Annotated in this window: 184 protein-coding genes and 1 tRNA gene (2 of these 185 running past the window's edge); 79 read left to right on the plus strand and 106 right to left on the minus strand. The window is 64.5% G+C overall.

The genetic code is table 11. From position 1 onward, the window contains the following. Positions 1 to 39, minus strand: partial view of a DEAD/DEAH box helicase gene (locus GAU_RS19025; RefSeq protein WP_015895538.1) — the 5' portion only. Its footprint begins 1746 nt before the window's first position; only the first 39 of its 1785 coding nucleotides appear in the window; its start codon is at positions 37 to 39; the stop codon falls past the left edge of the window. Between the two features lie 178 nt (positions 40 to 217). On the opposite strand from GAU_RS19025, the gene GAU_RS19030 reads away from it, so the two are divergent. Further along, the gene (locus tag GAU_RS19030) at positions 218 to 682 is read left to right on the plus strand and encodes an SET domain-containing protein (RefSeq protein ID WP_041265726.1); all 465 of its coding nucleotides are present in this window, start codon (positions 218 to 220) and stop codon (positions 680 to 682) included. 15 nt (positions 683 to 697) lie between these two features. Here GAU_RS19030 and GAU_RS21485 read toward each other — a convergent pair whose 3' ends face one another. The 11 genes from GAU_RS21485 to GAU_RS19090 all read right to left on the minus strand — a co-directional run bounded on the left by GAU_RS21485 (position 698) and on the right by GAU_RS19090 (position 10533). Next, positions 698 to 1054: a TraR/DksA family transcriptional regulator gene (locus GAU_RS21485; RefSeq protein ID WP_015895540.1), complete on the minus strand. Its 357-nt coding sequence runs from the start codon at positions 1052 to 1054 to the stop codon at positions 698 to 700. Between the two features lie 83 nt (positions 1055 to 1137). Beyond that, a complete protein-coding gene (locus GAU_RS19040) occupies positions 1138 to 2445 on the minus strand; it encodes an OmpA family protein (RefSeq protein ID WP_041265727.1) in 1308 nt (435 codons plus the stop codon). Positions 2446 to 2551: 106 nt separating this feature from the next. Further along, on the minus strand, positions 2552 to 3103 hold the full coding sequence (locus GAU_RS19045; RefSeq protein WP_015895542.1) for a GNAT family N-acetyltransferase: 552 nt from the start codon (positions 3101 to 3103) through the stop codon (positions 2552 to 2554). 10 nt (positions 3104 to 3113) lie between these two features. Then, entirely contained in the window at positions 3114 to 4673 is a 1560-nt protein-coding gene (locus GAU_RS19050; RefSeq protein WP_041265728.1) for an ArnT family glycosyltransferase, read from the minus strand. Then, the gene (locus tag GAU_RS19055) at positions 4673 to 5764 is read right to left on the minus strand and encodes a sulfite oxidase (protein ID WP_015895544.1); all 1092 of its coding nucleotides are present in this window, start codon (positions 5762 to 5764) and stop codon (positions 4673 to 4675) included. Before GAU_RS19055 ends, GAU_RS19050 begins: the two co-directional genes overlap by 1 nt. Positions 5765 to 5766: 2 nt before the next feature. Next, the gene (locus GAU_RS19060) at positions 5767 to 6984 is read right to left on the minus strand and encodes a patatin-like phospholipase family protein (RefSeq protein WP_015895545.1); all 1218 of its coding nucleotides are present in this window, start codon (positions 6982 to 6984) and stop codon (positions 5767 to 5769) included. A 14-nt stretch (positions 6985 to 6998) separates the two neighbouring features. Further along, the gene (locus tag GAU_RS19065; protein ID WP_015895546.1) at positions 6999 to 7544 is read right to left on the minus strand and encodes a YaeQ family protein; all 546 of its coding nucleotides are present in this window, start codon (positions 7542 to 7544) and stop codon (positions 6999 to 7001) included. Between the two features lie 134 nt (positions 7545 to 7678). Continuing rightward, on the minus strand, positions 7679 to 8605 hold the full coding sequence (locus GAU_RS19075; protein ID WP_015895547.1) for a branched-chain amino acid transaminase: 927 nt from the start codon (positions 8603 to 8605) through the stop codon (positions 7679 to 7681). 42 nt (positions 8606 to 8647) lie between these two features. After that, positions 8648 to 9436, minus strand: a complete 789-nt coding sequence (locus GAU_RS19080; protein WP_015895548.1) for an SDR family oxidoreductase — start codon at positions 9434 to 9436, stop codon at positions 8648 to 8650. Beyond that, on the minus strand, positions 9436 to 9819 hold the full coding sequence (locus tag GAU_RS19085) for a cupin domain-containing protein (RefSeq protein WP_015895549.1): 384 nt from the start codon (positions 9817 to 9819) through the stop codon (positions 9436 to 9438). Before GAU_RS19085 ends, GAU_RS19080 begins: the two co-directional genes overlap by 1 nt. Positions 9820 to 9897: 78 nt before the next feature. Then, entirely contained in the window at positions 9898 to 10533 is a 636-nt protein-coding gene (locus GAU_RS19090; protein ID WP_015895550.1) for an NAD(P)-dependent oxidoreductase, read from the minus strand. A gap of 202 nt (positions 10534 to 10735) precedes the next feature. Here GAU_RS19090 and GAU_RS19095 point away from each other — a divergent pair, with 202 nt between their 5' ends. Beyond that, a complete protein-coding gene (locus tag GAU_RS19095; RefSeq protein ID WP_015895551.1) occupies positions 10736 to 12421 on the plus strand; it encodes a formate--tetrahydrofolate ligase in 1686 nt (561 codons plus the stop codon). 191 nt (positions 12422 to 12612) lie between these two features. Here GAU_RS19095 and GAU_RS19100 read toward each other — a convergent pair whose 3' ends face one another. The 3 genes from GAU_RS19100 to GAU_RS19110 form a co-directional block, all read right to left on the minus strand. After that, the gene (locus GAU_RS19100) at positions 12613 to 13242 is read right to left on the minus strand and encodes a YigZ family protein (protein WP_015895552.1); all 630 of its coding nucleotides are present in this window, start codon (positions 13240 to 13242) and stop codon (positions 12613 to 12615) included. Between the two features lie 25 nt (positions 13243 to 13267). Beyond that, positions 13268 to 14764, minus strand: coding sequence for a DEAD/DEAH box helicase (locus tag GAU_RS19105; protein WP_015895553.1), 1497 nt, complete (start codon positions 14762 to 14764; stop codon positions 13268 to 13270). Between the two features lie 144 nt (positions 14765 to 14908). After that, entirely contained in the window at positions 14909 to 16717 is a 1809-nt protein-coding gene (locus tag GAU_RS19110) for an ABC transporter ATP-binding protein (RefSeq protein ID WP_015895554.1), read from the minus strand. Between the two features lie 123 nt (positions 16718 to 16840). Here GAU_RS19110 and GAU_RS19115 point away from each other — a divergent pair, with 123 nt between their 5' ends. Both GAU_RS19115 and GAU_RS21490 read left to right on the plus strand, forming a co-directional pair. Then, a complete protein-coding gene (locus tag GAU_RS19115; RefSeq protein ID WP_015895555.1) occupies positions 16841 to 17809 on the plus strand; it encodes an acyl-ACP desaturase in 969 nt (322 codons plus the stop codon). A 3-nt stretch (positions 17810 to 17812) separates the two neighbouring features. Continuing rightward, positions 17813 to 19459: a serine/threonine-protein kinase gene (locus tag GAU_RS21490; protein WP_015895556.1), complete on the plus strand. Its 1647-nt coding sequence runs from the start codon at positions 17813 to 17815 to the stop codon at positions 19457 to 19459. A gap of 168 nt (positions 19460 to 19627) precedes the next feature. Here GAU_RS21490 and ppc read toward each other — a convergent pair whose 3' ends face one another. Together ppc and GAU_RS19130 are read right to left on the minus strand one after the other, a co-directional pair. Continuing rightward, positions 19628 to 22429 carry a phosphoenolpyruvate carboxylase gene (gene ppc, locus GAU_RS19125; RefSeq protein WP_015895557.1) on the minus strand — a complete coding sequence of 934 codons (2802 nt, stop codon included), beginning with the start codon at positions 22427 to 22429 and terminating at the stop codon, positions 19628 to 19630. 53 nt (positions 22430 to 22482) lie between these two features. Further along, positions 22483 to 23496, minus strand: a complete 1014-nt coding sequence (locus tag GAU_RS19130) for a glycerophosphodiester phosphodiesterase (protein WP_156799147.1) — start codon at positions 23494 to 23496, stop codon at positions 22483 to 22485. Positions 23497 to 23581: 85 nt separating this feature from the next. Between GAU_RS19130 and GAU_RS21495 the strand changes: the two genes are divergently transcribed. The 3 genes from GAU_RS21495 (at position 23582) to GAU_RS19145 (ending at position 27999) form a co-directional block, all read left to right on the plus strand. Next, positions 23582 to 26788 carry a serine/threonine-protein kinase gene (locus tag GAU_RS21495; protein ID WP_015895559.1) on the plus strand — a complete coding sequence of 1069 codons (3207 nt, stop codon included), beginning with the start codon at positions 23582 to 23584 and terminating at the stop codon, positions 26786 to 26788. Between the two features lie 25 nt (positions 26789 to 26813). After that, entirely contained in the window at positions 26814 to 27488 is a 675-nt protein-coding gene (locus GAU_RS19140; RefSeq protein ID WP_015895560.1) for an ankyrin repeat domain-containing protein, read from the plus strand. A 148-nt stretch (positions 27489 to 27636) separates the two neighbouring features. Beyond that, complete coding sequence (locus tag GAU_RS19145; RefSeq protein ID WP_015895561.1) at positions 27637 to 27999, plus strand: BON domain-containing protein; 363 nt, start codon at positions 27637 to 27639, stop codon at positions 27997 to 27999. Positions 28000 to 28022: 23 nt separating this feature from the next. Here the strand turns inward: GAU_RS19145 and GAU_RS19150 are convergent, their stop codons facing one another. From GAU_RS19150 to GAU_RS19185, 9 genes are all read right to left on the minus strand, one after another. Then, the gene (locus tag GAU_RS19150; RefSeq protein WP_015895562.1) at positions 28023 to 31136 is read right to left on the minus strand and encodes an efflux RND transporter permease subunit; all 3114 of its coding nucleotides are present in this window, start codon (positions 31134 to 31136) and stop codon (positions 28023 to 28025) included. Continuing rightward, positions 31133 to 32320, minus strand: coding sequence for an efflux RND transporter periplasmic adaptor subunit (locus GAU_RS19155; RefSeq protein WP_083765786.1), 1188 nt, complete (start codon positions 32318 to 32320; stop codon positions 31133 to 31135). The genes GAU_RS19150 and GAU_RS19155 overlap by 4 nt, the downstream gene beginning before the upstream one ends. Positions 32321 to 32378: 58 nt before the next feature. Further along, the gene (locus tag GAU_RS19160; protein ID WP_015895564.1) at positions 32379 to 33758 is read right to left on the minus strand and encodes a TolC family protein; all 1380 of its coding nucleotides are present in this window, start codon (positions 33756 to 33758) and stop codon (positions 32379 to 32381) included. 150 nt (positions 33759 to 33908) lie between these two features. Continuing rightward, a complete protein-coding gene (locus tag GAU_RS19165) occupies positions 33909 to 34562 on the minus strand; it encodes a TetR/AcrR family transcriptional regulator (RefSeq protein ID WP_015895565.1) in 654 nt (217 codons plus the stop codon). Between the two features lie 226 nt (positions 34563 to 34788). Next, positions 34789 to 35145 (minus strand): DMT family protein, encoded by a 357-nt coding sequence (locus GAU_RS19170; RefSeq protein ID WP_015895566.1) that lies wholly within the window; start codon positions 35143 to 35145, stop codon positions 34789 to 34791. Between the two features lie 99 nt (positions 35146 to 35244). Then, entirely contained in the window at positions 35245 to 36564 is a 1320-nt protein-coding gene (locus GAU_RS19175) for a nuclear transport factor 2 family protein (RefSeq protein ID WP_052574554.1), read from the minus strand. A gap of 83 nt (positions 36565 to 36647) precedes the next feature. Beyond that, positions 36648 to 36770 carry a PEP-CTERM sorting domain-containing protein gene (locus GAU_RS23030; RefSeq protein WP_015895568.1) on the minus strand — a complete coding sequence of 41 codons (123 nt, stop codon included), beginning with the start codon at positions 36768 to 36770 and terminating at the stop codon, positions 36648 to 36650. Beyond that, positions 36749 to 37591 (minus strand): hypothetical protein, encoded by an 843-nt coding sequence (locus GAU_RS19180; protein WP_015895569.1) that lies wholly within the window; start codon positions 37589 to 37591, stop codon positions 36749 to 36751. Before GAU_RS19180 ends, GAU_RS23030 begins: the two co-directional genes overlap by 22 nt. Positions 37592 to 37593: 2 nt before the next feature. Next, positions 37594 to 38088, minus strand: a complete 495-nt coding sequence (locus GAU_RS19185) for a hypothetical protein (protein ID WP_015895570.1) — start codon at positions 38086 to 38088, stop codon at positions 37594 to 37596. A gap of 260 nt (positions 38089 to 38348) precedes the next feature. Here GAU_RS19185 and GAU_RS19190 point away from each other — a divergent pair, with 260 nt between their 5' ends. Genes GAU_RS19190 through GAU_RS19205 form a run of 4 tightly spaced genes read left to right on the plus strand, consistent with a single transcriptional unit; the run spans position 38349 to position 44005 of the window. After that, the gene (locus GAU_RS19190) at positions 38349 to 40064 is read left to right on the plus strand and encodes a tail fiber domain-containing protein (RefSeq protein WP_041265732.1); all 1716 of its coding nucleotides are present in this window, start codon (positions 38349 to 38351) and stop codon (positions 40062 to 40064) included. Further along, a complete protein-coding gene (locus GAU_RS19195; protein ID WP_041265733.1) occupies positions 40064 to 40516 on the plus strand; it encodes a globin family protein in 453 nt (150 codons plus the stop codon). The genes GAU_RS19190 and GAU_RS19195 overlap by 1 nt, the downstream gene beginning before the upstream one ends. A 41-nt stretch (positions 40517 to 40557) precedes the next feature. After that, on the plus strand, positions 40558 to 40986 hold the full coding sequence (locus GAU_RS19200) for a hypothetical protein (protein ID WP_156799148.1): 429 nt from the start codon (positions 40558 to 40560) through the stop codon (positions 40984 to 40986). Positions 40987 to 41041: 55 nt separating this feature from the next. Then, positions 41042 to 44005: a BTAD domain-containing putative transcriptional regulator gene (locus tag GAU_RS19205; protein WP_041265734.1), complete on the plus strand. Its 2964-nt coding sequence runs from the start codon at positions 41042 to 41044 to the stop codon at positions 44003 to 44005. A 55-nt stretch (positions 44006 to 44060) separates the two neighbouring features. Here the strand turns inward: GAU_RS19205 and GAU_RS19210 are convergent, their stop codons facing one another. From GAU_RS19210 to GAU_RS19230, 5 genes are all read right to left on the minus strand, one after another. Then, positions 44061 to 45329, minus strand: a complete 1269-nt coding sequence (locus GAU_RS19210) for an NTP/NDP exchange transporter (protein ID WP_052574555.1) — start codon at positions 45327 to 45329, stop codon at positions 44061 to 44063. Between the two features lie 26 nt (positions 45330 to 45355). Beyond that, positions 45356 to 46396 (minus strand): NAD-dependent epimerase/dehydratase family protein, encoded by a 1041-nt coding sequence (locus tag GAU_RS19215; RefSeq protein WP_052574556.1) that lies wholly within the window; start codon positions 46394 to 46396, stop codon positions 45356 to 45358. Positions 46397 to 46400: 4 nt separating this feature from the next. Continuing rightward, on the minus strand, positions 46401 to 47570 hold the full coding sequence (locus GAU_RS19220) for a twin-arginine translocation signal domain-containing protein (RefSeq protein WP_041265735.1): 1170 nt from the start codon (positions 47568 to 47570) through the stop codon (positions 46401 to 46403). Between the two features lie 32 nt (positions 47571 to 47602). Next, complete coding sequence (locus GAU_RS19225; RefSeq protein WP_015895578.1) at positions 47603 to 48829, minus strand: dipeptidase; 1227 nt, start codon at positions 48827 to 48829, stop codon at positions 47603 to 47605. Positions 48830 to 48945: 116 nt separating this feature from the next. After that, entirely contained in the window at positions 48946 to 49710 is a 765-nt protein-coding gene (locus GAU_RS19230) for an esterase family protein (protein ID WP_015895579.1), read from the minus strand. Positions 49711 to 49857: 147 nt separating this feature from the next. Between GAU_RS19230 and GAU_RS19235 the strand changes: the two genes are divergently transcribed. Both GAU_RS19235 and GAU_RS19240 read left to right on the plus strand, forming a co-directional pair. After that, positions 49858 to 50739 (plus strand): GNAT family N-acetyltransferase, encoded by an 882-nt coding sequence (locus tag GAU_RS19235; RefSeq protein ID WP_015895580.1) that lies wholly within the window; start codon positions 49858 to 49860, stop codon positions 50737 to 50739. Further along, positions 50736 to 51533: a lysophospholipid acyltransferase family protein gene (locus GAU_RS19240; protein ID WP_015895581.1), complete on the plus strand. Its 798-nt coding sequence runs from the start codon at positions 50736 to 50738 to the stop codon at positions 51531 to 51533. The genes GAU_RS19235 and GAU_RS19240 overlap by 4 nt, the downstream gene beginning before the upstream one ends. On the opposite strand, the gene GAU_RS19245 is transcribed toward GAU_RS19240, so the two are convergent. After that, positions 51517 to 51999 (minus strand): GNAT family N-acetyltransferase, encoded by a 483-nt coding sequence (locus GAU_RS19245; RefSeq protein ID WP_015895582.1) that lies wholly within the window; start codon positions 51997 to 51999, stop codon positions 51517 to 51519. The genes GAU_RS19240 and GAU_RS19245 overlap by 17 nt on opposite strands. Before the next feature lie 8 nt (positions 52000 to 52007). Next, positions 52008 to 52535 carry a DUF411 domain-containing protein gene (locus GAU_RS19250; protein ID WP_015895583.1) on the minus strand — a complete coding sequence of 176 codons (528 nt, stop codon included), beginning with the start codon at positions 52533 to 52535 and terminating at the stop codon, positions 52008 to 52010. Positions 52536 to 52686: 151 nt separating this feature from the next. Here GAU_RS19250 and ccoN point away from each other — a divergent pair, with 151 nt between their 5' ends. Genes ccoN through ccoS form a run of 8 tightly spaced genes read left to right on the plus strand, consistent with a single transcriptional unit; the run spans position 52687 to position 61192 of the window. Then, positions 52687 to 54945, plus strand: coding sequence for a cytochrome-c oxidase, cbb3-type subunit I (gene ccoN, locus GAU_RS19255; protein WP_015895584.1), 2259 nt, complete (start codon positions 52687 to 52689; stop codon positions 54943 to 54945). Continuing rightward, complete coding sequence (locus GAU_RS19260) at positions 54945 to 55142, plus strand: cbb3-type cytochrome oxidase subunit 3 (protein WP_015895585.1); 198 nt, start codon at positions 54945 to 54947, stop codon at positions 55140 to 55142. The genes ccoN and GAU_RS19260 overlap by 1 nt, the downstream gene beginning before the upstream one ends. A gap of 2 nt (positions 55143 to 55144) precedes the next feature. Continuing rightward, complete coding sequence (locus GAU_RS19265; RefSeq protein ID WP_015895586.1) at positions 55145 to 55771, plus strand: cbb3-type cytochrome c oxidase N-terminal domain-containing protein; 627 nt, start codon at positions 55145 to 55147, stop codon at positions 55769 to 55771. Next, complete coding sequence (ccoG, locus tag GAU_RS19270; protein WP_156799149.1) at positions 55768 to 57204, plus strand: cytochrome c oxidase accessory protein CcoG; 1437 nt, start codon at positions 55768 to 55770, stop codon at positions 57202 to 57204. Before GAU_RS19265 ends, ccoG begins: the two co-directional genes overlap by 4 nt. Beyond that, the gene (locus GAU_RS19275) at positions 57201 to 57707 is read left to right on the plus strand and encodes a FixH family protein (RefSeq protein WP_015895588.1); all 507 of its coding nucleotides are present in this window, start codon (positions 57201 to 57203) and stop codon (positions 57705 to 57707) included. The genes ccoG and GAU_RS19275 overlap by 4 nt, the downstream gene beginning before the upstream one ends. After that, a complete protein-coding gene (locus GAU_RS19280; protein WP_015895589.1) occupies positions 57707 to 58495 on the plus strand; it encodes a sulfite exporter TauE/SafE family protein in 789 nt (262 codons plus the stop codon). The genes GAU_RS19275 and GAU_RS19280 overlap by 1 nt, the downstream gene beginning before the upstream one ends. Continuing rightward, complete coding sequence (locus GAU_RS19285) at positions 58485 to 61019, plus strand: heavy metal translocating P-type ATPase (RefSeq protein WP_015895590.1); 2535 nt, start codon at positions 58485 to 58487, stop codon at positions 61017 to 61019. Before GAU_RS19280 ends, GAU_RS19285 begins: the two co-directional genes overlap by 11 nt. Beyond that, on the plus strand, positions 61016 to 61192 hold the full coding sequence (ccoS, locus tag GAU_RS19290; RefSeq protein ID WP_015895591.1) for a cbb3-type cytochrome oxidase assembly protein CcoS: 177 nt from the start codon (positions 61016 to 61018) through the stop codon (positions 61190 to 61192). Before GAU_RS19285 ends, ccoS begins: the two co-directional genes overlap by 4 nt. Positions 61193 to 61214: 22 nt before the next feature. On the opposite strand, the gene GAU_RS19295 is transcribed toward ccoS, so the two are convergent. Further along, the gene (locus tag GAU_RS19295) at positions 61215 to 69548 is read right to left on the minus strand and encodes a GH36-type glycosyl hydrolase domain-containing protein (protein WP_015895592.1); all 8334 of its coding nucleotides are present in this window, start codon (positions 69546 to 69548) and stop codon (positions 61215 to 61217) included. Positions 69549 to 69787: 239 nt separating this feature from the next. Here GAU_RS19295 and GAU_RS19300 point away from each other — a divergent pair, with 239 nt between their 5' ends. After that, positions 69788 to 70006: a hypothetical protein gene (locus GAU_RS19300; RefSeq protein WP_015895593.1), complete on the plus strand. Its 219-nt coding sequence runs from the start codon at positions 69788 to 69790 to the stop codon at positions 70004 to 70006. Positions 70007 to 70073: 67 nt separating this feature from the next. On the opposite strand, the gene GAU_RS19305 is transcribed toward GAU_RS19300, so the two are convergent. From GAU_RS19305 to GAU_RS19320, 4 genes are all read right to left on the minus strand, one after another. Beyond that, positions 70074 to 71360, minus strand: coding sequence for a universal stress protein (locus tag GAU_RS19305; protein WP_015895594.1), 1287 nt, complete (start codon positions 71358 to 71360; stop codon positions 70074 to 70076). 102 nt (positions 71361 to 71462) lie between these two features. Beyond that, on the minus strand, positions 71463 to 73127 hold the full coding sequence (locus GAU_RS19310; RefSeq protein ID WP_015895595.1) for an ABC-F family ATP-binding cassette domain-containing protein: 1665 nt from the start codon (positions 73125 to 73127) through the stop codon (positions 71463 to 71465). Between the two features lie 134 nt (positions 73128 to 73261). After that, positions 73262 to 73711 carry a hypothetical protein gene (locus tag GAU_RS19315; protein ID WP_015895596.1) on the minus strand — a complete coding sequence of 150 codons (450 nt, stop codon included), beginning with the start codon at positions 73709 to 73711 and terminating at the stop codon, positions 73262 to 73264. Between the two features lie 45 nt (positions 73712 to 73756). Beyond that, on the minus strand, positions 73757 to 75106 hold the full coding sequence (locus GAU_RS19320; protein WP_015895597.1) for an amidohydrolase: 1350 nt from the start codon (positions 75104 to 75106) through the stop codon (positions 73757 to 73759). Between the two features lie 242 nt (positions 75107 to 75348). On the opposite strand from GAU_RS19320, the gene GAU_RS19325 reads away from it, so the two are divergent. Continuing rightward, positions 75349 to 76635 carry a FecR domain-containing protein gene (locus GAU_RS19325; protein ID WP_041265737.1) on the plus strand — a complete coding sequence of 429 codons (1287 nt, stop codon included), beginning with the start codon at positions 75349 to 75351 and terminating at the stop codon, positions 76633 to 76635. A gap of 29 nt (positions 76636 to 76664) precedes the next feature. Here the strand turns inward: GAU_RS19325 and cysM are convergent, their stop codons facing one another. The 10 genes from cysM to GAU_RS19375 all read right to left on the minus strand — a co-directional run bounded on the left by cysM (position 76665) and on the right by GAU_RS19375 (position 85694). Further along, positions 76665 to 77576 carry a cysteine synthase CysM gene (gene cysM / locus GAU_RS19330; protein ID WP_015895599.1) on the minus strand — a complete coding sequence of 304 codons (912 nt, stop codon included), beginning with the start codon at positions 77574 to 77576 and terminating at the stop codon, positions 76665 to 76667. 5 nt (positions 77577 to 77581) lie between these two features. Further along, complete coding sequence (locus GAU_RS19335; protein WP_015895600.1) at positions 77582 to 78394, minus strand: VC0807 family protein; 813 nt, start codon at positions 78392 to 78394, stop codon at positions 77582 to 77584. 64 nt (positions 78395 to 78458) lie between these two features. Further along, complete coding sequence (locus GAU_RS19340; protein WP_015895601.1) at positions 78459 to 79178, minus strand: DUF2461 domain-containing protein; 720 nt, start codon at positions 79176 to 79178, stop codon at positions 78459 to 78461. Between the two features lie 29 nt (positions 79179 to 79207). Further along, the gene (locus tag GAU_RS19345) at positions 79208 to 80080 is read right to left on the minus strand and encodes an alpha/beta hydrolase (RefSeq protein WP_015895602.1); all 873 of its coding nucleotides are present in this window, start codon (positions 80078 to 80080) and stop codon (positions 79208 to 79210) included. 81 nt (positions 80081 to 80161) lie between these two features. Beyond that, entirely contained in the window at positions 80162 to 81148 is a 987-nt protein-coding gene (locus tag GAU_RS19350; protein ID WP_015895603.1) for a 2-hydroxyacid dehydrogenase, read from the minus strand. Then, positions 81145 to 82317, minus strand: a complete 1173-nt coding sequence (locus tag GAU_RS19355; protein WP_015895604.1) for an aminotransferase class V-fold PLP-dependent enzyme — start codon at positions 82315 to 82317, stop codon at positions 81145 to 81147. Before GAU_RS19355 ends, GAU_RS19350 begins: the two co-directional genes overlap by 4 nt. 50 nt (positions 82318 to 82367) lie before the next feature. Beyond that, on the minus strand, positions 82368 to 82979 hold the full coding sequence (locus GAU_RS19360; RefSeq protein WP_015895605.1) for a MarR family winged helix-turn-helix transcriptional regulator: 612 nt from the start codon (positions 82977 to 82979) through the stop codon (positions 82368 to 82370). Between the two features lie 280 nt (positions 82980 to 83259). Beyond that, positions 83260 to 83622: a hypothetical protein gene (locus tag GAU_RS19365; RefSeq protein WP_015895606.1), complete on the minus strand. Its 363-nt coding sequence runs from the start codon at positions 83620 to 83622 to the stop codon at positions 83260 to 83262. Positions 83623 to 83736: 114 nt separating this feature from the next. Continuing rightward, positions 83737 to 84672, minus strand: coding sequence for a drug/metabolite exporter YedA (yedA, locus tag GAU_RS19370; RefSeq protein WP_015895607.1), 936 nt, complete (start codon positions 84670 to 84672; stop codon positions 83737 to 83739). Beyond that, a complete protein-coding gene (locus GAU_RS19375) occupies positions 84669 to 85694 on the minus strand; it encodes a lysylphosphatidylglycerol synthase transmembrane domain-containing protein (protein ID WP_015895608.1) in 1026 nt (341 codons plus the stop codon). The genes yedA and GAU_RS19375 overlap by 4 nt, the downstream gene beginning before the upstream one ends. 87 nt (positions 85695 to 85781) lie before the next feature. Between GAU_RS19375 and GAU_RS19380 the strand changes: the two genes are divergently transcribed. Further along, on the plus strand, positions 85782 to 86960 hold the full coding sequence (locus GAU_RS19380; protein ID WP_015895609.1) for a pyridoxal phosphate-dependent aminotransferase: 1179 nt from the start codon (positions 85782 to 85784) through the stop codon (positions 86958 to 86960). 282 nt (positions 86961 to 87242) lie between these two features. Here GAU_RS19380 and hrpB read toward each other — a convergent pair whose 3' ends face one another. Next, positions 87243 to 89792 carry an ATP-dependent helicase HrpB gene (gene hrpB / locus GAU_RS19385; protein ID WP_015895610.1) on the minus strand — a complete coding sequence of 850 codons (2550 nt, stop codon included), beginning with the start codon at positions 89790 to 89792 and terminating at the stop codon, positions 87243 to 87245. A gap of 53 nt (positions 89793 to 89845) precedes the next feature. Then, entirely contained in the window at positions 89846 to 92344 is a 2499-nt protein-coding gene (locus GAU_RS19390) for a S41 family peptidase (protein WP_015895611.1), read from the minus strand. 47 nt (positions 92345 to 92391) lie between these two features. On the opposite strand from GAU_RS19390, the gene GAU_RS21500 reads away from it, so the two are divergent. The 4 genes from GAU_RS21500 to tkt all read left to right on the plus strand — a co-directional run bounded on the left by GAU_RS21500 (position 92392) and on the right by tkt (position 97206). Further along, a complete protein-coding gene (locus GAU_RS21500) occupies positions 92392 to 93624 on the plus strand; it encodes an alanyl-tRNA editing protein (RefSeq protein ID WP_015895612.1) in 1233 nt (410 codons plus the stop codon). Between the two features lie 57 nt (positions 93625 to 93681). Further along, the gene (locus GAU_RS19400; RefSeq protein WP_015895613.1) at positions 93682 to 94440 is read left to right on the plus strand and encodes a porin family protein; all 759 of its coding nucleotides are present in this window, start codon (positions 93682 to 93684) and stop codon (positions 94438 to 94440) included. A gap of 21 nt (positions 94441 to 94461) precedes the next feature. Continuing rightward, positions 94462 to 95007: a DinB family protein gene (locus GAU_RS19405; protein WP_015895614.1), complete on the plus strand. Its 546-nt coding sequence runs from the start codon at positions 94462 to 94464 to the stop codon at positions 95005 to 95007. Between the two features lie 186 nt (positions 95008 to 95193). Continuing rightward, complete coding sequence (tkt, locus tag GAU_RS19410) at positions 95194 to 97206, plus strand: transketolase (RefSeq protein WP_015895615.1); 2013 nt, start codon at positions 95194 to 95196, stop codon at positions 97204 to 97206. A 119-nt stretch (positions 97207 to 97325) separates the two neighbouring features. Here tkt and GAU_RS19415 read toward each other — a convergent pair whose 3' ends face one another. The 4 genes from GAU_RS19415 to GAU_RS19430 all read right to left on the minus strand — a co-directional run bounded on the left by GAU_RS19415 (position 97326) and on the right by GAU_RS19430 (position 105026). Continuing rightward, positions 97326 to 98924, minus strand: a complete 1599-nt coding sequence (locus GAU_RS19415) for a SusD/RagB family nutrient-binding outer membrane lipoprotein (RefSeq protein ID WP_015895616.1) — start codon at positions 98922 to 98924, stop codon at positions 97326 to 97328. A 16-nt stretch (positions 98925 to 98940) separates the two neighbouring features. Continuing rightward, the gene (locus tag GAU_RS19420) at positions 98941 to 102060 is read right to left on the minus strand and encodes a SusC/RagA family TonB-linked outer membrane protein (protein ID WP_015895617.1); all 3120 of its coding nucleotides are present in this window, start codon (positions 102058 to 102060) and stop codon (positions 98941 to 98943) included. 270 nt (positions 102061 to 102330) lie between these two features. Beyond that, complete coding sequence (locus GAU_RS19425; RefSeq protein WP_052574559.1) at positions 102331 to 103938, minus strand: N-acyl-D-amino-acid deacylase family protein; 1608 nt, start codon at positions 103936 to 103938, stop codon at positions 102331 to 102333. Between the two features lie 77 nt (positions 103939 to 104015). Further along, positions 104016 to 105026, minus strand: coding sequence for an ornithine cyclodeaminase family protein (locus GAU_RS19430; protein ID WP_015895619.1), 1011 nt, complete (start codon positions 105024 to 105026; stop codon positions 104016 to 104018). Positions 105027 to 105066: 40 nt separating this feature from the next. Here GAU_RS19430 and GAU_RS19435 point away from each other — a divergent pair, with 40 nt between their 5' ends. Then, the gene (locus GAU_RS19435; RefSeq protein ID WP_015895620.1) at positions 105067 to 106260 is read left to right on the plus strand and encodes an NAD(P)/FAD-dependent oxidoreductase; all 1194 of its coding nucleotides are present in this window, start codon (positions 105067 to 105069) and stop codon (positions 106258 to 106260) included. Positions 106261 to 106488: 228 nt separating this feature from the next. Here the strand turns inward: GAU_RS19435 and GAU_RS19440 are convergent, their stop codons facing one another. Both GAU_RS19440 and GAU_RS19445 read right to left on the minus strand, forming a co-directional pair. After that, a complete protein-coding gene (locus tag GAU_RS19440) occupies positions 106489 to 107295 on the minus strand; it encodes a PEP-CTERM sorting domain-containing protein (protein ID WP_015895621.1) in 807 nt (268 codons plus the stop codon). A gap of 171 nt (positions 107296 to 107466) precedes the next feature. Further along, positions 107467 to 108861 carry an MFS transporter gene (locus GAU_RS19445; RefSeq protein WP_070105012.1) on the minus strand — a complete coding sequence of 465 codons (1395 nt, stop codon included), beginning with the start codon at positions 108859 to 108861 and terminating at the stop codon, positions 107467 to 107469. 64 nt (positions 108862 to 108925) lie between these two features. On the opposite strand from GAU_RS19445, the gene GAU_RS19450 reads away from it, so the two are divergent. Further along, on the plus strand, positions 108926 to 109513 hold the full coding sequence (locus GAU_RS19450; RefSeq protein ID WP_015895623.1) for a rhomboid family intramembrane serine protease: 588 nt from the start codon (positions 108926 to 108928) through the stop codon (positions 109511 to 109513). A gap of 26 nt (positions 109514 to 109539) precedes the next feature. On the opposite strand, the gene GAU_RS19455 is transcribed toward GAU_RS19450, so the two are convergent. Continuing rightward, a complete protein-coding gene (locus GAU_RS19455) occupies positions 109540 to 111039 on the minus strand; it encodes an HDOD domain-containing protein (RefSeq protein WP_083765797.1) in 1500 nt (499 codons plus the stop codon). 120 nt (positions 111040 to 111159) lie between these two features. Here GAU_RS19455 and GAU_RS19460 point away from each other — a divergent pair, with 120 nt between their 5' ends. Then, the gene (locus GAU_RS19460; RefSeq protein WP_015895625.1) at positions 111160 to 111543 is read left to right on the plus strand and encodes a RidA family protein; all 384 of its coding nucleotides are present in this window, start codon (positions 111160 to 111162) and stop codon (positions 111541 to 111543) included. Positions 111544 to 111655: 112 nt separating this feature from the next. Here GAU_RS19460 and GAU_RS21505 read toward each other — a convergent pair whose 3' ends face one another. Next, complete coding sequence (locus tag GAU_RS21505) at positions 111656 to 115063, minus strand: WD40/YVTN/BNR-like repeat-containing protein (RefSeq protein ID WP_052574560.1); 3408 nt, start codon at positions 115061 to 115063, stop codon at positions 111656 to 111658. Between the two features lie 140 nt (positions 115064 to 115203). Between GAU_RS21505 and GAU_RS22050 the strand changes: the two genes are divergently transcribed. After that, positions 115204 to 115836: a (4Fe-4S)-binding protein gene (locus GAU_RS22050; protein ID WP_015895627.1), complete on the plus strand. Its 633-nt coding sequence runs from the start codon at positions 115204 to 115206 to the stop codon at positions 115834 to 115836. 37 nt (positions 115837 to 115873) lie between these two features. Here the strand turns inward: GAU_RS22050 and msrA are convergent, their stop codons facing one another. The 3 genes from msrA to GAU_RS19485 are packed head-to-tail and all read right to left on the minus strand — an operon-like array spanning position 115874 to position 117637. Then, positions 115874 to 116383 carry a peptide-methionine (S)-S-oxide reductase MsrA gene (gene msrA / locus GAU_RS19475; RefSeq protein ID WP_015895628.1) on the minus strand — a complete coding sequence of 170 codons (510 nt, stop codon included), beginning with the start codon at positions 116381 to 116383 and terminating at the stop codon, positions 115874 to 115876. Next, entirely contained in the window at positions 116376 to 116888 is a 513-nt protein-coding gene (msrB, locus tag GAU_RS19480; RefSeq protein WP_015895629.1) for a peptide-methionine (R)-S-oxide reductase MsrB, read from the minus strand. Before msrB ends, msrA begins: the two co-directional genes overlap by 8 nt. Positions 116889 to 116911: 23 nt before the next feature. Next, complete coding sequence (locus GAU_RS19485; protein ID WP_015895630.1) at positions 116912 to 117637, minus strand: copper resistance protein NlpE N-terminal domain-containing protein; 726 nt, start codon at positions 117635 to 117637, stop codon at positions 116912 to 116914. Positions 117638 to 117681: 44 nt separating this feature from the next. On the opposite strand from GAU_RS19485, the gene GAU_RS19490 reads away from it, so the two are divergent. Further along, positions 117682 to 119250: a protein adenylyltransferase SelO gene (locus GAU_RS19490; RefSeq protein WP_015895631.1), complete on the plus strand. Its 1569-nt coding sequence runs from the start codon at positions 117682 to 117684 to the stop codon at positions 119248 to 119250. A 28-nt stretch (positions 119251 to 119278) separates the two neighbouring features. Here the strand turns inward: GAU_RS19490 and GAU_RS19495 are convergent, their stop codons facing one another. Next, positions 119279 to 119686: a hypothetical protein gene (locus GAU_RS19495; protein WP_041265740.1), complete on the minus strand. Its 408-nt coding sequence runs from the start codon at positions 119684 to 119686 to the stop codon at positions 119279 to 119281. Between the two features lie 71 nt (positions 119687 to 119757). Here GAU_RS19495 and GAU_RS19500 point away from each other — a divergent pair, with 71 nt between their 5' ends. From GAU_RS19500 to GAU_RS19510, 3 genes are read left to right on the plus strand one after another with little or no spacing between them, the layout of a single operon-like run. Further along, on the plus strand, positions 119758 to 122067 hold the full coding sequence (locus GAU_RS19500; protein ID WP_041265741.1) for a xanthine dehydrogenase family protein molybdopterin-binding subunit: 2310 nt from the start codon (positions 119758 to 119760) through the stop codon (positions 122065 to 122067). Beyond that, on the plus strand, positions 122064 to 122606 hold the full coding sequence (locus tag GAU_RS19505; RefSeq protein WP_015895634.1) for a (2Fe-2S)-binding protein: 543 nt from the start codon (positions 122064 to 122066) through the stop codon (positions 122604 to 122606). Before GAU_RS19500 ends, GAU_RS19505 begins: the two co-directional genes overlap by 4 nt. Further along, positions 122603 to 123592: a 3-keto-disaccharide hydrolase gene (locus GAU_RS19510; RefSeq protein ID WP_015895635.1), complete on the plus strand. Its 990-nt coding sequence runs from the start codon at positions 122603 to 122605 to the stop codon at positions 123590 to 123592. The genes GAU_RS19505 and GAU_RS19510 overlap by 4 nt, the downstream gene beginning before the upstream one ends. A 33-nt stretch (positions 123593 to 123625) precedes the next feature. On the opposite strand, the gene GAU_RS19515 is transcribed toward GAU_RS19510, so the two are convergent. Further along, the gene (locus tag GAU_RS19515; RefSeq protein WP_156799153.1) at positions 123626 to 124264 is read right to left on the minus strand and encodes a DUF4126 domain-containing protein; all 639 of its coding nucleotides are present in this window, start codon (positions 124262 to 124264) and stop codon (positions 123626 to 123628) included. Positions 124265 to 124322: 58 nt separating this feature from the next. Here GAU_RS19515 and GAU_RS21510 point away from each other — a divergent pair, with 58 nt between their 5' ends. Both GAU_RS21510 and GAU_RS19525 read left to right on the plus strand, forming a co-directional pair. After that, a complete protein-coding gene (locus tag GAU_RS21510; RefSeq protein WP_015895637.1) occupies positions 124323 to 124856 on the plus strand; it encodes a hypothetical protein in 534 nt (177 codons plus the stop codon). Positions 124857 to 124912: 56 nt separating this feature from the next. Further along, a complete protein-coding gene (locus tag GAU_RS19525) occupies positions 124913 to 125344 on the plus strand; it encodes a DUF6524 family protein (protein ID WP_015895638.1) in 432 nt (143 codons plus the stop codon). 87 nt (positions 125345 to 125431) lie between these two features. Here the strand turns inward: GAU_RS19525 and GAU_RS19530 are convergent, their stop codons facing one another. After that, on the minus strand, positions 125432 to 126079 hold the full coding sequence (locus GAU_RS19530; protein ID WP_015895639.1) for a hypothetical protein: 648 nt from the start codon (positions 126077 to 126079) through the stop codon (positions 125432 to 125434). A 262-nt stretch (positions 126080 to 126341) separates the two neighbouring features. Here GAU_RS19530 and GAU_RS19535 point away from each other — a divergent pair, with 262 nt between their 5' ends. The 4 genes from GAU_RS19535 (at position 126342) to GAU_RS22865 (ending at position 132362) form a co-directional block, all read left to right on the plus strand. Beyond that, on the plus strand, positions 126342 to 128081 hold the full coding sequence (locus tag GAU_RS19535) for a trypsin-like peptidase domain-containing protein (RefSeq protein ID WP_041265742.1): 1740 nt from the start codon (positions 126342 to 126344) through the stop codon (positions 128079 to 128081). 45 nt (positions 128082 to 128126) lie between these two features. Beyond that, positions 128127 to 129443, plus strand: coding sequence for a serine/threonine-protein kinase (locus tag GAU_RS21515; protein WP_015895641.1), 1317 nt, complete (start codon positions 128127 to 128129; stop codon positions 129441 to 129443). Between the two features lie 85 nt (positions 129444 to 129528). Further along, a complete protein-coding gene (locus tag GAU_RS19545; protein WP_015895642.1) occupies positions 129529 to 130482 on the plus strand; it encodes a Stp1/IreP family PP2C-type Ser/Thr phosphatase in 954 nt (317 codons plus the stop codon). Continuing rightward, positions 130479 to 132362 (plus strand): serine/threonine-protein kinase, encoded by a 1884-nt coding sequence (locus tag GAU_RS22865; RefSeq protein WP_015895643.1) that lies wholly within the window; start codon positions 130479 to 130481, stop codon positions 132360 to 132362. The genes GAU_RS19545 and GAU_RS22865 overlap by 4 nt, the downstream gene beginning before the upstream one ends. A gap of 163 nt (positions 132363 to 132525) precedes the next feature. Here GAU_RS22865 and GAU_RS19555 read toward each other — a convergent pair whose 3' ends face one another. The 6 genes from GAU_RS19555 to GAU_RS19580 all read right to left on the minus strand — a co-directional run bounded on the left by GAU_RS19555 (position 132526) and on the right by GAU_RS19580 (position 141015). After that, positions 132526 to 132819 carry a hypothetical protein gene (locus tag GAU_RS19555; protein WP_015895644.1) on the minus strand — a complete coding sequence of 98 codons (294 nt, stop codon included), beginning with the start codon at positions 132817 to 132819 and terminating at the stop codon, positions 132526 to 132528. Further along, positions 132819 to 133424: a DUF6438 domain-containing protein gene (locus GAU_RS19560; protein ID WP_015895645.1), complete on the minus strand. Its 606-nt coding sequence runs from the start codon at positions 133422 to 133424 to the stop codon at positions 132819 to 132821. The genes GAU_RS19555 and GAU_RS19560 overlap by 1 nt, the downstream gene beginning before the upstream one ends. After that, positions 133421 to 136945 (minus strand): Ig-like domain-containing protein, encoded by a 3525-nt coding sequence (locus tag GAU_RS19565; RefSeq protein ID WP_041265743.1) that lies wholly within the window; start codon positions 136943 to 136945, stop codon positions 133421 to 133423. The genes GAU_RS19560 and GAU_RS19565 overlap by 4 nt, the downstream gene beginning before the upstream one ends. Before the next feature lie 193 nt (positions 136946 to 137138). Beyond that, entirely contained in the window at positions 137139 to 137819 is a 681-nt protein-coding gene (locus GAU_RS19570; RefSeq protein ID WP_015895647.1) for a hypothetical protein, read from the minus strand. A gap of 59 nt (positions 137820 to 137878) precedes the next feature. Continuing rightward, positions 137879 to 140443 (minus strand): serine/threonine-protein kinase, encoded by a 2565-nt coding sequence (locus GAU_RS19575; RefSeq protein WP_015895648.1) that lies wholly within the window; start codon positions 140441 to 140443, stop codon positions 137879 to 137881. After that, on the minus strand, positions 140440 to 141015 hold the full coding sequence (locus tag GAU_RS19580; RefSeq protein WP_015895649.1) for a sigma-70 family RNA polymerase sigma factor: 576 nt from the start codon (positions 141013 to 141015) through the stop codon (positions 140440 to 140442). Before GAU_RS19580 ends, GAU_RS19575 begins: the two co-directional genes overlap by 4 nt. Positions 141016 to 141171: 156 nt before the next feature. On the opposite strand from GAU_RS19580, the gene GAU_RS19585 reads away from it, so the two are divergent. The 3 genes from GAU_RS19585 (at position 141172) to GAU_RS21525 (ending at position 144825) form a co-directional block, all read left to right on the plus strand. After that, a complete protein-coding gene (locus tag GAU_RS19585; RefSeq protein WP_052574561.1) occupies positions 141172 to 142371 on the plus strand; it encodes a GIY-YIG nuclease family protein in 1200 nt (399 codons plus the stop codon). A gap of 213 nt (positions 142372 to 142584) precedes the next feature. After that, positions 142585 to 143265 carry a response regulator gene (locus GAU_RS19590; RefSeq protein ID WP_015895651.1) on the plus strand — a complete coding sequence of 227 codons (681 nt, stop codon included), beginning with the start codon at positions 142585 to 142587 and terminating at the stop codon, positions 143263 to 143265. 6 nt (positions 143266 to 143271) lie between these two features. Further along, positions 143272 to 144825, plus strand: coding sequence for a sensor histidine kinase (locus GAU_RS21525; RefSeq protein WP_015895652.1), 1554 nt, complete (start codon positions 143272 to 143274; stop codon positions 144823 to 144825). Here the strand turns inward: GAU_RS21525 and GAU_RS19600 are convergent. Both GAU_RS19600 and aroF read right to left on the minus strand, forming a co-directional pair. Then, positions 144802 to 145122, minus strand: a complete 321-nt coding sequence (locus tag GAU_RS19600; protein WP_015895653.1) for a chorismate mutase — start codon at positions 145120 to 145122, stop codon at positions 144802 to 144804. The genes GAU_RS21525 and GAU_RS19600 overlap by 24 nt on opposite strands. Next, a complete protein-coding gene (gene aroF, locus GAU_RS19605; protein ID WP_015895654.1) occupies positions 145122 to 146168 on the minus strand; it encodes a 3-deoxy-7-phosphoheptulonate synthase in 1047 nt (348 codons plus the stop codon). Before aroF ends, GAU_RS19600 begins: the two co-directional genes overlap by 1 nt. A 267-nt stretch (positions 146169 to 146435) precedes the next feature. Here aroF and GAU_RS22560 point away from each other — a divergent pair, with 267 nt between their 5' ends. From GAU_RS22560 to hemJ, 4 genes are all read left to right on the plus strand, one after another. Beyond that, positions 146436 to 147029, plus strand: a complete 594-nt coding sequence (locus GAU_RS22560; RefSeq protein WP_015895655.1) for a prephenate dehydratase domain-containing protein — start codon at positions 146436 to 146438, stop codon at positions 147027 to 147029. 53 nt (positions 147030 to 147082) lie between these two features. Beyond that, the gene (locus GAU_RS19615) at positions 147083 to 148843 is read left to right on the plus strand and encodes a M28 family peptidase (protein ID WP_156799155.1); all 1761 of its coding nucleotides are present in this window, start codon (positions 147083 to 147085) and stop codon (positions 148841 to 148843) included. Between the two features lie 130 nt (positions 148844 to 148973). Then, positions 148974 to 150425 carry an oxygen-independent coproporphyrinogen III oxidase gene (gene hemN / locus GAU_RS19620; RefSeq protein ID WP_015895657.1) on the plus strand — a complete coding sequence of 484 codons (1452 nt, stop codon included), beginning with the start codon at positions 148974 to 148976 and terminating at the stop codon, positions 150423 to 150425. An 18-nt stretch (positions 150426 to 150443) separates the two neighbouring features. After that, positions 150444 to 150881, plus strand: coding sequence for a protoporphyrinogen oxidase HemJ (gene hemJ / locus GAU_RS19625; RefSeq protein ID WP_015895658.1), 438 nt, complete (start codon positions 150444 to 150446; stop codon positions 150879 to 150881). A 25-nt stretch (positions 150882 to 150906) separates the two neighbouring features. Here the strand turns inward: hemJ and GAU_RS19630 are convergent, their stop codons facing one another. Beyond that, positions 150907 to 151743: a hypothetical protein gene (locus GAU_RS19630; protein ID WP_041265745.1), complete on the minus strand. Its 837-nt coding sequence runs from the start codon at positions 151741 to 151743 to the stop codon at positions 150907 to 150909. 43 nt (positions 151744 to 151786) lie between these two features. On the opposite strand from GAU_RS19630, the gene GAU_RS19635 reads away from it, so the two are divergent. Next, complete coding sequence (locus tag GAU_RS19635; protein WP_041265746.1) at positions 151787 to 155581, plus strand: carboxypeptidase-like regulatory domain-containing protein; 3795 nt, start codon at positions 151787 to 151789, stop codon at positions 155579 to 155581. 83 nt (positions 155582 to 155664) lie between these two features. Here the strand turns inward: GAU_RS19635 and ahcY are convergent, their stop codons facing one another. Both ahcY and GAU_RS19645 read right to left on the minus strand, forming a co-directional pair. Next, positions 155665 to 157140 carry an adenosylhomocysteinase gene (ahcY, locus tag GAU_RS19640; RefSeq protein WP_052574632.1) on the minus strand — a complete coding sequence of 492 codons (1476 nt, stop codon included), beginning with the start codon at positions 157138 to 157140 and terminating at the stop codon, positions 155665 to 155667. Positions 157141 to 157215: 75 nt separating this feature from the next. Beyond that, on the minus strand, positions 157216 to 158181 hold the full coding sequence (locus GAU_RS19645; RefSeq protein WP_156799156.1) for an ArsR/SmtB family transcription factor: 966 nt from the start codon (positions 158179 to 158181) through the stop codon (positions 157216 to 157218). Positions 158182 to 158278: 97 nt separating this feature from the next. Here GAU_RS19645 and GAU_RS19650 point away from each other — a divergent pair, with 97 nt between their 5' ends. From GAU_RS19650 to GAU_RS19660, 3 genes are read left to right on the plus strand one after another with little or no spacing between them, the layout of a single operon-like run. After that, on the plus strand, positions 158279 to 159604 hold the full coding sequence (locus GAU_RS19650; RefSeq protein WP_015895663.1) for an MgtC/SapB family protein: 1326 nt from the start codon (positions 158279 to 158281) through the stop codon (positions 159602 to 159604). Further along, positions 159601 to 160428, plus strand: a complete 828-nt coding sequence (locus GAU_RS19655) for an MlaE family ABC transporter permease (RefSeq protein WP_015895664.1) — start codon at positions 159601 to 159603, stop codon at positions 160426 to 160428. Before GAU_RS19650 ends, GAU_RS19655 begins: the two co-directional genes overlap by 4 nt. 57 nt (positions 160429 to 160485) lie before the next feature. Next, entirely contained in the window at positions 160486 to 161499 is a 1014-nt protein-coding gene (locus tag GAU_RS19660) for an MlaD family protein (RefSeq protein WP_015895665.1), read from the plus strand. 16 nt (positions 161500 to 161515) lie between these two features. Here the strand turns inward: GAU_RS19660 and GAU_RS19665 are convergent, their stop codons facing one another. The 3 genes from GAU_RS19665 to GAU_RS19675 form a co-directional block, all read right to left on the minus strand. Next, on the minus strand, positions 161516 to 162436 hold the full coding sequence (locus tag GAU_RS19665; RefSeq protein ID WP_015895666.1) for a universal stress protein: 921 nt from the start codon (positions 162434 to 162436) through the stop codon (positions 161516 to 161518). A gap of 151 nt (positions 162437 to 162587) precedes the next feature. Further along, positions 162588 to 163973, minus strand: a complete 1386-nt coding sequence (locus tag GAU_RS21530) for a phospholipase D-like domain-containing protein (RefSeq protein ID WP_015895667.1) — start codon at positions 163971 to 163973, stop codon at positions 162588 to 162590. A gap of 37 nt (positions 163974 to 164010) precedes the next feature. Next, positions 164011 to 165432, minus strand: coding sequence for a M48 family metalloprotease (locus tag GAU_RS19675; protein ID WP_015895668.1), 1422 nt, complete (start codon positions 165430 to 165432; stop codon positions 164011 to 164013). 232 nt (positions 165433 to 165664) lie between these two features. Between GAU_RS19675 and GAU_RS19680 the strand changes: the two genes are divergently transcribed. From GAU_RS19680 to GAU_RS19690, 3 genes are read left to right on the plus strand one after another with little or no spacing between them, the layout of a single operon-like run. After that, positions 165665 to 166645 (plus strand): CsgG/HfaB family protein, encoded by a 981-nt coding sequence (locus GAU_RS19680; protein WP_041265747.1) that lies wholly within the window; start codon positions 165665 to 165667, stop codon positions 166643 to 166645. Continuing rightward, positions 166642 to 167916 (plus strand): hypothetical protein, encoded by a 1275-nt coding sequence (locus GAU_RS19685; protein WP_015895670.1) that lies wholly within the window; start codon positions 166642 to 166644, stop codon positions 167914 to 167916. Before GAU_RS19680 ends, GAU_RS19685 begins: the two co-directional genes overlap by 4 nt. 6 nt (positions 167917 to 167922) lie before the next feature. Beyond that, positions 167923 to 170613: an InlB B-repeat-containing protein gene (locus tag GAU_RS19690; RefSeq protein WP_041265748.1), complete on the plus strand. Its 2691-nt coding sequence runs from the start codon at positions 167923 to 167925 to the stop codon at positions 170611 to 170613. A gap of 123 nt (positions 170614 to 170736) precedes the next feature. Here GAU_RS19690 and GAU_RS19695 read toward each other — a convergent pair whose 3' ends face one another. Continuing rightward, positions 170737 to 171480, minus strand: coding sequence for a CsgG/HfaB family protein (locus tag GAU_RS19695; protein WP_041265749.1), 744 nt, complete (start codon positions 171478 to 171480; stop codon positions 170737 to 170739). 123 nt (positions 171481 to 171603) lie between these two features. On the opposite strand from GAU_RS19695, the gene GAU_RS21535 reads away from it, so the two are divergent. Continuing rightward, entirely contained in the window at positions 171604 to 173463 is a 1860-nt protein-coding gene (locus tag GAU_RS21535) for a serine/threonine-protein kinase (protein WP_015895673.1), read from the plus strand. A 60-nt stretch (positions 173464 to 173523) separates the two neighbouring features. Here the strand turns inward: GAU_RS21535 and GAU_RS19705 are convergent, their stop codons facing one another. From GAU_RS19705 to tssK (GAU_RS19715), 3 genes are all read right to left on the minus strand, one after another. Beyond that, complete coding sequence (locus GAU_RS19705; protein ID WP_015895674.1) at positions 173524 to 177051, minus strand: ImcF-related family protein; 3528 nt, start codon at positions 177049 to 177051, stop codon at positions 173524 to 173526. Positions 177052 to 177084: 33 nt separating this feature from the next. Beyond that, entirely contained in the window at positions 177085 to 177813 is a 729-nt protein-coding gene (locus GAU_RS19710; RefSeq protein ID WP_015895675.1) for a DotU family type IV/VI secretion system protein, read from the minus strand. A gap of 76 nt (positions 177814 to 177889) precedes the next feature. Further along, positions 177890 to 179269, minus strand: a complete 1380-nt coding sequence (gene tssK / locus GAU_RS19715; RefSeq protein WP_015895676.1) for a type VI secretion system baseplate subunit TssK — start codon at positions 179267 to 179269, stop codon at positions 177890 to 177892. 206 nt (positions 179270 to 179475) lie between these two features. Between tssK (GAU_RS19715) and GAU_RS22870 the strand changes: the two genes are divergently transcribed. After that, positions 179476 to 181359, plus strand: coding sequence for a hypothetical protein (locus GAU_RS22870; RefSeq protein WP_052574562.1), 1884 nt, complete (start codon positions 179476 to 179478; stop codon positions 181357 to 181359). A 124-nt stretch (positions 181360 to 181483) separates the two neighbouring features. Here GAU_RS22870 and tssK (GAU_RS19725) read toward each other — a convergent pair whose 3' ends face one another. Then, the gene (gene tssK, locus GAU_RS19725; RefSeq protein WP_015895678.1) at positions 181484 to 182830 is read right to left on the minus strand and encodes a type VI secretion system baseplate subunit TssK; all 1347 of its coding nucleotides are present in this window, start codon (positions 182828 to 182830) and stop codon (positions 181484 to 181486) included. Positions 182831 to 183136: 306 nt separating this feature from the next. Between tssK (GAU_RS19725) and tssB the strand changes: the two genes are divergently transcribed. The 12 genes from tssB (at position 183137) to GAU_RS19785 (ending at position 198006) form a co-directional block, all read left to right on the plus strand. After that, a complete protein-coding gene (tssB, locus tag GAU_RS19730; RefSeq protein WP_015895679.1) occupies positions 183137 to 183643 on the plus strand; it encodes a type VI secretion system contractile sheath small subunit in 507 nt (168 codons plus the stop codon). Between the two features lie 2 nt (positions 183644 to 183645). Continuing rightward, positions 183646 to 185124: a type VI secretion system contractile sheath large subunit gene (gene tssC, locus GAU_RS19735; RefSeq protein WP_015895680.1), complete on the plus strand. Its 1479-nt coding sequence runs from the start codon at positions 183646 to 183648 to the stop codon at positions 185122 to 185124. Between the two features lie 66 nt (positions 185125 to 185190). After that, a complete protein-coding gene (locus GAU_RS19740) occupies positions 185191 to 185682 on the plus strand; it encodes an Hcp family type VI secretion system effector (RefSeq protein WP_015895681.1) in 492 nt (163 codons plus the stop codon). A gap of 14 nt (positions 185683 to 185696) precedes the next feature. Next, complete coding sequence (locus tag GAU_RS19745; protein ID WP_015895682.1) at positions 185697 to 186398, plus strand: type VI secretion system accessory protein TagJ; 702 nt, start codon at positions 185697 to 185699, stop codon at positions 186396 to 186398. Positions 186399 to 186474: 76 nt separating this feature from the next. Continuing rightward, positions 186475 to 188355, plus strand: coding sequence for a type VI secretion system protein TssA (gene tssA, locus GAU_RS19750; protein ID WP_015895683.1), 1881 nt, complete (start codon positions 186475 to 186477; stop codon positions 188353 to 188355). 26 nt (positions 188356 to 188381) lie between these two features. After that, positions 188382 to 188873, plus strand: a complete 492-nt coding sequence (tssE, locus tag GAU_RS19755; RefSeq protein ID WP_015895684.1) for a type VI secretion system baseplate subunit TssE — start codon at positions 188382 to 188384, stop codon at positions 188871 to 188873. 74 nt (positions 188874 to 188947) lie between these two features. After that, positions 188948 to 190801: a type VI secretion system baseplate subunit TssF gene (tssF, locus tag GAU_RS19760; RefSeq protein WP_015895685.1), complete on the plus strand. Its 1854-nt coding sequence runs from the start codon at positions 188948 to 188950 to the stop codon at positions 190799 to 190801. Then, complete coding sequence (gene tssG, locus GAU_RS19765) at positions 190798 to 191934, plus strand: type VI secretion system baseplate subunit TssG (RefSeq protein WP_015895686.1); 1137 nt, start codon at positions 190798 to 190800, stop codon at positions 191932 to 191934. The genes tssF and tssG overlap by 4 nt, the downstream gene beginning before the upstream one ends. A gap of 93 nt (positions 191935 to 192027) precedes the next feature. Continuing rightward, complete coding sequence (gene tssH / locus GAU_RS19770; protein ID WP_015895687.1) at positions 192028 to 194691, plus strand: type VI secretion system ATPase TssH; 2664 nt, start codon at positions 192028 to 192030, stop codon at positions 194689 to 194691. 104 nt (positions 194692 to 194795) lie between these two features. Continuing rightward, entirely contained in the window at positions 194796 to 197000 is a 2205-nt protein-coding gene (locus GAU_RS19775) for a type VI secretion system Vgr family protein (protein WP_015895688.1), read from the plus strand. 7 nt (positions 197001 to 197007) lie between these two features. Continuing rightward, positions 197008 to 197703, plus strand: a complete 696-nt coding sequence (locus GAU_RS21545; RefSeq protein ID WP_015895689.1) for a DUF6931 family protein — start codon at positions 197008 to 197010, stop codon at positions 197701 to 197703. 3 nt (positions 197704 to 197706) lie between these two features. After that, positions 197707 to 198006 (plus strand): PAAR domain-containing protein, encoded by a 300-nt coding sequence (locus GAU_RS19785; RefSeq protein ID WP_015895690.1) that lies wholly within the window; start codon positions 197707 to 197709, stop codon positions 198004 to 198006. A gap of 63 nt (positions 198007 to 198069) precedes the next feature. Here GAU_RS19785 and queD read toward each other — a convergent pair whose 3' ends face one another. Beyond that, positions 198070 to 198441, minus strand: coding sequence for a 6-carboxytetrahydropterin synthase QueD (gene queD / locus GAU_RS19790; RefSeq protein ID WP_041266978.1), 372 nt, complete (start codon positions 198439 to 198441; stop codon positions 198070 to 198072). A gap of 86 nt (positions 198442 to 198527) precedes the next feature. Here queD and GAU_RS19795 point away from each other — a divergent pair, with 86 nt between their 5' ends. Together GAU_RS19795 and GAU_RS19800 are read left to right on the plus strand one after the other, a co-directional pair. Then, complete coding sequence (locus tag GAU_RS19795) at positions 198528 to 200348, plus strand: hypothetical protein (RefSeq protein ID WP_015895692.1); 1821 nt, start codon at positions 198528 to 198530, stop codon at positions 200346 to 200348. Beyond that, positions 200345 to 201268 (plus strand): hypothetical protein, encoded by a 924-nt coding sequence (locus GAU_RS19800; RefSeq protein WP_041265751.1) that lies wholly within the window; start codon positions 200345 to 200347, stop codon positions 201266 to 201268. The genes GAU_RS19795 and GAU_RS19800 overlap by 4 nt, the downstream gene beginning before the upstream one ends. On the opposite strand, the gene GAU_RS19805 is transcribed toward GAU_RS19800, so the two are convergent. The 14 genes from GAU_RS19805 to GAU_RS19865 all read right to left on the minus strand — a co-directional run bounded on the left by GAU_RS19805 (position 201253) and on the right by GAU_RS19865 (position 214493). Next, the gene (locus tag GAU_RS19805) at positions 201253 to 201696 is read right to left on the minus strand and encodes a hypothetical protein (RefSeq protein WP_015895694.1); all 444 of its coding nucleotides are present in this window, start codon (positions 201694 to 201696) and stop codon (positions 201253 to 201255) included. The two genes, GAU_RS19800 and GAU_RS19805, sit on opposite strands and share 16 nt — an antisense overlap. Positions 201697 to 201747: 51 nt before the next feature. After that, a complete protein-coding gene (locus GAU_RS19810) occupies positions 201748 to 202554 on the minus strand; it encodes a hypothetical protein (protein WP_015895695.1) in 807 nt (268 codons plus the stop codon). Then, a complete protein-coding gene (locus GAU_RS22070) occupies positions 202512 to 202793 on the minus strand; it encodes a mersacidin/lichenicidin family type 2 lantibiotic (protein WP_083765804.1) in 282 nt (93 codons plus the stop codon). The genes GAU_RS19810 and GAU_RS22070 overlap by 43 nt, the downstream gene beginning before the upstream one ends. A gap of 98 nt (positions 202794 to 202891) precedes the next feature. After that, complete coding sequence (locus GAU_RS19815; RefSeq protein ID WP_015895696.1) at positions 202892 to 205087, minus strand: peptidase domain-containing ABC transporter; 2196 nt, start codon at positions 205085 to 205087, stop codon at positions 202892 to 202894. Continuing rightward, positions 205084 to 208509, minus strand: a complete 3426-nt coding sequence (locus tag GAU_RS19820; RefSeq protein ID WP_041265752.1) for a type 2 lanthipeptide synthetase LanM family protein — start codon at positions 208507 to 208509, stop codon at positions 205084 to 205086. The genes GAU_RS19815 and GAU_RS19820 overlap by 4 nt, the downstream gene beginning before the upstream one ends. An 88-nt stretch (positions 208510 to 208597) precedes the next feature. Next, positions 208598 to 208882: a mersacidin/lichenicidin family type 2 lantibiotic gene (locus tag GAU_RS19825; protein ID WP_015895698.1), complete on the minus strand. Its 285-nt coding sequence runs from the start codon at positions 208880 to 208882 to the stop codon at positions 208598 to 208600. Between the two features lie 265 nt (positions 208883 to 209147). Further along, positions 209148 to 209220: transfer RNA gene (locus GAU_RS19830), tRNA-Phe, on the minus strand. A gap of 79 nt (positions 209221 to 209299) precedes the next feature. Continuing rightward, entirely contained in the window at positions 209300 to 210034 is a 735-nt protein-coding gene (locus GAU_RS19835) for a hypothetical protein (RefSeq protein WP_052574563.1), read from the minus strand. A gap of 89 nt (positions 210035 to 210123) precedes the next feature. Next, positions 210124 to 210729, minus strand: coding sequence for a hypothetical protein (locus tag GAU_RS19840; RefSeq protein ID WP_156799158.1), 606 nt, complete (start codon positions 210727 to 210729; stop codon positions 210124 to 210126). Positions 210730 to 210859: 130 nt separating this feature from the next. Further along, positions 210860 to 211699, minus strand: coding sequence for a helix-turn-helix domain-containing protein (locus GAU_RS19845; protein WP_015895701.1), 840 nt, complete (start codon positions 211697 to 211699; stop codon positions 210860 to 210862). An 8-nt stretch (positions 211700 to 211707) separates the two neighbouring features. Further along, positions 211708 to 212103 carry a preQ(1) synthase gene (queF, locus tag GAU_RS19850; protein ID WP_015895702.1) on the minus strand — a complete coding sequence of 132 codons (396 nt, stop codon included), beginning with the start codon at positions 212101 to 212103 and terminating at the stop codon, positions 211708 to 211710. 19 nt (positions 212104 to 212122) lie between these two features. Beyond that, complete coding sequence (locus GAU_RS19855) at positions 212123 to 213043, minus strand: rhomboid family intramembrane serine protease (RefSeq protein WP_015895703.1); 921 nt, start codon at positions 213041 to 213043, stop codon at positions 212123 to 212125. A gap of 37 nt (positions 213044 to 213080) precedes the next feature. After that, on the minus strand, positions 213081 to 214115 hold the full coding sequence (locus tag GAU_RS19860) for a D-alanine--D-alanine ligase family protein (protein WP_015895704.1): 1035 nt from the start codon (positions 214113 to 214115) through the stop codon (positions 213081 to 213083). Between the two features lie 48 nt (positions 214116 to 214163). Next, positions 214164 to 214493, minus strand: coding sequence for a hypothetical protein (locus tag GAU_RS19865; protein ID WP_015895705.1), 330 nt, complete (start codon positions 214491 to 214493; stop codon positions 214164 to 214166). Positions 214494 to 214686: 193 nt separating this feature from the next. Here GAU_RS19865 and GAU_RS19870 point away from each other — a divergent pair, with 193 nt between their 5' ends. From GAU_RS19870 to GAU_RS19890, 5 genes are all read left to right on the plus strand, one after another. Continuing rightward, on the plus strand, positions 214687 to 215118 hold the full coding sequence (locus GAU_RS19870) for a hypothetical protein (protein ID WP_015895706.1): 432 nt from the start codon (positions 214687 to 214689) through the stop codon (positions 215116 to 215118). A gap of 95 nt (positions 215119 to 215213) precedes the next feature. Beyond that, positions 215214 to 215741: an RNA polymerase sigma factor gene (locus tag GAU_RS21550; RefSeq protein ID WP_052574564.1), complete on the plus strand. Its 528-nt coding sequence runs from the start codon at positions 215214 to 215216 to the stop codon at positions 215739 to 215741. Next, positions 215734 to 216468 carry an isoamylase early set domain-containing protein gene (locus GAU_RS22075; RefSeq protein WP_015895708.1) on the plus strand — a complete coding sequence of 245 codons (735 nt, stop codon included), beginning with the start codon at positions 215734 to 215736 and terminating at the stop codon, positions 216466 to 216468. The genes GAU_RS21550 and GAU_RS22075 overlap by 8 nt, the downstream gene beginning before the upstream one ends. Before the next feature lie 11 nt (positions 216469 to 216479). Beyond that, positions 216480 to 217202 (plus strand): hypothetical protein, encoded by a 723-nt coding sequence (locus GAU_RS19885; RefSeq protein ID WP_015895709.1) that lies wholly within the window; start codon positions 216480 to 216482, stop codon positions 217200 to 217202. Positions 217203 to 217227: 25 nt separating this feature from the next. Continuing rightward, positions 217228 to 218418: a hypothetical protein gene (locus GAU_RS19890; protein WP_015895710.1), complete on the plus strand. Its 1191-nt coding sequence runs from the start codon at positions 217228 to 217230 to the stop codon at positions 218416 to 218418. A gap of 9 nt (positions 218419 to 218427) precedes the next feature. On the opposite strand, the gene GAU_RS21560 is transcribed toward GAU_RS19890, so the two are convergent. The 3 genes from GAU_RS21560 to rocF all read right to left on the minus strand — a co-directional run bounded on the left by GAU_RS21560 (position 218428) and on the right by rocF (position 221382). Further along, positions 218428 to 219123, minus strand: a complete 696-nt coding sequence (locus GAU_RS21560) for a pentapeptide repeat-containing protein (RefSeq protein ID WP_083765807.1) — start codon at positions 219121 to 219123, stop codon at positions 218428 to 218430. A gap of 77 nt (positions 219124 to 219200) precedes the next feature. Next, complete coding sequence (gene rocD / locus GAU_RS19900; RefSeq protein WP_015895712.1) at positions 219201 to 220421, minus strand: ornithine--oxo-acid transaminase; 1221 nt, start codon at positions 220419 to 220421, stop codon at positions 219201 to 219203. A gap of 31 nt (positions 220422 to 220452) precedes the next feature. Beyond that, positions 220453 to 221382 carry an arginase gene (rocF, locus tag GAU_RS19905; protein ID WP_015895713.1) on the minus strand — a complete coding sequence of 310 codons (930 nt, stop codon included), beginning with the start codon at positions 221380 to 221382 and terminating at the stop codon, positions 220453 to 220455. A 133-nt stretch (positions 221383 to 221515) separates the two neighbouring features. On the opposite strand from rocF, the gene GAU_RS19910 reads away from it, so the two are divergent. Further along, a complete protein-coding gene (locus GAU_RS19910; protein ID WP_015895714.1) occupies positions 221516 to 221938 on the plus strand; it encodes an Lrp/AsnC family transcriptional regulator in 423 nt (140 codons plus the stop codon). Between the two features lie 25 nt (positions 221939 to 221963). Here the strand turns inward: GAU_RS19910 and GAU_RS19915 are convergent, their stop codons facing one another. Together GAU_RS19915 and GAU_RS19920 are read right to left on the minus strand one after the other, a co-directional pair. Then, the gene (locus GAU_RS19915) at positions 221964 to 223076 is read right to left on the minus strand and encodes a Kelch repeat-containing protein (RefSeq protein WP_015895715.1); all 1113 of its coding nucleotides are present in this window, start codon (positions 223074 to 223076) and stop codon (positions 221964 to 221966) included. Between the two features lie 130 nt (positions 223077 to 223206). Continuing rightward, complete coding sequence (locus tag GAU_RS19920) at positions 223207 to 224661, minus strand: pyridoxal-phosphate dependent enzyme (protein ID WP_231847945.1); 1455 nt, start codon at positions 224659 to 224661, stop codon at positions 223207 to 223209. 234 nt (positions 224662 to 224895) lie between these two features. Between GAU_RS19920 and GAU_RS19925 the strand changes: the two genes are divergently transcribed. After that, positions 224896 to 227256: an Ig-like domain-containing protein gene (locus GAU_RS19925; protein WP_041265753.1), complete on the plus strand. Its 2361-nt coding sequence runs from the start codon at positions 224896 to 224898 to the stop codon at positions 227254 to 227256. 49 nt (positions 227257 to 227305) lie between these two features. On the opposite strand, the gene GAU_RS19930 is transcribed toward GAU_RS19925, so the two are convergent. The 3 genes in view from GAU_RS19930 to mutS are tightly spaced (at most 19 nt apart) and all read right to left on the minus strand, a layout consistent with a single transcriptional unit that may run on beyond the window. Then, positions 227306 to 228157 carry a glutaminyl-peptide cyclotransferase gene (locus GAU_RS19930; RefSeq protein WP_015895718.1) on the minus strand — a complete coding sequence of 284 codons (852 nt, stop codon included), beginning with the start codon at positions 228155 to 228157 and terminating at the stop codon, positions 227306 to 227308. A 19-nt stretch (positions 228158 to 228176) separates the two neighbouring features. Further along, positions 228177 to 228740, minus strand: a complete 564-nt coding sequence (gene mug, locus GAU_RS19935) for a G/U mismatch-specific DNA glycosylase (RefSeq protein WP_015895719.1) — start codon at positions 228738 to 228740, stop codon at positions 228177 to 228179. 10 nt (positions 228741 to 228750) lie between these two features. Further along, a protein-coding gene (gene mutS / locus GAU_RS19940) for a DNA mismatch repair protein MutS (RefSeq protein WP_015895720.1) crosses the window boundary here: on the minus strand, positions 228751 to 230686 show its 3' portion. 803 nt of this gene lie beyond the right edge of the window; 1936 of the gene's 2739 nt are visible here — the last part of the coding sequence; its start codon lies beyond the right edge, outside the window; the stop codon is at positions 228751 to 228753.

The raw sequence follows: 230686 nt of genomic DNA on the forward strand, positions 1-230686 counted from the left end.
CACCGTCGCCCCGTCCTGCCCAACTTCCCCGTCGCTCATCCCACATCCTGCCCGCGCGCCCCTGATTTCCAGCCGGCGTGTGCTTGGGCGTATACATGAAAGGGCCGCGATACCATGATTCCGGCGCGACCACCAAAAAGACTCCGAAAGTCCCCAACCTGATAAATATAGACGGTTCGGGTCCCCTTTTGCGGTTTTTGATACTTCCCACACCCCCATGTCCCAAGAATCCGCCGTTCCGCTCCCTTTTGAGGTGCGCCAGTCGGGCATCCAGGGGTTCGGCGGCTTTGCCACCCAGGCCATTCCGGCCGGGACGCGCATCATTGAATACGCGGGCGAGCGGCTCACGCCCGCCGAGTCGGAGGCACGCTACCCGGACACGCTGGGCGAGCGGCACCACACGTTCCTGTTCGCCATCGATGACGAGGTGGTGGTGGACGCGGCCGTGAACGGCAATGAGGCGCGCTTTCTCAATCATTCGTGCGCGCCCAACTGCGATGCCGTGATTGACGATGGACGGATCTGGATCGAGTCCATCCACGACATCGAAGTGGGCGAAGAACTGGTGTACGACTACGCTTACATCCTGGAAGAGCGCCACACGCCGGCGGCCAAGAAGCGGTTCCCGTGTTACTGCGGCGCGATCACCTGCCGTGGGACGATTCTGGCCAAGAAACGGTGAGACGCCTCGGCCGCATCACACGGTGGTGCGGGCCCACGGAATGATCTCCAGTCGCGCGAAGGGGATCTCCTCGCCGGTGTTTTCGTCCAACCCGAAGGTGTCCGGTGAGTTGGTCAGGCGATCGATGGCAAAGTCGATCTCCACCAGTTCGGCCGAGCGACGCGTGGCGATGGACGCCTGCAGCTCTTCGTTGGCGACATCGGTGCCGAGGTCCGCAGGATGCGTGGGCACCTTGGAGTTGTCACCCGCTTGCGTCTGACTGTCTTCCGCCGCCTCGGGCTCGGTGAACTCGCGCAACTGTTCGACCAGGCGTTCGCGCTCTTCGTGCAGACGTGCTTCGATCTTCTGCAACTGCTTCGCAGTCAATGGCATGATGCCCTCGTAAGGTAGACGTCGGGGCGCGCCTCCTATGGAAACGCGCCCCGGTCATACCCCGCGTGCTCACGTTGGAGCCACTACGGCCGGACCAACTCCACGCGACGATTCTGCTGGCGGCCTTCGGGTGTGGTGTTGGCGGTGGCCGGCACGGTCTGCCCGAGGCCCTTGGCCGTGAGCCGCCCGCCGTCGATGCCGTAGTCTGACACCAGCGCACTGCGCACGGCGTCCGCGCGACGCTGCGACAACGCGAGGTTGGCCGGCGCGGCACCGACATTGTCGGTGTGTCCCTCGATGATGAGTTGCAGATCGGCATGTTCGGAGAGCATCGCCGCGATTTCCTTCAGCGTCGGCGTGCTCTCCGGACGGATGACGTCCTTGCCGGTATCGAAGTAGATGCCCTGCGTGGCCACGCGCCCCGATTCACTGAGCGCGTCGTAGAGCTTGCGTCCACCGCCGGCCAGCCGGACGTTGCGGATGAACATCGGCGCGTCCTCCGTGCCATCGCACCAGAACAGCACGCGATCCGAGCGCTTGTAGGCAAGATTCGGGACGTTCACCACGCGCTTCTCGTTGACGTAGGACTTGAAGTACGTTCCGTCCACCATCACACGGGCCTCGTAGGGAACACCGGCGCCATCCTCCTTGGATTCGACGCGCGCGGGCGAGCCACCATTGCGCTTGTACCCGCCGGTATGGTTGGGGGCAAAGATCAGGTACTGATCTTCATCGTCGGCATCGGGATACAGCCAGCATTCACCGGCCGTGCCGAGCATCTCGAACTCGAGTGTCCAGCGGGCCGGCAGCGGGGCGGCCGCCTTCACGGCGAACTGATTGCGATTGCCGTTGCCGCGCATCCAGCGGGCGCCGTCGATCTCCACGACTTCCCAGTTGCCGCCAACGGCTTCCAGGCGGCGCGGAAAGTCACCGATGACGTCACCCGAAAAGTCGGTGACGACGAGCGGTTTCTCGCCAGGCAGGAAGTCGTAGTTGGCCCACGCACCGGCGGTGGCCACACGGGCCGGACCTGCCGCTGCAGCAGGGGCAGCAGACGCCGCACCCTGTGCACCCGATGACCTGGTCGACGCAGCACGTTCGGCCTGCTTCTCGATCTCCACATCAGCCGGGATGGTCTTGCCGGCTTTGTCGGTGCGCACCACGGTGCGCCCTTCGTCGCGCGCCTTGGAGATGCACTCCGTGTCGGTGACGACGCACTTCACCGCGTTCAGGCCACCATCGATGGCCTTGTCGACGGCTTCATCGGTCTTGCGATTGAGGGCATCTTCGCCACGCTGTTTGGCGCGATCTGCGGCCCGTTGCTTGAGACGCTCGCCGATGCTCTGCGCCTCGGTCAATGACGGTGCGGCCGCAACGAGCACGGCAGCCATGAGAGACAACGTTCGAATGTGCATAGGATGGGGGCGGGAATGGGAGGCAATGAGAGAACATAGCACCTATTCGCCGGCGACGGGCCCTCGCCCCGAGCGGACATCTCTATAACGGTCTCATCATCACGTAGTCACGCTGCACGTCACGCCCCAATCGGAAACGGTGTGCGCCAGCCTTGAAGAATCCGTACTTCTCGTAGAAACGAATGGCCCGCGGGTTGTGTTCCCACACACCCAGCCACACCACATCGCTGTGCAACGACACGGCGTGCGCCAGCGCTTCGGCCATCATCTGCTGCGCGATGCCACGGCCGTGAAAGGCGTGGTCCACATAGAAACGCTGGATCTCCAGGGGACGTGTGGCCTGCAACAATCGCTCATCCGTGGATTCGTCCGAGGCGCCATAGGCACCGGCGCGCAGCAACGTGTATCCGGCCAGCACACCTTCACACTCCGCCAGCATACATCGATTCTGCGGATCCTCGAGTTCACCCCGTTGCTGCTCGTGCGTGAAGGCATCGCGCATGTATTCGGCCAGATCGTCGGGATCATTGTTCGGGCCGAACGTATCGAGAAAGACACGGCGTGCGAAATCGGACCACGCGGGCGCGTCGCTTACGGTGGCCATGCGAATGACCGATGATGCGGAATCGCTCATGGCGGAATCATCATGAAGGATTTGCCGGATTGAGCATGGGCCACACCTGTTGCAGGGGTTGCCGCGGCCTGTCGCAACGGATGATGGGCACGGACTGTTCTTCAGTCACGCCCCAGGCGGTGCCCACGAGAAGCAGTGCGCGGCACTGCTCGTACAGTTGCTGGTATTCCTGCACGTCACCACCCAGTGCCAGCAGGATATCACCGGGCTTGTCGCCGGCACCGAAGTACCAGAAACTGCCGGCCGCACTGATCACCGGTGGCAGTCCGTGTGCGGGCCCATACAGATCGAGTGCACCGGCGCGGCCATAGTTGCTGGCCACGAGCACGGTCTGCGCACGCTCTTCGGCGGTGAACTTGTTCCACTCATCGGCCACCGCTTGCACCTGCTGTGGCCAGCCGAGCATGTCGGCAAAGTCCTGCGGCAACGGGAGCTGTTCGCCGGTGTTGGTCTCGGTGGCATTGGAGACACCCATACGGGCCGCATAGGCCGCGGTGGATGCAGGCGAAAGCAACGGCAGCGCGAGTGGTGCACTCAGCACCCCCAACGCCACCATGAGCAACACGCCGCCATAGGTGCTCCAGCGCTGCACACGCGACGCCAGATGCATGAGCGCGGCACCACCGGCCGCAAACAGGATGGGATACACCGGGGCGCCGTAGTACGCCTTGCCGTGCTGCACGATGAGCACAAGCCAGCTCACCAGGCAGGCGATCCCCACGATCTGCCATTGGCGGGCGGCCCGCGCCACCAGCAGCCACACCAGGCCGGTCATGCCCAATACAAAGGCCACCGGCCCCACCAACAGCGGTTGCTCGAACAGAAACGACCAACGATTGCGTGCCTCGAGTTGACTGGCCTGCAGGTCACGCATCTGCCAGAGAATGGGCCAGTCGAGTTGCCACTGCCCCACCAAAGACGGCAAGCCCAGGAGCAGTGCAATACCCAGCGCCGCCCACGGCCACGGCGTGAGCAGATCGCGGCGCACGGGCGTGAGCAGCATGCCGGTCACCAATCCAACGCCGATGAACAGGATGCTGTGTTTGGTGAGCAGCCCGAATCCCAACGCGATGCCCACACCGATCCACCAGCGGATGTTGCCACTGCGCTGACGTTCGGCAATGGCCAGCAGGGCGAGGGTCCACCACAGCTGATCGAACACCACCGGCTGGAAGAGGATACCCGCGCGCAGGAACACCGAACCGGTGAGTACGGCGACAGCGGCCAGCAGCGTGGCACGGGCCGAGGCGGTTTCTGTGGCAACGGTTGCCATGGTGAATCGCCACGCCGCCACACCGGCGGCGAACACGATCAGACCACTGGTGATGGCGGGGAACAGCCGGATGGACCACAGCGCGTCACCGAACAGGGCGCGCGAGAGGTTGGCCACACCGGCAATGAATGGCGGGAAGTCCATGCGCCACCACGACAGGTGTGTGCCCATGGACAAGTACAACAGCTCATCGCGATGCACACCGAATGGCGTGATGAGGTTCACGCCCACGTGCAGCAACACGGCCAGCAGTGCCAGCACCAGCAGCCATCGAGGTGCCTTCATCAGCTGGGACATTACGACACCACGTGAATGGTGCAGGCCCGGATGGCGTTGTTGCCGTAGCCCAATCGGTTCCAGATGATCTGCTCGGGCTGTACCGCCCCGGAGGCATCGGTGGCGCGGGTGCGTAGAGTGACCGCGCGGGTGGCCTCACCAGTCGCTGCGGGTGGCAAGACGAGTGGCAGCAAAAACGGAGTCCACGCGTAGCGCGAGGCGGCTGTCCCGAGCTCGGCGTCGCGCCACGTCTCACCGCTGCCCGTGTCGATTCCCACTTCCACACGCGTGATGACATCGGTGCCCGACCAGGCCCACCCACGTACCGTCACCTCGCGCTCGTAGTGACTGCCATGCACCGGTGCCGTGATCATGGACTTCACCCGCGCCGTGGTCACCGGCTCGATGTGTTCACCGGTGTCGTACACGTACCGCTTTCGCTGGAAGTAGCCCGTGAAGGGTTCCGTGAGCAGTTCGAGCGACGCCAGCCACTTCACGCTGGCCATGCCGTACCATCCCGGCACGATCAGGCGCACCGGCGCGCCGTGTGGTTCCGTGAGTGGCGCACCGGCCATATGCGTAGCCACCAGCGTATCGGGGTGCATGGCAACATGCAGTGGCATCGAGCGCTGAAAGCGCACGTCGGCCGGGTTGCCTTCACCGTTGGCATCACCGCGCGGCCCATGATCGGCGGCGCTGGCCAGCACTTCCACCGCGCCATCACGCACACCGGCACGTTCGAGAATCATGCTGAGCGGGACACCCGACCACACGGTGGTGCTCACGGCCCCAAACCCCCAGGGCTCACCCGGCGGCACGGGGTTCATGCCCAAACGGCCGTTGCCCGCACACTCCAGGGTCATGACCACCGCATGCTGAGGCATGGCATCGAGGTCGGACACCGGAAACGACAACGGTGCATCCACCGCACCACCCACCGTGATGCGATGCGTGGCATCGAACACCGGCGTGTCGAAGTTGCTGCGCACATACACGCTGGGTGCTGGCGTGAGCGGCTGCGGCAACTGCGTGGCGGGCGTTTCCGCGCACAGCGGATGTTCGCGTACGACATGCAAGGCGCCAGTTGTCGGGCCGGTGGCGTTGCTGGTCATGTTCAACGCACCGGTGGTTCGGGACGACGGTAGGCACTCGGGATGCTGTCCCACGGCGTGGCGCCGGTGGCCTTGGCATACCCGATGGAATCGAGACGCTGCATGAACTTCTGCTCGAACAGCTTTTGTGCGCCCGGGCTCATTGATTCACTCGACGGCAGCGCAGCCAGCTTGAACTCGAGCTTGAGACCCGGCACACCAGCGCTCACGGCGCGCGAGAGATCGGCCAATGCCGACAGCGACGCCGACTGATGCAGGTACAGCAGCAAAAGCGTGGTGCGGTTGCTGATCTGCCGACGACTGGCCGGGGCAATGATGCGCGGTTCCGGATGTGACCACAGGTTCATGACCACCCAGAGGCGCACGGTCACATCGTTCAGCCCACGCGCCGCCAGCTGGCGACCGAGTTGCTGATAGTCGGCAAAGGTGAGCGTGGCGAGCACACTCTCCACCACGCCACCGTCGGCATGCACATGACCATCCACCACCACCGGCGGGAAGATGCCGGGAATGGCCGTGGCCGCGCGCAGCAACATCTGCGAACGCACGAGGCCGGTGCTGTCATTGGCGATCTCGTCTCCCAACGACCAGAGCTGCCCCACACCGAGATCGAAGTCGGTGGTGGCAAACACCAACTGTCGGTCTTCAGCGAACGCATTCCGCAGCTCGGTGCGGAATCGGCCGTCGATAGCGCTGGCGATGGTGCGTTCGAAGCGCGAGGTGTTCACCAACCCGCCATTCCGGCGCAGCCAGAACCACCAGTTGAGCGTGGGCGCGATGGTGGTGGCCGCGCGGGCGTACAACGCTGTCACGGTATCGAGCGAGGCCTTGGTGCCCAGCAACGCATACGGGGCCTGCAGCGCTCCGGTGCTGATGCCCGACACCAGGTCGAACCGCGGCATCGGGTTGTCGGTGCGCGCATGCCAGCCACGGAGGAACCCGGTGCCAAATGCCCCGTTCTGCCCACCACCCGACAGCAGCAACAGATCGAGGGTCCGATCACCACGACGTTCCGCCCGTCGCACGAGGCGCGCGATGATGGAATCCCGCATCACCTGATCGCGTTCGCCCAGCGCCACCGCATCCTGCTGCAGCTTGGCGATGGTCGTGGGCGGACGATGCACCACCGCGCAGCCGCTGACAGCCACCGCGAAGGCTGCGGCAGCGATCACATATCGCATCGTATTCGGGAAACGCCGGGTGCGCAGAAAGCGCGGCATTGTCGTGAGGTGGTTCAGGCCGGCACGAGGGACATCGGGGTGACCTGTCCCGTAATGGTCGTGCCATTGTGGTTGATGAACAACGTACCATCAGTGACCGACACGTCGAGTGTCATGCGCCGGTCGAGTCGCGCAACGAGCTCGTCGATCAGCTCGCGATCGAACACATGCCCGGCAATCTGGTCGACCTTGTGAATGCGCTCGCCAGCAATCTGCCTGAGCCACACCGTGGGATCGCGGTGTGTGTACACCGCCACCCGTGGCGCGGCCTTGCTGGCCTTGTGCAGACGCGCCGCATCGGGCAGCCCAATCTCGATCCACGTGGTGATGGTTCCCGTGAGATCGCGCACGCTGATGGTCGGATCATCCGGGTCCGACACGCCACGCGAGAACCCAATGCCCTCGGCGTACTCGAGACAGTACGCCAACAGACGCGCCACGAAATACTCGGGCGATTCCGAGGGGTGCATGGCCATCCGGAAATCGAGCGACTCGTACACACCGCGATCGACGTGAGCGAGCTCGATGCGCAGCGAATACATGGTGGAGGTTAAGGCCATAAATATGGAAGTGGTTCTATATCAAGAGGAAACAGGGGGAGAGTTGGAGAGTTCGCAGGGAGCAGGACCTGCCTCCTGTAATCTCTCCAACTTTCCCCCTGTTCCCTCTAGAGATCAGACGCTTAGTCCTTGCGTCACTTGCAGTGTGTCAGCCACCCGTGACGATCTTCGACCGTCCCCTTCGCGATTCCCAGGTACTGCTGCTGCAACTGCTTCGTGATCGGACCCACCTTGCCAGCGCCGATCTGGATCTTGTCGATGCTGCGCACCGGCGTGAGCTCGGCGGCCGTGCCGGTGAAGAACACTTCATCGGCCATGTACAGCATCTCGCGCGGGATATGGAATTCCTTGGTCGGAATGCCGAGGTCCTGGGCGATCTGGATGATCGAGGCGCGCGTGATGCCGCCGAGGATGGAGCCATCGAGCGGGCCGGTGAGCAGCGTGCCGTTGGACACCACGAACACGTTCTGACCCGAGCCTTCACCCACCATGCCGCTGGGTGAGAGTGCGATGCCTTCGGCGTAGCCGTTGGCAAGCGCCTCCATCTTGATGAGCTGACCGCTGAGGTAGTTGCCGGCGATCTTGGCCATCGCGGGGATGGTGTTCGGCTGCACACGCTGCCAACTGGACACGCAGGCATCCACACCAGCGTCGAGGGCTTCGTCGCCGAGGTACGCGCCCCAGGGCCAGCAGGGGAGGTACACCTCGATGGGCGAACCGATCGGCACCATGCCGGCCGTGCCGTACCCACGCACGACCATGGGGCGGATGTAACACGACTCGACGTTGTTGCGCACCACCAGTTCACGTGACGCGGCGATGAGTTCGTCGATCGTGTACTTCACATCCATGCGATAGATCTTGCAGGAGTGGAGCAGACGCTCGAGGTGCTCACGCAGGCGGAAGATCGCCGGACCTTTGGGCGTGTTGTAACAGCGGACGCCCTCGAAGGCGGACGACCCGAACTGCACGGAATGGCTCAGCACGTGAATCGTGGCGTCGGCCCAGGGTACAAACTGGCCGTCGCGCCAAATCCACTGCGTCTCGGAGATGCGGCTCATGTGCGTGGCTGCAGGAGAAGCGTGCGAAAAAACCTCGTGCGATCAGAGCAGCGACTTCACGGCGCCGCCATCCACCAAGATGGCCTGCCCAGTCACGAACCCTGCTCGCGCAGAACAGAGGAAAGCTATCACAGCTCCAAGCTCATCGGGGCGTCCGAGACGACCCACCGGCGTTTCGGATTCCCAGCCGGCAAATACCGACTCACGGCTTTGCCCTGTGCGTGACGACGTGGCAGCGGCGAGCGAGTCGAGACGTTCGGTGGCCGTGAAGCCGGGTAACACCGAATTCACCGTCACGCCATCCTTGGCCACTTCGTCGGCCAGTGTGCGCAGATAGCCGGTTACGGCGGCACGCAAACTGTTGCTCAGCACCAGCGACGCCTGCGGACGTTTCACGGCCAGTGACGTGATTGCCACGACCCGTCCCCATCCACGTTCCCGCATGCCCGGGACAAAGGCCCGCGTGAGCTCCACCACGCTGCGCAACAGCAGCTCGGTGGCCTTCTGCCAGGCGGCCCAATCCTGGCCCATGGCGGGTCCGGTCTGCGGCCCGCCGGTGTTGCAGATCAGGATGTCGACGCGGCCGAAACGGGCCTTGGTGGTGTCGACCACTTTCGTGATACCGGCTTCGGTGGCCAGGTCGGCTTCGATGGCCAGCACCGGTACGCCCAGTGCCTCGAGCTTGGCGGTGGCCGCCGTGAGGGCCTCCGCGTCGCGTGCGCAGATGACCACGGTGCAGCCTTCGCGCGCAAACTCTTCGGCCGCCGCATAGGCGATACCGCGACTGCCGCCGCACACCAACGCGATCTTGCCTTTCAGTCCGAGATCCATCACTTGTCTCCGCGAAGGTAGCTGTCGTCCTTGTCGATCCAGTCCTGACGCGGCGGATTGAAGATGTCCACGTCGAGTGTGTCGGCCATGGCGATGGCGCGATGACGCACCATGCTCGGGATCACCAGCACTTCACCGCCGCGTACGTCCACATACGTGTCGCCCGGGTTGTCGGCATGTTCACCGATCCAGAAGCGCAGCCAGCCGGAGACGATATACGTGAACTGCTCGTTGTGATGATCGTGCGCCGGCACGACCGCGCCTTCCTTGAGATACACGTGCGCGAGCATCTGCGACTTCGTGTAAATGAGGCGACGCCCGATGTGCGACGACATCTCTTCGACTTCGATATCGTCCCAGGCGATCTTGCGAACTTCGGTCATGCCATCCTCGGTTGTACTGGCGATTGACGGACGAAAGCCGCCACGCCGTCCGAGCTCCACAGCGAGAACTTCGAGCGGTCACTCAGCGACGTACACGGCCTGTTGCGGATACTGCGGAGCCTTGAGTTCCTGCACGATCCACTCGGCGAGCGATGTGCGGGAGATGCTGCTCAGCAAGCCAACGGTACGATCGGGGCCGGCCTTCACGGGAACGGGCCGGCTGCCATCGGTGAGGCGCGGCGGCTTGATGACGGTCCAGCCATCGAGATGGCTGCTGCGCACGAGACGCTCCTGTTCATCACGATCTTCCATGATGCCCTCGGCAGCCATGTAGCGTACCCCACGCGCCAGCAGACGCATGCCGAGCGACAGGCCCACCTGGGATTCACCAATCATGGCACCGGTCACGACCAGCAGCCGTGACTGATCGAGCGTCTTCATGGTGTCGATGATGACCCTGGTGGCGTTCGCACAGAACGGCACGCGGGCGTCCTTCTTGTGCCCCAGAAACACCACCGCCGCTTCGGCACCCCGCAACACTTCGCGCACCGCCGTCGGATCGTTCAGCGAACCCACGACCACGGTGCTTTCCTGCGGGACCTGTTCGGAGGGCTTGGCACGATAGTGCAGCCGCAGTGCGAACTCGGCCTCGGTGGCCTGGTGGATGAAGGCCTGGCCCAGACGACCGGACGCCCCGAAGACGGCAATGCTCATCCTCCAAACCTCTCAGTGGTCGATTCGTCATCACAAACGAACGTCGACGCCCACACGGCGCGCGGGGAAACCTGTTGTGGTTCGCGCGTCCGGCAAGCAAGATCACGGGGAATGAGCGGCATGCTCCAACTTGCACCCGGGATTCGGGAAAGGGGAGCATCCCACCTCCGCTCTGTGTCGCGTCCCCAAGCTCCGTCCCGCCATGACGCCTTCCGCATCCCGCGTTCCTTCCGATATCGAGATCGCCCAGTCAGCCACCATGCGCCCCATTCGCGATGTGGCCATGGATCTTGGACTCGGTGCCGATGACATCGATCCGTATGGCCGCTACAAGGCCAAGCTGCCGATGTCGGTCACCTCGGCACCACCCCGTGGACGTCTCGTGCTGGTCACGGCGATCAGCCCCACGCCGGCTGGTGAGGGCAAGAGCACGGTGAGCGTGGGATTGTCGCAGGCATTCCGACGGCTGGGACACAACGCGATCCTGTGCATGCGCGAGCCAAGCCTGGGGCCGGTGTTCGGTGTGAAAGGCGGCGCGGCGGGTGGCGGCTATTCGCAGGTCCTGCCGATGGACGACATCAACCTGCATTTCACCGGCGACTTTCACGCCATCTCCAGCACGCATGCGCTGCTCGCGGCGATGCTGGACAATCATCTCTATCACGGCAATGCACTGGGACTCGATCCCAAACGCATCTCCTGGCCGCGCACCATCGACATGAATGACCGCGCGCTGCGTCAGGCCATCATTGGTGTGGGCGCGGGCAATGGCATGATGCGCGAAGAGCGCTGGGTGATCATTCCGGCCAGCGAGATCATGGCCATCGTGGCGCTGGCATCGGACGCTGAAGACCTCGAACGTCGACTCGGCAACATCGTGGTGGGCACCACCGGTGGGAAAGACAAACGTCCGGTACGCGCGCGCGATCTCAATGCCACCGGTGCGATGACGTTGCTGCTGAAGGACGCACTGCGGCCCAATCTCGTGCAGACGCTGGAAGGTGGTCCGGCCATTCTGCACTGCGGACCGTTCGGCAATATCGCGCACGGGTGCAATTCACTGGTGGCCACTCGGGCCGGACTCGCGCTCGGTGATATCGTGGTGACCGAAGCGGGCTTTGGCAGCGATCTTGGCGCCGAGAAGTTCTTCGATATCAAATGCCGCTTTGGTGGGCTCAATCCGGAAGCGGCGGTGCTGGTGACCACCGTGCGTTCGCTCAAGATGCAGGGCGGGCTGCCGAAAAACGCGCTGGATGTGGAAGACCTTGGTGCACTCGAACGCGGGCTACCACACGTGGCACATCATGTGCGCAATGTGCAGCAGTTCGGAGTGCCGGTCGTGGTGGCACTCAATCGCCGACTCAGCGATACCGATGCCGAGTTGCAGATGGTGGCCGACTATGTTGCCACTCTCGGCGTGCGTGTGGCTTTGGCCAATGTGTGGGCCGAAGGTGGTGCCGGTGGCGAAGAGCTGGCCCGCGAAGTGCTGGCCGAGTTGGCGGAAGGCACGGCGGCATTTCGTCCGTTGTATGACACTGCACGGCCTATTCGCGAGAAGATCACGACAGTGGCGCAACGGGTGTATGGCGCCGATGGCGTGGACTTTTCGGCCGCAGCCGAGAAATCGATCGACTGGCTGGAAGCCAATGGGATGGCCGATACTCCGGTGTGTATGGCCAAGACCCAGTATTCACTCACCGATGACCCTTCGCGGCTTGGTGTGCCGACCGGATTCCGCGTCACGGTGAACGAAGTCTACGGCTCGTCGGGAGCAGGCTTCGTGGTCGCGAAATGCGGCGACATCATGACCATGCCCGGCCTGGCCAAAGTACCCGCTGCCGAAGGCATGCGACTGCGCCCCGACGGTACGATCGAAGGCCTGTCCTAAACCCGCTGTCTGTCTGCCGCATAACAAGCCCAAAGCCAGCTCCAACCCAGCACCCAAGACCTACAGCTTAGTACCCGCCTCCTATGACCACTGACCTCACCGCAGTTCTTCGGGACTACGGCAAACAGACGTCACAGGTCTTAGGGAGCTTGGTATTGGGTGATATGTGGTAGGTGTTAGGTTGGACTGACTTAGGGAGTGCTTTCGGTGAGATGAAACACCGCGGATCCTCGCATGAGGTTTTGGATGGCGGTGGTGAGTAGTGGGTATTGGGAGCGGGGCAGACGAACGGTGAATTGGGCGTCGGTTTCGAATTGTTGTTCGAGAAGCTCGGCATCAACCGTTGGCAACAACTGCTGTACTGCTCCGATCTGGCCGTAGCCCACGGCAAAGGTCACCGTCACCGTGTCGACCCGTTCCACCGTGGCAAGCGTTGCCAGAGCTTCCTGCACGGCGCCACCGTACGCCTTCACCAGGCCACCGGTGCCGAGCTTGATCCCGCCATAGTACCGCGTGACGACGGCGGCGATTTCGCCGATTCCGCAGTGTGACAACACGGTGAGCATTGGTCGGCCGGCGGTGCCGTGTGGTTCACCGTCATCGCTCATGCCGATGCGATCGGTGCTGCCGGGAGTTCCCACGACATAGGCCCAGCAATTGTGCGTGGCGTCAGGGAATTCGGCATTCATTTCCTTGATGAACGCCTGCGCATCTTCGGTGGTGCGCACCCGTTCAATGGTGCACAAAAACCGACTGCGATCGATCACTTGTTCGATCCGGTGCCGAGTGGCCGGCACCGGATATCGCGCGCTGTCAGTCACGCCGCGTCACTGCCTCACGGACGTATCACTTGTACGGCGAATCGCCGCCGCGGGCGGGACCGCGTGACGGGCCACGCGAAGCACCGCGGGCAGGTCCCTTGGACGGACCACGCGCGGGTCCGCGGGGTGCCCCGCTGCCACCAGCCGCTCCACCACCGGCTGCGCCACCCGTTCCACCACCGCTGGCAGGTCCGCGACGACGGCTGCCAGACGACGCGCCACCGGACGACGGCTTCGCATCCTTGGCCGACTTCCGGGCGGCTTCCGATTCCTGCGCTGCGGTACGCCGAGCGACCTTGGCTGCTGCACGTGCCCGATCTTCCGCCTTTTTCTTGCGAATCTCGGCGATGCGTTCGGCGATGGGCACTTCGAGCTTCTGTGTCGGCTTCGCGTGATAGTCGAAGTCGGGCACCGTCACACGCGGCAACGCCCGCTTGATGGCGCGCTCGATGAGCTTGAGTTCGCCCTCTTCTTCCGGGCTCACGAACGTGAACGCTTCACCAGTGGCTTCGGCACGCGCAGTGCGGCCGACACGATGGATGTAGTCCTCCGCGGCCACCGGCACATCGAAGTTGACCACATGGCCCAGCGCTTCCACGTCGATACCACGCGCCGCGATATCGGTGGCCACCAGCACCTGATACGAACCGTCCTTGAAGCCGGCCAGCGCCTGCGTGCGTTGCGACTGCGAGCGATTGCCGTGAATACGCTCGGCCTTGATACCGGCGGTAACGAGCTGGCTGGCCAGGCGATTGGCGCGATGTTTGGTGCGTGTGAACACCAACGCTTGGGGCATATCACCGCGCTTGAGCAGCGCCACGAGCAGCGCGCTCTTGAGTTCCTGCGACACGGGGTACACGGCCTGCGTGATACCCTTCGCCGGCGCCGCCTGCCGCTGCAGGTTGAGCGTGACGGGCTTGTTCAGCATCTCCTGCGTCAACGCCGCGATTGGCGGCGGCATGGTGGCGCTGAAGAACAACGTCTGCCGTTTCCGGTTGGGCAGATGGCGCAGGATCTTCTTGATCTCGGGCAGGAAGCCCATGTCGAGCATGCGATCGGCTTCGTCGAGCACGAGATATTCGAGCTGATCGAGCTTCGCGTACGGCTGACGGAAGTGATCGAGCAAGCGGCCCGGCGTGGCGACGATGACATCCACGCCGCTGCGGAACGCGTGTTCCTGCGGACCCATGCCCACGCCGCCAAAAACGGCGGCACCGGTGAGCGGGGTGTGCGTGGTGACGTCCTGGAGGCTTTCGAGAATCTGAGCGGCCAGCTCACGCGTGGGCGTAAGGACCAACGCGCGCGTGTTGCCGCGCGGCTTGCTCATGAGCTGATGCAGAATGGGCAACAAAAACGCGTACGTCTTGCCGCTGCCGGTCATGGCGCAGGCGAGTACGTCGCGGCCTTCGAGGGCCGGTGGAATGGCCTCGCCCTGAATGGGCGTGGGTCGTGCGAAACCGAGTTCCTTGAGGCCCTGCTGGAGGCTCGGATGGAGTTGCAACGAACTGAAAGTCATGGTCATTCCCGAAATATAGAGACTACGGGGCGGAAAAGACCGATTTCCAGAGGAAACAGGGGGAGAGTTGGAGAGTGTGCGGGAAGCAGTCCTGCCTCCTGCGCACTCTCCAACTCTCCCCCTGATCACTTTTGATATAAACCCCGTTTTTCAACCCGTGGCCGCGATCTCCTCGCCCGGATTGATGAACTGATCCAGCTCCATCTGATACTGCCGGCTGTACAGATCCCTGTACCGCCCACCCAATGCCAGCAGCTCCGCATGGGTACCGCGCTCCACGATCTGCCCCTTCTCCAGCACCAGGATCTGATTCGCGCTGGTGATGGTCGACAGCCGGTGCGCGATCACAAAAGTGGTGCGGCCCGCGCGCAGACGACGCAACCCTTCCTGAATCAGGTGTTCGCTTTCGGAGTCGAGGCTCAAGGTCGCTTCGTCGAGGATGAGCACCCGCGGATCGGCGAGGATGGCGCGGGCGATGGCCACACGCTGACGCTGTCCGCCGGAGAGCTTCACGCCGCGCTCACCCACGATCGTCTCGTAACCCTGCGGGAATCCGAGAATGAACTCGTGCGCGTTGGCGATCTGTGCCACACGCATGATCTCTTCGTCGGTGGCGCTGGGTTTGGTGAAAGCGATGTTCTCCTTCACGGTGCCGTCGAACAGGAAATTGTCCTGCATGACCACGCCAAGGTGGTGACGGTACTCGCGGAGGCGCAGGTCGCTGACTGGTGTACCGTCGACCAGGATGCGCCCCTGCTGCGGCTGCGCGAAGGCCATGATGAGCGAGATCATGGTGCTTTTGCCACTGCCACTCGATCCCACGAGCGCCGTGGTGGTGCCGGCCGGCGCGTCGAACGTCACATCATGCAACACGGGCACACCGGGTTCGTACTCGAACGACACCTGATCGAACTTCACATGTCCCACGACGGTGGGCACGGACTGCTTGCGTTCGTCTTCCTGGTCTTCGGTGGCCATGTCGCGCAATTCGCGAATGCGATCCAGGCCGGCAAAGGCTTCGGTGATCTGCGTACCGATGCTTGCCACCTGCACCAGCGGTGCGGTGACCATGGCGATGAAAAACACGAATGTCAGCAGGCTGCCCAGTGTCATGGCTCCGGTGATGACATCGCGGCCACCCACATACATCGCGATCACACCGATGACACCGACCACCGCAAATCCCAGGGTCCCGGTGAGTGAAGTACCGGTGATGGTCTTGGCGATGTTCGCGAACAGACGCTGCACACCTTTGCCAAACACGGCGCGCTCGCGTTCTTCGGCCGTGTACACCTTCACCAGACGAATACCACCCAGCGTTTCGGTGAGGCGGCCGGTCACTTCGGCGGTGATGACACTGCGTTCGCGGAAGATCGGGCGCAGACGCTTGAAGGCGACGCTCATGCCGGCACCGAAGATGGCCAGGAACACCACCGTCACCAGGGTGAGGCGCCAGTTGAGGTGGATGAGCACGCCGAGGGCCGCGATGGCGCTCAGAATGCCACCGGTGAGCTGAATGAGCCCCGTCCCGATGAGATTCCGGATGCCTTCAGGGTCATTCATGACGCGGGACACCAGCACGCCGCTCTTGGTGCTGTCGAAATAGCGCACCGGGAGGCGGATCAGGTGCCCCTGCACGTCTTCACGGAGGCGGGCGATGGCCTGCTGGGCGGCCACGCTGACCACCTGGGAAAGCGCATATCCGGTGACGGACTGCACAATCGTCGCTGCGAAACCCGCCAGCGCGATGATGCCGAGCAGGCGGATGTCCTTGTTGGGGATGACATCGTCGAGCACAAATTTCGTGGAATACGGCAGCACGAAACCGGATGCACGGCTGATGATCATGAGCACCAGTCCGATACCAACCGAACGCCGGTGCTCCCACATGAGGGCGCGCACTTCACTCCAGGCGCGTTTGCTGTCGTACTTCGGCTTGCCTTTGGCAGGAGGATTCATGCCCGGCAATCTACTGTGGGGGGCTTGCGGCAGCCTGAACGACCATCACCGAGCTGTTGTGTCGGGCATGGTGACGGCGCAGAGGGTGCAGTATCTTTCACTACTCAGCCCTAACCGAGTCCCATGCACCTCCCCGATTCAGAAATTCTGGCCAAGGTTGAAGTCCTGGCCGACCTCGAGAAGGACGTGGAACAGCTCATGGAAGCGCATGAAGCCAAGCGCATCCTGTGGTTCCCTTCCGAGATCCTGGCGCCAGAACCGGATACCGACCCTGATCTGCACGTGAAGGGGCTGCGCGAGCGCGCCCGCGGCATCAGCATGCCGTCACGCGTGGCGATCTGCCTCAATACGCTCACCGAAGAAGGCCTGCCGCACTTCCACCGCCTGCTGGCCACCTACCTGGGCGGCGATACGTTCTGGGCGAAGTGGAACAACCTGTGGACGGCCGAAGAAGACCGGCACGGCGCGATTCTGCACGACTACACCCGCGACAGCCAGTTGCTCGACAATCCGACGTTCGAGCGCATGCAGTTCGAATACCTGAAAGCCGGTTTCGAGCCGTCGTGGGACAAGGATCCGTACCGTGTGTTCGTGTACACGTCGCTGCAGGAGCGGGCGACGCAGGTCAGCCATGCCAACACGGGCAAACTGGCCGGCGAGTACGAGCCGCTCATCGGCACGGTGTTGTCGAACGTGGCGAAGGAAGAGGCGCGTCACTACGTCTTCTATCGCGAGATATTCAAGCGCGTGCTCGATCGGGATCCCAACCGGGCGCTCGAATCGGCGGCACTGATCATGCCGAGCATCGACATGCCGGGCATCAACATGCCGCACTTCCGCGATATGGCCGATGTCATTCGCCGGGCCGGTATCTACGGGCCGCGTGAGTACATCAAGATCGTGGAAGATCTCATCAAGTTCTGGACGATCGACAAGATCGACGGACTCAATGAGGCGGGCCGCAAGGCGCAGGAGAAGATCATGTCCATCAATGCCCGCCTCGAGCGGGTGGCCGACATGATGGAAACGCGCAGTCGCGCCAAGACCTTCCAGTTCCAGGTGGCGTTCGCCCGCGAATTCGCGATGGATTGATCGATGGCTGCTGATACGATCGCCGACCTGCGTGCAGCCCTCGGCGATCGTTTCGCCATCGAACGTTTGCTTGGACAGGGTGGAATGGGCGCGGTGTACCTCGCCCGGGATCGCCAGCTCGATCGGCCGGTGGCACTCAAGGTGCTGCCGGCCGAATTTTCTTCGCAGCACGATTTGCGCGAGCGTTTCCTGCGGGAGACGCGCACCACGGCCGGGTTCTCGCACCCGAACATCGTGCCGGTGTTCAGCATCGAGGAACATGACTCGCTGCTGGCCTACGCCATGGGGTATGTGGAAGGCGAAAGCCTCGCCGAACTCGTGGGGCGCAACGGCCCGCTGCCGGTGCGTGATGTCGTGCGGGTGCTGCAGGACATCGGCTACGCGCTGGCGTATGCGCATGGGCGTGGTGTGGTGCACCGCGACATCAAGCCCGACAACATCATGATCGAGCGTGCCACCGGCCGTGCGATGCTGATGGACTTTGGCATCTCGCGTTCGGTGAATCCGGTGCCGGTGCCGGCCACGCGCACCAATCTCACGCGTGTCGGTGAGGTGGTGGGCACGCCGGAGTACATGAGTCCTGAGCAGGCGTCGGGCGATCATCTCGATGGCCGCAGTGATCTCTATTCGCTGGGACTGGTGGCGTGGTTTGCCTTGACGGGCCGGCCGGCGGTGGCGGGTGCGAGCACGCAGAAGGTGCTGGTGAAGCAGCTCACCGAGGCGATTCCGCCCATCGCCACGATGCGTGCGGACACGCCGCCGCAGTTGGCGGAGGTGGTGGACCGGTGCGTGCGGAAAGCTCCCGAGGAGCGATTCGCCAACGCCGAGTCGTTGGTGGAAGCGCTCGATGTGACGTCACTGCGCGGTGTGGAGATTCCGCTGCCGGTGCGACTGTTGGCGCAGGGGCTTCATCAGGTTTCGATCGTGGTGCTGTTCGAGCTGCTCCTGTTGCCGTTGATGTACTACTTCCTGTCGAAGCAGGGGATGGGTGATCTCGATGCGATTCTCCCGATCGTACTGCTGGTGGCGATCATCTGGGGGCGTCTCGCGCAGGTGGTGCAGCAGTTGCGTGGCGTGGTGCTGCGCGGGTTTTCGGTGGAAGCCATTCAGACAGGATTCCGCGGGCTTCGTGCCGAACGGGACGCAGAGCGGGCGCAGTTGCGAGCCAACCCAACGATCGTGACCCGTCGGCGACGGCAGATGATCGTGCTGGTGTGCGCATTCCTCGCGTCGTTTGCATTGCAACAATGGGTAGTCCGCACGATGCGCACCGAGCTCACACCGGGATGGTATGGCGTGTCGGGTCCGGGCGTGATCATCCTGTTTGCGGCCTACGTGATGCGCGGTGTTTCTATTGTAGGACTGATGCGCTCTCCGCTGCGAGCAAGTGTGGGCGAGCGGTTTTACGACTGGGTCTGGGCTGGTTGGCCTGGGCGCGTGGTGATGCAAATGTTTTCGGCCGGTGTGCTGCCGCAACCTGCAACATTCAGCACACCGAACTCACAGTCGGCTGCGCCGGCTGTTTCGATTCCGCCCGCCGTGCCGACGCCACGCACACCAGTGCGCGCTCAGGAAGCGCTGTCGTTGGAGCAGCGTGTCGCGGCGCTCGAGGCGTGGCGGAAGGATCGGGAACAGCGGGGGGAACACTGATGACGCAGAAACAGCACGGAGAAACACAGATACAACTTTTCTTTTTTGAACAGCATGTCAGCCATCAGCTTGAGCTGAGGACTTTCACGGAATCAACAAAAAAAGCAGTTGTAGTATCTGTGCTGTTCTGTGCTGTTTCTGCGTCATCAGTGTTCCCCCCGCTGTTCCTCACCCTGAATTGCGCAACCCCGCAGCAATGCCGTTGATCGTGATGTGAATGCCGCGCCGCATGAGATCATCGGGCGCGGTCCCGGAGGCGACGTGCTCACGATGGCGCTGCAGCAGGGCGATCTGCAGGTGATTGAGCGGATCCATGTACGGGAACCGGTTGGCCATGGAGCGCACGAGCAGCGGGTTGTCGGCCAGCAGTTGGTCCTGTCCGGTGATCTGCCGCAATGCGTCGCGCGTGCGATGCCATTCGGCTTCGATGGCCGCGAAGATGGTACGACGCAGCGTTTCGTCCTGCACCAGCTCTGAGTAGCGCGACGCCACCCGCAGGTCGCTCTTGGCCAACACCATGTCCACGTTGGACAGCAGTGTGCGGAAGAATGGCCAGTGCTGCGCCATGCGCTGCAATACGGGTAGTCCATCGGGCTGCTCTACGAGCCATGCCGTCACCGCACTGCCGAAGCCGTACCATCCGGGCAGCATGCAACGGCACTGCGCCCAGGCAAACACCCAGGGAATGGCGCGCAGATCTTCGATGCGATCGGACGGTTTCCGACTCGCTGGTCGACTGCCGATGTTGAGTGTGGCGATTTCGGCCAGCGGTGTACTCTCGCGAAAGTACTGCGCGAATCCGGGCGTTTCGTACACCAGCGCACGATACGCCGCATAAGCGTGCGCGGAGAGGCGCTCCATGACCGGACGGAATGCCGTCACCTGATCAGCACCGCTTTCATGGTCGGTGAGTGTGGCCTCCAGTGTGGCCGCCACCAGCAACTCGAGATTGCGGCGTCCCACATCGGGCGTGGCGTATTTGGAGGCAATGACCTCGCCTTGTTCGGTGAGGCGAATCTGACCGGTCACCGCCCCTGCGGGCTGTGCCAGGATGGCGTCGTAGCTGGGTCCACCACCGCGTCCCACACTGCCACCCCGACCATGAAAGAACCGCAACTGCACCCCGGCGTCCCCGAACGCCTGCATCAGCGCAGTCTGCGCCTGATACAGCTCCCAGCCACTGGTGAGAAAGCCACCATCCTTGTTGCTGTCGGAATACCCCAGCATCACTTCCTGCACGTCACCGCGGGTACGCAGGAGTGCGCGATACACTGGCAGCGCGAGCGCCGCACGCATCGTGTCACCAGCACGCCGCAGGTCGGCAATGGTTTCGAACAATGGCACGATATCGAGGCCCAGCGTGGCCTGCTGACCACCCGTGGCGAGCCCTGCTTCCTTCAGCATCAGTGCCACTTCCAGCAAGTCCGATACACCATCACACTTGGAGATCACGTAGTGCGGCAACGCACTCGCGCCATAACGCTGCCGCAGGCGGGCGGCCGTGAAGACGATCGCCAGCTCACCGGCCACTTCTTCGCTGTAACGCAGATGCGGAGAATGCAGCGGACGCGTGCCCTCGAGCTCGCGGGCCAGCAACGCCACCCGTTGCGATTCGTCGAGCGCCGCATAATTGTCGCACACCCCAGCCTGCGCGAACAGCTCCGTGACCACACGTTCGTGCACATCGGCGTTCTGCCGCAGATCGAGTGGTGCGAGATGGAAGCCGAATCCCTGCACCGCCATCAGCAACCGACGCAGCCGTCCGGCGGCGAGCAGACCCACACCCGTGGTCGTGAGTGCATCGCGGATGATGACGAGGTCATCGTACAGCGCATCGGCGGAGGCATACGGCTCACCGCTGCCCAGTGCCGCGCGCACCGGTGGTGGCAGTTCGAGCCCACTCATGGTGGACGCGACCCGCGCGTAGATGCCGCTCAGTGCGCGACGATACGGTTCGTCGAGACGCTGCGCGCTGGTATCGGGTGAGCGTGCGGCCAGGGCTTCCAGTGCCGGCGTCACCGCATGCAAGGTGCGTGACAGCGACAATTGCTGTCCGAGTGCGTGAATCTCCTGCAGATAAAAATCGAATGTCGCCGACGCCTGCAGGCGCAGTGTCTCGTGCAACACATCGGCCGTGACAAACGGATTGCCATCACGATCGCCGCCGATCCAACTGCCGGGTTGTAGAAAAGGCGTCAGTTGCCAGGTGCTGCCGGGGAACTGCGCTGATAGCAAATCCTCGAGATTTGCATGCAGGCGCGGCACCTCGGTGAAGAACGTGCTGCGAAAATACGCGATGCCGTTCTTCACTTCGTCCACGACCCGCAGGCGCTCGCCGCGTACGATGCGCGTGTGCCAGAGCGTGAGCACGAGGCGCGTGAGCAGGGCATCACTTTCCGTGCGCTCTTCTCCCGTGAGCACCATGCGATCGCGCTGCTCGAGCAGCGTGGCAATCTGCTGCATGACGGTGAGCGTACTCTGTCGCTGTACCTCGGTGGGGTGTGCCGTGAGCACCGGTGAGACGAGCGCACTGCGAAAGAAGGCCGTCAGACGCTCCTGTGCGAGGCCGTCGTTGCCGATCGCTTGACGGACCATCTCGAGGGCAAACTCCAGCGTGCCTTCGCGCGGCCGAGAGCCCATGACTTCGTGGGCGCGTCGCCGGCGGCCGCGGTGGGTGTCCTCGGCGATGTTGGCCAACTGCAGGAAGTACGAAAACGCACGCACCACGCTGAGCATCGTGTCGGGCGGCAGTGGATCCAGCAGGACATGCAGCGCCTCCCGGTCCTCGGCCCGACCTTCCCGGGCGAACCGGATGGCCGCGCGCCGAGTGTCCTCCACGAGCTGGAAGACATCAGCCCCTTCCTGCTCACGGACCGCGTCACCCAGCAGGCGGCCCAGGAGGCGGATATCGTCGCGGAGGGGACGGTCCTTCTCGTCCCTCGCTGGAGGTGGGTCGAGGATGTCGGTCATGACGGAACCTTCGCCCGTGGGAGGCCTGGGTCAACGGAAAGATCGTTGAACCGCTACCCCCCCACCCCTTTCCTCACCACATCCGGGAAATCGCCGAACATCCCGTCCACCCCAAGCCGCACAAACTCCTGCACCTCGGCCAGCGGATCCCCGCCATAGCGCTTGCCCAGAAACACCGACTCCGACCGCAGTGTCCACACATGCACCTTGAGCCCCGCCGCATGGGCATCGCCTATCAGCGACGTGGGGACACTGGCCGAATCCCCGCCCACGATCATGCGCGTGTTGACCCCGATGGCATCGGCAAAGGTGCGGATCTCGCGCAGCCCCTCCGGCGTGACCCACTGCGCGCCCGTGCGCCGGTCATAGGGCACCTGGCCACTCGACAGTAGCAACACCAGCCGCACCCGCGTCTCCGGCCGGAGCGCCCGCAGGTTGCCCACCTCGAAGCTCTGGATGAACACCGGCGCATCGGCGCGATCGAGACCACGGGCCCGTAAGCTGCGGAGCAACGCCGGCTCGAGCGGCAGGCCAATGCTCCGGAAGTACGTGGGGTGTTTGGTCTCCGGATACACGCCCACCACCCGCCCACGCGCCTTCGACAGGGAATCGGCGAGTGCCAGCACCTCATCGAAGGTGGGAATGGCAAACTGTCCGTCGAAATCGTGCGAGCGAAACGCCAACCGTTCGCGGGCCCGCAGTGTCCGAAGCTCGGCGATCGTGAAGTCTTCGGTGAACCAGCCGCTGACCGTGTCCCCATCGATGACCTTGCGGGTCTTTCGCGACGGATAGCGCTCGGCCACGTCGGTGGTACCACCGATCTCATTCTCATGACGGGCCACGAGCACACCATCACGGGTGCTCACGAGATCGGGCTCGATGTAGTCGGCCCCCATCTCCACGGCCAGCGTATAGGCGGCAATGGTATGCTCGGGCCGATGTCCGCTGGCGCCGCGGTGGGCGATGACCAGGGGACGGGCGGCGGGCATCACGGCGCCGCTCGGGGCCGAAGCGCCGCCCCGACATGCGGGCAGGGTCAGCAACACGCCCGTCCCGAGGAGGGACATGGCGAGCAGACGGGTGACCCGTCGAACGAATGGACGATGGCAGGGTGTCATGGAGTTTCGTCGATCTTCGCCCCAACTTACCGCTATGAGCGACCCGTCATCCCAGGACATCGAGTCACGGCTTCGTACCGCCCTTGCCGGGCAGTACCGTGTGGAAGGCTTGCTGGGACAGGGCGGTATGGGGGCTGTGTTCCGCGCCCATGACGAGGCGCTCGACAGACCCGTCGCCATCAAGGTGGTCTCGCCCGATATGGCGGCCAGCGCGGAGCTGCGCCAGCGGTTCGTCATGGAGTCGCGCACGGTGGCCCGCCTGCGGCATCCGAATATCGTGGCCGTGTACGCCGCCGGTGAGGTGGACGGACTGCTGTACTTCGTGATGGAGTTCGTGCCGGGCGAGAGTCTGCGCGACCGGCTCACACGGGAGCACAAGCTGTCGGAGCACGACGCCGCCCCGATCCTGCGTGACATGGGGCTCGCGCTCGACTACGCGCACGCCGCCGGTGTGGTGCATCGCGACGTGAAGCCCGAGAATGTGCTGCTCGATCGCGAAACGGGCCGCGCCATGCTCACCGACTTCGGCGTCGCGCGCGCGTTGCAGAGCAATGTGCAGCTCACCGGCGCCGGCTTTGTTTTGGGATCGCCGCGCTACATGAGCCCTGAGCAGGCCGGTGGCGAACCCTCCATCGATGGCCGCAGCGACCTCTACTCGCTGGGTCTCATTGCCGTGGAGATGATCACGGGCACGCCGGCGGTGGAAGCCACCACGGCGGCGACGGTACTCATCAAACACCTCACCGAGCAGGTCCCGTCGTTGGCCGTATCGGCCCCCGGCACATCGGAGACGGTGTCGCAGGCCGTAGATCTGCTGCTGCGCAAGGATCCCAACGAGCGCTGGGCGCGCGGACGGGATTTTGCTGCAGCAGTGATGGGGGAGCCGATTCCCGGAACGACACCCGCGCCAGGTGCCTTGTCGCGTACCACGGCAAATGCCCGCGCTTCACGGGCCGCGAAGACAATGCGCACGTGGATTGGCGCCGGCGTGGGCACCCTCGCGGCCGTGGCGGCGGGCGTCTTCTTCCTTGGCAATCGTGGCAGCAGCAGCGACAAGGAGTGGATCGTCGCGCCCTTCGAAGTGCAGAGCCCCGATCGCTCGCTCGACTGGTTGCGCGAGGGTGGGCTCAACATGCTCACCATCTCGTTGGCGCAGTGGAAAGATCTGCACGTCGTCGAATACGAACGCACGCTGGATCTGCTGCGCGATGAGAAGCTGGAAGACGCACGCCGCGTGGGACTCGAAGACGCCCAGCGTCTCGCGCGCCGTGGCGGCGCCGGCCGGGTCGTGCTCGGTCAGCTCACGCTGGCCGGTGACTCGGTGATTGCCACGGCCAATCTGTACGATGTGCGTTCGGGCAAGGTCACCGATCGTGCACGTGCGGCCGCGCTACGTACCGCCGACCCACGCGGTCTGTTCGAGCAACTGGCCGGTGAATTGCTGGATCTGGTGGGCGGTCCGCGTTTGTCGCTCGATCTGGCGCAGCAAACCACCACATCGGTGGAAGCCTATCGCCTGTACCTGACCGGGTTGCGTGCACTCAATTCGTGGCGACTCGCACAAGCCGACTCGATGTTCTCGCAGGCCATCGAGCTCGACTCCACGTTTGCGCTGGCGTACTACCGTCGTTCATTGGGTCAGGGATGGCGCGGTCGGATGGACAGCTCGATGCTGTTCGATGTGGATCACGCCGTGCAATACGCCTCGCGGCTGCCGTCGCGCCAGCAGGAGATCGTACGCGGACAGGCGGAGCTCACGCGCGGCTTTGTGAACATGGCCACCGGCGATCCGGTTGCGTCACGCGCTTCGTTCCTGCAGTCGCGTGATCGTTTTGCGAAGCTGGTGGTGATCGATTCGCTGGACGCCGAAGCCTGGTATGCGCTGGCCGATGCCGACTATCACCTGGTCTGGAGCACCAGCTACGGTCGCAACGCCGACAGCGCATCCAAGTACCTGAATGAATCGATGCGGGCATTTCAGCGCACGATTCGTCTCGACTCCACGTTCCACCTGGCCTACCAGCACCTCGTGGATCTGTATGAACGGGCCGCCGTGCCGCGCTCGTTCATTCTGGTGAACGATTCCATCAAGGCCGGTGGGTCTGAAGCCAACGAACGTCGCGTGGGCACTCCCGAACGCATCGCGACGCTGCGCACGGCGGCCAGTGCCCGGGCTCGTGAGGCAGCGTTGGGTTGGATCGCTGCCGACCCCGACGCATCACAGGCCCGCCTCTCGCTGGCCACCAATCTCGAAGCAGCGGGCATGGCGGACAGCGCGGTCAAAGTGCTGCAGGCCACCATGGCACGGTCCTCCACCAACTCGGCCGCCGTGCCGTGGCGCATTCTCCGCATCCGGGCGCGACAACTGCAACCCGGCATCGGTCGGGCCTACGCAGATCTCCTTGGTCGCACACCGGTGGATTCGTTTGCGGCGATGGGTCTGCTTGAGCGCTATTCAGCCCTGACCGACGCGATGTCCGCCGCGGGACTCTCCGGACGCCTCTCGCTATTGCCCACGGCGGCCGATCTGCTCACCAACACCACGGTGATGCTGCCGGCCGTGGCGCAGACGCCCACGCGGGTCATCGCACAGTGGTTCGCCTTGGCCGTGCGCGGCGGAGCGGGTGTGCCACTGACCACGGCAGAAAAGGCCCAGTTCGACGAAGTCACCAGCATCCTGAGCAAGCTCCCGCCGGAGCGCCGTGACCGCGTGAGCGCGTATCTCATGTACCTCGGCACGCGCGACTCCACGTACGCCAAGATCGCACTCAAGACCGTGGCCGATCAGGGCGATACGGTGGGCTATCCCGAGTTGGTGGCCTTGCTGTCGTTGCAGCGCGGCGACAAGGCGACCGCTGAGCGTCTCGCGCGGAGCTTCCCGTTGCCTGATTCGCTGCGCAAGTCGGTGATCGGCACGACTGGCATGCGCATGGTCTCGCGGGCGCTGGTGCTTTCGGAACTGGGCAACACACGTAGGGCGGTGGAAACGCTGGAAGCTATTGATCCCGTGCGTTTCCAACGCAGCGATGCGCTCGACATCACCTGGGCGGTGTATGTCCGTCAGTTCATGTTGCGCGGCCAGTTGTATGAAAAGCTCGACGAGCGAGCCAAGGCCCTTGCCTCGTACGAGCGCTTTCTGACACTGTGGCAGGAGGCTGAAGAGCCGCTGCAGCCACAGCTCCGGGAAGCCCGGGAAGCCGTGGCGCGCCTGCGCGATGCCGCAGTCACCCGCCCCGGCTGATCATCACTTTGTTCCGGACGGTTGCATGGTCCCCACTGCCCCTGAAGCACTGTTGACCGCCATCCGTGGCCGTGATCGCGCCACGATCGAACGGATGTTGCGGGATGATCCGGCGCTGTCCACGCAGCGTGCGGCCGGTGGCGAGTCGCTGGTGTTGCACGCCTGTTATCTCGGTGCCGCCGAACTCGCCCCGCTGTTGCTGCACGGGCGTAAGCCCGATGCTCCGGAGTCTGCCGCGCTGGGTGATGTGACGGCGTTGCGCTCCGCCATCGAAAATGACGATGATGCCCGTGTACGTCGCAGCAGTGATGGCTGGTCGCCACTGCATCTCGCGGCATTCTTCGGTCAGGTCGATGCCGTGGCACTACTCATCGATCACGGTGCACCATTGGATGCGCTGAGCACCAACGCCACCCGCAATACACCGCTGCATGCGGCGTTGGCCGGTGCCACCAATGCCACCATTGTGCGGCGGCTGGTGTTTGCCGGCGCCGATGTGGGCGCACGCGGCGCGCACGGCATCACCCCGTTGCATCTCGCGGCGTCGCGTGGCGATCAGGCGTTGTGCGACCTGCTCATCACGCGGGGCGCCGATGCACACGCGAAGATGGAAGACGGTAGCACACCCGCCATGTTGGCGATTGCCCGGGGCTTCCACGAGGTGGGCGAGAAGCTGGCCGCCATCGGCACAGACAGTTGAGGCCGTTACCGGCGCATTGAGCCTATGTAGCCGTTGGTGCGTCGCATCACCAACTGGCCGGATCTTCGTGATATGGCGCGGGTCGTACTCAAGCGGCGGCGAAAGCCGCGGTAGTTCGCTTTGAGATCCCTCCAGCCAGGAGCATTCCATGAACACACGCCAGATACTCGGAACGTTGGCCGTGCTTGCTGTAACGGCCGCTTGCGGTAATACGGCCGATGGAGCGAAGCAGGACGCGGAGAATGCAGCGGACAAGACCGCTGAGTTGGCCGCGGATGCGGGCACCAAGGTAGAAGGCGCCCTCGAGACGGGTCAGGTGAAAACCGCGCTCACCACCGACACACGTATCGACGCCAGTGACATCAACGTCGATACCAATGAAGACACCAAGACGGTGACACTGCGCGGCACCGTGCCCACGGAAGAGCAGAAGAAGCTCGCCGAGGAAGTCGCCACCGCGAAGGCGGTGGGTTACAAGGTGACCAACGATCTCACGATCAAGCCGAAGTAACCCAGATCGCAGCCGAGCGCACGTCAGGCGTGCGCCGGCGACACGGAGGCCGGACCGACCAGCATCGGTTCGGCCTCCGTTGTCGTTTCGACGTCCAGTGCGGGCGCCAGCAACTTGTACAGCACGGGGGTCACCAGACGCGCGATGAGCGTGCTGGATACGAGTCCGCCGATGATCACCCAGGCGAGCGGCGAATACAGCCCCGACCCCTGCACCGCGAGTGGCAACAGCCCACCGATGGCCGTGAACGTGGTGAGTACGATGGGCAGGAAGCGGATCTCGCCGGCACGACGAATGGCCTCGTCGAGTGGCACCCCTTCCCGCCGCAACTGATCGGTGAAGTCCACCAGCAGAATGCTCGTCTTGATCTCGATGCCCACCAGCGCCACAAATCCGATCATCGCCGTGAAGCTCAGGGTGTAGCCGCTGAAGAGCAGCGCGACAATACCACCAACGACACCCAGTGGAATCACCGACGCCACCACCAAGGTGGTGCGGAAGTCGCGGAATTCGAGCACAAGAATGGCCAGGATGGCAAACACCGCCACAATGATGGCGCTGCCGATGCCACCAAAGCTTTCCTCTCGACTTTCGATTTCGCCGGCCGGATGCAACGTGTACCCGGCAGGCAAAGCGATGGAGTCGAGGCGCGCGATCACGGTGCGTGTGACGGCGTCGGTATTGAATCCCGATCGCACGTAACTGGTCACGGTCACACTGCGCTGGCGGTCCTTGTGATCGATGGTGGTGGGCGAGGCTTCGAAGCGGGTGGTCGCCAACTGCGACAGCGGCACCATGGCCCCCGTCACACTGCTCACGAAGATGCGTTCGAGCGCTTCGGGTGCCGGCCGGCCCTGATGGGCAATGCGCACCATGAGCGGATACTCTTCGCCATTGTCGGCGCGGATTTTTCCGGCTTCGAGTCCGGCAATACCCAGGCGCAGGGTGCGTTCCACTTCCGCACTGGGTACGCCCAACAAGCCGGCCTTCTGCTTGTCCACCACGAGCTGCAGATCGGAGCGACGCAGACGCACGGGATTGTTCACATACTGCGTACCGGCGGTGCTGGCCAACACCGCTTCGTACTGTGCGGCGATGTGTTGCAACGTATCGAGGTCGGTGCCTTCTACACGCATGGCGATGGGCGCGTCGATAGGCGGGCCGTTCTCGAACTCCTTGAGTTCGATACGGGCTCCGGGATACAACGCCAGCTTCTCGCGCAACGAATCGAGCACCACGGGCGTGCGCACGTTGTCGTATTCGTTGAGCAACACCAGCATCTGCGCGCGATTGGGCGCCTCGGCACGCTGGAACACGTTGTAGTACACGGCCGGGTTGTCCTTGCCCACATTGGCCAGCACCGCCCGCGTGGACGGATGTGCACCGATCACGCCTTCGGCATATCGCACCGCCCGATTGGTTTCCGCCAGCGACGTGCCATCGGGTGTGGCAATGTCTACGTGGTACTGTGGTGTGCCGGCCTTGGGAAAGAGCGAGAAGCCCACGGCTGGCACCAGCGCCACCGCACCAACGATGAGCAGCGCCGACACGGCGAGCGTGACGTAGGGTCTGGCCATCGCGCGTCCCAGGAGCGGCGCATAGGTGCGATGGATGGCGCGGTCGAGCCATTGCAGTGCACGATTGCCATGCTCCGATTCCGTGCGTGGCATCAAGCGACTGGCCAGCCATGGAATGATGGTGAGCGAGACGAACAAGCTGGCCAACACCGCGTACACCACTGCGATCGGCAATGACCGGATATACTTGCCGGCAAGCCCCGGCAGGAACAGCAGCGGCAGGAAGGCAAAGATGAGCGTTCCGGTGGCGCCCACCACGGCCACACCAATCTGCTTGGTGGCTTCGATCGCAGCAGCCGTGCGCGAATAGCCTTGCCGCAGAAAACGTGAGATGTTCTCCACCACCACGATGGAGTCATCCACCAGCAACCCCAGCGCGATCACAAAACCCACGATCGAGAGCTGATTGATGGAGAAGCCAGTGGCATAGAGCATCGTGACGGCCATTGCGAGCGACAGCGGAATGGAGATCATCACGATGATCGACGCCCGTGTACCCAGGGGCAGCAATGTGATGAGCACCAGCAGAATGGCGATCACAAAGTCTTCACCCAGACGGGCCAGTCTCCGGTCGACATTCTCCGACTGATCGAAACCACGGGCCAATGTGACGCTCTTGGGCAGCGTGGGTTCGAATTCATCGAGCACCTGCCAGACGGCCTGTTTGACGCTGGAAACGTTTTGTCCTTTTTGTACGGCCACGGTCACCCACATGGCACGTTCCCCGTTCCAGCGACCCATGTGCACCGGATCACCGTCACCCCACGATACCGTGGCCACGTCCTGCACCCGCACCATGGCTCCATTGGCGCCGGCAATCACGGTGCGTTCCACATCGGCCGCGGTGCGATACCGCCCGGTGGTAGCCACGTTGTAGCGCCGCGTGCCCACGTCCACTGATCCGCCGGGGATCTGCGTGTTGTCACTGCCCAGCGCATTGAGCACCTGCGACGGCGTGATACCCAGTCGAGCCAGACGACCAAGATCGAGCGTCACCTGCATTTCACGCGGCGGTGCGGCCCAGCGTTTGGCGTGTTTGACACCGGGCACTTGCTCGAGCGCATCCTCGAGGCGCTTGGCGATATCGTCCACCTGTGTGAACGGTGCTGACGGTGCGACCAGTGCCACCTGAAACACGGTCAGATCGGAATTCTCGTTGCGCTGGATATCCAGGCGATTGAGGGCCGCCGGCAGGGTGGGACGCAGAGCATTCACCTCGCGTACGACCTGATCGTATTTGCGTTCGGCGTCCACATCGGGATCGAACTCCACGCGCACCACCGACAGACCATCGGAGCTGGTGCTTTCCAGCTTGATGACATCGGTGAGTGTCTTGAGCTGCTTCTCCACCGGATCGGTGACGAGTTGTTCCATGTCTTCCGGCGATGCACCCGGATAGACGGCCACCACGGTGAAGATGGGAACAGGGAAATCCGGATCTTCGGCGCGCGGGATGGCCATCCAGCTCGACACCCCAAGTGCGGCGAACATCAGGAACAGCAGCACCGTGAACTGCCACCGCTTCACGGCAAATTCGGCGAGAGCGCTGAGGGGGTTCACGGTGTGCTCCCCGCAGTGTTGTTCTTCTCCCGGCGCGAGGTCGCAGAGGCAGCCGGTGACGCCGAGTCGAGTGTCGCCTGGGTAATGATACGAACGCGTGCGCCATGGGCCACGTACGGTGCGCCCCGCGTGATCACGCGAGCCTCGGCATCGAGTCCGTCCACGGTGGCGTGGTCGCCCTGCAACTGCACGACACGCACCCGTACGGCCTGCGCGATGGGTTCACCCGCAGTGGACACGGTGAACACGGTCGCCGAGTCGCGGTCGGCTTCGATGAGAGCATCCACCGGAATGGCGTGTCGTGTGGCGCTGGTGTTTGCGTCCGCCGAGCGAGTGGGTTGGACCTGCACCGTGAGTTGTCCCACGAGACCATTGGGCAGTGCCTCGGCACCACTCAGCGACACTTCCACCGTGAAGGTGCCGGTGCGTGCGTCGGCGGCGCGTCCGAGCAACACCACGTTGCCCGTAAACGTACGCTCCGGGATGGCGTCGAAGTGCACCGTTGCCTTGTCACCGGTGCGCACGCGCAATGCATCACGATCCGTGAGTCCGGCCCGCAATACACGACCGCGCTGTGAGCCTCCAAGTGACAGCACCGATTGCCCAGCGGCGACGGTGCTGCCGGGTGTGCCCTGCCGGCGCAGTACGATGCCGGCTTCTGGCGCAACGATGATGGCGTATTCACGGTTCACGCGGGCCGTGGCAAGATCCGCACGTGCCGCGTCGAGCGCCGACGTGACATCCTGCAACTGCGAGAGTGTAGCCACACTGTCGGCGGCGAGTCGCTCGAGACGTGCATGATCCCGCTGGGCTTTGTCCACGGCGACCTGCGCTTTGGTGACCGCAGCGTCGATCTCGCGCAGATCGAGGGCCGCCAACAGTTGACCGCGCTGCACGGTGGCGCCTTCGTCGACCAGCACGCGTGCCACCACACCGCCGATCTTGAACGCGAGGGGGATTTCGTCACGCGAGCCGAATGTGCCAGTCACAGTGACGGGCGCGGCTGCGGACGCATGGCGAACCGGAGCGACACTCACGGGGATCGCGGAAGACGTGGTGGCCGCGGCGCTGTCAGCAGCCGGAGCGGCACCGCGATCGGTGCAGGCAACAAACAGGGGCAACAGCGGCAGCATCGCCACCGGCAGATACATCGTGGGGCGCAGAGAATGAGAATGGGCAGACATGGGAGACTCGTGGAGGTGTGAACGCGGAGTCGGAAAATTCAGAGAAATGCGGTGTGCATCAGTTGGGCAGCGTGCGCAGGGCCGCGGCGCGTTCGAGCTCCACGAGACGTGAAGCGAGCGCAAAACGTGTGACCACCTGGTTGATGGCGGCCGCGGTGAACGCGGTACGTGCGCTCAGGAAATCCACCGGGGTGGCCAGCCCTTCGGCGTAGCGACGCTGCACCAGCGTGAACGCACGCTGCGCTGCGTTGTAGCGATCGTCGGCGGTGGTGAGCCCCGAGCGAGCAACACGCACCGCGTCGATGGCATTGTCGACCTGCAGACGAATGGCCCGTTGCGCTTCCTGCTGCCGATACTCGGCTTCGCTGCGCAATGCCTGCGCCTGTTCGCGACGCGCGGCATCCTGTGTGCCGTTGAACAGATTCCACGACAACACGAGTGATGCGAGTGCGACGTCGCTATTGCGATCGAAGCGATAGCTGTTGCCTTGCACGCCGTAGCTGGCCGCGAGGGCGAGATTGGGCAGATACGAGGCGGTGGCGACACGCTCCTGCGCCTGAGCGAGCCGGATGCCGCCGGTGGCCTGCGCAATTTCTTCACGACGGGCGAGGGCATGAGCCACCAGTGCGTCGGCGGCCACCGTATCGGCGTGCACGATCGAGCTGTCGGCGGCAAGGCGTACCTCGGTGTCGGCATCGCGATTGCGCAGCATGTTCACCGCGCGGCGTGCCGCATCCCGCTGGCGCCTGGCGTCGTCGAGTTGCTGCTGCAGTTCACTGCGTTCGGCACGCGCGCGGAGAAGCACATCGGGGGTCGCCTGGCCGGCACCGATCAGGCGTTCGCTCACCCGCATGTGCTCATCGAGTACGGGCACGGTGGCTTCGAATGTTTCCACGGCGCGTGAGGCGGTGGCGTATCCCAACCAGGCGAGTTGCACGTCGGCGGCGAGTTGACGCATGGCGGCCTGGCGTCCCGCTCCTACGAAGTCGCGCTGTGCCCGCGCGGCGGCGCGTGCCCCGAACAGCGCGTCATTGAACAGGGGCAGGGTCATTTCGAGCTTGGTTTCCTGCCGAAATGGGAGTGTGGCCGCGACGTTGGTGGGAAAGCGGGCCTCGCCAATGAGTTGGTTCAGCGCGGCATAGGCGGGGTTGATGAAGTCGCCGATGTTGACCACGCCGCTGAACTCCGAGTAGCGGGCATTCAGTCCCACGGATGGCAAGAACCGTCCGTTCGCTTCCCGTAGGCCGGCATTGGCTCGCCGGAGCGCGGCCGTTTGCTGGGCGAGGGCGAGGTTGGCTGAGAGGGCTTCACTCACGTAGCCATCGAGGATGGCGCGGGCGGTTTGTGAGTCGGCCGGCGGCGGTGCTTGCTGGGCGGCGGTGATGGCCGGTGTCAGCACGATCGCGGCGGCGAAGGTGCGCCGGGATGCGGATGACATGAGGCGGGCAATGTTGAACGTCGGTGCTTCGCTGTACATGGCTTTACCGACTAACAGTGTTAAGCGTGAAGACCTGAAGAAGGGCGCCGAGGCGCCCAGGGTGTTCGGGATCAATTGCGGAGCGTGTTCCGTTCACCTAACGGCGGAAGGTCACTCCGGGTTTCGCAGTGTGCCTCGCATCAGGACCGTGCAGATGCGTTCGACCGCCTGATGTGGGTCGCGAAGGTTGATGTAGCTGTTGTTCTGGTGGGTGAACCAGAGCGAGATGACGCCGTGGATGCCGCTCCAGAAAGTCTGCGCCAGGGTGTGGGGTTCGTCAAATTCTGCACGGAAGACCCCTCGCTGGATGCCCTCTTCGACGGACCCGAGCAAGAAGGCATAGGCATCTTCTTCCGGCGCCTTCTCGATGTTCTCGGCCTCTTCATCGAACGAGTGGCCGGGTTCTGTCATGAACATGAAGCGATACTGGCTTGCATTGGCCAAGGCAAAATCGGCGTAGGCCATGGCCATGCGGCGCATTCTTTCGGCCGGGTCATCGATTCGCCCGATGCTGTACAGTGCTGACCCGAGGGCCCGGAAGTCCGCCACGCACAACTCCATGATCAAGGCGTCTTTGTCCTTGAAATGATGGTAGATGGCTGTGGGGGTGTATCCGATCTTTGCCGCGATGGCGCGCATGGTGGTCGCATCCACGCCGTCTGCCACAAACAATTCGCGGGCAGCGTCCAGAATCGCCTGTCGGGTTTCCGCCTTTTGCCGTTCGCGGCGGGCAAGCGAACCATTCCTGATTTCTGCGGTGCTCATGACTGAACGATGCCTAAGTCACCTAACAGTGTCAAGCTATTGACGAACCTGGGAATTCAAGGGACTTGCCTGGATCTGAAGGGGAAACAGCGGCCGCTTCGCGGCGAACAAAGAGAAAAAGAATGGAAAACCGCAGGCCTTCTTACCATTTGATCTTTTCATTTCCTGCTGTTTTCGCCGCATAGCGGCAGCGTAGGAACCATTCCATCCATTCATCTCCCTTTCTTCATGAGCCTCGGAACATGAAGTACAACGCGCCCATGATGCACAGACCAGCCCACAGGAAGTCGAGCTTCACTGGCTGCTTCATATAGAAGACGGCGAACGGCACAAAGACCGTCAGCGCGATCGCCTCCTGCAGCATCTTGAGCTGGGCGATGCTCATGGTGGTCGCCCCCATCCGGTTGGCCGGCACCTGCAGCAGGTATTCGAACAGGGCGATCCCCCAACTGACCAGCGCCGCAATGATCCAGGGCCGTCCACTCAGATTCTTGAGATGGCCATACCAGGCGAACGTCATGAACACGTTCGAGGCGGTCAACAGGAGCACAGTGCGCAGGATGGTGCCGGAGATGGGGACCATGGACATGCCAGGTGGAAGGACAGGGCGATCAGTGTCGCCGAACATTCCCCGTCCTCGGCACCCGGCGCCAGCCCCCGCCTCGGGTTTGTCCCGACCGCGTCAGCGTGCGACCGGCGTAGACGCGTCATAACCCTTCACCACGATGCGCCATTCGCCGTCGCGCTTGAGCAGGGTCATATGGTCCCGCGCGATCATATCCGGATAGTCGAGCGCAATGACTCCCGTCGCCACCTGGCCATTGATGGTGAGCGACTCGATACGCCGCCGCCTCTGCGCTTCATCGGCGGGCGCCCGGCCGCTGGACGAGACGCGGATGTACTCACTCGCCGGCCACTGCCGGTATTGTCCGTCCTTGATGCCCACCAGCATGGCATCGGACGCAAACGCCCGACGAAAATGCGCTTCCTGTCCGGTGGCATGTCCATCGAGGTAGGCCTGCAACGGCTCCAGCGCGCCGGCCGTCTCACTGGCGCGCATATCGACGACCACCTTGCCGCGGGTGCGACCACTCCGGCTGTGCTGCTGCGCGGCCATGATTTGATCGAGTGTGTACACGCTGTCGATATGCACCTGCAACTGCCCGGCCTCGATGAGCGGTGCAACGTACGCCAGACCACGTGGCACATCCCATGGCGCACGTGATGGACAGAGAATGCCCGCCGCACGACACGTCTCCGCCGGCACCGACCCGGCCGATGACACCAGCCGCCCACCACGACGCACCACCGCCACCGATCGAGTGAGCGTTTCTCCCCCGACCGCGTCCACCACCACATCCATGTTGCGCGCCACGTCTTCGAAACGCGTGGTGGTGTAGTCGATCATCTGTGCTGCGCCCAGCGCGCGCACAAAGTCATGATTGCGCGCCGACGCGGTACCGATCACCGTGGCGCCGCGCGCTGTGGCGATCTGCACCACCATCGAGCCCACGCCACCCGATGCGCCATGCACCAGCACCCGCTCGCCGCGCTGCACATCGGCGCCCGCAATGAGAAAACGCCACGCAGCAATGGCCACCGTCGGATAGGCCGAGGCTTCCTGCATGCTGTAGCGCGCAGGCTTTTTCACCATGGCATCGAGCGGTGCCACCAGATACTCGGCATAGCTACCGCCCGTCTCCATCTGATCCACCGTGCCCGCCACACGATCACCGCATCGATAGCGCGTGACACCGGCACCCACAGCCACCACCTCTCCGGCAAAGTCCCCACCGGGAATGGCGAGCGGCTTGAGATCCCCTTCGTCCTGCAGCTTCCAGTCCACCGGATTCACGCTCGCCGCATGCACACGGACCAACACGGTATTCGGTGTCACACGTGGCAGTGCGACCGTGTCGACGCGCAACACGCGCGTGTTGCCCTCACCATGCACACGGGCCGCGCGCATGACGGACGGCAGCGCACCGCACGTTTGTGTCATGCGCAACGGTATCATCGGCGGTCTCGGTACGACGGACACTGTTGATGCCATCGAGGTCATCACGGCCAGCATCGTGAAGCTCATCATGCGTGCCTCCGGCGTGACCATGTCATGAGCGCCACCGTGCCGATACCCAACAGCACAAACGTCGACGGTTCGGGCACTGTGGTCGGTGGTGGATCGATCACACTTCCGTCACTGCACACGTCACCCAGCGCGGTGTGCCATCGGCATCGCCGAAGCTGGTGTTGGTGTCGAGGTAGCGCGTGCAGAACGCCGCCACACCAACGTCACTGTCAGCAAAACGCGCCCAGGTGCTCACGCCCACCGAATGCACATTGGCGGCATCGAACCAGGCATCCGTGAAGGTGAGGAACTGATAGCCACCATTCCCACAGGTCCACATTTCCGTCTGGTAGAACGCATCCACGCCCCCGTTCGCGGCTGCCACACCACAGCCGCCCACATACTGCGTGAGCAGTTGGCCGCTACCGTTGTCGACCTGGAGCGCATTGGTGAAAGCGAGATAGTTGTCGAACTCCGGACTCGCCGACGTAGCCGTGCTGCTGCGCGCGGTGTGACGCCAGCCGTCGGTATACACAGGATAAGGCGCCACAGACGGATCGTCCGTCAGCACCAGCGCGGACGTCAGTCCGAGTTCGTCGGAAATGTCCGTGGTACCAGCCGGTGTGACCGCGCTGCCTGCATACGCAAAATGAAAGCCCGTCAGTGCGCTGACGACGGCGGCGTTGTTCGCCGGTTGACCTTCTGCGTGTCGCACGAACAGATCCACGGCCGTCCCGATACGACCACCGGCACCGTCGAAAAACGCGGTGGTGGTGAGCTCGAGATACGTGCACGAACGCACCCCGCCGGTGAAACACACCGTGAACGCGCGGCTGTCCGCGCGGGCCGCGGTGGGAGCGAACACCGTCGCCCCCACCCCTCCCACCCATAGCAGCGCGCCCACCGACCAGAGCCGGAGTTGCCCGAAGGTCCCCAGCGTGCGGAGAAGAAAGCGCGCCATGATCAGCGCGCCTCTCCGGCCAACCGGCTTCCCAACGGGCTTCCCAACGGGTTCACCAACGGCGCCACGGCCGGATGGACGAGCTGACTGCGTACCACCTGGAGCTGCACCGCCAGTGCCGCCCGATCGGCCTGGTCGAGCGTCTGGGCAGCCTGCGAAAAGTCGAGCGTCAGTTCGGCGTCATGCAGTGCCGTCAGCGCCGCCTCGCGATCGGCCCCCACCAGTGCGCGGTGCAGCGCGCCAAATGCCTGGGCGACGGGTGTCTCCCGCCCAAGATCAGCGAGCAGGCGAGAACTGGCGTCATCGACCATCACGGCCAGTGTGGCGGTGAGTTGCTGCTGACGGGCGTCAGCGGCGACATCGGGCACTTCAATAGAAGGGGCGACCGGATGCGCATCCGCGCAGGCGGTCAGGGTGGAAGCCGCCACCAGGAGAGACCAGGAGAGACGGCGCATCGGCGTCGATGGCGTGAGGTGAATGGACTGTGCGGGCGACATGATCGGAGATCCGAAGAAAGGGCAAGGAAGTCCGGCGCCTGGTCAGGAACCGCTGATCGGTCCCTCGGCGTCCGGTCGTGTGGAACGCCCCTAACGTCGCGACGGCCGTCTCCGGGTCATCACCGACCCATCACCTGCCTATCACCTGACCGTTTTTTGGCCCGGTGATGGGCAGGCGAAGGCGATTTCGAGCTTGTCGGCGTCCAACGCGGCCCACCTGGCCGTGCGACCTGACCACCCGACTCCTTCACGAGACTTCCATGTCCTCCTTTGCACGCTGCGCCGATGCACGTGGCACCGTTCGGCATTTCCGTTTCCAGCCGCTGACGCTCGCTGCTTCCACCCTCGCCGTTGCCGCGCTGACGTTGGCCTCGGCGTTGACCGCTTCCCCGCTGGAAGCCCAGGCGGTCTTTCATGCCTGCTACGTTCCCGCATCAGGAACGGTTTATCGCGTCAAGGCACCCAACACGCCGGCCAACTGCCTGCAGCCCACGCATGTCGCGTTCAGTTGGACCGACGGCGCTGACGCCGCAGCCGCATTGCAGAACGCGGTCAAGAAGACCGATGTGGCGGCGGGTGATGTGACCGGGGTGTTCAGCAACCTCACGGTTGGCAAGCTGCTGGGCCGAGCATTGGCCACGACCCCGCCGACCGACGGGCAGGTGCTGGCCTGGAATGCGTCGACCAGCCAATGGGAGGCGAAGACGGTGGCGGCCGGCGGTGGGAACGGCGTCAGCGACCATGGCGCGCTGACGGGGCTCGGCGATGACGACCACGCGCAGTACCTGCTCTCGAGCGGTGTGCGGACGTCGATCGGCTTTGCGGTCCAGAGCCCGAGCGGGGTTTCTGCTCTGCCAGTGCTCACCGATCCCAATAAGCCGACCCTACTGTGGGCCGGGAGCTACGGCGCACTGCGAACCGGATTCGACGGCGTGGGCGGCTGGGCGGCGAACAAGATCGGCGGGGCGTCCGCCTCATTCGGGGACAACAATGAAGCCTCTGGCTGGGGGTCGTTCTCGGCCACGGCGTATGCCGTCGCTTCTGGCATGTACAGCATTGCGATGGGAACCAACGCTGAAGCCACCAACGTGAGCGCAATCGCATTGGGGCCGTATGCCCGCGCCTCGGGCAATAGCGCGATCGCCTTCACGGGTGGCATCGCCAGCGCCAACGATGCGATGGCGTGGCGGGGCAAAGCCGAAGGTACTGGATCGTTGGCGTTGGGAAGCGGTTCGAACGCCACCGGAAACCAGGCGATGGCCTTTGGCGTGGGAAGCGCGGCGGCCAACTATTCGATGGCCTTGAACGGCGATGCCGGAGGCACGTCGTCGACGGCGATCCGCGGCATCTCGTCGGGCGACCACAGTGTGGCCATCGGGCGCAACGCCAATACCAACTACCAGGCCAACGCCATTGTGTTGAGCGCTTCGCAATCGATGGGAGTTGCAAAGGCGCTGGCCGATGGCCACTTCGTGATGCAGGGCTATCGATTCTGGATGGGCAATGGTCCGCAGACTGCCATCACGCCGGGACGCTTCCTCGAAACCAGCACGGGTGCGTACCTCTCGACGGGCGGCACCTGGACCAACACCTCCGACTCCACCAAGAAGGCAAACTTCCGCGCTGTCGACGGCGAATCGGTGCTGAGCACACTGGCCGCGCTGCCGGTGTACACGTGGAACTACACCGCAGAAGACACCACCACGCGCCACATGGGCCCCACCGCACAGGCGTTCCGCGCGGCCTTCAATCTCGGCGACACCGACAAGGCGATCAGCACGGTGGACATCGATGGTGTGGCCATCGCCGGTGTGAAGGCGCTCGAAGCGCGTACCAAGTCGCTCAAGACCGAAACGATCGCACTGCGTGAAGAGAATGCGGCACTCACCGCGCGTCTGTCGCAGCTCGAGGCACTGGTGGCGCAGCTTGCCAACCAGCTCGCCACCCAGCAGTCCAACACCACGCGCAATCCGTGATGACCGCCGACCAGATCGCCACGATCCGGTCGACCTGGAACCTGATGGGAGCCACCACCGATGCGGTGGCTCCCCTGTTCTATGACCGGCTCTTTCAACGCGACCCACTGCTGCGCGCCCTGTTCACGAGCACGGACATGCCGGCGCAGGGCGAAAAGCTCGCCCAGACCCTCGCCGTGGTGGTGCGGGGTCTCGATCATCTCGATCAACTGATGCCGGCCGTTCAGGCACTTGGCCGCCGGCACGCGACCTACGGTGTGCAGGACGCCCACTACGATCTCGTGGGTGCGGCCTTGCTTGATACGTTCGCGGATATCCTGGGTGATGCTTTCACCGCCGACGCGCGCTCGGCATGGGCCACCGCCTATGGCGCGCTCGCGACCGTGATGCAACAAGCCGCCGCATCGGCGAACGCCCATGCGACCACGCACGCTGCGATCAGCGCACCGTGAGTGTGGTCGATGCCTCAGGTGAGGATGCCGGCGTTGCGTCGATGGCAGGCGTCCCGGCATCATCACCATTCACCACACTCATCGCGCAGATCACCGCCGTCCGTGTGCCGATGGCCAGCGCGTTTGCCGTCCGACTCGATCGCCTGCGCGGCATGGGCAGTCCGGTGCCATTGCTCGATCGTGACGTGATCGACGCCTGGTTTCTGTCATTGCTGGCGACACTGCAGGTCCCACTCGATGATCCCGCCATTGTGCCAACCCTCGCCACGCTGGTGGCCCATGGGCGGGCGCACGGCATCGACGGGGCCGGTCAGCGCGTTGGACTCGAAGCCTTTGTCTGGGCATGCCGGGATGTCCTGCCGGATGATTGTCCCACGCGCCTGGCCGCGGAAATGGGTGCGCGTGGTGCTGTCATCGATCGACTGGCGGTGCGACGCATGACTTCCCCCACGTCGCCGATCGACGCATGATGGAGACGTCTCCGCGCGCCTGGTGGGCGCGCGGCAATCTCGTTTTCGTCATGACATGAATCGGTTTGTCACCTTCGGTGGTTGCGCAGTCGTTTCCAGTGGTGGTGAGGTGCGTGGCGCTGCGACCCAGCAGCGTCGGCTCGCCCTGTTGGCGGTGTTGGCCCGCGCGGGCGAACGCGGCGTATCGCGCACCCGCCTGTTGTCGTTGTTCTGGCCTGATGAAGACGATGATGAGCGTCGCCGCAAAGCCCTCGCGCAGGCGCTGTATGCGTTGCGTCGCGATCTCGGCGATGAGCGCATCATCACCGGTTCGCAGGAACTCAAGCTCGACGCCGAGGTTTTGCCGCACGATGTCGGCGAGTTCATGCACCACCTGCGGCATGGTCGTCACGCAGAAGCGGTAGCGCTGTACGACGGCCCGTTTCTGAGTGGTTTCCATCTCGTCGGAGCACCAGCATTCGAGCGATGGGCCGATGAAGAGCGTCGAGTGCTGGAGCGTGACTACACGCGCGCGCTCGAAACGCTGGCCGGCAACGCAGAGCGACAGGGACAGCGCGCTGAAGCCATTACCTACTGGCGCAAGCTGGCGGCAGTCGATCCACTCGATTCACGGGCCACGCTCGCCCTCATGCGGGCCTTGGCAGCCAATGGTGAAGTGTCGGCAGCCATCCGACAGGCCGCCATTCACGAAACGCTGTTTCAGCAGGAGCTCGAGCTTCCGCCCGATCGGGAAGTGATGGCATTTGCGATGGAGTTGCGTGCCCGACAGGGCACCGAGCCTGTCGCGCCGTTGGTACCGGTTGACGTGGCGCCTGTTGTGGCCGCACCGGTCCCGGTGTTGGCTGGCGCGACGGACGACACGATCGCCGAGCCGCCAGCGGCGGTCTCAATCGCATCGCTGGTAACACCGCTGACAGTGGCGCTGGCAACACCTTTGCGTCGTCGATGGACTCGCGCGCGTGTGTTGGCAGTGGCGGTCGGTGTGGCTGCACTGGCCGCTTTGGGCACATGGGGCGTCTCGGCGTTGCAACATCACGAACCGGCACCGGGCGAACCGCGCTATCACGCACCACCAAGCATTGCCGTCGGTCTCATCGCGGATTTCCGTGAACCGTCGACCGGTCCGGTGCGCTCTCTCGCGGCATTGCTGGCCACCAGTCTCGCCCGCAGCGAAGCGTTGCGTGTGGTGAGTGCCGCGCGACTCAGTGAATTGCTGCACCACGGTGGCGTGGGTGACAGCACCGAGGCGGCGTATATCAGTGCGGCGCGGCGGGCCGGTGCGCATGAACTCATTGACGGATCACTGTTCGATCCCGGTGATGGCACGCTGCGTCTCGACTTGCGCCGCGTGGATGTGGAGACCGGCTCCGTGCTGGCCGCACTCACCATTCGAGGCCAGGATCTCTTTGCGCTAGCCGATAGTGGCACGGCGCGTCTGCTCGATGGCTTCGGCATCGAGCCACTCGCCGGCAGTGTGCGTGATGTGACCACCCGTTCCGCCGTGGCACACCGCTTCTATGCCGAAGGACTGAAAGCCAACGCGTCCTACGATCTGGAGGCGGCCCGTCGACTGTTTGGTGAAGCGCTGCGGGCCGACTCCCAGTTTGCGATGGCGGCGTACGAGTACGCGCGTGTCAATCCGAATCGCGCCGAGTTGGCGGAAGAGATGTCGCGAGCGCTACACCTGGCCAAGCGCGCGACCGCACGTGAGCGACTGATCATTCGGGCAGGATGGGCGTCCACCATGCAGGTGGCGGGGCTCAAGGAAACCGCCGACTCCTTGCTGCAGCTCGACCAGAGCGACCCGCAGGCATTGTTGTTCGCTGCTGAAGCGCGACTCAATCTGGGCCTGCCGGGTGAAGCCATTCCGTTGTTGCAACGTGCGCTCGCCATCGATTCGGCAGCACTTGGCGCGGTACGCCCGGAGCACTGTTACGCCTGTGAAGCCGTGCAGATGTTGTCACGTGCGTATCTCGATCAGGACAATCCCGACGCTGCCATCGCCATCATCAAGCGCTGGGTGGACCGTCAGCCGCAGTCGACCGAGGCGTGGGCGTCGTACTCCCGCGTGCTCGATTTCACCGGACGTCTGCCCGAAGCCTCGCGTGCGCTCGATCGTGCGCTGGCGCTCAATCCGGCCTATCCGGCTGGCTTTGTGCGACGTGTGAGTAATCTGCTGCGTGCGGCACGATTGTCAGAAGCCGAACAACTGGCGCGCGAGCAGACCACACTGGCCACGGCAGACCAACGGCTCGATGGATGGTGGCAGCTTGCCACCGTGCTCCGTCATCAGGGTCGCATGCGCGACGCGCTCGTGGCCGTCAATCGTTTTCGTGCCATACGGGATACGGTGGATGGTGGTCAGATGGCACTCAATCATGCCTACCTGCCGGCACTCATTCTGGCCGATGCCGGACGCATCCCGGCCGCCATTGCCCTGTTCGATTCGATGGCCACCGGTGCCATTCGGCCAGGAGAACACGATGCCAATGTACGACGCCTGCGCACCATCTCGCTGACGGCCGCCGCCGACCTGGTGGCCCAACAAGGTGACACCACGTCACTGCAGGCGCGCATGCGTGCCATCGAAGAAGCGGGTTCACAGAGCGGCGTGGTGCGCGATACGCGGGCGCACCACTATGTACGTGGCCTGCTCTGGCGGGCGCGTGGCAAGTCGGACTTGGCGATCACCGAGTTCCAGGCTGCCATGGCTCCGCCGCTGCGGGGCTATCACTCACGCATCAACATCGAGCTGGCACGCGGCCTGGTGACACGCGGTGAACCCGATGCCGCCATCACCGCCGTGCGCTTCATCATGCGCGATGTAGTGGATGGCATTGCCGTTACACAGACCGAGATGCATGAAGTGCTGGCCCAGGCTCATCATGCCGCCGGCCGCGCCGACTCCGCCTCGTTTCACGCGGACTGGGTGAAGCGTGCCTGGTCGACGGGCGAACCTGCGTATCAGGCACGAGCGCAACGACTGTCGCAATTCATCGGCGTGCGCGCAACGCGATAGCGGTTCTCACGGGCAAGTCATCAAGGCGCACCGCAGCGTGCCGTGCGCCTTCGACTTACGTGGTTTCAGCCTGCTTCTTCAGTTGCTGACGGCCCAACCAAAACGCCACGGCCAGCCAGATGGCGCTCATCGGCGCCGCCGCGAGAGAAATCGTGCTCACGGCCAGACCGGCCGCCGACAGACCCGCAAAACTCCACGCACCGATCTGGTCGCCTGAGCGGTAGACAAACGTGTCGATGAAGTTCTTCGCCTTGTACTTGTCCTCGGGCGGCACAACCGTGTACAGCACTTCGCGCGCCGGGCGCCCGAATGCGTACTCACCCGCGCGGCGCAGCACCTGGAACACCACGAACACCGCCAGCGTGCCCCAGGTGCCCAATGCCGCAAAGCCCACCAGGCTCAGTACTGGCATGATGGCCAACGTGACCGCTACGCCGAACCACTTGATCACGCGCCCCGTGACAAACAACTGCGCGAGAATGGTCAGCGACTGCACCACCGTATCGATCGTGGCCAGGAACGCGGTACGCGATTCCCGATCGGCGTAGCGCGCGCCCACGATCTCCGCCTGCTGAAAGTACAGCACCGTGGAGCCGATGGTGAACATCAGCATGTAGAGACAGATGCCGAGCAGATACGGCGAGGCCAGCACATGCGTGATACCGGCAAACGCCGATCCACCAACCGGCTGCTCGGCTTCATCACGCGCGCGGGTATCCGGACGAAAACTGGGTGGGAACCGGCGCGCCGACTGGACTGCCGCTTCGAGCAACAGCACCGACATCACCATGAGCACCGGCGTGCCCACCACTTCGGCCAACCGCGACGTGAGGAACGCACCAGCCAATGCGCCCAGTGTGCCACCCACACTGATGAATCCGAACAGCCGCTTGCTCTGCTCCGGCCGGAACGTATCGGCCATGAATCCCCAGAACACCGAGGGGATGAACAGACTGTAGATGCTGGTGAGAATCCAGAACGCCGGGCCGAGGTATGGCTCCCAGGTGTGCGGCCCCCACTTGATGACACCGGCAAACGTAAGCAGCAGCCCGATGAAGATGCGGTACACGATCGGGATGAAGCGCCGCACCGGCAACTTCGCCACGATCGATGAATACAGCGGATTCATCGCCAACGTGGTGAGCAGCGTGCCGGTGAACAGCCATGGCAGCCGGTCCGTACCGGCCGCCACACCCACCGCATCACGTACGGCGCGCAGGATGAAGTAACTCGCCAGGGCAAAAAAGAAGTACGTCGCTGCCAACAACGTGGCGCGTTCTTCACCGGCCTCGATGGTACCCAGCCGATTGAACGTGCGACGCATGAACCCTACTTCTGCCCCCGCTCCTGTCACCGACCCTCACTCTGTTTGGCATGCCATGCGGCGAGCACTTCCCGCTCCCGCTCCATCGAGATTCCCGCGCGCAACTTCTCCTGCTCGGCGGCTGGCCGGCTATGGTACCACGCCATGCCATCCCGCACCGTGGTGGCCAACGGGCGGAATGTGAGCCCCGCCTTCACGGCTTTGTCCACCACGGTCGTGCAGAACGCCACCGTGGTGGCCCCCGTGTAGCTCCACACCGGCATCTCTGCCCACGAGCGCACCTTCTGCTCGGTGAGAAACGACTCGGGCACCCACGTGAACCGGGTATCGTTGGCATAACATGCCTTGATCCCGTACAACAACTCACCGATGCCACATACTGTCCGCGGGCCCACGGCGTTGAACACACCGGTCGTACGCGATTCCACCATGCGCACCATCCACTCGGCCAGGTCGCGGGCATCGATCCACTGCGCCGGATCTTCCAGCTTGCCGGGCGCGAGTACCTCGCCGCCCTTTTCGATGCGTACGGGCCAGTAGGTGAAGCGGTCGGTGAGGTCGCCAGGACCGACGATCAACCCGGGACGCACGATGGTGGCGCCATTGCCAAACGCCTCCTGCACGAGCTGCTCACAGCGCACCTTCTTGTTGCCGAAGGGCGCGGCGGCGGCATCGGGCCCGGTGATGGGGGCCGGATCCTGCGTGGGGTGGGTTTCGTCGGGGAAGGACCGCGCAAAGTCCTTGTAGGCGGCAGTGCTGGACACGTAGACGTACTGGTCCACCTTGCCCTTGAGCACCGCCGCCGCATTCACCACCCACTGCGGTGTGGTGGCCGGCAGATCGAACACCACATCCCACGTGCGCCCGGCCAATGCGGCATGTCCATCGGGCGCATTGCGATCGCCGATCAACTGTTCGGCCTTGGGAAACAGACCGGGCTTGGTGCGACCACGATTGAACAGCGTGAGCGTGTGCCCACGCGACAGCGCGTATTCGACCAGGTGAGGACCGATGAAGCCGGTGCCTCCCAGTACGAGAATGCGCAACGGCTTCACGGTGCTCGTCATATGATCAGCCGTTCTTGGCGCGCCACGCCGCCAACACCGTCTTTTCTTTGTCCGGCGCAAGGCCAGCGCGGAGCTTCTCCTGCTCGGCCGCAGGACGGGTCTTGTACCAGTCGAGCGTGCTCTTGGCCGTGTCGGCCAACGGACGGCAGGTCAGACCCGCCGCATAGGCCTTCTGGCAATTCACCGCCATGAAACCCGCCGTGCGTCCCTGACCTGGCTGCCACACGGGCATATCAGACCACGCACGTACCGTATGCTGCGCGAGGAAATCGGCCGGCACCCACGTGAACTTGGCATCGCTCGAGGTCACCGCTTTGATGCCATACAGCATCTCGGCCATGTTGGTGGGCGACTTGGGGCCGGTGGCATTGAAAGTGCCGATGGTGTGGTTCTCACCCAGACGCACGATGAACTCGCTGAGATCGTGCACATCGATGTACTGCACGGGGTCACTCGGAAGACCCGGCGCCATGATGTCGCCACCCTTGTCGATGCGCACGGGCCAGTAGGAGAAACGATCGCTCAGGTCACCGGGGCCAACGATGAGCCCCGGACGCACGATGGTCACCTTGTCGGCACCGAACTGCGCCTTCGCATCGATTTCGCACTGCACCTTGTTGGGACCGTAATAGTTGCCGTCGTTGCTGGCCCAGTTCTCCGGTGCGGCCGGCGCGTGCATAGGACCATTTTCGTCCATGCCAGGCTTGGAGTAGTCGCTGAACACCGAGATCGTGGACACCAGGATGTACTGACCCACGCGTCCTTTCAGTGCTTCACCGGCACCACGCACCCACTGCGGATTGCGCGTCGGATTGTCGATGACGACATCCCATGTGCCCTTCTTGAGTCCATCGTGCCCATTGGCGGCGTTGCGATCGCCCACGATGCGCGGCACCTGCGGGAACAGTCCCTTGCCACTCTGTCCACGATTGAACAGGGTGATCTGATGTTTACGGGCCAGTGCGTAGTCGACCTGCTGCGGCCCGATGAAACCCGTGCCGCCGAGGATGAGAATGCGCATCGGCTTGGGCTGCGCGTCACCCGTTTCCGGGCGATAGGCTTGCGGACGCACACCATCGGCGTTGAACGCCTGGGCAGCGGCGGGAATGCCCAGCCCGAGTGCGCCACCCACGAGGGCGGTCGACTTGAGGAACGTGCGGCGATCGAGAGTCATTGGGCGGGAATGAAGGGGGAAATGCGGAAGAGTCAGGGAACGATCTTGCGATCGAGCTGCTGGATGGTCTTGGTGCTGGCGGGACGTTCCTTGCGCAGACGCGCAGAGACCGTTTCTGCACGCGAGAGCACCCGCATCACGTTTTCACCGGCCAGTGCACGCAGTTCGGCGTCGGTCCAGCCGCGCTTCACGAGTTCCGCCAACAGGTCGGGATACTTTGAGACATCCTCGAGTCCCTGCACGGTTTCCGTGATGCCGTCGAAATCGCCGCCGATGCCCACATGCGCGGAACCCGCCACCTTCTTGATGTGATCGAGATGATCGGCCACATCACCAATGACGGCTGCCGGTACGGGGTTGGTTTGCCGCCACGCGGCGAAGGCTTTGAACTGCGCGTCGGTGTCACCGGGATACTGCTTGATGATGGAATCCCTTTGCATACCCCAGTCGACGATGCGCTGTGACACGAACCCCGGCACGAACGTCACCATCACCACGCCGCCATTTTTCGGCATGCGTGCGAGAATGGAATCCGGCACGTTTCGCGGCACATTGGTGAGTGCACGGGCATTCGAATGCGAGAAGATGACCGGTGCTTCACTCACATCGAGCGCGTCGCTCATGGTGCCGGGTGAGACATGCGACAGGTCGACGAGCATGCCGAGGCGATTCATCTCGCGCACGACTTCCTTGCCAAACTCGGTGAGACCTCCATGCACCGGCTTGTCAGCAGCAGCGTCGGCCCAATCCAGGGTGACGTTGTGCGTGAGCGTCATGTAGCGCGCGCCGAGCGTGTAGTACGACCGGAGCGCACCGAGGGAGTTCTCAATAGCATGGCCTCCCTCCATGCCCAACAGGGAGCCGATCTTGCCCTGTGTGTACGCCTTTCGTACATCTGCCGCCGTGTAGGCGGGCGAGAGCACGTCGGGATACCGCTCGATCACGCGGCGCGCGATATCGAGCTGCTCGAGCTGCACGCGGGCATAACCGGAGTCGCGGATCTCGCCGGGGATGTACACCGACCAGAACTGTCCGCCCACCATGCCTTTGCGCAGACGGGCAATGTCCGTCATGCCACGCGTCTGACGCAGGTTGTAGTCGACGACATCGAGCGGCTTCTGCTTGTCCTCGCGCATCGCCCACGGCAGATCGTTGTGACCGTCGATCAGCGGTGAGGAGCGCAGCAGACGGCGTACATGGGCCAGGCGCTGTTCGAGCGACGCATTGCGCAGCGGCTGTCCCGTGGGTGTGGGAGCCACGGCGATGCCGGCACGCGCGGTCTGTGCTGCGAGCGGTGCGGTGGCAGACATCGCCGTGAATGCCGCGGTCACCGCAGCCGTGCACCAGGCCAGTGATGCGCCGCGTCGCCGGGACATCAGCATCCGATACGCTCCAGATAGTACGGCAACATCTTGCGCCACCACGGCCAGTCGTGATTCACGTCGTGCCCCCACAATTCGTAGAGGTGGCCAATGCCCTTTCGGTCGAGCAGATCATGGAAGTCGCGCGTCATGTCGGGACGCTCGTACGCGCCCTGTCCGCTGGTGAGCACGATACGCGAGTGATTCCGCAGTTGATCGAGCGGCCATCCCTCGGTATTCCTCACGTACCACATCGGATTGTTGAAGTAGCAGTTGTCATCCGAGTACCCCATGAAGTAGCTCGGCGACAAATCGTAGAAACCACTCATGCCGATGACGCCACCGAACAGATCGGGGCGGCGGAAGAACGAATTGGCCGCATGGAAGCAGCCGAAGCTCGCGCCGGTGGTGATGGCACGCGCACCGCCATCACCGACCACGTGTCGGATGAAGGGCACGACTTCGTCTTCGACGTAGCGGGAATAGAGTGCTTGCCGACGTGCGCACTCCGGCACCGAAATACCACGTTCCATCCACGCGAGACGATTGATGGAATCGATGGAGAAGACGCGAATGCGTCCCTGTTGCAGTAACGGCTCGATGGCTTTGATGAGCCAGAACCGTTCGTTCTCGAGGAAGTCGGCCGCAGCCGTGGGAAAGAGCAAGACCGGCTGACCGCGCCAGCCGTAGCTCACGATGGGCATCTCAAGACCGAGCGCGGGGCTGCGCCAACGGTCGATGCGCTTGGGCAGCGCCGGATCAACAAACTGTGGGGCCATCGGGGGAAACTCGCTGTGGGAATTGCCGGTGGCCAGTCTGCGGACGCCGCTGGGGCGGATCGTACGAGCCGGACCGTTGCGGTGCGGTGACGTGACCGTGGTCGCGCCGACACGTTGCCGTTGCGTGGCGGGCCCACTGTCCTTGGCATGGAGACTCCACCGCTCGTGGGAGCTGCGACCGTGGGCATGCCGCTCGCGGCTCCGACCGACCTCGATGTCTTCCCGCACCACAGCGACGCGATCCCACCTGGGGTGGTCGCCGCCGGTGCCTACGATCTGCGCTTTGCCTGGACCCGCGCCGATCTTCACGCCGTGCAGACGCTGCGCTACCGCGTCTTCAATGAAGAGTTGCAGGAGGGGCTTTCCGCCGCCGCAGCCGAGGGACGAGACGCGGATGAGCGGGACCCGTGGTTCCATCACTTGATGATCGTGCATCGGCCCAGTGGCGACGTGGTGGGCACCTACCGCCTGCAGACGGCCGTCATGGCCGCCACCCGGCATGGCTTCTACAGCGCCACCCTGTTCGAACTCGGTGCCATACCGGGGTCCATCCTTGGTGAAGCCGTGGAGATCGGCCGAGCCTGTGTGGCGCCGGCCCATCGTTCCGGTCGTGTCCTGCGCCTGCTCTGGAAAGGGCTCGCCCGCTACCTGCAGTGGAATGACAAGCGTTTCCTGTTCGGCTGCTGCTCCATTGCCGGGCTCGACGAGACCCACGCGGTGAACACCTGGCGAGCTCTGCATGCCCGTTCGGCACTGCACGACCAGGTGCTGGTGCGGCCGCGGCCCGCGGTGCGGGCCCTCGCCGACGATGGACGCCAGCGCCCGTCGGGAGACGCCGAATCGGTGGCGGAAGCCCTCAAGACCGCCCTGCCGCCCTTGTTCGACGGGTATCTCGCGCTCGGCGCGCGCATCTGCGGTGCACCGGCCTTCGATCGCGAGTTCGGCACCACCGACTATCTCGTGCTGCTCGACCGGCAAGCGATGGATCCGCGCACCTATCAATCGTTTTTCGGAGGAGCCGAGCGATGAGCACCTCGAAGCCGCTACAGTCGCTGCTACAGTCGCCTCTGCAGCCGCCCCTGCCCACCGTGCGCCCATCGTCGCGCCTGGTCGCCGGCCTCGTGCGGGGGCTGTGTCGCAGCGTGCTCACCGTCATGGGTGTGCGAGTGTCGGTGCGTGGCGCCTGGCCACGTGAGGCCACTCTGGTGATTGCAAATCATCTGTCCTGGCTCGACATCGTGGCCGTGCTCGCCCGCAAACGGTGCACCTTCGTGGCCAAGAGCGATGTGCGGCGCTGGCCACTCGTCGGCTGGCTTGGCGACGCCATGGGCGTGATCTGGGTGGACCGTCACCACAAGCGTGATCTGCTGCGAGCCATTCCGGTGCTGCAGGCCACGCTGACCGCGGGCACATCGGTGCTGCTGTTCGCGGAGGGCACGACGACCAACGGGCAGACGTTGCTGCCGTTCAAGTCGGGGCTGGTGGAGGGCGCGGTACGGGCCGGTGTGCCGGTGGTGCCCATTGCAGTGACGGCGTCGGCCAGCGCCGGTGACCTGGATGCGCTGTGCTGGATTGGCGACGAAACACTGGTGGCCAACATTCCGCGGGTCTTTGCCCTACGCGACGCGCGCCTGACGCTGCATGCGGCGCCGGCCATTGAACCGCTGCGGGGTGTGCGGGCTGCCCGCAAACTCGCCACCGCGGCGGCCCGCACGGCCATTGTCGCACGGACGGCAGGCGGTGCCATCACCACGGCTCCCGCCACTCAGATCCCGGTCGTTCGCCCCCGAACCGGGACGCCGCGCCTTACAACGGCTTCCTGAAGCAGAACTTCCGGCCGATCGACAACTCGGAGCGCGAGATCGAGCGGTATCGCGCGATCTTCTCGGGATACTTCAGGATCGTCGATTCGGCGTAGCCCATGCGCAGGAACAGTGGCTCGGCCAGCGAGATGGCAAAGATCTCGGGGAAATTCCGCTCGCGGGCGAGATGTTCGGCTGCGCTGATGAGCACCTGTCCGAGTCCACGGCCCTGCGTGTCCGGCGCCACGGCGAGCGACACCAGCTCCACCAGCGACGGCGAATACTCGTCGAGCGCTACCTGGCCGATCACCTGGCCATCGTCCGATCGCACCACCTGATAGTCCTGCAGGTGGCTGGTCACGAACGCCTCACTGCGCATCAACGTCAGACCGTCGGGCGCATAGAGATTGTTGAGGGCCACAATGGCCGGGATGTCGGCCTCCTCGGCGTGATGCACGAGGACGCCCGACGATTGATCGGAGATCACGGCAGGGGCTATCGCGAAGCGTAGACGCGGGTCTTACCGGCCTTGTCGAACAGCAGCACGTCGTAGGCGTCCTTGCGGGAGCCCATTTCCATGCCCGGCGATCCCACTGGCATGCCGGGAACGGCGAGTCCACGACCGGCCGGCTGCTCCTTGAGCAACTTCACGATCAGGTCGGCCGGCACATGGCCTTCGATGGCGTAGTTGCCCACGCGCGCGGTGTGGCAGGAGGCCAGCGCGTTTGGCACGCCAAACGACGCCTTCACGCTGTCCATGTCGGCGGTGTCGCGCACGGTGACGGTGAAGCCGGCCTTTTTCACGTGGTCCACCCACTGCGAGCAGCAGCCGCAGTTGGGGTCCTTGTAGACCGTCATGTCCTTGATGGCAGGCTGAGCCGTGGACTGAGCCCAGGCGGTGCGGCCAATGGCGGCCAGGCCGACCATGGTGGCAGCACGCTGCAGGAACGCACGACGACCCTGCGCCCGGTCAGCGCTGGCGTCGGCGTTCGCCGGATCGCTTTTGGGAAGATATGCAGACATGGTGGAAGTATAGCGATTTACGGAATGGATGGTTCCCGGGCATCGGGTTTTCCCCGACGGAAGTCCATCTCGCCCCTGACGGGAAGAAATGAGACAGCGGCCTACACTCAGGTCACTGTCCCAACTCCTTTGCACCCCCTGAGGGCTATCGATGACCTCCGCACCAAGCGCGGTTGCTCCATCAGCCGCGACCCTGGACCGCTTCTCGTACGACGATGACATCGTCCGGAAATTCCTGTTTGCCACGCTGATCTGGGGCGTGGTGGGCATGGTGGTCGGACTGCTCATCGCGCTGCAGCTCGCGAGTCCCGTCTTCAACTTCAACACCTCGTTCCTGTCCTTCGGTCGCCTGCGGCCGTTGCACACGAATGCGGTGATTTTTGCCTTTGCCGGCAACGCGTTCTTCACCGGCTGTTACTACAGCACCCAGCGCCTGCTCAAGGCGCGCATGTTTTCCGATGGACTGAGCAAGTTTCACTTCTGGGGATGGCAGGCCATCATCCTGTCCGCCGCCCTCACACTGCCCTTCGGCTACACGCAGGCCAAGGAGTACGCGGAGCTCGAGTGGCCCATCGACATCGCCATCGCGGTGGTGTGGGTGGCGTTTGCGGTGAATTTCTTCGGCACGCTGATCCGTCGTCGTGAGCGACACATCTATGTGGCGCTGTGGTTCTACATCGCGTCGATCGTCACCGTCGCCATCCTGCACATCTTCAACAACCTGGCCATGCCGGCCGGCATGTTGAAGAGCTACAGCATCTATGCGGGTGTGCAGGACGCCTTCATGCAGTGGTGGTACGGCCACAACGCCGTCGCGTTTTTCCTGACGACGCCGTTCCTGGGTCTCATGTACTACTTCATGCCCAAGGCCGCCGAAGGGCCGGTGTTCAGCTACAAGCTGTCCATCCTGCACTTCTGGTCCTTGGTGTTCATGTACATCTGGGCCGGTCCGCACCACCTGCACTACACCGCGCTGCCCGAGTGGGCGTCCACGGTGGGCATGCTCTTCTCGGTGATGCTGTGGGCCCCGTCCTGGGGCGGCATGATCAACGGCCTGCTCACGCTGCGCGGCGCGTGGCACAAGGTGGCGCAGGATCCGATCCTCAAGTTCTTCGTCGTTGCCATCACTGCCTACGGCATGGCCACGTTCGAAGGCCCGATGCTCTCCATCAAGAGCGTCAACGCCCTCTCGCACTACACCGACTGGATCATCGCGCACGTGCACACCGGCGCGCTGGGTTGGAACGGCTTCATGACGTTCGGCATGGCGTACTGGCTGCTGCCGCGCCTGTTCCAGACGGAGATCTACAGCAAGCGCGCGATGGAACTGCACTTCTGGATCTCGTCGGTGGGCATCGTGCTGTACGTGGTCGCGATCTACAGCGCTGGCGTGACACAGGGGTTGATGTGGCGCGCATTCGACGAAACGGGACGCCTGGCGTATCCCGATTTCGTGGAAACGGTGCTCAAGCTGATGCCCATGTACTGGATGCGCGTGGTGGGCGGCACGTTCTACATCGTCGGCATGTTCATCTTCGGCTGGAACGTGTTCAAGACGTGGGCGAACCGGCCGGCGCGGTACGATGTGCCGGTGATCGAAGCGGCTCCGCTGGCGCCGCGGTATGTGCCCGACCATCCGGTGATCCCGGCCAAGGGGCTGTGGGCACGCTTCAATCAGGTGGAGTGGCACCGCTCGTGGGAACGCGCACCGATGCTCTTCACGGCGCTGACCGTGCTGGCCGTGGTGGTGGCGTCGCTGTTCGAGATCCTGCCCACGTTCCTCATCAAGTCGAACGTGCCCACGATCGCGTCGGTGAAGCCGTACACGCCGCTCGAACTGGCCGGTCGCGATATCTACATCGCCGAAGGCTGCTTCAACTGCCACTCGCAGATGGTGCGTCCGTTCCGCTACGAAACGGAGCGTTTCGGTGAGTACTCGAAGCCGGGTGAGTCGGTGTACGAACATCCGTTCCTCTGGGGCTCGCGCCGTATCGGTCCCGATCTGGCACGTCAGGGCGGCAAGTATCCGGATCTCTGGCACGTCCGCCACTTCGAAGACCCGCGGGCGGTCACGGCAAAGTCCATCATGCCGGCGTATGCGCACTTCAGCACCACCACACTCGACTTCAATGCGATCCAGAGTCGTGTCGATGCGATGGCGATGGTCGGTGTGCCGTACGGCGATGCGCTGAACCGCGCTCCGGACATGGCGCGTGAACAGGCCAAGCAGATCGCGGCCGCCATCGTCGAACAGGGCGGACCAGCGGGTCTCGAGGACAAGCAGATGGTGGCCATCGTGGCCTACATGCAGCGCCTCGGCCGCGACATCAAGGTCACGACCACATCGTCCAACACCACGTCGTCCAACGCCCCGTCTTCCGCGGCGTCCGCGCCGGGAGCGCAGCACTGATGAAACTCTCCGACATCATGTCGCACGCGGGATTGTCGTTCTACACGCAGGTCTCGCTGGTGCTCTTCCTGGCGGTGTTCATCGCCGTGGCCATCCGCACCTGGATGCCGTCGCGTCGCGGGGAACTCGACACCGCGTCGCGCCTGCCGTTCGATGAAGGCACGGTGGTGGCTCACACCAGCCGCCGGGAGCGCTGACGATGACGGACCATCCCGAACGTCAGAACGAATCCGAGACCCCGACGGCGGCCGACAAGCCGAAGGCCAAGGGTGGGTATGCGGATCGTGTGCTCGATCATACGTACGACGGCATCCAGGAATACGACAATCCGATGCCGCGCTGGTGGCTTGGTACCTTCGCGGCCACGATCGTGTTCTCGGTGCTGTATGTGTTCAACATCGGCCCCATCGGATCCGGCAAGGGCTGGATTGCCGACTACGAAGCCGACATGAAGGCGTTTGCGGCGGCGCATCCGGCGCCGAGTGGCAACGATGTGTCGGAAGCGGCGCTGGCCGCGTTGGTGAGTGACCCGAAGGCCGTCGCGGCAGGCAAGACCACGTTCGACGCGTACTGCGCTTCATGCCACCGCCAGGATGGTGGTGGGCTCATCGGACCGAATCTCGCCGACAACTACTGGCTGCACGGTGGCAAGAGCACCGATATCTACAAGTCGGTGGTGGATGGTGTGCTCGCCAAGGGCATGCCGCCCTGGGGCAAATCCCTCAAGCCCGAGCAACTCACGACGGTCGTGGCATACGTCGTGTCGTTGCACGGGACGAATCCGGTCAATCCGAAGGCGCCGCAAGGAGAGCCGGTGACGCCGTGAGCAGTCAGGCTGCACCTCCACGGGTGGGGGGACGTGTTCTCCCCACCCTCAATGAAGACGGCACCCGTCGCTGGATCCGCCCCAAGCCGTCGCACGGCGCGTGGTGGCACCGGCGCCGGGTGATGGCCTATGCGCTGATGGCGGTGTTTTTCCTCGCCCCGCACATCAGGATTTTTGGCAAGCCGGTGTTCCTCATGGATCTGCCGCGCCGCCAGTTCACGCTGGGCGGATTCACATTCCTGCCCACCGACACGCTGCTGTTCATGTTCGTGCTGGCCAGTGGCGTGGTGGGGATCTTTCTGGTCACCGCGCTGTTTGGGCGGGCATGGTGTGGCTGGGCATGTCCGCAGACAGTGTATCTCGAATTCCTGTTCCGTCCCATCGGACGTTGGTTCGACGGCGGGTACTCCGCCTCCCGCACGGCCGACAAAAAAGGCCAGTGGTTCACACCACGCCGTATCGGGAAGTACATCACGTTTTTTCTGATGTCGCTGTTCGTGGCGCACACGTTCCTCGCGTTTTTCGTGGGCACCGATCAGCTCTATCGCTGGATGCTGCATTCGCCGGCCGACCATCCCACCGCTTTTGCGTTCGTGGTCGTGTTCACCGGCATCGTATGGTTCAACTTCACGTACTTTCGCGAGCAGACCTGCCTCATCGTCTGCCCGTACGGCCGTTGGCAGGCGGCCCTGATCGATCGGCAATCGACGATCGTGGCCTACGACTACGTGCGCGGAGAGCCGCGGGAGCACGCCACCAAGACCCGCGATCCGAATGCCGGTGATTGCATCGATTGCAACGCCTGCGTGCAGACCTGTCCCACCGGTATCGACATTCGCAACGGCCTGCAGATGGAGTGTGTGCACTGCACGCAGTGCATCGATGCCTGCGACGACATCATGCGCAAAGTGGGGAAGCCCACGGGACTGATCCGCTATTCCTCGCAGGATGGGATCGCCGGCAAACCCAAGCAGTTGGTGCGCCTGCGTACGGTGCTGTATCCGCTGGTACTCGCCATCCTGCTGGGTGGTCTCGGATTTGCGTTGTTCTTCAAGGAATCCGCCGATCTCACCGTGTTGCGCGGCCTCGATGGCCCGTTCGCCACGGAGAGTGATGGTCGCATCTCCAATCAGGTCCGTATCAAGCTCACCAATCGCCGTGGCGACGACATGGCATACACCATCACGGTGGATGGCTTGGCCGATGCGGGTGTGGGCACCGAAGAGGTGGCGGTGGTGATCCCCGAGAATCCGCTGCGCATCGTCGCCGGTGAAACCCGCACGACGAGCCTGTTCGTGCTGTTGCCCCCGCGCGCCTTTGTACGCGGCGAGCGCTGGGTGAACATCACGGTCAGTGATCCGCGTGGCTATCGGGAAACCGTGAAATATCGTCTGCTCGGACCCTCGGGTCCGGCAACTGGAGGTACACCGTGAAATCAGGTATCGGTTGGCCCATTGGTGTGGCCGTCATTCTCGGCTCCACCGTCGTGGCCAACATCGCTGTCATGCGTATCGCGAACGACGATCCGTCGTTCGCGGTGGAGCCCAACTACTACGCCAAGGCTGTCGCATTCGACTCCACCATGGCCCAGGAGCGGCGCAACCTCGCGCTGGGCTGGGGTGTGGAAACCGCGCTCGATTCTCTGGTGGCGGGACAGCCGACCCGTCTGACGATTCGTCTCAAGGGCGCCGATGCCGCCCCGCTGCCTGGGGCGGCCGTCTCGGTGGTGGCGCGCTTCAACGCGCGGGCCAACGACACGCTGACCACCGTGCTGCCGGAAACGGCGCCCGGTGCATACACCACGACGTTGCCGATTCACACACCCGGAGAATGGGAGGTGCGCATCGATGCGACGCGTGCCGATTCGGTTACGCACGAAGTGTCGCGGTTTTCGGTCAGCACGCGGGTGACCGCCGTACGGGCCGGCGTGCGCTGATGATCGACACCGGCCTCGGCACGGCAGCAGGCGTACTCGTTGCCAGTCTGGTGGGCAGCGTGCATTGCGCCGGCATGTGCGGTGGCTTTGTCTGTTTTTATGCGGGCTCGGAGCCGACCGGCGCTGCCGGCGGTACGGCGCCACGTTTGTTGCACGCGCATGCGCTGTACAATGTCGGTCGCCTGCTGTCGTACCTCACGCTCGGTGCCGTCGCGGGAGCGATCGGTGCGCGCGTCTCGGCGTTGGGGGTGTTGGCGGGAGTGCAGCAGGGTGCGGCCATCGTGGCCGGTGCGTTGATGGTCGCCTGGGCGCTCAGCACTCTGGCCGCACAACGCGGGGTGTCATTGGGGACCGTGCGCGCCCCCCTCGTATGGCAGCGGGCGCTTGGTCGGGTGTTGCATGCGGTGCGTGAACAGCCCGTGGCGCGCCGTGCATTGCTCACAGGCTTTCTCACCACGCTGCTGCCGTGTGGTTGGTTGTATGTGTTCGTGGCCACGGCCGGCGGCACGGGCAGTGTGTGGTCGGCCATGTCGCTGATGGCCGTGTTCTGGCTGGGCACCGTACCAGCACTCGTGGCCGTCGGGGTTGGTGCACAAACCATCCTGGCGCCCTTTCGTCGTCGGCTGCCTCTTGTGAGCGCCACGGTGGTGCTGGTGATGGGTCTCTGGTCGATGGCCGGCCATCTGCGTGCGCCGTCACACGACGCGCGACACACAGAGTCTTCATCTGGAATTTCCGCCATACCGGCCGCTACGGCGCACCCTGCAGGCTCGACACATGTCCACTGACACCCTGCGTTTGGCCGGCACCATCCGGACCGCGCATCCCGCGGTGGGTGAGGCCACCCTCTGCGCTCACTGCTCGCTGCCGGTGCCCTCCGGACTGATACAGGAGAGTGCGGAACATCAGTTCTGCTGCACCGGCTGCCATACCGCGTTTGCCATCCTCCACGAACACGGCCTGGACAGCTACTACGGTTTTTCGCAGCGCCGCGAAGCCCCGGTGCAGGCGTCCGGACGCAGCTACGAAGAATTCGATCATCCCACGTTTGCGGCGCTGTACGTCCAGTCGTTACCCGGTGGGCTGTCGCGCACGGAGCTGTATCTCGAAGGCGTGCATTGTGCGTCCTGCGTCTGGCTCGTGGAACGGGTGCCCCTGCTGCAGACCGGTGTACTGCGCGCGGAGCTCGATGTGCGGCGCTCCCTCGCCGTTGTGGAATGGGATCCGAACACCATCACGTTGTCGGCGATTGCCCGATCACTCGATGTGCTGGGTTATCCGCCGCATCCGTTCCGCGGCGTGGCACGCGCGGATATGCGCCGCCGCGAAGATCGCGCCATGCTGGTGCGCATCGGGATTTCCGGTGCGATCGCCATCAACATGATGCTGGCCGCACTGGCGCTGTACGCCGGTGAACTGAATGGCATGGACGCGGGCTTCACGCACTTCTTCCGGTGGGTGAGTTTTGCGCTCATGGTGCCGGCGTTTGTCTGGCCGGGTCGTGTGTTCTTCACCGGCGCGTGGGCGTCGGTGCGCACGAAGTCGTTGCACATGGATCTGCCCATCGCCATCGCACTGGCCGCTGGCCTGGTGCGCGGTGCCATCAACACGATTACGGGCACGGGTCCGATCTACTTCGACGGATTGGCGTTGTTGATCTTTGCCCTGCTGGTGGGCCGCTTTCTGCAACAACGTGGTCAACGGCTGGCCGCCGATTCCGCCGAACTGTTGCACGCGATCGCGCCAAGCACGGCCCGTATCGTGGAACAGGGGACGGTGCGGGAGATTCCGGCCGAGGCGTTGTTGCCGGGTATGACGCTCGATGTACGAGCGGGCGAAACGTTTGCCGCAGACGGCGTGGTGGTGCTTGGTCAGTCTACGGTGAACGCGGCGCTGCTCACCGGGGAATCACGCCCAGCGTCGGTGCAGACGGGTGAACTGGTGTATGCCGGCACGCTCAATGTGGAAGCCCCGCTGCAGGTGCGTGTCGAACAGGCCGGCGAAACGAGCCGCATCGCCAAGCTGTTGTATCAGGTGGAAGAGAGCGCGCGTCGTCGGGCCCCCATCGTGCAGACCGCGAATCGCCTCGCCGGGATTTTCACGGCCGTGGTGCTGGTGCTTGCCGCCGCGACATTTGGTATCAAGGCGTCATTCAACGCGCCACACGCGCTCGACGATGCCATCGCACTGCTCATCGTCACGTGCCCCTGCGCCCTGGCGTTGGCCACCCCGCTGGCCATCACGGTGGCGGTGAGCCGCGCGGCCGGCAACGGGATGTTGATCAAGGGTGGTGATGCGCTCGAGTTGTTGGCATCCCCGGGTACGATGGTGTTCGACAAGACCGGCACCATCACCGAGGGACGCACGGCGCTGGTACGCTGGGTGGGACCGGCGTGGGTGCAGCCCATGGTATTGGCGCTCGAAGCCGGCTCGTCACATCCCCTGGCCGAAGGTTTTCGTCAGGCGTGGCCCACGTTGGGCACGCCCGACGTGATCGACGCACAGCATGTGGTCGGCGGCGGGCTGGAAGGCACCATCAATGGTCATCGGGTGCGGGTCGGGTCGCCGCGATTTGTCGCCGCCTCACTCACGGCCACCTCGGATGTGATGACCGCCGCGCTGCGTGCCGAAGACGACATCGGACGCACACTCACACCGGTGCATGTGAGCGTGGATGGCGAGTTGGTGGCCATGGCCGGTATGGGTGACCGTGTACGTGATGATGCACGGACCGCACTGGACACACTGCGCGCAAACGGCTGGCGCACGGTGTTGCTCAGCGGCGACGCCGTCGACGTGGTGCGCACGGTGGGTGTGTCGCTCGGATTTGCAGACGGCCAGGCCATCGGCGGTGCCTCGCCTGAGCAGAAGCTCGCGTTCATCGAGGACGCCAAGCGGCGTGGGCGCGTGGTGATGGTGGGCGATGGTGTGAACGATGCCGCTGCCATCGCGGCCGCCAATGTGGGCATCGGCGTGCAGGGTGGTGCAGAAGCCTGCCTTGCGACCGCCGACGTCTATCTCACGCGCAGCGACCTGTCGGCATTGGTGGAACTCACCGATGGCTCACGACGCACACTGCGGGTGATCCGTCGCAACATCGCGCTGTCCATCGCGTACAATGTGGTAGGTGCCTCGATGGCCATGTTCGGCCTGCTCACACCATTGGCTGCTGCCATCCTGATGCCCGCCAGCTCGATCACCGTGGTGCTGGGCTCGTGGTATGGTTTCAGCTTTCCCCGCAAAGATCGAACGCCGCCCCGCGGATCGCGCACCGAACTCGCGGCGCCACACGTTCTGGAGGTCGCCGCATGAGTGTCGTATTCCTGGTCCTGCCCCTTGCCCTGTTGGTCGTCGGTGGTGCGGTCCTGGCGTTTGTCTGGAGTGCACGCAGCGGGCAGTTCGATGATCTCGACACACCGGCCGTGCGCATGTTGCATGATGAAGGCGCGTCCTCGCGCCCTCAGGGATCGCGCGAGAAAACCTGAGGGCGTGAAGTCACTGGTACATTCACGCAGAACCCGTCGGCACGTTGCCATCGATCACGACACGATGGCGCCGACCATCGTCGATCAGCAGGATTCGACCATCTCCTGAGAGTGCGTCATCGACCACGGTGCGAGCACCGTGCTGGCGAATGGCCGAGGGACCGCGCACCTCGATTTCATACTGCGCGGCGCCAAAGCGGTATACGAGAGAGAACCCCGGCCAGTCGTCCGGCACGTTCGGCTTCACTCGCAGCACGTTGCCCTCCTTCGTGATGCCCAGCAGATGTTCGAGTCCCACCCGATACATCCAGCCTGCTGATCCCGTATACCAGGTCCAGCCACCGCGCCCATGCTGCGCCGCCGCCGTATAGACATCGGCCGCCACGACATACGGCTCCACTTTGTATTGCTCCATGCCAGCCGGTGACCCGCCATGGGTCAGTGGATTGAGCAGCTGAAAGAGCGCGAAGGCCTGGTCCCCATCCCCCTGCAGGGCTGTGGCCATCACGACCCAGAGCGCCGCATGCGTATACTGAGCGCCGTTCTCCCGCACTCCAGGCAGGTAGCCCTTGATGTATCCCGGATTGCGCGTGCCTTGATCGAACGGCGGTGACAGCAGCTGAATCAGACGGGCGTCCCGCTGAACCAGCAGGGCCTGCACCGATTCCATCGCCTGCCGTTGCCGTTCTGGTTGCCCCGCACCGGAGATGACGCTCCAACTCTGGGCGAGGGAATCGATGCGACACTCGCTGTCGGACGCCGTGCCGATCGGCGTGCCATCGTCGTAGTACGCCCGGCGATACCATGCGCCGTCCCAACCGTGGGTCTCCACGGCCTCCACATACACATTCGCCTGATCCCGGAAGCGGCTGGCCTCCGCCGTGTCACCACGAGTCTCGGCACGATCGGCGAAGGTGCGCAGAGTGCTGATCAGAAACCACGCGAGCCAGACACTTTCACCCCGTCCTTCAGCGCCCACGAGATTGAGTCCGTCGTTCCAATCGCCGGTACCAATCAATGGCAGGCCATGCGCGCCGTGTGTGCAAGCACGCGTCAGTGCACGGCGGCAATGGTCATACAGGCTTGCGACCTCCGTGCTGACTGCGGGCAACTCATAGCGTTCATGTTCATGAGGGGCGAGCGGTTCGGACGCGAGGAACGGGATGACCACATCGAGGATCGCCGAATCGCCCGTCACGCGGACGTAGTGGTCGACGAGATACGGCAACCACACCAGATCATCGGAGAATCGGGTGCGTACGCCACGGCCCGTATGCGGATGCCACCAGTGTTGCACATCCCCCTCGGTGAACTGACGGGCCGCAGCCCGGAGGATCTGCGCACGGGCCAGCGCCGGCTCGGCGTACAACAGCGCCATCGCATCCTGCAGCTGATCGCGGAACCCATAGGCGCCACTGCTCTGATAGAGCCCCGTGCGCGCCCAGAGGCGTGACGAGGTCGTCTGGTAGAGCATCCAGGTGTTGATGAGTGCATCGAATGACGATTCCGGTGTTTCCACACGTATGACACCCAACCGGTTTGTCCATGCCGTTTGCACATGCTGTATCGCGTCGCGTGCCAGCGATGGGGTGCGATATCGCGCCAGCAGCACCCGTGCCTCGGCCTCCGATGCAGCCGCGCCTACCTGCACGACGATGTCCCGCGTTTCACCAGCGGCCAGTGTCACGCGCATCTGCAACGCGCCACAGGGATCGAGGTCAGCACCCGTCCTGCCGTCCAAATCTCCCTGCCGCAACGCGAGCGGATCGCGGCGACTTCCTCGCGCACCCAAAAACGCGGCCCGGTCGGCGGTGTGGCTGGTCACAGGCTCGCTGACGCCGAGGAATGCGACCCAGTCCATGAACGCGGGATCGAAGCTGTTCCCGGCCATGAGACAGGACTCGTCACGCACATAGCGCGTGCGCACCTGGTGCTGCGTGATATCGCGATGTGCGCCGAGGACCCACTCCACAAAGGCCGTCACCACCAACTGCCGTGGTCGATCCGTCCGATTGGTCAGGCGCAGCACAGAAAGCCGAACGGCATCGGCCTCCGGCACGCTCACCGTCAACTCCGTACCGATACCGTTGTGTTCATGTTCGAAGGTGGTGGAACCCGTGCCATGACGCACACGATATTCCCCCACCCCACTTACCGGGGCCGGCGTCGCGGACCAGAGATCTCCCCGTTCCTCATCCTGCAGATACAGCACATCGCTGATCGGATTGCTCACGGGATCGTTGTGCCACGGCGTGAGGCGGAAGAAGTGTGCATTCTCAGCCCATGTGCATCCGATTCCGGATTCCGACACGATGCAGCCACCACGAGGATTGGCGATCACGTTGATCCATGGAGCTGGCGGCAGGTGCTGTGCATCGACGCGCATCAGATAGCTGTCATCTTCGTCCAGCCCGCCAATACCGTTATCGAAACGCAAAGGTGGCAACGACAATGCCAAGGTGGGCGCTGATGCAGACGGCGGGGTGTGGACCAGCGCAGGCAGGAGTGGTTCAACGAGTGGCTTGATGGCCGACACGATCGTAGCCAGCGCTCCGCGGTCGCTGCCACTGGGCACCGTGCTGCCCGTGGCACGTACGTCTGCCACGGAGAGCAGGCGCTGCAGGGAACGGCCGTCACACGGGACCTGCAGGCGCGCCGTCGCCGACAGCATCAGGTAGTCGCTGCTCGTCAGGCCATCGCGGCGGCGCACAAAGGTGCCACCCGATTGATCGATGAAAGCGCTGTCGCCGAAGGACGCGATCGCATCGTTGATGGCGTCGCGTAGTTCCTGCTGATAGCCGTGCTGTTCGCCGTTGATAATGACGAGATCCACCAACACGCCGCGCCGGCGCCAGTAGTGATGTGCCATGCACAACTCACGCAACGTGGCGAGCCCCGCCATGCTGTCGATCGTGGCCAGCACAATGGGCAAGTCACCGGAGATGCCATGTACCCAGAGTGATGGCTGCGCGCTACGATTGCGCCAGCGTTCGTCGGCCGGTGGAGCCAGACTGCCTCGCCCGAAGAGCAGCTGGGTCGCCAGATCCTGAAAGAGTGCAGCCTGTGACGCGGTGAGATCGAGCTCCCGCAACTCGATCTGCGTCACCGTTGCTGCGATATCGAAGGCACGCTGTGCCGCGTGTGCCGCATGGTACCGATCGGCCAGCGCAAACGCGGCCTCGCGGCTGTCGGCCACAAAAGTACTGAACGCCACACTCACCGATTGACCGGGCGGAACCTGAACATGTGTCCGCAAGGCCATGATCGGATCGAGCACTGCACCGGTTGTTCCAGAGAGCGGTCCACTGTCGTCGCACACTGCGGGATTCCGCACGGACCGTCCGCGTCCGATGAAGCGAGCACGATCGGTCTCACAACTGACGGAGCCAAGCCGATCAGGGCCATCGTCCACGAGGTGCACACACCAGCGGGCAGGGTCCGACGGCGACCGGGGCCGGCGGTAGGCCGTGATGGCCGAACACCATGCATGCCATTCCGTTTCGACAAACAGATTGGAAAAGGCGGGGTGTGCACGGTCGGTGTCGACCGACGTCATGACGATCTCACTGTAGCTGGTCAGTTCGATGTCATGCGACGTCCGCCCGGTGTTCGTGATTGTGATACGCCGGACTTCAGCGGCGTCACCCGGCATGACGGTGATCTCTGTCTGGGTGGTGATCTCGCCATCGACCCGGTGCAGCGAGACACGATCGAGCGCCATGTACGCCGACGAACTCTCCACCGACGGTCCAAGAGGGGCCGCGCCCGCAGACCACAATCGTCCGGTGGTCAGGTCTTTGAGATAGAAAAACTGACCCAAGTCATCAGTCGTGGCGTCTGCGCGCCAGCGGGTGACCGCCATCGTGTTGTGGAGACTGTAGCCACTGCCACTGTGGTTCAACATCACGGTGTAGGAGCCGGAACCGAGCAGCGCGACGCGTGGCGCTGCAGCGAGCATGGATGCGTTGGTGGTATCCACGACACGGGCCACGGACGGCTCGGCGAGTTCGGCGCGCTCCGGTGCATCCTGCAGTCCAGGCTCCGCCGTGCGTTTCACGACCACGCGCGGCACCCGTTCATGCAGCAGCTGCTCGGCGGCCTTCACAAGAGGATCCGCGTGAAACCGCTGCACCCAGATATCGGACCGAAGCACGTTGGTCAGAGCCACCAATGTCATGCCGACGTGGTGCGCCATCCAGGCTTGCACCGCATCAAACGATTCACCGGGTGCCGGCCTGGTATAGTCGAGTGCATCGAAGAACCCGTAGGGCCCGAGCACACCCATGGCTTCGAATGTCCGAAGATTGGCCAGTGCTCTGCGTGGATCCACGAGCGCCGCCAAGGCGGTGGCATAGGGCGCTACGACGATATCGCGTCCGAGACCACGCTGCAGCGCCAGGTCGGGCACACCAAACGCCCGGTACTGATATGTCTGTTCATGATCACGCACGTTGTGGAGGCTTTCACTCATCCCCCACGGGGTGCCCTTGGCACGTGCATACCGACGCTGTTGTTCGACGGCGCCATCGTACGTCTGGTCGAGCAATGTGCCGGGCAGCGATCGCATGACCAGCAGCGGCATGAGATACTCGAACATGCTGCCGCTCCACGACACCAGCGTTGTGGCTCCTCGCGCATGGGTCAGCAGACGGGACAGGCGGAACCAGTGCTCCACCGGCACATCATTCTTGGCGATCGCCACAAAACTGGCCAACCGGGCTTCCGACGCCAGCAGATCATAGAACGCGTCGTCATTGGCCATCGTGTCCGTGTGAAAGCCAATCGTGAACAGCTTCCGTGACGGATCGTACAGGAAGCCAAACTCCATCTCCATCACCCACGTACGCGCTTGCCCTGCCAGCCGGCGTAAACGCGGCGCCAGTGCAGGATGTTCGGCCGCGAGCTGTCGGCATCCCTGACGCACCGCCAGGAGATGTCCCGCCAGATTGCCACTGTCGACGGTGCTGACATAGGCCGGCGGCAGCGGCGCCAGATCCTTCAGATCGTACCAATTGAGAAAGTGCCCACGATAGCGCTGCAGGCGGTGCATGCTGGCAAAAGTGCGTTCGAGTCGCTCGACCACATCGTCAACGGTGATGAGGCCGAGGTCGTGCGCGCTGAGTGTCGCCAGGAGCTGCAAGCCGATGTTGGTGGGTGATGTGCGCATGGCCACCACGGGTGCAGGATCTGCCTGAAAGTTGTCTGGGGCCAACCAATGGGATTCGGCCGTGACGAATCGATCGAAGAACGCCCAGTGCTGCTCTGCATAGCGCTGCACGTCGGCGCGCTCTTCATCAGAGAGCTGGCTGCGGTCGGTGACGAGTGGTTGACTCCAGTGTGCAACGAACCATGGCGCGCTGAGCCACAGCAGCACCAAGGGCCACATGGACAACACGAGCGGCAGGAGCGTGGACCATGCTCCATTCGTGAGCAGGATTGTGCGGATCGAGGCCCCGGTGATGCTCACCGCGATAAGCACGACCAACATCGTGACGACACGGAAAGCCCGGCGGCTCTCGCGAGGGACATCGATCACCTGCTGTTCCACGAGTGCTGCCGATTGCCATTCCAGCAGCTGCCGGCGGGATATGCAGACGCGGTAGAGCGTGCGAAGAATCGCATCGGCGGAGATCCATGCCTGATGTGGCAGTACGACGATCGTCATGAACGCCTGCCGGGCGCCGATCCAAGCATCCTGCCCTATGGATGCATAGTGTTCACGCCAGGCTCCATCACGCGGCAGCCGCAGCAGCGCAAAACCCAGTGCCACCACCCACGGTGCGATCACCAGTGCCAGAGTGAGCAGCGTCCAGTACACCGATGATCCCGGCAACACGGCCCACGCCACGCACAGCAGCAGCATCTGCGAGATCTCGATTGTGCTACGACGCAGATTGTCGACAATCTTCCAGCGCGCGAGGAACGACAATCGGTTGCGTTCGCGTCCAGCCGGACCGGGTACCGTTGCGCGCAGCCAGGTCAGGAGCTGCCAGTCTCCGCGAATCCACCGATGCTTGCGACGACTGTAGCTGAGATAGGTAGACGGAAAGTCGTCGTAGACAATGACATCACTGGCAAGCCCGGCGCGGGCATAGTTGCCTTCGAGCAGATCGTGCGAGAGCAACACGTTCTCCGGAAAGCGGCCTTCCGTGACACGCTCGAAGATCTCGACATCGTAGATCCCTTTGCCGGTGTAACTGCCCTCGCCGTGGAGATCCTGATATACATCGGAGCTGGCCGTGGAGTAGGGATCCACGCCGGGTTGTCCCGACGCGATCGCCGCGAACCACGAGGCGTGCGCGCTGGGTAGCGAGACCCCGACCCGCGGCTGAAGAATGCCAAATCCACGCCGCACACAGTGCCGCGACACATCGTACACGGCCCGGTTGAGCGGATGGGCCATGGTGCCGATCAGCGCAGCCGCGCCGTCCTGTGGCAACATGGTATCGGCGTCCAGGGTGATGGCGAACCGCGCGCCCTGAAGCACCGAGACATCTTCGCTGATCAGCGAAAATCCCGAACGATCACCGTCGCGAAGCAGGCGATTGAACACGTGGATCTTGCCACGCTTTCGTTCCCAGCCCATCCAGGTGTCCTGGCTGGCATTCCATTGACGCGCGCGATGCAACAGGAAGAAACGTGCGGGGCCATCGGTGGCATACTGCGCATTCAGGCGGGCAATTCCCTGCTCTGCCGTGGAGACAATTGCCGTATCCCCCGGCATGGTCTCCTGTGGAGCATCCATGAAATCGGAGAGCAACGCGAAGTGCAGAGGGGCGTCACTGTTTGCCAGAAACTGCACTTCCAGGCGTTCCAGCGCCCGCTGTACATCACGCGGATCTCCGAAGAGTGTCGGCATCACCAACACCGTGTGGTGCGCGGATGCGACACCGGACATTCGAAGATCGAGACGAGGCAGCACCTGCGTGGGCAGGACGGCCATGATCACTTGCTGTACGAGCACGAGCCCGAGATCCACCAACGGTCCGACCAGCAACAGCAGAAACCAGATCGGTTCGACCGTCGGCGGTCCGCGCATGAGCAGGACTGCCAGGAAGGCAACAGTGGTGCACGCCGTGAGTCCGCCGATCAACACGACATTCGGTGCGCGATAGGCCCAGCGTTGGAGGCGTTGCCGGAACGTGGGTCGGTAGCCGGCCCATCGTTCGAGATCCTCGAGCCCCTGATCGACGAGATAGTAGCCGACGTGCCCGTATGGTGGGGTCTCACCAGGAACCGATGTGCGGATGCCCTGATGCGCCAATTCGACGGCACGCGTCGCCACAGCCACTTCGGATCGACCAGTCGCCTTGGCAATGCGCTCCACGACATGGCGATAGTGGTCGCGCGTGGCGAACACCATGGTGGGATAGGTCCCATCGGGATCTGCGCACAACACCGTATTCATCGCGCTCTGTTGTTCGACGAATACTCGCCAGTCGCGCAGGCCGACCTCACGCAGGCTGGTAATACTGTTCGCCATTACACGCTGCGTCAGGGCCAGTCGCTGCGTCGATTCGGCCACAACCTGAGCGGGAGGCACACCGGCGTCGTGCAACCAGTGTTCGAGCCATTCCAGAGCGATGGATGCCCCTTCAGTCTGGCGAAGCAGTTGTAGAAATCGTGATACAAAGTGCGGTGACAGTGCGTGATCCTGTTCGGCAAACTCCTGCAGCGCGAGGCGCACATGCGGACCACCAAGCGAATTGGCGTCACGAATACGATCGGCGGCAGCGGTGGCCCGGGCTCGTTCGTCCAGACGCATCACCGTTCGCAGTGTCATGCGGCGCACACTTTCGATGAGCCCCAGGCGCAACATGGCCGGTATGGCCCACAATTCACCAATCGATAGTGGCGTCACGCCCTGAAAGGCTTCGACGTACAGATCCACATTGACGGGTGTCAATCGCGCTTCGGTATGCGAGATCAGCGAAATCGCCATTTCATAGACACGCGGATAGCCGGTCAGTGGGCCAGACATCAGCTCCGGCAGCTCGCGGTAAAATCCACCTGGCAGGCTGCTCCGCACCGCCTGCAATTGCTCTTGCACCACATGGTAATTGTCGAGAAACCAATCGCCTGCTGCATCACCTTCCACTTCTGTCGCTGCCGAAAGAATCAATCGATTGCGGGCAGTGGCCAGAATTTCGCGGGTCTGAGCGAGCCGCTCCAGTAACCTGGCGGGCCGCAGCGGACTTCGGCCCGCGACGATCTTCTGATGGCGTGCGATCTCCCGGGCTCGCGCTGCAAGGTGATCCGCACCCAGCAGATCGCCTCTGATCGGCCCTGCGAGCAACTCTTCACTGGCATTGGTGCGCAGTGAAGGGGTACGAATCGACCCGGGAAACCATCGCATGTCGGCGGCAGGGAGGCATGGTAGTAGTCAGGATCGTGTGCCGTTGCAGCCCAAATCACGGTTTTGTACAGGGACTGCGAACCATCGACCGCCCAATCGCTCTGGATCACGAGCTTTGGGTCTTGTTGTATGAATACACCACCCCACAGCGACGGATCGGTCAATCATGCGCCTTTCCTGATATCCGATGGCTTGGATTCACGTATTGTCCGGCATGTGATTTGCGTCAACATTGCGGTATGACTCCTGCCTTCCCTTCCCCCTCGCGTTTCGACGGACCGGAACGCCGCCAGAATCCGCACCTCCGCGAACTCGTGGACGAGATGCTGGCTTCCATCCGTATCGCCGCGAATCAGGATCTCTGGACGCCTGACGAACGCACCCGCTGTGAAGCGGACATGCTGCGCATCATGGCCACCGTGCGCTCCAAGGCTCTCGAAGGACGTCCCAAGTCCTGACCCATGCAGCGGCTCGCGGCTCCGGCCACGAGCCGCTCATGGCGGTCAGTTGTTGGTCAGTTGTTCGTCAGTCGAACACCAATTGTGTCTGTCCGTCGCTGTAGCTGATGCGCAGCACCCGGTCGCGGCCTTCCTGGTCCGCGATCACGTCGACGTGGCCCCGCCCGCGCACCTGATGCGTGAGGTGACCACTCGTGGTGTCTCCGAACATCAGCATGACCCGACCTTCCGGTCCATCCAGGCTCGCTCCGGCAAAAACGAGATGGTGCCCGATGGGCTGCACACCGATGTCAGGCTGGTGCACTTCCACTGTGCACTCGCGCCCTGCGTTGCGGGCCGAAAAATCCGCGAGCTCCGTATCGAGACGCTCCACTGATAGCCGGCGTGTCTGCTGGTGCAGCGCCACGGCCTGTGCCCGGGCCTGTGCCAGTGTGCGCGCACTGCCCGGTACACAAAGCACCGAACACGAAGCCGAGCGCACCAACTCCGCGCCAACACTGCCCAGCACCATGCGCCGCAGGAAGCCGTAGCCGTGTGTGGCCGTGACCACGAGATCAGCGCCCACTGCGGACACATGCTCCACCAGGCGCACCGACGCCGTGCCGTCGAGCAGTACGGAGTCGAACGTGAGCCCCGGACGGTGCAGGTGTGCGATCAGTTCCGCAAAACTGCTGCGGGCCTGAGTGCGATACTCCTCGGCGAAGTCGCGCAGCATCGGTGCCGTGCCACTCAGCGACGGCGCAACATGCACGAGCTGCACCCAGGCATCCGGTGCAATGAAGTCGAGCGCAACCTGCGCGGCATAGATACTGAAGACGCTGAAGTCGGTGGCGATCACGACACGCTTGGGCAGTACTTCGAGATCACTGCTCACGGCGAATACGGGGGTATCACCAAGCTGGAGCAACCGCAGCACCGACTCACCACCGAGGATGCGCTCCACGAGATCGTGTTTGCCACGACCCACCACCACGACGCGGGCTTCCGTTTCCCGAGCCTGCCTGACGATCTCGCGCACGGGATCACCGCCGCGCACCGTCACAGGCCACGGGGCATCGGGCACGAGGCGATCCATCTGCGCGCGCAACGACTCCTGCCGCGTCGCCATCAGCACGTTGACAGGCACGCCGGGCATGGGCATCGCGTCGAACGCGTACGTGGGCATGGTGTTCGGCACGAGCGCGCTGATCACCTGCACCGGTGCGCCGGTGTGTGCGGCGAGTGCGCGGGCCATGGGAAACGCCGCGTCCGACGCCGGTGCACTGTCGCTGGCCAACAGCAACGGTCCACGCGGTGCCACGACCGGCTCGAACGTGGACAGAAAGTCGTTGATACGCGGCTCGCTCGTGCCCATGGGTCTCTCGGCTGAAGGAGGCGTTTCCCTGTTCCGGTCCATCTGATACCGACAGGGACAACACCTTGGTTCCTTCAGCATCGGCCAACGAGGCACGTCACACTATCCGGGATAGTCCGACATCGTGTGGGGATGCCACCGGGATACCGACTCGATCCGTGTGATACCGACCGCGTCGAGGAAGTGGCGATCATGCGACGCGACGATCAGCGCCCCGTCATAACGACGCAATGCCTGTTCAACCGCCTCGAGGCTGGTGAGATCGAGATGATTGGTGGGCTCATCAAGCAGCAGGAGACGTGGGGCTGACTCGTTGGTCACGCCCAACACACAGGCGAGCGCGGCCCGCATGCGTTCTCCCCCGCTCAGTTGATGCACATTGCGTTCCGCCTGTTCGGCGCGAAACCCGAACCGGGCCAATGTGGCACGCAGAGTTTCTTCATCGACACGCTCTCCACGCGCCACAGAGGATGCCCGCATCGCATCGAGAATGGTGGCGTGAGTATCCAGCAACGTGGCGTGCTGATCGAGAAACACCACGGAAGACATGGGCACGCCACGATAGATGACGCGCTCGTCTACGGGATGGCGTCCGGCCAGCACACGCAGGAGCGTGGATTTTCCACTGCCGTTCGCGCCCACCAGTGCCACCCGCTCAGGGCCTCGTACTTCGAGATGTACATGCTCGAGCAACGGTATGTTGTCGACCACGGTAATGGTCGCGTCGCGCAGCGCCACCACCAGAGTGCCCGCGGCCAGTCCGCTGCGGGCCGGTGGCAAAGCCAGCGAGGCATGTTCCTCGAGACGTGCACGGGCGTCGCGCACCCGCGCCTCCGCATCGGCCTGGGCACGCGCAATGGTGCCCGAAAGCCGGGCGTTGGTGCTTTCACTGCGTTCCTGCATCATGCCGAGCATGATGCGTGGCACACCACCGTCGGCACGTCCACGGCGACCCGCGGCATCGCGCCGAGCCTGACGTTCCCGCGCCGCCTGCTGCTCGCGGCGCACCCGGTCACGCGTGGCCAGTGCATTGGCATGCTCGCGTTCCGCCGCCAGTCGCTGCGCATCACGCGCCGCCACGTAGTGCTCCCAGTTGCCACCATAGCTACGCACGGTGCCCTGTTCGATCGCGACGATGCGATCGACATGCTCCAGCAGCGCACGATCGTGTGTAGCCACCAGCAAACCCCGTGGCCAGGAGCGAACCAGATGATGCACCGCGTCCCGATGTGTGGCATCGAGATCGTTGGTGGGTTCATCGAGCAGCAGGAGGTCCGGCGCGTCGAGCAACACGGATGCGAGGCGAAGCCGTGTGCGCTCACCGCCACTCACATCGTGCACCAGGCGGTCCAGCGGGATATGACCAAGCCCGAAGGTGGCGAGTGCGTCGGTCACACGATCGGTGAGATCCCAGCGATCACCAATGCACTGCACGTCCTCGGCCGAACCCTGGCCCGCATCACATCGCGCCAGAGCGGCCATGACATCGGCAACACCGAGCAGATCAGCCACGGTGGCGTGGGGCGGCAGCGTACTGCGCTGCATCAGTACGCCGAGTCGACCGGTGCGCTCGACAACACCACGATCGGGCGTGCGCGTGCCGCTGAACAGGTGCAGCAGAGTGCTCTTGCCCGATCCGTTCGGGCCGATCAGTCCGACGCGCTCGTTGGCGACGGCGAGCGTGACGTCGGAGAGAAGTGCGCTACCGTCGGGGCGAAGCGCGGTGAGCTGCGTGGCAACGAGCCACGGAGAAGCAGTACGAGACATGGAAGCACCGGGCAGGCGTTTGCGGCGCGGCATCCACATGATGCCGGCAAGAGACGTGTGCCTGGTGCTGATCCATGCTGCTCCTCACATCGAGAGGGCGGCTTCGCCGGGTGCGAAGCCAGTGCTGCAATATACTACCCGCGCTTACTGGCGGCCGTCATTTCGCCCGTGATGCGGAGCGTGTCTTCCTGGTGCGTTTCACTGCGCTCATCGGCGGGAATGATCCCCGCGTCATTGAGCATGAGCCCGAAGGCATCGGGTACCATCGCGGGCCAGAGGATCAGCCCCGTGAGGCGCAGGATGGGGCGAGGCCGCCGCCCGGTGCCCGCGTAGCGGCGGCGCGCCCACAGCTCATACACCGACGTCAGCATGCCCCCGAGTACCGCGAACAGCGACCACGTGATCAACGCCTCGACCAGTGGCAGGTCGAACACCATCCAGGCCAGCACCGCGTAGCTGAGCACCAGTCCCATGATGCCCATGCCGCGACGCAGGGCAGCGTTGAGCACCACACACACCGTGGTCCAGAGCAGGACACCGAAGAGCACGATGGCCCACATCACGTTGACGTGCAGAAATGTCATGGTCTGTTCTCCGTGTAGGTCGCGTCGTCGCGACGGCTGCTGCGACTACTTCCGTGCCGGTGTGCCGCTCAGATAGTCCGTCGCCAGGTTGGCCATGGCCCGTACACCGGTTTCGAGAGCGCCTTCATCCGCGAAAAACAGGGGCGAATGATTCACGGCGACGGTTGCCAGGTCAGTGCCCTTTGGCGTCACGCCCAGAAAGAAGAAGACACTGGGGATGGTGCGGGCAAACTCCGGAAAGTCTTCCGAGCCCATGATGGGACCGATCATCTGCAGACCATTCGCACCGGCCGTGCGCTTGAGCGTGGGCAGCATGCGGTCGGTGAGCGTGGTGTCATTGGCCTGCACGAGGCCACCCTTGTCGATCTTCACGATGGCGGTGGCACCGGCCGACCGTGCGATGTCTTCAGCGGTGCGTGTGATGCGGGCGGCGATGTCCGCGCGCATCGCGTCATCGAAGGTGCGTAGTGTGCCCACCATCACCACACTGTCCGGAATGATGTTGCTGCGATTGCCACCAGCGATCTGCCCCACCGTGATGACCGAAGGCAGATAGGCCACGTTCACCTGACGGCTGGCGATCGTCTGCAGCCCCAGCACCACCTGCGACGAGACCACGATCGGATCGACGCCCGACCAGGGCTGCGAACCGTGGGTCTGCTTGCCCTTGATGATGATCGTGAAGTTGCCGGCTGCCGACATCTGCGGCCCCACGCGGATTCCGATGGACCCCACCGGTGTGGGCCACACGTGCAACCCGAAGACCGCCGCCGGCGCCGGATTGGTGAGCACGCCGTCCTTCACCATCGCGGCCGCGCCACCCAGTCCTTCTTCTGCCGGCTGGAAAATGAACTTCACCGTGCCGGGCAGCGTGGCCTTCATGCCCGCAAGCACTTCAGCGGCACCCATGAGAATGGCCACATGATTGTCGTGGCCGCAGGCGTGCATCACCCCCACTTCAGCACCCTGCCACTGGGTGCGCACCTTGCTGCGAAACGGCAGGTCGACCAGTTCGGTGACGGGGAGCGCATCCATGTCGGCTCGCAGCGCCACCACCGGGCCTGGACGTCCACCACGCAACAGTCCGACCACGCCGGTGCCACCCACGCCGGTCTGGACTTCCAGTCCGAGCTGCTTGAGGTGTGCCGCGACGAGAGCCGCCGTGCGCGTTTCCTGACCGCTCAGCTCGGGGTGTTCATGAATGTCGCGGCGCCAGCTCACCACCTTGGGCATCACCCCCGTCAAACGGCTTTCGATGGTGCGGGCCAGCTCTGCCGATGCGCCGCCCTGCGCGACACCGACGGTCGGCAACGCCGAACACAACGTTGCCGCCAACAACGCGGTGATGTGACGACGAACCGGAGCGATGAACGAAGGGGCGGAATGACGAGACATGGCGAGCCTGTACGGGACGAGTCTTCGGATGCGATATGGTCAGGGCCGCTCAGGCCCATCCTAGCGAACGTATCCCAGGCTCGGGCCAGGCGATAGCGCTGGTGATTCCCGACGCCGATAGGCGATTTGCCGTTTGCTTCTGGCGATACCGTGCTGCAGGATCAATACACCACGCGACGTTGTATCCCGTTCCCATCGACGTCGCGGCAGGAGGCCCATCGCTCATCAGGAGGAGGGTACTCATGTCCATTGTCCTTCCCACGCCAGACGCCGCCCTTGCGGCGCGTTTTGCCGGCGGCGACGAGAACGCGCTCGCCACGTTGTACCGGCAGCAGTACGACAGCCTGTTGTCGGCTGCCCGACATGTGCTCGGCGATGATCTCGCCCACTACCGTGGACGGGTGGCACACAAGGCCATGCTCGATGCCTGGGTGGCACGCGACCGATTCCAGAACGCCACCGCACTCGGCGCCTTTCTCGAAGAGGCGATCCAACAGGAAGCCGGTGTGCAGCGACGCAAACATGCCGCGCTGCATCATCGCGGCAGCGGTATCGACAGCGGGTCGCATGTGACGGTGCCCGATGTCGAGGAGGCCATGCGGCAGTTGCTGGCCGAGGTGCATGCTCCGGCGATTGATCACGATGCGGCGCTCGCCGAAGCGCGGGCGGTCAAACGGGCACACGCCAAAGCTCATGTGGAGCGTGTGGGCTCACGCCCCAAATGGGTGCTGCAGGCGATCGGTGCGGTGGCCGTGCTCGTCGGCATCTTCGTTTTCCAGCGATGGATGACACGCTCCAGTGAAAACGTGGCGGTCGACCGTGCACTCAAGGGCGAAGAAGTACAAACCCTGACATCAGGCAGGGGGCAACGCGGCACGCTCACCCTGCGTGATGGCACCAAGGCCACGATGGGCAGCGAGTCGCTGCTGCGTGTACCACCAGAGTTCGCCAACTCACAGCGCACCGTGCAGATCGAGGGCACGGCCACGTTTGCGGTGACGCCGGATACCGTGATGGCCGCGCGGCAATTTGCCGTGCGTGCGGGTGATCTCACCGTGACCGCGCACGGCACCGTGTTCTCGGTGCGCTATTACCCGGAAGACTCCACCGCCTACGTGCAGGTGAGCGAAGGCACCGTGTCAGTGCACGATCGTGTGCGCAACACCAGGCAGGAGCTCAAGGCCGGTGAAGGGCTACGGCTCACACGCGATGGCCAGCTCGGGCCGTTGGAAGGCATGGAACGCGATGTGGCGCTCGCCTGGACCCGCGACACCATCGTCTTCGACAAGGCACCACTCAAGCTGGTGGTCCCGGAGCTGGTGCGGTGGTTCGGCCTGAATGCGCAACTGGCCGATGAATCCATCGGTGATCGGCCGGTATCGATGCGCGTGGCGCTCGCCTCGTCTGGTGATGCCACCAAGGCGCTCACGCAGGCGGCCAATCTCGCCATCACGTTCGGGCAAAACGATCGCATCGAGTTCCGTGATGCGAGCGCTGTGCCACCGGCACCGGCAGGCAAAAAGAAGTAGCGCGTGTTGCCGCGGAGAAACGCAGCAGCTCAGCCCGGAAAGATGCCGGTGCTGAGGTATCGGTCGCCACGATCACACACCACGAACACGATCGTGGCGTTCTCCACTTCCGCAGCCACGCGCAGGGCGATCACACACGCTCCCGCTGCCGACGGCCCGCAGAAGATCCCTTCTTCGGCCGCCAGGCGGCGGGCCATGTCTTCGGCCTCGGTCTGCGTGACCTGCTCGATGCGATCGACGCGCGACGCCTCGTAGATCTTCGGCTGATAGGCCGGTGACCATTTGCGGATACCGGCAATCTGCGAACCTTCCGCCGGCTGTGCGCCCACGATGGTGATGTCGTTGCGCTGTTCCTTGAGGAAACGCGTGACGCCCATGATGGTGCCCGTGGTGCCCATCGCACTCACGAAGTGCGTGATGCGCCCTTCGGTGTCGCGCCAGATTTCCGGACCGGTGGTCTCGTAGTGCGCGCGCGGATTGTCGGGGTTCGCGAACTGATCCAGCACGTGCCCTTCCCCACGCGCCTGCATTTCCATGGCCAGGTCACGCGCGTACTCCATGCCACCCTTCGACGCCGGCGTGAGAATCAACTCGGCGCCATACGCGCGCATCGACGCCCGACGTTCGGCGCTCAGATTGTCGGGCATGATGAGGGTCATGCGGTAGCCCGTCATGGCCGCAATCATCGCCATGGCGATCCCGGTGTTGCCACTGGTCGCTTCGATGAGACGATCACCCGGACGGATTTCGCCACGCTGTTCGGCGCCCCGGATCATCGACAACACCGGCCGGTCCTTCACCGAACCGCCAGGGTTGTTGCCCTCGAGCTTGCCCAGGATCACCGTGCCGCGTGCTGTGATCTCAGCACTCGGGAGACGTTGTAGCTGAACGAGCGGTGTGCGGCCAATGGTCCGGTCGATGGTGGCGTACGACGGCGGCATGGCGCTCAACTCAGGCCGAATTCTTCGCGGGCCTGGCGTGCCGCGCGCGCCGGTGCGTCGGCGATGCGCGTGTCGTCGTCGTGGTCCAACGACACCATGGCCATGGCATCTTCGCGCCGCTTGAGCAGCGTCCAGAATTCTCCGGCATCCGGATCGGCGCCGTCTTCTGCCGGCAGCAAGGCGTACATGGTCTTGTACATCAGGCTGAACGCAAAGAACAGCGCCAGCATGTCTGGCAGCACCAGCACGATGCGCGTGATGGCGTTGACGTTGGCCACCTGATCGTTGAACGCCGGGGTGTTGAACGGCGCCAGCACCATCTTGTAGTTGATGATGTAGTTCACGACGCCGGCACCGAGGTTCGTCACACCGATCATGAGCGCCGACTTCTTCATGGCGCTCAGCACCGTGGGCTCATCGAGCAGCCGGTTCATCTGCGCTTCGCGTTCGGGCGTGTCGGGCCCAAGCCCCTGCAGGGCAATGGCGCGCGTCACCGGCTTGCCGATCAAGGCCGATACGCCGAACACAAAAAACGCCAGGACGTAGCTGGCGCTGTCCTTGAAGGCGAACAGCGCGCCATCGACATACCAGAACGCCAGCGCGCCACGCATGATCGCCGAGCCGCCGCCGTACGTGGTGATGAAGTTGAAGCGGCGGCTGATGACCAGCAGGTCGAGCAATACCCACGCCACAGGCACCAAGGCAGCGGCGAGATACGCCTGCAGCGTCCCCAGCGGGGCGGTGCCGTACTTGAGGATCAGCACCGGTGCGACGGCACCGATGAGGATATCCAGCGTGAGCTTGAGCGACTTCGACATGAGCGTGGAATCTCGCTCCGGTGGCCCGGCGGTGGTACCCGGGCCTACCGAACTGCCCGGAACCTCAGCGTCGGGTGGACACCGGCAGCCCCAAGGCCCCATTGAGCCAGCGGACAAACGGCGTCATGGCCGCAAAGTGGCGCTTCAGTGTCTGCGGCAGCTTGGGGCTCGTGACCTCTTCCACGGACAGCTCACAACCGGCCGTGAACGACTGGTAGCGCAGCCAGTTGGCCGAGGGATGGTCGACCGTAAAACCGCGCGGAGGGCGAGTCAGCATTCCCTCGGTGTCCAGATCGCCAAACCGCCGACGAAATGCCTTGTCGGTGACCAGCTCCTCCCAGCCCTCCAGATCGTCCACCAGCGCCTGCCGGATCTTTGCCAGCGCCGGCCGCGGGGGCATCCAGATACCGCCGCCACAGAACGAGCCTTCGGGCGCCAGATGGAAGTAGAAGCCGGCGCCACCATGTGCCGCTTCGCCGCCCACGCCATGGCCTGCATCCCGATGAAAGAACCAGCAGGCCACGTGCGTCTTGTACGGCGACTTGTCCTTGCTGAACCGCACATCACGATGGATGCGGAACGCCGACTTTTTCGGTGACCCGATGATCTCCGGCGCAATCGACGCCAACTGGACATCCACTTCTTCGATAAGCTGCGCCAACGGCACCTTGAGATACTGCTCGTATTCGGCGCGATGCTCCTCGAACCACTCCTTGCGATTGTGTTTGGTCAAACCGCGCAGGAATGTGAACGCCTTTGGCGAGAACTGCGTGAATCCTTCCATCGGTCTCCCGCTGCTGGATTGGTGCCGCGTCAGGACATGCCCGACGACATCGATCGTGCGATATCGCTGTGGGACGTGATCGCCGGAAAGAGGAAGCTGAGAAACTGTCCCGTGCGTTCTCCCCAGGCGCGTTCATCGTGCAACGCCCCTTCGGCTTCCATGTAGTGCAGGTCTTCACCGACACGCCACCCGAGCCGCAACAGCATGCGATAGAGCAGTCGCGTGCCCCGCAACATGCGATGTTCGGCGGTGCCCACATCGAGCCAGATGCGCAGATCGGGGCGCCGGGCACCGGTGGTGGCAAGCTGCCGCACGATCCATCGGTCGTCCCACCACACACTCGGACTGAGCAGCCCCAGCTTGCCGAACACGGCGGAGTGCGTCAGTCCCAGATGCAGCGTGAGCAATCCGCCCAGCGAACTCCCTGCCAAACCCGTGTCGCGCGGACCACGCCGGGTGCGCCATTGGCGGTCGATCCACGGCTTGATCTCATACACCAGCATCTGTCCGTACCGATCCGCATCACCACCCGCGTCGTGCATGCTGTCGCGGGTGGGGGTGTACTCATCGATGCGCTCACGGCCGGCATTGCCGATCGCCACGATGATGATCGGTTCGATCACGCGTGCATGCATCAGGGCACGCGCTGTGGTATCGACCCCCCACTGCACCCCAAAGGGCGACATGGGCAGATCGTCGAATACGTTCTGCCCATCGTGCAGATACAGGACGGGATACCGACGATCCGGATGCTGATCATACTCCGGCGGCAGCATCACCGTCACATCGTGCGGATGTGACAGGAAACGCGACGTGATGCCGGCGAAATGCAACAACGAACCCGCGACCGTGGGGGTCGGCGGATTCGTGTCGTCGAGACCGGCGTGGACAGGGCGCTGCATGCGTGAATGCTAATGACTCACGGCGACAACGGCATACGACGTAGGGAGGGGGTGCGCGCCTCCCTACGCCTTGACCCGCCGCTAGACGACCCGGTCCGGCAATTCCCGTCCGGCCACAAAGGCCTCCACATTCGACAACGCGCGCATGCCCATGTTCGTGCGCGTTTCGATCGTCGCGCTGCCCAGGTGTGGCAGCAACACGGCGTTCTCCAGTGTCATCAACTCGGCCGTGACACGTGGCTCAAATTCGTACACATCGAGGCCCGCACCGGCGAGGCGGCCACTCTTGAGCGCGTCCACCAGCGCCGCTTCGTCGATCACGTCACCGCGCGCGGTGTTCACCAGGAACGCGTGCGACGGCATCTGGGCCAGCGTGGTCGCATTCATCAGGTGACGCGTTTCCGGCGTGGCCGGACAGTGCAGTGACACCACATCCGACTGGCCAAGCAGAGCTTCCAGCGACGCCACCCGCACGGCATCGGCCGGTCCGGCCGTGGAGGGATCATCAATGCGCGGATCACGCGGCGCGTGATAGATGATCTTCATGCCAAACGCATCGTGCGCCGCACGAGCCACCGCACGACCGATGCGACCGTAGCCGATGATGCCGAGCGTTTTGCCACGCAACGTGCGGCCCAGCATGAACGTGGGACGCAAACCGCCCCACGTACCGGTGCGCAGGTGCCGCTCGCCTTCGCCGAGGCGGCGCATCACCATCAGCATGAGGGCGATGGCCACATCGGCCGTGTCATCGGTCACGACATCGGGCGTATTGCTGACCATCAATCCCGCCGCACGTGCCGCTTCTTGCGCGATGTGATTCACGCCGACACCCACATTGGCGAGCAGCTTGGCGCGACGGTTGGGGGTCTCCAGCACCGACGGCAGCCACTTGTCGGTCACCGTGGTGACGACGATATCGGCATTCTGCAGCGCGGCGCTCAACTGCTCCGGCGTGAATGGGGTGTCGGTGGCATTGAACTCGGCATCGTACAGCTCCGTGATGCGCGCTTCCATCGGTGCCGGCATCTTGCGCGTGACAATCACGCGAGGACGGGACAGGCTCACGCGTTGCCTCCCACACGCCAGTGCTGCAGTGCGGCACCCACGCCGCTGCCAAGCGTCACGAGCACACCAGCATCCGCCAGTGCCATCTCCACACCGGCGAGTGCGCCGGCCAGTGTCAGTGCGTTCATATCTCCGAGATGTCCGATGCGGAACACCTTCCCCGCGACTTCGCTGAGCCCCGAGCCCAGAGCGATGTCGTAGCGGGTGAAGGCGAGGTCAATAACCGTGCGGGCGTCGATTCCCTCGGGAACCACGACCGCCGTGAGCGAATCCGACGCGATCTCCGGTCGACGCGCGCATTCGTGCAGCCCCCACGCCCGCACTGCTGCACGGACACCGGTGGCCAGTCGATGATGGCGCGCGACCACCTGATCCATGCCCTCATCGAGCAGCATGGTCAGCGCTTCATCCAACCCGTACAACAGCGACAGCGCCGGCGTGCTGGGGAAATATCCTTGCGCGTTGTTGGTGCGCATGGCGCGCAGATCGAAATACGCCCGTGGCATGGTGCAACTGTCCACGCGGGCCAGTGCCTTCTCACTCACGTAGAGAATGCCAAGGCCCGCCGGTAGCATGAACCCCTTCTGCGAACCGGTGATGGCGCAGTCCACTCCCCAGGCATCGAAACGGAAATCGAGACTGGCAATGGAGCTCACCCCGTCCACATACAACAGTGCCGGATGTTTCGCGCGATCCATCGCCGCGCGCACCGCAGCCACATCACTGGTCACGCCGGTGGCCGTTTCGTTGTGCACCAGCAACACACCCTGAATCTCGTGCGCGGTATCGGCGGCCAGCGCGGCTTCGATCTTCGCGGGATCGGCCGCTTCGCCCCACGGCTCCTCGATCACATCGACATGATGTCCGAGATTGCGCGCGGTCTGAATGAAGAGATGCGAAAACTGTCCGAAGCGGGGCGCGAGCAGTCGCGAGCCCGGGTTCAGCGTGTTCACCAGAGCGGCTTCCCACATGGCCGAGCCGGTGGCGGGAAAGACAAACGCCTCTCCCTTCGTCTGGTGCACCACCTGCGGCAGGCGCGAGAGGATCGATCGGGTCAGCGCCGGAAACGTGGCCGAACGGTGATCCTCCATCTGTCGATGCATCGCCCGTTGCAGGCGATCCGGAACCGGCGTCGGGCCGGGGATCTGCAGAAAATGACGTCCCGCCATGATGGTGCGAGGTCTCGCGGCTGAAGGGGAAAGAGCAGTGGGGCGGAGCGTCAACTGGCCGATGAACGATCCGCGGTATCGTCGCGCGGGTTCTCATCGTCGTCATCGTCATCCGCATCGGCCGTGCTGTCTTCGGCGCCGTCGTCATCACCATCGTCGGACACGTCATGCGATGACGCTTCGGCGGCATCGTCCGCCGCATCCTCGGGGGTGGCTTCGCTGGGATCGAGGACACGCAGGAGACGACGGCAGAGCCGTGTCAAACGCGCGCGCTGGTCTCCGCTCAGTTCCCGCATGAGGCTCACGATGGCGTCGGTGCGCGCCGGCGCCGCTTCGGCCAGCATCTTTCGGCCGTCGTCGGTGAGGTACACCGAGATGAAGCGTCGGTCGACCGCGTGCCGTTCACGACGCACCAACCCGCGTGATTCGAGCGCGTCGATGATGGCCGTCATCTGCGCTTTGCTGCGCCCCAGCGCCTCGGCCAGCTCCTGCTGGTGCACGGGACCACGCTGCTGGAGGGTGTCGAGCACCCCGTACTGCGACGCCGACAGACCGAACGGGTGGACAGCATCTTCCACGCGCGTGGCAGCCATCGTGGCGGCACGCTGCAGGGTGCCATACGCTTCGAGCGCGCGGCGCCGCTTCTTGTCGCCTTTGCTCATGCAGTCGGGGGTGAGGACACTGCGTATACGGAGACAGGGAACATCGTTCGGTAATGTACAGACCGTACACGCCCGGCGATTGGGCGGCGTGATGTTCGTGGCCAGCCGTACTGCGCCGGCGCTGGACCGTATCGATATGGTCTTCCGACACCCCTCATTGGCGCGTGCACAGCAAAACGCCCGCCGCTCCGGTGGTTCGGAACGTGCGGGCGTCACCATGATGCCGAGTGGGACCCATTCGAGCGCGAGCATCACGCGCCCGGATGGCACCGCAGGGGCATCAGCTATTGAAGGCGAAGATCTGGCGGGACTCTTCGTGCGTCAGCACCCAGATGGAATAGGCGCCAAACGCGGTGCCGAAGGGCCACTTGAAGAGGCGGAAGGCCGAGACCGCAAGGATCACGTAGCGCGCCCACTGCTGATGATTGAGCAGCGCGAAGCCGGCGATGAGTCCAAACAGGCTGAACAGGCCAATCACGGTGGCCGCGAGCAGTCCGGTCACGGTGCCCACCACCACGATGAGCGGATTGAACGTGGCCAGCGAACCGAAGATGCCACTGAACAGCACGCCGGCCGCGACCAGCATGCCGAGTGCGCTGTACAGGAGGTTGACGAGTCCGACAATCTTGATGTGCGTGCGCACGATGGAGCTCCGGTAAAGGGACGTGCAACATCGTACGGCTCGGGTCGGCCCAGGGATTCAGCCGGGGACACGTTCAGCCAAAATCGGTGGGACAAGGCGTGCCTGTGCCGTCGCTCAGGCGCTCCGACGCCGACCGTCCACCAGACTGACCAGCGCCACACCACCCACGATCACGCTCATGGCGATCCAGGCCAGACTGGGCAGACGCTCACCTCCCAGGGCGACGCCGAGCAGCACGGCCACCACCGGGTTCACGTAGGCATACGTGCCCACCGCGGTGGGGCTGGCCACCTTGAGCAGCCACATATAAGTGCTGAAGCCGATCAGTGAACCAAAAGTCGCCAGGTAGAGCAACGACAGCAGCGATGCCGTCGACACGCTCTCCGGGCTGACCCGCTGCCATTCGCCCAGCACCAGGGACAGCACCAGCATGCAGGCGCCGCCGATGAGCATCTGCATGGCGATGGCCAGGGCGGCCGAAGAGGACTGTTTGGCCGTGCGCGAATACAGCGACCCCACGGTCCATGACAGCGCACCGGTGGCCAGCACAGCGGCCCCGATGGGATCGACGGCGGCCTGACGTTCACCGCCCACTGGCAAGACGAGCAGTCCTACGCCCACCAGCCCAATGGCCACACCGATCACCTGCGCGAGACGCGGTGGGCGCCCCTGCCAGGCTTCGCACAACACCAGCCAGAGCGGCACGGTGGCCACGATCACCGAGGTGAGTCCCGAATTGACCCGCTGACTGGCCCACGAGACCGCGCCGTTGCCGACAAACAGCAGCAAGGCGCCGATGACAGCCGAGGCGCGCCATTCAGGGAGCGTGGGTCGCGGTGCCCCGCGCGCGCGCATGAAGGCATAGAGCGCCCCGCCAGCCAACAGGAAACGCGCCGCTCCCATCACGAACGGCGGAATGGTGGCTACGCCCCATTTGATGGCGAGATACGTCGAGCCCCACACCACATAGATGATCAGAAACCCGCCCACCAACTGCCAGCGCGGCACAACCGGCGCCGTGGTGTCGGGGGTCTGTGTTGGTGTACTCACGGCGATTCCGGCAAAGCGTGTGACGCGGCCCCTCGACGCAGGGCGCGCAACGTGGCATCACCGGCCGCGAGCCCACCGATGAGGATGTAGAGATAGAAGGTGTAAAAGCGCCACCAGAGCAACGCGGCCGCAAACATCGACACCGGAATGGCATCGGACAGGGTGGCGGCAAACGCGCCTTCGATGAATCCACCACCGCCGGGCGCCGGCACGACCACGCCACCGTAGAATAGCGCCAGGGGCCAGAGCACCAATGGTGCGAGTGAGTCCATCGTCAGCGCGAGCGTGGGATCCCCCACGAAGACCAGAATGGGCAGCGTGGCCACCTTGAACAGCACGTGCAGCACCGAGCCGGTGAACGCCAACAGCATCAGACCGGGCTTGGCGTGTCGCAGCGCGTGCACCGCGCCACGCAGACCACGCAGCATGTGCTGGATGGTGCGCCACCGCCCGGCGTGCAGTCCGATACGACGGGCCCAGGCAGGAGGCGGACCATGGGCATTGCGCCGCGACAGCACGAGTCCAATGGCGCCGACGGTCAACACGAATACGCTGTAGCCACCCACCAGCCCCAGAAGACCGGTGGTCGAGGCACCGCGCCCGCGGAACAGCACCGCGAGCACGACACACACCAGCGCCAGCGACCACATCTCGAGAAAAAGCTCGAGGAACAGCACCAACACCCGCGACGCCGGCGGGGTCCCACTCTCGGCCAGTACCAGAAATCGTGCCGGCTCGGCGCCCGAACGGGCCGGCGTGATGGCCGCCGCAAAGTCGCCGGCCAGGCACACCCGCAGCGCGGTGCCAAATGTGAGAGGAATGCCGCAGCTCCGGGCCGACGCCTGGATCTTGAGGGCGCGCGTGATGATCTCCGCCGTCACCGTGGCCAGCGCGGCGGCGTGCACCGGCCAGGCCAGCCAGGGCATGCCGGTGGCCGGCCAATGTCCGGCAACGACATAGGCCGACACCCCGAGCATCAACACGAACGACAGGGCCGTCACAAGCCAGCGTTGCCAGGTCATGCCGCAAGATAGCCGCGCTCGCTGGCGCTCCCCACCGCGACGCTGTCGATTAGCGCAGACCGTTACCTCCCTCCGCTCTCACTGAACATGCGCGATCCGTTCTCCTCGCTGTCCCGCCGGCAATGGCTGCAGGCGGGCCTCGGCCTTGGCGCCACAGCGGCCCTGCCCGGACTGCTCCCGGCCCTCGAAGCCACGCGTGTACTGGGTGGCGTCTCGTACGCCGAATTGCTGCATCGCCTCGAACAGGACGCGACCACTGCACGACGCGCCGCTGGTCCGGTGCGGCTGATGTACAACGAGAATCCGTACGGCATGTCGCCGAAGGCAAAAGACGCACTCATGAACAGTTGGTCGGAGCACGGCTGGTATGATCCGCCGATCCGTCAGCAGGCGCGGGACACGTTTGCCGCGCACGTGGGTGTGCCGCCGGAGTATGTGATGGTGACGCAGGGGTCGAGCGAAGTACTGGCCATGCTGGCCATTGCCTACGGTGCAGAGGGCGGCGAGATCGTGGTGCCCCACCCCACGTTCGAAGACCTGCCGCGCTACGCCTCCACGCTCAAGGCCACCGTGCGCCAGGTGCCGCTCGACGATCGCATGGATCACGACTTTTATGCGATGGACGCAAAGATCGGCAACGGCACGAAGCTGGTGTTCGTGTGCAATCCCAACAATCCGACCGCCACGCTGCACGACGACGCGACGGTCCGTGATTTTGTGACCACCACGGCCAAACGAACGCCGGTGATCGTGGATGAAGCGTACATCGATTTTGTGGACGTGCCGGGCCATCGATCAATGATCGATCTGGTGCTCAAGGGCGAATCGGTGATCGTATCACGCACGGCCAGCAAGATTCACGGTCTGGCCGGACTGCGCGTGGGTTTTGTGGTGGCACGCCCCGACATCATTGCGCGTCTCGACCGCTACAAGACCGGTGACCCGAACGTGTTCGGGTTGCACGCCGCCACGGCGTCCCTGCGCGATACGGAATACCAGACATTCGTGAAGCAGAAGAACCGCGAAGGGCGCACCATGCTGCTGGATGCGCTGCGTTCGGCGGGACGCAAGGCGACCGTTTCGCAGACCAACTTCGTGTTCTTCCACGCTGGCAAGCCGACGGCCGATGTGCAGAAGTACTTCCTGCAGCAAGGGTTTGCAGTGGGTCGTGCATTTCCCCCTTACACCGACTGGTGTCGTGTGAGCATCGGCACGCCCGACGAAATGAAGGCGTTCGTGAAGGTACTGCCGGGGGCGTTTGCGTAGGGCGGGACGAAGAAGAGCCACAAAGGGACTACTGCAAAGGGCAACCGCGTTGCGCTGCTGCGCAGCGCGGAAAACCGCATGAATTGAAGGGAACACAGCAGGTCGCCTGGCGCGTGCATGAAAAGACTCTGAAGCGATCAGGTTTTTTTGCATAAGAATTGAACAGCGAACTGATAGCCATTCCCTTCTTTTCATTCATGCTTTGTTCCGCGCTGCGCAGCAGCGCAACGCGGTTACCCTTTCCGTTGCTCTTTGCAGTTGCCCTTTGCGGTCCCAGCGCCCCTACTGCCCTCTTGGCTTGGCGCGCCGCGTGGGGACGGCCGTGAGTGGATCATCAGGCCAAGGGTGCCGCGGATAGCGTCCGCGCAGCTCTTTGCGCACTTCGAAGTAGCTACCCTTCCAGAAGCCGGCGAGATCACGCGTCACCTGCACCGGTCGTTGTGCCGGTGACAGCAGGTGCATGGTGAGTGGCACCCGTCCATCGAACAATGTGGGCGTGGTGGTCCAGCCGAAACACTCCTGCAGCTTCACGGCCAGCACCGGCGCCTCGGTGTCGTGGTAGTCCACGGCAATGCGCGAGCCGCTGGGGACTTCGATGTGGGTCGGTGCAAGGCGATCGAGTGCCGCGCGTTGCGACCAGGGCACCAGCGACGCCAACGCCTCGTGCCAGTCCAGCGATTCGAGCTGAGACCAGTTGCGCACGTTTTCGAGGAAGGGACCAAGCCATTCCTCGAGTGACACCAGCAGCGCGTCGTCGGACACGTCGGGCCACGACACATCCTGACGATGCAGGAACATCAATCGTTCGCGCAGCCGCGTCGCGCCATCCGACCACGGCCACGCATCCACTCCGATGCGCTGGAGGTGTGTGATGAGCGCGGCCCGCACGGTATCGGCCGCCACATCACGCCACGGCTTTTCCTCGAGCACGAGCGCGCCGAGTGTGGTGCGCAGTGTCGCGCGGACCGACCGCGTGGTGTCGTCCCACCAGGCGCGTGGTTCACGCACGTACTGCTCGGAAAAATCGGCCGTGATCTCCTCGAGGGTGATCGGCGCGGCACGCACGATGCGATACTCGGGCGGCTGGCCTTCCAGTTCGGCGATGGCCAGCCAAGGCGCATCGTGCAATCCGTCGCGTTTCTCCAGGATCGCACCACTGCCGTTGCGCATCAGATAGCGCGGCTCCGGACCACTGCGTCGCTGCGCCACCCGATCGGGAAATGCCAAGGCCAGCAGCGCACCGATATCGTCGTCCGACCACGGCGCCTTGGCGTCGACGGCACCAAAGTCTCCGCGCCGGAGCAGGTCCTGCATGCTCTGCCGCGCACGACGCGTCGCATCTCGATCGACACTGGCTCCGAACAGCCCGGCCGATGTGCCCCCGTCGCCATCACGACGGAGCAACTCGGTGCGCAATCGCAGGTCGGCCGGTGGCCGTCCGCCGTCGGCACGCAGCACATCGCGTTCCTCCAGCAGCGCCGCGATAGCCGCACCGGCCATTGTTTCACCACGCGTGGCCGCCATGAGCAGCAGATGCGCGAGGCGTGGTGCGAGTGGCATGGAAGCCATGCGCTTGCCATGCGGCGTGATACGTCCCTGTGCATCGAGGGCCCCCAGTTGTGTCAGCAGCGCGCGTGCCGCCGCAAACGGCGCGGCTTTTGGCGCGTCGAGCCACCGCAACTGCAATGGGTCACCGATGCCGGCATCCGCCAGCTCCAGCGCCAACGACGACAGATCGGCGTCGACAATCTCGGGACGGGTCGCAGCGGGCATCACATGTTCTTCGTGCACGTCCCACAGCCGATAGCAACTGCCAGGAGCGGTGCGCCCGGCACGTCCTCGGCGTTGATCGGCCGACGCGCGACTCACCCGCACCGTGTGCAGTCGCGTCAGTCCTGCGGCGGCATCGAAACGCGGAATGCGCGACAGCCCGACATCGATCACCACCCGCACGCCTTCCACCGTCAGACTGGTTTCGGCGATGCTCGTGCTCAACACGACCTTGCGCCACCCCGAAGGAGCTGGCGCGAGCGCGGCATCCTGCTCGGCCAGCGGCATGCTGCCATGCAGCACGTGCACATGCACTCGCGCGAGATCCTGACCGCCCTGCAGGCGTTCCGCCACCCGCCGTTGCTCACCGGCCCCTGGCAGGAATACCAGCACATCACCCTCGGTGTCCTGCAGCGCTTCCCGAATCACGCGACTGGTCGTGGCCTCCACGCGTTCGTCGGCTCGCGATGCCCGATGGTGTGTGGTGACCGGGAACATGCGACCAGCACTGCGCACCACGGGCGCTGCCCCGCCGGCATCGGCAATGAGCGCCGCGACCGCATCCCCATCGAGCGTGGCCGACATGACGAGCACGCGCAGCTCGGCGCGGAGCTGTTGCTGGGTCTCCAGCACCAGCGCGAGCCCCAAATCAGCGTGCAGCGAGCGCTCATGGAACTCGTCAAAAATCACCGCACCATAGCCATCGAGCGTGGCATCGGCCGACAGCAGACGCGCGAGCACCCCTTCAGTGACCACTTCAATGCGTGTACGAGCCGAGACGCGTGTTTCGCCGCGCACCCGATATCCAACCGTGCCGCCTACGGATTCTCCGCACTGACGGGCCATGTATGTGGCGGCGGCCCGGGCCGCGAGCCGGCGCGGCTCCAGCATGACGATGCGCTGCGTGCCAAGCCACGACGTATCGAGCAAGGCCAGTGGCACTCGTGTGGTCTTGCCGGCACCGGGTGGTGCTTCCAGTACGGCCACGGCACGCTGCTGCAACGCAGCCAGGAGTTCCGGAAGCGCGCTGTCGATAGGCAGGGGCGTGAGCTGGCGCGACACCGTGTTTGTCGGGTGCTCAGTACGAGTGTTCAGTGCGGAAGCACAGCGCCAATTCAGCGCCGACGTCGCGTGGCGCCATCGAGCTGTTGCAGCAACCATTGCTGCGCACGTTCCACCACATCGTCAGCGCCAGTGCGAAATGCTCGCGCCGTCATGCGCGCTTCCACCACCGGCGTGATGCCCACACGCTGCCACTGCGCGCCATCGGCACGACGCAACTCCGCCGCCGGAATGCCGATGCTCAACTGCCCCGGCAGTCCCAGACGTACCGGTTCCACCGGAGAACCTGCCGTGGTGCTGCCTACGAATGTCACGTCGGTCGTGGCTTCGAGCGCCATGGCGAGGCGCTCCATGGTACCCGATGTGCGCTCATCGAGCAGCGCGACCAGGCGACCCGCGTAGTGTCCAGTCGTATCGCCGCGACTCACCCGCGCGCGCATCTCGCGTTCATCCGCACACTGCTGTGTGGCCTCACGCAGCGACGCCACCAGGCACGGTGCGCTCTGATAGCGGTGCAACTCGCGCGCCGTCACGGCGACTGGGCGGGCACGGACTGCCGACAGAATCCGCGCAAACACCGCACTCGTATCGGGCAGCGCTCCACGCAGATCGAGAATCCAGGCGCGCGCATTGCGATGCTGCGCCAGCTCCGGTCCCACCGTCTGCTCGGTGAGCCGGTTCACATCGATGTACACGATGCCCGACGAAAGCGCACGCGACGAAGCCTGCCATGGCCGCTCGATGGTGGCCAGCAGGGGCACATGGCTCTCTCGGCGTGGCACATCGATCTGCCGCTCACGACCCGACATGTCCCGCACCCGAAACAGCGCGCGTCCCGGTGGACCGTATGGCAACTGTTGCATCAGTTGATGCATGCGACTCCAGTCATTCGGTGCGGCCACGCGACCACGGTGTTCCAGAATCCAGGCTGGCAGCGGGAAACCATCCGCCGCGGTGACCTCGAGTCCGGGTTCCAGTCCCAAGGTCTGCGTATCGGCATCACGGACCACATCGGTGATCAGGGCCCGACCATCCACCCAACGTACGCGGAAGGGGACACTGGCCACACCGCGCACCGAATCGGCCGATGCACCTGTGAGGTGCACCTGCGCATCGTCGAATACACTCACAAATCCCGTGAGCGCCGCCGCGTATTCATGGGCGTATCGGGCGGCTTCGAGCTTCGGAATCGCGCGCTCGAAGGCGATGTCGATGTCTTCATCGTACAGATCACGATGCGCATGCCGCGCCCGCATCGCACTCCACAGACGTGCCGCACCCAGCACCCGCGCACCCATGTACGGATACGGATCAGTGTCGTAGTAGCTGGGCAACACCGCCGGCGAGCGCACCACGGGCATACGCGAGGCCCGTACACTGCGGCCCGTGCGCAACAACTGCAGCGCCGCGCGCATGGCCGGCACACTGTCCGCCGCCACACCCGATGCGGCCAGCGCCACCGTGGTATCGGCCAGCACACCACTGCTGCCGTCCACGTGTACCACTTCGCCCGTGCGAATGCGCACGGCAAGCCCCTGACCGATACCCACCTGCACGCTGGGTACGAGGGCGTCATCGCGCAGCGGGCCTTCGCCAATCAGTGTACCACGCCCTGTCGCGATCAGACCCAGCACGGCACGAGGCAACACCGTCCCCGCACTGGCGATCACCATCACGCGCTTCGGAGTGGTACTGCGCGCCACCACCAATACACCATCACGGCCGAGCCACGAATCGTCGTAGGTCCAGGTACCCTGCACATCCCGCGCGCCACCCACCCGGCGCACACGGACCGTACTGCGGGAGAACGGCACGGTAGCCAGGCGTTCACCCAACTCCATCCGAGCGATGAACGCGTCGAGGCTGTCCGGATCGGCAGCCGGGCCACTGGTGCGCAAATCCAGCACCACGCGGGCAGGTGCGCTGACCAACGCGTCCCGCAGCGCCACTTCAGCGCGCGAGGAATAGCGGGTGGCGGTGGGCATCGTCACCACCAAAATGCTGTCGGCGGTGCGCTCGACCGAGATCTCACCAGCGGCCACATCAGCCGCACTCCCACGATCGGCCGTGCCAGCCGCCTGCAGCGGTTCGACCCGCGTGAGGGGATCGTTGAGTGCGGCCAGAAACCGGGCGTAGGCCACCTGCAACAGCGCGGGATCCTGCGCCCGCCGCACCAAGGTCACCGCACGGATGAATGCCGAATCGAAGGGCGCGCCGCGCACCGCCACCGCGGGATGATGCAGCGACACGAGGTGCCACACGTGTGTGAGCTGCACCAGACGCGCCACACCCGCCGAATCTGATGCTGCTGGATCGGGCTCGGGATCGGCCGGCGCATCGGGCATGCTGACACGAGGCGTTTCGATCGGCCGTTCGATCAGCTCGGTCGATGGGCCGGCCGGCGTGGCAGACTTGCCGAGTGCACCACCCAATGGCTGGCACGCGGCCAGTGTCAGGAACGCCGTGGCGCACAGCAGCCGTGGAAGCGCTCGCGGGAATACTCGCGGAAGCGGGTACCGCGCTGGGGCTGGTCGCAGATCGCGAAGTGGCATATTGCCTAAGATACTCCACTGTCCGGATCTGCCACCTGCCTCCGCTCATGTCTGAATCGTCTGCCGCTTCGTCGACGGGTTCCTCCGCCACCGCGCGACTCTATTACGACGACGCCACCCTGGCTCGTTTCAGTGCCACCGTGACCGGCGTCGCTGGCGATGGACGGATCGTCTATCTCGATCGCTCGGCGTTCTATCCCACATCGGGCGGACAGCCACACGACCTGGGATGGCTGGCGGATATTTCCGTGGTGGATGTGGTGGACGAAGACGAACGTGTGGCGCATCACCTGGCCGAACCGCTGGGGCTGCCGATTGGCGCGATGGTAGTGGGGTTGGTGGATATGGCACGCCGCTTTGATCACATGCAGCAGCATACCGGGCAGCACCTGCTGTCAGCGCTGATGGCTGATCGGTACGGATGGCCCACCGTCAGTGTGCACTTCGGCGACATCACTTCCACGGTGGATGTGGCGGCGGCCGAGGTGACACCGGCGCAGTTGATCGAGATCGAGCAGCGGGCCAACGCGCTGGCACTCGACAATCTCGAAGTATCGGTGAGCTATGAAGACGCTGAAACGGCGTCGGGGCTGCGCAAGGCCAGTGATCGATCGGGCACGCTGCGCATCGTGACCATCGACGGACTCGATCGCAGTGCCTGTGGTGGCACACATGTGGCGCGCACGGCGGAAATCGGCGCCGTGTTGTTGCGCCGCGCCGAACGCACCCGCGGGCATACACGCATCGAGTTTGTTTGCGGACATCGTGCGGTGCAACGCGCACGACTCGACGCGGATCTGCTCACGCGGGCTGCACGACCGCTGTCGGCCGCACCCCACGACGTGCCGGCACTGGTCGAACAGATGCAGCAGCGTCTGCAGGATCTCGAACGGGAGCTCAAGCGCACCACGCTCGCACTCGCGGCGCACGACGCACTCGCGCATTGGAATGCCGCCATACCCGACGCCAACGGTGTGCGCCGTGTGCGTCTCACCGTGAATGGTGCGGTGAAAGACTCCGAAGCCCTGGCCCAACAACTCACCGCGCGCGGTGGTTGTGTGGTGTTGGTGACAAGCGCCACGGTGGGTGGAGTACTGCTCGCAACGGCCGACGATGTGTCCATCGACGCGGGGCAGCAACTCCGCGCCGCATTGCAATCCGTCGGCGGCCGTGGTGGTGGTTCTCCGCGTGTCGCGCAGGGAGCCGTCCCCGGCGGCAGCGATGGGAATGCGCATCTGCGCGAAACCCTGGACGCGGTCGCCCGTATGCTCGGGTTCTAGCCGACGCGCGCCGTCCTCCATGGCGAAGTGTCGGCCCCCTTCACCGTGGAGTCATAGATGCCGTTCACCATCGCTCGTTCCGTGCGTCGCGCCGTCGCGTCGCCTGTTGTCTTCGCCGCTGCTATGGCAACTATTGCCACAGCGAGTCTCGCCACGTCTGCCACTGCGCAGGGTACGCGGTTCGGGACGCTGGCCGGCCCGGCACTCACCTCCATCACCGATCTCGACAAGTCCGCCGATGTCGGCATGGACGTGCTCACCAGCAAGAGCCGCATCGGTCTGCAGGGTGGCCTCTTCGCCACCATTCCCGTGAAGGGCGCGCTGTCGCTGCAGCCCGAAGTGCACTACTCGCAGAAGGGCGGGAAGCTCGAGACGAACATGGAAATGCCGGAAGAACTCGATGGCACGGACGGCCTCACGATGGGATTTCGTCTGGCCTATGTGGAGATCCCGGTGCTGGCGCGGATCGACCTCGGCAACCGCAACAGTTGGCATCCGTTCGTGACCTTTGGTCCGTCGTTTTCCATGCGGGCCTCATGCAAGGTGAGTCTCGAGGTGGGCGGAGCCGGATCGATGAGCACCGGCTGTGACGAGGGTGACCTGGGCGAAGAAGGCGAGGCGGCATCCCGTGATCCGTTCTCCAAGACCGATATCAGCGGAATCGCCGGCGCCGGCTTGACGGGATCGCTGCTGGGCCGCTCCGTATTTGTGCAGGCGCGATACAGCCAGGGCTTCTCCTCGATTGCCAAGGAGTCGACGGCCAACGTATCGCCAAAGAACCGGGGCTTTTCAGTGGTGTTCGGCCTCGGGTTCTAATTGCCCCCTCTGGCCACACCCATGCCAATCCCCCGTCCAGCCAGCACCGAATTTGCCCCTTGGGCGCAGACGTATATCGATTCAACTGATTCGATACTGTCTTCTGAAGGATACGATAATGTCGCTACATTACTGGAGCGACAGCCTCAGAAATTGCGGGAACTGCTGACCGGGGCACCGGCCGATATCGGTGGGTTTGCCTATGCTCCCGACAAATGGACGTTGGGCGAATCCCTGCTGCACGTGGCCGACACGGAGCGAGTCTTTGCCTACCGCTTGCTCCGCGTCGCCCGCGCGGACACCACGCCACTCCCCGGTTTCGACCAGGATGCCTGGGTGCCGGAAAGCCGATCCGCGCGGCGACCGCTCGACAGCATTCTGGCGGAACTGGAGTCGGTGCGGGCCGCCACGCTGGCGCTCGTGCATTCACTCGATGCCACGGCGCTGACGCGGGTGGGGGTCGCTTCCAACCATGCGGTCTCGGCCACCGCGCTCATCTGGATGATCACCGGCCATATGGCGCACCATCACGGGATCACTCGCGACCGGTATCTGGCCGCGCGCTGACCAGAGCGCGCGGCAATCCGGGGGCCGTTTCCGAAGCGGACCTTGGCTAGATTTGGGGGCTGCGGCGCGTCGGGATTCGATGGCGAATCTCGCGCGCCCACCCCGAATCGGCCCCACTGTGGGGCCTTTGCCTGATCCCTCCGGAGCGCTTTCGTGTCCGCGTCACCCTCTGCGTCTTCTGCTGGTTTGTCCGTTCCTGCCGCATCGCCCGAGACCGTGCGTCTGGCGATCGACACCGTCCGCACACTGGCCATGGACGCTGTCCAGGCGGCCGAGTCCGGGCACCCCGGCACACCGATGGCGCTGGCGCCGTTGGCGTATGCGCTCTATGCAAAACATCTGCGGCACGATCCGGCCGCACCGGATTGGGCTGACCGTGACCGCTTTGTCTTGTCAGTGGGTCACGCATCGATGCTGCTGTACGGCACGCTGCACCTGGCCGGCTACGATCTCTCGCTCGAAGAGATCAAGCACTTCCGTCAGTGGGACAGCCTGACGCCGGGACACCCCGAAGTGCACCACACCAAGGGTGTGGAAACCACCACCGGTCCGCTCGGACAGGGTGTGGCCAATGCCGTTGGATTTGCCGTCGCGGAAGCACATCTCGCGGCCACGTTCAATCGTGAAGGCCATGCGATCGTCGATCACTACACGTACTTCATCGCCGGCGATGGCTGCCTCATGGAAGGCATCTCGCACGAAGCGGCGAGCTTCGCGGGCCACATGCAGCTCGGCAAGCTGATCGGCTTTTTCGATGACAACGGCATCACGATCGATGGCAGCACGTCACTGACCTGCAGTGATGATGCCGCCAAGCGCTTCGAATCGTATGGCTGGCAGGTGCTGCACATCGCCGACGTGAACGATCTTGCGGCCATCGATGCGGCGATCGCGGAAGCGAAGGCCGACACGCAGCGTCCGTCGATGATCATCACGAAGACGCACATCGGTTTTGGTTCACCGAATCGTCAGGACACCGCCAAGGCTCACGGCGAACCGCTCGGCAAGGACGAAATCACGCTCACCAAGCAGGCGTACGCCTGGCCGGGCACCGAGCCGTTTTTTGTGCCCGATGCCGCGCTCGCACATTGGCGTGAAGCCGCTGCTGCGCGTGGCGCCACACATGCCGACTGGAAGCAGACGTGGAGCGCGTATGAAGCCGCGCACCCGGAACTGGCCACCGAACTCTCGCGTCGTCTCGAGGGCAAGCTGCCCGCATCACTCGATGCGGCGTTCCCCACCTTCGACGCGAAGAGCGGCAATGTGGCCAGCCGCGCGGCGAGTGGTGTGGTGGTGAATGCCATCGCGCCGGTGCTGCCGGAGCTCATCGGCGGCAGCGCCGACCTGTCGGGTTCCAACCTCACGACCGTGAAGGGTGCGCCGCTGTTCTCGGGCGCGAATCCGGCCGGCCGCAATTTCCCGTTCGGCATTCGCGAGCACGCGATGGGCGCGATCATGAACGGTATGGGCCTGCACGGCGGTGTCATTCCGTACGGCGGTACGTTCCTCGTGTTCAGCGACTACATGCGTCCGGCCATTCGCCTGGCCGCGCTGATGGGTGTGCAGGCCATCTACGTGTTCACGCATGATTCGATCGGTCTGGGCGAAGACGGCCCGACGCACCAGCCGGTTGAGCATCTCGCCGCGTTGCGCTGCATTCCGAATCTGCTCGTGCTGCGCCCGGCCGATGCCGACGAAGTGAACGAAGCCTGGCGCACCGCGTTGCATCATCGCAGCGGCCCGTCGGCCATCGTGCTCACGCGTCAGAAGCTGTCGTACTTCGGCGAACCGGCGCGCGCCAGGACCGGTGTGCCGCAGGGTGCATATGTGGTGGCCGATGCCGCCGGTCGCGCACCGAACGTGGTGCTGCTGGCCAGTGGTTCCGAAGTGGAGATCGCCATTGCCGCGCGCGAGAAGCTGTCGGGCGAAGGCATTCATGCACGCGTGGTGAGCTGTGCCAGCCTCGAGCTGTTCGCGCAGCAGCCGGTGGAGTACCGCAATCATGTGCTGCCGGCCGGTGTGCCGCGCGTGGCCGTGGAAGCCGCGCATCCGATGCCGTGGTATCGCTGGGTCGGTGATACCGGTGCCATTGTCGGTATCGAGCGCTTCGGCGCCAGCGCACCGTATCAGGTGCTGTACGAGAAGTTTGGCATCACGGTCGACAACGTGGTGCGTACGGCCAAGTCGGTGCTCTCCTAACAACACGACGTGTAACACACGACGCACAACACGCTCAATGCAAAGCGGGCCCGGGAGATTGTCCCGGGCCCGCTTTGTCATTCACCTCTCAGGCCGTTACTCGCAGCCGGAGACTGCCGTTACGGGCATCGCGCCAAGCCTGTCGCCGGGCAACGCTCCGGATCACGTGCCGGTGCGCTGGACTGACCACCGGGGCCGCCAAAGGTGTAGAGCGGAAGACGCAGCGTCTGCAGCTCACGGCCCGGAATCGGCAGTTGCACCGGTGTGTTCTCTGGCAACGTCTGCCAGCCACGGGCATCGAGGAATGCGATGACACCGTTCACACCCATGCCTTCGATGCCCTTCTCGTAACGCAGAGCATCCCACAGGCTGCCGCAGCCACCGGCTTCCTTGCGCGGTACGCAGCCGGGTTCATTCGGCGGCCCATCGAGCGTGACCGGCGGCAACTGGCCGTTGGCCACACGCGACTTGTTGATGAGCGGCACAGCTTCTGCAGCACGACCCAGTCGGATGAGCGCCTCGGCCTTGAGCAGATCCATCTCTGCCACTGTCATCGCGACCTGCGGGCCGGTCTGCCACGTCACATTGGTACCGGCACGCAGGAAGTAGTAGTGCGACCAGCGATAGCTACCACGGTCGGCGGCAAAGATGTTGTTCAAGTTGTAGCCGGCATACTTGCCCGGCGTGGCCGGTCCCCCCGCGCCCTGAATGCGGCGGTCCTTCGTGCGCATCTGGAACGGCTGACGCGCATCGTTGGCCGTCGCCACCCAGTTCCTCCAGCCATCCGAGGAGTCGGCGGGGCCGATGAGCCAGTAGCTCGGGCGACCGAAGTCGGACGGACGGCCCGCGGTGCGAAGACGTGCCACCAGGCGCTTCCAGTCATCCCACAGGATGTCCGGCTGGGCCGTCGGCGTGTAGTCCGCGATGATGCCAGCGTCCACGCGACGGATCACTTCCGCCCAGTTCACCGCTGCGCGCTCCGCACGCGAGCGCGCGTTGTACACCAGAATGCGTGCCGCATACGAGTTGGCGAAGCGCACGAACTGGTCCTTGGTCATCGCCTGGAACAGCCACGACTCCACCGGGAACGTCATGGTGGGATTCGCGTTGGCGATCGCAATGGCAGAATCGAGCTGCTTGATGGCAAACGGCGCGATGTCCTTGTACTCGGTGAACTGCGGCGTCGTCATCGTATCGAGCTGGGTGAACTCGTCGATGATGGGCCCCTTGTCGAAATAAAAGGCCACGTGACCGTACGACAGGCCCTGCATCAGCTTGCCCATCGCCTTGGCACGCGCGGTGCGCGTCGCGTTCTCGATCACCAGTCCGTTGTTCACGGCGCTGACCACGTCGTTCACCGATGAGATCGTGCGATAGAGCTGGTACCACGGCTGTTCGTTGACCAGTCGGCGCACATTCACCGGGCTGTTGTTCCAGCCGATGCGTGGCTCCGCCGACATTTCGAGCTGACCGAAGTCGGCAAATCCCGACGTGATTTCGCGGGCCATCGTGCTGAACGCCCATGCCGGATAGTCGTCATGGCCAGCCACCGGCCACCACGTACGGAACGACGAGGCCACAAAGGTCTCGGTGGTGAGCGCCTGTGCGGTGGCACGGGCGGCATCAGGCCGATTCGGGTTCACCACATCGAGGTCCTGACAGGACGCTGCGATGAGGGTAAGACCGATTGGCAGTGCGAACTTCTTGAGTGCTGTCATGTGAATGGCTCGTCGGTCAGAAGATGATCTCGACGCTGCCCGTCACCGTGCGATAGCGCGGATAGGCAAAGCTGTCCAGACGATTGAGCACCGATCCGACTTCGGGATCGTAGCCCTTGTACTTGGTGAACGTGAGCATGTTGCGGCCGATGAGCGACAACGACGCCTGGCTGGCGCCGAGGCGCGCGAGGGCGCCGCTGAAGCTGCTCGGCAGGCGATACTTGAGGGAGAGTTCACGAAGCTTCACGTAGCTCGCGTCTTCCACGAAGTAGTCCGTCGGGCTGTTGGCGGCATACAGCGCCACGTAGTAGTCCGTCGGCTTCTTGAGCTCCTCCGGCTTGCCGGCCTGATCGACATCCGCGTGCCGGCCCCACTGATACATGCGCTGGCGCGTCTGGTTGTACACGTCGCCGCCCACCTGCGCGTCCCACAGCATGAACACCTGCAGGTTGCGCCAGCCGATCGTGTTGGAGATACCGAAGCGGAAGTCGGGGTTACCATCACCCATGCGCTTCACCGCAGCGCTGCCGGTGGAATCGACGGCGGTGATGGGCTGACCCCAGCGATAGACGCCGGATCCGATCGTCACCGCGTCCGATGCCCACTTGCCGCTGGTGTAGCTGTTGCCGTTGCCGACGTAGACCAGCAGCCCTTCGTCGTTCACCTGGAATTCGTTCGCACGAGCCTGCGCCGCGGCCGGCAGTTCGCTCGCGTCCTTGATGAAGCGGAAGCCATACATATTGCCGAGCGTTTCGTTGCCGCAACGGAATCCAATCGTTCCCGTGGTGAAGCAGGGGAGATTGAAGTCGGTGATCTTGTTGCGGTTGCGGTCGGCCACGAGGCCGGCACGCCATGTGAAGTTCGGCTTGCGCACGAGCTGCGCCTCAAGCGTGCCTTCCCACGAATTGCCTTCCACCGTGCCCGCGTTCCGCCACTGGTTCGCGTATCCGAAGTAACCGGCCAGCGGTACCAGCAGGAGCTGATCGGTGGTCTTCTGCCGCGCCCGCGAGATCTGCAGCGAGTAGCGGTTCTTGAAGATGGCATCGAAACCGAATTCCGTTTCCTTCGAATATTCCGGCTTGAGGAAGCGGTTACCGAGGTTCGCCTTCACCAGACCGCCACCTTCGGTGAAGTTGTAGGTCTCGTACTGATCGGAGAAGTCAGGACGTCCGCCCGCGGTACCCTGCGAAGCGCGGATCTTGAAGTCGCTGATGAAGCCCTTGAACGGGAACCACGACTCTTCCGACATGCGATACGCCGCGCTGGCGCGGTAGTACCAGTTTTCCTGCTCTTCCGGGCCGAACAGCGAGCTGCCGTCGAGACGGGCCAGACCGTCGATGATCAGCTTGCCACGATAGTCGGTGGCCGCGCTGACAAAGAACGAATTGGTCTTGATGGTTTCGCTGTTGGACGACACGAAACGCACGGTGGCGTTGTTGAGCGCGTTCACACCGGGCGTGGCGAAGATCTCACCGCTGGCGTTGACCGTGTTGTTGGTCTCGCGCTCCATCAGGCCGCGCACCGTGGAGCGCAGCGTGAAGTCGCCGACCTTCTTGAGCAGGTTGGCCGACAGCGACGCGTTGAGCGCGTTGGTGATGCCGTTGAAACGCGAGATTGCGCCGGGGCCGCCATTGGCATAGCCCTCGGTCTTCACACCCTGGTCGAGGAAGAAGTTGTTGTCACGGTCCGAGCGATCGAAGCTCAGGTTGCCGTCCACCGTGAGCCAGGAGCGCGGGGTATACCGGCCCTCGAGGCTGCCCTGGAGGCGAGCACGGTTGCGATTGTTCTTCTCGGTGGAAAGCACATACAGCGGGTTCTCTTCACGGCCTTCGAAGTCGGGCTGGAAGATGTACTTCGTGCCGTCCGGGTCGGGCTGACGCAGGTCGACGTCGGGCGCCTGGTTGATCAGATCGAAGAACACGTCGCCGTACAGATTCTGACGCGTGGACTTGCTGTAGTACGAGCTGACACCGAACTGCAGATCGCTGCGCGGACGGTGATCGAGATTGAAACGGAAGTCGTTCTGGTCGTAGCGGCCGCTGTTGAGCACCACACCGTCTTCGCGCTGGTTCACGTAGGCGAAGAACCAGTTCGTCTTGCCACCGTTCTGCGCAATGTTGAGCGAGTTGCGCATGAAGTTGCCCGGATCGAAGAACCGGTCGACCTGGTCATACGCCGTACCCGGCGCGTACGGACGATCCTGGAATCGCACAGGCAATGGTACACGCTGCTCACGCGGCACGAGCTGGCCGGCGGCATTGGTGTAGTTGCCGTTTGCGTCGGAGTAGTAGTAGTGGTTCTGAGCCCAATCCACCTTCCGCGCCAGCGAGTTCGAACCCCACTCGGAACGCACCGTGAACTTGGTGGTGCCTTCCGCGAGGCTGTTACCACGACGCGTGCGGATCTGAATGACGCCGGCCGAGGCGCGCGAGCCGTACAAGGACGCCGCTGCGGCACCCTTGACCACTTCGACGCTCTCGATGTCCATCGACTGGAGGTCGGCGCTGGCCGCATCGAACGATGCCGACTGGATGACACCGTCCACCACCACCAGCGGTGAGTTGCTCTTGCTGATGGACGTCGGCGTACGGAGCTGAATGTTCGTGCCGCTACCGGCCTGGCCGGTGGGCACCACACTCACGCCGGCGATCTTGCCCTGAATCGTTTCCAGGGCGTTGGTGGCCGGCACGGGGGCGTCTTCTGCCGAGACGCGACCAACGGAGAACGGCACGCGTGTGCCGCTGGTCGGATCGACCACGCCGGTGGTGACCACGGCCTGGAGGTTCAGCGCCGCCGCATTCATCGTGAGGTCCAGCGTGAGCTGCTCTGTCCCCACCGTGATTCCCGAGCGAACCAGTCGTCGATACCCCAATCGGATGGCTTCAAGGCCATAGCTGCCCGCAGGCACATTCACAAAGGTGTATCGTCCATCAGCATTGGTGCGGGCTTCGAGACGCGTGGTGCCACGCGCCAGGAAGAGCTGCACCGACTGCAGGGGTTGTCCGGTAGCGGAATCAGAGACCGTACCGACAACGCGGCCGGCCGCTCCTTGCGCTGACAACGGCGCTGTGGTGCCACACAAGGCACCGAACAGCAACGCCGTCAGCACACGGGCCACGGCAGATCGAGAGACCATCAGTCCTCCAGGAGGCGGAATAAGGTGACGCTGTGTTCACCCCCGGTACGCCGCACGATCGGGAGCCGTTGACCGCGGCGTCATGGCGTCCGGCGGTCGGGCGGGAGTGAACGGCTAACCTATCCTGCACACGGGAGGAGGGAAAGCACACGAGGCGAGAAGAAGGCCGCGTGCACCGAAGCGGCGCGCACAGTGACGCCGCATGCGCCTGGGTTGTTGTCGCCGTGCCCCTGTTTCACTCCTGGCCTGCGCGATGACGTCGGTGCCGTGCTACCGCTTACGCAACGCCCGGCCGGCCAGCGCGCGGGTCAGCGATCCGTCGCGCACCGCCGCCTTTCCATTCACGAACACGAACCGCATGCCGGTGGCCAGTTTCGTGGGCTCCGTGTACGTGGCTTCGTCGCGAATGGTACGTGGATCGAACACGATCACATCGGCATACGCGCCTGGACGCAATGCCCCACGATCCGTGAGTCCATAGGTGCGTGCCACCTGACCCGATGATGCTTCCACCATGCGCGCCATCGTGATCACCGGCTTGTCGAGCACATAGCGGCGGATCTTGCGCGGAAATGTGCCGTACAGACGCGGGTGACCACTGGATCCGTCGGAGCTGGTCATCACGAAGGGATCACGCATGAACGTCTCGATATCGGATTCCGTCATGTTGAATGACGCCACACCCATGTCGAGCCCACGTTCAATGAGACCAAGCGCCGCATCCACCGCCGAACGCCCACTGCTGCGCGACACGTCACGCAGCGTCTTGCCGATGTACGGTGCCGAACCAACACCTCCGTTGATCAGCAGCAGTGTGCTGTCCCCACCACGGCGACGCAGGTTCTCTTCCATCTCCGTGAGAATGCGCGTCCGTGTGGCGCCATCGTTCGTGCGGGCAAGCAGAGAGTCACGTCCACCGGCTTGCACCCAGCGTGGCAACAGCGCCGCACTGAGGCCGGTGCCACTGGCCGTCCACGGGTACTGATCAGCCACCACCACACAACCGCGCTTGCGTGCCGCACCCATGATCGACAGCACGCTGTCGGCCTTGCCCCACACATCCACACCCAGTGCCTTGATGTGGCCGATGTTGGTGGTGAGTCCCGATTCGCAGCCGATGCGAATGGATTCCTGCACGGATGCAAACAGCCCGATGGTGTACGAGCTCTCGTCGCGCTGGTGCGTATCGTACACACCACCGAATGGTCGCGCCGCAGAGACCACAGCCAGCACTTCATCGGTGGTGGAATACGATTGTGGCGCATAAAAAAGACCGGAGCCCACCCCATAGGCCCCCTCTTCCATGCCTTTCACGATGAGCGCACGCATCGCGGTCACCTGTGCCGGTGTGGCCGGTGCCGATGACGCCCCCAGTACACGCCCCCGCACGGTGCCAAAACCCACGAGGGCATACGTGTTGGTGCCCAACCCGGCGCGCTCGGCAGAATCGAGCGCGATGCGCACATCGATGGGACCTCGACCATCGGCACCCAACACCACGGTGGTGACACCCTGCATGAGCGATGAAGCATTCTGCCGCGCCGTGGCATTGAGCCGAGGCAATCCTTCGTACGCGTGGGTGTGCGGATCGATGAATCCCGGTGCGACGATCAATCCTCGCGCATCGATGCGTTCCCGCGCGACGACCCCTCGAGGTACGGCGCCCACAAATCGGATGCGATCACCGCGCAGGCCAATGGCGGCTGTGCGTGCCGGCGCGCCGGTGCCGTCGTACACCTGACCGCCCGTGATGAGCACATCGACAGTGTCGGCCGTCTCCTGAGCCTGTGCCGCGCCGGCGAGGCAGAACAATCCGGCAAGACCCGTGCAACACGTGAAGAAGGCGCGGGCGAACAGGGAAACACGAGGCGAGATCATGAGGTGGGAATTGTGAAATCGTTCAGTAGTCGTTCAGCAATCGTTCAGTACTCGATGTGTGCAATGAGCGACCATCGTCATGACATGCCACGTCGCGTGAAGACCAGTGCTGCCGCCGCGAGATCTTCGAGGGCATGGCCCACGGACTTGAACATCGTGATCTGTTCGGCGTGCTGCCGGCCCGGATGCACGCCCTGCAAGACCTCGCGCAAGTCGGCCTGTAGATGATCGCGGCCAATCGTGCCATTGGCGAGAGGCTGGAGTACATCACCGGCTTCCCGCAGCGCTGCGTCGTAGTCATCCACCACGAGCACCGAGCGACGCACCGCCTCGTCGTCCACTTCGCGCATGGCTGGGGTAAACGCCCCCACGAGATCGACATGTGTGCCGGGTTGCAGCCATGCCCCCTGCACCACCGGCTCGGTGGCCGTGGTGGCACAACTGATGATCTGCGCGGCACGGCAGCCCTGCTCGAGCGAATCGATGACCTGTACTGTACGGGCGATATCGGGCGTCTCGCGCTGCCATTCGCTCCGCACGGTCTCGGCGAGCGCGTCGGCTCGATCCGGTCGTCGCCCCCAGATCAGCACCCGTCGGAGAGAGGGTCGCAGTGCCACATGGGCACGTGCCATCCAGGCGGCGAGGCGGCCGGTACCCACGACGAGCAAGGTGTCGGCTTCCGCCGGCGCCAACGCACGCGCGGCCACCGCCGACGTGGCCGCCGTACGGCGTACGGTGAGCGCCTCCCCATCGAGTAGCAGGCGTGGCGCACCCGTGAGCCGGTCGAGCAGGAGATAGCTGGCGTCCACGGTGTGCCCACCATGCCGGGGTGCGTCGGGCAGCACGGTCACCAGCTTGATGCCGATGTGCTCCGTATTCCAGGCCGGCATCAGTAACAGGATGTCACTGGTTGACCCGGTCGCCCCCGGTGCCACCAGCGGATGCGCGTGCCTCGTGGGAACCGCCGGTGGTGCGCGGAATGCGTCGCTCAGCGCCGTGGCCAAAAGCTCCCAATCGAGCAGGGCGTGGATCTGGTCAGCGGTGCACTGCGGCAGCAGCTTCCGGTCGGCAGAGGATTCGAGAGACATAGGCAGCAATTCTACATCCGCATCGACGTGAGGAGACGGGATGGAGCGTGTGGTTATTGTGGGTGGCGGCGTGATGGGCTCAGCGGTGGCCTGGTTTTTGGCTCACGACCATGGAATACGCGCCACGGTGCTGGAACGCGACGCGTCCTACACCTGGGCATCAAGCGCCCGCTCAGCCTGCGCCATCCGGCAGCAGTTTTCCACCGCCATCAATATCCGCGTCTCGCAATCGAGTCTCGCCTTCTATCGCGCCATCGGTGAGGCCCTGAAGGTTGGCGATGACCGACCGTCCATTGGTCTGGTGGAGCCGGGCTACTTGTATCTCGCGGCTACCGGCGATGGGGCGCTGCTCTTGCGTGAGCAACACGCGCTCCAGGCATCACACGATGTACACACGGCACTGCTCGACGCGCCGGCGCTTTCTGCCCGCTTCCCCTGGCTGCACACCGACGACGTCACACTCGGCTCGCTGGGTCTCTCCACGGCCACCAGCGGTGAAGGTTGGTTCGATGGCTATGCGGCCATGCAGGCATTCCGCCTGGCGGCCATCGCGGCGGGTGCGGAATTCGTAGAAGCGGAAGCAGACCAGTTCGAACGACGTGATGACGGGCATGGAGCTCATGTGCAGGCGGTGCGCTGCACCGATGGTCGCGTCTTCCCTGCCGATGCTGTGGTGATTGCGACGGGTGCGTGGTCGGGCCATGTGACCACTCGACTCGGGGCGCCATTGCCGGTGTTTGCCCGCAAGCGCGATGTGTTCGCCGTCGAAGCGGACATCGCGCTGCCTGACGCGCCACTGCTCATCGACCCGTCAGGCGTGTGGTTCCGTCCCGAGCAAGAGCACGGGCGCTTTCTCTGCGGTGCGCCGCCACGCATCGACGACAACGATGTGCCACTCGATCGAGTGGATCATGCGTTGTTCGAAGAGTTCATCTGGCCCGCTCTCGCGCATCGGGTGCCGGCGTTCGATGCGCTGCGTGTCACGGCGTCGTGGGCTGGCTACTACGAGATGAACGACTTCGACCACAACGGACTGGTGGGACGCATGCCGTCATTCGACAACGTGTACGCGGCGTGTGGATTCTCCGGTCACGGACTGCAGCAAGCACCGGCGGTCGGGCAAGGGCTCGCGGAACTGATCGCGACGGGGGCCTATCGATCCATCGATCTGGCACCATTCGGGATCGAGCGCATTGCTGAAGGACGGCCGTTGCTCGAACGCAATGTCATTTGATGCGTTGGTACGAGAACAGCAACTGCTTTGCCACGGATGACACGGAAACGCGCGGAAACTACACGGATACTGCGTGGTGCGCCGCTGTTCACTACAAACATCATCTGTCACTCAGCGAAGATGTTTGAATTGAAAGCGGTTCGATCCGTGTAGTTTCCGCGCGTTTCCGCGTCATCGGTGGCAAAGAAGTTCAGTGCAGTTCCCGCTGTTCGTATTTGAGCTTCGCGATCAGGCCCGGCGACGACGCGCCGCCAGCCCGACGGCTGCCAGACCAACCACCAGGAGCGTCACGGTCGACGGCTCCGGCACCACACTCGCGCGCGCGGATGCTGCATACAGACCGTCGCCGAAGATCTGCGCGGTATATCCGGCTCCATTCGGTCCACCCAGCGACAGGCTGTTGCCGTTGTTGGAATAGAGCTGCGAGACCCCGCCGAAAAGCCCGGCACCATAGGGTGCGGCGGACGACCAGGTGGAGGTGTTGTGAACACCACCGATGCCGTTGTATGAGGCGGCGGCCTGGATGCCAAAATGGCCAAGGAACGTGTTGAACGCCGCCGCCTCGTTGGCCGAGGACATGACACCAGTCCCCAGATTCACGAACACACTGCCACCGCCCAGGACATAGCTCTGTAGATCGGCCTGCAGTTGGGCATTGCTGCTTGCTGCGATCGTGCTCGCGTCGACAAAGACGGCGCTGTATCCGGTGAACACCGCCAGACTGGCGCCGGAATTGTTGTTGGTCGTGGAAAAGGTGTAACCGCCAGTGCTCAGGTCATTGCCAATGGCGGACGTTGGAAACCCGAAATTGCCGCTGGCGATCAGCACCGAACCGGAGGTGCCGCCCGTGAGCCATGAGGCCAGGTTGCGGGTGAACTGCGTCACGTTCCCCGCACCCGCCTGCGAGATGCCCGACTGGTCGAGTGTCCATTCGTCGTTGTTGACGAAAACGCGACCTTGCGCTTCGGCTGAGGAAAACGACGACACCAACAGCGTGAGGACGGCAGCACTGCGGAGGAACGTCGATCGGATCATGGAGGTGTCCAGAAGGTGGGCGGTCGCGAGCAAGCGGTGTGACGTGCTTACCGCAAGATGAGCGCCACCTAATCAGTGACCAACTGCACATTCGTCACCTTGATTTTGCGCGTTTTCGGGCGCCTTCCGGGGTGATCGTGGCGCCGATGTCGCATCGGTGCGGAATGGCCGCTACAGTCCGGTCCGGCCTTTGCGGGTAACGCCCAGCGTTACGGCCATGCCGAGCAGCGCGAGTGCCCCAAGCGCGAGAAAGGCGCCGGTCGTGCCGCCGGTCGCCGCTCGCACGCGGCCAATCAGATCGGGGCCAAAATGTCCGCCAAGATTGCCGATGCTGTTGATCCAGGCGATGCCGGCCGCCGCAGCAGAGCGCTGCAGGAATGAGGTGGGCAATGACCAGAAAGTCGCGAAGAAGGCCAGCACACCACTGGCCACCAGCGCGAGTCCGATGAGCGACGGAATGACGGCGTGTCCGACCAGCGACAAGGTGGCGTGACCAGCCGCCGTGACGGCCAGCGCTCCAGCCACGTGCCAGCGACGCTCACCAGTACGATCGGAATTCTGCCCGGCCCACACCATTGCCAGACCGGCCACGCCCCACGGGATCATCGACAGCAGGCCAACACGCAGGTACGCCGTGCGATCGATGCCCAGCTCCTGGATGAGTGTCGGCATCCAGAAGTTCACACCGTACAACGACACCGTGCCGGCGAAGTACACAAACGCCAGCGCCCACACGCGCCGATCTGTCATCGCCGCCTTCACGGTGGCTGGACCATGCCCACCGCTCATCTGTTCACGGCCCGCTGCCTGCGTTTGGGACGTGCGCGCTTCCTGATCCGCTGCCAGTCGACGTTCCACGACATCACAGTCGTGCGCTGACAACCAGCTCGCCTGTCGTGGACCATCGGGCAACCAACGCAGCACCGCCACGCCCATGAACACCGACGGAATGCCTTCCAGTACAAACAACCAGCGCCAGCCACTCCATGCACCCGAGCCATCGAACACGTCCATGATCAGCCCGGACAACGGCCCACCGATCACGTTCGCAAACGCAATCGCCGTCATGAACCACGCCACTGTGCGCGCACGTCGGGCGGCGGGAAACCAGTACGTGAGGTAGAGAATGATGCCCGGGAAAAACCCGGCTTCCGCAATGCCCAGCAGCAGGCGCAGGGCGTAGAACCCGAACACATCCGGCGCCACGCCGAACATGGCCGGCAAGGGTCCCCACGGAATGCGATCGACAAACGCGAACAGACTGGAGATGATGCCCCAACTGATCATGATGCGCGCAATCCACCGCCGTGCCCCCACCCGTTCCAGCAGCAAGTTGCTCGGCACTTCGAACAGGAAGTAGCCGAGGAAGAAGATACCGGCACCGAAACCATAGATCGCATCCGACCATTGCAACTCGGCCGCCATCTGCAACTTGGCGAAGCCGACGTTCACCCGGTCGAGATAGGCGACGATGTAACAGAGGAACAGCAGCGGAAGCAGCCGTCGCGCGATGCGCGAGAACATCGCATCATCGTCGTACTGCACGGTGGGGCGGTTGGACATCATGCGTCGAAGATACGCCCGGGGCCGACACATCGCCCGCTCGCGAGTGACCCCCTACTATTCAGCTATGGCCAAGCCTCCCGTCGCCCGCACAGCACGCAACGTCACCAAGTCGCTCAAGACCCAGGTCTCGACGCTCGGCACCACCATGGGTGCGTTCTGGATCACCTTCGTGGTGAACGGCATGCTCGGCGGCGCACTCAATCAGTTCGGCATCGTGCCACGCACGGTGAGTGGTCTGCGCGGCATTCTGTTCGGACCATTCCTGCACGGCAACCTGCAGCACCTGGTGGCCAATACCATCCCCTTCCTCGCCCTCGGCTGGATGGTGATGCTGCGCGACGCACGTCACTTCCTGCCGGTGACACTCTTCTCGATGCTGGGGGCCGGTCTGTTCGCCTGGACACTCGGTGCACCCGGTTCGGTGCACATCGGTGCGAGTGGCGTGATCTTCGGCTATCTGGGCTTTCTGCTGCTGGCCGGTGTGTATTCCCGCAGCGTGGCGAGCATCCTGCTCAGCCTCGTGACGGCGGCCTTGTGGGGCGGACTCGTGCTCGGCATCGCACCGGGCCAGGCGGGGATAAGCTGGCAGGCCCACCTCGGCGGATTCATCGGCGGCATCCTGGCGGCGCGGGCGTTTCGGAAAGCGCGCTGAGCGCATTGTCGGGTACACCAGAAGTCTCAGCCGCTGCGCCGTCTCCCGATGGCATCCACCACCAGATCAGCGATGGCCTTTGTATAGCGAACGGTAGCGCGATCGGGCACTTCGGTAGTGCCAACGCGGTCGCAATAGATGCAGCCCACGATCTTGCCCAGCACGATCAGCGGAAACACGCCGAACTGCGTGAGTCCCATGGATTGCACCCAACGCACTTCGAGCGTGGTCAGTGAGCGATCGGCGGGCAGATACACCGCCTGTCGTTGCTGCGTGAGTGATACGATCGGCCCACCGCGCACCGAGACGGCAAAATCGAACTGCGCGATGAGTGTTTCCACGCCTTCGCCCAGTCCGGTCCGCGCAATGAGACGCTGCCGATCGGGCGTGAAGAGACAGGCCAACGTGCGATCATACGGGCCACCGCGCATCACGGCTTCGAGTGCCTGCAACAGCACTTCACCCACTCCGGCGCCCGAGGCCACGTCCACCTTCTCTTCGAGTTCCTGACGTAGACGCACACGCAGGGCACCAGCGTCCACGTGGCCCGTGTCGGTGGGAGTGTCTTCGTCGCGCGCCGTGACGCTTTCTCCCAACGCACCACGTGCCGCCGTGGTGAGTTGACGGAACCGCATCCGATCAGTGGCGATCTGCGGATTCACGAACAGCTCCCGCGTTTCTTCCAACGCATCGGTGACAATGCCACCGATCTGCTCGCGCGTGAGCTTCACCTTGGCGCCGTGCTGCTCGATGACGGCGTCCACCGCGAGCGGGATGTCAGTGACATCTGCATCGAGCCGGTACAGGGCGTGCGTGAGATCGTGACTGAACGACGTAATGGCCGCGCCCACCGACGCGGATGCCGCCGCCCGGGCCCGGATGCCCTGTACCACGGTGTCCGGCATGCCCCAATGCCGCGAGACTTCCACACCGAGATCGGCAAACGGGAATCCCAGCACGAGACGCGTTGCCGCCGTTTCACTGCGCGTCCCGTCGGCCATCAGCGCACGGATGCGCGCATAGTCCTCCGGGAAATGCCCTGCGACCAGCACCTCACCCAGGTTGCGGAACATGCCACACAGATGCGCTTCCTCGGGGTCTTGCTGCAAACGGGCCGCTGCTGCACGGGCATGATTGGCCGTGAGCAACGACAGCAGCATGAGCTCCTTCAGCTCGGGCGACTTGCGTGCGTAGTTCTCGAACAACAGCAGGCTGCTGGCGAGCTGGCGTACGGTACGCGCCCCCAGCATCATCATGGCGTGGGTGGCGCTCTGGATGGGGCGGGCACCGCGCCGGTAGTGCACGCTGTTGGCGGTGCGGACCACCGACAGGGTGAGGCTGTACTCACGCAGCACGACATTGGCGAGTCGCTGCAGCGAGTGGGCATCGTCATCGAGCGCTGACAGCGTGTCGATGATCTGCTTGGACAGTGCCGGAAAGTCCGAGCCTTCGAGAATACGCGCCAGGCGTTGCCTGACGGGCATCGGATCATTCGCGGTATCGGCGGGGTCGTGCGGAGACATCATGGATAGTATCGGTAGGTGCACACGGTATTATCCATGGACTGGTGCCGCAACTGCACGGCCGGTGGAGCCGTCGTTCTTTCGATGGCCCTACGTTCCTCCCACTCCTCCCGTTCCGCTCCCATGCCTCGCTCCACTGCCTTCAGCCCGCGCGGCCCCCAGGCCATCGGCCCCTACTCCCACGCCACGTGGGCGGGTGACCTGCTGTACTGCTCCGGCCAGACCCCGATCGACCCGGCCACGGGGAAGCTCATCGACGGTGACGTCGGTGCGCAGACCAATCGGGTATTCGACAACCTGCAAGCCGTGGTGGAAGACGCCGGCCTGACGATGGACGATGTGGTCAAGTGCAATGTGTACCTCACCGACATGGCCAACTTTGCGGCCATGAATGCGGTGTACGGCACGCGTTTCACGGCGCCATTCCCGTCGCGCACGACGGTGGCCGTAGCGGGGTTGCCGCTGGGTGCGGCAGTCGAGATCGAGCTGATCGCGAAGAAGGGATAAGGCTGGACAGCAGGAAAACAGAACCACGACGTCAAAGAGGAGGGGGAACGGGGAAGAGTTGGGAGCGTTGCGCTCCCCGCCTTCCGGTTCCCCTCCCTCCTGACGTGGCGGTTTACTTTCGCGCCTCTGCAGCCATTGCCACGCCAGCACTGGCCAACACCGCACTCATGCGCTGCGCACGGGCCGTGAAGCCCTCGGCCTCGCGTATCGCCACCTGAAGCGCTTCACGGGCTGCCCGCGATTGACCGCGCAACGCCTCGCTCGGCACTTCCCACACCGCCAGCACATTTGTCTTGGTCGTGGCGACGCGACCCAGGACATTGATCTCATTAGCTGCGGCCGCCGCAGCACCACCGCCACCCGGACCACCAGCGGCCGGTGCTCCCACGCCGAACTTCGCGCGCAGGGCATCAAAATCGCGGCGGAACGCCGTGAATTGTGTTTTCACACTGTCCGGCGCCGTCGGCAGGGAATCGAGCTTTGTCGCGGCACGATTCACCTCGCCCATGAGCGCGGTCAGTGTTGCCACCGTAGGCATCGCATTCTGCTGCGCCCCATGCAGCTCCATGGCTGCGGCATCGTACGCCGTGCGCTGATCGGCCGTGAGCTGAACCTGCGGGTCCATCACCAGTGTGAGTGGCTTGCTGTCCACTTCCTTGCCGTCCACGAGCAGCGCGACCGTGTAACGCCCCGGCTTGACCATCGGACCGACCAAGGTGGCGGCGCCTGGACGCGGTGCGGCGCCGGCGCAGGGATTCTCCGCGTCATAGCCGATGGCCGGTAGCGGCTCCGGATACCCCGGAATCGGACGACGCGGCGGCGTGGTGTTGGCTGGACCACCCGGGCCACCGGCGGGCGGTGTCGTGTTTCCATCACGCACGGGCTCCACCCGCTGATCCCAGCACACCGACTGAATGCCCACCGCATTGCGATTGGTCGGCACCACGAGTTCACGCACCACCGCGCCCTTCGCGTCGCTGATACGCAACACGGGGTTGGTCACCGGACGACGGAAATGCATTTGCAACACCGCCTCCGTGGGCGGGTTCTCGCCGGTGAAGAACTGGTGACCCCAGAACTCGTCATTGCGATCGTCCTTGCTCTTCCACTGCAGCGTGATGCCCGGAGTGAACAGTGCAGCCTCCTTCTGCTGGGCCGCCGCATACTCCTGAATGGGCTCGAGATGATCCAGCACCCACAACGCGCGACCATGAGTCGCCACCAGCAACGCATTGTCGCGCGGATGAATGGTCAATTCGTCCACTCGCACGGTGGGCATGTTGCCACGCAGGCGTCGCCAGGTGAGCCCACGGTCGATCGACAGGAAGATGCCGGTCTCCGTGCCCACATACAGCACATCGGGATTCCGTGTGTCTTCGGTGAGCGTACGCACCACTTCGCCGGCCAGCGTAGCCGCCAAGGTGCGGAACGTGACACCGTAGTCGGTGCTCACCCAGATGTACGGCTGGTAGTCGTTCTGTCGATGATTGTCGACGGTGACGTACACGGTTGCCGCATCGAAGCGACTGGGCACCACCTCCGACACGAACGCATGTCCTGTGGGAAATCCAGGCAGGCTGTACGTGATGTTCTGCCAAGTCTTGCCATCGTCACGCGTGACACTCACCGTGCCATCGTCCGTGCCGGCGTAGAACACACCACGCTGCTTCGGCGACTCGGCCAGCGCCACAATCGACGGCCACTGCGAAATGCCATCGTTGCGGGCGATGGTGATATCGCGTCCGCGCTGCCCCATGGTGGTGATGGTGTCGCGTGACGCGTTCTGCGTGAGATCGGGGCTGATGGCTTCCCACGAATCACCACGATTGCGGCTGCGGAACACCTTGTTGGCGGCAGCGAGCAAGGTGCCCGGATCGTGTGGCGAGAACATCAGTGGCGTATCCCAGTGAAAGCGATAGGCCTCGCGTGGTGTCGCATTGCTCACATTGAGCGCGGTTGGACGAATGGACCGCGACTCGCCGGTGATCTTGTTGCGGCGGATGATGTTGCCATCCTGCGACTCGGTGTAGATGATGCGCGAATCGCGTTGATCGGGGATGGCCACGAAGCCGTCACCGCCGAGGATCTGGAACCAGTCGTGATTGAAGATGCCGCGATTGTGCCGCGACGCGCTGGGTCCGCACCAGTTGTAGTTGTCCTGCATGCCGCCGCAGATGTTGTACGGCCACTCCATATCGAAGCTCACATGGTAGAACAGTCCCACCGGCAAATTGGGAATGAACTGCCACGTCTTCGCGAGATCGTACGACACCGCCAGCCCACCGTCATTGCCGGTCAGCACGTGATCCGGGTTCTTCGGGTTGACCCAGATCGCATGGATGTCGTCATGCGTGACGAGCGCGGCATCGGTTTCGAACGTCTTGCCGCCATCGAGCGAGAGATGCAACCCCACGCCGCCCATGTACACACGATCCGGGTTGGTGGGATCCACACGGATCTGACTGAAGTACATCGGCCGAGCGTTCGCACTGCTCGTTTTGGTCCACGTCACGCCACCATCATCGCTGCGATAAGTGCCGGTGACCGATGCCGTTGGTGGTGTGGGCGCCGCAGGTACGCCTTCGGCACCCGCAGGACGACCCGGTGCCGAGGGGCCTTCAACGGTGGCATACACCACACGTGGTGAGGAACGCGCCACGTCCATGGAGATGCGGCCGAGGGTGCCGGCGGGGAATCCGCCTCCGGTCACCTTGGTCCACGATTCACCGCCGTTGACACTCTTGTACATCGCACTGCCGGTCCCGCCGCCATTCATGCAGCAGGCCGTGCGTCGACGCTGATACAGACTGGCATACAACACATTCGGATCGTCGGGCTGCATCGCGATGTCATTGGCGCCGGTGTCGTCATCGCCGGCGAGCACACGCGTCCAACTCTTGCCACCGTCGATGGTCTTGTACACACCACGATCACCGCCCGGACCAAACAGCGGACCGGTGGCGGCCACCCACACGATGTCTTCATTGCGCGGGTGAATGAGGATGCGATTGATGTGCTTCGAATTGGGCAGCCCCATCAACGCGAACGTGCGGCCGCCGTTCGTGCTCTTGTAGATACCACCGCCCCACGACGTACTCTGGCGATTGTTGGACTCGCCGGCCCCGACCCACACCAGGTCGGCGTTGCGCTGCGAAACCTCCACATCGCCGATGGCGATGAGTCCTTCGGTCTGAAATTGTGGCGTGAATGTGGTGCCGTTGTTGACGGTCTTCCACACGCCGCCGTGCGCCGTGCCGACGTAGTAGACCGCCGGATTGGCCTCGTACACGGCGACATCGGAAATGCGGCCGGACATGGTGGCCGGCCCGATCGAGCGAAAGTGCAGTTTGTCGAACGCATTGCCGGCAGCCGGACTTGCCGCCGGGGTCGGAGAAGGCGCCTGAGCGTGCAGACTGTCGGCACGCACGAAATGCATCGGGAGCTGCACGGGCTCGAGAGCGAGCGCGGTCAGCGCCAGCGGAACGCCCCAAAGGGCACGCTGGCGAAGCGGAGTGAACATGGGCGGGATTCGAAGCAGAGGTGGGACCTCACGCACAATGCCCCGGCCACACCCGGTTGCCGAGACACTGACGCCACAGCTAACGTGGCGAGGAACCACCCCACCGTCCATTCCACGACCGACCCGCTTCCGGCCTGCTCATGCACATCGAACACGATGCCGACGCTTTTCGCCTGCGCGTGCCTGTTTCGGCGTCCCCGCACGACGCCTGGCTGCTGCTCACCTCGCCCAAGGGCATCGCCAAGTGGTGGGGGCCACGGGTGTCACTCGACACGCAGCCCGGTGGAGCGCTCCAGGAGGTCTGGCAGGACGGCGACCGCGAAGTGACCACCTCCGGCACCGTCACACAGCACGAGCCCGATCAGGTCATCGAATTCACCTGGGCCGATCACGACTGGGACGCCAGCACGACCGTGCGCTGGTCGTGCGAACCCACGACCGAGGGCGTGGTGCTGCATCTCGAGCACCGGGGGTGGCACGCATTGCCGGCCGATCGTCGCGAAGTACTCCGTCAGGCCCATGTGGACGGCTGGTCAAAGCACCTCACCCGGTTTGCGGCACTGCACACGCTCACACGCGCCTATCCGGCCAACCAGATCACGGTGGAATGGCGCGAGGGACGCTGTGCGCACAGTGGCAACTGCGTGCGGGCGCTAGGCGTGGTGTTCAACCCGAAGCTCAAGCCGTGGATCAATACCTCGACCGCCAGCGACGACGAAATTCGCGCGGCGGTGGCCAAGTGTCCGAGCGGGGCACTCGCAATCGCGGAGTAGCAGCAGCACCGGGTCGCCACAACACGACCCGGTCGTCTCACCGCATGAAATGACAGCTATATCCGCCAGGATTCTTCACGAGATAGTCCTGGTGGTACCCCTCGGCGCTCCACCACTTCGCCTCGGGCACAATCTCGGTCACGATGGGCTTTGACCAGAGACCGCTCTGCTGCACCTGCGCCTTCACACGCTCGGCGGTCTCGCGCTGCGCGTCGCTCGTGTAGAAAATCGCGCTACGGTACTGCGTGCCGATGTCACCGCCCTGCCGGTTGAGCGTGGTCGGGTCGTGCATGCGGAAGAACCAGTTTTCCAGCAGTGACTCGTAGCTCAGCACCGTCGGGTCGAAGACCACGCGGATGCTCTCCGCGTGGCCACTCTTGCTGTCATGGGTGTCGTGATACGTGGGATTTTCCAGCCATCCGCCGGTATAGCCCACGTCGGTGTCGAGCACACCGGGAATGTCGCGCAGCAGCGCTTCCATGCCCCAGAAACATCCACCGGCAATGATCGCCACTTCCTGCGGCTGCGCGCCGTTGGCATCAGCCATGGGTTCCGCCGGAGGCCGCATCGTTGAAAAGCGACACATACTCGCCGTACCCTTCTCCTTCGAGATCGGCCACCGGAATGAATCGCAGCGACGCGGAGTTGATGCAGTACCGCATGCCGCCCTCAGTGCGCGGACCGTCCGGGAAGACGTGGCCCAGGTGGGAGTCCCCGTGTTTGGAACGCACTTCCACGCGGCGCATGCCGTACGCGTTGTCGGCATGCTCGGTGACGTTGGGCGCGACGGGCCGCGTGAAGCTGGGCCAGCCGGTACCCGAATCGAATTTGTGAATCGATGCGAACAGCGGCTCGCCGCTCACCACGTCGACATACAGCCCGTCTTCGTGGTTGTCCCAGTAGGCGTTGCGGAATGGTGGTTCGGTACCGCACTGCTGCGTGACCGTGAACTGCTCGGGCGTCAGAGTGCGGGCGAGTTCTTCCGCCGTCGGCTTGGTGTAGCCGCTGGTATCGCTGTTGGTGCTGCTGTTGGTCTTGCCGTTGGTGTCCATAGTCCTTCTTGTAGCCGGAAAGGTCAGCGACAGTTCCCGTTGATCGACGGACCGATGTATTTCGAGACCTCGAAGACAAACGGCTCGGTGCCTTCCATGTCGGCCGGGCGGGGCACCAGACGCGCCTGCACCTCCACCTGCTGGCCGCTGCCCGCGGGCAACTTGGCCGCGGTGTAGGCTTTCTCCAGCACCTTGTAGTCGCCCTTCATCATCACGGGGATCGTCTTGCCGGAATTGCATTCCCGCAGGGTGGGCGCGTCGGCCCAGTACACAAACGAGCCAACGTAGACCGCCGATTCGCTGATCGGATCCATCCCGTCAGCGCGGCGCAGGCTCATGGGCATCGGGCTGTCGATGGGCTGTCCGGCCTGATCGAGCATACGCAGGCTATCGCCCGGCATCAGGGCCCAGCGTCCCACCACGCCCGTGTCACCTTCGAGCGTCAGCGTTTTGCCGTCGAACTGGTATCGGCCCATGCGCACGAACGGCGTCTTGCTCTTGCCGTCATACGTTTCGCGCAGGCGATACAGGCTGTCCGGCCATACGGTCAGCGTGGTGATGAGGCCGGAACAATCAGCGCATGGCAGTGTCCCGTTATAGGTAGCCGGCGCGATGGACGCGATCGTGATCGCCGGGCCGGCCTTGGCAGCCGTCGAGTCGGCACCCTGTTCGGCGGTGTCGCCGCCACACGCGGCCAGCAAGGCTGCCGCCAGCGCCACTACGGGCGCCACCACCGTCTTCTTGATCATCTGTCTAGCTTTCCCGTTGTGAAGACTTTCTCGTGAACACCCAGGTGCAGACGCTGCGATTCGACAACCGCTTCGTCGACGAGCTCCCCGGGGATCCTGACCCGAGGAACCAGCGGCGACAAGTGCTGGGGGCCGCCTGGAGTGCGGTCCAACCCACGCCCGTGACGGCGCCGCAACTGCTGGCGGTAGCCCCCGACGTGGCCGCCATGCTCGGCTTTTCCCCGGAGCAGACCGCCTCGCCCGAGTTCGCGGCGGTGTTTGGCGGCAATGCGCTGCTCGAGGGCATGCGCCCGTGGGCCGCCTGCTATGGGGGGCATCAGTTTGGCCAGTGGGCCGGCCAGTTGGGTGACGGCCGCGCCATTTCGCTTGGCGAGCTGGTGACCACCGCCGGTGACCGCTGGGAGCTGCAACTCAAGGGCGCCGGCCCCACGCCGTATTCGCGCACCGCGGACGGACGTGCCGTGTTGCGCTCGTCCATCCGCGAGTTCCTGTGCAGCGAAGCGATGCATCATCTGGGGGTGCCCACAACCCGGGCGCTGTCGCTCGTGACCACCGGCGATCCGGTCGTACGCGACGTGTTGTACAACGGCAATCCAGCCCCCGAGCCGGGCGCCGTGGTGTGCCGCGTGGCCCCGTCGTTCGTGCGCTTTGGCAACTTCGAGATCTTCACGGCCCGACACGATCTCACCACACTCGCTCAGTTGGTCGACTTCACCATCGCGCGGGACTTTCCGCATATCGACGGCGATGTGGACGCCCGTCGTGCGGCCTGGTTCCGCGAGGTGTGCGAACGCACCGCGCATCTCATGGTGCACTGGATGCGCGTGGGCTTTGTGCATGGTGTGATGAACACCGACAACATGTCGATCCTCGGCCTGACCATCGACTACGGTCCTTACGGTTGGCTCGACAACTTCGATCCGCAGTGGACCCCCAACACCACCGACGCACAGGGGCGCCGCTATCGCTATGCGCAGCAGCCGGCGGTGGCGCAGTGGAATCTCATGCGCCTCGCCGATGCGATCGCACCGCTCTTTCGCGATGTCACGCCGTTGCAGGCCGGGCTCGATCACTACGGGGATGTCTTTCTCGTGGCGCACGAAGCCATGCAGGCCGCGAAGTTCGGCTTCGTGCGGCAGGGTCCCGACGAAGACGCGCTGATCACCGAAGCTTTTGCGCTGATGGAGCGTGTCGACATCGACTTCACGCGGTTTTTCCGCGCGCTGGGCGATGCCCCGGCAGCGCTGGGTGATGCCTCGGCCGTGACCGTACTGGGTGATGTCTTCTACGATGCCACGCTGCGCGACACGCACGCCGATGCGTTGACGGCGTGGTTGCGTCGATGGCATGTCGCCGTGGGACGACAGCGTCCCGATGCTGCCACACGCCGCACCGCGATGCACGCGGTCAATCCGTGGTTCGTGTTGCGCAACTATGTCGCGCAGCAAGCGATCGATGCGGCCACCGCCGGAGATCCGTCGCAGGTGCGGCTGTTGCTCGAGGTGTTGCGCCGCCCATACGACGAACAGCCCGAACACGCCGCGTTGGTGGCTCGGCGGCCGGAATGGGCGCGCCACAAGGTGGGTTGCTCGATGTTGTCCTGCAGCTCCTGAAGCCCGCTCCGGCGGCGATGGCCGAGGATTACCGCTCGGCCATCTCCGCCTGCTTCTGCACGATTGCCCCAACGAAGCGCAGGGCGTCCAACTGCGTGAACACGGCCCCTTCGCGTCCGTCGCCGACCTCGAAGATCTTCATGCCGATGCCGTCGATATCAAAGCGCAGGCGGCTATCGGCGTATTTCACATTCTGAATGTGCGTAGCGGGCACGCTCACCACGCTGTTGGGCAGGAAGACGTGCACCGAGTCGCCCACGACCTCGAGGCCCACGGTGCCATCCATGCTCATGATCTGAACATCCTGGGGGCCCAAGATCCGGGCTGAAGCCACCCGCTTGGCAGCGGCTTCGGCAGAGCGGGTCTGTTCGTCCTTGCAAGCGACGGCAAGCAGCAGGGCCAGGCAGAGGCCCGAGGTCAGGTGAGTTCGGCGCATGGGAGGAACGTGGTGCGTGAGCCGCTCACCGGCCAGTGGTGTCCGTCCCGTTCGACCGACATTTTCTCCGTATGAGACGGCGGGCGTTTCTGCTGGCGGGACTGGGCACGGGTGGCGCGCTTTTCCTCGGGTGGACATTGCTCCCCCCAAGACAGCGGCTGCAGGGCCGGCATGCGCCCGAAGTCCCCGCTGGCAGTGGCATCGTAGCGCTCAATGGCTGGCTCACGATCGCCCCCGACGATACGGTCACCATCGTGGCGCCCAAAGCGGAGATGGGTCAGGGCATTCACACGGCGCTGGCCATGCTGGTGGCCGAAGAACTCGACTGCGACTGGCAGCAGGTGCGGGTGACTCACAGTCCGATCGATCGCATCTATGGCAATGTCGCCGCACTGGTCGATGGCCTGCCCATCCATCCGGATCAACTGGACGCGCCGCTCGTGCGCGGCGTGCGGTGGCTCACCGCCAAAGTCGCTCGCGAGATTGGGGTGATGATGACCGGTGGTTCGTCGAGTGTGCGCGACTGCTGGATGGTGGCCCGCCAGGCCGGCGCCACCGCGCGCGAGGCATTGCTCTCGGCGGCGGCCGAGCAGACGGGTGTCCCGATTGCGGAATGTCGCACGGAACGTGGTGTGGTGGTGTGTGGCACGCAGCGCCTGCGGTACGGGTCCCTGATTTCGGCAGCGGTGCGTCAGCGCCCTTCCCGGGTGGTGCTCAAGACACCTTCGCAATTCACACGCATCGGCGTGTCCACGCCGCGTCTCGATGCGCGCGACAAGGTGCAGGGTGCGCCGCTGTACGGTATCGACGTCGCGCTGCCGGACATGCTGTATGCGGCGGTGGCCATGCCACCGGTGTTGGGCAGTCGACCGCTGCACTTCAACCAACAAGCCGCGATGGCCCGTCCGGGAGTGCGCGCGGTGGTGGCACTCGAAGGCACGCGTTATGGTGACCCGCCAGGCGTCGCGATCGTTGCCGAATCGTGGTGGCAGGCGCGCCAGGCATTGCCAGCGTTGGCCATCGAATGGAGCCCCAGTCCGCATGCGGCCCTCTCCAGCGACGGTATCATGTCGACGCTGCGGGAGCGCGCGATGCGTGGCGACGCGTTTGCCTTTCGCCGCAGTGGTGATGCCGAGGCGCTCGTGAACGCCCCCGGTGCGCGCGTGATGGAATCGCTGTACGAAGCGCCGTATCTGGCGCATGCGGCCATGGAGCCCATCAACGCCACCGCTCGAATCTCCCGCGACCAGGCGGAGATCTGGGTGGGCACGCAGGTACCGGGATTTGTGCGTGATGCGGTGGCGCATGTCACGGCGATCGATCCCTCGCGCATCACCGTGCACCAGTATCAACTGGGCGGTGCGTTCGGGCGGCGCCTCGAAGCCGACTACGCCGCACAAGTGGCAATGATTGCCAGAGCGATCCCCGGTGTGCCGGTGCAGGTGATCTGGACACGCGAAGACGACATGCGGGCCGATTTTTATCGACCGGCGGCGGTCACACGCTTCCGGGCAGCCCTGTCACCCACGGGCAACGTGCGTGCCATCGTCGTACAGTCGGCCAGTCAGGCGCCGTTCAAAGCACTGAGCCAGCGCGTGGGCTTTGTTCCCACCATGCGGGGGCCCGACCGCACCATGGCCGAGGGAACATGGGATCAGCCCTACGAATTCCCTGCTGTGCGGGCGGCCCATGCGGAGGTTTCGCTACCGGTGCCGGTGGGTTCGTGGCGCAGTGTGGGTCACTCACATCAGGCGTTTTTTCTCGAGTCGTTCATCGATGAACTGGCGCAGCAGGCCGGACAGGATCCACTGGCGTATCGACTCGCGTTGCTGGCCCGTCATCCCCGAGCGGCCACGGTATTGCGACGCGCCACCGATGCCGCCGGATGGAACACACCCATCGCACGTGGAGACGATGGGTTGCTGCGTGCCCGCGGACTCGCGCTGCACTGGTCGTTTGGCAGCTATGTGGCGCAGGTGGCGGACGTGTCGATCGACGGCGCGCAACAACTCCGTGTGCATCGCGTCGTGAGTGCCATCGATTGTGGCCTGATCGTGAACCCGGCCGGCGTGACACAGCAGGTGGAGAGCGCGATCATTTATGGACTCTCGGCCGCGCTGCACGGCGAAATCACGATCGAAAACGGTCGTGTGCGACAGGGCAATTTCCACGAATACCGTCCATTGCGTATCGACGAATGCCCGGTGATCGAAACGCATCTCATCGCGAGTTCGGAACCGCCCAGTGGTGCCGGCGAGGTGGCCCTGCCACCGGTGGCGCCGGCGGTGGGTAACGCCATCGCCGTGTTGATTGGTCGACGACTTCGGCAACTGCCGCTGCGTTTGACGTCGCGCGCGGTGCGGGGTGGTGCCGGCACATGAGTCAGGGCGCCCCGATCCTGTTGCTGGTGAACGGCCGTGAACACGCAGTGGCCATGAGCGAGGACACTCCGTTGCTGTGGGCGCTGCGTGAATCGATGCAGCTCATGGGCACCAAGTTCGGCTGCGGCATGGCGCTGTGTGGTGCCTGCACGGTGCATGTGGACGGCGCGCCGACGCGGGCCTGCGTGACACCCATCGGTACGCTCGCGGGTCGATCCATCACCACGATCGAGGGGCTGCAGGGCGCCGTGGTCGAAGTCGTACGCGCCGCCTGGGTCAACGCCGATGTGCCACAGTGTGGCTACTGTCAGTCGGGACAGGTCATGGCCACGACGGCGCTACTGCTGCAACATCCCATGCCCACCGACGCCGATATCGATGCAGCCCTGATAGGCAATATCTGTCGGTGTGGTACGTACCCACGCATTCGCGCCGCCATTCACGCTGCGGCACAACAGTTGCTCACCGCGTCGCCTGCGATGCCCACGTCCGATTCGTCGTCTGCTCCAACGCCTCCACCTCCATCGTCCTCGCCATGAGCCATACGCCGCTGTTTTTGTTGCGATCCTTGTCGGGAGCTTTCGTGCGCACGTTGATGGCAGGCACGATGCTCGCGGCCATGCCGCTGCTCGACAGTAGTGCTCTGCGCGCGCAGGCCGCCGCACCGATCATCGGGCGCTGGGATCTCACCGTGCAGGGCGCCAACGGCCCGTATCCGTCTTGGCTGGAAGTGAGTCAGTCGGGCGTTCGTACGCTGGTGGGCCGGTTCGTGGGATCGGGAGGCAGCGCACGCCCGATCGCGAAGGTGGAGTTTGTGAACAACACCATGCGGTTTGCGATTCCGCCACAGTGGGACGCAGAATCGAACGACCTGCGCGTGGAAGGCGCGTTTGCCGATGACCGGCTCACGGGCACGCTCACGACGCCGCGCGGTGATGTGCATCGCTTCGTAGCCGTGCGCGCCCCCCTCCTGCGTCGCACTTCGGCGCCGGTATGGGCTGCCCCCATCGTGCTGTTCAACGGCAAGACCATGGACGCCTGGGCGCCGCTCGCTGGCACCAGTCAGTGGTCTGTCGTGGATGGCGTGCTCACCAACCGGCGCTCGGGCGCCAACCTCGCCACCAAGCAGCATTTCACCGACTTCAAGCTGCATCTCGAGTTCCGCTACCCGAAGGGCGGCAACAGCGGCGTATACCTGCGCGGCCGCTATGAAGTCCAGGTGGAGGACAACGGCGATCTCGAACCCTCACCAGTGCATCTGGGTGGGATCTACGGTTTCCTGACCGCGAATGAGAACGTGTCCAAGGGGCCCGGCGTCTGGCAGACGTACGACATCACCCTCATTGGGCGCCGGGTGACGGTGGTGCTCAACGGCAAGACCGTCATTGCCGATCAGACCATTCCCGGCATCACCGGTGGTGCGCTCGACAGCAATGAAGGCGCACCGGGGCCGATCTACCTGCAGGGCGATCACACGGCCGTGGAATACCGCAACATCGTGATCACGCCCGCGAAAACGCCGTAACAAGACGTGATGGCGAAAGCCACGCCAAAGGTGTCAGGGCCCGCGCGGCACCTTTGGTGGACCACCGGCCGTCACGATCGCCTCACGTGCGCTGCGTCGGCCGAAAATCACGCCATGGACGCGGCGTGTGAAAAACACCAGCAGCAGGATCACGGCGACCAGCGTCAGGATCGGCAGGAAAATCGCCAACGCACTCGTCACCACCGCGCTGATCAGCTCCAGGGTGGACACCACCGGATTGCCCACCCCACCGGTGAGCGTGGTGCTTTTGAAGCGCGTGAACACGGTGGCGCCCTGCGTCATACCGGCCGCGCCGGCGGCGAGCACCACGGCACTCCACTTGATGAGCGGCGGCAAGTCTACCACCACCGATGCGGCGGCCAGCATGCCGGCCAGCATCGCAGCCGGCGTGGCCACGATATCGAGCAACTGATCGAGCCACGGCACCGCGTACGCGCCCACCTCCAGCACCGTGGCCGTACCGAGCGCGGCCAATGCTGGTGTGCTGGCCAGCCACTCGAAGCCCGGCGACAGTGGCAGCAGGCCGGTCTTCGCGGCCACCGCGGCGGCCAGCAGCGGGACAAACACGCGGAACCCGGCGGCGGCGGCGAGGCCAAGGCCCACCGCCACGCCCAGAAGAGCCTCTGCGGAAACCGGCAGCGCCATGATCATGCATGAGAGATAGTGCCTTCCCGTTCCCGGCGCGAATCCGACCGGCTACCCTAACCCCATGCGGATCTTCAGTTGGCTGTTCCTTGCAACACTCTCGCTGGTGCTCCTGGTCCAGCTCACCGTGCTCGGTGCGCCGCTGCGCGGACCTGAAGCGCCGGCGGGCATCATCAGTTTTGAACTGGCGTTCGCCACCGAACGAGCCGACGCCATCGTGCACGCCTGGCGCAACGCCGGGGTGTTGGAGACCGCACGCGTCAGTCTCGGGCTCGACGTGGTCTTCCTGCTCGTGTATCCGCCCTTCCTGGCACTGAGCGTCGGGCTCCTCCGGACCGTCGAGCAGCGCCACGCCGCCTCATCATTCGGCGATCTGGGGCGCCCCCTCATGTGGCTCGTGTTGTGCTGCGCGCCACTCGACGGTCTGGAGAACTACCTGTTGTGGCAGACGCTGGCGCAGGGGCCCACCCCAACGCGCGCCCTGCTTGCCGGAACGGCCGCAACGATCAAGTTCCTGTTGGTGGCAACGGCGGGCCTGTGGTGCCTGATCGCCGTCGCCCGGTTCGCCCGTCGGCTTTCGCGACGGGCGACCCGTTGATCGTATGAGGCCACGAGTTCCCTGTTGGTTGGCTCTTCACCCTGACGCACCCGGTCATGGCCACTGCTCCCGGCTTTAGCGGCATTCTGCTGCGCGCACTTGCAGCACTCGTTCTGGTTTTCGCGACCTACAACCCCGAGGGGTACTCGTACTTCCACTGGGCTCTCGCGCCGCTGATCTCCGGAGTGCAGACGGCCGGTCCTGCGTCCGTGAAGTTCCTGGTTGGTCTCGCCCTGCTGGCCGGGTGGGCCATCTTCCTCAATGCCACCCGCCGCTCCATCGGCCTCGGCGGCGCGGTCATCGTGCTCGCCATCTCGGGCGCACTGGTATGGCTGCTGCTCGACTTCGGCATCGTGAGCGCATCGTCCGGACGTGGCCTCACGCACGTGGTGTTGTTCTGCACCGCGCTGCTGCTGGCGGTGGGCATGAGCTGGTCGCATCTCTCGCGCCGGCTCAGTGGTCAGGTCGACATGGACCCGACCGACTGACGCGCATCACCACGTGTGCATGACGAAGGGGCTCCCATTGCGGGGGCCCCTTCGTCGTTCATGTCTGTATCACGATCGCGGGCGGACTTATTTGCCCAGGCCGATCGCGAGACCCGCACGAATGACCAGGTTCTGACCGGTGCCGCTGCTTCCGTCCACGGTGGTGTTCCCCATGCCGGGCACATTCACTTCCACATCACCGAAGCGAATCATGCCGAACGTGGCGCCGAGGTCGAGGTTCACACGCGGGGACATGCGGAACAGCAGTCCACCTCCGGCGTTGACCTGACTGCCGCTCGCCTTGGCCTGCACGTCCACCGTTTCGCGGCCATCGGACAGTGTGAAATCGATAGACTGGCGCAGATAGGCAAAACGCGCCGAGATGTATGGCGCGACCACCGTGCTGCCGACGTCGATCACCCGGCGCGGCTCGAAGAAGACACCGGTCAACTTCACCTGCTGTCCTTCAAAGCCCGGTCCATCGAGATCGTGGGTGGAGAGCTGCCCGCCGACACCAAAGGACCAAACGCTGGGCGTGTAGCGCAACTGCGCTTCACCACCCACACCGGGCTTGAGCCCTTCGTACGCGTCACCGTACGCGCCGACATACAGCCCCGACGCCTGAATGGACACACGCTGCGCCGACTGCGCGGCCAGGGGACCCGCGAGTGGGGAAACCACCATGCCACAGTACACGGCGGCGGCCAGCAGGGAGCAACGACGAACTGCAGACATGGACCGATCCTCGGGTTCTGGAGAGTCGGGAGAGCGCCACGCCACCATGACCGTGGATCTCCCTTCTATCAGCACACGCGCAGACCGGCCGCCAAATGGCTCATCGCCGGGAAATGCCAAGTGCCTGATGCGGGCATGAGCCGTTTTTTGCGGCGATTGCGCGTGAGGAAATGAGCGATGCCACGGGACCTGCCTCCACACGGCCCACATGCGCTCCACTTCCCGGTGCCGCCCGCACCGCCTCTCATGGAGATCCCAAGCAATGGAACGCGTCGTCCTCCGCCACCTCAAAGGATCGAAGGCCAGTCAGCTCGAGGAATTCCCGCTGGAGCAGTTTGGTGAACTCACCATCGGCCGCGATCCGAGCGCCGGCATCCGGTTCGATCCGGACAAGGACGATCTCGTCGGCCGCCAGCATGCCCGTATTGTCCGGGATCTCAAAGATCCGTATCGCTTCACGCTCACCGATCTCAATAGCCGCAACGGCACATTCCTCAACAAGCTGCGTGTGGTGGGCGATCGCCCGCTGCAGCCAGGTGATGTGATCCAACTGGGCGCTGGTGGGCCGGAGTTGCAGTTCGATATCGATCCGTTGCCGGCGATGTACGTGAAAGCCACGCGCCTCGATGGCCCGGTGGCCAGCGTGGCGGAGACGCGCATCGGTGGATCGGGTGCGGCGCCCAGCATGGCCGGCGGTTCGGGCAATGCACCGGGTGCGCCGAACGGCATCGGCAAAGCCACCGTGGAGCGCATGATCGGCGAGACCCGTAACCAGGGCCGTCGCAACATGTTTGCGGTGCTCGGCGTGGCGGCCGCACTCATTCTGGGTGTGGTGGGCTTCAATCAGATCCAGGCGGCGCGTACCGACGAGCGCGCGGACGCGGATCGCGCGCGTCTCGACAGCCTCGGCAAAGCGCAGGGCCGTGCTGGCGAATTGTCGAAGCAGATGCAACCGGCCGAGATCGCGGCCGCGCACAGTGGCGCGGTGGTGCAGGTCGATTTCAGTTGGAAGCTCACGCATCGTGGTTCGGGCGGACAGGTCTATCACCGGCTCGTGCCCAACGTCATCAAGATGCGAGACGGCTCACGCCGCCCCATCGTGGACAACGGCCGGCAGATGGTGCCCGCCTACGTGCAGGTGCAGAGTGGCGTGGAACCGGCGCTCACCCTCGATGCCAATTCGGGCGAACCGATCGGCGTGAGTTCGCGCGGATCCGGCTTCGTCGTCACGTCCAACGGGTTCATCATCACCAACCGTCACGTGGCCTACAACTGGCAGACGTGGTATCGCTTCGATGCCAACGATGTCGGCCCGATCATCGATTCGCGCACCGGTCTGCCGATGATGGACGAAGGCGGCAATGCGGTCGTGACCCGTCCGCCGGGACAGTGGATCCCCTCGGAAACCAAGCAGGCTGGCCCCAAGGGCGACATCGGCGATTTCCAGGCGCGTGTGGAATACCTGTATGTGCGTTTCCCGAAGGATCCCACACCGTTCGAAGCCAGCAATGTGCGCCCCTCGCAGCGCCATGACGTGGCCCTGATCAAGGTGGACGCACCGCAGTCACTGTCCTACGTGACGATGGAAGACACCTACGATGCCACGCGTCAGGGTGATGCCGTCACCGTGATGGGTTATCCGGGAGTCTCGGAAGAAGTCATCACCGTCATCAAGTCACGCGACATGTTCAACCGCGAGGCACAGCAGCGCATCCTCCCCGACCCGACACTGTCGACGGGCAACATCGGCAAGATCCTGCGTGCGGCCGATGCGGAAGTGCGTGACGGGTTCATGACGTACGCACCGAGCGGTGACACCTACCAGCTCACCATCAACTCCACCGGCGGCGGCAACAGCGGTGGTCCGATGTTCGATGCGTTTGGTCGGGTGATCGGCATCTACTTCGCCGGCAAGACGACGGACGCGCAGGTCTCCTTCTCGATCCCGATCCGCTACGCGATGGAGCTGCTCAAGATCGGCGATCCGACCGCGTCGCGCTGAACTTCCGGCTGACCTTCCTGATTTTCGACGACACGCATTCAGCCCATGTCTCCTGCTCTCATCCGACGTTCGACGATCGGACCGTACCGGGTCATCGACTTTGTCGGGGCAGGTGGCATGGGCGCGGTGTATCGCGTGATGCATCGCGACACGGGGCGCGTGGCGGCGGCGAAGGTACTCAATGCCGATGCCGTTGGCAGCACCGGGCTTGAACGGTTCCGCAATGAAGCGCGCATCCACCAGACGTTGGTGCATCCGAATGTTGCCCGGATGTTCGAGTATCTCGAGGTGGATGGCCTGCCCTGTCTCATCATGGAGTATGTCGACGGGGAATCGCTCGACGAACGCCTGCACCGCGAAGGGGCGCTTCCAGTAACCGAAGCGGTGCGCATTTTCTCGGCGCTGGCCGAGGGCGTGGCGTATGTGCACAAGAGCGGCGTCGTGCACCGCGACCTCAAGACCAACAATGTGCGCATCGCCGAAGACGGCACGGTGAAGCTGCTCGACTTTGGCATTGCCACCAGTTCCGGCGGACCACGGCTCACCAGCACCGGCAATGTGGTGGGCACGTTGCAGTCGCTGGCACCGGAGCAGCTCACCACCGGACGTGCCGAACCCCGTTCGGATATCTGGGCACTGGGCATCGTGTTTTATGAATTGCTCACCGGAGCCGTGCCATTTTCCGCGAATGCGCCGGGCCTGCTGGGTGAGCGCATTCTCAAAGGGATCTACACAGCACCGTCGGCGTTACGCTCGGCAATCCCACGCGACGTCGATCGGATTGTAGCGCGCTGTCTGCGTGTGCGTGCCGACGATCGGTATCCCGATGTGAAGGCGCTGCTGGACGATGTGCGCCGGTTGTCGATCGGGAGCCCGGCCGGTATGGGCCTCGGGGCAGCGCGTCTGGCACCGGCCTGGAATCTCATCTCCGAGCCGTCGTTGCTGTTCGGCAAGAGTGGTGAGGTCGCGCGACGCGCCTCCCGGGAATGGCGGCTTGTGCTGGCTGCCGTGTCGGCCATCGCGATGCTGTTGTTTCTGCTCGTGACGCTGCAACCGTCGCCTGCGGTCGACGACACCGACGTGTCAGATACCACACAGGCGGCGTCTGGGCGCAACGACGGGCGAAATGGCCCGACGCGGGCGCTGCTTCACGTCACCATCCGCGTTCTCGAAGGTGAAGCGGCGGTGTTTCGTGATGATGTGCAAGTCGGCGTCACGCCCTACCGACTGGAAGCGCCACTGGGCACCGAAGTTTCGCTCGAATTGCGCCGCGCAGGCTGCGACAACACGCCACTGCGCCTTCGCATCACGGAAGGGCTCGATGCGGTGATGGAAAGCATGCGCCGCTGTCGGCCACCCTGACGTTTGTCATGCGACATCGTCGCGGTCTTTTCTCTTCTGGTCAACGTTCGCTGACTCTCTGCTGAACTTCTTGCTGAGCGCTGTCATGTCGTTACTGCAAACTGTCGTCGGCTGGTTCTCCGGCACATCGTCTGCCGCGGGTGCGCGTGCACACGCGGCCTCGTCCGGCTCCGCAGGTCACGCGCTGCGGGACACCAACGAGCAGCGTCGGACCGTCGCGGCCGCCGCACCCTGGCAACTCGAGACAGGAACGGCCACCGATCCCGGTTGTGTGCGCGAGCTCAATGAGGACACCCTGTTGTTGCAGGTGCCCGGATCGCCCGATGCGATGCGTCGCCACGGGGTATTGGCTGTGGTGTGTGACGGCATGGGTGGTCATGAAGCAGGTGAAGTGGCCAGCGCACTCGCCCGCGATACCATTGCTGCTGCGCTTCGTGCCGACGACGCGCAACTGCCCGATGCACTCGTGCACGCCATTCAGGCAGCGAATGGTGCCATCTTCGATGCCGGGCGCAAACAGTCGGCGCTCCGGGGTATGGGCACTACCTGCTGCGCGCTGGTGTTGCGCGACGGGGCGGCGTGGTGTGCGCACGTCGGTGATTCGCGTTGTTACCTGCTGCGTGATGGCGATTTGTTGCTCATGACCGAAGATCATTCCGCCGTCATGGACATGGTACGCCGTGGCATCCTGTCGCTCGAAGAGGCGCGCCATCACCCCGACAAGAATGTCATCTCCCGTGCGCTCGGCAGCCATGCTGCGATCGAGGTGAGCAGTTGGAATCACCCGTTTGTGGTGCAGCCGGACGATGTGTTTCTGCTGTGCTCTGATGGTCTCTATGACCTCGTGAGTGATGAGGACATTCGTACCGTCATGATGCATGGCACCCCGCATGCGCAGGTCGCCTGTGACCGGCTCATTGCCCTGGCACGGGAGCGTGGTGGACTCGACAACATCTCGGTGGTGATGCTGCACCTGCGTGCCGCCGACCGACCGGCTGCCTCACCTGGCGCGACACGTACCATCGAGATCATGCGATGATCGGGCGCGTGGTGGGGAACTACCGCATCGTCGATCGCCTCGGTGACGGGGGCATGGGCACCGTGTACCGCGCGGTCGATCGCATGCTCGATCGCGAAGTGGCCATCAAGGTGCTGCGCGCCGACCTCGCACGGAAAGACTCGCTGGTGGAGCGCTTCCGGCAGGAGGCCCGTGCTCTGGCACGTCTCAGTCATCCGCGCATTGCCACCTTGCACGGACTGGAGCAGCACGAGGACGAGCTGCTCATGATCATGGAGTTCGTGCGTGGGGATACCCTGGAAGCCATCGTGGAGCGCTCAGGGCGCATCACCTGGCCACGTGCCTGTGAGCTGTGTATCGCGGTGCTGGATGCTCTCGATCATGCCCACGACATGGGCGTGGTGCATCGGGACATCAAACCGGCCAACGTGATGCTGGCGCACAATGGCGCCGTGAAAGTGATGGACTTCGGTATCGCCCGCATGCTGGGTCGTAGCCGGCAGACGCAGGTGGGCCACTCGGTGGGTACCCCGATGTACATGGCGCCAGAGCAGTTGCGGGGCCACGAGGTGGACGCGCGCACGGACATTTACGCGGTCGGCGCGGTGCTCTTCGAGCTCATCACCGGACGCATGGCGTTCGATGCCGACTCGGACTACGCGTTGATGATGAAAAAGCTCAATGATCCGCCGCCACCAGCCAGCCAGTTCGTGCCGGACGTGCCGAGCATTGTCGATGCGATCGTGTTTCGGGCGATGGCCAACGAGCCTGCCCATCGATTCCCGAATGCCATGGCGTTTTCGCAGGAGCTCACGCGAGCGCTCGAAGCGGCGCCATCGAGTGCGCGAGGCAGTGCGGCCAAACGCTCCACACCAGCTCCCGAGACCCGACTGGCCGTGGACGCACCGAACGACGCGGTGCTCGATGAGGCGCCGACGACTCGTGATCCGCGTGAGGTGCGCGAGCCGGTCGCAACCCGGCTCGCGGCACCCAAGGCCACCGTGGCACAGGGTGGAGATATCGCCGAGACCCGCGTGGTGGCAGAAACCAACGAGCACGCACGCCCCTCGGCGATGCTGTCTGGAAAGTTCGATAGTGGTGCCCCGATTGCAGGAAGTCGGTGGAGTGACTGGCGTGTGTATGCATCAGCCGGCGCACTGTTTGCGGCCGTGGCGGTTGGTATGCGTCTGACCCGCACCGATCCGGTGACGCCGGTGAAGCCTGGTGCGGACACCACCACCGCGATCATGCCAGCGGGACCCGTTTCACCCGCGCCGCCGAGCGCTGGCGAAGATCTCGCCTCACTGCGTGTACCACCTTCGTCAGCGCCGGTGGTGCCACCCGTGTCGAACCCCGCACCGCAACCTGCACCCAGGCCGACCCCACCCCCGTCGGCAGACAAGCGCCGTGAACGTGATGCGACGCCTCCAACGCGGGACCGTGGAGCGAGCGGCGGTGCGGAGCGCCCCACGCCACCTCGCAATGAGGTGCCACGAGAAGCACCGGATGTCCCCGTGGTGAGTGTCACGCCAACGCCGGCACCGTCATCGCCCGCCGAGAGTGCCGCGGCAGCACGTGAATCGATTCGTGCGGCGCTGGGCAACGCGTTGGGGGAACTCGCACAGCCTTCAGGCGCGGAATCGTTGCTGCAGGGCGGCGTGAAGAACGACTGGGTGGCGCTCGCGCGTGAAGGCCGAGTGTCGGCCAGTGCTCCACAAGGTCTCGATATCTCCCTGCAAGGCACACAGGCCACGGCCACATTTTCTTCGGACGTCAATGTGCGATCGCCCTTCGGAGCCAATCGCCGACGTGCGGCGCAGTTCACCGCCGAGTTGCATCGCGATGGAACGCGGTGGCGCGTGACCAGTGTACGCCCCACCGGATCGCTGTCACTCAAGTAGAGAACACATTTCGGCGCATCAAGACCAGCACCAGGATCAACAGCAACACAAAGCGCGACCGTGAATGTCCACGGTCGCGCTTTGTGTTGTCGAATCCCGATGTTGTCTTCGAGCCTGCGAGATGCGGCGCGCTGCCGTGGTTTGCAGCGCGCCGCGGACGGTACTACTTGCCGCGCACCGCCGGTGTGGTTGCTGCCTTGGCGGCCGGCTTCGCCTTCGTTGCCGGTGCCACCACCGGCGCAGCAGGCGCCTTGGCCATCACCGCGCTGGTGCTCCGCGCGCTCTTGTCGACATCCCGCACGGCGGCAGGCTTTGCCCGCACTGCCGCCGACTTCTGCTTGGGGTGCTTCTGCACATGAGATCCCACCGCGTTCACCGACGCCACGCCACTGACAGGCGCCGCACCGACGGGAGGCTGCACGAGGGCCAGGGCAAGAGCAAGTGTCGTGTAGAACATCAGCGATTTCCTCCGGGTCCGACGACCCAGGTTGGTGTGCGGGCGATGCTGTCCACCGCCACGGCCAATTGACGAATGATCGGTGGCGCGCCGGTGCATCCCGTATCGAGACGCACGGTGCGCGTGTGTGTGCCATCACGGAACGACAGGAAGATGCTCGGGCCATCGGTCATGAATTGACCGCAGCCCGGCGCCTCGTGCACGTACAGACTGTCCTTGATGTTCGAGAATTCGGTCTGAAAGCGACGCGTGAGGGCCGCCACATCGTTGGCCGGCACCGCGCCCTTGTGAATACCCAGGCTTTGTGTGTGCTGCCGACCATCGAAGTGCACCGAACCGTCCGCGAACAGTGCCACCGCATACACGGGGCACCGTCCGTAACACGGACCGCGCTCGAGCATCAGCACCGCCGGCGCGGTGGACGTGGCCTGCGGCGACGTCGATGCATCTGCGGGTTGCGCCGTGGCCGTCTCCCCCGCCGGCTGCTGTTCAGCAGCCGGCGTACGGCACGCCGTGGTGAGACTCGCCGAAGCGAGACACGCCAGCGTGAGGGACACTCGAACCACGCGCGTCATGGCCATCGAGGCATTGCGCAAGCGACTCATCGACGGAGGGCCCCGGTGGTGGCATCAATGACCAGCCGCGCGCTCTTGGTGCCGTCGGATACGTGCAGGTCGAGGCGTTCGATTGCACCGAACTGCGAGAGATCGAGTGTGCCGGTGCGCCCAAGGGCGATCACTTCACCGGTCGTGCGATCCCGGACCATCACCGCCGGGGACACCGCGGGCGACCAGGTGAGTTCTGTTCTGCCGCCACTACGCCGCAGTTGGGCCATGGCATTCACCGGTATCGCGGTCGTGGCACCGGCATTCGCCGCCATGGCCAGTGCACTCGTGCGCACGGCACTCCGGGCGGAGCCGAAGGCCCCGGTCGCTTCACGCACCGACAGGCGCACCAGCTTCTGCTGCGTGGCTTCACTCATCGGCACGGCCACCACAAACGCTTCCTGTTCACTGCGCGCATCGTCCACACGATACGGCGAGAAGCGCCACGTGAACACCGGACGGTTGTTCGCATCGAAACCCTCGATGACATGCGTGCCACGCGCATCGGCCGTTGCCGGCGACGCGGTCACCGAGAAGGCCGGGTCGAGCGTGATCCCATCGGCCGCAATGCCGCCCGACACCAGCAACGCTCGCGTCGGCGCCAGCAGGTTCCCCACACCGTTCGGGTTGGCCTGACGGAAGTCCATCACCTTGCGGTAGTTGTGCGCGCTCACCCACTGGTTCGGGCAGTACGTCATGATGTCGTTCACCACCGGTCCCTTGATGGCATTGCCGCCGAAGGTATCCATGCCGTACACACCAATGCGGCCATCGGAGAACGGGTAGTTCGGGTCAGGGCCGGCTGCACCACCACACGGTGCATGACGCAGGCCCATCGTGTGCCCCAACTCGTGTGCGAACGTCAGGCGGCTTTCCGCGGGACCGAAATCTGAGCCTTCGTCGATGCCGATCGCGGTGCGTGCGGGAATGCCGTTGGCGAGACCCAGGACACCGCTCGTGCCACGCGTGCGGATCAGACCGTAGTAGTAGTGCGCACCACCTTCTGCCTGCCGCACGATCTCCACGTCACGTACGAGGCGAATCCAGTCGTCGAAGTTCTGCGAGCCGATCGTGTAGTCGATCACCAGTGCCGTGCGCACCGTCGCGTTGATCACTTCGAGCGGCCACACCGAGCGGAAGATGTTGAACAGCGAACTGCTGGCCACACCCACCGCGCCGCTCCGCCCCTGCTGCACCGGGATGAGCTTCATCGTCATCGGCGGCACCGAGATCACGTTGAGCGGCATCGGGCCGACCACGGGATACACGTTGTCCGTTTCGTTCGATTCGCCCACCAAGTTGTTCGGATCCACATCGGCCAACAATGACACGCCGGCCCGGATCATGGAGCCCGAAATCGAGAAGTCGGCCGAGCAGCAGCTCTCATCGAGCGTCGAGGTCGGCGTCGCCGTGGCATTGAACGTGGCAATGGTCGCGTTCCCTTCGATGACCCGGAGTCGCACCTGCGCCGTGCCCAGTCCGGTACGGCTGCTGCGGACAAACACTCGTGCCACTGCCTGCCGATTGGCGACCAGCGGAATGCGGCCGTCGGCCTGCTGCACCGACTGTACCACGTACATGCCCGACACGTCGAGATTCACGCTGCCGTCGGTGGCCGCCACGGTCACGGCAATCGTTCCCGAACGACGGGGATCTGCCTGCGAGATCGCCGAGATGGTGGTGGTACCCGGCGTGAGCGCACGGACCACACCATCCGTGGACACGGTCGCCACATTGGTGTTGCTACTCTGCCAGATCACCGCCGTGTTGGCCGACCCGGTGACCGTCGTGCGAGCCGACTGCGTCTGGCCAGGCACGAGCGACATGACGGACGGCGTCACGCTCACGTTCACGGTGGAATTCGGCGCGACCGTCGCGCTGATCTGGTAGGCGCCTGTCTCCCCTGTGTTGTACGTGGTGGTGTTGATGATGTAGTTGCCGGCCGGCAGCGTCGCGAGAATGCGCGCATTGGTCGTCGTGCTCGAGGCATCGTCATTCTCGGCCACCACCGCACCGGTCGCGCCGTTCTGCAGAATGAGGTACGCGTCGACCACCGTGCTGGTCATCTCGATCTGCACCGACGTGGTGGTGGTGAGTGTCAACCCCGTCCGATGCATGTACCGCGCAGGGCCACCACCATCCGAGAGGGCACAATCGGTGGTGCTCAGCGTGTTGATGGTCGACTGCCCCAGGGTGATGGTGCGGTTCACACCACACGGGTCGACGGCCTGCACCAGCGAAATACGATAGGGACCCGTCTGGCCCGGATAGCCGGTGGCCAGCACGGTGTAGCGGCCAGGCGCGAGGGCGACTTCGAGATAGGCATCGGTGCCCGTGCCGCTGTCGTCGTCCTGTGCCACCACATTTTCATTCTGGTCGAGCACCACCGCCACGGCATCAAACGCCGTGCTGGCCACTTCCACACGATAAAGACCACGTGTGGCCACGGTGATGTCGTACCGATCCTGATAGCTGCCATCGTTCATGCGACACGCCGACGTGGCGAGAGTCGCCGCGAGCGTGGTCGGAAACGTCGTCGTCCGTCCGGTGGTGCATGGGACGGGTGCGTTGCGCAGCGTCAGTTGGTAGGCGCCGTACGTGCGCGGGTCGAACACATTGGCGATGATCTCGTACCGACCGGCCGGCAGCGTGCGCATGATGCGCGCATTGCGACCCGTGTCGCCGTCATCGTCTTCCACGATGATGTTGAGTGCCGAGTCGACGAGGAAGAGATAGGAATCCAGCACCGTGCTGGACATCAGGATCTCCACCTTCGTACGGGTCGTCAGCGTGAACGCATAACGCTGCAGGGCCGTGCTGTCACTCAGCACACAGTCGTTGGCCGTGAAGGTGCCGGCGACGGTCTGCCCCATCGGAAGCGCGCGGACCACGTTGCACGGGTCGGGCGCGACCGTAATGGCCGCCGATCCGGTGATCCCTTCGCTGGTCGCGCTGATGGTGGCCGTGCCGGGTGCCACCGCAGCCACGAGGCCGGTAGCGGTCACGCTCGCAATCGTCGGCGCCGAGGAGCTCCACGTCACGGCGCGGCCGGCCAGCGTGGCGCCCGCCGCGTTGCGCGGAGCCGCGCTGAGTTGCACGGGCGTGCGGCCCATGGTCACCGTGGCGGTGGTGGGCGTGATCCCCACCGTCGCCACCGTCGATCGCACCACCACGGCTGCACTGCCGCTCACCGAACCCACCGTGGCCGAAACCGACGTCACGCCATCGGTCACGCCGGTCACCACCCCCGTGGCCGACACAGTCGCCACGGCCGGGTTGGAGCTGCTCCACACTACCGACCGTCCGGTGATCGCCGTGCCATCGGCTTCACGGGCGGTCGCCGTCAAACCGGTCGACTGAGCTGGCTGCACAGTGACCGAGGCCGGCGAGACATCCACAGACGACACGACACGGGGGGCGGCCGCTTCACCACCTCCACATGCCGTCATGAGGGCAACAACGGCCGCCAGCGAGGCGGCGCGCCACGCTCTCGCGACCGTGGATTTTCTGGTGGCGATCATGAACCGACCTCTATGGTTCGGTAGTGAACGGTTTGGACGGTGACCCGCCCCGGACTCGTGGGTCGCCCCCGGCTGCTGCGCCGGCCGACGTATGGCATGCATTCCGTGCTCCTCTGGTAACAGGTTCCCGCATTTCACGCGTAGAAGTGCGCGCTGATGGCTCATTTCGCAAAGAAGCGAACGTTTTTCCTGGTCATCCCGCCACGAGCATGGCCGATGCGAGCGCCGTGGAGGCGGTTCGCTGCCTGGCTGCGGCTACGACGGCATTGCAAGCCACCTGAGGGTGGTCGGCCGTTGGCCGCTGCGCCAGCACGTCCAGCCCCTCTCCGGCGACGGCGCGAGTGCACAGCAGGAAGCGGTCGTCAGCATCTACCATGAAAGGCTGTGCCCACGTCACCGCCACGGCACGAGACAGCGGCTGCGTCACGGTGTCGCCCGAGAGCCGGTAACGATCTCGCCCGCGAAGCAGGTAAAGCGGCGCGCTGCCGACAAACGCACCACTGGCCATGCCCTGGTGCACCAGCAGGACCGCGCCGCTCACCGTCACGCCCCGCATGAATCGCTGACGTCGCGCGGTGCCACGCACCGCATCACACCCGGCCTCCAGCGCTCGCACCAGCCAACCAGCACGGAGCGGTCCATCGCGTTCGAAGTAACCGGCCACCGTTTCGAGCATCAGGCGAGAGGCCAGGCTCGCGCCGGGTGCGCCGCGGCATTCCACCACCATGGCCAACACCCCCCGGGCGCCCAGCGCTTCCGGAGTGACGGGTCTGATGACACGCGCCTGTGCCTCATGTTGGGGGTCGGCACCTGCGTCCACGCACACGCCGGCCCGCACCCGCGCGTCCACGCTGTCCCACGCGATCGACTCCATACCTCTACACGCGCAATTCACGCCGCAATTGGCTCATGGCCCGGCGACGCGGCGATCCTTCAGGCGCGAGCCCGCCAGCGTTGTGCCTCGGCCGATCGCCCCATGGTCTCGTACAGTTCGGCCAGTCGGGTCGCCACCCGCTTGGTGACGTTGGCGTCCGCCCCACGGGCTTCCACCAGGCGGTCGTAGGCGCCCAGCAGCAGCCGCTCCGCTTCGCCATGACGGCCCCAGCGACCGAGGTGATAGCCATACACGGCCTCGGCGTTGGCAATGGCCCAGTGTTCCGGCGGCATGAACTTCCGGCGCTGTGCGAGAGCGGCCAGCAGAAACGTGTCCGCCGCAGCGAACTGTCGCAGGGAATCGAGCGCCAGCCCAAGGGCCTGCAACGCCGAGCCGGTGGTCGCGTCGGCTTCGGGCATGCCTTTGCCCACCTGTGCCACCACGGTGCGTGCGGCGGTGATCGTGCCGGGCATGTCATTCGCGGCATATCGCAACTGCGCGAGCATCGAGGTGGATCGCAATGTCTCGTAGTGATTCGGCCCTGCCGCACCGCGCAACACCTGAATGGACTTGTGAATGAGCGTATCCGCACGCGCCTGCTGGCCCATCTCGTCCACCAGCGATGCATAGGCACGCAGCAGATTTCCCATGTTGAACGACCCCGGGCCGTGCACACGCGACTCCACGTCCATCGCTTCCACCAGCAACGATTCGGCTTTGGCGTACTCTCCCTTGTAGGTGTACGACACTGCCACGTTGTTGAGAGTGTAGGGCAGCGCCGCGAGGCTGTTGGAGTCGTCCTTGATGGTGCGGCGCAAGGTGATCGCTTCGAGCTTCACGGCAAGCGCATCGTCGAGACGTCCCTGCTGCTCGATGGTGCGCGCCAGATTGTCGAGCCCTGTCGCCAGCTCGGTGGCGTTGTACTGCCCACGCGGCATGCGCTGTTGGCGACCCACCAGATCACGCGCCAGCGACTCCGCCTGCACGAATTCGCCGCGCGCCTCGGCCAGGGCCACCACGTACGACAGACTCATCGACGTGCGCTGATCGAGATCCCCGTACTCCTTGCGCCGGAGATCCCAGGCACGACGGGCATGTGTTTCGGCAGAATCGTAGAGGCTCAACCCGTAGTAGGTCTGGCCCAGGGTATGCCGGATCTGCGCCTCCACCTCGGGTTCGAGCTTCGCCTCCTCGATCCCTTTGGCCGCCTGCGACAGCACCTGCGCCACCGTCACGTCGCGTCCACCCAGTTCGGGATCGACGGCGCTCAGCATGTTGGAGAGGAAGCTGTTCACTTGCTCCATCTTGCTGCGTTCCAGTTCCGCACGACGCGCCTGCTGCGACGTGGCCACGATGCCACCCACCAACGATGCGCCGATCAGGCCCAGCGCGGTGACTTCCAGTCGGCGGCGACGCACGAACTTGCCCACGCGATAGGTGAGCGTGTCACGCTGCGCCGACACCGGCAACCCATCGAGAAACCGCTGCAGGTCGCGCGAGAACTGTTCCACCGATCCATAACGGCGCTCGGGTTCCTTGCGCAGCGCTTGCAGAATGATCGCGTCGAGATCACCGGACAGATCGCGCCGTAAACGCAGCGTGCGCATGCCAAACGATTCGGCGATCGCATCGGTGACCTGCTGCGATGGCACCGCCGGCGGTGTCTGAACGATCAGCGTCTGCAATTCGGCGAACAGCAGACCCTGCACCTGATACGGCCGTGCGCCCGACAGCAGCTCCGCCGCGATCACACCCAGCGAGTAGATGTCACTCGATGCGGCGACCGGCATACCACGCACCTGTTCAGGGCTCGCGTACTCCGGTGTGAAGGCCAGAGCGCCACCCTGGGTGGCCGGCAATTGCTCGAGTCCTTCGGCGTCGCGGGTGAGACGCGCAATACCAAAATCGAGCAGCTTCACACTGCCATCTGCCGTGACGAGGATATTGCCCGGCTTGAGATCGCGGTGCACCACAAAATTCTGGTGTGCGTGCTGCACGGCCGCACACACCTGCCGCAGCAACGCGATGCGTGCGCGCAGGTCGAGGCGCTGCGCGTTGGCGTAGGCCGTGAGCGATTCCCCCTCGACGTACTCCATGACGATGTACGGCTGACCGTCGTCCGTCATGCCGCCATCCATGAGCGCCGCAATGTTGCGGTGGTTCAGGTTGGCGAGAATCTGTCGTTCATAGCGGAAACGACGGATGGCCAGGTCCCCTTCGCCGCCCCGTCGCAGGAACTTGAGTGCCACGCGCTTGCGGAACTGATCGTCGACCCGCACGCCTTCGTACACGGCGCCCATGCCACCCATGCCGATCAGACGGGTGATCTCGTATACCCCGATGCGCCCGCCGACCGCATGACGCTCACCCTGGTGCGGCCCACGCGGCACGCCCAACCCGTCGGCCATGGCACCGGCCACCGCCGCACCGGCCCGGTGATCCCACGTGTCACCGCTGCGCGCGATCGCCGCCAGCAGCTCCTGGACTTCCTGCTTGAGGGTGGGATCGTCCGGGCACGCCGACACGAGGTACGCCTCGCGCTCCTCCTCCGGCAGCTCCACGGCCGCATCGAAGAGCACCCGCAGACGATGCAGGCGCGTGGGAGTAAGCGGTGGTTCGCTCATGAACGCTCCAGTTCCCGCTGCAGGAACGCGCGCGCGAAGGTCCAGTCGCGCTTCACCGTGGCGGCCGAGATGCCGATCACGGCGGCGGTCTGCTCGATATCCAGTCCACTGAAGTAGCGGAGCTCCACCACGCGCGCCTGCCGGGGATCGAGTGCCGCCAGCCGGTTCAGGGCATCATCGAGGGCGATCAGATCGATGGATCGCTGCGGGCTTTCTGCCACCGATTCGTCGAGCGTCACCCGTTCACCGCCCTCACGCTTCCCGGCACGGGCCTTCCGTGCATGATCCACGAGGACCCGTCGCATGGCCTGCGCGGCGATCCCGAAGAAGTGGGAACGGTTTTGCCAGGACGTTTCGCGCTGCCCCATCAGACGCAGATAGGCGTCGTTCACCAGCGCGGTCGGCTGCAGCGTGTGGTCCGGTCGTTCGCGCCGCATGAAATGCTCGGCCAGCTCGTGCAGTTCCCGATACACGACGCGCATGAGCTGATCTGCCGCCCCGTCGGCTCCGTTCTGCAGCTCGGCCAGGAGGCGGGTGACGTCGTGTGGCGTCGCCGAAGGGTCGGAGGTCATGGGCGCGCCTTCACTGCGCGGTCTAGTGTGAACGCCGATGTGAACGACAGTGCGAACGTCGGGGGCGGCCTTCGTGTGCGAACACCGAGCTGTCCCGCTGGGCAATTGTAGCGCACCCGGCTGTGAAGCGCAGCCGGTCTGCGCTAGCTTCCCCGCATGAGTACCGAAGCCGTGACGCAGTCCCCCGAGGGAGCGCCGAACGGACGTTTGCATGGCCGTCCCGCGCAATCCTCACCAGGCCACCGCAAACAACTGCGAGCGCTGGTGCGGGAGGGGTGCGAGAATCGGCCGGGTGTGTACCGCATGATCGGGCCCACCGGCGGCGTGATCTACGTCGGCCAGTCGCGGGTGTTGCGCACGCGCCTGCTCTCCTACTTCCGCGCCAAGGGACGACGGAACAAGGCGGCGCGTATCCTGCGCCACGCGTTTCAGATCGAGTGGGAATACACCAACACCGAGTTCGGCGCCCTGCTGCGTGAGCTGCGGCTCATCAAACAGTATCGGCCGCACTTCAACTCGATGATGGTGCTCGACGATTGGCCACGCGCCTACGTGGCGCTCACCGGTGGCAACGTGCCCGGGCTGCGTGTAGTGGCACGTTCCGACGACCCGGCCGCCGTTGCGCTGTTCGGGCCATTCCGTCGTGTGCAGCAGTTACGTGAAGCGGTGCGTGCGTTGGCCGAGACGATGTCGTTGCGGGATTGCACGCTGGAAGAGGGGAGTCTGCGCACGCCGCGCCGCACCTCGCGCGCGGCAACCCTGTGGTTTGCCGGAGATCCTGACGCCCCAACCGGAAAGGTCGTCGCGTCGGGCCGCTCACGGGCACCGGGTTGCCTGCGTCACGACCTGGGCACCTGCGCTGGCCCGTGCATCGGCGCCGGCGACGCGGTGGACTACCGTGCAGCAGCCGCCGATGTTCGTGCGTTCTTCGAAGGTCGTGGCGATGTCCCCGTGCGCCGGCTTGAAGCCGCCATGCAACACGCCGCCGATGAACTGGCCTTTGAGCGGGCGCGCGTGCTGCGTGATCGCCTCATTCTCGTGCGCTGGTTGTTCGAACGCCTGCAGCATTTTCATGCCAACGTCGATCGTCTCACGTTCCGCTATCACGCCGTCGGACATGCCGATCACGAATGGGTCTATCTCATTCGGCGCGGCACCGTGCGCGCCGAACTGCGTGCGCCACAGACCGAGACGGAACACGAGGCGTTCCGGGCTCTTGTCGCGCGCATCTACGACGGGCCGGATCTGTCGGGTGCGGATATCCCCACGCACGATCTCGACGAATTTTTCCTCGTGGCGAGCTGGTTTCGCCGGCGGCCGGTCGAGAAACAGCGCACACGGTCGGCGCATGACTAATCAGTGGCGACAAACACAAAACGACGTGCCCGATGTGACTCGGACACGCCGCTTTGTGGCCACTGCTCGCTTGCTTCGGGTCCCGCCCCTGGGTTGGCGTCGCAGTGGTACGGCGGGAAGTGTACGGACGGGTACCTTTCATGCCGATTAACAGGATTGTGTGTGTTTTACCGGGGCCGTCTTCCCCCTTCCGACCAGTGCTCACCCCTCCCCATGCGCCTGCTCGTCGTTGAAGATGACCCGAAACTGGCCCGTCTCATTGCGCGCGGGCTGCGCGAAGAGTCGTACGCCGTAGACACCTGCGAGCTGGGCAAGGACGCCATCGCGCAGGCGGCGGTGAACAGCTACGATGCGATCGTGCTCGACGTGATGTTGCCCGATATCAATGGCTTCACCGTCGTGCAGACGCTGCGCACGCGCGATATCCGTACACCGGTGCTGATGCTCACCTCGCGCGACGCGGTGGCGGATCGCATCGTCGGGCTCGACAGCGGCGCCGACGACTATCTCGTCAAGCCGTTCGACTTCGGTGAGCTGCTCGCGCGCTTGCGGGCCCTGTTGCGTCGACCGGAATCCTTGCAGGCCATGCAGGTGCGCGTTGCCGATCTGGAAATCGACCTGCAGTCGCACGCGGTATCCCGTGGTGGCACCCCCATCTCGCTCACGGCCAAGGAGTACGCGCTGCTGGAGTTGCTCGCACGCAACGTGGGCCGTGTGCTTTCGCGCAGTGACATCGTGTCGCACGTATGGGATGACAATCACGATCCGTTCACCAATGCGGTGGAGGTGTACGTCAATCGCCTGCGCGGCAAGATCGATCGGGATGGTCATGCACCGCTCATCCACACACGGCGCGGCGCGGGGTACATCCTCACCGACATTCCGCCGGCCTGACGGCACATGAAGCCCGTTCGCATTTCCATTCTGCTGCGCCTCACGCTCTGGAATGCCAGCGTGCTCGCGCTGGTGCTCACTGTGTTTGTGGTGGGTGGGTGGTTCACGCTCACGCAGGTGGTGCAGGAACGCGCGATCACGGCGGTGAGCGAATCCGCGCAGGTCGTGGCCGGCGCCGTGCGCGCAGAACGTCGTGCCATTGCGGCACGCGGCGAAGTGGAAGAGGAGCGTGGTGCCACCGAGCAAGCGGTGTTGCGGGAACTGCGCGTGGGCAATCTCGACATCTTCATCACCGATGAAGCGGCGCAGATGATGGCAGCGCGGCAACCGCGTCTCCCCTCGGACGCCGCTTCCGACGGCGAAGAGGAGCATCGCGTGACATTGCCGCAGCCCGTGCTGATGCTGCTCGACGCCATGCGTGCGGGACACGACGAAGACATGGCCCGCACCCTCGGCACCGAATCAGGCGTCGCCGTGCGGCAGGTGATTCTGGCGGATGGCCCGGCGCGGGTGGCCATGATGCGCGTGGTGCCCGAGGAACACGACTCTCCGGAAGAGCCCACGCTGCTCGTGACTGCGCTGATGTCGGAGGCGGGTGACCGGTTGCTGCTGCGTCAGGTGCGCAACACCCTCATCCTCGCCATTCCGGCCGCACTCCTGGCGTCGATCCTGGCCGGCTTCGCAATCGCCCGACGCAGCCTCGCGCCACTCGAGGCCATCAATGTGCGGACGGCCTCCATTACGACAGCCAATCTCGACGACCGATTGCCGGTGGTGAATCCACACGATGAACTCGGTCGTCTGGCGCAGATCATCAATGGTCTGCTGGGGCGAGTCGATCTCGCATTCCGTACCCAACGACAGTTCGTGGCCGATGCCTCGCACGAACTGCGCACCCCCATCGCCATCATTCGCGGTGAAGCCGACGTGACCTTGCGGCGCACCGCGCGCACGGAAGCGGAATACCGCGAAGCACTGTCCGTGATTCAGGGTGAGTCCATTCGGCTCACCCGCATCGTGGAAGACTTGTTCCTGCTGGCCCGTGTCGACGCCGGTGGCCCCATTGCCACCCGCGACGCCGTGGAACTGCCGGAGCTCGCCGTGGACGCCGTACGCAGCGTGCGTTCGCTGGCACTCTCCCAGGAAGTCACCGTCACCTGCGAAATCGAACATGCCGCCGGCAGTGCCATCACCAGTGGCGACGCCAGTCTACTCCGCCGCTTGCTCATCAACCTGCTGGACAACGCCATCAAACACACACCACGCGGCAGTACGGTGCGTGTCGTGGTGGACCGCGATGCCAACGACTTGATCCTGCGTGTGAGCGACGAAGGCCCCGGGGTACCGGAGACCATTCGCGCCCATGTCTTCGAGCGTTTTGTACATGGTCCGAAGGTGACGGAATCCTCCGCCAGCACCGGCGCGGGCCTGGGCCTCGCCATTGCCCAGGCCATCGCGCAGGTACACGGTGGTCAGATTACCCTGGCCGCGTCGCCCGCCGTCGGTGCCACGTTCGAGGTGCGTCTGCCCTCGCCCTCACCCACTGGTGACATCGCGTAACTGCGCCCGCCGCGCGAGCGCCATGAGCTGCCAGTAGAGCGCGCGCATCTCCTGTTCCGGCAGCCCGGCGTCGCGCGCCCGGGCTGCCGCCCGTGTCACCACCGACGCCTCCCGCGCCGGATCGAGCACTGGCTGCCCAGTACGCTGCTTGATCTCGCCGATGGCGCGCGCCAGCGACAACCGGCGCACCAGCGCCGTCAGGATTTCATCGTCCACGCCATCGATGTCCAAGCGGAGCTGCTGCAATTGCTGCAGCTCCTCATGCGTCGGTTGATTTGCGCCGGGGGACGTATGCATCACGCCACCACCGGCTCGGTCCACGGACACCCGCGGCCCACCGCCTGCGCAACCGCCTGCACCTGCTGCATCATGCTCGCAAACGCCGACGGTTCGAGTGACTGCTCACCGTCGCTCTTGGCCGTGGCCGGCGTGGGATGCACTTCCACAATGAGGCCATCGGCGCCTGCCGCAATCGCCGCCATGGCGAGCGGCGCCACCAGCGAGGCACGCCCACCAGCGTGACTCGGGTCGACAATCACCGGCAGGTGTGACTCGCGCTTGAGTACGGGGATGGCCGCGATGTCCATCGTGTTGCGGGTGGCGGTTTCGTACGTGCGGATGCCACGCTCACACAGGATCACATCCCCGTTCCCCTGCGCCATGATGTACTCGGCGGCCATCAGCAGCTCGGTGATGGTGCCCGACAAGCCACGCTTGAGCAGCACCGGACGCTGCACTTTGCCGACCTCGGTGAGCAACGTGAAGTTCTGCATGTTGCGCGCACCGATCTGCAACACGTCCGCGTACGAGGCCACCAGCTCCACCTGACGGGGGTCCATCACTTCGGTGACGATGGGCATGCCTGTTTCCGCGCGCACATCGGCCATGATCTTGAGCCCCGCTTCCCCCATGCCCTGGAAAGCGTACGGCGACGAGCGTGGCTTGAATGCCCCGCCGCGCAGCAGCCGGGCACCGGCACGCTGCACATGATGCGCCGTCTCATGCATCATCGCTTCGCCTTCCACCGAACACGGACCGGCGATGACCACGATATCGCGACCGCCAATGACCGTGTCGGCCGGATCGCCAAAGCGGATAGCCGTATCACCCACCGAGAACTCGCGGGATGCGAGCTTGTAGGGCTTGAGGACGGGCAATACCCGTTCGACGCCTTCGAGCTGCGTCAGGCCGTGTTCACTGAGGCGGCCTTCATCGCCGATACAACCAACGATGGTGCGATGTTCGCCGCGTGAGACATGGGTGCGCAGCCCAGCGGTCTCGACATGTTCGATGATGCGGTCGAGGGCGTCGGCGGATATGGTAGCGGTGGTGACGATGATCATCGGGGTCTCGTGGTGTGGAGTGGATCACTCCGTGGTTCACTGCCACGAGGTCGTGTTCGCCAGGCCCGGAAACAACAAAGGCCCGTGCGAATTGCACGAGCCTCTCAGCGGTGGGTGCGTCAGCGGTCAGCTACGCATGCCAAATTCGCCGGGGCCCATGCGGGTCGGCGGATAATAAAATCGGCAGGCGTAGGTGATGGCGGAGGCGTGACGCGTCATACCAAGGAGCCTATCCCGGCCACGGAACGAAGTCAATATCATGCGCACATGACGAATCCGGTCGTGACACAGTCCATGCATCCGGCGTGGCCCCGCGTGGCCTTTCAGGGCGAAGCAGGTGCGTTCAGCGAGATGGCCATTCGGCAGCATTGGCCGGATGGCGCCGACGCCATCGCCTGCCACACGTTCATCGAGGCGGTACAACGTGTCTGCGAGCAAGCCGTCGACTTTGCGGTCATTCCGGTGGAAAACGCGATCGCGGGGCTGGTACGACCGGCTCATGATGCGATGCACGAGGCCGGCGACCGTCTGCAGTCGTGCGGCGAAGTGCGCGTGCCGATCCACCTGTGCCTGATGGCGCCACACGGTGCATCGCTGGCCGGATTGCGGGAGGTGCGCAGTCATGCCGTGGCCCTGGCCCAATGCCGGCTGTTCTTCGCGCGACACGAATGGCTGATCTCGATGCCACATGCCGACACGGCTGGTGCTGCCCGCGATGTGGCCGAGTGGGGTGATCGCACCCGAGGCGCCGTGGCCAGTGAATCGGCAGCGGCGCGGTACGGGCTCGAAATCATCGCCCATCACATCCAAGACATCCCGCACAACTGGACGCGCTTCGTGGTGCTGCAGCGTCGATCGTAGGAATCACGGCGGCCCCCCTCGACACGGCGCGCCGGATGGTCAAAGATGTTGTCATGCCTTCCTTCCTCCGCATCACCACCGCGGCGGTGTTGACCTGTGCGCCCGGGCTGCTGTTGGCCCAACGCTCGGCGACCTCCACCCCCGCGTCCCGCCCCGCCCCCACCAGTTCGTCACAAGCGGCGTTTGTGCCGCTCACCAAAGCCGTGCACGACGCCATCGACGGTGCGCGTGCGCTCCGTACCGTGGACTACGTGCAGCGCTACTTCCGCCTGCCCGGCAACCACGGTTTCGACCTCGCCATCGACACGGTCGCATCGTTGCTGCGCGCCGCCGGCTATGTGCGCGAAGACAGCGCGCCCGCGTCGGCCCGACTCGTGTACCGCGTGGAGTCCCGTCCCATGGCCAATCAGGCCTGGACGCCACTCGCCGCATCACTCACCATCGGTGGACGCAGCACGCCGGTGCAGCAGTTCTCCACCAATCTCAACATGATTGCCATCAACTCCGGCTCCACGCCGGAGGGTGGTGTCACAGCCGATGTGGTGGACGTGGGCACGGGCAGCGACGCGGAATTTGCCGCGGCCACCGTGACCGGACGCATCGTGCTCTCCACCGGCGTGGCGCGCACCGTGTTTCCGCGTGCCATGAAAGCAGGTGCCATTGGTGTACTCAACACACAGAAACTCCCGGCCTACAACCAGCAGGCGAAGAACACACGCGCCATTCAGTTCACGAGTGTGCCGCGCGACTCCATCCGTCAGGGGTGGTTGATCTTCATCTCCACGGCAACCCACGATTCGTTGCGCGCGGCTTTGGCGTCGGCCACACCGACACAACCGTTGCGGGTGAAGGCGGAAGTGCGCACGCTGTTCGAAACGCGCCCCGAGCTCACGGTGGTGGCCGAGATCCGTGGACGCAGCCGTGCCGCCGAACGGTTCGTGTATTCGGCGCACGTCCAGGAACCGGGTGCCAATGACAACGCGTCGGGAGTCGGCGCGCTGGCCGAGATGGCGCGCGTGGCCGCCACGCTGGTGCGCCGCGGCGTGAGCAATCCGCAGCGCACGGTCACGTTCCTGTGGGGCGATGAAATTCGCTCCACCGATCGATTTCTCAAGGAAGACAGCGTGCGCCGCGCCGGCGTGAAATGGGGTATGTCGCTCGACATGGTGGGCGAAAACACCGAGCTCACGGGCGGTTCGTTCCTGATCGAAAAGATGCCCGATCCGTCGGCGGTGTGGGTGCGTGGTGAAGACCAGCACACCGAATGGGGCGGCAAGGTGCTCGCGGAGAAGGACATTCGCGCTCATTGGTTCAACGACTTCGTGCGGCAGCGTTGTCTCGATCGTGCACGGCAGACGCAGTGGGTAGTGAAGGCGAATCCGTTCGAAGGAGGCAGCGATCACACGCCGTTCCTCAACGCACAGATCCCTGCCGTGCTGCTATGGCACTTCACCGATCAGTACTACCACACGGATCTCGATCGCATCGGCATGGTGAGCCCCAAGTCGCTGGCCAATGTGGGCGCCTGTGCGTTGTCCACCGGTCTGCTGTTGGCTGATGGGTCACGCAGCATCGTGTTGGCGGCACTCGAAGAGCTGACCGGTGTGGCCGAGCGCACGATTCGCGCGCAGGCCGTGCTGAGCGCCGATACGCTCACGCGTGGGGGCAACGCACAAACCGAAGCGCACATTCTCGACACGTGGCGCGCGTATTACATCGGCGCCATTGATCGCATCGGCGAAATCGCCGTGGGTCCGGTGGATTTGCAGGCTGCCACCGAACGCGCCAAGGCCCGGGTGCGCGCGGCCAAATAGCTGATTGCGGCGCAGGTTGCTGTGAGGCCGCCCTGTGGTGGAATCCCTCACATCAACCTGCGCAATCGCCGGATTGAATCACCGCTGACAATGCACGACTCTGCGAAGGTCATTCCATCGCGGAGTACGAATGCTGGATTTGCAGGTGTCGTCGAAAATCTCCCCGGAGCTGCTGGCCAAGTACGACGTGGCCGGCCCCCGCTACACCAGCTATCCGGCCGTACCGGACTGGAACGGCGCACCGGATGCCGCCGGATGGGCAACGCAGCTACGGGCACTGGGCCGGCAACGCGAGCCAATCGCGCTGTACGTGCATCTGCCCTTCTGTGCCGCGCAGTGCCTCTACTGCGGCTGCAATGCCACGGTGACAACCCGAGCGGAGATTGTCGATCGATACCTGAGCCGGCTGCGGATCGAGCTCGACATGCTGGCGCGAGCGATGGGCGAACGGCCCCGTGTGGCCGAGATGCATTGGGGTGGTGGCACGCCGAATTTTCTGAGCGACGCCCAGTTGGCCACCTTGCACGACATGCTGCTCACCACCTTCGAGCTCGGCGCGCATACCGAGAGTTCCCTCGAAGCCGATCCACGCCTCACCACACGATCCCAGATGCGCATGCTGCGGCAACTGGGATTCACGCGGGTGAGCTTCGGCGTGCAGGATCTCGATCCGGTGGTGCAGGAAGCGATCGGGCGCGTACAACCGCGTGCCATGGTGCAGGACGCCGTCACGCTGGCCCGCGAAGAAGGTTTCACTGGCATCAACTTCGATCTCATTTACGGTCTGCCACACCAAACACCTGATCGGTTTGCGGCGACCGTCGAAGACAGCCTGGCCATGCGCCCCGATCGTATCGCCTGCTTTGGGTACGCCCACGTGCCGTGGATGCGCGCCCATCAGCGTCGCATCGATGCCCAGGCGCTCCCCAATGGCGCGGAACGGTTTGCACTCTTCCGCGATGCTGTGCAGCGGTTCGTTGGTGCTGGTTATGAGTGGATCGGTATCGACCACTTCGCGTTGCCCACTGATGCCCTCACCAAGGCCATGCACCACGGTGTGCTGCACCGGAACTTCATGGGTTACACCACGCAACACAGCCCGCATCTGCTCGGCGTGGGGGTGAGCGCCATTTCGGCGGTCAATGGCTGGTTCGTGCAGAATGCGCCTCAACTGGGAGAGTGGCAGCGACAGATCGATCGTGGTGCGCTGCCGGTGGCCGGAGGACACATCCAACAGGGCGATGATCAGGGACGCGGCGCCGCCATCACGCACCTGATGTGTCACGCGGCGCTGCCGGCGTCACTGTTCCCAGTGGACCGCGAGGCTATGCAGGCCCTGTATGCACCGCTGGTCGACGACGGACTGGTCACGTTCGACGCAACGGGCATGCAGGCCACCGATCAGGGTCGGTGGCTGCTCCGCAATCTCGCCTTTCCACTCGATGCCTATCGCGCCAGCCGGGCCGCCGAGCAACTAGCCCAACAATCGGCCGAACACTCGGTCGGTCTCGTGCGGCAGGGCACCGCGTCGCACCCTGGTATGCCCGCCGTGCATCCCCCGCGCTTCTCTCAGGCGGTGTGACGCACGTACATTGGCCGCATGGCACTCGAGACATCATATCTGTGGATCAAGGCGATGCATGTGGTGGCCGTCATCGCCTGGTTCGCCGGCCTCTTCTACATCTTCCGACTCTTCGTGTACCACGTGCAGCAGCGCGAGCAGCCTGCGGTGGTGGCAACACTGGAAGTGATGGAGCACCGGCTGATGCGCGTGATCATGGCACCAGCCATGATCGTAGCCGTCACCATGGGCGCGTGGATGCTGGTGAAACAGCCCGCGCTGCTGCGCATGCCATGGATGCACATGAAACTCGGCGCGGTGTTTTTCCTGCTGGGCTATCACGGGTTTGCGTCATATACCCGGAAACGGCTCGCGCGTGGTGACTATTTCCTCAGTGAGCGCGCGTGCCGGGCGTTCAATGAAGTGCCCACGCTGCTGCTCATCATCATCGTGATCGCGGTCATCGTACGCCCCTGATCCCCTGCGGAATGCAGGAGCGGGTTCAGGGCTCCCGCACCCGTTCCTGCTGCAGCATCATGGTCGGACCCAGCATGGTTTCGATGCGCAACAGCCGGCGTGACTGCTTGCCAATCCACACCACCGATTCCCGGCCCTTGGCGATGGTGAAAATCACCACGTGTGCATCTTCGTCCTGCACGACGGTGCTGCCGGTGACCTTCACTTCGTATTCCTTGAGTCCCGCGTCGAGGTCGAAGACGGCAAAGCGTGTGCTGTAGCCTTTCTCGAGGGGCAACGATCGCACGAGCAGATCCCAGTTGCCAGAATCGAACGCGGCGAATGGCAGCGTGGTGTCCACCGGTACCAGCGGCGCATCCACCGGACCGATGCTGGCCTTCACGCGCCGGCCATTGAAATCGAGCGACATCCGCCGTGTCGGTTGCAACGAGCGGTGCATACGAGGCGCGAGGGTCAGCCCATCGCTGACCGTGGAATCGATCAACTGCGCCGTGCCGCGTCGCACGGTCTGCACACGACGGACCAGCACACGGTCCCTGGTGGAATCGCGCTGCGTTTCATCGATGACCTGACCGGCCGAGGTCACCGCCCCATCGCGGAGCAGCGTGAGCGCATAGCGCACCGTGGCCGTGGTCACGTGGCGACCATCCACCACCGCATCGCCGGGACGAAGGGCCCGCACACTGTCGGATGATGCCGGTGCCCGTGATACGCTGTCCCGATTCGATGTTTGCGCATGCACCGACGCAGACATGGTCAGCATCGACGCATACGCCGTCATGGCGACCAGGGCGACCCGCGCCTGCACAACTGTTGTTCTCACGACCACGATGACGGGGACGAGCACAGCAATGATGCGCATGGCGGAAGGCAACCTTTCCAGGGCAGATGACGTCGTACGGCGCATGAACCTGTCCTTCACTTTCATGGCGCCGGTCGTGCAGCGCCTCATCGGGGCGCTGACCCTGACAATGTGCGTGACCAGCGCGCTCCATGCACAGGCCGACGTGGTCCGCGGCCGCGTGCTCGACGATTCGGCGCGTGTTCTTTCCGGAGCTGTGGTGAGCATCACCCGTGGGCCTGATCGACTGGTCCAGCAAGTGACCACCGACTCCAGTGGTCGGTTCAGCAGCCGCTTCGACCCGGGCACGGGCGACTATCTCGTGCACGTGATGGCACCGGGCTTCCGTCAGGCCCGGCGGCGCGTGGAACGGGTGGCCGAGGAACGCGAGCTCGTTGCCGATTTCACTCTGCAGCGCGACCTGGCCACCACGCTCGACGCCGTGCGGGTGACCGCCACCCCGCCCGTGCGCGCCCAGGCCCAGGTAGCCAGTGGGTACAGTCGCGAAGTGGGTGCCTCCGAGCAGTGGAACCAGGGCGTCGAAGGACGGGTGAGCCCCAATGCCGCCGGCAACCTGACGGCCATCGCCGGCACCGTGCCCGGCGTGACCATGACACCGTCCGGTCCTTCGATGCTTGGCGCCAGCCCCGGCTCCAACCTGACCACCTTGAATGGCATGGCCATGCCGGGCGGCTCGCTTCCCCGTGCGGCACGGGCCGATGTGCGCGTGACCGGCGCCACGTTCGATGCCACACGCGGCGGATTTGCCGGTGCCAATATCGATGTGCGCCTCGGCGCTGGTGATCGCAATTTCCAGAATCGCAATGCGTTTCTCACGCTCAATGCGCCGCAGTTGCAGACCACCGATGCGGTAGGCCGTTCACTGGGCCTGCTCAATGGCGGCTTCCGGGCCAGCGTGGGCGCCGATGGAGAAGCCATTCGCCGCGTCCTCACGTACAACGTGGCACTCGATGTCGGTCGCACCAGCAGTGACCCGGCCACCTTGCTCAGCAGCGACGCCGAGGCCCTGCGTCGCGCGGGACTGGCCCCTGATTCGGCCCAGCGTCTGCGCTCGATTGCCTCCAACATCGGCCTGCCTCTGGCAGGCACCGGGATCCCGACAGCGCGCGTGCAGAACAACCTCACGTTCCTCGGTCGCATTGATGACGTACGTGACACCCTGCGCACGCTGACGCTCACCACGTTTGCCGGCTCCACCACGGAGGGCGCACTGGGTTTCGGTCCACTGAGCGCGCCAGGCAACAGTGGCAAGCAGTCCCAACAAACGGTGGGTGCACAGTTCCTGCAGAGTCAGTACGTGGGCAAAGGCTACTTCACGCTCATGGAGAATCGCATCGCCGCCAGTCGTGTGCGTGATCGCAGCACACCGTATCTCGAACTGCCAGGCGCCACCGTGCTTGCGCGCTCGGCATCCGACGCCGCCACGAGCGACATCGTCCCCGTGGCGTTGGGTGGCAATCCGTTTCTCGCCACCAATGACACGCGCTGGACCGCGGAAGCGGCCAATGAAATGGTGTGGAACGCACAGGGACGTCGTCATCGCTTCAAGACATCGGCGTGGATCCGCGGCGACGGCCTGACACAGGAAGGCCAGCCCAACGCCCTCGGTCAGTACACGTTCATGTCGCTCGCCGATCTCGCCGCCAATCGTCCGGCATCGTACTCCCGCACGTTGTCGCAGCCGGTGCGGGAAGCCAGTGCGTACAACGCCGCACTCGCGTTCTCGCATCAGTGGAATCCGAGCCGGTGGTTCAGCACTCTCGCCGGCGCACGGGTGGAAGGCAATCGCTTCGGGGATGCCCCGCCAGAGAATGCCGCACTCGAACAGGCATTGGGCGTGCGTACCGGCGTCGCGCCGAGTCGAGTGCACGTGTCGCCACGCGTCGGGTTCAACTACACCTATTCGCGGTCGCGCGAAAACGGCAACGGCCAGATGAACAATGGGTCGGGCAGTTGGTATCGCAACACGATGGGCATCATTCGTGGTGGCGTCGGCGAGTTCCGCGACCTGTATCGTCCCGGCACGTTGGCCGATGCGATGGTCAATGCCGGTCTGCCTGGCAGCACCGTGGCACTGACGTGCGTGGGGAGCGCCGTACCGGTACCCGACTGGCGCGCCCTCAGCAGCGGCAGCGCGACACTGCCCTCCGCCTGCGCCGATGGCTCCGGCGCGCTGGCAGAGCGTGCACCCACCGTTACGCTGGTCGACCCGTCGTTCGATGTGCCACGCAGTTGGCGCGCATCGTTGGGTTGGGCCGCCACGGTGCAGCGCTTCCTGGTGCGCGTGGACGGCTTGTCGTCGTACGATCTGTCGAATCCCAGCACCGTCGACGCCAACTTCTCCGGCACGAGTCGCTTCACGCTCGCCGGTGAAGGCGGTCGGCCGATGTACGTCACGGCGTCAGGCATCGATCCCACGTCGGGCGCCGTGTCGGCTCGGGAATCGCGTGTGAGCCCCAACTATGGCCGTGTGTCCATGCGCACGAGTGATCTGCGCGGCTATGGATCGCAGCTTACCACCACTATCCAACCCGAGATTTTCCGTGGACGGCGCGGTCCGCCGCCGGTGATGTTCTCGGCGGCCTACACCATTCAGCAGGTGCGTCAGCAGTTCCGTGGCAGCGATGGGGCCAACTTCGGCAATCCGCTCACGCGCGAATGGGCGGCCGGCGCCAACGATGCCCGGCATGCCGTCGTGCTCCAGGCCAGCACCACCGTACCACGTGTCGGTGTGTTCACCATGTTCACGCGCCTGCAGTCGGGCACACCGTTCACGCCCATCGTGCGCAGTGACATCGATGGTGACGGACGTGCCAACGATCGGGCGTTCGTGCCCAATCCCGGCACCGACACCGATGCCGCTACCCGTGCGCAGATGCAGGCCCTGCTCGCGTCGGCGCCTGGCAACATCCGCGACTGTCTGTCATCGCAGCTTGGCGCCGTGGCCGCGCGGCAAAGCTGCCGCGGACCCTGGACGCAGCAGATGAATCTGCTGTACCGTCCGCCGCTGCCGTCCATCCGGGGCCGCAATGTCTCGATGAACGTGGTCTTCGAGAACCCGCTCGCGGGTCTGGACCAGCTACTGCATGGCGCCGACGGGCTGCGCGGCTGGGGCACGCAGGCGATCCCTGATCCCGTGTTGCTGGTGCCACGTGGCTTCGATGCGACCGGTCAGCGTTTCCGCTACGACGTGAACCCGCGCTTCGGTGATACGCGCGCCTTCCGCACGCTGTCCCGTGTGCCGTTCCGCATCGTGATGGACATTTCGATGGATCTATCGGTGCCGTACGACCTGCAGACCTTGCGTCGTGCCATTGAGCCCATCAAGGGTCGCGACAAGGCCACCAACAAGACCACGTGGACACGTCGAAATGCCGACTCGGTGGCGGCACTGTACCTGAGCCGCACGTCGAACCTGCACCGTGTGCTGCTGGCCGAAAGCGATTCGCTGTTCCTCACGAAAGATCAGATCGCCCGACTGTTGGCCGCCGACAGCCTGTATTCAGAACGCGTGCGCGGTCTCTACAAGCCACTCGCGGTGATGCTGGCCGAACAGCCGGATGGAGCCGCGGGCAAGGCGGCACTCGATACCGTGCAGGCCACCACCCGGTTGTACTGGCCCATCTTCTGGGAACAGGTGGACCTGGCGATGGAGGTGCTCAATCAGCAGCAGCGCGAGCTGATGCCACTGTTCAACAACATGAGCGCGGTGACGAAGGAAGAACGTCGCAACGCCCGTTGGACATTCGGGTACCCGGTGCCGTTGGTGCACAACCGGCCGCGGGTAGGTGGGCAGCCGGGAAGCCTGAATACCTCGGTGACACGAGGCGCCTTCTGACGACCAAGGGGGCATGAGCCAGTCGCTCATGCCCCCTCGTCTGTGGTCCACCATCACGGTAGACCACATCAGGTGCCCAAGGCTCAATACTTGTAGTGGCTCGCCTTGTACGGGCCGTTCACGTCCACACCGATGTACGACGCCTGGTCCGCCGTGAGTGTGGTCAGCTTCACGCCCAGCTTGTCGAGGTGCAAACGCGCCACCTTTTCGTCGAGGTGCTTGGGCAGCGTGTACACCTTCTTCTCGTACGACTCCGCGCGCGCGTGCAGTTCGAGCTGGGCCAGCACCTGATTGCTGAAGCTCGCGCTCATCACGAAGCTCGGGTGACCCGTGGCGCAGCCCAGATTCATCAGACGGCCTTCGGCCAGCACGAGAATCGAGCGGCCGCTGGGCAACTGGAATTCGTCGTACTGCGGCTTGATGTTCACACGCTTCATGCCTTCGACCTTCTTGAGACCGGCCATGTCGATCTCGTTGTCGAAGTGACCGATGTTGGACACGATCGCCTTGTCCTTCATGCGGCTCATGTGCTCAACGGTGATGACATTCTTGTTGCCGGTTGCCGACACGAAGATGTCGGCCTGATCGACGATGTCTTCGAGCGTCGTGACCTGATAGCCCTCGAGCGCCGCCTGCAGTGCGCAGATGGGATCGATTTCGGTCACCACGACGCGCGCACCCTGTCCCTTGAGCGCCTGCGCGCAGCCCTTGCCCACGTCACCGTAGCCCAGCACCACGACGATCTTGCCGGCCAGCATCACGTCGGTCGCGCGATTGAGGCCGTCCACCACCGAGTGGCGGCAGCCATACAGGTTGTCGAACTTCGACTTCGTCACGGCATCGTTGACGTTGATGGCCGGGAACGCGAGTGTGCCGGCCTTCTCCATCTCGTACAGGCGATGCACACCGGTCGTGGTCTCTTCGGACACCCCACGGATACCCGCCAACACCTTGCCCCAACGGCCCGGATTCTTCTGCTGCTCCACACGCAGCAAATCGAGAATCACGCCCCACTCTTCCGGCTCGTTGTCGGCGTCGAACGCGGGCACCTTGCCATCACGTTCGAAGTCGGCGCCGCGGTGCACCAACAGCGTGGCATCACCACCATCATCCAGCAGCAGGTTCGGGCCCGTGCCATCCGACCACATCAACGCCTGCTCCGTGCACCACCAGTACTCTTCGAGCGTCTCACCCTTCCACGCGAACACGGGCGTGCCCTGCGGCTTGTCCACCGTGCCGTTCGGACCCACGGCCACTGCGGCGGCGGCATGATCCTGCGTGGAGAAGATGTTGCACGACACCCAGCGCACATCAGCGCCGAGGGCGACGAGCGTTTCGATGAGCACCGCCGTCTGCACGGTCATGTGCAACGACCCCATGATCTTCGCCCCCTTGAGCGGCTGCGCAGCGCCGAATTCGGCACGCAGCGCCATCAACCCCGGCATCTCCTGCTCGGCGAGGCGGATCTCCTTGCGGCCCCACTCGGCAAGCGACAGATCACGCACGGCAAACGCGGGACGATCGAGCGACGCCAACAACGCGACGCCGTGTTCAGTCATGATGGAAGTGCTCATGTCCAGTATCGATGAAGTGAGAAGAGGAATGTGAAGTGAAACAGGTACACGCGATGCAGATCAGCTCATCACCAGCGCCGGCGATGCCACAGCCGTCGCTGTACAGGCAAAAAGCGCCGGTCCACTCGCAGCAGAATCGAGCGGCAATGGCGTGATGCGCACATTGGCAAACCCCGCTTCACGCAACCACTCGGTCAGCGTGTCGGCAGGGAATCCCAACCAGACATGCCCCATCGTATCGCGGTAACGCTCATCGGCATGGGGCTGCATGTCGACGAGCAACACCCGACCGGCCGGGCGCAGGACACGATGGACCTCGCGCAAGGCGCGCAACGGATCGGACACATGGTGCAACACGAGCATGAGGACGGCCACGTCCAGCGCATCGTCGTCCAGTGGCAGCGCTTCGAGAGCCCCTTCGGTGACCGTGACGTGCGCAAAGGGGGCGAGACGCGCCGCCGCCGCCGCCAACATGGCCGGCGACGCATCGATAGCATGCACCTGCGCGACATGCGGAGCGAGCGCAGCACTGAGCGCCCCAGTGCCGCAGCCCAAATCGCCCACGATGAGCGTGTCATCAAGCAGGGCCAGCAAGGCCAGCAGATCCGCCCGCGCCCCGAAGAGCTCGGCACGCAGATCATCCCACTCCGCACTGGCGGTGGCGAAGAACGTCTGCGTCACGGTGCGACGAGCGGCGAGCACAGCGTCCACCCGCGCCGCGTCCTGCAACGCCACCGGCGTGCGCACAAAGGCTTCCCGCACCAGGCTCCACAAGGCGAGCATCGACGCGTCGAGGTGCGGATGCCGGCGATACCACCGGCTGGCACCCTCCGCCCGCGACGCTATCCACCCCTGATCCGTCAGAATCTTGAGGTGCCGACTCACGGTGCTTTGCGGCAATTGCAGCGCGGCCGCGAGCTCACCCACCGTCAGCTCCTGCCGCTCCAACGCCGCCAACAGTCGGCTGCGAGTCGGTTCGGCGAGCTCGACCATGCGGTCGTGAATGGAAAGCCGAGGTGTGGTCACCCCCAATTATATCCGACCATCCGGATAAAAGGATAGTGCTCTGGATTTGTGAGGTTTTTCCCCTCACATCGCCCGGACCATACAGTACGTTGCCGGTATGTTCGACCTTGCCCTCGCCTTCGATTTGCTGGTCGCCGCCCTGGTCGGGTTGGCGGTGGGGATCGAGCGCGAATGGTCGGGACACACCCAGGGTCCGGACGGCCGTTTTGGGGGTGCCCGCACGTTTGCGCTGCTTGGTGCCATCGGCGGATTTGCCGGCTGGTTCCTGCAGTTGGGGCATGAGACTGCCGGCGCGCTCCTGGTGGCCGGGGCGCTGGCCTTTGTCGTGGTGGCCTATTTCGCGGCCATGAACCGGCCGGGGACCAGCGCGGACAGCACCACCGAGGTGGTGGCCTTGCTGGTGGTCGGGCTCGGCGTCGCGGCGGGGCTGGGGCACCGCACCGTGGCCAGCGCGGCGGGTGCCGTGGCGGTGCTGCTGCTGGCCGAAAAGTCGAAAGTGCAGGAAGTCCTGACGCGGGTGGCACCCAACGAAATGCGGGCCGCGCTGCAGTTCGCCGTGCTCGCGCTGGTGATCCTGCCACTCATTCCCGGTGGTGCCTTCGGGCCGTACGACGCCTTTCAGCCACGCCAGCTCTGGATCGTGGTGCTGATCTTTTCGGCGCTCAATTTCGCCGGCTATATCGCACGTCGAGTGATCGGCGAAACACGTGGCCTCGCGGTGACGGGGCTGTTGGGAGGACTGGTGTCGTCCACCGCGGTGACGCTCACCTTCAGCCGCCGCAGCCGCGACAACGCCGGCGACAACGCCAGTGATGCCCTGGCTCTGCCGCTCGCATTGGGCGTAGTCGCCGCGTGCACGGTGCTGGTGCCACGGGTCCTCGTGATCTCCACCATGCTGCAACCGGCCGTGGGGTTGGCCGCGATGTGGGTGCTCGGTCCGGCGTTCATTGTGGGAGTGGCGCTCATCGCCTTCGTGCTCTGGCGCGAGCGGGGCACCCGACCGGCCGATGGCGCGATGCCGGCCGGCAACCCTGAAGGAGTCTCGGCAGGGCTTGGCGAAAATCCGCTGGGACTGTGGTCGTCGTTGCAGATGGCCGTGGCTTTTCAGCTCGTGTTGTTCGCCATCGCCTGGGTGCAGCGCACCGCAGGAGAAACGGGTGTGCTGGCCTCTGCCACCCTGCTTGGCCTCACCGATGTGGACGCGCTCACCGTGTCCATGGCGCGCTACGGGGCCGAAGCCGGTGAGACCAACCATGTGCGCATCGCCGCGGCGGCGATGGGCATCGGCGTGCTGTCGAATACCATGCTCAAACTCGCCATCACGCTCGTGCTGGGAGCGCCGCGGTTCCGTTGGCATGCCGCTGTGGGACTCGCGCTGCTCGGCGTGGCCGTGGGCGCGGGTGTGTTGGTGCGTTGGCCATGACCACACCACGCGAACCAGCGGGGTTGCCCGAACGTCTGCACGATCGCATCACCGCGTTGGGTGGTGTCACGCGACGATTGATCGAACCCATTGGCACCGGCGCGCGTTTCGTCCGTGATGTGGCGCGTGCGACAAAAGACACCGCACAATGGCTGCCCGAGTTCTCCACGCATGCCCGGGTGCTGGGCGTGGATTCGCTCCCCATCGGCATCTTCATCGCCCTGTTCACCGGCATCGTGCTCGCACTGCTGGCGAGTTACAGCGTGGGCGATTTGGTGCCGCCCTACTTTGTGGGCACGCTGGTACAGAAGACGATCACACTCGAACTCGCACCAGTGCTCACGGGGCTCGCACTGGCGGGACGGGTGGGCGCCAATATCGCAGCCGAGTTGGGCACGATGCGCGTGACCGAACAGATCGACGCGCTCGAGACGCTGACCTTCGATCCGATGAGTCATCTCGTCGTGCCGCGGGTGCTGGCGTCGGCGCTGATGTTTCCGATCGTCGTAGGCATGGCCATGCTCGTTGGCCTGCTCTCGGGGTGGGTGGCCTCGATCGTACTGCTCGATATTGCCACACCCCAGTTTCTCAAGGGCGTGCGGCTGTTCTTCCAACCGTTCGATGTGCAATACGGACTCGTGAAATCGGCCAGCTTCGGTGCGGCCGTGGCGCTCATTGGCTGTCGTGCGGGGTTGAACACACTGGGCGGTGCGCAAGGCGTGGGCCGCAGTGCCACCCGGGCCGTGGTGATCTCCGCCGTGATGATTCTGGTGCTCGATGCGTTCTGGGCCATCGTCTGGCTCTCCGGCCGCTCTCTGCGATAGGTCCGCCATGCCTCTCTTCCGACACACCGCGTTTCTGTTCTTCTGCTTCCCGATGCCATGACGACATCCAAACGCACCAGTGATTTCATCGTCGGCCTCACTGTCCTCGTGGTGACGGTATTGATCGTGGCCGCCGTGCTGTGGGTGAAGCAGGCGGATCTCGGTGGACGACAGCAGCAGGTCGTGGTGCGCACTCGCGAAGTGGGCGGCGTCGCGCTGGGCAATCCGGTTGTCATCCGCGGCGTGCGGTCAGGACGTGTGGAATCGATCGCGTTGGGTGCGCCGGGCTGGGTCACCATCACGCTGGGTCTCGACCGCGGTGTGCAGCTTCCACCTGACCCGGTGGTGCTGCTGGCGGCGGCGAGTCTGTTCGGTGAATGGCAGGCCACCATCACCACGGCCGCTGGCGTGCCTCCCGACCGCGATCTGCGCGCGGCCATTGCCGAAGCCCGCACGGAGAGCGATACGCTGGCCGGTGCGGTGATGCCCGATATCGCGCAGCTCACCACCGTGGCCGGTCGGCTGGCGGGCGATGTGGCGAAGGTCGCCGACCGCGTGCAGGTGGCGTTCGATGATGCCGCGGCCAAGGAGTTGCGGGAGTCCATCCGCAACTTCGCCCATCTCTCGACGGTCCTGGCCAAGACCATCGATGTGCAGTCGAAAAATCTCGATCAGATCAGTGGTGATGTGCACACCGGTGTCACACGCATCAGCGCGGCGGCCGATCGACTGAACACGTTCTCCACGCGCATGGATTCGGCCACCAGCCGCGGTGAGCTGCAGCAGATCGTGTCCAGCTCCCAGCAGGCCGCGCGCGAGTTGCTCACGGCAACCACCAACCTGCGCGACATGACCACCAAACTCGATCGGACCGAGGCGCGCCTGTCCACCGTGATCGCGCGCGCGGATTCGGTGTTCATGAAAGCCAACGGCACCACGGGCACGCTGGGCCTGATGATGAACGATCCCGCACTGTACCAGCAGAGTGATTCGCTGGTGCGGGAGCTGCGCGCGTTGGTGGCAGACGTGAAGAAAAACCCGCGACGTTACCTCAATCTTCGGGTCTTTTAGCCGAACCGCGACACCGTCAGACCTGCGGTACCGCCAACACGCCGCAGCGTGCGGTGCGCAGTATGCGCGTGGCCACCGAGCCCACGATCAGCCGCTCCAGCAGCGTGTGTCGCTGCGTGCCTACCGCGACCAGGTCCACGCGCGCCTGCTGGGCAAACGCCAGCAGCGCGGGCGCCGGATCACCGCGTACGGTCACCGTCTCGACCATCACGCCGTCGGGTGCGTCGAGGGTGCGTCGCACCTGCTCGAACAAGGGTGGCAACGTGCGACCGTATTCCGCGTCCCATGTTTGCCAATCGGACGACGGGTGTTCGAAGCGCGGCCGCACATGCACCAATGTCAGGCGTCCACCTGCCGAAAGCATCTGTGTCGCGAGCTGCGCGGCGCGCACGCTGGCCGCGCTGAAGTCGAGGCCCACCACCACATGCGCCGGCGTGGCGGGAAAATTTGCACCCACCGCGAGCACCGGCACGCGGGATTCCCGCAGCGTGGCCAATGTGGTTTCCGTGCCGAAGAGTCGATCGAGCGGATTCCGGCGGCCGATGCCCATGACCATCAACGAGGCATCGCGGGCGATCGCTTCACTGGCCAGCATGCGCGCCGGTGAACCCACGGTGACACGGATCGGCCACTGCGGATCCCCGGAGGCGGCAATGGACACCGACCGCCGGAGATCGGCCAGCATGGTCTGTCGGCGCGATTCATCCAGTTCCACTGGCACCGGCAACACGTCCATACCACCGGCCACCCCTGTGATCGGCTCACACACACCAACCACTTCGATCGGTACACCAAGCGCCTGTCCCACCAGTCGCGCGGCGCCGAACAGCGCCTCATTCGCGTCCGGTGCGCCGTCGCTGGCCACCAGAATCGGTCCACGTCGAAGCGGCGACAGGGTCGATGGCGGGGGGGTGAGCAGATCGGCGGGGACGGACATGGGCGAATGGTCGCATCTCGGCGCCACGCGCTCTATCGGGGACTTCAGCCCACACCGTCAGGGAAACCCGCACATCAACATGCGCATCGTCCCAGTTCACCGAATCACATGCAGGCATGCGGAACACATCTGCCCCATGGCAACACCAGCACTACAACGCCCAGCGCAACCCGCGCGCCAGGCGATCGAGCACACGATGCATCATGCCACGACGTCGCCACACATCGAGCGTGATCTCGGTGCTGCCTGAGAGATCGTCGAGAAAACTGTGATCGAGCGCATCGCCAAACGTGTCGTCAAAAATGAGCACGTTGCATTCGGCGTTCAGCCAGAAGGATCGGAAGTCGAGGTTGGACGATCCCACGAGCCCCACATGACTGTCCACCACCAGCGTCTTCGCATGCAGCATCGCACGGTCGTATTCGAAGATGCGCACACCACGGGACAGCAGCATGTGATAGGCGCCATGTGCGGCATGTCGGATGATCGGCACATCCGTCTGCTCCCCAGGCAGCAACAGGCGCACATCCACGCCCCGTTGAGCGGCCGCCGCCAGCAGCCGCAACGCCCGCGAGGGCGGCGCAAAGTACGGCGTCGTGATCCAGAGTCGCTCGCGGGCCGCACCGGTGAGCGCGGACAACACGGTGAGCATCTCACGCTGCCCACGACCGGGACGTGGATCCATCACGATGACAGCCGGCGCATCCCCTTCCGCCAATGGCGCAGCGCGGCGCACGCGACGTCCGCGCACTCGATCGCGGTGATGACCGCGTTGCAGTTTCCAGCGTGACTGCAGCGCACGTGGCATCATGCGTCCGCGCCAGCCAGCGGGTGGGTGCACGATGCCATCCGCCCAGCTCACGTACTCGAGTCCCGGCAAATCGGGCCCTCCGGCACGATCCCAACCTTCAGCAAACACGGCCGCCAGTTCTTCGGTGACCGTGCCGTGCAGCGCCACGAAAGTATCGCGCCATGCCTCCTTCCATCCGTCACGACCCACACGACGACGGCGTGCCACACTGGAGCCGTACTCCTCGCCGATGTTCATGCCGCCGGTGAAGGCCATGTGGCGATCGACCACCAGCAACTTGCGGTGATCCCGGCGCAGCGCTTCCAGCGGGCGATGCCACACGCGATGAAAGAGGCGCACCTGCACACCACCGGCTTCGAGCGACTGCCAGAAGTCGTCGGCGGTCGCCATCGACCCCACGGCATCGGCCAGCACACACACCCGCACGCCACGCGCCGCCGCCGCCAGCAGGGCCGCGCGCACGGAGGCGCCAAGCTGATCGTCGCGGAGAATGTACGTCTCGAGCAACACCTCTTCGCGCGCAGCGTCGATGGCTTCCCGCATGCGGGCGAAGGCCTGTTCCCCATCGGGCAGCAGCTCCACAGGCGGACACACATGCATCGGGCCACCGTCGATGCGGCGCACCAAGGCACGGAACTCCGGGGCACGCGCCCCATGTTCCAGACGTCGTGCCACACCCCACGCACGCCAGGCGCGCAACTCCCGCGGGATGAGCGCGTCAGTCATGGTGGCTGCCAACGTCGCTCATCGCCGCCCGGATCATTCAGCGGATGCGCTTGAGAATGGTGCCTTTGGCCAACGAGGTGCCGGCCTCGATGCCGTTGGCGATGTAGGTCTCGTCGGCCGACACCGCGCCCGGATAACGCTGCACGAACTGTGCGCCCGTCATGGCCTGATCGAGCGTCACGAGCTCCACCCGTGCCGGCTGCTTGTTGAGCGCCTTGGCATCGGTGAGGGCACGAAATGAGCGCAGCGTAGCGTCCACTTCCGCCGCTCGTGTGGCCGCCGCCTCCGGCACCATGAGGCCCAGCAACAGGTAGGTCTGCTGGTTGTGCGTCACCGTCAACGCGCGACCCTGCAAGGCACCCTGCTGGGTGTTGGCTTCGAACGTGGCCGCCGCCGCCGTGAGGCCGTTCACCGTGGTGTTCGACGACTGCCGAGTGGTGATGCCCTGCTGCCCCAGAAACGTCTGCAGCGCCTGCGACGGGGTGCCCGTGGCCGGCAGCAATTGCAACTGCGCGCCATTGTCGGCACTCACACCCACCACGGCTTCGGGCTGGTTCGCGAACTTCCAGCCACTCGGAAAGTCGAACTGGAATCGCAGGTCCGGATGCAGGAACCGCGTGCCCTCGAAGTAGCCCTGCCGCGGGTTTTCACCGAACACCATGCCATTGAGCAGCCGCAGGTAGCCGTCCCGGTTCACCTTGAGACCAGCCAGTGTGGCCGCCGGCACCTGCGCCGCACGCTGCTGCGCCCGCTGTGCGCGATTGCCCGGATCGGGATGGGTGCTCTGCCACTCCGGGACTCGTCCGCCACCGCCCGACAGGCGCCCGAGCGTCTGGAACACCTTCGGCGCCTCACGCACGTCGTACTGCTGCGCCAGCGAGTACTGAAATCCGAGCGCGTCCGACTGGAGTTCGTCGTCGCGGCCAAACTTGAGGAACAGCAGCGACGCGCCACCGCCCAGCATGTCTCCGTACTTCGCCACGGTCGACGAAAAGATGCTCGCGCCCACCAGTCCGATCTGCGCGACCTGCTGCTGGCTCATCTGCACCACCGAGTGTTTGGCCGTCACATGGCCAATCTCGTGTCCGATCACCTCGGCCAGCTCGGCTTCGCTGTTCAGGTTCGTCAACAGCCCGCGCGTGACGAAGATGAAGCCTCCCGGATAGGCAAAGGCGTTCACCGCCGCGTCGTCGAGCACGTGGAATTCCCACGGCAGGTTCGGACGCTCGGACTTGGCCGCCATCGCCGTGCCGATGCGCCGCACCAGTGCCTGGACCTCCGCTTGCGGCACCTCACCGACACGCTTGAGATCACCCGCCGAGGCTTCACGTCCCATCTGAATTTCCTGTGATTCGGAAATGAGGGACAACTCGCGACGTCCGGTGACGGGGTTCGTCGCGCAGCCACTCATGCCGATCACAACCGACAACAACAGCGGTAGCGCTGGAGTGACGGCCATCACGTGTCTGGTGTGTTGTGTCATATGGCTCCCGTATGTAGGCGTGAATCACGCATTCGTGACCCGTCCAACCTCGTGTTATAAGCGGATATCGCTTGATTCTACTCTACGCAGGCCGCACATTCGCCACTTACGCAAGTAGCAGACCCACATCGTTGTATGCCTCGACTGTGACGCATCCCACCGGATGCCGGCAGTCATGGGGCCCGCTCTGTCTCTCACCGTGTCCCCAATGTTCATGCGCCCGCTGCGCATGCACCCCAGCGCCTGGCGCTCGGTGTGCATACCCGTTGCTTCGACGCTGTCCGTGTGGTTGCTCGCCGCGTGCGGCGGTGGCCCTACCCCCGCCCCCCGTCCCGCTGCGGCCGACAATCGTGCCCTGGCCAGCGAACAGGCCCGTGGACCTGGTGCCCAGGGCACCGTTGGTGTCCCTCCCTTTGCCGCCCGCGGCAGTGATACCACGCTCACGCCGCTCGCGTTCGCGCTGGCCGAACTGGTGTCCACCGACCTGTCGCGCAGCGGCAAGGTGCGCGTCGTCGAGCGAGCTCGGCTGGGTGAAGTCCTGCGGGAACTCGATCTGGCGCAGACCGGCCGGGTCGATTCAGCGACCGCGCCACGCGTCGGACGCCTGGTGAGTGCCGAACGCCTCGTCTTTGGTTCAGTCGAGCCGGTCGATGCCAACACGCTTCGCCTCGGCGCCCGTATCGGTGATGTCGAGCGCTCGACCGTGTCCAACGCAGTCGATGCCCGTGCTCCGCTGGCCGAGATCCTGGCCGCCGAGAAGGCCCTGGTTTTCCGTCTGTTCGAATCGCTGGGCGTGACGCTGACACCGGCCGAACGGGCCTCCATCGAAGCCCAGCCCACCAAGAATATCGGCGCACTGCTGGCCTACGGCCGCGGCGTGCAGCGCTACTACCAGGGTGACTACCGTGGCGCGGCGTCCGAATTCAGCCGCGCCGCGCGGCTCGATCCCGGCTTCCGCGAAGCCCGCCGCATGGAGCAGGAAGTGCGCTCCTATGGCGCCATGGGTACCGCGCATCCGGTCGCCATTCCCGGCGTGCGTCCGCTCGATGGCGCCATCTCGAGCGCCGTGGATCGCCTGAACCGTCCGCTCGACCTCGTCACCAACGTGTCCCGTACTGCGAGCACTGCGCTCGACCCGACGTTCCCGGCGTCGCAGGCGACCGTCATCATCACGATCACCCGTCCATGACCCCGACGCCCTCCATTGCCGCCTCCATGCGGCCTCTCCGGCGCACGGCCCTGCGAGCCACCGCTCTGATGGCCGCGGGCCTCGCGGTTCCGGCGCTCGCGTCTGCTCAGGATCGTCTCATCGGCACCGGCGTGCTCGCCGTTGGCGGCACCGCTGACGTGGTCAGCTTCAGTGGCGTCGGCTATCAGCAGCCGGGCGCCATGGGCCGCGATTCGATCCGACTCAAGCGCATCGACCAGTTCTCGGTGCCGGTCTCGCTCGCCTTGCCCATCGGCACGGCGTGGACCTTCGACGTGCAGTCGGCCTTCACCTACTCGCGGCTCACCTACTCGCCCAAGGCCCTCGCGGCCACCACGGAACAGACGGCCACGCTGTACGGCCCGACCGACGTGCGCGTGCGTGCCACCGGACGCCTGCTCGGCGATGCAGTGATCCTGACGCTTGGCGCCAATGCCCCAACCGGTCAGACGGAACTCGGCTCCAGCGACCTGATGGTGCTGCGCGCCATTGCTGCGCCGGCACTCGGCCTCGGTGCTCCGCCGGTTGGCGCGGGTCCGAGCGGGACGGCCGGCCTCGTGCTGGCCAAGCAGGTGCTCGGCTGGGCGGTCGCCATCGGCGGTTCCTATGAGATGCGCGGCACCTACCAGCCTATCGCGGCCATCACGGCCGGTGCTCCCTCCACGGATTTCCAGCCCGGTGACGTCATTCGCGGCTCGGTGGGCCTCGACCGACTCATCGGAGGTCATCGCTTCAGTGTCACCGGCGCCGTCGACCTGTACTCCGACGACGTCCTCCGGAACGGTGGTCTGCCCGAAACCGCTCCGGCACTCTCCACGATCAAGCTGGGCCCGATCATCACCACCGATGCCCAGATCCAGTTCGCCGTACCACGGGTGCGTGAGTTTGTGCTCTGGGGAGTGAACCGCTTCCGCACACGCTACGAGAAGGATGGCGTGCAGGTGGCCGGCACCAGCGGCAACTATTTCGACGGTGGTCTGCGCACGAGCATCCCGATGTCGGCCAAGACCGACTTGCTGCTCACCGGTGAAGGCCGGATGCACAGTGGACTCGCGATCAATCAGGGTTTGGCCACGTCCGGCGTCATCAGCGGCGGCGGCACGATCGGCCTGATCCGGCGCGCCGGTGCCCTGACGTTCCAGCCGTACCTGCGCGGCCAGGGCGGTCAGCTCCGCCCACGCCTCGCCGGCACTGCACCCCGCACGGGCTTCTTCGGCGCCTCGGCGGGTCTCGTCATCGTGACTCGCTTCTAATCGCCCATGTCGATCATGCCTATCAAGTTCTCACGCGTCACCACACTCGCAGCCGCGCTGTTCGCATCGTCGCTGCTCGGAGCGTGCGCTGACGACGGCAGCACCGGTCCCGGCACCGGCACCGGCCAGCAGGCGCGCCTGATGCTTTCGGCTTCACTGCAGCAGACCGCGGCAGCCAGCGAAGAGGTGCGCATTGCCACCAGTTACATCCTCCTCAGCGGCGGCACCACGTCGCTCTCCTCCCAGTCGATCAGCCTGACCGGTTCTTCGCAAACGGTCCCGGTGGGCATCGACCTCTCCAACTGTCTGCGCGACTCCCAGCGCGCCGGCCTGAACGGAGTGGCTCCCGGCGCCGATGAATGCGTCGTGCAGCTCAGCGTACAGCTCTATCTCGACGGCCTCCCGGTCGACCAGCATCAGGTGGGTCCGCTGTCGCTGCGCCCCGGCGTCACGACGACGATCCCCAACACGTTGCAGCTCAACGACATCGCTGAAGTCCGGTTGACCGCACCGACCGAGAACGTGGTGGGTGTCGGACAGCCGCTGCGCATGGAGACTGCCCGCACGATGGCCCTCACGATGACCATCCTGGACCGGCAGCAGCGTCCGGTCAGTGGTCGCGTGGCTGCCTGGAGCAGCAGCAGCCCCAACGTCGCCACCGTCAGTGCCACCGGTGTCGTCACCGCCGTGACCGTGGGTACCACACGGATCACCGCCGATGTGGGTGGTCGCCAGGCCGTGGCCGACGTGCGCGTCGTCCCACCGCCGGCGCTGCTGCGTGTGTCGTCGGCCGGCCTGAGTGGCACCGGCACGGTCAGCTCCTCACCGGCCGGCCTGAACTGTGTCGTCAACGGAACGGTCAGCACCGGTACCTGCGCGTTCACCTTCCCGGGTGATGTACAGGTCGTGTTGACGGCCACACCAACCGTGGGCACGGAATTGATCGGCTGGTCTGGTGACTGCAGCGGCACCCAGGGCGCCGCCTGCACGGTCAGCATGAACCAGGAGCGCAACGTGGGTGTGGTGTTCCGCGCCCTGCGGTCGCTGAACGTCACGGCAACGGGTACCGGTGTCGGCACCGTGAACTCCGACCTGGGCGGTATCTCCTGCTTCGCGTCGATGGGCTCGGTGAGCGGCACCTGCGCCAACACCTTCTTCGAAGGCACGGTGGTGACCCTGAACGCCATCGCCGGAGGCAACAGCACGTTCGGTGGCTGGACCGGTGACTGCGCCGGCACGACATCGACCGTGTGTCAGGTCACGATGAATGCGGCGCGGACGGTGACGGCGCGCTTCGATGCGCCGGTTCCGGTCAGCATCACTGGCACCGGCAACGGCAACGGCACGGTTTCGTCGCTCCCGATCGGCCTCTCCTGCACGCTGCAGGGTGCGGCTGGCCTCGGCGCCTGCACGGGACTCTTCGCTGAAGGAGCCACGGTCACCCTCACGGCCATCGCCGCCAGCCAGAGCAGCTTCCGAGGCTGGACCGGCTGCGCCACCACGAGTGGCAACACCTGCACGTTCGTGGTGAACGGCCCGAGCAAGACCATCTCCGTGCAGTTCGACCCGCCGGCCACGCTGTCGGTGGTGCCGACCGGATCGGGCGACGGTCAGGTCTTTGGCGGGACCGCTATTGCCTGCGCACGCATCAACCTTCAGAACACCGGTCGCTGCATCAGCACCTTGGCGAACGGTTCGACCATCACGCTTACCGCACTGCCCGACAACTTCAGCACCTTTATCGGATGGACAGGTGCCTGCAGTGGCAACGGTAGCTGCCTGGTGACGATGGACCAGCCGAAGTCGGTGGGTGCCATCTTCAACCGCCGTCAGGTGTCGCTGACGCTCACGCTGAGCGGCCCGGGCTTTGGCACGGTGCGCGTGAACGACAGCTACACCTGCTCGCTCGCGGAAGGCGAGAGTGAGCGGGTGTGCCAGACGTTTGTTGACCTGAACCGCGACGTCACCCTGACCGCGTCACCCGGCTTCGAGCAGAGCTTCAGTGCCTTTGGTGGTGCCTGCGCCTCGAGCTCGACGAGCTGCACGTTCACGGCCAACAGTGCGGCCTCGGTCAGCGCCTCGTTCGGCGAACCGACCGTCACGGTCGTCGTGACGGCGCCGAGCAATGCGACGGGAGCCGGTATGGTATCGGCCGCTGGCACGACACTCGACTGCTCGCTCGAAGGCACGACGTCGTCCAACCCGGCCTACTGCAAGGCCACGGCGACCATCAGCGAACTCGAAGGTGCTCTGGTCCTGCAGGCCGATCCCGATGCCACATCCACGTTTGCTGGATGGGGCGGCGCCTGCGCCTCGTCGGGTACGTCGACCACCTGCGTGATCACGAACCCCACCGGCAACATCGATGTCACGGCACTGTTCGTTGCCGTGCCGTCGGTGAACGTCTCGGTGACGCTGACGGGCCTCGGCACCGGCAGCGTCACCGCGTCAGGCAGCGGCTGGAGTCGGACGTGCGAACGCTCCACCGGCAGCAGCAGCCCGCCGACGAGCTGCAACTGGCTGATTCCCATCGGCCAGTCATTCGATGTCTCGATGAGTGGGGCCGGCTCCTGGACGAGCAGCTCTGGCCAGCTCTGTCATCAGGCCAGCAGCTTCTGCACAGTCCCTATGGGCATCACCAGCAACAACAGCTTGAGCGTCGAGTTCTTCCCCTACTCCCCGCTTCGGAAAAACTGATCGGGGCGAGGACAAACAAAACGGGGGGCGATCCACAGTGGATCGCCCCCCGTTTTGTGAATGTCCCGATGGGTCGCGAACGCGCCGATCGCCCCCGGAAATCCGCCCCTCGGCGGTGCCCGTTTACCGCGTGCCGCTCTCCAGCGACGCCAACAGCGTCTTGGCGCGCTGGTTGTCGGGGTTGGCCTGGATCGACTCCTTGTACAGCGCCACCGCCTGGACGTTGTTCTTCCGGTCCTGCTGCTCGAGTGCGCGGCTCAGGAGCATCATCGACTTGAGCTGATTGGGCCCCTTGGCGCCCACCGCCTTGCCCTCCTCGAAGCCCCGCTGGACACTCGGCAACTTGAGGCCCGTGTTCAGCTTGGTGCCCAGCTCACCGAGCAGCTCGAGCATCTTGTCTGCCTTCCCGGTCACCGAGGTGGCGTACTCCAGCTCGGAGGTCTCGGTGTTGATGGCGCGCACGTCCATGCGCATGGTGTTCTTCGGGTCGATCACAAAGCTGCCCATGAGCATGTGCAGGGCACCCAGGGTCTTGCCGATCTTGGCCGCGGTCTCCGTCGCGACTCGGCCACTGGCCCCGAGATTCTGCTCATCGAGCAGGCTCTGAAGCCGGTCGCGCTCCACGACCCGGATGTTCTCGTTGCCCGAAAGCTCGGTGATCAGCATTTCGGCCAACCCTTTGCTCAATGGGGCGTATTCGGCGTTGTTGCTGATCGCGCCATTCGTGAAGTACATGATCGCCACCGTCGGCTTGGTGGCAGCGCCCTGGGCACCGGCAATGGCTGATCCCCCGGCCAGAGCTGCCGCGCCGGCCAATGTGACGGCCAAGGCACGGCGGGAACGTCGAACGAGCGAAGCGGCAGACATGCGGGTATTCTCCCAAGTGTAAGTTTCGGGGAGAACATACCGCCAAATGGCGTATTCGTTCAGTGCCACAGGTGGCACACCCCGTCTCGGTTTGCTGCGCCCCCGGTTCCCTGCTCTGACCTGATGCCCAAAGTCTGTCCCGTCTGCGGCACCAATTACGCTGATACCAATATCTTCTGTCCCGCCGACGGCTCAACGTTGCGGGCGGCCGATGCTGACGGTGATCTGATCGGCTCGGTGGTCGCAGACCGCTATCTGGTGACGGATCTGCTGGGCGAAGGTGGCATGGGCAAGGTGTATCTGGCCCGACATGTACGTCTGCCCCTGCAGGCGGCCATCAAGGTGCTGCGCCCCGAGTTGCTGCGTGATCCGGCGTCCGTGGCACGCTTCAATCGCGAAGCTGCCAACGCCAGCAGCATCGAACATGAGCGCGTCGCGCGCGTCTTTGATTTCGGCGAGACCTCCGATGGTCTCGTGTATCTCGCCATGGAGTACGTCAACGGGCCCACACTCAAGAGCCTGTTGTCGCAGGAAGGTCCACTGAGTGCACAGCGCACGGCGGTCATCGTGCGCCAGGTGGCCGATGGCCTCGACGCCGCGCACCGCATGGGCATCGTGCACCGCGACCTCAAGCCCGACAACATCCTCGTGCAGACGGACGACGAGGGTGGTGACAAGTGCAAGGTCGTGGACTTCGGTATCGCGAAGGCGATCGGCAGCAACGAAAAGGAAGCGGGTCTCACGCGCACCGGTTTTGTGGTCGGCACGCCGGAGTTCATGAGCCCGGAGCAATTGCTCGGCGCGGTGATCGATCATCGCAGCGACGTGTACGCGCTCGCGCTTGTGGCCTATCAGTGTCTCACGCTCGACTTGCCGTTCGACGGCAACACCCCGGATCGTGGCATGACGGCGCGCCTGGTGGCCGAGCCGCGCTCATTGAGCGTGGTGCGTGCCGACATGCAGTGGCCCGCCGCGCTGCAGGCGGTGTTCGATCAGGCCCTCGATCGCGACCCGACCAAGCGCACGGCCTCCGCAGGCGCCTTTGCGAAAGCGTTCGAAGCGTCGCTCAAAGCACCCGCCCCACGTCCCACGCTCACGCCATCGACGCCAGCGCCCAGCGTAGCGGCGCCGAGTAGTCGGCCGCCGGCGGCTCCCGCCGCGACGCAGGTCGACACACCGGGCGCCGCGCGGGTGATCACGACGGTGGACAAAGAGGCGCTCAAGAAGGAACTGAGCAAGTCGGGCGCCAAACCGCCTGTCACCACACCGCCGCCGCAGCGCGCGCAAACGCCGGCCGCATCGCCGACGCCATCGCAACCCAAGTCGCAGGCGGTCATCGATCGTCAGGCGCCACGGCGTGTGCCGCGCTTTCGTCTGCCGCTGCCCAGCCTCTCGCTGCTGATTGTCCTGGCGGGTGGATGGTGGTGGTACACCAAGCAGCGCGCACCACGGCCATCGGACATCGGTCGGCTCGTGAACTCCGCCACCAACACGGCCGGACGGCTCGTCGAAGGGGCACAGGGTGCGGCGCAAAGTGCCGCCAACGCAGCCAAGAACGCCACGAGCAGCACACCGTCAGCCACTGCGCCAACGACACCCTCCACGACCGCGCCAGTGGGCGCTGGGGCCTCTACGGGCACCCGTCCCGCACCGGCCGGAGCGGTGGAGCCTTCGGGGACTCGTTCGCCCGTGTCCACGCATGCGTTGAACACGCTCGACAGCATCACCAAGGCGCTCGACCCGTCATCGGCCGACGAAGCGTCCGCACGCGCCGCCGTTCCGGTGCTGCAGTCGCTGATCGCGCGACTGCCCACAGGCACTGACAGCACCTGGGCTTACATCCGCATCGCCGAAGCGCATCTGCTCATGGATGAAGTGAAGCCCGCATGTACGGCACTTCGCTCAGCGCGCGGTGTGGCGCGTTCCATGGCACAGGCAGAAGTCATCAATCGCTACACCGGCCAATTGGGCTGCGGACAGTAACCGCGCCAACGATAGCGGGTCGCGAGTTGGGGCATACCCAATCGCGACCCGCTATTGCTTTTACTTCGTGACCTGCGAAACGCAGCTCATACGACCCAGCCAGCCGCGCGTCAGCACCGACGACGCTTCACGGCGCAGCGCTTCGAACTTCACCATCACCGGTTCCGCGTCCTTGCCCGTGGCGTTCCACGTCACGCTCTGACCTTCAAAGGCATCGGCAGCCGACACCAGACGGAAGATGGCCCAGTCACCGTTCGCCTTTCGCACCGTGACCGGCTTGTTCTTCTTGAACTGTGCGAGCAGTTCGGCTTCACGGCCGTTGGTGGCCGGCCACACCACTTCGTTCTTGAACGAGCGCTGATCGAAGCGCGCTTCCTTGCCGTTGTTCTTGAGCGTGAGCAGCGGCGTGTTGGGTGTGATCACACCACTCGCCAGCCAGCGCACCATGGGCGTGGTGGGATCTTCGGCAAACAAGGCGCCCGACACTTCGGCGGCGCGATTGAAGAAGTCGACGAAGCTCTTCGACAATTCGATCTTGCCACCCGGCTTCAGCGCCCACGTGTTGCCGGACTTCTCGAGATACGGCGCGAGACGCTCCTGCTGGAACACCCACAACTCACCAGTGCCGGGCGCCAGAATCGCCTTCACGTCCGCCACGCTTGCATCAGCCGTCGCATCCGGGTTGAACGGGAAGCGCGACGTGAGCTGATCGATACGTGTACAAATCGCGCGTCCACGTTCATTGAGCGCCGCGATTTCTGGAGCGTTGTTGGGAGCACCACCACCGCCGCCAGCCGGAGCGGCGGGTGCCGCAGGCGCCGCTGCGATGCGACGTGCCGGCGGCCGCTGTGAGGCGGCGGTCTTGAGCACCGCTTCCGCGCCCGTGATCGGTGCCAGCAAGAGCTGCTCCACCGGCGACGCGAGCGCGCCACCCACATTGCTCACATCGAAGCCCTGCGACACCCGCTTGGCGGACACACGCGCCTTCGTGACATCACCAGCGGCCATCTGCGCCGCCATCACCAGTGCCTGCGTGCTGGGCGTGTCCACGGCCGGCGGCATGTTCGACACCTGCAACAGCGCCCCCTGCAAGCCGAGCAAGCCGTCCATGTAGGGCTGATTCTTTTCGGAGACGAACTTGTCGGTGATCTCCGGCGGCGTGACCGCGTGCACGGGCTGGAACGCCTGCCGCATCGCTGAATCGATCGCCGTGTTCACCGCCACCGTGCGCAACACCTGCAACAAGGGCGACTGCACACCGGCCAGCTTGTCGAGTTTGTCGGCGGCGTCCTTCACCGTGGCCGGACGCACCACCGTGGCGCTCTGCACCACCTGACGCCAGGTGCGCACGTAGTCGTCGGCATACCGGCCGCGCAGTGCCGTCACCACCGAATCGCGGTTCACCGACTGCGACGCGGTGGCATCACCCACCACCCAGGTCTCACCCTGGAAGTAGCGATCGGCATTGCGGAAGGCATCGCTCATGAACGACGCCCCCTTCGTGCTGAAAGCACCCTGCACTTCCGCCGTCGCCGTCAGCAAACCCGGCGCCTGGGGAATGGCCACTGGTGGCGCCTGCTTGTTGGCGGCGCCGATCATGTTCAGATAGATCTGCTCCGCACCAGTGAAGCGCGACAGGAAATCCCGCGCATGACTCACCACAGCCGCGTCGGCGGCGCGTGGATACGGATTGGTCTTCGGCAGCACACCGGCGTAGTACTCGAACTGCCGACGGGCGAGCGCCGTGATGTCGGCGTCAGTGGCCATGCCCCGCTGCCAGCTCGTGAGCAGCACCGGCGTGAGGAACTCCGACGTGCTGCTGTCCGGCGTGGTGGTCGTGATCAGGTAACCCTTGAGCCAACCGTACGACACGCCGTAGTCGTTCGCCGCCGTGGGAATGTCCGGCAGGGCCTTGAGCGAATCATTGAGTGCGCCCCAGGCATCGGCGAAGAGCTGCTTGCGGAAGCCGTCGAACCACACGGGCCGCGCCGCATCCAGCAGCGCCGTACCACGCCACAGGCCAAACCGCATGCGCAGCGGCGGACCATCCTGTTCGTACGCCTGCAGGGTGTCGAGCTGCGCGCGCAGTGCATCGAGACGGGTGAGCGCTTCGGCGCTCGGAAACGCGATCGTGCCCGGCGCCGCCTGCACCACCGGCAAGGCCGCCACGGCACTGGCTGCGCTGGATACCCGACCCTGCAGCGAACGGTTGCCCAACCATGACGCCGTCACGCCCAGCAGCAACAACACCGTCGCGGCAATCGCCGTGCCCAGCAACACACGTCGCGTGCGCTGCACACTCACGCCACCACGCGCCACCGATGCCGCACCGGTATCGGTGAGCACCACGTCACGCAGGAAACGATCGAGGAACACCCACTCCGGCACCCGTCGCGAAACCGGCGCCGCCGCGGCGGCCGCCGTCGGCATTTCGGGGCGACGGAAAACACCCGTTGCACCGGCGGCGGCCTGCGGTGCTGCGGCAGCCGCAGCCACCCCGACATCCGTCACCACCACCGGACGCGCGCCCGTGAAGTAGAAGCCGCGCAACTGCGGGCTCGTGCCCAACTGCGTCGGCCGGCACAACTCCACCAGGAACTGCGTTGCGGCCGTTTGCAGCTTCTGCAGTTCGCGCGGCAATTCATAGGACGCATAACGTCGATCGATCTGCGTCTCGCGTCCCAGCAGGTCCACGCGACGTGATCCCACCGACTGCGCAATCTCCGAAAACGCCACGTCCAGTCGCGGAGCGAGGCGTTCGGCATAGTTGCCGGTGTTCGACGTGGCATCGAAGGGCAGCGTCGCGCCCAGCGGCGCGCGCAACTCGTCCTTCGTGAACACACTCACCCACGGCTCGAAGTGCGGCACACGATCCATCTTCGTGAACATCACGTACACCGGCAGGGCGAGTCCCAGTTCGCGCGCCGCTTCGGCCAAACGCTGACGCATGGACTGCGCGAGCTGCTGCAACTGCTCGCCGTTGCCGCCAGCATAAAACAGATCGGCCGGGACACACACCACAGCGGCACGCGGCGCCGCGTCACCCTGCCCCACGGCCGCGGCCACACGCGGCGCGCGCAGGGCACGCACCACTTTGGCAAAGCGCGGGGCGTCGGAGAGCAGCCCACTCGCCAGTTCGGCCACCACCGCGTTCTGCATCGCCCACACATTGGCGGTCTTGGTCGACGGCGGCACATCGTTCGCGCCAGCCGGTGCATCACCCGCCAGCAACTGCGGATCGCCGCCCGACCGCGCCACCAACGTGGTCTTCGCGCTGCCCTCGGGCCCCAGGAGCAGCACCAACGCACGCGAAGCAAAGCTGCCACGGGGCAGACGGGCGCGGGCGGCACCGATCGCCAGCAGCACATCGTCGCCCTGATCGAGCACGGGTTCCTGATCCTGCGGCCGCAGGAACCAGAGAATGGCGCCAGCCGCAATCAGGCCGAGCAGCACCAGCCCCACCCGCAGCACCCACAGCGCCACGGGATCCAGGGCCATCGTGCGCTCGAGCACGAGGAGGATGACGAGGAACAACAACAATACCGCGGCGGCGATGATCCACCGGATGATAGGCTTGCGAGACGCCATGGGACGTGCGGAGGGTGACGGTGAGAGCGAGACTCAGCGGGCGACCGAAGTCGTCGCAGCCGTCGTCGATGAAGGAGCCGGAGCCAGCGCGCGCACCGCATCGGTGCCACCACGCAGCGTGAACGCATAGGTGCCCCACAACACGAACAGCACAATCACCGTCCCGATGGCCGCCATCGCCAATGGACGCAACCACGGATCGCGCGCATCCACCCGGTCGGCCGGCGGCTGCCAGTGCGGCGCCAGATCACCGCCCACACGACGCAGTCGGCTCAAACGCTCGGCCACCTTGGTCGTGATCGCATACAACTGGCCGTTGTCACCCGCGCCGAACTTTCCGCGGAAGCCGAGCAGCAGACACAACTGATAGACCTCGAGCAACTCCGCCAACTCCACACTGTCCGGGCGCGCGAGCAGTTGATCGATGTGCTGAAAGAACCACTCACCACCCATGTGGCCACCAAACAGCTCGTCCTGCAGTGGACGTCGCGCCCATTCCGCCAGCGCCGGCACGCGTGTGTTCAGCACCGATTCGTCGAGGAAGGCCACGATGGCGAAGATCGCCAGCCGGGCATCCTGCGTGCTGTAGCCCATCTGCAGCGCGTCCTGTTCGGCCCGCGCGAGCATCTGCACGATCTGGGCGCGAAAGGCCGCCGCATCGGGCACCGGCTGCCGATCGGCGCGCAGGCGCACCACCGCCGTGAGCGCTTCCTGCAGGGCACTCGCCAGCCGCCCCGGCGCGGCAGTCGTCGTTACGGTCACAGCAGATCCTCAGGAAGGAATTCGATGGCGCCTTCGGCAGGAAACCCGCACGGCCGATGGCGCCACCGCACAATGATCAGGAAGGAGGCAACAACACGGCGAGTTCGATGTACGCACCGGGCAATGCTTCGGGGACATACACTCCCACTTCACGACTGTCCTGCAGCGACACGCCGCAGGGCCCGGCCACCGTCAGCTCGAAATACGTCAGATCCGGCTTCGGCGCCAAGCCCGATGGCGGCGACGGGATGTGTTCCGTGGCCAATCCATTGAACGCGCGACGCACCAGTTCGAGCACAAACTTGCTCGCACACGTTTTTGTCAGCCGCTGCATGCGATCGATGAGATCGGCCTGCCCCAGATCGGCTCGTACGCCCAGGAACCAGCGTACGCCCGGCTCGAAGCAGCGAGGATCGCTGATCGCCCCCACATGCAGCAGGTCGGACGTGTGCTGCAGCGGGATCACCAGCGCACGCGCCGAAATCACGACATCGAGATGTGCCCGCAAGAGACGCTCGAGCGCGTCGAAAGTATCCGTGGGCGAGAGATGATCATAGAGTGGCACGTCCTTCGGATGACTGGTCATCGAAAACGTGCACAGCGCTCCGGCCAATCGGGCCAGCTCTCCGTACAACCGCTCCGGGTGCGCACGGCGCGTCAGCAGCAGATGGCGGAGCGGCGCATCAGCCGATCGGACCGCATGCAGCAACCAGCGTGTGGCGAGCTCGTTGCCCATGTAGGCGGCACTGCCGCCCGCCGCCCCGGACGGGGCCTGTGACAGCGTCGCCACGAGCGCGCCGCCCTTGGCTTCCAACAGACCAACGATATCCCGCGCGAGGGTCAGCAGACGATCGCTCGCCGCCAACTGCACACAGGGCGGGACGAAGCTCCCATCGAGCTGGAATTGCCCACGCCCATCACGCCGGATCCGTGCGATCGGCAGTGCCACCACATCGTCGGTCACCTCTTCGTCGAAGAGGATCCGCAGATTGCGCGCCGCGAACTGGATAGCCAGCGGATCGGTGCCGGTGGACTCGTCGCTGACGACTTCCTCGCGCGTACGAAAGCGCGCTGGCGCATCGAGTGCCGAGGCCTGTACGTTGGCCGCATCGGGACGCCACGGGGCGAGCGCGAGGTACACCACGTGCGCATCACGCGTCGGCGAGAATCGTTCGGCGACGGCGACCGGATCGGGCGCTTCATCGGCATCCGGCAGGTGAAACACCGTTCCATCGGGCAACACACCGCGGGCCTGCACCAGCGAGAACGTACCATTGCGCAAGCCGTCATCGTCCACCGTGATGGCGGACAGACCGAAGGCAAACGGCATCATGTAGCCCAGCGTGCGCGCGGTCTGTTCTTCGTGATACCGGCGCTGCGCCTGGAAGTGTTGCGGCGTCAGATGCATGCCGTCTTCCCAGACGACACGGCGGGACGGCGGCGACGTCAGTTGCACAGGTGCGACTCCAGCGAGCAGGAGAGGCGACGGGAGAATCGCATACGAGATCGAAACCGAGTCGAGGCCGCAGCGGTGGGAGCGGCGCGATTGCGGATGAACGGCAGCGCGTGAACAATTGAAGAATACACCGGCGTTCCGGATGTCGCGTCGTCTTGAGACGAGCTGCGGCGGCACCGTGCGCACCACATCGGGCAATTCGTGACATGAGCGACGACTTCAACTCCCGCTACCGCCTGCTCAAATGCGTGGCGGTGGACGACGGCATCCGCACCCACAATGCGCAGGAGCTGGCCACGGGGCGCGTGGTGATGGTGCATCTGGCCGACGCCGCGGGGCCGGAAGAGGTTGATCGCCTGCGTGGCCTGATCGCCCGACTCACCGGCGGCGACAAGAATCGCATCCTCGAGACGGCGACCCTGCCGTCCGGGTTTGCCATCGTGTCCGAGTTCCTCACCGGACTGGGTTCGTTCCCCGTCTGGCTGGCTCAACGCGCCGGCGCCGCGCCTGGTGCCGCCGGTGGTGTATCCGGTAGTGCGACAGGCAGCGCGACCGCCAGTGTCGCAGTCGCCGATCCGGGTGCCGAATCGGCTCCGGCTTCCGCCTCGACATCCGCGCCAGCATCCGCTCCGCCACCACCACCGCCCCCGGCGCCATTGTTTGTGGAGCCGGCACAGGCACCGGCTGAACCACCGGTGACTCAGACCATGTCGACCGACGCCTTTCTGGCGTCGATGGCGACGAATCAGACGGTTCCCGACGCGCCGGTTGCCCCGACACCGGTCCCGCCCGCCCCGCCGGCCCCCATCGCGCCGGTCGCGCCCGTCCCCAGTGCGCCGCCCGTCGCGGAACCGCCGAAGGCACCGGGTGCGTTTACGCAGATGTTTGGCGCGCCCAGCATTCCGCCGTCAGCAGCTCCGTCAGCAGCTCCGTCAGCGCCGGCCGCTCCGGCAGTGGTGCCTCCCGCTCCGCCGACACCGGTTGCTGCGGCACCGGTTGCGGCGGCACCAGCCGCACCGCCGGTCACCCCGGAGCCTGCCAAGACGCCGGGTGCCTTCACGCAGATGTTCAGCGCCCCGAGCGCACCACCGGCCGCTCCACCGGCCGCACCAGCCCCCGCCGCTGTCCCCCCGACTCCACCGGTATCAGCAGCGCCGCCGGCCATGGTGCCGCAGATTCTCACCCCACCGGAGCCGCTCGCCGCAATACCAGAGCCGCCAAAAGCTCCCGGTGCCTTCACGCAGATGTTCAGCGCACCGAGTGTGCCACCGGCACCGTCGACTCCATCAGTAGCGCCTGGTTCTGCGCCAGCACAAAATCAGCATCAAAGCATTTTCGCGACAAATCCCCCAGCATCGCCTCCAGCACCAAATGCGGGGCCGGGCGACTTCACCCGCATGTTTTCGGCGCCAGCCACCGCTGCGCCTCTTCCTCAGATCACCCCTGCGTCGCCCGTCGCACCGGCCTCACCGCCACCGGCCTGGCCCCCAGCGGCTGCGACGCACTCGCCGTCCGCTCCCCCCGCCATGCCCTCGGCACCGCTGTTTGGAGGGGGGGCATCCCCGCTGGGATCTTCGTCGCCCGGCGGCATGGCCCCACCGGCATCGCCGTTCGTGCCGCCGGCCCCTCTCGCGCCGCCGTTCCACGCCACGCCAGCCGCTCCCCCACCGGCAGCACCATCACCGCTCGGCGGAGCGCCGCTGGGCGGCGCGCCCGGCATCCTGCCGCCCCCCATTTTTGCGGCCGGCAGCAGTACGCCGCTGTCGCCATTGGGCGGTGCACCATCGCCCAATGCGTCCACCTCCGGGCCCAGCGACTTCACGCGCATGATCAGCAAGGCGCCGGCACCCGTGGTGGCTGCACCACCGCAGCCCGCCGCCGCACCGGCACCAACCGCGCCAGCCGCCAAGAAGAAGTCCATTCCGATGGGACTCATCATCGTGATCAACGTGATCATCCTGATCACGCTGGGCTTGATCGGTTTTGCCGTCATGCGACCATCGGCACCCGCAGCTCCAACACTGCCGGCCGCACCAACCGCCCCTGCCGTGAAGGCGCCCACTGTACCCGCCCCGGCCCCTCAGCCCTGACCACCGATCAGCGCGAGACCGCACAAGGCGGGAACCCCCAAAACCACGAACGCCCGACGCAATGCGTCGGGCGTTCGTGGTTCAGGCATCCTCCGGTGAAGCACCGCCGTGGTCTGCGGCCGGTCTATCGTAGCACGATCACCAGTTCGAACCGCGCGTCCACCAGTTCGGCGGGCACGTAGACGGCCAGGTTGCGGGCCCGCGAAATGGCGTCCCAAGCCCCACCGGCCTTCCGGATGGCGAAGTACTGGAAGTCGAGCTTCACCGGCACCGCTGGTGGCGGCGCTGACACATGCGCCAGTTCGATACCCGGCAGCGCCTGTCGAATGAGTGTGTCCACCACATCGGCCGAACCCACCTTGCACCCCTGCATGACCTTCGTGATCAGGTCCTGCTGACGCAGGGGCGCGCTCACCGCTAGGAACCACTGCGGCGCATCGAGCCAGGCCGCCTGTTCCACCGCCACCGCGTGCAGCGTGGGGCGCACCGCCTTGAGCGGCAACGACACGGCCGAGTCGACCACCGCCCCGTCGAGCAACTCGAACAGGCGCCGCTCCAGTTCAGCAAAACACTCACCGAGGCGGAGATGGTCGTAGGTGGGCAGCGTGCGGGCGTCGGCGGTGGTGGCAAAGGCTGAGAGCGCCCCCACCAACGCCAGCATCGATTCCCACAACGCCGATGGATGCCCGCGACGCACCTCCTGCAGGTGTCGCAGCGCCGGCAGATGAGTGTTGATCGTGTACAACAACCAGAAGCTGCCCACGTCGGCCACGGAGAAATCGGCCAGGTCGGTGTTGCGCTGACGCCGGCTGCCGGCGAGCGAGGCGCTGCGCGCCGAGAGCCGTTCGACGAGTCGCCGCATCATGGCACTGAGCGCATCGCTGGCAAGCACATCCAGCAGTGGCGGGACGAACGCATGATCGAAGGCGATGTCGCCGGCCGGCCCCTGCACCAGTCGGGCGATGGGCATGGCCGTGTATCCCTCGAGGCTTTCTCCCTCGAGCAGCAGACGTAAGGTGGGTGGTGCCACCTGGATCGGCCGCTCGGTGAGTCCCGTCGTCTCGTCGCGGGTGAGCTGCTCGTCCGAGTGCCAGCGCGTGGGGACGGCATCGCCCAATCGGGCCACATTGCGCGCACCGGGTCGATATTCCGGCACCGCGAGATACACCAGCAGCGACCGTTGATCGGGGGCAAACGCGGCAGAAACCACTTTGGGTGGTGGCGTGGGCCCCGTGAGCGGTGCGTCGAAGAGCAGACCGTCGGGGAACCGTCCGGTGACGGCATTCACGACCAGCGTGCCGCCGGTCAGCGCCGCTTGATCGAAGGCGATCTGCGAGACGCCCCATGGACAGAACGTCAGGGCACTCACCTGGAACGCGAGCGCTTCTTCGTGGTGACGATCCTGCGCCTGCAGATGCTGCGGCGTGAGCAGGACACCCTTCGTCCAGAGTACTGGTGGCAAGTGGCGCATGCCCTAACGTATCGTCGCGGCGAGTTGGTCGTCAGGGCATTGTACCTCGTGTTCCTGTGATAGATTGCTCGCGCGCCGACGATGGCCTGCCCCTTTTGCACGGCATTGCACGCGTGACCAAGCTCTTCCGCGTGCCCGAAGCACACCCCTGCCGTTGCCCGCCCCTGTCGTTGCTGTAACAGCAAATGCCTGTGGCGTCACTGGCACGTTGCTTCCGCTTGACATTGTGTCGAACGCGGAGAACACTTGGCAGCCCCTTATTCCTTCCTGTAGTTCCACCATTGGATCATCGCGCCGGAGTATCGCATGGCCGACAGTACCCAGAAGAAACTGGAGCGCGTCCGTCCCCCCCGCATTCAGATCTCCTACGAGGTTGAAACGGGTGGCGCCATCGAAATGAAGGAGCTCCCGTTCCTCATGGGCGTCCTCGGGGATTTCAGCGGTAACCCTGCTGAACCGCTGCCGCGGTTGAAAGATCGCAAGTTCGTCGAAATCAATCCGGACAACTTCGACGACACCCTCGCCAGCATGAAGCCGCGCCTGCAGATCGCCGTCGAGAACAAGCTCTCCGACGACGAGAACGCGCCGAAGCTCGGTGTGGAGCTGAACTTCCGCAGCATGGACGACTTCAACCCGGAAAACGTGGCGAAGCAGGTGAAGCCGCTGCGTGAACTGCTCGACCTGCGCACGGAACTCTCCAACCTCCGCGCCAACCTGCAGACGAACGAGAAGCTCGACGAAGTACTGCAGGATACCCTCGGCAACGCCGACAAGATGGCGAAGCTCAAGTCCGAACTCGGCCTGGAGAGCTGACCATGGCTGATCCGACACAAGCGGCGGCGCAATCCGTCACGACCGACGCCGAACTCTCGCTCCTCGATCAGATCGTCGAGCAGGGCCGCATGGGCAAAGACGCCGATGCGAAGAGCAAGGGGAAGGACCTCGTCAAGCGCTTCGTCAGTGAAGTGCTCGAGGGCTCCATCACGATCAATCGCGACACCGAGACGATGATCAATGCGCGTATCGCGCAGATCGATCATCTCCTCTCGCTGCAGCTCAACGAGATCCTGCATCACCCCGAGTTTCAGCGCCTGGAGTCGTCGTGGCGCGGGCTGCAGTATCTGATCAAGAATTCCGAGACGGGCACGATGTTGAAGGTGAAGGTGCTCAACGTCTCGAAGAAGGATCTGCTGCGTGACCTGCAGCGTGCGCCGGAATTCGATCAGAGCGCGCTGTTCAAGAAGATCTACGAAGAAGAGTACGGCGTCTTCGGCGGCACGCCCTTCGGCGCGATGGTCGGCGACTACTACTTCGACAAGAGCGGCCAGGACATCGAACTGCTCGAGAAGATCTCCAACGTGGCCGCGGCCGCGCACGCGCCGTTCATCAGCGCGGCGTCGAACGAAATGTTCAATCTCGAAAGCTGGTCCGATCTCGACACGCCGCGCGATCTGGCCAAGATCTTCGACAGCACCGAATACGCCCGCTGGAAAGGCTTCCGCGCCAGCGAAGATTCGCGGTATGTGGCACTCACCGCGCCCCGCATCCTGGTGCGCGAGCCCTACGGCGCGTCCACGGTGCCCGTCGAAGCGTTCAACTATGAAGAGCGCGTCGACGGCACGAACCACGATCACTACTGCTGGGGCAACGCCGCGTTTGCGATGGCCGCCAACATCAACAAGGCCTTCGCGATGTACGGCTGGTGTGCGTCCATCCGTGGCGTGGAAGGTGGTGGTCTCGTCGAAGGTCTGCCGGTGCACAACTTCCGCACCGAGTCGGGCGAAATCGCGATGAAGTGTCCGACAGAAGTACAGATCACCGATCGCCGCGAGAAGGAGCTGGCCGACCTCGGCTTTGCCCCGCTCGTGCACCAGAAGGGCACGGCCAACGCCGCCTTCTTCTCCGTGCAGTCGGCGCAGAAGCCCAAGACGTACGACGACCCGAAGGCCTCGGCCGCCGCGCGCCTCTCGGCCCAGTTGCCGTACATCTTCGCCACGTCCCGGTTCGCGCATTACCTCAAGGTGATGATGCGCGACAAGATCGGCGGGTACACGTCCCGTGCAGAAATCGATGTGTTCCTGAATCGCTGGATTCAGAACTACATCGCCCTCGAAGATGCCGGTGCCTCGATCAAGGCCCGCAAGCCGCTGTCGGAAGCGCGTATCGATGTCGTGGAAGTGCCGGGCAAGCCGGGTGCCTACCGCGCGGTCGCCTTCCTCAAGCCGCACTACCAGCTGGACGAACTCGCGGTGTCCATGCGCTTGGTGGCCGACCTGCCGCAACCGGCCAAGTAACACGTTGCCTTGTAGTTCACTGCCGTTCCTTCAATCACCGAAAGATTTTTCAGGAGAGCTGCACAGATGGCATTTGATACGTTCCTCAAGCTCGCGGGCATCGATGGCGAGTCGACCGCGAAGGGCTTCGAAAAGCAGATGGAGATCTATTCCTTCAGCTGGGGCGCTTCCAACCCGACGACCATCGGCTCGGGCTCGACCGGCATCTCGGCAGGCAAGGTGAGCGTTTCCAGCTTCAACGTCATGAAGAAGACGGAAACCGCTTCGGCCAAGGTCTTCGCGGCGTGCGCCACGGGCAAGCACATCGCCACGGCCGAAGTCGTGCTCCGCAAGGCGGGCGGCGACGCCGGCCAGAATCCGTTCCTGAAGTACAAGTTCACGGACGTGATGGTCGAGAGCATCCAGTGGTCGGGTTCGTCAGGCGGCGATGACACGCCGACCGAATCGCTCTCGTTTGCCTTCGGCAAGGTCGAGATCGAATACCTCAAGCAGGAGAAGGACGGCAAGCTCACCGTCGCCGGTCAGGCGTCGTGGGACCTCACGAAGGTCTCCACCTGAGCACGCGCCGCGCCATGGCCTCTGCGCAAAACCTCTACGCGGCCGGCCAGCTCGGCGCGGCAATCGAAACGCTGGGCGTCGAACTCCGGAGCAATCCGGCCGACGCCCAGCGGCGAACCTTTCTGTTCGAACTCCTCACCTTTTCCGGCGACTGGAGTCGTGCGGAAAAGCAGCTCGATGTGCTGGCGAAAAACGGCCACATGGCCGAAGCCGGCACCATGCTCTACCGCGCGGCCATCACGGCCGAGCGGGTGCGCGAACACATGTTCGACAGTGGCGACTTCCCCACCGATGCGGCGCCGTCTCCGGTGTCCGGCACACTCAATGGGGAACCGTTTTCTTCCATCGAAGACGCCGATCCGCGTATCGGGGCCCGTCTCGAAGTGATGGCGGGCGGTCGCTATCTCTGGATTCCCTTTGCGCACATCGCCAGCGTCGGCATGGAACCGCCCACGCGTTTGCGCGATTTGCACTGGATGTCCGCGCAACTGCGCACGGGCCCGTCGGTGCGCGATCTCGAACTGGGTGAAGTCCTGTTGCCAGCCCTGTCACCGGGCGTCGGACGCCTCAGTGACGATGAGCTGCGACTGGGACGCGCCGCCGACTGGGAAGAGCTGCCGTCGGGCGATTTCGCGCCCATCGGTCAGAAGATGCTCCGTGTGGACGAGCGCCTGGTTCCGATCGTCGACATTCGGGAACTCCTGATCAACACCTGATCCGCCGACGCACCGGTCTCTCCGAGGCTGGATCACCGTCTGCGGGTCGCGCGATTTCGCCTCACTTCTCCCCGGCATGCCTGTCAATTCCGAACTGCTAGCGACGCTGCTCACGCCGATCGAGGGAGACAATCCCTCGGGACGCGACCTGCGCTATGACCCGGCGTACGATGCGTTCAAGGAAGAGCGTCGGGAGGAGATGGCCATTCCCGGCAGTGACGACGGCAATCGCAAGGTGGCCGACTGGAACCGCGTCGTCACCCTGGGCACCGACCTGCTGGGTAAGCAGACCAAGGATCTGCAGGTCGGCGCATGGATGACCGAGGCCCTGCTGCGCCGCAATGGATTCCCTGGACTGCTGACCGGACTGGAAACGTTGCGCGGTCTGCTCGAGCAATACTGGGACACGCTGTATCCCGAGATCGAAGACGACGACCTCGAATTGCGTGCCGGCCCCCTCGAGTGGGTGGGCAGCAAGCTGAACTTCGCCGTGCAGCAAGTGGTGATTGCCTCGGGTGGCATCACGTACCTCGACTACACGCAGTCCCGCACCATCCCGCTCGAAAGCGCCATCTCCGATGCGCCGTACGACGATCAGAAGTCCCTGCGGGAGACGCGCAACGAAGCAGAGTCCTTCGGCAAGACCATGCCGGAAGTCGTGGACACTGCGCTCGAGAACACCACCAAGGTGTTCTTCAAGCCGCTGTTGGCCGACATCGATGGCACGCTCGCCGCAATCGCCGCGCTCGACAAGCAGGCCGAAGAACGGTTCGGGCACAGCGCCCCCAGCTTCGTCGGACTGCGCAACATCGTCGACGAACTGCGGCGCTTTGCCGTCAGCACGTTGGCCCGCAAGCTCGAAGCCGATCCCGATCCGGTCGATGTCATGGCCGAGGAAGGCGAAGGGGCCGTGGCGGTCGATGCCGACGGGCCGCAAACGCCCGAACCGGTCAGCCGCCAGGACGCGGCGCAGCGTATTTCCGTGGTCGCCCGGTGGTTCCGCCAGCAAGACCCCACCAATCCCGCGCCCTACGCCATGGTGCGCGGCTTTCGTTGGGGAGAGCTGCGGGCCGGGGCCCCGGATATCGATCCGCGGTTGTTGGAGGCGCCCGCCACGGCCATTCGGTCGCGGCTCAAGACCCTCCTGCTCGACAACAAGTGGCCTGAGTTGCTGGAAGCCTCGGAAGCGCTCATGGCCACACCGTCCGGTCGCGGATGGCTCGACCTGCAGCGCTATGTGCTCACGGCCTGCGCCAATCTCGGCAGTGGCCACGATGCGGTCGCCGCGACGATCCGCAGTGAATTGCGCATGCTCCTCAAGGCCGTACCGACGCTTCCCCGGATGACGCTCATGGACGATACGCCGACTGCCAACGACGAAACGCGCGAGTGGCTCGAGGGCGACGCTCTGGCCGAAGAACCAACGGCAAGCGAAGCGGATGCTGCCGGTGAGACCGAGGAAGGTGCCGATACCGAGCTGTCCGATGGCGCCGATATCACGGCAGACGCCATTGAAGACGATCACGGCACCTCCCAGCAGGGCGGGTTCGCCCGCCAGGCGCGTCGTGCCCGCCCCGCACGGGCGCGTGATCCCTTCGATATCGCCCGCAGTGAACTCGCAGCCGGACGCCCGAACCGGGCGATCGAATTGCTGACGGTCGAGCTGGCGCGCGATCCCTCGCCACGCGGACGCTTCGTGCGGCAGACCCAGATTGCGTACATCATGGTCGAAGCGGGTCTCTTTGCCGTCGCCCAACCCATCCTGCGCAAGCTGGTCGAAACCATCGATGAGCGCACGCTCGAGCAGTGGGAGTCCGGCCCTCTGGTGGCCCAGCCCATTGCGCTGCTGTATCGCGTACTGGGACACACCGGCGGCGATGACAGTGATCGCTACGAGTTGTATCTGCGCATCTGCCGTCTCGATCCGCTGCAGGCCATGTCGCTGCAGGCGCCCTGACGGGCGCCGCCCGCTCGCGTCACACCATGGCTCGCACAGAACTCGATCGCAACGTACAGCCCTCGCTGCTCGACCGTCTCATCGACGAGTCGCCGCTCGAGGGCGCTGACGCGCCCAAAACGCACGAAGAATCCGCGCGGCTGTTCCGCATCTCGGTGCAGCGCGACGTGGAGTTGCTGCTGAACACCCGACGGTCGATCGTGCCCGTCGACATGATGTTTGGCGAAGTCCGACGTTCCGTGCACGAATTTGGCCTGCCCGACACCACCGGGGCATCGCCTGGCACCCCCGAAGGACGCCAACGCCTGACCGATGAAGTCCGTGACACCATCCTGCGCTTCGAACCCCGTCTCGCCAACGTCACGGTGAACCTGAGCGAGAGCGATCGCGTCAAGACGCCACAAGTCCGTTTCATGGTGTCCGGCACATTGCGCATGGACCCCACCCCCGAGCAGATCATGTTCGACACCGTGCTCGACATGTCGACCGGTGCGTTTGACGTACAGGACAAGCCGTAGGTGTCGCGCTCCAGACGTTCCTCCCTCTGCTGTGATCGCGCCCGCCATGAGCGTCCTGTGATGGACCGACGCTGATGCAAGACGATCTGCTGCTGTATTACGAGCGCGAACTCACGTACCTCCGCAAGCTCGGCGCGGAGTTCGCACAGCAATACCCGAAAGTCGCGGCGCGCCTGCAGCTCGAGGCCAACCGCTGCGAAGATCCGCATGTCGAGCGTCTGCTCGAAGGATTCGCGTTCCTCACGGCGCGCATTCACCGACGGCTCGACGACGATTTCCCCGAGATCAGCGAATCGCTGCTCGAGGTGCTGCACCCGCAGATCATCCGGCCACTGCCGTCGATGGCCATCGTGGAGATCGCACTGGATCCGGCGCAGGGACGTACGCCCGAAGGTTTCCACGTGCCACGCCACAGCGTGTTGCACACGAAACCCGTCAACGGCGTGCCGTGCATCTTTCGCACGAACTACGACACCACGCTGTACCCGCTGCGCATCGCGGGTGCGGAGTGGACCACGCCCGATCGGGCTGGTGCCGGCGCGCATGGGCGTGAGGCGGTGGCGGCGGTGCGCCTCAGCCTGCAGGCCTTCAACGGCGTGACGCTCGAAGCGCTCACGATGGATGCCCTGCGCGTGCATCTCGCCGCCGATGGCAGTGTCGCCGACACGTTGTACGAACTGCTCGCCAACAACTGCGTGCAGGTGGTGGTGCGCAATCCGGATCGGCCGAACGCCGCTCCCGTCTTGCTCGGGTCACGGGCCGTACAACCGGTGGGATTTGGTCCCGACGAGACCATGTTGCCGCAGTCCAATCGCAGCTTTGCGGGCTATTCGCTGCTGCAGGAACTGTTTGCGTTCCCCGAGAAGTTCCACTTCCTCGACATCGTCGGTGTGGGCGCGGCGCTGAAGCAGCTCGGAGCCACCGATCGCGCCGAAATCGGGCTGCTCATCAGCAGCTTCGAGCGCACCGAACGGCGACAGGCGCTCGAACTCAGTATCTCCGCGCGCACCTTCCGCCTCGGATGCACGCCGGCGGTCAATCTGTTTTCGCAGTCGGCCGAACCGATTCTGCTCACCGAACGCAGCTACGAGCATCTGGTCATTCCCGATGCTCGCCGCCGCCTCGAGGTGGAAGTGTGGTCGGTGGACAACGTGCAGCTCATCGAACACGCCGCCCGCACGACGCGGCAGGTCTCGCCGCTGTACTCGCATTCGCACAACCTCGGCGCGGAAGGCATCGACAGCGGCGATCTGTTCTGGCAGAGCATGCGCCGCACCTCGGGGTGGCGCACCGACCGCGGCACGGACGTGCATCTCAGCTTCTCCGACCTCTCGGGACAGTTGCGTCTGCCCGATCAGGACGTGGCCTCGGTGCATGTCACCTGTTCGAACGGCGACATGCCCAGCCGGTTGCCCTTCGGCACCGACGAACGGGGCGACTTCGAGCTGGTGAGCGGTGGGCCGATTCAGCGCATTTCGGCCATCGTGAATCCGACGCGCGCCATCCAACCCAAGTTGGGCAAATCGCTGTTGTGGCGCCTCATCTCGTCACTGTCGCTCAATCATCTCTCGCTGACGGATGAAGGCGGTGATGCGCTGCGTGAGCTGCTGCGCCTGCACAACGTGACCAACAGCCTGAGTTCGGAACGCCAGATCGATGGTCTCATCGGCGTGCGCACCGAACCAGCCTTCGCGCGCGTCACCGCCGCACATGGCATGACCTTCGCCCGTGGACGACGCATCGACCTGGACTTCGATGAAGATCTGTTCCCGGGCGGTGGCATGTTTCTCATGGCCAGCGTGCTGGAACGGTTCTTCGCCCTCTATGCGTCGATGAACAGCTTCACCCGGGTCGGCGTGCGATCGAAGCAACGTCGTCGTCAGGTGGTGGACTGGGCCCCCCGCGCCGGCTGGCGGACATTGTTGTGACCGAGACGCCGGACGTGCCGCAGGCCGAAGGACTGGCCGATCCGTTCGCCACGGATGAATCGGAAAGATCGTCGGGCTTCACGACGACCTTTCTCGAAACACCCGCGCGGGCGGAGGCGCGTCGTCGACTCGAAGGTGTTCTCGAACGCGAAGGGACCGGGTTCGAGTTCTTTCAGTTGATGCGGTTGTTGCAGCGCATGCACCCGGACCGCGACCCGGTGGGCGGGTGGTCCGATCCGCGCGGTGAAGTCGCCCGCATGCACGTGATCCCCACGCTCGCGTTTCCGCCGAGTGAAATCTCGGGAGTGGAGATCACGTCATCCGGTCCGCGGCGTAAACGCCGTGACAATGAACCGGCTCGGGTGGGCGTACGGTTTTTCGGTCTCGTCGGGCCACAGGGCGTCCTGCCGCAAGGATACACAGAGTATGCCGCCGGTCGGGCGCGTGCCCGCGACACCGGACTGCGGGACTTCCTCGACCTGTTCCACCATCGGCTGCTGTCGCTGTTCTACCGTGCCTGGGAACGCCACCACACGTCGGTGGCCCTGGAACGGGGTGACGAAGACCGCATCCATGCGCATCTGCTCGATCTCGTCGGTGCCGGCAATGCGATCGGTCAGCGCAAGAGTGTGCTGCCCCCCGACACGATGGCGTACTACGCCGGGCTGCTGGCACTGCGCTCGCGACCGGCCCTCGGGCTCGCACAATTGGTGTCGGACTACTTCGGTGTCACCGCCACGGTGGAACAGTTCGTGGGCGAATGGCGCATGTTGCCCGACGGCGGCCAGGTGTGCCTCGGCGATGACGACGCCGATGGTCGACTGGGCCAGGCCGTGATCGGCAGTGCGGTCTATGATCCACATTCACGCGTAGTGCTGCGCCTCGGGCCGCTGTCCCGCGCACAGTTCGACACGTTTCTTCCCCAGGGACGTCATCACAAGGTGCTCAAGTCCCTGGCGCAGTTTTACGCCGATGACGAGGTGGGCGTCGACGCGCAGCTAGTGCTCGCGCGCGATGAAGTCCCCTCGGCCTCCCTGGGTACCTCCACCTCCCCGCGACTGGGGTTCGGCACGTGGCTGCGCAATCGCACGCCCACGCGCGATCCGGACGACGTGCTGCTGCGCCTCTCCTGAGGTGCCGGTCATCACACCGCGCCGGCTGATCCTGCTGTTGGTCCTTCTCCTCCCGTTGCACACTGTCCCCGACCTTCTGCTGATGGAGTTGTCATGTCGGTGAATCTTCGTGGCTTGATTGCCAAGCTCAACGCGCCCACCCGCAGCGCCGTCGAAGCGGCCGCTGGCTTGTGCCTGTCGCGCACCAATTACGACGTCGAAATCGAGCATCTGTTCGTCAAGCTGCTCGATTCCTCCGACAGTGACCTGGCCGCCATTCTCAAGCACTTCGGCGTCAATCGTTCGCGCCTGGCCGATGACATCGCGCGTGCACTCGACAAGCTCAAGACCGGCAACGCCCGCACGCCGTCCATCAGCCCGTCGGTGGTGAACGTGCTGCGTGAAGCCTGGGTGCTCGGTTCGGTCGAGTACGGCGCGCCGCGTGTGCGTTCGGGCCATGTGATGCTCGCCCTGCTGTCGGTGCCGGAACTGCAGCGCCTCTCGGCGGAGTTCACGAAAGAATTCGAGAAGATCCCGGCCGATGTGCTCAAGAAAGACTTCGTGACCATCACGGCGTCTTCGGCCGAAGCGACGGCCGAAATCGGCAGCATCGATTCGGTGGCCGCGGGTGCAAGCGCCTCGAGCAGCGGCGGTGGTACCGCCAAGGCCGGTGGCCGCACGCCGAACCTCGATTCGTACACGGTCGACCTCACGGCCAATGCCAAGAGCGGCAAGATCGATCAGGTCCTCGGCCGCGACTTCGAAGTCCGTCAGGTGGTCGACATCCTCACGCGTCGTCGTCAGAACAACCCCATCCTCGTAGGTGAGGCTGGTGTCGGCAAGACGGCCGTCGTGGAAGGTTTTGCGCGCCGCATCGTGGACGGAGACGTGCCGCCTCCGCTGCGCAACGTGCGTCTGCTCTCGCTCGACCTGGCCATGCTGCAGGCCGGCGCGGGTGTGAAAGGTGAGTTCGAAAACCGCCTCAAGGGTCTGATCGAGGAAGTGAAGAACTCCCCCACCCCGATCATTCTGTTCATCGACGAAGCCCACACGATGATCGGCGCGGGTGGTGCGGCCGGCCAGAACGACGCGGCCAACCTGCTCAAGCCGGCGCTCGCGCGCGGTGAGCTGCGCACCATCGCCGCCACCACGTGGAGCGAGTACAAGAAGTTCTTCGAGAAGGACCCGGCGCTTTCGCGTCGCTTCCAGCTCGTGAAGGTCGAAGAGCCCACCGAAGACGTGTGCTGCATCATGATGCGCGCCGTCGTGCCCTCGCTCGAGAAGCACCACACGGTGCACATCCTCGACAGCGGCATGGAAGCGGCCGTGCGCCTGTCGCACCGCTACCTCGCCGACCGTCAGTTGCCCGACAAGGCCGTCAGCGTGCTCGACACCGCCTGCGCGCGTCTCGCGCTGGGTCAGAGCGCCACGCCCGGCCCGGTCGAAGACTGCAAGCGCATCCTCGACGATCTCGCACTGCAGGATCGTGTGCTGAATCGTGAACAGACCGCCGGCGCCGATCACCGTGAACGTCTGGCCGGCATCGCCGAACGACGCACGCAGGTGGAAGCGCAGTTGGCCGAACTCGAAGGACGTTGGCTCAAGGAAAAGGACACGGTGTCCAAGATCCTCGAGGTGCGTGGCAAGCTCGTCGCCGAATCAGCCAATGCGGATCAGACGGCCGCGGACGCCCTGCGCGCAGAATACACGCAGGCCATGAGCGAACTCGAGGCACTGCAGGGTGAGAACCCGCTGGTGCGTCCGTTCGTCGATGCGTCCATCGTCGGTGAAGTGATCTCCGGCTGGACCGGCATCCCGGTCGGCAAGATGATGAGCGACGAACTGGGCACGATGCTCGAGCTCGAGAAGCACCTCGGCGCGCGTGTCATCGGTCAGGATCATGCGCTGGTGGATATCTCGCGTCGCGTGCGCACGTCGAAGGCCGGCATCGAAGATCCGAACAAGCCGAAGGGCGTGTTCATGCTCGTCGGCCCGTCCGGCGTCGGCAAGACGGAAACCGCACTGGCCCTGTCCGACATGCTGTTCGGTGGTGAACGCAACATCGTCACCATCAACATGTCGGAGTTCCAGGAAGCCCACACCGTGTCCACGCTCAAGGGTTCGCCCCCGGGGTACGTGGGCTACGGCGAAGGTGGTGTGCTCACGGAAGCCGTGCGTCGTCGTCCGTACAGTGTCGTGCTGCTCGACGAAGTGGAGAAGGCACACCCCGATGTGCTCGAACTCTTCTTCCAGGTGTTCGACAAGGGCGTGATGGAAGACGGCGAAGGCCGTCAGATCGATTTCAAGAACACGATCATCATCCTGACCACGAACGCCGGCACCGATACGATCATGAAGCTGACGGCCGATCCGGAAACGCTGCCGTTCCCGGATGCGATGGCCAAGGCCCTCAAGCCGGAACTCGACGCGGTGTTCAAGCCGGCGTTCCTGGGCCGCATGGTCATCGTGCCGTTCTACCCGGTGCGCGACGAGAACCTCAAGCAGATCGTCCGCCTCAAGATCGGCAAGATCTCGCGCCGTCTGCGCGAAACGCACAAGCTCACCCTGCAGCACGACGAAACGCTCATCAGCCAAGTGGCGGCGCGTTGCACGGAAGTGGAGAGCGGTGCCCGTAACGTCGACAACATTCTCAGCAACACGCTGCTGCCGGAAATCTCCCGTCTGCTGCTGGCCTCGATGGCGGAAGGCACCCGTCCGAGCGCGCTCAAGGTGGGCGTGGCCGAAGACGGCGACTTCACGTACGAAGCGGTGGTGTGAACGGCAGTATGAACGGCGGTATGACGCAGGGTTCGGTGCCACGGCGTGATTCCCACGCCGTGCTGCACTCCCTGCAGTGCGGACCTTCATCGAGGACATGCTGAATGGCATGGTCACAGGCCAATCGGCCGTTCCGACTCAAGACGCCACTGGGAGAGGATGTGTTGCTCCTGGTGTCGTGGCGGGGCGAAGAGGCGGTCTCTTCGCTCTTCCACTTCACCGTGGTGGCCGCGAGCGAACGCAACGACATCAAGCCCAAGGAGCTGCTGCTCAAGGGTGTCACGCTGGAGCTCGAACTCGGCGGCGGCAAGAAGCGCACGATCTGCGGTGTCGTACGTCGGTTCGCACGCGGTGGAGAGTACGCGGAAGGACATTCGACCTATCTGCTGGAGATCGTGCCCCCGCACTGGGCCCTCACGCTCGACAGCGGGTTCGACATCTTCCAGAACAAGACGGCGCGTGATGTGTGTGACAAGCTGCTCACGGGTACGCCCCATGAGTGGAAGATGGTGCGCACCCTCGATCCGCGTCCCTATTGTTTCCGCTACCGCGAGAGCCGCTGGGCCTGCACGTCACGACTGCTGGAACAGGAAGGCGTCTGGTATCGCTTCGACCACAAGTCGGGCGAAGCCAAGCTGGTGATGGGCGACAACTCCTCCTCGGCCACGGGCGCGTGGGGACTGGATACGCTCAAGTACGACCCGAACATGGCGGGTTCGCACAACTCGTTCACCGAGCCGGCCGTCTTCGATCTCAACACCGAAGCCGTCCCCCATCTCGCCAAGTCGAAAGTGCGTTCGGCCACCGAGTTTTTGGCCACCAACAATCTTTCCGAAGAAATCACCGGCAAGGCGGACGTCTACTCGGCGCCGTCCGATCTGGCCTGGTACGATTTTGATCAGCAGATGGGATCGCAGCACAGCGGCTTCAACCACAGTGGCGGAGAAACCGCGAGCGATGTCGCGAAGTTTCAGCCCGACACGAAGGTCTATGCGCGCCTGGCGCAGGAACGCTCGGAGTCCGAAGCGGTCGTGTATCGCGGACAGTCGCGATATGTCGGCCTGGAGTCCGGATCCAAGACCACCATCAGCGGCCGCCACTTCGAAGGATTCGACGGCAGTCTCTTCATCACCCGCGTCGAACATCACGGCAACAACGGACCGTACAGCACGGATGGGGAGCCGGCCAGCTACCGGAATTCGTTCGAGGGTATCCCGGCCGCCACGCCGTACCGTCCGCAGCGCACCACGCCATGGCCGCGCGTGGCGGGATCGCACGCGGGTACGGTGGTGGGTCCTGCCGGTGAAGAGATCTTCACGGATCCCCATGGACGGGTGCAGGTGGTCTTCAAGTGGGATCTCGACAACTCCACGAAACTGGAGCGCTCCTGCTGGGTGCGCGTGGCGCAGCCCTTTGCCGGTCAGGGATTTGGCGCGGTGTTCCTGCCGCGCATCGGACACGAGGTGATTGTCGATTTTCTCGACGGCAATCCCGACAATCCGGTGATTGTGGGCAGTCTCTACAACGGCGCGAATCTGCCGCCGTGGAAATTGCCCGAAAACAAAACGCAGAGCGGTGTGCGCACCCAGAGCACGCTCAATGGCGGCTCCGACAACTACAACGAACTGCAGTTCGAGGACAAGAAGGGCTCGGAACTGATCAACGTGCAGGCGGAGAAGGACCTGAAGACGCTCGTCAAGAACGACGAGACGCGCACGGTCAATCACGACCGCACCACCACGATCAAGAACAACGAGACCAAGACGGTCAAAGAAGGTTACGAACACACGACCATCGAGAAGGGCGAGCAGGTCATCACCGTCAAGGACAACAACCGGACCCTGCACGTCGAGAAGGACCACACCATCACGGTGAACGGCAATGAAGCGTTCACGGTGAAGGGCAACCGCGACGGGACGGTGAAGGGCAACCAGGCCCACGCGATCTCGGGTAACGACGAAATGACGGTGAAGGGTAAGCAGACCACCACGATCACCGGCAACGAAGCGATCACCATCGAGCAGGGCAATCAGTCCCTGCAGGTCAAGATGGGCAACATCGCCACCAAGGCCGATCTCGGGAACATCGAGACCAAGGCATCGCTCGGAAAGATCACACTCGAAGCGATGCAGATGATCGAACTCAAGGTCGGGGCCAACTCCATCCAGATCAGTCAGGCCGGCGTCACCATCAAGGGCATCATGGTGAAGATCGAAGGCACGGCCATGGCGCAGGTGAAGGCCCCGATGACGCAGGTCAACGGTGATGGCATGGTGATGATCAAGGGCGGCATCACCATGATCAATTGAGCGCGCGATGACGATACCTCCGGTAATCGCCCCCGATCCGTTCGCAGCCTATCCCCCGGCAAGCCGGTGGCTGCTCGAGCGCAGTGCACCCGATGAAGACGCGCTGGCGTTGCTCGACCCACGCCAGCCGATCGAAACGTTGTACAACGCCTGGATCGCGAAAGAGCTCTTCCCCGCTGCTCTCCGCCTCATCGCCGCCGTGCTGCCGGCGCGTGAAAGTGTGTGGTGGGCCTGGGTCTCCGCACGACATGCCACACAGGTCGTTGGTGGCGCGGCGGCCAACGCCGACGTGCACAAGACCCTGGCCAGCATCGAACAGTGGATCGTACGTCCCGATGATGACGCACGTCGTGCCGCATGGGACGCGGGCACAGCGGCCGGTATGGACACGCCGGTAGGCATGATCGCCGCCGCCGTATTCCTGAGCGGCAACTCGGTGGCGCCGGCCAATCTGGCTCCGGTGCCTCCACCACCAGGCGCAGCGATGCCACTGGTGGCGGGCGCCATTCTCTTGTCTGCGGCGTCCAATCAGAAGGCCGAACAGATCATGCCGACCATGTCAGCGTTCGCCGCGCAGGGCATGGAAATCGTCAAGCGACTCGGCGGGTGGGAACCGGCCGTGCAGCTTGCCTATGACACTCACCAGCGGCTGGATCACGAGTACACCCGTGCCACCACACCCGCCCCCACGCCCGCGAGGTAAGCCATGCCTCCAGCGTCACGCATCACGGACATGCATGTCTGTCCGATGATGACCCCCGGCGTTCCACCCATTCCGCATGTCGGCGGGCCGATCGTGGTGCCCGGCGCACCAACGGTGCTGATCGCCATGCTGCCCGCTGCCACACTCGGCAGTATGTGTGTGTGCGTCGGACCGCCGTCGTCCGTCATCAAAGGATCGGCCACGGTGCTCATGGGCAGCAAGCCGGCCGCACGCATGGGCGACAATACGGCACACGGGGGCGTCATTGTCCTCGGCGCACCCACGGTGATGGTGGGCGGCTGACGGCACCGCGTACTCACTGAGGTGGTTCTTCGTGCCCGGTCATTTGGCCGGGCACGAGGCGTTTCAGGCCGTGGGTCCGACCGGTCCGCGGTACTCACACCCCGACGTGCACGTCTCCCGGATGATCACCGCCGACAACTGCGGCAATGCCGGCACGAGCTGCTCCCAGATCCAGACTGCCAGCCGTTCACTGGTCGGATTCTCGAGACCGGGAATGTCATTGAGATAGTGATGATCCAGACGATCGTAGATGGGCTTGAACGCCGACTTGATGTCCGCAAAGTCCATCACCCAGCCAAGCGTGGGATCAAGGGGACCACGCACACGCAGTTCGATACCGAACGAATGCCCATGCAACCGCGCGCACTTGTGCCCTTCCGGGACATGCGGCAACCGATGTGCGGCTTCGATCGTGAATTGTTTGTGGATCTCCAACTGGGTCGTCATTCGCCAATTCTAGCAGATTTCATGTATCATCCGGTATCCTCGACATTCTGCGAGGTCGCCCGCTCCGCCCGCTCGTGCCTGCTTCGACCCTCACCCTGCTCCGCGTCGTCCCGGCTGGCCTGATGCTGCTCGCCGGCCTGGCACAGTCCGTGGTCGCTCAAACGTCCGGGGTCCGCGTGGCCCCGGCAGCCCCGGAGTTCGTGCGCCAGGCATTGCTCGTGGCGCCGTTCCGCCCCGACAGCACACCAGTGGGCCTCGCCAGCGCGTCGCGTGAACTCGCCGACGCGCTGCACGATCGTCTCGATCGCCGCCTCGAAAACCGCGAAACGCAGCTCCTCGAGTCGTTCCGCCTGCGCAATGTGCTCCTCGAGTCCGGTTACGATCGCAACGCCATCCTCGGCGACATCGAACTACGTCTGATGGCGCGCAAGATCCGCGCAGACGAAGTGGTGTTTGGGCGCGTCTCTCGGCAGGGCAACACCTACGTGGTCGCCGGCCGCGTGGCCCGACTGCGCAATTGGGACATGCAACAACCGCTGCCCGTGGTGCGTGGCGCCACCGTCGCGCAGTTGGCCGAACGATTGGCGGAAGAAGTGGTGAAAGCCCGCGCGCAGCTTCCCGGGCTACGTCGATGCGAAAACGCGCTCGCAGCCCGCGACAAAGCCACGGCCGCGCGGGAAGCCTCGCGCGCCATACAGGCCTATCCGTCGGCAGTGATCGCGCGCGACTGCCTGCTGTCGGCACTGTTCGATGGCCAGACCGGCGCCGATTCCATTCTCGCGGTGGCCAACGATGCCCTGCGGATCGACAGCACCAACACCTACGCCGCCGTGGCGCGCGCCAATGCACTCGAAACTCTGAACCGGCGCAGCGACGCTCAGGTGCAGTGGGGCCGCATCTATGCCGCCCACACCGATTCGCTCGAACTGGGCACCATCGTGGTGGAAGCGCTGCTGCGCTTGCAACAGCCGGACAGTGCACTGCACGATGCCCGGGCGCTCATCGCACACTTCGGCAGCAACGCTGAACTGCAGCGTCTGTCATTCCGCGCCCAGACCACCATGTCCCAATGGAAGGCGGCCGCCCTGCTCGGCGATTCGCTCGAACAGCGGGACAGCACCTTCCGCGCCGACTCCAACTACGCCACCCGCTATGTGGAAGCGCTGCGCCTGTCAGGAGACTCGCTCGGCGCACTCGAGCTGGTGGTGCGCAATGTGCGCCGCTTCCCGGGGGACTCGCGCCTCTACCTGCAGTATCTGCAGCTCCTGGGCGCAGAAAATGGTGTCGCCCTCCAGCGTGGGCTCGAACGGTTCCCCGATGTGTCCACGCTGAACGTGCTGGCTGCCAACGCCGCCCGGCGCACCGGCAACCGTGGTGCCGCCATGCGGGCCACACGCGAAGCCATCCGCAAGGACTCGTCGCTCACCCCACAATACCTGCAACTGGCCGACGGGTACTTCGACGAACAACGGCCCGACAGCGCCCTGTTCACGCTGTTGCACGCTCCCCGCGCCGGTGTTCAGGCAGAGATGCTGCGCACCTACGTCATCGCGCGCGGTGTCACCCTGCTGCGTTCGGCCGGTGATACGGCACCAACCGCGCAACAAATCGCGGTGCGCATGCTGGTACTGGCCGACAGCATCGATTCACGGGAAGACTCGCGCGCCTACGTGGCCGCGGCCGCGTTGCAGGCGTCGCGCACACAACTCGTGACAGCCAGCCGTTCCCGTGAGTGCGCCGCTGTGCGATCATCCGATGAAACGCTCAAGCTCAGCGCCGACGCGATCACCCGCGGGCTCGGCGAGGGTACCAACGCCACCGAGATCGGGTCGGCGTACGAAGCCATGAAAGCCGCCATCGACAACGCCACAAAAACGTTATGCAAAGAACCGTGACCAACAGCACACCGTGGATTGTGTCCAACGCCCGCATGCGCTCCCGGCGGGCGTTGCTGTTTCCGCTGTTGGCCCTCGGATCGGCGGTGCTGGTGACAGGCTGCGCCTCGGCGCCCAAACCGGCCGAGGTGCCGTCCACGCCGGTGCAGATGGCCCCACCGGAACCGGTGGCTCCTGCGCCAACCGATGGCATGACGCCGGCGTTCACCGAAGCCTTTGCGGCAGCCGATCTGCGGGCGCGGTCCATCGCGTTCTATCAGCAGTGTGTGCCCACGGTGGCGCGCCTGCGCGCGGCCGGACGCTTTGGTGCGGCCGCGCGCGCGCCGCGAGCGATCTTCTGCGAGCGTGACGCCGAGGGCGTGCCTATCGGCGGCGTGTTCGATGTGGACAGCGCGTTCAAAGCTCCGCGTGGTCTGACCGCGGTGCGTCTCGATGGCGATCGTCCGAAGTACACGGGCATCCTCGACACCGCGGCGATCGTGTCGCGCGCCAAACTCGCCCGTGATGTGAACAAGGTGGTCACGCCGGTGTGGGCGAAGCTCAAGCGTCCATTCACAGTGGTGCCGGTGACGGTGGCCAGTGGCACGCATGAGGCGTGGGTGATTCCGCGCGCCACGCGGGCGGGGTTTTTCGTGATGGGTGGTGATGCGGCGTATGTATCGGCGGCCACCGGTGTGTCGCAGACCGTGGACCACACAAAGACGTGGATGCAGATCGCCTTGCCAGCACGTGGCCAGGTGCGCATCACGAGTGCAGAGCCCAGCGTGGCCGCGGTGACCGACCTGGCGTCGGCGCGGTACTACACGGAGCTCGGACGCGATGTCACCGTGACCACGGCAGCGGCCACCAGCACCCTGGTACCGGGACTCGATCCGACGACCGGTGCGCGCGTGGTGTGGAAGCATCAGCCCATACGCTGAGTCCAGCCGCCATCAGCCGGAGACTCTGCAAGTGGTACTCCACGGTTGAGTGCTTCCGCCGTACCAACCCAGATCGTGTACATGCCAAGCAGCAACAATGCTGCGGAAGAAATGCCACCCGGGAACCGACTGGCCACGAAGTTCCCGGCTATGACGATGGTCCAGAATCCCCAAATCAGACCTCGCTCCCGAGTCGCGCGCGAGGGTGAGCGAAAGTACTGCTCCCGGTTCGCCACACGTCGCAGTTGAAGCTGTCCCCATCGTCCGATGGCAAGTATCACGAATGCAAAGACGATCTTCGGTGTCATGTTGCCGGGGGACACGACGGGCCCAACGCCCATCGTATTCAATGCGGAAACCACCAGGCCAATTCCGAACAGCACCGTGGCCAGCGCAGCCCTGAGGACATACTGACGATCTTCACGCATGACGATCTCCCGGACAGATGGAATGATGTTGTCTCGATTGCTGTCTCGTTCTCAGCTCACAAACCATTTGATGAACGTCAGGCTGGCCACGATTCCGACCCAGGTGACGGCTGTTGTCCGCCAGATCTGCTGACGAGTCAATCCCTGCACGACATACCCGGCGCCCCACGCCACCAGTACCAGAGCATACAACTCAAGCACATCGAGTCGAGCGAGCACGTGATGCAGTGCGCGATGCTGTTCCGCTGAGATGAGCCATCCGAGATTGGTGAGTACCTGCCCGGCAGGATCCGTAGGAAGGTCGAAAAACGCGCGCCCCACGAGCGCTGCGATCAACGACCCCAACTCGCATACCGATGCCGCAGTGAGCAGCACGGCAAACAGCGATCTCAGTGCAAATTTTCCGCCCTGGATCCAGAGAAGCGTGAACAGCGGCAGCGCCAACGCGGCGTACTCCGCCACAACGATGACGGCCTGTACGCCAAGGTTGAGCATCACCTTGTCCAACCGTCGTCCCGGGGCATACTGCACATAGAGCCAGCACACCCGATACATCGCGATGAGCAACACTGGCACCCATAGCTGGATTCCGGTACGAATCTCGACAAATGCCGACCGTGGGCTCACCAGCACGCTTGTCACGGCGCTCAGACTGCGGGTCAGACTGGATCGTGCCGATTGCTCGCTTGCCCCTGGGTCTTCTACCGCGACGTCCTGCGTCTTCATGGCCTCCTCCCGTTCGTACGGCGTGGTCTCGGCTCGAAGCTGCAACGCGTGTCGGATGACGACACCCAACACGCGTTGCAGCGCAATCGTCAGGAGGCGGGGGGACAGCAGCCGATCGTTGACGCCCAACACGAGCCGTGCCAGAGCGTGTGGTCACACCCGGCAACGCTCAGCATCTTGGTTGCTTGATCCCAGCAAAAACCGCCGGTGATCGATGCCTCGCCTCCTCGAGCGGACAAATTGCCGAGTGCTGCATCAGCGCCTTCCATCGAACCCGCGGGATGATCCGGCAATGCTGCGCGCGCATCTTCCGACAGCCCGTCCCGAAAGTGCGGATCTTTCCAGGCCCGCACGGCAAAATCAGGTGACATGATGCCTCCATTGAATGACGCCGCGACAACTCCGTCGACTCGCAGCGCGTTGAAAGACGAGGTGTCGACTTCCCTCGCACATCCGGCGCAGTCTGTCGCTAACCGGCCTTGCGATGTTCTTCCATCAACCGGCTCTGCTCCATGGTTTCGCGATGGCTTCCCAGAACACCGCGCGGTGTCCCCGAGGCCACGACACGACCGTCCTTCATGACCAGCAGCCAGTCCACATCACCTACGACGTTCAGGCGATGGGAGACGATCACGCGCGTACATCCGAGTTCCGCCACGCGGGCATTGACCGTCTTTTCGGTGCGCTCATCGAGATGACTGGTCGCCTCATCGAGCACGAGCAGATCCGGCTCATGCAGGAGCGCCCGCGCCAGCGCGAGTCGCTGACGCTGTCCACCGGATAGCGCCACACCCCGATCTCCGATCTGCGTGTGGTATCCCATCGGCATCTGCGCGATATCATCGTCGAGACAGGCCAGCATCGCCGCGCGTTTCACCGCACTGAGTGTCGCATCGGGAATTGCCAGCGCGATGTTCTCCCTGATCGTGCCACTGAACACGTCGAACTCCTGCAACACGGCTCCAGTGCGTGAGCGAAACCGCTGGCGATGTGCCTGGAAAGGCTCACCATCGTGCAACAGCTCACCACCGGTCGGCATCCATAGCCCCATGAGCACCTTGGCCAGCGTGCTCTTGCCAGATCCCGTTGGACCGATGATGCCCAGTGATCCCCCAGGCTCGATCTCGAACCCCACATCTTCGAAGGCCGGTCGCGATCCACTACTGAACCGAAACTCCAGGGCTTGGCATGCCAGGCGCCGCCCGGAATGACCACGGATCTTTGCAGGAAGGACCGGTGCGCTGATCTGGGTGTGCGCAGGAAGATCCGATGCCACCTCTGGACTGCTGTCCAGCACATCCATGACTCGCTCGATGTAGGCACCGGCCGTCTGCAACTGCTGTGCGGATTGCATCAGAGCGAGCACGGGTTGGGTGAACGAAGCAACCAATGTGGTCGCGGCAAGCATCTGCCCGAGACTGAGTGACCCGCTGTTCACCGCTGCCATGCCCATGACCAACGCCGTCAGGGGCGTCGCCAGACGCAAGCCTCCCAGCAGCGCTTCGATGCCGGTTGCCAGCAGCGTGGTTTCAAAGGTGGTCTGCTGGTGATGTTGGAACGCCTGACGCCAGCGCGCGAGCATTCCCGACTCAGCGGCAACGGCTTTCACAAAAGCAATGCCGGTGAGCGTCTCGATGGTGCGTCCTTGTTCATCCGCTCTCGCGGCCAGTACTCTCACCGCCAGTTCGCGTTGCCTTCGCATGGCGAATACGAGAACAGCGATTTGTGCTGCCGCTGATGCGAGCGCGAGTACGGCCAACGGGGGCGACATCACGAACAGGATGGCCAGGAACCCCAACGCCATGGGCGCATCGAGACTGGCACCGATGAGCTGCGTAGTGAACAGCTCTCGTATCGCGGTGTTGCCGTGGACTCGTTGGAGTAGATCGCCGGTGGTTCGCTGAAGAAAGAACTGGTGGGGTAGACGCAACAGGTGATCGAAGAACTGCAGCGAGACGTGACCGTCGATCGTGCGCTGCAGTCGCGCGATGACATGCCCCCGAATCACAGATACGCCGATACGGGAGATCACCATGCAGACAATGGCCGCGACGACCGGGACCAAGCCGCGGCGACTCCAGGCGATCGTTGAGTCGACCAGTATGGCAGTGGCGGCTGGCACCAACAGACCGAAGAGTTGCAGTACCAGGGACGCCACAATCGCCACCAACAGGTACTTCCTGGTGACCGTTGGTTCAAACAACCATCGGAGATAGCGCAGCAGTGGATTCGTATCGACAACATGCCGTGTTTCGAAATGCTGTCCGATCTCAAATTCGACGGCTGTTCCGGACAGATCCTGTTCCATGGCGTTCAGCGGCACACGTCGATAGCCAGCGGCGGGGTCGACAATGACCGCGTGGGTTTGTGTCAGGGACTCCAGGAGCACAAAGTGCCGCTCTCGCCAGTGCAGCAATGCCGGCAACTTGAGCGTGGCAAGGTCGTCGACCGTCACGTGTCGGCCATAGGCCAAGAGCCCCTCCGCGTGCGCGACCTTGACCAACTCGGCCACCGAGAGGCCGTCACGTCCGGCATTGAGTTGATCACGGAGATGCTGCAAGGACGTACGGCGCCCGAAATACGTGAGCAACATGGCCAGACATGCTGGGCCACATTCCGTCTCGGACAGTTGCCGGATCGGCACCACACGCTGAGGGCGTGTCATGCGGTGCCTCGCTCCGGCAGCGTGAGCGTCAACACATCGATGACCTGCTCGCCGCTCATTTTCAGGAGACCGAGTCCGACACCAGCGAGCCCGGTCATGAGCCCTGGCGTTTCTGTGCCCCGGGGGATGCCACACTGCACGCCCGCACGATCGATGGATTCCAGCACGCGTGTCGCGATGAAGTCGCTTTCGTCGCGAGTGATGCCACCGTCAGTGGTCCGAGCTGCGTCATGGAGGAGGGCGTAGTTTCCCAGCATGCCATGGCACAGTGAGTGGTTGCCGGTGAAGCCCCATCGCACCGTATCGCGAACGGTGCGTTCGAGATCGGTATGCAGTGCCTGCATCGCATGGACATCCGGCTGGTCTGCGAGCAGCGCCATGCGGGAGAGCCCAATCCCAGGCGCGCCGTGGCACCAGGCATGCATGGAGGGCCAGCCCCCCTCTGGGGGCTGGATCGCGATGCGTCGGTAGTCGGGCCACCGTCCGTTGGCGGCCTCATACGCGTGACGTTCATATCGAACGGCCTGATAGGCCGCGTCAATCAAATCTGCGCGTCCGAGCCGTCGACCGGCTCGATGCAGTGCCAGAGCGATGCCGGACGCGCCGTGCGAAAACCCCGTTAGCGGATGCGATGCATCAATAGGCGTCGTCCAGGCCCATCCGTCCTCGCGTCGCTCGGCGTTCCGCAAGAGCTGTTGACCTGCCTGCTGCATGTGTTCGGCGATGCGTTCCCGAACTGCCGGAGAGATGCCAACGCTCTCGTCGAGCAATGTGCTGGACACCAGGAGATATCCGGCTACGCCGGCGATGACATCCAACTGGTCGTCGCGCGCGATGTCTTGCCCTGCATACTCGATGAGTGATTCGGCCAGCGCGGCGTAGCGTGGTTCATGCCATACACGTGCCGCGTGCGCCAGGACGAACGCTTCTCCGGCGTGCCCATGAAATGCGCTGCCGCCAAATGATCGTGGCTGCTCCGACAAAGCAGGTCTTTGATCGACGCGCCACTGCATGCGACGGGCGCATGACTCGAGGGTCTTGGAAGCCAGTGCGCGGGCTTCGGGATGTCCGAGCAGACGATCGCATTCGAGAAGGAACAGTGCGACACCGAGCCTTCCGTTGTAGAGATCATCTCCCAGTGGCTGGAGCGACCAGTGTTTTTCATTGACCAGGGACACGCCGAGCCAGTTGGCATCGTCGTCGCGTTGCACGGCGAGATGGATGAGCCGATCGGCGATCCACCGGACGTAGTATCGAGCGTACTCCTGGATGTTGAGGGTCGTGGAAGGCTTCTCCTTTCCTCCGCCATCAGCGACGGGTGATGGTGTGCCGTGCGGGTCGGTCGCGAGTGCGGCGAGGGCTGCCTGGATGAACCAGCATTGACGATCGCAGTCGGCCCGACTCAATGATTGCAGTCGTTCTTGCGCTCGTCCGAAGGCATCTCGCGCGAAGAAGCCCGGGATTTCCGTACCATCGGAAGCCCAAACCGACGTGCTGGCTGGGCGTGTGGTGAAATGTGGAATGTCGCCAAGCTGAAGGTCGGTGAGTTCATGGGGAATCAGCCGATCGAGCCAGGGGCGGGTCTCCACCGTTCGCCAGAGTGCGTCGAAGTGGATATCGCGATCGATGGCATCACGCAGCAGATCCGGATGATGGGAATCGCGCAGCAACGTGCCGTAGACCTTGGTATGACGAAACACGGTGCGTACGTCGACCTGCCGGAACGCCTCGAGCAATCCTTCATTGCCCAGCAATTCATCGCCGTGTTCGACCAGGTGCAGATAGGCAGCGCGGAATCCATGCACGATGGCGTCGGCATACGCGGCGGGATCGATGCGTTGTCCGGCGAGGTAGGGCTGGTTCTTGGCCTGGGGCAATCGGGCGCGCTGGCGTACGATGCACATGGTGTCCTGCCCGATCGCCGAGAAGGTGGGTTGCTCCTCGGGAAGGAGTTGATCGGCCACGCCACCGATACCGCTGAGTTCGATCGCTTCGCCGTCGGTGTTGTGGTAGCTCCAACTGGGCAACAGTCCCACGCGCATGACGGAGTCGTGGTAAGCGCTCCATCCTCCATCGGGCTGCATGGTGGCTGTGTCACCGTCGTACACGACATCGTCGAACCGAGGATGGAACAGGGCCTCGAGATCCACGAGCACGGGGGTGTCCCCTTGAGCCATGACGTTCTCGAGGTGCATGTCTGTGGCGTCGAGCGCAAACAACAGCGCGAGCTGGGCGCCCAGGCGCCGATAGAAGGTGTGGATACCTTCTGTGTCGGCGCAGGGTTGGTGAGCAACGAACTCACTCCATCCATAGGCGCCGCATGGCAGATGTGTCGGCTGGCGCCATGCGTGGTCACCCATGCCCGTCGCGGCCCAGCCGACGAGTTGTTGGAACGCGAGATCGACGGCGAGTGAACGCGGTTTGTAGACGATGTGGCGACCGCTGTCGAACCCCAGGATGGTGACGCAGCGTCCCTGGTGGTGTTTGTCGCCGGCTCCGTAGGTGATTTCAGTGAGCACGCCGAGTGTGGCGCCATTGAGCAGGCGGGCCTCGATGGCGTGGCGGTCGGAAGACAGCCGCTGCAGCACCTCGAGGGAGTGTCGATACCAATGGTCCACCCGCTGTTCGATGGTGCGGAGCAGGACTGGGTATTCGTTGAAGATCGCCGACCGTGCCGCGTCGCTGTCGAGTGTGCGAATGAAGTGTTGAAAGCGCTCGTCGCTGGTCTCACCAACCAGCTCTCCACGAAGACGCATGACATTCACTTCCAGGATGAGCACCTTGGACACGCACTCCGCGATATCGGACGCCAGTGCGGAACACGCGAGTTCCGCCAGGTGTTCGGGCGAGCGGCACAGCGGGCGTAGCCCTGGCAGGACGCGCAGCGCGTGCAGAAGCCGCGCTTGTGCGCCTCGCAACTGCGGTGCGGCGAGAAGAAGGAACCCGAGGAAGGCCTGGCGAGATCCGGAGGTGTTGGGCGCGGATGTGTTGTCGGGCGCGGGAACCGCCGCAGGAGCCGCCGCAGGAGCCGCCGCAGGAGCCGCCGCAGGAGCCGCCGCAGGAATCGGTTCAGCCGCATCGGACCACCATGCCGATGTGCCTGCGGGCGTGAAACGATCGGCTGGCAGGGCTTCTGAATCGAGGAGGAGCGGCAGGTCGTGGATCGAGAGCTGTTCCGTGCCAAGTCGCTGCGCAAACCGTTTGGCATTGCCTGCGCTGCATTGATCCTGCCAGCGCGCAGTGCGTCGCTGCGTTGGAGTGAGGGCTGCGGTTGGGGCAATGGTGGCAGCAGGCGTTGACGTGTGCGCTGGAACGTCGCGCTGCAAGCCGGGCTGATGGAGCATCGGACGCGCGTGCCAACGGATGGCAGCGGCCCGTTCGCGGAGCGTCAATGCGCGCCGGAAGGCGTCGTCAGTGAGCATGGTGGGGTTCGTCGAGGGAGAGACGGAAATCCGGAGGCGTGTCTCAGCACCGTGGTGGCAAGCCACGCCTCCGGTGTGAAACCCGCGACTACTTCATGGCGCAGATCGCGTCGGTGGTCAGCCAGATGGTCATGCAGTCGGAGGTGCACACCGAGCCTCCCGTGAACGCCCCGCAGAACTGGGTGAATCCCTGGCAACAGCCCAGTGTGAGCAGGAACTCGGTGCGGGACTCTCCACCCACGGCCGCACCGACCTCGGGATCGATGTTGGCGAGTTCTCCGGCCGGGTTGGCCGGGAGTGCCGCGCGGGTGGCGTGCGGCAGGCTGTCGCGGAAGTGCTGGTCCTTCCAGGCGCGAATGAGCGTATCGGTCATGGGGGCTCCCATTGGGTCGTGATGGGGGCACAGGCGATCGCCGCCAGGTGCAGCAGCGCGACGGCCTGTGGGTTGAGGTGCGCCGCCAAGGTGTGGCCGGTGTGTCATTGGCCTGTCATTCTCATGCGATCAATTGCGCTGCGAGGCGTTCATGGCGCAGCGCTCGCTGCGTCCCTTCGACGCACCCACATCCAATGCAAAACGACAAAACGGCGCCCGGGAGAACCCGAGCGCCGCCTGTGCACAATGTCTGAACTGTCTACAGTGGCTAGGGAGGGAATCGAACCCCCGACACGCGGATTTTCAGTCCGCTGCTCTACCAACTGAGCTACCTAGCCAAACCGGTACATGGTCGCCCATGTACCGGAGCCTTCGAATATATCAGGACGCGCCTCAAAGGGAACCGTCCGACCGCGCTCAGCGTGCCTTGGGACGCCCCACACTCACCACGTGCGCATTCACGCCATGATTGATCCGCAGACCAAAAATGCCGTCCGGATTCACCCGGGCACGCGGTAACGACGTCACGGCGGTGCCGTTCACCAGAAAACGCACGGTTTCGCCCTGGGCCTCCACACGGAGGTCGTTTTTCATGGCGTCGCCACCCGTCTGCAGCTTGATGGCCGGCGTGGCCGTCCAGTCGGTGAGCGTGGTCAGCTTCTCGCCCTGACGCTGCTTCACCAGGTAGCGGCCATCGTTGCGCAGCAGGAAGTACGTGTAGCGCTGGGCGGCGCCACCCAGATCGCTGCCCCCCAACACCAGACCGTACCCTTCATGGTCTCGGCCTTTGGTGGGAAACAGAAAAATCGAGCTCTCCACCACAAAATTGCCGCGCACCGTACTGTCGGCGTGCCACAACAACGCCGCCTGCCCCCCGGTGGTCACGTGGAACCCCGGGGTCATCTGCGCAAACGCCACCGTGTCTCCGCCCGCGCCATGGCCTGCATGCGCGGCACCTCCGTCATACCGCACCTGCCAGCCGATGGGGCGCTTCCCTTCGTTGCCACCGGTCTGATGCTGCGGGGAAGCCGGCGCTGCTTTGGCCTGCTGCGCCCCAAGCGGCGCCGCACAAAGCACGGAACAGGTGGCGGCCAGCGCGATACGACGCGTCCTGCGTCCATGCCATAGTCGGAGGGGCGGGATCTCGATCACATCGTCCTCGAAGGGAAAGAGTGGGCGTGCGCATGGAACAGACGACACCCGGATCGCGCTGTCCAGCCCCTTGGACGCCCCGCCAGCCGTCAAGGTTTCCGCTTGAGGGTCATCTCGAACGTCCGCGTCCAGGTCTTGCCGTCGTCCGTGGACGTGTGCCCGATCTCATGCCACTCCCCGGCCGGTGTTCTGGTGATCGTGTAGCGCGTGCGGTGCCCATCGGCCCCCGCAAAACCCCAGATGAATCCATCCGCACCAGTCAGTTCGGCGGTGAACTGCTGCGCCTGTCCCGATCCGGACGCCGAAAAGAACGTGTAGCGACTGGTGATCCCGTCATAGGCGAACATGCCGGCCGCATTGAACACCAGTCGCTCAGGCTGGTCGGGCGCCATCTTCATCGATCCCCGCCCCTGAATCATCAGCGCGGTGTTCATCGCCACCCGCTGCACCGTTTCCCGCTGGGTGAGCGTGAAGCTGCGCCCCCCATTGATGGCGGTGGCCGGTCCTTCCCACTCGCCCTCCAGCCACGCAAACCGCGCCATCGCGTCCTGCGCGGTGCGCAGCGTGGCGGCCCGCTGCTCGGGCGTTTGGGCCCCAACGGGTGCGGCCTTCAATCCGAGCCCCGCCAGCAACAGTCCACCGGCCAGCATCAGCGTTCGGCCGGAGCCCGAGAAAGACGACAGAGAGAGGCGCACGGAAGAGTCCCGGAAAGAGAAGGAAACGGCCGGCGGTCATCCCACAGCTCTGGGTCCGCCGGCGAACGCTGCATCTTCACTCGGCGCGCACATTCCGTCTTGCAGAAATCCGACAGCGCGCCGCCCTCGGTCAGTCGACCAACCCGCCGTGTTCGATCGTATCCAATCGGTCCTTGAGCCGCTTGGGCGAGAACTTCGTGAGCCGCGTCATCTCCCGCGTGAGATGCGCCTGGTCGCTGTACCCCGACTCCGCTGCCACCCCCGACCACCCCATGCGCTCGGTGAGTTGCTCCTCCACCACGCGCCGCAGCATGCCACGCCCTCGGCGCACCTGCGCAAACTGTTTGGGGGTGATGCCCACCATGGCCACGAAGTGCCGCTGCAATGTGCGCGGATGTACGCCCACGGCCGCCGCCACCTCCGACATGCGCTGCTGGCCATTGCTGGTCACCAGCAGATCCACCGCCTGACGCACCGCCTGCGCCATCGGTGTGCGCAACACATCGTGCGGGCGGGTGGCGCGCTCGGCGAGACGCGCCGCAATCCACTCGTCATAACATCGATGTACCGCGTCTTCATCGGCGCACGCGGCCACCTGTGCGCCCAGTGTCCAGGCGTCCTCACCCAACACGTCGCGTGCATCGAGATTGCGATCACACAACTGCGACGGCGGCACATCGAGAAACGCCGCCCCACACTCCGGACGGAACCGCACGCCACGCGAGCGCACCCCTTCACGCAGCGGCACCTCGTACGGCTGCAGCATGCCCGCATGCACACGCGCCGTGATCAGCGTGGCCTCATGGCAGACAAACACCAGCGTCACACAGCCATGCGGCCATACGCGGTGCACAAACGGATTGGTGGGCAGCTCGAACACATCGAACCCCCAGTACGCGGCCGCCACGGGCTGTGCGCCGACACCCGGTGGTGTCTCGACATAGCGCAGCCCGCGTGCGGCGTCAGTCATGGTGCGTCTTACTGACCCTTCACGTACTTCGCCGTGATGATGCTCTTGAGACCACCACGCACCTTGAAGTCACCCACCACGGTGAGCGCACGCGGTGACACGGCTTCGACCAGATCATCGAGGATGCGATTCACGACACGCTCGTAAAAGATGCCGTCGTTGCGGAAGCTCCAGAAATAGAGCTTGAGGCTCTTGAGCTCCACGCAATGCACATCGGGCGTGTAGGTGATGCGAATGGTGGCAAAATCGGGCGCGCCGCCTTCGAGCAGCTTGAGTTCGATCGCGTCCGTTTCGACACCGCCGAGTGGGCAGAGCGACGTGAACTCGTCGGTCTCCATGTAGATCTCGTAATCCCGGTCGGCGTAGGGATTCGGGAATTTCTCCAGCAATTCGGGCTTGGGCATCCCGAAATCTAAACGCTCCCTACTGTTCGTCGCGCAGCTTCCGCGACCATTCGTCGAGCAGCGAGCGCTCGTCCGAGGTCAGGCTGTCGATGCCTTCGGCCGCGATCTTGTCGAGCACGGCGTCGAAGGCCGTCTGCGATGACGGAGCGGCGGTGGCGGCCGGTGCCGGGCGGGCCGGCGCCGTGGGACGCACACGAGCCACGGCGGCCTTGCTCTGCGCGACGATATCGTCGATCTCGCGTTCACGCGGCCGGTTGCTGGACTTGGGCACGGCGCGCGGTGGCTCGTCGCCGTAGTCGGGGGCCGGCGCGATGCCGCGGCGGAACCGATCGAGGCTGCCGGCACGTGGCGCGCGCAAATAGATCCACCCCGCCACCATGCCGCCGATGTGCGCGGCATAGGCAGTGCCACCCAGGCTGCCGGCATCCACCACGGCCATCGTGATGTTGATCAGTGCCATGAACACCACCAACCAGCGCACCTTCATCGGCACCACGCCGAAGAACATCACTTCGTCGTCCGGCCAGCGTGAGGCGTATGCCACCGCCACACCGAGAATGGCAGCCGATGCACCAACCAACGTGCCGCCGCTGCCCTGGAACAGGTAGTGGAACGCCCAGCCACCAAGCCCGCACCACAGGTAGTACCAGGTGAACGTGCTCGAGCCCCACGCCCGCTCCACCCGTGGTCCGAACAACCACAACGTCCACATGTTCAGCAGAAGGTGCATGAGGCCACCGTGCACGAACATGTAGGTGCCCACCGTCCACAACGAACGTGACGCGAGGTCGCCGGCCGAATAACCGAACCAGCGCGCCATGTTGGCGTCGCCGACCAGCGTGGCCTGTACGAAGTACACGCCCACACACAATCCAATCAGCCAGTAGATGGCATTGGGACTGCGTGTGGACTCGAATTCGTCGTAGGTCGCGTACGCCATTGGAAGGGGACCGGGTCTCTTACGTCACTGCCACGTCTCAGCGCTTTGCGAGCGCCAGTTGCACGATGCGTTCACACAGATCGGGAAACAAGACGCCCGCTGCGGCCGCCGCCTGCGGAATGAGACTCGTCGGTGTCATTCCCGGCAACGTGTTGGCTTCCAGACACCACGGCTGCCCCTGGGGATCCAGCCGGAAATCGATGCGCGCATACCCCCGCAGCTTGAGGGCCTGAAACGCCCTTTTTGCTTGGTCGGCCAGCTTCGACGCCTCTTCCGGAGACAGTTCGGCCACGAACTCCTTGGCCATACCGGGCGTGTACTTGCACTCGTAGTCGTACAGCTCCTTCACCGGCTGGATCTCGATGGTCGGCAGCACGGCATCACCCAGAATGCCCACCGTCAGCTCCCGCCCAGGCACGAACCGCTCGATCATGACCTCGTCGTCGTAGCGGAACGCCTCCCGCACGGCGGCGGCCAGCTCCTCCGGCGCGCGCACGATGGACAGCCCCACCGTGCTGCCCTGCTTCGACGGCTTCACCACCACCGGCCAATCGAGATGCCGCCCCACATCGTCCGCGTCCAGCGTTTCGGCAGAGTCGGGTGCCGGCGCCATGATCCAGTTGGCGGTGGCCACGCCGGCCGAACGCAGCACCACCTTGCTGAGGTGTTTGTCCATGGCCAGCGCGCTCGCCAGGTGGCCGCTGCCGGTATACGGCACCCCCACCATGTCGAGCAGCGCCTGAATGGTGCCGTCTTCCCCCTGTCCGCCGTGCAGCGCCAGGAACAGACAGTCGGCTTCGGTGAGCTCGGGCAAGGTGCCCAGCACCGGCGAGAGCGCACGGGACTCGAGTCCGGCCAGCGCTTCCAGCGACGGGGGTGCACTGCCTACGCCGCTGGCCAGCAGGCTGCGCTCGGTCTCGCGGGTCAGAACCCCTTCGGCCGGGTCGAGGCAGATGACTTCATGCCCCTTTTCCCGCAGCGCCATCGCGATGCGGAGTCCGGACGAGAGGGAAACGTCACGTTCGGCGGAGACCCCGCCGAGCAATACGGTGATGCGGAGCGACTTGGACATGACACAAAGCTACCGCGAACCGCCAAATCCACTATGCGCCGCCGGACCTCAGTGGCGATCGAACTCCAGCGCGTCTTCCAGGGCGAAACGCACGATGCGCTCGAGGGTGGCGGTATCCGGCACCCGTTCCCACTCCCGCAGCACCACCACCCGGTCGAAGGGGTCGATGGTGACATGCCGGCTGGCGATGGGTGCCTCGGGGTCCACCGCAATCCACGCCTGCCACAGGGTCAGTCCGCGGGCGTTCACCACCACTCCGTGCGCATCTTCCCAGGTGGACGCACGGGGATCGGCGAAGAGTGCCGCGAGGCGCCCGCGGCTGTATTCGCGAAGCGGCTCCCCAAGGGCGTCAGTGAACTGATAGAGGGCGTGGATCATTGCGTGGAAGGACGGGTCGGCAGCGCGGTGTCGGACGGCATCGTCGGACACCCGCCATGCTCTGGAGACGGGGGACGGCAGCCGAGGTAACAGTTGAGCTTCGGCCCACCGTGGGAATTCGTCACGGTGACGGGGGCATTGGCCCCCGGGTATGGCGGGCTGACGGATCGAAAAACCCTCAGCCCGGAATTGCATGAAAACCCGGTACCTCCTGTCTCTCGCCCTGGTCGGGGCCACGCTGTCGGCGTGCGCCACCTCCACGGGAGTGGACAGTCTCGCTGACGGGGCCAAGAACTCGCCGAACGACAACGGTCAGATCGTTGCCGGTACGGTGGAGGTCAAGGCGACCCGTCCGAACCTGACACTGCGCAACACCACGGAAGCGGTGATCGGCTACATGGTGGTCGACAGTGAGATGGCCACGGTGGCCCTCTACCCGCCATGTGACGAGCGTTGTCCGCAGATTGTGCAGGGCGCTTCGGCCACCGTGCCGTACCCGTCGATCGCGGGGTACACCAACACGTCGAAGGCGGCGATCGTCATGTGGTGGACGTATCGTCGTGGCGCCGATGGGGTCCTGCGTCCCGACACGGGCGGGGTGCAGACAGCCCGCGTCACGCTTTGATTGATCGACACATTTTCGCAGTTCATTTCGTTTGACCGCATCTGATTCGGGTACTACGGGACGTGCATTCGCTCGACGCAGGAACACTTCACCTTGTGCTGCAACAGGCACGGCATGGCGATCGCGCAAGCTTCGCTCGGCTGGTGGAGCACTATTACCCGCGAGCGCTGCGCTTCGCCCTGCAGATGCTGCATCACCGTGAAGACGCCGAGGAGGCCGTGCAGGATGCCTTCTTGCGTGTTCATGACAACTTGGCGCGGTTCCGCGAGGATGCACCGTTCGATCCGTGGTTCTTCCGCATTCTCGGGAACCGTTGCCGCACCCTCATGGCGAAGCGCAAGCGACACCATGAGACCTTTGAATACGGCGACGTGCCGGTCGATGCGGCCAGCGACGCCGAAACAGACATCCCCGACGAAGGGTTTGTGCGCGATGTGCACCAGGCGCTCGCGCAGTTGCCTCCAGAACAACGCGAAGCCTTCCTGCTCCGTCATGTGAACGACATGGACTACGAAGAGATGACGATCGTGACGGGCGCGAAGGGCTCCACACTCCGCATGCGCGTGAAGCGCGCCATCGACACCTTGCGTGTCGTGCTGCGGGAGGGTGCGATCCATGAATGACCGGTTCCGGTCCCCACGCGAGGGTGGTGCGCCATCCTCCGCCGATTTCCGCGAAGGCGAAGACGATCTCCTGCTCCGGCAGGTGCGTGCCGCCCTCACCCCGATGCCCGCCGTCGATCGACGGGCCATCGCCCAGATTCTCACCGCGGTCGCCGATCGCAAGCGCACACCCTGGCAGCGATTCCTGGGCCGGTTCGAAGGAGTGCGTGAGTGGTGGCAGTTCTCCACGCCACCCCTGGCTCGTGTGGGCGGCATGGCTGCCCTGGCGCTCACCGTCGGCTTCGTGGCCCGCGGGTACCTGATGCGCCCCGATGCGCGGGTGGATGGGCGCGCCGGCGCCGGCATGGTGGCCACGGGCGTGGCCACCGGCGTTTCCCCGCAGGAGATCCCCCTGGGGCCGCAGCAAGGCACGACGTTGCGCGCGGTGGAAGGCACCGCGGACGCGTCCACCCTGCCGATCCCGGTGCAGTTCATGCTCGACGCCCGCGAAGTGGCGGGTGGCACCACCGTCAGTCTGGTTGGTGATTTCAACGACTGGGATGTCAACGCCATCCCGCTCACGCTCGACAACGGCGTCTGGAGCGCCACGCTGCCACTGCCGCCGGGCCGCCATGTGTACGCCTTCGTGGTCAACGGCAAGCGATGGATCGCCGATCCCCGTGCCCCGCAGGCACCCGATGCCGACTTCGGTCGTCCGGGTTCGGTCATCCTCGTACGCACCCCGTGAGGCATGACACGATGACCCGCCTCATCCGATCGCGTGGTCTCCGGCGCACACCGTTCACCGGTGTCATGGGCGCCGTCGGTGTTCTGGCACTGAGTGCGCTCTGCCCGTCTGCACTCGTTGCGCAGGACTCGGCTACGCCGTACGAAGCCATCGATGACGCCGGCGCCCGCACCGCCATCCGCACCCTGATTGCCGATGCGGCCGCCAAAGGGCTGCCCACGTCGCCACTCGTCACCAAGGTCCGCGAAGGCATTGCCAAGCGGGCAACGCCCGATCGCATCCGCAACGCCACGTCGCTGCTCGTCGATCGCCTCGAAAAGGCGTCCAGTGCGCTGGCACCGACACGATCGTCGGAAGAACTCGCCGCCGGCGCCGATGCCCTGCAGGCGGGCGTACCGGCCAGCACGCTGCGCGACATGCGCAAGCTCTGGCCCGGCAAGCCACTGACGGTGCCCCTTGGCGTGCTTTCGGAGATGGTCGCCAGCGGTGTCTCACAGTCCGTGGCCACACGCCGCGTGCGCGAGCTGCTGATCAAGGGTGCATCGTCGGCACAATTTGCTTCGATGGGCACGGAAGTGCGCAACGATATCGCGTCGGGACTCGCGCCAAATGCCGCTATGGAGCTACGCTCCAAGGGTGTCATTTCCTTGCTCAATTATCAGGCGCAGGTACTCAACGGCATGCAGCCGGCCAGCCCAGCGCCCATCCGACCCGGCACTCCGCCGAAGAAATAATTTTCCGCGCGCCGCGCTCGCGACGATGCATGCCGTACGCACCTGCATCGTCGCCACGGTCGCGACGGTGACAGTCGCCAGCCTCAGCGCCCGCCGAATGGACGCCCAGTCCACTCGTGGCGGTCCGCTGCTGTGGGTGGATCTCGGCGGTGCCCGCGTGCAACAACCGCTCAGCGCCGAACGTTCGGCGGCATCGATGGGCGGTGGCATCTGGCAACGCTTCGGTGCGCTGGGTATCGGCGGTGATGCGGCCATGACCTTCGCCGATGACAGCGCCGCGGCGGCCCAATGGGTGTTGCGCACGTCCTTGGCGCCCTCGTGGTTGCGCTGGTCGCGCACCGACGTGGACGTGAGCGCGACGACCATCGGTCTCGTGATGCCGGGACACAACGGCAATCGCAGCTTTCACGCGCGTCAGCTCGTGCAACTGGGGCCGATTGGTCTGCATGGCGGTGGTGGCGGTGGCCGCACCTCACGCATGGCGCTCAACAGCAAGGGCCACGCCTATGTGGGTGGCCTCACGGCCGACGTCGGCGGTCTGCGAGCAGGGGTGTCGCTGCAACGATCCTACACCAACGATTTCCAGCTCATGGAGGCGTCGAAGATTTTTTTGTCGCACCAGGCCATGCGCTATGCGCTGCGTGATGTCACGGGTGATGTGTCCTGGCGTTCATCGCGCCTGCTGCTCGCAGGCAGCATCGGTCGTCGCAAAGGTCTGCAGGAAACCCGGGGAACCGCGCGGAGTTATCTCGTCAGCGCCGGTTGGCAGTTCACGTCGTCAGTCATGATGTTTGCGCAGGTCGGCGAGCAGATGGCCGATGTGGTGCGCGGTGTGCCTCAGGCCCGCTATGCCGGAGGGGCGATCCGTTGGACACCGCGCCTGGGGCGCACGTCGACATCGCTCGCCACCTCGTCCGCTGTGCCCGAGTTGCGCGGTCCCGAAGTACTGCTCACGCGTGGTGAACAGGGTGGCACCATCGAACTGCGTATCAATGCGGCCAACGATGCGGTGGTCGAAGTGATGAGCAGCATCAGCGCCTGGGCCGTGACCCGGGTGTCCCGTCAGGGTGAAGCGTTCGTGTATCGCCTCACACTGCCCAGCGGCTCCCATCGCATCGCCGTGCGTATCAACGGCGGTGCCTGGCGTGCTCCCCTCGGACTGGCCTCGGTAGAAGACGATTTTGGCACCGGAGCAGGGTTGGTGGTCGTTCCGTAGTCCGGTGCGCTACACCGCGCGGAACTGCGTGGAGTACGACAACCCCGCGTCGTCTTGTCGCGTAGCGTCCGCATCGGTGATCTGATCTTCGGCACCCTGTGCACGCGCCCAGTCGCGAAAGCCAGCGGGAGCACGTTGCAGCTCGTGCAACCGCGCGTAGGTGATCGTGCGGATGTGCTCCCAATCATGCAGGTCGCCAAGATCCGTGGCACGCAGCGATGCCGCCGAGAGTCGCGTGGCGTGCACGGTGGCCCCCGCGAGCACGGCGCCATCGAGTGTGGCGGCCGTGAGATTTGCCCCCGACAGGTCGGCGCCCTTGAGATTGGCCTGTGTCAGATCCGCTCCTTGCAGGTTGGCATCGCGCAAGCTGGCGAATTGCAGATTGGCCCCACGCAGATCGATGCCTTCGAGCCATGCGCCATCGACATTCACACCGGCGAGCGATTGTCCATTGCGCACAAGATTGGCCAGCGCGTCGACACGACCGCCGCTCCCGCCCTTGCCCTGCGCACTGTTCACGACCTGCCACGCCTGATAGTTGGAATCGGTCAGCGCCTGCACATTGCGCACCTTGTCAGCCGCCAGCCGCTCGCGGCGGTTGGCCCAGAACTGATAGGCGCCGAACACGAAGATGATGATCTGCCAGAACTTGACCAGGTTGGCCAGCGCATCGATGATCATGGCGGAATCGAAGAGGGAACGCATGCCCGCAGTCTGCACGCGTTGACCTGTTCGTCACGGGCTGTTGCCGTTTTGTGACGGGATTGTGTCGCAGGATCCCGTCAGGCTGCCGCTGTGGTGAACACCTCACGCAACTGCTGCACGGCCCAGATCAGGTCGTCTTTGCTCACCACCAGTGGTGGCGATAGGCGGATCACATGATCGTGTGTTTCCTTGCACAGCATGCCCCGCGCCATGAGGGCTTCACACCACGGGCGCGCCGATCCACGCAATTCGATGCCCACCAGCAGGCCACGACCGCGCACATCCACGATGTCCTGATGTGAGAGCGCCTGCACCTGCTGCAGGAACCAGGCACCGAGTGCGGCACTGCGTTCGGCAAGGTGTTCATCCTGCAACACACGCAGCGCCGTGCGCGCCACGGCGCACCCGAGCGGATTGCCGCCGAAGGTGCTGCCATGCGAACCGGGCCCGAACACATCGAGCACGTTGCGCCGCGACACCACGGCCGACACAGGATAGAAGCCGCCCGACAGCGCCTTGCCCAACACCAACATGTCGGGCTTCACATCCTCGTGATCGCAGGCGAACATCGCTCCGGTGCGCCCGAGTCCCGTCTGGATTTCATCGGCGATGAGCAACACCTCGTGCTCGCGACACAGGTCGGCCAGCGCCCGCAGGAAACCCGGCGGCGGGATCAGCACGCCGGCTTCACACTGAATGGGCTCCACCAGTACGGCACACACGTTGCGATGCATCAACGCGCGCACGGCTTCGATATCGCCAAACGGCGCCAATACGAAGCCCGGTGCGAACGGACCAAATCCTTCGCGATACGATGGCTCGGACGAGAAGCCGACAATGGTGGTGGTCCGTCCGTGGAAGTTGCCATTGAAAGCGATGATCGTGGCGTGCCCATCGGGAATGCCTTTTGTGCGATAGCCCCATCGACGCGCGGCCTTGATGGCTGTCTCCACCGCTTCGGCGCCGGTGTTCATCGGCAACACCATCTCCATACCGCACGCAGTCGCCAACTCCTCGCAGAACGGCCCCAACTGATCATTCCGGAAGGCGCGCGACGTGAGTGTCACCCGCGAGGCCTGTTCGATCATCGTCTGCAGAATGCGGGGATGTGCGTGACCATGATTGACGGCCGAGTACGCGCTGAGGCAGTCGAGATAGCGCTTGCCGTTCACATCGGTCACCCACGCGCCCTGTGCGGATTCGATCACCAGATCGAGCGGACGATAGTTGTGGGCGCCCCACTGGTCTTCGCGAGCGATGAATTCCTGTGTGACGCTTGGCGTGGTGAGTGATGTCATGATGAGCTCCTTCCAGTGCGGCAGGCAGTAACTAGAGTATGCGTCGACCGAACGCGCTGGCCACGAGGTCGGTTGCCAGCTCCGCGGTGGCATTGGCCCGATCCAGAATGGGATTGATCTCCACCAGGTCCATCGCCAGCATGACGCGCGAATCGTTGATGATTTCCATTGCGAGGTGCGCCTCGCGCAGACTCACACCGCCGCGTACTGGAGTACCTACCCCCGGCGCTTCCCGGGGATCGATGAAGTCGGCGTCGAGCGAGACATGCACACCGCCCGTGCCATGCGTGACGACCTGCATCGCTTCGTCCATCACATTCCGCATGCCACGTTCGTCGATATCGCGCATGGTGAACGCGCGAATGCCAAGCTGGGCGATGGTGTGTTTCTCCGCCTCGTCGAGGTCGCGCAGTCCGATGTACACGAGATGCTCGGCACGCACCGCAGGTGTGACCGACGCAAGGCGCGACAGACGCTCATCGCCCAGCCCCAGCAGATGCGCCACAGGCATGCCATGCACGTTGCCCGTGAGCGTGGTGTCCGGTGTGTTGATGTCGGCATGGGCATCGAACCAGATGAGGCCAACACGTTCACCGCGCTCGGCGAGCACCGTGGCCGTGCCGGCCACCGAGCCCACCGACAGGGAATGGTCGCCACCGATCACCAGCGGACACGTCCCATGCCGGACGGCATTGGCGGTACGCGCCGCCAGTTCCGCCGCCACCAGCGCGATGGCCCCGATACGGCCCAACGGCGACGAGGGCACTTCGCTCCGATCAGGCACCCGCACATTGCCCTCGTCGGTCACGCTCAGGCCCAATCGACGAATCACGTCGGCCACATCGGCCAGACGCATCGCACTGGGTCCCATGTCCACACCACGTCGGCTGGCGCCCAGATCCATGGGCACGCCGATAATGCGAACGGCATCACGATCGGGAGATGGCGGGATGTAGTTCATGCCCGAAATCTCGGCATTTCCGTGTTAGCAACAAGCCAACAAAGCTTGCATTAAGTGCACTATTTCTTGCGTATTGTCATATCAAATTGGCATTTTGATAATCCTGGTACCCACATAGACACGGAGGCGGCTCATGGATGACACCGACCACCAGTTGCTGGCCCTGCTGCGCGAAAACGCCCGTGCGCCGGTCGCCCGTCTAGCCACTCAACTGGGCGTCTCTCGTGCGACGGTGCAGAACCGTATCGATCGCATGCTCAGGGACCGGGTGCTGCTGGGCTTCACGGTGCGGGTCACCACGGAAGCGGCCCGACGCCGCGTACGCGCCACCATGATGGTGGGCGTGGAAGGTGATCACGCCGAGAGTGTGCTCATGACGCTGCGCGGCTATCCCGAGGTGCGCGCGCTGCACACCACCAACGGACGTTGGGATCTGGTGGTGGAGCTCGACACCGAGACGCTGGAAGATTTCGATCGCGTGCTGCAGCGCATTCGCAGCGTGAAGGGCATCGTCAATTCCGAAACCAACCTGCTGTTGTCCACCCACAAGCTGTAGCGCACACCAGAACCAGCTCACCTGGTCAGGGCGCGAACATCCACGCGCTCGCCTGTGGACGGAGGTTTGCGCCATAACCGCCGGTGATCAACGCCGAGCCGTCGGACAGCAGCGCCACGGCTGAGAACTGGCCAGCCAGATCGGAGCGACCACCGACCAGCGCGAACTGTCCACGCTGCGGATCATACACTTCGGCCTGCGCCGCCCCACCGGCGATGAGCACACGTCCATCGGGCAGCAGCACCGAACTGCCGGCGTGTTTGTAGCGACTGCGGTGCATCGTCGCGGTCAGCCGTGTGAAGCGCTGTGTGGAGGGGTCATATCGTTCGGCGTGGTTGTAGACACCACGATCATCGCGTTCGTCAGACCCCCCGGTCACGAGCACCTGTCCGTCGGCCATCAGTACGGCATCGTGCTTGTGACGGCGCACCTGCATGTCGCCCACCGCAGTGAATCTCCGTGTGACTGGATCGTATTCTTCCGCCGACGCGAACAACCGCATGTCGGCGCGTCGTCCCTGATGACCACCCACGATCAACACACGACCGTTGCGGAGTCGTACGGCCACATGACTCTCGCGCGCGGTGGTCATGTCCCCCACGGCCGTGAACCGTCCGGTGGCAGGATCGTAGCGCTCGGCGTTCGCCAGAAAGGTCCAGTCGGGACCGAGACCACCGGCGATCAACACCGATCCGTCTGCAAGCAACACGGCCACGTGCCCACTGCGTGCTTGCTGCAGTGCGCCGGTAGGCACAAAACGATTGATTGACGGATCGAAGAGATCGGCGCGTGTGGTGGGTGTGTTGTCGGGACCGTAACCGCCGACAATCAACACACGTCCGTCGGCCAATCGTGTGGCGGTATGACTGTGGCGCACGGTGTTCGTTGTGGCCACGGGTATGAACCGATTGCGCGCGCGATCATACAGTTCCGCGTTCACTGGCGATATCTCTGCCAGAAATCCGCCCACCACCAGCACCCGTCCATCAGTCAGCGCGGTGGCGGTATGCGCTGCACGCGCCGCACTCATGGGTGCGGCGGCCGCGATGGTGCCAACCGCCATGGTGGCGGGCGTGGACAGCACAACGGCGGCCGACAGTACCGCGGCGCGCGAAAAACTCGGAGACCAGATTGGCATAGGCGACGCGAAGAGAGCGAGGAAGGTCCGCTCATTCGATACCGCGCGCGCTCCGGGCGTTTATCGCCCCACCACATTGGGCTCCGTCAGGGTCGCGGTGATAACCACGCCCTGACGGAGCCGGTCCTGCTCAACTGCGATGCATCAGGTATTCGAGCACGTCATAGCGTGTCACGATGCCCTGAATGATGCCGTCCTTGCGCATCAGCACCGCACGATTGCTCTTGGACAGCAGCTTGGCCACGCTCTCTACGGCCTGGTCCGACTCGACGATGGGGAACGGCTGGTCCATCGCATCGCTCACCGTGTGATCGAGCACCTTCGGGTCGGCAAGCGACTTGGTGGTGAGCTGCGATTCGGCCACACTGCCCACGCAGACCGTACCATCCATGACCGGCACCTGCGACACGTCATGCAATGCCATCAGACGAATGGCTTGTCGCACCGTAGCGCCCGGCGTCACGCTCACGATCGCTGCGGCGCTGGTGTCCTTGTTGCCCAGCACATCGGCGATGGAGGTCTGCGGCGCATCGAGCAACTGGTTTTCGCGCATCCACTCGTCGTTGTACAATTTGCTGAGATATCGCTCGCCCGTATCGCAGAGGAACGTCACGACCATGGCCTCGGGATCATCGAGACGCCGAGCCACGTTGAGCGCCGCATGGGCGATCAGACCGGCCGAACCACCCACGAAGATGCCTTCTTCGCGCGTGAGACGACGCGCCATGGAGAACGCGTCCTTGTCGCTCACCGAGATGAACTCGTCGATGACACTCATGTCGAGTGTCTCCGGCACACAGTCCTGACCCACGCCTTCCACTTTGTACGGCGCGCCGGTGGGATGTCCCTCACCCTTCGAGCGCCACAATTCCGCCAGCACCGAACCCATCGGATCGGCCGCGATGATCTTGATGTTCGGGTTCTTGCTCTTGAGGTAGCGGGCCACGCCCGTGATGGTGCCACCCGTGCCCGCCGACGCGACGAAGTGCGTGATACGCCCCTGCGTCTGCTCCCAGATTTCGGGACCCGTCGTGGCCACGTGTGCTGCGGGATTGGCGGGGTTCTCGAATTGACCGGCCAGCACCGCGCCCGGTGTTTCCTTCACGATGCGCTTGGCCATCTGCACGTAATTCTGCGGATGGTCCGGCGGCACCGCCGTGGGCGTGATGATTACTTCGGCACCGAACGCTTTCAGCAGGCGGACTTTTTCCTGCGACATCTTGTCGGGCATGGTGAAGATGCACCGGTAGCCCTTGAGTGCTGCCGCAATGGCCAGTCCCACCCCGGTATTCCCGCTCGTGGCTTCCACGATCGTCCCACCGGGCTTGAGTGTGCCGGCGGCTTCGTGTGCTTCGATCATCGGCAACCCGATGCGATCCTTCACACTGCCACCGGGGTTGAAGAAGTCGGCCTTCCCGAGCAGTGGTGTCCGGATCCCCTTGGCCACCCGCGCGAGGTGGATGAGCGGCGTCCACCCGATCGTCGCCAGTACGTTCTCGTAGGGGAGGCGGTGCCGGACGTGTTCTGCAGGAGTGGCCGACGCGGAGTCGGCGGAAAGCGTAGTGGCCATGGTAGAGTTGGTCACGAAAACAGGAGGGACGGGACGAGCACACCGTCGTGGGCGCGCCGCTTCGTGCAGTGACGTAATCTACACCTGGCCGCCGCCGCCTGCCCTCGCATCCGTTGTGACGCAGTCCATCTTTCTTTCGAGGTGACGCCCACCGCTGCCCTGCGGTTCAGGCATCACATCTCCCGCCCCGCGTCCGATGTGTCACCTGTGGTTATTCACGGCTGATCGTTTCTTGCCTGGACTGTGTTCATGACTCCGTTGCGCAATTTTCTGGCGCGTACTGTGCCCGCCGCCCTTTGGACGTCGAGCCTGGTGCTGTTGGCCACGGCCTGTGGCTCCAGTGGCGACAGTGGCACCGATCCCGGTCCGGCCCCCACCGCCATCCGCGCCGATGCGGGCAATCAGCAGACGGGGGTGGCCGGTGTGGCCCTGCCCACGCCACTGTCCGTGGTGGTCACCGACAAAGACAACAAGCCCGTTGCCAGTCGGCGCGTGGAATGGAACGTGAGCGCGGGCTCCGGTTCGGTCAGCCCCGCCGTGTCCACCACCAACAGCAGCGGCGCAGCCACCGCGCTCTGGACACTCGGCACCACCGCCGGCACGGTGCGTGTCACCGCGCAGGTCTCGGGACTCAACCCGGTCACGTTCACCGCCACCGTGTTGCCCGGCGCCGCGACGACAGTCGTTGCCACACCCGAAGTGGCCTACCTTGGCGTCGGCGACACCGTGCGGGTGCGCGCGTCCGTGCGTGATCAACACGGCAATCAGATTGCCGGGCAGGAAGTGACGTTCTCCTCGCTCGAGTCGAATGTGGCATCGGTGAACGCCAGCGGACTGGTGACAGCCCTTGTGCAGGGCACCGCGCGCATCGTGGCCGGTGGTGCGGGACGCGCCGACACCGTGCCGGTCACCGTAGGGCCGGCCGGTGCCAGCCTCTGTGGCCCGGTCACTGCACGCGCCCTCGCACTCGGCGAGGTGTACGTGCCACCGGCCGGATCCAACAGCATCTCCGCGTGCATCTCCGCGCAGAACATCATCAACGCCGAGTACGCGCTCACGCTCATTTCGACCAGCACCAACTTCGGTGCGGCCACGATCCTGGATGTGGTCAGTGCGGGCACCAATGCGCCGGTCTTCGGAGCGCTCACGGGCGATGGCAGCACGGTCAGCAGTGCGTTGCTCGATGGACTGACTGGTGCAACCGTGGTACAGGCAGGCACCGATGCCAACACCGAAGCCGAGTGGCGTCGATCGCTGATCGCGCAGCGGGAACTCACCCCGTTGGTGAACGAGGCCCGTGCCTGGCAAACGCAGCGCACGTCGCTCAGCCGGAGCGCGCTACTGGCCGACCTGGCGGTTGGCGACGCCATTCGCCTGAACGTCAATTCCAATCTGGCCTGCTCTGCCGCCGACATGCGCAATGGCCGTGTCGCGGCAGTGGGAACGCGGGCCGTGATCGTGACCGATACCGACAACCCCACCGGTGGGTACACGGACGCCGAGTACACCAGCATTCTGGCCACATTCGACACACTCGTGTTTCCGATGGACACCAGTGCGTTCGGTGCGCCGAGCAACATCAGTCAATACGGCAAGATCATCCTGTTCTACACGCGCGCCGTGAACGCCCTGACGCCCTCGGGGGCTGCCTACACCATCGGCGGGTTTTTCTTCGCGCGTGATCTGTATCCCAAGACCGCCCGTACCGGCGTGCAGGCCTGCGCGGCGTCGAATGAAAACGAGATGTTCTATCTGCTCGTGCCCGATCCCAATGCCACGATCAATGGGAACCGTCGCACGAAGGACGAGGTGACCCTGCTCAATCTCGCCACCATCGCCCACGAGCTGCAGCACCTCATCAATGCCTCACGCCGGCTGTACGTGAACGTGGGCGCTTCTCCCAATGAGCAAACCTGGCTCGACGAGGGGTTGTCGCATATCGCCGAAGAATTGTTGTTCTTCCGCGTGGCCGGTTTCTCCTCACGGCAGAACATCACGCTCAACGACATCAGCGCGACCACAGTGCGCTCCGAGCAGTTCCGCAACTACGCTTCGCAGAACTTCTCGCGCTTCTACAACTTCCTCATCGCACCGGAAACCAACTCGCCGTACGCACCCAATGATTCGCTGTCCACGCGCGGCGCGATCTGGAACTTCCTGCGGTATGCGGCAGGTCGACAAGGCGCCAGCGGCGAGGCGGCGTTTCTGCGGGCGCTGGTCAATTCGAACACCACGGGTGTCGCCAACCTGCAATCCGTGCTCTCCGGCAATCAGTTCGCCGACTATCTGCGTGATTGGTCAGTCGCACTCATCGCCGACGACTACACCGCTGCCACCACGACCGCGCTCGGAGCGACCTACACCATTCCGGCATGGAGTTTCCGCAGCATCTACCCCGGGCTCCGATTCAGCGGCGGCGGAGCGCTTGGGGTGTATCCGATTGCCACGCGCTCCCTGCGCAGCAATGTGCCCCAGCGTGTCGCGCTGGCCGGTGGCACCAGCAGTTACCTGCGGTTCAGTCTGTCCAACACCAGTGCGCTCATCACGGTCAGCAGCAATGGTGCGGTACCCCCATCGTCATTGCGATACGCACTGGTGCGCATCCGCTGATCCGGAGCGCACCACGGCCGCTTCACCATGTCACCACATCCCGCAATGATCAGCGCGGCTTGATGCTGATCTCGTAGAGCTTCGGCCACAGCTTGCCCGTCACGAAGATCCGGTCCTTGGCGGCATCGTACGCGATGCCGTTGAGGACATCTTCGTTTCCGGTACGATCGATCTTCGGCAGCAGGTTCGAAAGGTCGATCCAGCCGATCACGGTGCCGGTGTTGGGGTCGATGCGGGCGATCGAGTCCACTTGCCACACATTGGCCCAGATCTCGCCCTTCACCCATTCGAGCTCGTTGATGGCCGCCACCGGCGTGCCACGATCGGTCACCGACAACGTCTTGGTCACCGCAAACGTGTTCGGATCGCGCCACACGATGCTCGCCGACCCATTGCTCATGATGAGCGATGTGCCATCGGTGGTGAGTCCCCACCCTTCGCCGTCGTACGAAAACGTGCCGGTGCGGGTGAATGTCTTCCAGTCGTACGTGAAGGCCTTGCCACTCTGCCAGGTGAGTTGGTAGAGCTTGTCGCCCAGAATGACCATGCCTTCGCCGAAATGCGGCTGCTCCAGCGGCTGCTGTCGCACCACGCGGCCACTCGACAGGTCCACTTCGCGCAGCCCCGACGTGCCCACCTGACCCGTGCTTTCGAACAGACGGTTGTCGTGCCACTGCAGCCCCTGCGTGAACGCCGCAGGATCGTGCGGATACACGTTCACCACATCGAAGGTGTAGGTAGGCGTGCGCGTTGCTGCGGGCGTGCCACTGTCGGCCGCCGCACTGTGGTTTGCGTCGCCACAGGCACCAAACGCCCCGGCCGTGCCAACGAGTCCGGCCGTGGCGAGCAGAATCATCACGGAGGTCGCGCGGGAGCGACGGAAAGTGGTCAGGAGCGGCATGGCTGAAACGGAGTGAAGGTCAGAATGAAGCTTCCACCCACAGCCGGAGTTCGCGCAATAGCGCGATCAGGTCGCCGAGCTGATGGTTGGCATTGAGTCCGCTGGGGCTGGGCAGTGTCCAGAGGGCGGTGTCACCCAGGGCGTCGGGCTGCAGGCCCAACGTGGCCTTGGGACGACCAAACGCCGTGCGATACGCGCCGATGCCCATGAACGCCACCACACGCGGTCGATACTGCGCCACCACACGACGCAGGCGCTGCCCGCCTTCCACATACTCCGCGGCTGTCAGTTCGGCCGCCGCCGCCGTGGTGCGCTCCACCATGTTGGTGATGCCGTAGCCCAGTGGGAGCAGCTCGTGTTCATCCCACGGGGAGAACAACCGTGGCGTGAATCCCGCGCCATGCAGCGCAGGCCAGAAGCGATTGCCCGGCCGCGCGAAGTGGTGACCGACGGCAGACGTGTACAGCCCCGGGTTGATACCGCAGAACAGCACACGCAAATCAGGGGCGAGCAGATCCGGCACGGTCTTCGTGACGGCAGCAGCCAGCTCGGCCTTGGTCGGCTTTCGCGATGGCGTGGTCATCACACAGAGCTCACGACGGGGTCTGCTGCTGCCGACGCGACTCTTTGAGCGAGGCCAGCGTGTTGAGGGCCTGCATCGGCGTCATCTGCTCGGGCTCGAGTGCATCCACCGCATCGGCCAGGCGCGTGAGGGCTGGATCCACCACGGCGGCTTCACCGAAGAAACCCAGTTGGTCGGTGCTGGCCTGCAGTTGGTGCTTGAGACGCGGACCTCGTCGTTTGGTGCTCGATGGTGCCTGCATGCCTTCCGCAGTCAGGCGGGCGGCCATCTGCTCGCCTTCACCTTCGAGCAAGGCCAGCACTTCCTTGGCGCGCGCGATCACCGGAGCAGGCAATCCGGCCAACCGGCCGACCTCGATGCCATACGAACGATCGGCGCCGCCCGGAATGAGCCGGTGCAGGAACAGCACCTGATCACCCACTTCGCGCACCGCCACGGTGAAGTTGCGCACACCGCTCAACTCGTTGGCCAACTGGGTGAGCTCATGATAGTGCGTGGCAAACACCGTCTTGCAGCCAATCCCATCGTGCAGGTGTTCACTCACGCTCCATGCGATCGACACACCGTCGTAGGTGCTCGTGCCGCGTCCGATCTCGTCGAGCAACACCAATGATCGTTTCGTGGCCGTATGGAGAATGGCGCTGGTCTCGCTCATTTCCACCATGAACGTACTCTGACCGCGCACGAGATTGTCGCTGGCGCCGACGCGGGTGAACAATCGATCCACGATGGGCAGATGTGCCTCATGTGCCGGCACATACATGCCCACCTGGGCCATGAGCTGAATGAGACCGATCTGTCGCAGGATGGTGCTCTTGCCGGCCATGTTCGGACCGGTCAGCACGATGAGCTGCGCGTCTTCCGTGAACTGCAGGTCGTTCGGAATGAACTTCTCGCGCGCCATCATGCGCTCCACGACCGGATGGCGACCCGCGCGGATATCGAGCGCAAATCCATCGTGCAACACGGGGCGCACGTACTGCTCACGCTCCGCGACATCGGCAAAGCTGGCCAGCACGTCGATGGTAGCCACACGTCGCGCCACCTGCTGCCAACGCGTGATCTGCACGCCCACATCACGCCGCAGTGTCTCGAACAGCTCGCGCTCACGCGATTCGATGCGTTCGGCGGCGTTGAGCACCTTCTCTTCGTACTCCTTGAGCGCCGGCGTGACATACCGTTCGGCACCGGTCAGCGTCTGCCGTCGCTGATAGTCGTCGGGCACCAGGTGGCGATTGGCGTTCGAGATTTCGAGAAAGTACCCGAACACCCGATTGTACCCGACCTTGAGCGAGGTGATACCGGTACGCGCACGCTCCTGTTGCTGAATGGTCGCGATCGCATCCTTGCCACCGTCGCGCAGCACCCGCAACTCGTCGAGATCGTGGTCCACCCCCGGCGCGATGGTGTCTTCTTCACCGATCGTGAGCGGCGGACGCGCTACCAGCATGGTGGTGAGTCGCTCCGCGCTTTCTGCCCCATCGTCCCAGTCGGCCAACATCGCGGACAGCACCCCACCGGCGGTATGACCGGCTCCGTTCGACAGCACGCCGTGCACCGCCTTGGCCACCAGTGGCAGGCGGGCGAGCGAATCACCAAGCGCACGCAGTTCACGCGGTGTGGCGCGCCCTGCGGCCGCTTTGCTGGCCAGTCGCTCCACATCGCGCACCCCATCGAGTGCGTCACGCAACGCCGTGCGCCCCACAGGGTCGCGCACCAGGGCCGTCACGGCATCGAGACGCTGTTCAATGGCCGGCTGTTCCAGCAACGGCGCGAGCAACCACTGCCGAAGCATGCGGTGGCCCATGGGCGTGGTGGTGCGATCGAGCACCGACAACAGGGTGCCGTTGTTGTCGCGCTGATCACCGCGCAACGATTCCACCAACTCGAGATTGCGGCGTGTCATCTCGTCGAGCGGCATGACGCCGCCGGAGCGCTCCATAGTG

It is taken from the genome of Gemmatimonas aurantiaca T-27, assembly GCF_000010305.1.
Taxonomy (GTDB): Bacteria; Gemmatimonadota; Gemmatimonadetes; order Gemmatimonadales; family Gemmatimonadaceae; genus Gemmatimonas; species Gemmatimonas aurantiaca.

Excerpts from the sequence above, each read along its gene's own strand:
- GAU_RS19405 (WP_015895614.1), top strand. The coding sequence starts at position 94,462 with ATGCCAATCCCCCGTCCAGCCAGCACCGAATTTGCCCCTTGGGCGCAG.
- GAU_RS19030 (WP_041265726.1), top strand. The coding sequence starts at position 218 with ATGTCCCAAGAATCCGCCGTTCCGCTCCCTTTTGAGGTGCGCCAGTCG.
- GAU_RS19155 (WP_083765786.1), bottom strand. The coding sequence starts at position 32,320 with ATGTCTGCCCATTCTCATTCTCTGCGCCCCACGATGTATCTGCCGGTG.
- ahcY (WP_052574632.1), bottom strand. The coding sequence starts at position 157,140 with ATGACTGAACACGGCGTCGCGTTGTTGGCGTCGCTCGATCGTCCCGCG.
- GAU_RS19890 (WP_015895710.1), top strand. The coding sequence starts at position 217,228 with ATGCATGCCGTACGCACCTGCATCGTCGCCACGGTCGCGACGGTGACA.
- GAU_RS19315 (WP_015895596.1), bottom strand. The coding sequence starts at position 73,711 with ATGACATTTCTGCACGTCAACGTGATGTGGGCCATCGTGCTCTTCGGT.
- hemJ (WP_015895658.1), top strand. The coding sequence starts at position 150,444 with ATGGCACTCGAGACATCATATCTGTGGATCAAGGCGATGCATGTGGTG.
- GAU_RS21545 (WP_015895689.1), top strand. The coding sequence starts at position 197,008 with ATGACGATACCTCCGGTAATCGCCCCCGATCCGTTCGCAGCCTATCCC.
- GAU_RS19390 (WP_015895611.1), bottom strand. The coding sequence starts at position 92,344 with ATGCCACTTCGCGATCTGCGACCAGCCCCAGCGCGGTACCCGCTTCCG.
- GAU_RS19060 (WP_015895545.1), bottom strand. The coding sequence starts at position 6,984 with ATGCCGCGCTTTCTGCGCACCCGGCGTTTCCCGAATACGATGCGATAT.
- GAU_RS21510 (WP_015895637.1), top strand. The coding sequence starts at position 124,323 with ATGCGGATCTTCAGTTGGCTGTTCCTTGCAACACTCTCGCTGGTGCTC.
- GAU_RS19650 (WP_015895663.1), top strand. The coding sequence starts at position 158,279 with ATGTTCGACCTTGCCCTCGCCTTCGATTTGCTGGTCGCCGCCCTGGTC.
- GAU_RS19355 (WP_015895604.1), bottom strand. The coding sequence starts at position 82,317 with ATGGCGGGACGTCATTTTCTGCAGATCCCCGGCCCGACGCCGGTTCCG.
- tssF (WP_015895685.1), top strand. The coding sequence starts at position 188,948 with ATGCAAGACGATCTGCTGCTGTATTACGAGCGCGAACTCACGTACCTC.
- GAU_RS19265 (WP_015895586.1), top strand. The coding sequence starts at position 55,145 with ATGACGGACCATCCCGAACGTCAGAACGAATCCGAGACCCCGACGGCG.
- GAU_RS19515 (WP_156799153.1), bottom strand. The coding sequence starts at position 124,264 with ATGATCATGGCGCTGCCGGTTTCCGCAGAGGCTCTTCTGGGCGTGGCG.
- tssK (WP_015895678.1), bottom strand. The coding sequence starts at position 182,830 with ATGCGCCACTTGCCACCAGTACTCTGGACGAAGGGTGTCCTGCTCACG.
- GAU_RS19210 (WP_052574555.1), bottom strand. The coding sequence starts at position 45,329 with ATGCGTCGCACGTTCAATCGGCTGGGTACCATCGAGGCCGGTGAAGAA.
- GAU_RS21535 (WP_015895673.1), top strand. The coding sequence starts at position 171,604 with ATGCCCAAAGTCTGTCCCGTCTGCGGCACCAATTACGCTGATACCAAT.
- GAU_RS19910 (WP_015895714.1), top strand. The coding sequence starts at position 221,516 with ATGGATGACACCGACCACCAGTTGCTGGCCCTGCTGCGCGAAAACGCC.
- GAU_RS19115 (WP_015895555.1), top strand. The coding sequence starts at position 16,841 with ATGCACCTCCCCGATTCAGAAATTCTGGCCAAGGTTGAAGTCCTGGCC.
- msrB (WP_015895629.1), bottom strand. The coding sequence starts at position 116,888 with ATGGACACCAACGGCAAGACCAACAGCAGCACCAACAGCGATACCAGC.
- GAU_RS19105 (WP_015895553.1), bottom strand. The coding sequence starts at position 14,764 with ATGACCATGACTTTCAGTTCGTTGCAACTCCATCCGAGCCTCCAGCAG.
- GAU_RS19305 (WP_015895594.1), bottom strand. The coding sequence starts at position 71,360 with ATGGGCACGAGCGAGCCGCGTATCAACGACTTTCTGTCCACGTTCGAG.
- tssB (WP_015895679.1), top strand. The coding sequence starts at position 183,137 with ATGGCCGACAGTACCCAGAAGAAACTGGAGCGCGTCCGTCCCCCCCGC.
- ccoN (WP_015895584.1), top strand. The coding sequence starts at position 52,687 with ATGACCTCCGCACCAAGCGCGGTTGCTCCATCAGCCGCGACCCTGGAC.
- tssA (WP_015895683.1), top strand. The coding sequence starts at position 186,475 with ATGCCTGTCAATTCCGAACTGCTAGCGACGCTGCTCACGCCGATCGAG.
- GAU_RS19130 (WP_156799147.1), bottom strand. The coding sequence starts at position 23,496 with ATGTCCCTCCTCGGGACGGGCGTGTTGCTGACCCTGCCCGCATGTCGG.
- GAU_RS19545 (WP_015895642.1), top strand. The coding sequence starts at position 129,529 with ATGTCGTTACTGCAAACTGTCGTCGGCTGGTTCTCCGGCACATCGTCT.
- GAU_RS19430 (WP_015895619.1), bottom strand. The coding sequence starts at position 105,026 with ATGTCTCTCGAATCCTCTGCCGACCGGAAGCTGCTGCCGCAGTGCACC.
- GAU_RS19915 (WP_015895715.1), bottom strand. The coding sequence starts at position 223,076 with ATGCCAATCTGGTCTCCGAGTTTTTCGCGCGCCGCGGTACTGTCGGCC.
- GAU_RS19180 (WP_015895569.1), bottom strand. The coding sequence starts at position 37,591 with ATGGCGCGCTTTCTTCTCCGCACGCTGGGGACCTTCGGGCAACTCCGG.
- GAU_RS19505 (WP_015895634.1), top strand. The coding sequence starts at position 122,064 with ATGAGTCAGGGCGCCCCGATCCTGTTGCTGGTGAACGGCCGTGAACAC.
- GAU_RS19495 (WP_041265740.1), bottom strand. The coding sequence starts at position 119,686 with ATGCGCCGAACTCACCTGACCTCGGGCCTCTGCCTGGCCCTGCTGCTT.
- hemN (WP_015895657.1), top strand. The coding sequence starts at position 148,974 with ATGCTGGATTTGCAGGTGTCGTCGAAAATCTCCCCGGAGCTGCTGGCC.
- GAU_RS19335 (WP_015895600.1), bottom strand. The coding sequence starts at position 78,394 with ATGTCGAAGTCGCTCAAGCTCACGCTGGATATCCTCATCGGTGCCGTC.
- GAU_RS21495 (WP_015895559.1), top strand. The coding sequence starts at position 23,582 with ATGAGCGACCCGTCATCCCAGGACATCGAGTCACGGCTTCGTACCGCC.
- GAU_RS19285 (WP_015895590.1), top strand. The coding sequence starts at position 58,485 with ATGTCCACTGACACCCTGCGTTTGGCCGGCACCATCCGGACCGCGCAT.
- GAU_RS19510 (WP_015895635.1), top strand. The coding sequence starts at position 122,603 with ATGAGCCATACGCCGCTGTTTTTGTTGCGATCCTTGTCGGGAGCTTTC.
- GAU_RS19855 (WP_015895703.1), bottom strand. The coding sequence starts at position 213,043 with ATGGCGTACGCGACCTACGACGAATTCGAGTCCACACGCAGTCCCAAT.
- GAU_RS19425 (WP_052574559.1), bottom strand. The coding sequence starts at position 103,938 with ATGATCTCGCCTCGTGTTTCCCTGTTCGCCCGCGCCTTCTTCACGTGT.
- GAU_RS19080 (WP_015895548.1), bottom strand. The coding sequence starts at position 9,436 with ATGGATCTCGGACTGAAAGGCAAGATCGCGTTGGTGTGCGGCGGCAGT.
- queF (WP_015895702.1), bottom strand. The coding sequence starts at position 212,103 with ATGCCCAAGCCCGAATTGCTGGAGAAATTCCCGAATCCCTACGCCGAC.
- GAU_RS19095 (WP_015895551.1), top strand. The coding sequence starts at position 10,736 with ATGACGCCTTCCGCATCCCGCGTTCCTTCCGATATCGAGATCGCCCAG.
- tssE (WP_015895684.1), top strand. The coding sequence starts at position 188,382 with ATGGCTCGCACAGAACTCGATCGCAACGTACAGCCCTCGCTGCTCGAC.
- GAU_RS19680 (WP_041265747.1), top strand. The coding sequence starts at position 165,665 with ATGTTCATGCGCCCGCTGCGCATGCACCCCAGCGCCTGGCGCTCGGTG.
- GAU_RS19235 (WP_015895580.1), top strand. The coding sequence starts at position 49,858 with ATGGAGACTCCACCGCTCGTGGGAGCTGCGACCGTGGGCATGCCGCTC.
- GAU_RS21560 (WP_083765807.1), bottom strand. The coding sequence starts at position 219,123 with ATGCGTTCCCTCTTCGATTCCGCCATGATCATCGATGCGCTGGCCAAC.
- GAU_RS21505 (WP_052574560.1), bottom strand. The coding sequence starts at position 115,063 with ATGTTCACTCCGCTTCGCCAGCGTGCCCTTTGGGGCGTTCCGCTGGCG.
- GAU_RS21500 (WP_015895612.1), top strand. The coding sequence starts at position 92,392 with ATGTCTGAATCGTCTGCCGCTTCGTCGACGGGTTCCTCCGCCACCGCG.
- GAU_RS22865 (WP_015895643.1), top strand. The coding sequence starts at position 130,479 with ATGATCGGGCGCGTGGTGGGGAACTACCGCATCGTCGATCGCCTCGGT.
- GAU_RS19200 (WP_156799148.1), top strand. The coding sequence starts at position 40,558 with ATGGCAGGCGTCCCGGCATCATCACCATTCACCACACTCATCGCGCAG.
- GAU_RS19860 (WP_015895704.1), bottom strand. The coding sequence starts at position 214,115 with ATGTCCAAGTCGCTCCGCATCACCGTATTGCTCGGCGGGGTCTCCGCC.
- GAU_RS19865 (WP_015895705.1), bottom strand. The coding sequence starts at position 214,493 with ATGATCCACGCCCTCTATCAGTTCACTGACGCCCTTGGGGAGCCGCTT.
- GAU_RS19555 (WP_015895644.1), bottom strand. The coding sequence starts at position 132,819 with ATGTTCTACACGACACTTGCTCTTGCCCTGGCCCTCGTGCAGCCTCCC.
- ccoS (WP_015895591.1), top strand. The coding sequence starts at position 61,016 with ATGAGTGTCGTATTCCTGGTCCTGCCCCTTGCCCTGTTGGTCGTCGGT.
- GAU_RS22870 (WP_052574562.1), top strand. The coding sequence starts at position 179,476 with ATGAGCGACGACTTCAACTCCCGCTACCGCCTGCTCAAATGCGTGGCG.
- GAU_RS19445 (WP_070105012.1), bottom strand. The coding sequence starts at position 108,861 with ATGATGTCCAACCGCCCCACCGTGCAGTACGACGATGATGCGATGTTC.
- GAU_RS19075 (WP_015895547.1), bottom strand. The coding sequence starts at position 8,605 with ATGAGCCGCATCTCCGAGACGCAGTGGATTTGGCGCGACGGCCAGTTT.
- GAU_RS19090 (WP_015895550.1), bottom strand. The coding sequence starts at position 10,533 with ATGAGCATTGCCGTCTTCGGGGCGTCCGGTCGTCTGGGCCAGGCCTTC.
- GAU_RS19400 (WP_015895613.1), top strand. The coding sequence starts at position 93,682 with ATGCCGTTCACCATCGCTCGTTCCGTGCGTCGCGCCGTCGCGTCGCCT.
- GAU_RS19745 (WP_015895682.1), top strand. The coding sequence starts at position 185,697 with ATGGCCTCTGCGCAAAACCTCTACGCGGCCGGCCAGCTCGGCGCGGCA.
- GAU_RS19600 (WP_015895653.1), bottom strand. The coding sequence starts at position 145,122 with ATGCATACGTCCCCCGGCGCAAATCAACCGACGCATGAGGAGCTGCAG.
- tssC (WP_015895680.1), top strand. The coding sequence starts at position 183,646 with ATGGCTGATCCGACACAAGCGGCGGCGCAATCCGTCACGACCGACGCC.
- GAU_RS19205 (WP_041265734.1), top strand. The coding sequence starts at position 41,042 with ATGAATCGGTTTGTCACCTTCGGTGGTTGCGCAGTCGTTTCCAGTGGT.
- GAU_RS19845 (WP_015895701.1), bottom strand. The coding sequence starts at position 211,699 with ATGACTGACGCCGCACGCGGGCTGCGCTATGTCGAGACACCACCGGGT.
- GAU_RS19230 (WP_015895579.1), bottom strand. The coding sequence starts at position 49,710 with ATGGCCCCACAGTTTGTTGATCCGGCGCTGCCCAAGCGCATCGACCGT.
- GAU_RS19375 (WP_015895608.1), bottom strand. The coding sequence starts at position 85,694 with ATGACCTGGCAACGCTGGCTTGTGACGGCCCTGTCGTTCGTGTTGATG.
- GAU_RS19580 (WP_015895649.1), bottom strand. The coding sequence starts at position 141,015 with ATGACCTCCGACCCTTCGGCGACGCCACACGACGTCACCCGCCTCCTG.
- GAU_RS19615 (WP_156799155.1), top strand. The coding sequence starts at position 147,083 with ATGCCTTCCTTCCTCCGCATCACCACCGCGGCGGTGTTGACCTGTGCG.
- rocD (WP_015895712.1), bottom strand. The coding sequence starts at position 220,421 with ATGACATCACTCACCACGCCAAGCGTCACACAGGAATTCATCGCTCGC.
- GAU_RS19110 (WP_015895554.1), bottom strand. The coding sequence starts at position 16,717 with ATGAATCCTCCTGCCAAAGGCAAGCCGAAGTACGACAGCAAACGCGCC.
- GAU_RS19820 (WP_041265752.1), bottom strand. The coding sequence starts at position 208,509 with ATGCTCACTGACGACGCCTTCCGGCGCGCATTGACGCTCCGCGAACGG.
- GAU_RS19460 (WP_015895625.1), top strand. The coding sequence starts at position 111,160 with ATGCCTCGCTCCACTGCCTTCAGCCCGCGCGGCCCCCAGGCCATCGGC.
- GAU_RS19280 (WP_015895589.1), top strand. The coding sequence starts at position 57,707 with ATGATCGACACCGGCCTCGGCACGGCAGCAGGCGTACTCGTTGCCAGT.
- GAU_RS19435 (WP_015895620.1), top strand. The coding sequence starts at position 105,067 with ATGGAGCGTGTGGTTATTGTGGGTGGCGGCGTGATGGGCTCAGCGGTG.
- GAU_RS19705 (WP_015895674.1), bottom strand. The coding sequence starts at position 177,051 with ATGGCGTCTCGCAAGCCTATCATCCGGTGGATCATCGCCGCCGCGGTA.
- GAU_RS19450 (WP_015895623.1), top strand. The coding sequence starts at position 108,926 with ATGGCCAAGCCTCCCGTCGCCCGCACAGCACGCAACGTCACCAAGTCG.
- GAU_RS19635 (WP_041265746.1), top strand. The coding sequence starts at position 151,787 with ATGAACCTGTCCTTCACTTTCATGGCGCCGGTCGTGCAGCGCCTCATC.
- GAU_RS19190 (WP_041265732.1), top strand. The coding sequence starts at position 38,349 with ATGTCCTCCTTTGCACGCTGCGCCGATGCACGTGGCACCGTTCGGCAT.
- GAU_RS19690 (WP_041265748.1), top strand. The coding sequence starts at position 167,923 with ATGTCGATCATGCCTATCAAGTTCTCACGCGTCACCACACTCGCAGCC.
- GAU_RS19185 (WP_015895570.1), bottom strand. The coding sequence starts at position 38,088 with ATGTCGCCCGCACAGTCCATTCACCTCACGCCATCGACGCCGATGCGC.
- tssH (WP_015895687.1), top strand. The coding sequence starts at position 192,028 with ATGTCGGTGAATCTTCGTGGCTTGATTGCCAAGCTCAACGCGCCCACC.
- GAU_RS19590 (WP_015895651.1), top strand. The coding sequence starts at position 142,585 with ATGCGCCTGCTCGTCGTTGAAGATGACCCGAAACTGGCCCGTCTCATT.
- GAU_RS19215 (WP_052574556.1), bottom strand. The coding sequence starts at position 46,396 with ATGACGAGCACCGTGAAGCCGTTGCGCATTCTCGTACTGGGAGGCACC.
- GAU_RS19345 (WP_015895602.1), bottom strand. The coding sequence starts at position 80,080 with ATGCAGCGCCCTGTCCACGCCGGTCTCGACGACACGAATCCGCCGACC.
- GAU_RS19815 (WP_015895696.1), bottom strand. The coding sequence starts at position 205,087 with ATGACACGCCCTCAGCGTGTGGTGCCGATCCGGCAACTGTCCGAGACG.
- GAU_RS19055 (WP_015895544.1), bottom strand. The coding sequence starts at position 5,764 with ATGACCAGCAACGCCACCGGCCCGACAACTGGCGCCTTGCATGTCGTA.
- GAU_RS21525 (WP_015895652.1), top strand. The coding sequence starts at position 143,272 with ATGAAGCCCGTTCGCATTTCCATTCTGCTGCGCCTCACGCTCTGGAAT.
- GAU_RS19630 (WP_041265745.1), bottom strand. The coding sequence starts at position 151,743 with ATGCGCATCATTGCTGTGCTCGTCCCCGTCATCGTGGTCGTGAGAACA.
- GAU_RS19085 (WP_015895549.1), bottom strand. The coding sequence starts at position 9,819 with ATGACCGAAGTTCGCAAGATCGCCTGGGACGATATCGAAGTCGAAGAG.
- GAU_RS21515 (WP_015895641.1), top strand. The coding sequence starts at position 128,127 with ATGTCTCCTGCTCTCATCCGACGTTCGACGATCGGACCGTACCGGGTC.
- GAU_RS19045 (WP_015895542.1), bottom strand. The coding sequence starts at position 3,103 with ATGAGCGATTCCGCATCATCGGTCATTCGCATGGCCACCGTAAGCGAC.
- GAU_RS19325 (WP_041265737.1), top strand. The coding sequence starts at position 75,349 with ATGTCCATTGTCCTTCCCACGCCAGACGCCGCCCTTGCGGCGCGTTTT.
- GAU_RS19145 (WP_015895561.1), top strand. The coding sequence starts at position 27,637 with ATGAACACACGCCAGATACTCGGAACGTTGGCCGTGCTTGCTGTAACG.
- GAU_RS19250 (WP_015895583.1), bottom strand. The coding sequence starts at position 52,535 with ATGTCTGCATATCTTCCCAAAAGCGATCCGGCGAACGCCGACGCCAGC.
- GAU_RS19420 (WP_015895617.1), bottom strand. The coding sequence starts at position 102,060 with ATGGTCTCTCGATCTGCCGTGGCCCGTGTGCTGACGGCGTTGCTGTTC.
- GAU_RS19500 (WP_041265741.1), top strand. The coding sequence starts at position 119,758 with ATGAGACGGCGGGCGTTTCTGCTGGCGGGACTGGGCACGGGTGGCGCG.
- GAU_RS21490 (WP_015895556.1), top strand. The coding sequence starts at position 17,813 with ATGGCTGCTGATACGATCGCCGACCTGCGTGCAGCCCTCGGCGATCGT.
- GAU_RS19340 (WP_015895601.1), bottom strand. The coding sequence starts at position 79,178 with ATGGAAGGATTCACGCAGTTCTCGCCAAAGGCGTTCACATTCCTGCGC.
- cysM (WP_015895599.1), bottom strand. The coding sequence starts at position 77,576 with ATGCCGCCGTCGTACGCCACCATCGACCGGACCATTGGCCGCACACCG.
- GAU_RS21530 (WP_015895667.1), bottom strand. The coding sequence starts at position 163,973 with ATGACTGACGCGCTCATCCCGCGGGAGTTGCGCGCCTGGCGTGCGTGG.
- GAU_RS19260 (WP_015895585.1), top strand. The coding sequence starts at position 54,945 with ATGAAACTCTCCGACATCATGTCGCACGCGGGATTGTCGTTCTACACG.
- GAU_RS19785 (WP_015895690.1), top strand. The coding sequence starts at position 197,707 with ATGCCTCCAGCGTCACGCATCACGGACATGCATGTCTGTCCGATGATG.
- GAU_RS19310 (WP_015895595.1), bottom strand. The coding sequence starts at position 73,127 with ATGTCTCGTACTGCTTCTCCGTGGCTCGTTGCCACGCAGCTCACCGCG.
- GAU_RS19220 (WP_041265735.1), bottom strand. The coding sequence starts at position 47,570 with ATGACTCTCGATCGCCGCACGTTCCTCAAGTCGACCGCCCTCGTGGGT.
- GAU_RS19535 (WP_041265742.1), top strand. The coding sequence starts at position 126,342 with ATGGAACGCGTCGTCCTCCGCCACCTCAAAGGATCGAAGGCCAGTCAG.
- mug (WP_015895719.1), bottom strand. The coding sequence starts at position 228,740 with ATGACCACGCCATCGCGAAAGCCGACCAAGGCCGAGCTGGCTGCTGCC.
- GAU_RS19740 (WP_015895681.1), top strand. The coding sequence starts at position 185,191 with ATGGCATTTGATACGTTCCTCAAGCTCGCGGGCATCGATGGCGAGTCG.
- GAU_RS19380 (WP_015895609.1), top strand. The coding sequence starts at position 85,782 with ATGCGCGATCCGTTCTCCTCGCTGTCCCGCCGGCAATGGCTGCAGGCG.
- GAU_RS22560 (WP_015895655.1), top strand. The coding sequence starts at position 146,436 with ATGACGAATCCGGTCGTGACACAGTCCATGCATCCGGCGTGGCCCCGC.
- GAU_RS19560 (WP_015895645.1), bottom strand. The coding sequence starts at position 133,424 with ATGAGTCGCTTGCGCAATGCCTCGATGGCCATGACGCGCGTGGTTCGA.
- GAU_RS19805 (WP_015895694.1), bottom strand. The coding sequence starts at position 201,696 with ATGCGTGAAGATCGTCAGTATGTCCTCAGGGCTGCGCTGGCCACGGTG.
- GAU_RS19175 (WP_052574554.1), bottom strand. The coding sequence starts at position 36,564 with ATGACACAAACGTGCGGTGCGCTGCCGTCCGTCATGCGCGCGGCCCGT.
- GAU_RS19570 (WP_015895647.1), bottom strand. The coding sequence starts at position 137,819 with ATGGAGTCGATCGCGTGGGACAGCGTGGACGCGCGGGTGCGGGCCGGC.
- GAU_RS19440 (WP_015895621.1), bottom strand. The coding sequence starts at position 107,295 with ATGATCCGATCGACGTTCCTCCGCAGTGCTGCCGTCCTCACGCTGTTG.
- GAU_RS19575 (WP_015895648.1), bottom strand. The coding sequence starts at position 140,443 with ATGAGCGAACCACCGCTTACTCCCACGCGCCTGCATCGTCTGCGGGTG.
- GAU_RS19655 (WP_015895664.1), top strand. The coding sequence starts at position 159,601 with ATGACCACACCACGCGAACCAGCGGGGTTGCCCGAACGTCTGCACGAT.
- GAU_RS19195 (WP_041265733.1), top strand. The coding sequence starts at position 40,064 with ATGACCGCCGACCAGATCGCCACGATCCGGTCGACCTGGAACCTGATG.
- GAU_RS19040 (WP_041265727.1), bottom strand. The coding sequence starts at position 2,445 with ATGGCTGCCGTGCTCGTTGCGGCCGCACCGTCATTGACCGAGGCGCAG.
- GAU_RS19530 (WP_015895639.1), bottom strand. The coding sequence starts at position 126,079 with ATGTCTGCAGTTCGTCGTTGCTCCCTGCTGGCCGCCGCCGTGTACTGT.
- msrA (WP_015895628.1), bottom strand. The coding sequence starts at position 116,383 with ATGGCTGATGCCAACGGCGCGCAGCCGCAGGAAGTGGCGATCATTGCC.
- GAU_RS19065 (WP_015895546.1), bottom strand. The coding sequence starts at position 7,544 with ATGGCCTTAACCTCCACCATGTATTCGCTGCGCATCGAGCTCGCTCAC.
- aroF (WP_015895654.1), bottom strand. The coding sequence starts at position 146,168 with ATGATCATCGTCACCACCGCTACCATATCCGCCGACGCCCTCGACCGC.
- GAU_RS19925 (WP_041265753.1), top strand. The coding sequence starts at position 224,896 with ATGACTCCGTTGCGCAATTTTCTGGCGCGTACTGTGCCCGCCGCCCTT.
- GAU_RS19685 (WP_015895670.1), top strand. The coding sequence starts at position 166,642 with ATGACCCCGACGCCCTCCATTGCCGCCTCCATGCGGCCTCTCCGGCGC.
- GAU_RS19160 (WP_015895564.1), bottom strand. The coding sequence starts at position 33,758 with ATGTCATCCGCATCCCGGCGCACCTTCGCCGCCGCGATCGTGCTGACA.
- rocF (WP_015895713.1), bottom strand. The coding sequence starts at position 221,382 with ATGAACTACATCCCGCCATCTCCCGATCGTGATGCCGTTCGCATTATC.
- GAU_RS19455 (WP_083765797.1), bottom strand. The coding sequence starts at position 111,039 with ATGATGTCTCCGCACGACCCCGCCGATACCGCGAATGATCCGATGCCC.
- GAU_RS19320 (WP_015895597.1), bottom strand. The coding sequence starts at position 75,106 with ATGTCTCGTCATTCCGCCCCTTCGTTCATCGCTCCGGTTCGTCGTCAC.
- GAU_RS19240 (WP_015895581.1), top strand. The coding sequence starts at position 50,736 with ATGAGCACCTCGAAGCCGCTACAGTCGCTGCTACAGTCGCCTCTGCAG.
- GAU_RS19695 (WP_041265749.1), bottom strand. The coding sequence starts at position 171,480 with ATGTCTGCCGCTTCGCTCGTTCGACGTTCCCGCCGTGCCTTGGCCGTC.
- GAU_RS19050 (WP_041265728.1), bottom strand. The coding sequence starts at position 4,673 with ATGTCCCAGCTGATGAAGGCACCTCGATGGCTGCTGGTGCTGGCACTG.
- GAU_RS19825 (WP_015895698.1), bottom strand. The coding sequence starts at position 208,882 with ATGACCGATACGCTCATTCGCGCCTGGAAGGACCAGCACTTCCGCGAC.
- GAU_RS19415 (WP_015895616.1), bottom strand. The coding sequence starts at position 98,924 with ATGACAGCACTCAAGAAGTTCGCACTGCCAATCGGTCTTACCCTCATC.
- GAU_RS19930 (WP_015895718.1), bottom strand. The coding sequence starts at position 228,157 with ATGCCGCTCCTGACCACTTTCCGTCGCTCCCGCGCGACCTCCGTGATG.
- GAU_RS19295 (WP_015895592.1), bottom strand. The coding sequence starts at position 69,548 with ATGCGATGGTTTCCCGGGTCGATTCGTACCCCTTCACTGCGCACCAAT.
- GAU_RS19870 (WP_015895706.1), top strand. The coding sequence starts at position 214,687 with ATGAAAACCCGGTACCTCCTGTCTCTCGCCCTGGTCGGGGCCACGCTG.
- GAU_RS19360 (WP_015895605.1), bottom strand. The coding sequence starts at position 82,979 with ATGAGCAAAGGCGACAAGAAGCGGCGCCGCGCGCTCGAAGCGTATGGC.
- GAU_RS19165 (WP_015895565.1), bottom strand. The coding sequence starts at position 34,562 with ATGAGCACCGCAGAAATCAGGAATGGTTCGCTTGCCCGCCGCGAACGG.
- GAU_RS19140 (WP_015895560.1), top strand. The coding sequence starts at position 26,814 with ATGGTCCCCACTGCCCCTGAAGCACTGTTGACCGCCATCCGTGGCCGT.
- GAU_RS22070 (WP_083765804.1), bottom strand. The coding sequence starts at position 202,793 with ATGTCACCTGATTTTGCCGTGCGGGCCTGGAAAGATCCGCACTTTCGG.
- GAU_RS22075 (WP_015895708.1), top strand. The coding sequence starts at position 215,734 with ATGAATGACCGGTTCCGGTCCCCACGCGAGGGTGGTGCGCCATCCTCC.
- GAU_RS22050 (WP_015895627.1), top strand. The coding sequence starts at position 115,204 with ATGCACATCGAACACGATGCCGACGCTTTTCGCCTGCGCGTGCCTGTT.
- GAU_RS19565 (WP_041265743.1), bottom strand. The coding sequence starts at position 136,945 with ATGATCGCCACCAGAAAATCCACGGTCGCGAGAGCGTGGCGCGCCGCC.
- GAU_RS19485 (WP_015895630.1), bottom strand. The coding sequence starts at position 117,637 with ATGATCAAGAAGACGGTGGTGGCGCCCGTAGTGGCGCTGGCGGCAGCC.
- ppc (WP_015895557.1), bottom strand. The coding sequence starts at position 22,429 with ATGACCGACATCCTCGACCCACCTCCAGCGAGGGACGAGAAGGACCGT.
- GAU_RS19170 (WP_015895566.1), bottom strand. The coding sequence starts at position 35,145 with ATGGTCCCCATCTCCGGCACCATCCTGCGCACTGTGCTCCTGTTGACC.
- GAU_RS19665 (WP_015895666.1), bottom strand. The coding sequence starts at position 162,436 with ATGTCCGTCCCCGCCGATCTGCTCACCCCCCCGCCATCGACCCTGTCG.
- GAU_RS19300 (WP_015895593.1), top strand. The coding sequence starts at position 69,788 with ATGACTCCTGCCTTCCCTTCCCCCTCGCGTTTCGACGGACCGGAACGC.
- GAU_RS19525 (WP_015895638.1), top strand. The coding sequence starts at position 124,913 with ATGGCCACTGCTCCCGGCTTTAGCGGCATTCTGCTGCGCGCACTTGCA.
- GAU_RS19885 (WP_015895709.1), top strand. The coding sequence starts at position 216,480 with ATGACCCGCCTCATCCGATCGCGTGGTCTCCGGCGCACACCGTTCACC.
- GAU_RS19675 (WP_015895668.1), bottom strand. The coding sequence starts at position 165,432 with ATGGCCGTCACTCCAGCGCTACCGCTGTTGTTGTCGGTTGTGATCGGC.
- GAU_RS19585 (WP_052574561.1), top strand. The coding sequence starts at position 141,172 with ATGAGTACCGAAGCCGTGACGCAGTCCCCCGAGGGAGCGCCGAACGGA.
- GAU_RS19660 (WP_015895665.1), top strand. The coding sequence starts at position 160,486 with ATGACGACATCCAAACGCACCAGTGATTTCATCGTCGGCCTCACTGTC.
- GAU_RS21485 (WP_015895540.1), bottom strand. The coding sequence starts at position 1,054 with ATGCCATTGACTGCGAAGCAGTTGCAGAAGATCGAAGCACGTCTGCAC.
- GAU_RS19775 (WP_015895688.1), top strand. The coding sequence starts at position 194,796 with ATGGCATGGTCACAGGCCAATCGGCCGTTCCGACTCAAGACGCCACTG.